This window comes from Amycolatopsis sp. NBC_01307 (assembly GCF_035975215.1).
GTDB lineage: Bacteria > Actinomycetota > Actinomycetes > Mycobacteriales > Pseudonocardiaceae > Amycolatopsis.
In genome coordinates this window covers 5,034,105-5,261,118 of record NZ_CP108403.1, presented here as the reverse complement: position 1 = coordinate 5,261,118, position 227,014 = coordinate 5,034,105, and the positions used below count along the sequence as shown (strand labels likewise).

At 71.7% G+C, this 227,014-nt stretch carries 216 protein-coding genes, 3 rRNA genes and 1 pseudogene (2 of these 220 only partly in view); 123 read left to right on the top strand and 97 right to left on the bottom strand.

Annotation, left to right across the window (positions count from 1 at the left end; translation table 11 throughout):
- Positions 1-2,617, bottom strand: the 5' portion of a protein-coding gene (locus OG439_RS22040) for an alpha/beta fold hydrolase (protein WP_326951226.1). 245 nt of this gene lie to the left of the window's left edge; 2,617 of the gene's 2,862 nt are visible here — the first part of the coding sequence; its start codon is at positions 2,615-2,617; the stop codon falls past the left edge of the window.
- A 315-nt stretch (positions 2,618-2,932) separates the two neighbouring features.
- On the opposite strand from OG439_RS22040, the gene OG439_RS22035 reads away from it, so the two are divergent.
- From OG439_RS22035 to OG439_RS22025, 3 genes are read left to right on the top strand one after another with little or no spacing between them, the layout of a single operon-like run.
- Positions 2,933-3,895 carry a TerC family protein gene (locus tag OG439_RS22035; protein WP_326951225.1) on the top strand — a complete coding sequence of 321 codons (963 nt, stop codon included), beginning with the start codon at positions 2,933-2,935 and terminating at the stop codon, positions 3,893-3,895.
- A gap of 52 nt (positions 3,896-3,947) precedes the next feature.
- Positions 3,948-5,903, top strand: a complete 1,956-nt coding sequence (locus tag OG439_RS22030) for a S9 family peptidase (RefSeq protein ID WP_326951224.1) — start codon at positions 3,948-3,950, stop codon at positions 5,901-5,903.
- Between the two features lie 48 nt (positions 5,904-5,951).
- Positions 5,952-6,284: a hypothetical protein gene (locus tag OG439_RS22025; protein ID WP_247054140.1), complete on the top strand. Its 333-nt coding sequence runs from the start codon at positions 5,952-5,954 to the stop codon at positions 6,282-6,284.
- Between the two features lie 13 nt (positions 6,285-6,297).
- On the opposite strand, the gene OG439_RS22020 is transcribed toward OG439_RS22025, so the two are convergent.
- The 4 genes from OG439_RS22020 to OG439_RS22005 form a co-directional block, all read right to left on the bottom strand.
- A complete protein-coding gene (locus OG439_RS22020; protein WP_326951223.1) occupies positions 6,298-6,954 on the bottom strand; it encodes an RES family NAD+ phosphorylase in 657 nt (218 codons plus the stop codon).
- 51 nt (positions 6,955-7,005) lie between these two features.
- A complete protein-coding gene (locus OG439_RS22015) occupies positions 7,006-7,587 on the bottom strand; it encodes a DNA-binding protein (protein WP_247054136.1) in 582 nt (193 codons plus the stop codon).
- A gap of 634 nt (positions 7,588-8,221) precedes the next feature.
- Positions 8,222-9,199, bottom strand: a complete 978-nt coding sequence (locus OG439_RS22010; protein ID WP_326951222.1) for a LacI family DNA-binding transcriptional regulator — start codon at positions 9,197-9,199, stop codon at positions 8,222-8,224.
- 104 nt (positions 9,200-9,303) lie between these two features.
- Positions 9,304-10,017: a helix-turn-helix domain-containing protein gene (locus OG439_RS22005; protein ID WP_326951221.1), complete on the bottom strand. Its 714-nt coding sequence runs from the start codon at positions 10,015-10,017 to the stop codon at positions 9,304-9,306.
- Between the two features lie 9 nt (positions 10,018-10,026).
- On the opposite strand from OG439_RS22005, the gene OG439_RS22000 reads away from it, so the two are divergent.
- A complete protein-coding gene (locus OG439_RS22000) occupies positions 10,027-10,449 on the top strand; it encodes an NUDIX hydrolase (protein ID WP_326951220.1) in 423 nt (140 codons plus the stop codon).
- Positions 10,450-10,623: 174 nt separating this feature from the next.
- Here the strand turns inward: OG439_RS22000 and OG439_RS21995 are convergent, their stop codons facing one another.
- Complete coding sequence (locus OG439_RS21995) at positions 10,624-11,055, bottom strand: YybH family protein (RefSeq protein WP_326951219.1); 432 nt, start codon at positions 11,053-11,055, stop codon at positions 10,624-10,626.
- Positions 11,056-11,245: 190 nt separating this feature from the next.
- On the opposite strand from OG439_RS21995, the gene OG439_RS21990 reads away from it, so the two are divergent.
- Positions 11,246-11,737: an MmpS family transport accessory protein gene (locus OG439_RS21990; protein ID WP_326951218.1), complete on the top strand. Its 492-nt coding sequence runs from the start codon at positions 11,246-11,248 to the stop codon at positions 11,735-11,737.
- A gap of 17 nt (positions 11,738-11,754) precedes the next feature.
- Positions 11,755-12,498 (top strand): ABC transporter permease, encoded by a 744-nt coding sequence (locus tag OG439_RS21985; RefSeq protein WP_326951589.1) that lies wholly within the window; start codon positions 11,755-11,757, stop codon positions 12,496-12,498.
- Here the strand turns inward: OG439_RS21985 and OG439_RS21980 are convergent.
- Both OG439_RS21980 and OG439_RS21975 read right to left on the bottom strand, forming a co-directional pair.
- Positions 12,482-13,168: a histidine phosphatase family protein gene (locus OG439_RS21980; protein WP_326951217.1), complete on the bottom strand. Its 687-nt coding sequence runs from the start codon at positions 13,166-13,168 to the stop codon at positions 12,482-12,484. The genes OG439_RS21985 and OG439_RS21980 overlap by 17 nt on opposite strands.
- Positions 13,169-13,178: 10 nt before the next feature.
- Positions 13,179-15,062, bottom strand: coding sequence for a Na+/H+ antiporter (locus OG439_RS21975; RefSeq protein WP_326951216.1), 1,884 nt, complete (start codon positions 15,060-15,062; stop codon positions 13,179-13,181).
- Positions 15,063-15,201: 139 nt separating this feature from the next.
- Here OG439_RS21975 and OG439_RS21970 point away from each other — a divergent pair, with 139 nt between their 5' ends.
- Complete coding sequence (locus OG439_RS21970) at positions 15,202-16,779, top strand: beta-N-acetylhexosaminidase (protein ID WP_326951215.1); 1,578 nt, start codon at positions 15,202-15,204, stop codon at positions 16,777-16,779.
- On the opposite strand, the gene OG439_RS21965 is transcribed toward OG439_RS21970, so the two are convergent.
- Positions 16,776-17,264: a hypothetical protein gene (locus OG439_RS21965; protein WP_326951214.1), complete on the bottom strand. Its 489-nt coding sequence runs from the start codon at positions 17,262-17,264 to the stop codon at positions 16,776-16,778. The two genes, OG439_RS21970 and OG439_RS21965, sit on opposite strands and share 4 nt — an antisense overlap.
- Before the next feature lie 34 nt (positions 17,265-17,298).
- On the opposite strand from OG439_RS21965, the gene OG439_RS21960 reads away from it, so the two are divergent.
- Complete coding sequence (locus OG439_RS21960) at positions 17,299-18,684, top strand: carboxylesterase/lipase family protein (RefSeq protein WP_442792343.1); 1,386 nt, start codon at positions 17,299-17,301, stop codon at positions 18,682-18,684.
- 60 nt (positions 18,685-18,744) lie between these two features.
- Here the strand turns inward: OG439_RS21960 and OG439_RS21955 are convergent, their stop codons facing one another.
- From OG439_RS21955 to rnhA, 5 genes are all read right to left on the bottom strand, one after another.
- Positions 18,745-21,828 carry a glycosyl hydrolase 2 galactose-binding domain-containing protein gene (locus OG439_RS21955; protein WP_326951212.1) on the bottom strand — a complete coding sequence of 1,028 codons (3,084 nt, stop codon included), beginning with the start codon at positions 21,826-21,828 and terminating at the stop codon, positions 18,745-18,747.
- 124 nt (positions 21,829-21,952) lie between these two features.
- Positions 21,953-23,185: a hypothetical protein gene (locus OG439_RS21950; RefSeq protein ID WP_326951211.1), complete on the bottom strand. Its 1,233-nt coding sequence runs from the start codon at positions 23,183-23,185 to the stop codon at positions 21,953-21,955.
- A 77-nt stretch (positions 23,186-23,262) separates the two neighbouring features.
- On the bottom strand, positions 23,263-23,685 hold the full coding sequence (locus OG439_RS21945; RefSeq protein ID WP_326951210.1) for a hypothetical protein: 423 nt from the start codon (positions 23,683-23,685) through the stop codon (positions 23,263-23,265).
- A 9-nt stretch (positions 23,686-23,694) separates the two neighbouring features.
- Positions 23,695-24,075: a YchJ family protein gene (locus tag OG439_RS21940; RefSeq protein WP_326951209.1), complete on the bottom strand. Its 381-nt coding sequence runs from the start codon at positions 24,073-24,075 to the stop codon at positions 23,695-23,697.
- 51 nt (positions 24,076-24,126) lie between these two features.
- Positions 24,127-24,606, bottom strand: coding sequence for a ribonuclease HI (gene rnhA / locus OG439_RS21935; RefSeq protein ID WP_326951208.1), 480 nt, complete (start codon positions 24,604-24,606; stop codon positions 24,127-24,129).
- Between the two features lie 89 nt (positions 24,607-24,695).
- Between rnhA and OG439_RS21930 the strand changes: the two genes are divergently transcribed.
- The 5 genes from OG439_RS21930 to OG439_RS21910 all read left to right on the top strand — a co-directional run bounded on the left by OG439_RS21930 (position 24,696) and on the right by OG439_RS21910 (position 28,320).
- The gene (locus OG439_RS21930) at positions 24,696-25,409 is read left to right on the top strand and encodes a Crp/Fnr family transcriptional regulator (protein ID WP_326951207.1); all 714 of its coding nucleotides are present in this window, start codon (positions 24,696-24,698) and stop codon (positions 25,407-25,409) included.
- A gap of 112 nt (positions 25,410-25,521) precedes the next feature.
- A complete protein-coding gene (locus OG439_RS21925; RefSeq protein ID WP_326951206.1) occupies positions 25,522-25,668 on the top strand; it encodes a hypothetical protein in 147 nt (48 codons plus the stop codon).
- A 223-nt stretch (positions 25,669-25,891) separates the two neighbouring features.
- Complete coding sequence (locus OG439_RS21920) at positions 25,892-26,857, top strand: hypothetical protein (RefSeq protein WP_326951205.1); 966 nt, start codon at positions 25,892-25,894, stop codon at positions 26,855-26,857.
- Between the two features lie 35 nt (positions 26,858-26,892).
- Positions 26,893-27,519: a hypothetical protein gene (locus OG439_RS21915; protein ID WP_326951204.1), complete on the top strand. Its 627-nt coding sequence runs from the start codon at positions 26,893-26,895 to the stop codon at positions 27,517-27,519.
- 21 nt (positions 27,520-27,540) lie between these two features.
- A complete protein-coding gene (locus OG439_RS21910) occupies positions 27,541-28,320 on the top strand; it encodes a DUF1684 domain-containing protein (RefSeq protein ID WP_326951203.1) in 780 nt (259 codons plus the stop codon).
- Positions 28,321-28,338: 18 nt separating this feature from the next.
- On the opposite strand, the gene OG439_RS21905 is transcribed toward OG439_RS21910, so the two are convergent.
- On the bottom strand, positions 28,339-28,827 hold the full coding sequence (locus OG439_RS21905) for an AMIN-like domain-containing (lipo)protein (protein ID WP_326951202.1): 489 nt from the start codon (positions 28,825-28,827) through the stop codon (positions 28,339-28,341).
- A gap of 193 nt (positions 28,828-29,020) precedes the next feature.
- Entirely contained in the window at positions 29,021-29,698 is a 678-nt protein-coding gene (locus OG439_RS21900; RefSeq protein ID WP_326951201.1) for an MBL fold metallo-hydrolase, read from the bottom strand.
- 128 nt (positions 29,699-29,826) lie between these two features.
- On the opposite strand from OG439_RS21900, the gene OG439_RS21895 reads away from it, so the two are divergent.
- Complete coding sequence (locus tag OG439_RS21895; protein WP_326951200.1) at positions 29,827-31,074, top strand: acyltransferase family protein; 1,248 nt, start codon at positions 29,827-29,829, stop codon at positions 31,072-31,074.
- Between the two features lie 74 nt (positions 31,075-31,148).
- Complete coding sequence (gene uvrA / locus OG439_RS21890) at positions 31,149-34,010, top strand: excinuclease ABC subunit UvrA (RefSeq protein ID WP_326951199.1); 2,862 nt, start codon at positions 31,149-31,151, stop codon at positions 34,008-34,010.
- A gap of 13 nt (positions 34,011-34,023) precedes the next feature.
- On the opposite strand, the gene OG439_RS21885 is transcribed toward uvrA, so the two are convergent.
- The gene (locus OG439_RS21885) at positions 34,024-34,617 is read right to left on the bottom strand and encodes a fibronectin type III domain-containing protein (protein WP_326951198.1); all 594 of its coding nucleotides are present in this window, start codon (positions 34,615-34,617) and stop codon (positions 34,024-34,026) included.
- A 221-nt stretch (positions 34,618-34,838) separates the two neighbouring features.
- Between OG439_RS21885 and OG439_RS21880 the strand changes: the two genes are divergently transcribed.
- The 4 genes from OG439_RS21880 (at position 34,839) to OG439_RS21865 (ending at position 37,208) form a co-directional block, all read left to right on the top strand.
- Positions 34,839-35,342 (top strand): COG4315 family predicted lipoprotein, encoded by a 504-nt coding sequence (locus OG439_RS21880; protein ID WP_326951197.1) that lies wholly within the window; start codon positions 34,839-34,841, stop codon positions 35,340-35,342.
- Positions 35,343-35,486: 144 nt separating this feature from the next.
- The gene (locus OG439_RS21875) at positions 35,487-36,041 is read left to right on the top strand and encodes a sigma-70 family RNA polymerase sigma factor (RefSeq protein ID WP_247064425.1); all 555 of its coding nucleotides are present in this window, start codon (positions 35,487-35,489) and stop codon (positions 36,039-36,041) included.
- Positions 36,038-36,760 (top strand): anti-sigma factor family protein, encoded by a 723-nt coding sequence (locus tag OG439_RS21870; RefSeq protein WP_247054088.1) that lies wholly within the window; start codon positions 36,038-36,040, stop codon positions 36,758-36,760. Before OG439_RS21875 ends, OG439_RS21870 begins: the two co-directional genes overlap by 4 nt.
- 4 nt (positions 36,761-36,764) lie before the next feature.
- Positions 36,765-37,208, top strand: coding sequence for an SRPBCC family protein (locus tag OG439_RS21865; protein ID WP_326951196.1), 444 nt, complete (start codon positions 36,765-36,767; stop codon positions 37,206-37,208).
- A gap of 44 nt (positions 37,209-37,252) precedes the next feature.
- Here the strand turns inward: OG439_RS21865 and OG439_RS21860 are convergent, their stop codons facing one another.
- Positions 37,253-38,671 carry a DHA2 family efflux MFS transporter permease subunit gene (locus tag OG439_RS21860; protein WP_326951195.1) on the bottom strand — a complete coding sequence of 473 codons (1,419 nt, stop codon included), beginning with the start codon at positions 38,669-38,671 and terminating at the stop codon, positions 37,253-37,255.
- A 105-nt stretch (positions 38,672-38,776) separates the two neighbouring features.
- Between OG439_RS21860 and OG439_RS21855 the strand changes: the two genes are divergently transcribed.
- A complete protein-coding gene (locus OG439_RS21855) occupies positions 38,777-39,178 on the top strand; it encodes a winged helix-turn-helix transcriptional regulator (RefSeq protein ID WP_326951194.1) in 402 nt (133 codons plus the stop codon).
- 209 nt (positions 39,179-39,387) lie between these two features.
- Here OG439_RS21855 and OG439_RS21850 read toward each other — a convergent pair whose 3' ends face one another.
- Positions 39,388-40,755 carry a cation:dicarboxylate symporter family transporter gene (locus tag OG439_RS21850; RefSeq protein ID WP_326951193.1) on the bottom strand — a complete coding sequence of 456 codons (1,368 nt, stop codon included), beginning with the start codon at positions 40,753-40,755 and terminating at the stop codon, positions 39,388-39,390.
- 91 nt (positions 40,756-40,846) lie between these two features.
- On the opposite strand from OG439_RS21850, the gene OG439_RS21845 reads away from it, so the two are divergent.
- Together OG439_RS21845 and OG439_RS21840 are read left to right on the top strand one after the other, a co-directional pair.
- Positions 40,847-42,484, top strand: coding sequence for a sensor histidine kinase (locus OG439_RS21845; RefSeq protein ID WP_326951192.1), 1,638 nt, complete (start codon positions 40,847-40,849; stop codon positions 42,482-42,484).
- On the top strand, positions 42,481-43,149 hold the full coding sequence (locus OG439_RS21840) for a response regulator (RefSeq protein WP_326951191.1): 669 nt from the start codon (positions 42,481-42,483) through the stop codon (positions 43,147-43,149). Before OG439_RS21845 ends, OG439_RS21840 begins: the two co-directional genes overlap by 4 nt.
- Before the next feature lie 21 nt (positions 43,150-43,170).
- Here the strand turns inward: OG439_RS21840 and OG439_RS21835 are convergent, their stop codons facing one another.
- On the bottom strand, positions 43,171-43,626 hold the full coding sequence (locus tag OG439_RS21835; protein ID WP_326951190.1) for a MarR family winged helix-turn-helix transcriptional regulator: 456 nt from the start codon (positions 43,624-43,626) through the stop codon (positions 43,171-43,173).
- Between the two features lie 78 nt (positions 43,627-43,704).
- Between OG439_RS21835 and OG439_RS21830 the strand changes: the two genes are divergently transcribed.
- From OG439_RS21830 to OG439_RS21820, 3 genes are all read left to right on the top strand, one after another.
- Complete coding sequence (locus OG439_RS21830) at positions 43,705-45,024, top strand: amidohydrolase family protein (protein WP_326951189.1); 1,320 nt, start codon at positions 43,705-43,707, stop codon at positions 45,022-45,024.
- Positions 45,025-45,112: 88 nt separating this feature from the next.
- A complete protein-coding gene (locus OG439_RS21825; protein ID WP_326951188.1) occupies positions 45,113-46,870 on the top strand; it encodes a M64 family metallopeptidase in 1,758 nt (585 codons plus the stop codon).
- A gap of 184 nt (positions 46,871-47,054) precedes the next feature.
- Positions 47,055-47,786, top strand: coding sequence for an alpha/beta hydrolase (locus OG439_RS21820; RefSeq protein WP_326951187.1), 732 nt, complete (start codon positions 47,055-47,057; stop codon positions 47,784-47,786).
- Between the two features lie 9 nt (positions 47,787-47,795).
- Here OG439_RS21820 and OG439_RS21815 read toward each other — a convergent pair whose 3' ends face one another.
- The 8 genes from OG439_RS21815 to OG439_RS21780 all read right to left on the bottom strand — a co-directional run bounded on the left by OG439_RS21815 (position 47,796) and on the right by OG439_RS21780 (position 57,832).
- On the bottom strand, positions 47,796-49,166 hold the full coding sequence (locus OG439_RS21815) for a beta-N-acetylhexosaminidase (protein ID WP_326951186.1): 1,371 nt from the start codon (positions 49,164-49,166) through the stop codon (positions 47,796-47,798).
- Between the two features lies 1 nt (position 49,167).
- Positions 49,168-50,043 carry a carbohydrate ABC transporter permease gene (locus tag OG439_RS21810; RefSeq protein ID WP_326951185.1) on the bottom strand — a complete coding sequence of 292 codons (876 nt, stop codon included), beginning with the start codon at positions 50,041-50,043 and terminating at the stop codon, positions 49,168-49,170.
- Positions 50,034-50,984, bottom strand: a complete 951-nt coding sequence (locus OG439_RS21805; protein WP_326951184.1) for a carbohydrate ABC transporter permease — start codon at positions 50,982-50,984, stop codon at positions 50,034-50,036. Before OG439_RS21805 ends, OG439_RS21810 begins: the two co-directional genes overlap by 10 nt.
- Positions 50,984-52,267, bottom strand: coding sequence for an extracellular solute-binding protein (locus OG439_RS21800; RefSeq protein ID WP_326951183.1), 1,284 nt, complete (start codon positions 52,265-52,267; stop codon positions 50,984-50,986). The genes OG439_RS21805 and OG439_RS21800 overlap by 1 nt, the downstream gene beginning before the upstream one ends.
- Positions 52,268-52,338: 71 nt before the next feature.
- Positions 52,339-53,466 (bottom strand): lactonase family protein, encoded by a 1,128-nt coding sequence (locus OG439_RS21795; RefSeq protein WP_326951182.1) that lies wholly within the window; start codon positions 53,464-53,466, stop codon positions 52,339-52,341.
- A gap of 78 nt (positions 53,467-53,544) precedes the next feature.
- Positions 53,545-54,933 carry a GntP family permease gene (locus OG439_RS21790; RefSeq protein ID WP_247054053.1) on the bottom strand — a complete coding sequence of 463 codons (1,389 nt, stop codon included), beginning with the start codon at positions 54,931-54,933 and terminating at the stop codon, positions 53,545-53,547.
- Positions 54,930-56,525 (bottom strand): N-acyl-D-amino-acid deacylase family protein, encoded by a 1,596-nt coding sequence (locus OG439_RS21785; RefSeq protein ID WP_326951181.1) that lies wholly within the window; start codon positions 56,523-56,525, stop codon positions 54,930-54,932. Before OG439_RS21785 ends, OG439_RS21790 begins: the two co-directional genes overlap by 4 nt.
- The gene (locus tag OG439_RS21780) at positions 56,525-57,832 is read right to left on the bottom strand and encodes an amino acid deaminase (RefSeq protein ID WP_326951180.1); all 1,308 of its coding nucleotides are present in this window, start codon (positions 57,830-57,832) and stop codon (positions 56,525-56,527) included. Before OG439_RS21780 ends, OG439_RS21785 begins: the two co-directional genes overlap by 1 nt.
- Before the next feature lie 113 nt (positions 57,833-57,945).
- Between OG439_RS21780 and OG439_RS21775 the strand changes: the two genes are divergently transcribed.
- From OG439_RS21775 to OG439_RS21765, 3 genes are read left to right on the top strand one after another with little or no spacing between them, the layout of a single operon-like run.
- The gene (locus OG439_RS21775) at positions 57,946-58,917 is read left to right on the top strand and encodes a sugar kinase (RefSeq protein WP_326951179.1); all 972 of its coding nucleotides are present in this window, start codon (positions 57,946-57,948) and stop codon (positions 58,915-58,917) included.
- Entirely contained in the window at positions 58,914-59,672 is a 759-nt protein-coding gene (locus tag OG439_RS21770) for an IclR family transcriptional regulator (protein WP_326951178.1), read from the top strand. The genes OG439_RS21775 and OG439_RS21770 overlap by 4 nt, the downstream gene beginning before the upstream one ends.
- Positions 59,672-60,055, top strand: coding sequence for a RidA family protein (locus OG439_RS21765; RefSeq protein WP_323337905.1), 384 nt, complete (start codon positions 59,672-59,674; stop codon positions 60,053-60,055). The genes OG439_RS21770 and OG439_RS21765 overlap by 1 nt, the downstream gene beginning before the upstream one ends.
- A gap of 37 nt (positions 60,056-60,092) precedes the next feature.
- On the opposite strand, the gene OG439_RS21760 is transcribed toward OG439_RS21765, so the two are convergent.
- The 3 genes from OG439_RS21760 to OG439_RS21750 all read right to left on the bottom strand — a co-directional run bounded on the left by OG439_RS21760 (position 60,093) and on the right by OG439_RS21750 (position 62,717).
- Entirely contained in the window at positions 60,093-61,088 is a 996-nt protein-coding gene (locus OG439_RS21760; protein WP_326951177.1) for a 1-aminocyclopropane-1-carboxylate deaminase, read from the bottom strand.
- Complete coding sequence (locus tag OG439_RS21755) at positions 61,085-61,729, bottom strand: GntR family transcriptional regulator (protein WP_326951176.1); 645 nt, start codon at positions 61,727-61,729, stop codon at positions 61,085-61,087. Before OG439_RS21755 ends, OG439_RS21760 begins: the two co-directional genes overlap by 4 nt.
- 628 nt (positions 61,730-62,357) lie before the next feature.
- Entirely contained in the window at positions 62,358-62,717 is a 360-nt protein-coding gene (locus tag OG439_RS21750) for a DUF1844 domain-containing protein (RefSeq protein ID WP_247054038.1), read from the bottom strand.
- A 204-nt stretch (positions 62,718-62,921) separates the two neighbouring features.
- Between OG439_RS21750 and infC the strand changes: the two genes are divergently transcribed.
- From infC to pheT, 6 genes are all read left to right on the top strand, one after another.
- Complete coding sequence (infC, locus tag OG439_RS21745; protein WP_247064421.1) at positions 62,922-63,542, top strand: translation initiation factor IF-3; 621 nt, start codon at positions 62,922-62,924, stop codon at positions 63,540-63,542.
- Positions 63,543-63,611: 69 nt separating this feature from the next.
- Positions 63,612-63,806 (top strand): 50S ribosomal protein L35, encoded by a 195-nt coding sequence (gene rpmI, locus OG439_RS21740; RefSeq protein ID WP_247054035.1) that lies wholly within the window; start codon positions 63,612-63,614, stop codon positions 63,804-63,806.
- Between the two features lie 63 nt (positions 63,807-63,869).
- Positions 63,870-64,244 (top strand): 50S ribosomal protein L20, encoded by a 375-nt coding sequence (gene rplT / locus OG439_RS21735; RefSeq protein ID WP_247054033.1) that lies wholly within the window; start codon positions 63,870-63,872, stop codon positions 64,242-64,244.
- A gap of 23 nt (positions 64,245-64,267) precedes the next feature.
- Positions 64,268-65,056 (top strand): TrmH family RNA methyltransferase, encoded by a 789-nt coding sequence (locus OG439_RS21730; protein WP_326951175.1) that lies wholly within the window; start codon positions 64,268-64,270, stop codon positions 65,054-65,056.
- A gap of 434 nt (positions 65,057-65,490) precedes the next feature.
- A complete protein-coding gene (gene pheS / locus OG439_RS21725) occupies positions 65,491-66,555 on the top strand; it encodes a phenylalanine--tRNA ligase subunit alpha (protein ID WP_247054031.1) in 1,065 nt (354 codons plus the stop codon).
- The gene (gene pheT, locus OG439_RS21720; RefSeq protein WP_326951174.1) at positions 66,555-69,116 is read left to right on the top strand and encodes a phenylalanine--tRNA ligase subunit beta; all 2,562 of its coding nucleotides are present in this window, start codon (positions 66,555-66,557) and stop codon (positions 69,114-69,116) included. The genes pheS and pheT overlap by 1 nt, the downstream gene beginning before the upstream one ends.
- Before the next feature lie 221 nt (positions 69,117-69,337).
- Here the strand turns inward: pheT and OG439_RS21715 are convergent, their stop codons facing one another.
- Complete coding sequence (locus tag OG439_RS21715) at positions 69,338-70,027, bottom strand: DNA alkylation repair protein (RefSeq protein ID WP_326951173.1); 690 nt, start codon at positions 70,025-70,027, stop codon at positions 69,338-69,340.
- 193 nt (positions 70,028-70,220) lie between these two features.
- Here OG439_RS21715 and OG439_RS21710 point away from each other — a divergent pair, with 193 nt between their 5' ends.
- From OG439_RS21710 to OG439_RS21700, 3 genes are all read left to right on the top strand, one after another.
- The gene (locus OG439_RS21710) at positions 70,221-71,804 is read left to right on the top strand and encodes an alpha/beta hydrolase (protein WP_326951172.1); all 1,584 of its coding nucleotides are present in this window, start codon (positions 70,221-70,223) and stop codon (positions 71,802-71,804) included.
- A gap of 203 nt (positions 71,805-72,007) precedes the next feature.
- Positions 72,008-72,508 carry a helix-turn-helix domain containing protein gene (locus tag OG439_RS21705; protein WP_247054022.1) on the top strand — a complete coding sequence of 167 codons (501 nt, stop codon included), beginning with the start codon at positions 72,008-72,010 and terminating at the stop codon, positions 72,506-72,508.
- An 80-nt stretch (positions 72,509-72,588) separates the two neighbouring features.
- Positions 72,589-72,948 (top strand): hypothetical protein, encoded by a 360-nt coding sequence (locus OG439_RS21700; RefSeq protein WP_247054020.1) that lies wholly within the window; start codon positions 72,589-72,591, stop codon positions 72,946-72,948.
- Positions 72,949-72,980: 32 nt separating this feature from the next.
- Here OG439_RS21700 and OG439_RS21695 read toward each other — a convergent pair whose 3' ends face one another.
- Positions 72,981-73,943, bottom strand: coding sequence for a helix-turn-helix transcriptional regulator (locus tag OG439_RS21695; protein ID WP_326951171.1), 963 nt, complete (start codon positions 73,941-73,943; stop codon positions 72,981-72,983).
- A gap of 106 nt (positions 73,944-74,049) precedes the next feature.
- Here OG439_RS21695 and argC point away from each other — a divergent pair, with 106 nt between their 5' ends.
- The 13 genes from argC (at position 74,050) to rrf (ending at position 89,687) form a co-directional block, all read left to right on the top strand.
- Positions 74,050-75,078, top strand: coding sequence for an N-acetyl-gamma-glutamyl-phosphate reductase (argC, locus tag OG439_RS21690; protein WP_326951170.1), 1,029 nt, complete (start codon positions 74,050-74,052; stop codon positions 75,076-75,078).
- Positions 75,075-76,235: a bifunctional glutamate N-acetyltransferase/amino-acid acetyltransferase ArgJ gene (gene argJ / locus OG439_RS21685; RefSeq protein ID WP_326951169.1), complete on the top strand. Its 1,161-nt coding sequence runs from the start codon at positions 75,075-75,077 to the stop codon at positions 76,233-76,235. Before argC ends, argJ begins: the two co-directional genes overlap by 4 nt.
- The gene (gene argB, locus OG439_RS21680) at positions 76,232-77,152 is read left to right on the top strand and encodes an acetylglutamate kinase (RefSeq protein WP_326951168.1); all 921 of its coding nucleotides are present in this window, start codon (positions 76,232-76,234) and stop codon (positions 77,150-77,152) included. The genes argJ and argB overlap by 4 nt, the downstream gene beginning before the upstream one ends.
- Complete coding sequence (locus tag OG439_RS21675) at positions 77,149-78,360, top strand: acetylornithine transaminase (protein ID WP_326951167.1); 1,212 nt, start codon at positions 77,149-77,151, stop codon at positions 78,358-78,360. The genes argB and OG439_RS21675 overlap by 4 nt, the downstream gene beginning before the upstream one ends.
- Positions 78,360-79,301, top strand: coding sequence for an ornithine carbamoyltransferase (gene argF / locus OG439_RS21670; RefSeq protein WP_326951166.1), 942 nt, complete (start codon positions 78,360-78,362; stop codon positions 79,299-79,301). The genes OG439_RS21675 and argF overlap by 1 nt, the downstream gene beginning before the upstream one ends.
- On the top strand, positions 79,298-79,810 hold the full coding sequence (locus OG439_RS21665; protein WP_247054004.1) for an arginine repressor: 513 nt from the start codon (positions 79,298-79,300) through the stop codon (positions 79,808-79,810). Before argF ends, OG439_RS21665 begins: the two co-directional genes overlap by 4 nt.
- Positions 79,807-80,703 (top strand): argininosuccinate synthase domain-containing protein, encoded by an 897-nt coding sequence (locus OG439_RS21660; RefSeq protein ID WP_326951165.1) that lies wholly within the window; start codon positions 79,807-79,809, stop codon positions 80,701-80,703. The genes OG439_RS21665 and OG439_RS21660 overlap by 4 nt, the downstream gene beginning before the upstream one ends.
- A gap of 37 nt (positions 80,704-80,740) precedes the next feature.
- A complete protein-coding gene (gene argH, locus OG439_RS21655; protein WP_326951164.1) occupies positions 80,741-82,156 on the top strand; it encodes an argininosuccinate lyase in 1,416 nt (471 codons plus the stop codon).
- A 79-nt stretch (positions 82,157-82,235) separates the two neighbouring features.
- Positions 82,236-82,874, top strand: a complete 639-nt coding sequence (locus OG439_RS21650; protein ID WP_326951163.1) for a DNA-3-methyladenine glycosylase — start codon at positions 82,236-82,238, stop codon at positions 82,872-82,874.
- 32 nt (positions 82,875-82,906) lie between these two features.
- Positions 82,907-84,181, top strand: a complete 1,275-nt coding sequence (gene tyrS, locus OG439_RS21645; RefSeq protein ID WP_326951162.1) for a tyrosine--tRNA ligase — start codon at positions 82,907-82,909, stop codon at positions 84,179-84,181.
- Positions 84,182-84,527: 346 nt separating this feature from the next.
- Positions 84,528-86,043, top strand: a 16S ribosomal RNA gene (locus OG439_RS21640).
- Positions 86,044-86,366: 323 nt separating this feature from the next.
- Positions 86,367-89,488: ribosomal RNA gene (locus OG439_RS21635) — 23S ribosomal RNA — on the top strand.
- 82 nt (positions 89,489-89,570) lie between these two features.
- A 5S ribosomal RNA gene (gene rrf, locus OG439_RS21630) occupies positions 89,571-89,687 on the top strand.
- Together the 16S, 23S and 5S rRNA genes form the textbook arrangement of a ribosomal RNA operon.
- Before the next feature lie 119 nt (positions 89,688-89,806).
- Here rrf and OG439_RS21625 read toward each other — a convergent pair.
- Positions 89,807-91,357 (bottom strand): hypothetical protein, encoded by a 1,551-nt coding sequence (locus tag OG439_RS21625; protein WP_326951161.1) that lies wholly within the window; start codon positions 91,355-91,357, stop codon positions 89,807-89,809.
- Here OG439_RS21625 and OG439_RS21620 point away from each other — a divergent pair.
- The 6 genes from OG439_RS21620 (at position 91,322) to recN (ending at position 97,391) form a co-directional block, all read left to right on the top strand.
- A complete protein-coding gene (locus tag OG439_RS21620) occupies positions 91,322-92,557 on the top strand; it encodes a hypothetical protein (protein ID WP_326951160.1) in 1,236 nt (411 codons plus the stop codon). The genes OG439_RS21625 and OG439_RS21620 overlap by 36 nt on opposite strands.
- Positions 92,550-93,536: an HAD-IIA family hydrolase gene (locus OG439_RS21615; RefSeq protein ID WP_326951159.1), complete on the top strand. Its 987-nt coding sequence runs from the start codon at positions 92,550-92,552 to the stop codon at positions 93,534-93,536. Before OG439_RS21620 ends, OG439_RS21615 begins: the two co-directional genes overlap by 8 nt.
- Positions 93,537-93,553: 17 nt before the next feature.
- Complete coding sequence (locus tag OG439_RS21610; protein WP_247053991.1) at positions 93,554-93,751, top strand: hypothetical protein; 198 nt, start codon at positions 93,554-93,556, stop codon at positions 93,749-93,751.
- 4 nt (positions 93,752-93,755) lie between these two features.
- On the top strand, positions 93,756-94,589 hold the full coding sequence (locus tag OG439_RS21605; protein WP_326951158.1) for a TlyA family RNA methyltransferase: 834 nt from the start codon (positions 93,756-93,758) through the stop codon (positions 94,587-94,589).
- The gene (locus OG439_RS21600) at positions 94,586-95,512 is read left to right on the top strand and encodes an NAD kinase (protein WP_326951157.1); all 927 of its coding nucleotides are present in this window, start codon (positions 94,586-94,588) and stop codon (positions 95,510-95,512) included. The genes OG439_RS21605 and OG439_RS21600 overlap by 4 nt, the downstream gene beginning before the upstream one ends.
- A gap of 100 nt (positions 95,513-95,612) precedes the next feature.
- Complete coding sequence (gene recN / locus OG439_RS21595) at positions 95,613-97,391, top strand: DNA repair protein RecN (protein WP_326951156.1); 1,779 nt, start codon at positions 95,613-95,615, stop codon at positions 97,389-97,391.
- 6 nt (positions 97,392-97,397) lie between these two features.
- Here the strand turns inward: recN and OG439_RS21590 are convergent, their stop codons facing one another.
- Positions 97,398-97,841 carry a MarR family winged helix-turn-helix transcriptional regulator gene (locus tag OG439_RS21590; protein ID WP_326951155.1) on the bottom strand — a complete coding sequence of 148 codons (444 nt, stop codon included), beginning with the start codon at positions 97,839-97,841 and terminating at the stop codon, positions 97,398-97,400.
- A 66-nt stretch (positions 97,842-97,907) separates the two neighbouring features.
- Between OG439_RS21590 and OG439_RS21585 the strand changes: the two genes are divergently transcribed.
- The 4 genes from OG439_RS21585 to OG439_RS21570 all read left to right on the top strand — a co-directional run bounded on the left by OG439_RS21585 (position 97,908) and on the right by OG439_RS21570 (position 102,301).
- A complete protein-coding gene (locus OG439_RS21585) occupies positions 97,908-98,879 on the top strand; it encodes a zinc-binding alcohol dehydrogenase family protein (RefSeq protein WP_326951154.1) in 972 nt (323 codons plus the stop codon).
- Positions 98,880-98,896: 17 nt separating this feature from the next.
- Entirely contained in the window at positions 98,897-100,072 is a 1,176-nt protein-coding gene (locus tag OG439_RS21580) for a DUF1266 domain-containing protein (protein ID WP_326951153.1), read from the top strand.
- Between the two features lie 97 nt (positions 100,073-100,169).
- A complete protein-coding gene (gene steA / locus OG439_RS21575; RefSeq protein ID WP_247053978.1) occupies positions 100,170-101,354 on the top strand; it encodes a putative cytokinetic ring protein SteA in 1,185 nt (394 codons plus the stop codon).
- Complete coding sequence (locus OG439_RS21570) at positions 101,351-102,301, top strand: copper transporter (protein ID WP_326951152.1); 951 nt, start codon at positions 101,351-101,353, stop codon at positions 102,299-102,301. The genes steA and OG439_RS21570 overlap by 4 nt, the downstream gene beginning before the upstream one ends.
- A gap of 64 nt (positions 102,302-102,365) precedes the next feature.
- Here OG439_RS21570 and OG439_RS21565 read toward each other — a convergent pair whose 3' ends face one another.
- The 4 genes from OG439_RS21565 to OG439_RS21550 all read right to left on the bottom strand — a co-directional run bounded on the left by OG439_RS21565 (position 102,366) and on the right by OG439_RS21550 (position 107,789).
- A complete protein-coding gene (locus OG439_RS21565) occupies positions 102,366-104,084 on the bottom strand; it encodes a glycosyl hydrolase family 18 protein (RefSeq protein WP_326951151.1) in 1,719 nt (572 codons plus the stop codon).
- Between the two features lie 206 nt (positions 104,085-104,290).
- Positions 104,291-105,562, bottom strand: coding sequence for an alginate lyase family protein (locus OG439_RS21560; protein WP_326951150.1), 1,272 nt, complete (start codon positions 105,560-105,562; stop codon positions 104,291-104,293).
- Positions 105,563-105,660: 98 nt separating this feature from the next.
- The gene (locus tag OG439_RS21555; protein WP_326951149.1) at positions 105,661-106,371 is read right to left on the bottom strand and encodes an aspartate/glutamate racemase family protein; all 711 of its coding nucleotides are present in this window, start codon (positions 106,369-106,371) and stop codon (positions 105,661-105,663) included.
- Positions 106,368-107,789, bottom strand: a complete 1,422-nt coding sequence (locus OG439_RS21550) for an NCS1 family nucleobase:cation symporter-1 (RefSeq protein WP_326951148.1) — start codon at positions 107,787-107,789, stop codon at positions 106,368-106,370. The genes OG439_RS21555 and OG439_RS21550 overlap by 4 nt, the downstream gene beginning before the upstream one ends.
- Positions 107,790-107,933: 144 nt before the next feature.
- Between OG439_RS21550 and OG439_RS21545 the strand changes: the two genes are divergently transcribed.
- The 4 genes from OG439_RS21545 to OG439_RS21530 all read left to right on the top strand — a co-directional run bounded on the left by OG439_RS21545 (position 107,934) and on the right by OG439_RS21530 (position 112,404).
- The gene (locus tag OG439_RS21545; RefSeq protein WP_326951147.1) at positions 107,934-108,632 is read left to right on the top strand and encodes a GntR family transcriptional regulator; all 699 of its coding nucleotides are present in this window, start codon (positions 107,934-107,936) and stop codon (positions 108,630-108,632) included.
- Positions 108,633-108,837: 205 nt separating this feature from the next.
- Positions 108,838-109,998: an acyltransferase gene (locus tag OG439_RS21540; RefSeq protein ID WP_326951146.1), complete on the top strand. Its 1,161-nt coding sequence runs from the start codon at positions 108,838-108,840 to the stop codon at positions 109,996-109,998.
- A 79-nt stretch (positions 109,999-110,077) separates the two neighbouring features.
- Positions 110,078-111,778, top strand: coding sequence for a CTP synthase (locus OG439_RS21535; protein WP_247053961.1), 1,701 nt, complete (start codon positions 110,078-110,080; stop codon positions 111,776-111,778).
- Positions 111,775-112,404, top strand: a complete 630-nt coding sequence (locus OG439_RS21530; RefSeq protein WP_326951145.1) for an NUDIX hydrolase — start codon at positions 111,775-111,777, stop codon at positions 112,402-112,404. The genes OG439_RS21535 and OG439_RS21530 overlap by 4 nt, the downstream gene beginning before the upstream one ends.
- 21 nt (positions 112,405-112,425) lie before the next feature.
- On the opposite strand, the gene OG439_RS21525 is transcribed toward OG439_RS21530, so the two are convergent.
- Positions 112,426-112,953: a DUF1707 SHOCT-like domain-containing protein gene (locus tag OG439_RS21525; protein WP_326951144.1), complete on the bottom strand. Its 528-nt coding sequence runs from the start codon at positions 112,951-112,953 to the stop codon at positions 112,426-112,428.
- Positions 112,954-113,062: 109 nt separating this feature from the next.
- Between OG439_RS21525 and xerD the strand changes: the two genes are divergently transcribed.
- From xerD to OG439_RS21495, 6 genes are all read left to right on the top strand, one after another.
- On the top strand, positions 113,063-113,965 hold the full coding sequence (gene xerD, locus OG439_RS21520) for a site-specific tyrosine recombinase XerD (RefSeq protein ID WP_326951588.1): 903 nt from the start codon (positions 113,063-113,065) through the stop codon (positions 113,963-113,965).
- A gap of 146 nt (positions 113,966-114,111) precedes the next feature.
- Entirely contained in the window at positions 114,112-115,083 is a 972-nt protein-coding gene (locus OG439_RS21515; RefSeq protein WP_247053955.1) for a ParA family protein, read from the top strand.
- Positions 115,080-115,499, top strand: a complete 420-nt coding sequence (locus tag OG439_RS21510) for a cobyrinic acid a,c-diamide synthase (protein WP_247053953.1) — start codon at positions 115,080-115,082, stop codon at positions 115,497-115,499. Before OG439_RS21515 ends, OG439_RS21510 begins: the two co-directional genes overlap by 4 nt.
- Complete coding sequence (locus OG439_RS21505) at positions 115,499-116,467, top strand: segregation/condensation protein A (protein ID WP_442792318.1); 969 nt, start codon at positions 115,499-115,501, stop codon at positions 116,465-116,467. Before OG439_RS21510 ends, OG439_RS21505 begins: the two co-directional genes overlap by 1 nt.
- Entirely contained in the window at positions 116,464-117,342 is an 879-nt protein-coding gene (gene scpB, locus OG439_RS21500; protein WP_326951143.1) for an SMC-Scp complex subunit ScpB, read from the top strand. Before OG439_RS21505 ends, scpB begins: the two co-directional genes overlap by 4 nt.
- Complete coding sequence (locus OG439_RS21495; protein ID WP_247053949.1) at positions 117,329-118,081, top strand: pseudouridine synthase; 753 nt, start codon at positions 117,329-117,331, stop codon at positions 118,079-118,081. The genes scpB and OG439_RS21495 overlap by 14 nt, the downstream gene beginning before the upstream one ends.
- A gap of 21 nt (positions 118,082-118,102) precedes the next feature.
- On the opposite strand, the gene OG439_RS21490 is transcribed toward OG439_RS21495, so the two are convergent.
- Positions 118,103-118,918 carry a class I SAM-dependent methyltransferase gene (locus tag OG439_RS21490; protein WP_326951142.1) on the bottom strand — a complete coding sequence of 272 codons (816 nt, stop codon included), beginning with the start codon at positions 118,916-118,918 and terminating at the stop codon, positions 118,103-118,105.
- 65 nt (positions 118,919-118,983) lie between these two features.
- Here OG439_RS21490 and OG439_RS21485 point away from each other — a divergent pair, with 65 nt between their 5' ends.
- Positions 118,984-120,846 carry a Xaa-Pro dipeptidyl-peptidase gene (locus OG439_RS21485; protein WP_326951141.1) on the top strand — a complete coding sequence of 621 codons (1,863 nt, stop codon included), beginning with the start codon at positions 118,984-118,986 and terminating at the stop codon, positions 120,844-120,846.
- A gap of 67 nt (positions 120,847-120,913) precedes the next feature.
- Here the strand turns inward: OG439_RS21485 and OG439_RS21480 are convergent, their stop codons facing one another.
- From OG439_RS21480 to OG439_RS21470, 3 genes are read right to left on the bottom strand one after another with little or no spacing between them, the layout of a single operon-like run.
- The gene (locus tag OG439_RS21480; RefSeq protein WP_326951140.1) at positions 120,914-122,107 is read right to left on the bottom strand and encodes a cation:proton antiporter; all 1,194 of its coding nucleotides are present in this window, start codon (positions 122,105-122,107) and stop codon (positions 120,914-120,916) included.
- A 7-nt stretch (positions 122,108-122,114) separates the two neighbouring features.
- Positions 122,115-122,597 carry a cation:proton antiporter regulatory subunit gene (locus OG439_RS21475; RefSeq protein ID WP_247053941.1) on the bottom strand — a complete coding sequence of 161 codons (483 nt, stop codon included), beginning with the start codon at positions 122,595-122,597 and terminating at the stop codon, positions 122,115-122,117.
- A gap of 35 nt (positions 122,598-122,632) precedes the next feature.
- Entirely contained in the window at positions 122,633-123,001 is a 369-nt protein-coding gene (locus OG439_RS21470; protein WP_326951139.1) for a DUF4267 domain-containing protein, read from the bottom strand.
- 92 nt (positions 123,002-123,093) lie between these two features.
- On the opposite strand from OG439_RS21470, the gene OG439_RS21465 reads away from it, so the two are divergent.
- The 7 genes from OG439_RS21465 (at position 123,094) to OG439_RS21435 (ending at position 133,812) form a co-directional block, all read left to right on the top strand.
- Positions 123,094-123,660 carry a TetR/AcrR family transcriptional regulator gene (locus OG439_RS21465; protein WP_326951138.1) on the top strand — a complete coding sequence of 189 codons (567 nt, stop codon included), beginning with the start codon at positions 123,094-123,096 and terminating at the stop codon, positions 123,658-123,660.
- A 387-nt stretch (positions 123,661-124,047) separates the two neighbouring features.
- Positions 124,048-124,752, top strand: a complete 705-nt coding sequence (gene cmk / locus OG439_RS21460; protein WP_326951586.1) for a (d)CMP kinase — start codon at positions 124,048-124,050, stop codon at positions 124,750-124,752.
- A 125-nt stretch (positions 124,753-124,877) separates the two neighbouring features.
- Positions 124,878-125,480 carry a lysophospholipid acyltransferase family protein gene (locus OG439_RS21455; protein ID WP_256476009.1) on the top strand — a complete coding sequence of 201 codons (603 nt, stop codon included), beginning with the start codon at positions 124,878-124,880 and terminating at the stop codon, positions 125,478-125,480.
- A 16-nt stretch (positions 125,481-125,496) separates the two neighbouring features.
- A complete protein-coding gene (der, locus tag OG439_RS21450; protein ID WP_247053933.1) occupies positions 125,497-127,005 on the top strand; it encodes a ribosome biogenesis GTPase Der in 1,509 nt (502 codons plus the stop codon).
- 360 nt (positions 127,006-127,365) lie between these two features.
- Positions 127,366-131,313 (top strand): Pls/PosA family non-ribosomal peptide synthetase, encoded by a 3,948-nt coding sequence (locus OG439_RS21445; protein WP_326951137.1) that lies wholly within the window; start codon positions 127,366-127,368, stop codon positions 131,311-131,313.
- An 86-nt stretch (positions 131,314-131,399) separates the two neighbouring features.
- Positions 131,400-132,815: a M1 family metallopeptidase gene (locus OG439_RS21440; protein WP_326951136.1), complete on the top strand. Its 1,416-nt coding sequence runs from the start codon at positions 131,400-131,402 to the stop codon at positions 132,813-132,815.
- A 106-nt stretch (positions 132,816-132,921) separates the two neighbouring features.
- Positions 132,922-133,812, top strand: a complete 891-nt coding sequence (locus tag OG439_RS21435) for a peptidylprolyl isomerase (RefSeq protein WP_326951135.1) — start codon at positions 132,922-132,924, stop codon at positions 133,810-133,812.
- 138 nt (positions 133,813-133,950) lie between these two features.
- Here the strand turns inward: OG439_RS21435 and OG439_RS21430 are convergent, their stop codons facing one another.
- The 6 genes from OG439_RS21430 to OG439_RS21405 all read right to left on the bottom strand — a co-directional run bounded on the left by OG439_RS21430 (position 133,951) and on the right by OG439_RS21405 (position 140,904).
- Positions 133,951-135,696: an FAD-dependent monooxygenase gene (locus OG439_RS21430; protein WP_326951134.1), complete on the bottom strand. Its 1,746-nt coding sequence runs from the start codon at positions 135,694-135,696 to the stop codon at positions 133,951-133,953.
- On the bottom strand, positions 135,693-137,489 hold the full coding sequence (locus OG439_RS21425) for a maleylacetate reductase and hydroxyquinol 1,2-dioxygenase domain-containing protein (RefSeq protein WP_326951133.1): 1,797 nt from the start codon (positions 137,487-137,489) through the stop codon (positions 135,693-135,695). The genes OG439_RS21430 and OG439_RS21425 overlap by 4 nt, the downstream gene beginning before the upstream one ends.
- An 89-nt stretch (positions 137,490-137,578) precedes the next feature.
- Positions 137,579-138,451, bottom strand: a complete 873-nt coding sequence (locus tag OG439_RS21420) for an AraC family transcriptional regulator (RefSeq protein ID WP_326951132.1) — start codon at positions 138,449-138,451, stop codon at positions 137,579-137,581.
- A gap of 138 nt (positions 138,452-138,589) precedes the next feature.
- Positions 138,590-139,384, bottom strand: coding sequence for a siderophore-interacting protein (locus tag OG439_RS21415; protein ID WP_326951131.1), 795 nt, complete (start codon positions 139,382-139,384; stop codon positions 138,590-138,592).
- Positions 139,384-140,274 carry a PDR/VanB family oxidoreductase gene (locus OG439_RS21410; RefSeq protein WP_326951130.1) on the bottom strand — a complete coding sequence of 297 codons (891 nt, stop codon included), beginning with the start codon at positions 140,272-140,274 and terminating at the stop codon, positions 139,384-139,386. The genes OG439_RS21415 and OG439_RS21410 overlap by 1 nt, the downstream gene beginning before the upstream one ends.
- A 3-nt stretch (positions 140,275-140,277) precedes the next feature.
- Entirely contained in the window at positions 140,278-140,904 is a 627-nt protein-coding gene (locus OG439_RS21405; RefSeq protein WP_326951129.1) for an MSMEG_1061 family FMN-dependent PPOX-type flavoprotein, read from the bottom strand.
- Between the two features lie 67 nt (positions 140,905-140,971).
- Between OG439_RS21405 and OG439_RS21400 the strand changes: the two genes are divergently transcribed.
- The gene (locus OG439_RS21400) at positions 140,972-141,589 is read left to right on the top strand and encodes a TetR/AcrR family transcriptional regulator (RefSeq protein ID WP_326951128.1); all 618 of its coding nucleotides are present in this window, start codon (positions 140,972-140,974) and stop codon (positions 141,587-141,589) included.
- A 271-nt stretch (positions 141,590-141,860) separates the two neighbouring features.
- On the opposite strand, the gene OG439_RS50420 is transcribed toward OG439_RS21400, so the two are convergent.
- The 3 genes from OG439_RS50420 to OG439_RS21385 all read right to left on the bottom strand — a co-directional run bounded on the left by OG439_RS50420 (position 141,861) and on the right by OG439_RS21385 (position 144,096).
- Positions 141,861-142,307: a LuxR C-terminal-related transcriptional regulator gene (locus OG439_RS50420; protein ID WP_442792317.1), complete on the bottom strand. Its 447-nt coding sequence runs from the start codon at positions 142,305-142,307 to the stop codon at positions 141,861-141,863.
- 146 nt (positions 142,308-142,453) lie between these two features.
- On the bottom strand, positions 142,454-143,260 hold the full coding sequence (locus OG439_RS21390) for an NAD-dependent epimerase/dehydratase family protein (protein ID WP_326951127.1): 807 nt from the start codon (positions 143,258-143,260) through the stop codon (positions 142,454-142,456).
- A gap of 26 nt (positions 143,261-143,286) precedes the next feature.
- Entirely contained in the window at positions 143,287-144,096 is an 810-nt protein-coding gene (locus OG439_RS21385) for an IclR family transcriptional regulator (protein ID WP_326951126.1), read from the bottom strand.
- Between the two features lie 266 nt (positions 144,097-144,362).
- Here OG439_RS21385 and OG439_RS21380 point away from each other — a divergent pair, with 266 nt between their 5' ends.
- The 6 genes from OG439_RS21380 (at position 144,363) to OG439_RS21355 (ending at position 153,266) form a co-directional block, all read left to right on the top strand.
- Positions 144,363-145,298, top strand: a complete 936-nt coding sequence (locus tag OG439_RS21380; protein ID WP_326951125.1) for a 5-dehydro-4-deoxyglucarate dehydratase — start codon at positions 144,363-144,365, stop codon at positions 145,296-145,298.
- A complete protein-coding gene (locus tag OG439_RS21375) occupies positions 145,298-146,554 on the top strand; it encodes a glucarate dehydratase family protein (RefSeq protein ID WP_326951124.1) in 1,257 nt (418 codons plus the stop codon). Before OG439_RS21380 ends, OG439_RS21375 begins: the two co-directional genes overlap by 1 nt.
- A 4-nt stretch (positions 146,555-146,558) precedes the next feature.
- On the top strand, positions 146,559-147,689 hold the full coding sequence (locus OG439_RS21370; protein ID WP_326951123.1) for a hypothetical protein: 1,131 nt from the start codon (positions 146,559-146,561) through the stop codon (positions 147,687-147,689).
- Between the two features lie 15 nt (positions 147,690-147,704).
- Positions 147,705-149,159 (top strand): aldehyde dehydrogenase (NADP(+)), encoded by a 1,455-nt coding sequence (locus OG439_RS21365; protein WP_326951122.1) that lies wholly within the window; start codon positions 147,705-147,707, stop codon positions 149,157-149,159.
- A gap of 128 nt (positions 149,160-149,287) precedes the next feature.
- Positions 149,288-151,663 (top strand): polysaccharide lyase 8 family protein, encoded by a 2,376-nt coding sequence (locus tag OG439_RS21360; protein ID WP_326951121.1) that lies wholly within the window; start codon positions 149,288-149,290, stop codon positions 151,661-151,663.
- Between the two features lie 127 nt (positions 151,664-151,790).
- Complete coding sequence (locus tag OG439_RS21355) at positions 151,791-153,266, top strand: flavin-containing monooxygenase (RefSeq protein ID WP_326951120.1); 1,476 nt, start codon at positions 151,791-151,793, stop codon at positions 153,264-153,266.
- 157 nt (positions 153,267-153,423) lie between these two features.
- Here OG439_RS21355 and OG439_RS21350 read toward each other — a convergent pair whose 3' ends face one another.
- The 6 genes from OG439_RS21350 to OG439_RS21325 form a co-directional block, all read right to left on the bottom strand.
- A complete protein-coding gene (locus tag OG439_RS21350) occupies positions 153,424-153,546 on the bottom strand; it encodes a ribosomal protein bL36 (RefSeq protein ID WP_247053887.1) in 123 nt (40 codons plus the stop codon).
- A 90-nt stretch (positions 153,547-153,636) separates the two neighbouring features.
- Positions 153,637-154,803, bottom strand: coding sequence for a VWA domain-containing protein (locus OG439_RS21345; RefSeq protein WP_326951119.1), 1,167 nt, complete (start codon positions 154,801-154,803; stop codon positions 153,637-153,639).
- Positions 154,800-156,986, bottom strand: a complete 2,187-nt coding sequence (locus OG439_RS21340) for a DUF5682 family protein (RefSeq protein WP_326951117.1) — start codon at positions 156,984-156,986, stop codon at positions 154,800-154,802. Before OG439_RS21340 ends, OG439_RS21345 begins: the two co-directional genes overlap by 4 nt.
- Positions 156,983-158,071 (bottom strand): ATP-binding protein, encoded by a 1,089-nt coding sequence (locus OG439_RS21335; RefSeq protein WP_326951116.1) that lies wholly within the window; start codon positions 158,069-158,071, stop codon positions 156,983-156,985. The genes OG439_RS21340 and OG439_RS21335 overlap by 4 nt, the downstream gene beginning before the upstream one ends.
- On the bottom strand, positions 158,068-159,459 hold the full coding sequence (locus OG439_RS21330) for a DUF5691 domain-containing protein (RefSeq protein WP_326951115.1): 1,392 nt from the start codon (positions 159,457-159,459) through the stop codon (positions 158,068-158,070). Before OG439_RS21330 ends, OG439_RS21335 begins: the two co-directional genes overlap by 4 nt.
- A 409-nt stretch (positions 159,460-159,868) precedes the next feature.
- Positions 159,869-161,188, bottom strand: coding sequence for an SWIM zinc finger family protein (locus OG439_RS21325; protein ID WP_326951114.1), 1,320 nt, complete (start codon positions 161,186-161,188; stop codon positions 159,869-159,871).
- A 156-nt stretch (positions 161,189-161,344) separates the two neighbouring features.
- Here OG439_RS21325 and OG439_RS21320 point away from each other — a divergent pair, with 156 nt between their 5' ends.
- Genes OG439_RS21320 through OG439_RS21310 form a run of 3 tightly spaced genes read left to right on the top strand, consistent with a single transcriptional unit; the run spans position 161,345 to position 164,208 of the window.
- Positions 161,345-162,235, top strand: coding sequence for a LysR family transcriptional regulator (locus OG439_RS21320; protein ID WP_326951113.1), 891 nt, complete (start codon positions 161,345-161,347; stop codon positions 162,233-162,235).
- Positions 162,236-162,280: 45 nt separating this feature from the next.
- On the top strand, positions 162,281-163,342 hold the full coding sequence (locus OG439_RS21315; RefSeq protein ID WP_326951112.1) for a tartrate dehydrogenase: 1,062 nt from the start codon (positions 162,281-162,283) through the stop codon (positions 163,340-163,342).
- Positions 163,339-164,208, top strand: coding sequence for an alpha/beta fold hydrolase (locus OG439_RS21310; protein ID WP_326951111.1), 870 nt, complete (start codon positions 163,339-163,341; stop codon positions 164,206-164,208). The genes OG439_RS21315 and OG439_RS21310 overlap by 4 nt, the downstream gene beginning before the upstream one ends.
- Before the next feature lie 197 nt (positions 164,209-164,405).
- Here the strand turns inward: OG439_RS21310 and OG439_RS21305 are convergent, their stop codons facing one another.
- Positions 164,406-166,472, bottom strand: coding sequence for an AMP-binding protein (locus OG439_RS21305; protein WP_326951110.1), 2,067 nt, complete (start codon positions 166,470-166,472; stop codon positions 164,406-164,408).
- Between the two features lie 223 nt (positions 166,473-166,695).
- On the bottom strand, positions 166,696-167,634 hold the full coding sequence (locus OG439_RS21300; protein ID WP_326951109.1) for a helix-turn-helix transcriptional regulator: 939 nt from the start codon (positions 167,632-167,634) through the stop codon (positions 166,696-166,698).
- An 86-nt stretch (positions 167,635-167,720) separates the two neighbouring features.
- Between OG439_RS21300 and OG439_RS21295 the strand changes: the two genes are divergently transcribed.
- The 4 genes from OG439_RS21295 (at position 167,721) to OG439_RS21280 (ending at position 172,206) form a co-directional block, all read left to right on the top strand.
- Positions 167,721-168,113 carry a VOC family protein gene (locus OG439_RS21295; protein ID WP_326951108.1) on the top strand — a complete coding sequence of 131 codons (393 nt, stop codon included), beginning with the start codon at positions 167,721-167,723 and terminating at the stop codon, positions 168,111-168,113.
- Positions 168,114-168,195: 82 nt separating this feature from the next.
- On the top strand, positions 168,196-168,945 hold the full coding sequence (locus OG439_RS21290) for a 3-hydroxybutyrate dehydrogenase (protein ID WP_326951107.1): 750 nt from the start codon (positions 168,196-168,198) through the stop codon (positions 168,943-168,945).
- Positions 168,946-169,001: 56 nt separating this feature from the next.
- Entirely contained in the window at positions 169,002-170,330 is a 1,329-nt protein-coding gene (locus OG439_RS21285) for an MFS transporter (protein ID WP_326951585.1), read from the top strand.
- 1 nt (position 170,331) lies between these two features.
- The gene (locus tag OG439_RS21280) at positions 170,332-172,206 is read left to right on the top strand and encodes a helix-turn-helix domain-containing protein (RefSeq protein WP_326951106.1); all 1,875 of its coding nucleotides are present in this window, start codon (positions 170,332-170,334) and stop codon (positions 172,204-172,206) included.
- A 180-nt stretch (positions 172,207-172,386) separates the two neighbouring features.
- Here the strand turns inward: OG439_RS21280 and OG439_RS21275 are convergent, their stop codons facing one another.
- Entirely contained in the window at positions 172,387-172,803 is a 417-nt protein-coding gene (locus OG439_RS21275) for a hypothetical protein (RefSeq protein WP_326951105.1), read from the bottom strand.
- Positions 172,804-172,949: 146 nt separating this feature from the next.
- The gene (locus tag OG439_RS21270) at positions 172,950-173,837 is read right to left on the bottom strand and encodes an NADP-dependent oxidoreductase (protein WP_326951104.1); all 888 of its coding nucleotides are present in this window, start codon (positions 173,835-173,837) and stop codon (positions 172,950-172,952) included.
- A 94-nt stretch (positions 173,838-173,931) separates the two neighbouring features.
- On the opposite strand from OG439_RS21270, the gene OG439_RS21265 reads away from it, so the two are divergent.
- Complete coding sequence (locus OG439_RS21265) at positions 173,932-174,450, top strand: TetR/AcrR family transcriptional regulator (RefSeq protein WP_442792342.1); 519 nt, start codon at positions 173,932-173,934, stop codon at positions 174,448-174,450.
- Positions 174,451-174,535: 85 nt separating this feature from the next.
- On the opposite strand, the gene OG439_RS21260 is transcribed toward OG439_RS21265, so the two are convergent.
- Positions 174,536-175,510 (bottom strand): helix-turn-helix domain-containing protein, encoded by a 975-nt coding sequence (locus OG439_RS21260; protein ID WP_326951102.1) that lies wholly within the window; start codon positions 175,508-175,510, stop codon positions 174,536-174,538.
- Positions 175,511-175,591: 81 nt separating this feature from the next.
- On the opposite strand from OG439_RS21260, the gene OG439_RS21255 reads away from it, so the two are divergent.
- From OG439_RS21255 to OG439_RS21245, 3 genes are read left to right on the top strand one after another with little or no spacing between them, the layout of a single operon-like run.
- Positions 175,592-175,882: a hypothetical protein gene (locus tag OG439_RS21255; protein WP_326951101.1), complete on the top strand. Its 291-nt coding sequence runs from the start codon at positions 175,592-175,594 to the stop codon at positions 175,880-175,882.
- A complete protein-coding gene (locus tag OG439_RS21250) occupies positions 175,879-176,067 on the top strand; it encodes a hypothetical protein (protein WP_326951100.1) in 189 nt (62 codons plus the stop codon). The genes OG439_RS21255 and OG439_RS21250 overlap by 4 nt, the downstream gene beginning before the upstream one ends.
- Positions 176,064-178,187 carry a TOMM precursor leader peptide-binding protein gene (locus OG439_RS21245; RefSeq protein ID WP_326951099.1) on the top strand — a complete coding sequence of 708 codons (2,124 nt, stop codon included), beginning with the start codon at positions 176,064-176,066 and terminating at the stop codon, positions 178,185-178,187. Before OG439_RS21250 ends, OG439_RS21245 begins: the two co-directional genes overlap by 4 nt.
- Here the strand turns inward: OG439_RS21245 and OG439_RS21240 are convergent.
- Positions 178,184-179,386 carry an extracellular catalytic domain type 1 short-chain-length polyhydroxyalkanoate depolymerase gene (locus tag OG439_RS21240; RefSeq protein WP_326951098.1) on the bottom strand — a complete coding sequence of 401 codons (1,203 nt, stop codon included), beginning with the start codon at positions 179,384-179,386 and terminating at the stop codon, positions 178,184-178,186. The genes OG439_RS21245 and OG439_RS21240 overlap by 4 nt on opposite strands.
- Before the next feature lie 188 nt (positions 179,387-179,574).
- Here OG439_RS21240 and OG439_RS21235 point away from each other — a divergent pair, with 188 nt between their 5' ends.
- From OG439_RS21235 to OG439_RS21225, 3 genes are all read left to right on the top strand, one after another.
- Positions 179,575-180,897: a tannase/feruloyl esterase family alpha/beta hydrolase gene (locus OG439_RS21235; protein ID WP_326951584.1), complete on the top strand. Its 1,323-nt coding sequence runs from the start codon at positions 179,575-179,577 to the stop codon at positions 180,895-180,897.
- 474 nt (positions 180,898-181,371) lie between these two features.
- Entirely contained in the window at positions 181,372-181,791 is a 420-nt protein-coding gene (locus OG439_RS21230) for a hypothetical protein (protein ID WP_326951096.1), read from the top strand.
- A gap of 147 nt (positions 181,792-181,938) precedes the next feature.
- Positions 181,939-182,289, top strand: coding sequence for a hypothetical protein (locus OG439_RS21225; protein WP_326951095.1), 351 nt, complete (start codon positions 181,939-181,941; stop codon positions 182,287-182,289).
- Here OG439_RS21225 and OG439_RS21220 read toward each other — a convergent pair.
- From OG439_RS21220 to OG439_RS21210, 3 genes are read right to left on the bottom strand one after another with little or no spacing between them, the layout of a single operon-like run.
- Positions 182,279-183,259, bottom strand: coding sequence for a TolB family protein (locus tag OG439_RS21220; RefSeq protein WP_326951094.1), 981 nt, complete (start codon positions 183,257-183,259; stop codon positions 182,279-182,281). The two genes, OG439_RS21225 and OG439_RS21220, sit on opposite strands and share 11 nt — an antisense overlap.
- Positions 183,256-184,503 carry an MFS transporter gene (locus OG439_RS21215; RefSeq protein WP_326951093.1) on the bottom strand — a complete coding sequence of 416 codons (1,248 nt, stop codon included), beginning with the start codon at positions 184,501-184,503 and terminating at the stop codon, positions 183,256-183,258. Before OG439_RS21215 ends, OG439_RS21220 begins: the two co-directional genes overlap by 4 nt.
- 4 nt (positions 184,504-184,507) lie before the next feature.
- On the bottom strand, positions 184,508-185,380 hold the full coding sequence (locus OG439_RS21210) for an alkaline phosphatase family protein (RefSeq protein WP_326951092.1): 873 nt from the start codon (positions 185,378-185,380) through the stop codon (positions 184,508-184,510).
- Positions 185,381-185,636: 256 nt separating this feature from the next.
- Here OG439_RS21210 and OG439_RS21205 point away from each other — a divergent pair, with 256 nt between their 5' ends.
- From OG439_RS21205 to OG439_RS21180, 6 genes are all read left to right on the top strand, one after another.
- Positions 185,637-185,903, top strand: a complete 267-nt coding sequence (locus OG439_RS21205) for a hypothetical protein (RefSeq protein ID WP_326951091.1) — start codon at positions 185,637-185,639, stop codon at positions 185,901-185,903.
- On the top strand, positions 185,900-186,826 hold the full coding sequence (locus OG439_RS21200; protein ID WP_326951090.1) for an FAD:protein FMN transferase: 927 nt from the start codon (positions 185,900-185,902) through the stop codon (positions 186,824-186,826). The genes OG439_RS21205 and OG439_RS21200 overlap by 4 nt, the downstream gene beginning before the upstream one ends.
- On the top strand, positions 186,823-187,392 hold the full coding sequence (locus OG439_RS21195) for a ferric reductase-like transmembrane domain-containing protein (RefSeq protein ID WP_326951089.1): 570 nt from the start codon (positions 186,823-186,825) through the stop codon (positions 187,390-187,392). The genes OG439_RS21200 and OG439_RS21195 overlap by 4 nt, the downstream gene beginning before the upstream one ends.
- Positions 187,389-188,519: an NADH-ubiquinone oxidoreductase-F iron-sulfur binding region domain-containing protein gene (locus OG439_RS21190; protein WP_326951088.1), complete on the top strand. Its 1,131-nt coding sequence runs from the start codon at positions 187,389-187,391 to the stop codon at positions 188,517-188,519. The genes OG439_RS21195 and OG439_RS21190 overlap by 4 nt, the downstream gene beginning before the upstream one ends.
- Positions 188,516-188,707, top strand: a complete 192-nt coding sequence (locus tag OG439_RS21185; protein WP_247053821.1) for a ferredoxin — start codon at positions 188,516-188,518, stop codon at positions 188,705-188,707. Before OG439_RS21190 ends, OG439_RS21185 begins: the two co-directional genes overlap by 4 nt.
- A gap of 88 nt (positions 188,708-188,795) precedes the next feature.
- Complete coding sequence (locus OG439_RS21180) at positions 188,796-189,503, top strand: GNAT family N-acetyltransferase (protein WP_326951087.1); 708 nt, start codon at positions 188,796-188,798, stop codon at positions 189,501-189,503.
- Here the strand turns inward: OG439_RS21180 and OG439_RS21175 are convergent.
- The 4 genes and pseudogenes from OG439_RS21175 to OG439_RS21150 all read right to left on the bottom strand — a co-directional run bounded on the left by OG439_RS21175 (position 189,481) and on the right by OG439_RS21150 (position 193,884).
- Entirely contained in the window at positions 189,481-190,635 is a 1,155-nt protein-coding gene (locus OG439_RS21175; protein WP_326951583.1) for a serine hydrolase domain-containing protein, read from the bottom strand. The genes OG439_RS21180 and OG439_RS21175 overlap by 23 nt on opposite strands.
- Before the next feature lie 84 nt (positions 190,636-190,719).
- Positions 190,720-191,013 carry a putative quinol monooxygenase gene (locus OG439_RS21170; RefSeq protein ID WP_326951582.1) on the bottom strand — a complete coding sequence of 98 codons (294 nt, stop codon included), beginning with the start codon at positions 191,011-191,013 and terminating at the stop codon, positions 190,720-190,722.
- Positions 191,014-191,075: 62 nt separating this feature from the next.
- Positions 191,076-192,258: pseudogene (locus OG439_RS50415) on the bottom strand (nucleotide disphospho-sugar-binding domain-containing protein).
- 147 nt (positions 192,259-192,405) lie between these two features.
- A complete protein-coding gene (locus tag OG439_RS21150; protein WP_326951086.1) occupies positions 192,406-193,884 on the bottom strand; it encodes an aldehyde dehydrogenase in 1,479 nt (492 codons plus the stop codon).
- A gap of 122 nt (positions 193,885-194,006) precedes the next feature.
- Here OG439_RS21150 and OG439_RS21145 point away from each other — a divergent pair, with 122 nt between their 5' ends.
- Positions 194,007-194,330, top strand: coding sequence for an STAS domain-containing protein (locus tag OG439_RS21145; protein ID WP_326951085.1), 324 nt, complete (start codon positions 194,007-194,009; stop codon positions 194,328-194,330).
- A 38-nt stretch (positions 194,331-194,368) separates the two neighbouring features.
- Here OG439_RS21145 and OG439_RS21140 read toward each other — a convergent pair whose 3' ends face one another.
- From OG439_RS21140 to OG439_RS21130, 3 genes are all read right to left on the bottom strand, one after another.
- Positions 194,369-194,557, bottom strand: coding sequence for a hypothetical protein (locus tag OG439_RS21140; protein WP_326951084.1), 189 nt, complete (start codon positions 194,555-194,557; stop codon positions 194,369-194,371).
- Positions 194,558-194,939: 382 nt separating this feature from the next.
- Positions 194,940-196,133, bottom strand: coding sequence for a serine/threonine-protein kinase (locus tag OG439_RS21135; protein WP_326951083.1), 1,194 nt, complete (start codon positions 196,131-196,133; stop codon positions 194,940-194,942).
- Positions 196,134-196,291: 158 nt separating this feature from the next.
- Positions 196,292-197,257: an SDR family NAD(P)-dependent oxidoreductase gene (locus tag OG439_RS21130; protein WP_326951082.1), complete on the bottom strand. Its 966-nt coding sequence runs from the start codon at positions 197,255-197,257 to the stop codon at positions 196,292-196,294.
- A gap of 107 nt (positions 197,258-197,364) precedes the next feature.
- Here OG439_RS21130 and OG439_RS21125 point away from each other — a divergent pair, with 107 nt between their 5' ends.
- On the top strand, positions 197,365-197,937 hold the full coding sequence (locus OG439_RS21125; protein ID WP_326951081.1) for a DUF6069 family protein: 573 nt from the start codon (positions 197,365-197,367) through the stop codon (positions 197,935-197,937).
- 2 nt (positions 197,938-197,939) lie between these two features.
- Positions 197,940-198,347 carry a nitroreductase/quinone reductase family protein gene (locus OG439_RS21120; protein WP_326951080.1) on the top strand — a complete coding sequence of 136 codons (408 nt, stop codon included), beginning with the start codon at positions 197,940-197,942 and terminating at the stop codon, positions 198,345-198,347.
- A gap of 4 nt (positions 198,348-198,351) precedes the next feature.
- Here the strand turns inward: OG439_RS21120 and OG439_RS21115 are convergent, their stop codons facing one another.
- Positions 198,352-198,903 carry a dihydrofolate reductase family protein gene (locus tag OG439_RS21115; protein WP_326951079.1) on the bottom strand — a complete coding sequence of 184 codons (552 nt, stop codon included), beginning with the start codon at positions 198,901-198,903 and terminating at the stop codon, positions 198,352-198,354.
- A gap of 86 nt (positions 198,904-198,989) precedes the next feature.
- Between OG439_RS21115 and OG439_RS21110 the strand changes: the two genes are divergently transcribed.
- Complete coding sequence (locus OG439_RS21110; protein ID WP_326951078.1) at positions 198,990-199,922, top strand: sigma-70 family RNA polymerase sigma factor; 933 nt, start codon at positions 198,990-198,992, stop codon at positions 199,920-199,922.
- Positions 199,923-199,925: 3 nt separating this feature from the next.
- Here the strand turns inward: OG439_RS21110 and OG439_RS21105 are convergent, their stop codons facing one another.
- From OG439_RS21105 to OG439_RS21080, 6 genes are all read right to left on the bottom strand, one after another.
- Entirely contained in the window at positions 199,926-200,729 is an 804-nt protein-coding gene (locus tag OG439_RS21105; RefSeq protein WP_326951077.1) for an ABC transporter permease, read from the bottom strand.
- Positions 200,726-201,706, bottom strand: coding sequence for an ATP-binding cassette domain-containing protein (locus tag OG439_RS21100; protein ID WP_326951075.1), 981 nt, complete (start codon positions 201,704-201,706; stop codon positions 200,726-200,728). Before OG439_RS21100 ends, OG439_RS21105 begins: the two co-directional genes overlap by 4 nt.
- Positions 201,707-201,786: 80 nt before the next feature.
- On the bottom strand, positions 201,787-202,296 hold the full coding sequence (locus OG439_RS21095; protein WP_326951074.1) for an OsmC family protein: 510 nt from the start codon (positions 202,294-202,296) through the stop codon (positions 201,787-201,789).
- Positions 202,297-202,390: 94 nt separating this feature from the next.
- Complete coding sequence (locus tag OG439_RS21090) at positions 202,391-204,673, bottom strand: M4 family metallopeptidase (RefSeq protein WP_326951073.1); 2,283 nt, start codon at positions 204,671-204,673, stop codon at positions 202,391-202,393.
- A gap of 318 nt (positions 204,674-204,991) precedes the next feature.
- Complete coding sequence (msrA, locus tag OG439_RS21085; RefSeq protein WP_247053786.1) at positions 204,992-205,507, bottom strand: peptide-methionine (S)-S-oxide reductase MsrA; 516 nt, start codon at positions 205,505-205,507, stop codon at positions 204,992-204,994.
- A 91-nt stretch (positions 205,508-205,598) separates the two neighbouring features.
- Entirely contained in the window at positions 205,599-205,805 is a 207-nt protein-coding gene (locus OG439_RS21080) for a 4-oxalocrotonate tautomerase family protein (RefSeq protein ID WP_326951072.1), read from the bottom strand.
- Between the two features lie 115 nt (positions 205,806-205,920).
- Here OG439_RS21080 and OG439_RS21075 point away from each other — a divergent pair, with 115 nt between their 5' ends.
- Positions 205,921-206,595, top strand: a complete 675-nt coding sequence (locus OG439_RS21075) for a TetR/AcrR family transcriptional regulator (RefSeq protein WP_326951071.1) — start codon at positions 205,921-205,923, stop codon at positions 206,593-206,595.
- A gap of 174 nt (positions 206,596-206,769) precedes the next feature.
- Positions 206,770-207,153 carry an STAS domain-containing protein gene (locus OG439_RS21070; protein ID WP_326951070.1) on the top strand — a complete coding sequence of 128 codons (384 nt, stop codon included), beginning with the start codon at positions 206,770-206,772 and terminating at the stop codon, positions 207,151-207,153.
- Between the two features lie 159 nt (positions 207,154-207,312).
- Here OG439_RS21070 and OG439_RS21065 read toward each other — a convergent pair whose 3' ends face one another.
- On the bottom strand, positions 207,313-208,191 hold the full coding sequence (locus OG439_RS21065) for a LysR family transcriptional regulator (RefSeq protein ID WP_326951069.1): 879 nt from the start codon (positions 208,189-208,191) through the stop codon (positions 207,313-207,315).
- 64 nt (positions 208,192-208,255) lie between these two features.
- Between OG439_RS21065 and OG439_RS21060 the strand changes: the two genes are divergently transcribed.
- Positions 208,256-208,717 carry a nuclear transport factor 2 family protein gene (locus tag OG439_RS21060; protein WP_326951068.1) on the top strand — a complete coding sequence of 154 codons (462 nt, stop codon included), beginning with the start codon at positions 208,256-208,258 and terminating at the stop codon, positions 208,715-208,717.
- A 6-nt stretch (positions 208,718-208,723) separates the two neighbouring features.
- Here the strand turns inward: OG439_RS21060 and OG439_RS21055 are convergent, their stop codons facing one another.
- Both OG439_RS21055 and OG439_RS21050 read right to left on the bottom strand, forming a co-directional pair.
- On the bottom strand, positions 208,724-209,038 hold the full coding sequence (locus tag OG439_RS21055; protein WP_326951067.1) for a hypothetical protein: 315 nt from the start codon (positions 209,036-209,038) through the stop codon (positions 208,724-208,726).
- Positions 209,039-209,088: 50 nt separating this feature from the next.
- Positions 209,089-209,319, bottom strand: coding sequence for a three-helix bundle dimerization domain-containing protein (locus OG439_RS21050; RefSeq protein ID WP_326951066.1), 231 nt, complete (start codon positions 209,317-209,319; stop codon positions 209,089-209,091).
- 170 nt (positions 209,320-209,489) lie between these two features.
- Between OG439_RS21050 and OG439_RS21045 the strand changes: the two genes are divergently transcribed.
- Positions 209,490-210,410: a hypothetical protein gene (locus tag OG439_RS21045; RefSeq protein ID WP_326951065.1), complete on the top strand. Its 921-nt coding sequence runs from the start codon at positions 209,490-209,492 to the stop codon at positions 210,408-210,410.
- Between the two features lie 87 nt (positions 210,411-210,497).
- Positions 210,498-210,935: a L,D-transpeptidase gene (locus OG439_RS21040; RefSeq protein ID WP_371827543.1), complete on the top strand. Its 438-nt coding sequence runs from the start codon at positions 210,498-210,500 to the stop codon at positions 210,933-210,935.
- Here OG439_RS21040 and OG439_RS21035 read toward each other — a convergent pair.
- From OG439_RS21035 to OG439_RS21025, 3 genes are all read right to left on the bottom strand, one after another.
- Positions 210,890-211,321 carry a hypothetical protein gene (locus OG439_RS21035; protein WP_326951064.1) on the bottom strand — a complete coding sequence of 144 codons (432 nt, stop codon included), beginning with the start codon at positions 211,319-211,321 and terminating at the stop codon, positions 210,890-210,892. The genes OG439_RS21040 and OG439_RS21035 overlap by 46 nt on opposite strands.
- A gap of 11 nt (positions 211,322-211,332) precedes the next feature.
- Entirely contained in the window at positions 211,333-211,773 is a 441-nt protein-coding gene (locus tag OG439_RS21030; RefSeq protein ID WP_326951063.1) for a hypothetical protein, read from the bottom strand.
- An 83-nt stretch (positions 211,774-211,856) separates the two neighbouring features.
- Complete coding sequence (locus tag OG439_RS21025) at positions 211,857-213,218, bottom strand: NAD-dependent succinate-semialdehyde dehydrogenase (RefSeq protein WP_326951062.1); 1,362 nt, start codon at positions 213,216-213,218, stop codon at positions 211,857-211,859.
- A 77-nt stretch (positions 213,219-213,295) separates the two neighbouring features.
- Between OG439_RS21025 and OG439_RS21020 the strand changes: the two genes are divergently transcribed.
- Entirely contained in the window at positions 213,296-213,688 is a 393-nt protein-coding gene (locus OG439_RS21020) for a VOC family protein (protein ID WP_326951061.1), read from the top strand.
- A 58-nt stretch (positions 213,689-213,746) separates the two neighbouring features.
- Here the strand turns inward: OG439_RS21020 and OG439_RS21015 are convergent, their stop codons facing one another.
- The gene (locus OG439_RS21015; RefSeq protein ID WP_247053758.1) at positions 213,747-215,033 is read right to left on the bottom strand and encodes an ABC transporter substrate-binding protein; all 1,287 of its coding nucleotides are present in this window, start codon (positions 215,031-215,033) and stop codon (positions 213,747-213,749) included.
- A gap of 129 nt (positions 215,034-215,162) precedes the next feature.
- On the opposite strand from OG439_RS21015, the gene OG439_RS21010 reads away from it, so the two are divergent.
- Together OG439_RS21010 and OG439_RS21005 are read left to right on the top strand one after the other, a co-directional pair.
- A complete protein-coding gene (locus OG439_RS21010) occupies positions 215,163-216,185 on the top strand; it encodes a LacI family DNA-binding transcriptional regulator (RefSeq protein WP_326951060.1) in 1,023 nt (340 codons plus the stop codon).
- A gap of 102 nt (positions 216,186-216,287) precedes the next feature.
- Positions 216,288-216,656, top strand: coding sequence for a DUF742 domain-containing protein (locus tag OG439_RS21005; protein ID WP_247053754.1), 369 nt, complete (start codon positions 216,288-216,290; stop codon positions 216,654-216,656).
- Here OG439_RS21005 and OG439_RS21000 read toward each other — a convergent pair.
- Both OG439_RS21000 and OG439_RS20995 read right to left on the bottom strand, forming a co-directional pair.
- A complete protein-coding gene (locus tag OG439_RS21000; RefSeq protein WP_326951059.1) occupies positions 216,643-217,476 on the bottom strand; it encodes an alpha/beta fold hydrolase in 834 nt (277 codons plus the stop codon). The genes OG439_RS21005 and OG439_RS21000 overlap by 14 nt on opposite strands.
- A gap of 66 nt (positions 217,477-217,542) precedes the next feature.
- Positions 217,543-218,169: a TetR/AcrR family transcriptional regulator gene (locus tag OG439_RS20995; RefSeq protein WP_326951058.1), complete on the bottom strand. Its 627-nt coding sequence runs from the start codon at positions 218,167-218,169 to the stop codon at positions 217,543-217,545.
- A 39-nt stretch (positions 218,170-218,208) separates the two neighbouring features.
- Between OG439_RS20995 and OG439_RS20990 the strand changes: the two genes are divergently transcribed.
- Both OG439_RS20990 and OG439_RS20985 read left to right on the top strand, forming a co-directional pair.
- Positions 218,209-219,078, top strand: coding sequence for an SDR family NAD(P)-dependent oxidoreductase (locus OG439_RS20990; RefSeq protein ID WP_326951057.1), 870 nt, complete (start codon positions 218,209-218,211; stop codon positions 219,076-219,078).
- A 181-nt stretch (positions 219,079-219,259) separates the two neighbouring features.
- A complete protein-coding gene (locus OG439_RS20985) occupies positions 219,260-219,433 on the top strand; it encodes a helix-turn-helix domain-containing protein (RefSeq protein ID WP_326951056.1) in 174 nt (57 codons plus the stop codon).
- 31 nt (positions 219,434-219,464) lie between these two features.
- On the opposite strand, the gene OG439_RS20980 is transcribed toward OG439_RS20985, so the two are convergent.
- Genes OG439_RS20980 through OG439_RS20970 form a run of 3 tightly spaced genes read right to left on the bottom strand, consistent with a single transcriptional unit; the run spans position 219,465 to position 222,042 of the window.
- Positions 219,465-221,201 carry a WXG100 family type VII secretion target gene (locus OG439_RS20980; protein WP_326951055.1) on the bottom strand — a complete coding sequence of 579 codons (1,737 nt, stop codon included), beginning with the start codon at positions 221,199-221,201 and terminating at the stop codon, positions 219,465-219,467.
- Positions 221,201-221,515 (bottom strand): hypothetical protein, encoded by a 315-nt coding sequence (locus OG439_RS20975; protein ID WP_247053731.1) that lies wholly within the window; start codon positions 221,513-221,515, stop codon positions 221,201-221,203. Before OG439_RS20975 ends, OG439_RS20980 begins: the two co-directional genes overlap by 1 nt.
- Positions 221,512-222,042 carry a YbaB/EbfC family nucleoid-associated protein gene (locus OG439_RS20970; protein WP_326951054.1) on the bottom strand — a complete coding sequence of 177 codons (531 nt, stop codon included), beginning with the start codon at positions 222,040-222,042 and terminating at the stop codon, positions 221,512-221,514. The genes OG439_RS20975 and OG439_RS20970 overlap by 4 nt, the downstream gene beginning before the upstream one ends.
- 189 nt (positions 222,043-222,231) lie before the next feature.
- On the opposite strand from OG439_RS20970, the gene OG439_RS20965 reads away from it, so the two are divergent.
- The gene (locus OG439_RS20965; protein ID WP_326951053.1) at positions 222,232-223,230 is read left to right on the top strand and encodes an aldo/keto reductase; all 999 of its coding nucleotides are present in this window, start codon (positions 222,232-222,234) and stop codon (positions 223,228-223,230) included.
- Here OG439_RS20965 and OG439_RS20960 read toward each other — a convergent pair.
- Both OG439_RS20960 and OG439_RS20955 read right to left on the bottom strand, forming a co-directional pair.
- Positions 223,227-223,406, bottom strand: coding sequence for a hypothetical protein (locus tag OG439_RS20960; RefSeq protein ID WP_326951052.1), 180 nt, complete (start codon positions 223,404-223,406; stop codon positions 223,227-223,229). The two genes, OG439_RS20965 and OG439_RS20960, sit on opposite strands and share 4 nt — an antisense overlap.
- 120 nt (positions 223,407-223,526) lie before the next feature.
- Complete coding sequence (locus OG439_RS20955) at positions 223,527-224,009, bottom strand: hypothetical protein (protein WP_326951051.1); 483 nt, start codon at positions 224,007-224,009, stop codon at positions 223,527-223,529.
- Positions 224,010-224,111: 102 nt separating this feature from the next.
- Here OG439_RS20955 and OG439_RS20950 point away from each other — a divergent pair, with 102 nt between their 5' ends.
- From OG439_RS20950 to OG439_RS20940, 3 genes are all read left to right on the top strand, one after another.
- Positions 224,112-224,801, top strand: a complete 690-nt coding sequence (locus OG439_RS20950) for a response regulator transcription factor (protein ID WP_326951050.1) — start codon at positions 224,112-224,114, stop codon at positions 224,799-224,801.
- Complete coding sequence (locus tag OG439_RS20945) at positions 224,798-226,057, top strand: sensor histidine kinase (RefSeq protein ID WP_326951049.1); 1,260 nt, start codon at positions 224,798-224,800, stop codon at positions 226,055-226,057. The genes OG439_RS20950 and OG439_RS20945 overlap by 4 nt, the downstream gene beginning before the upstream one ends.
- 86 nt (positions 226,058-226,143) lie before the next feature.
- Positions 226,144-226,596, top strand: a complete 453-nt coding sequence (locus tag OG439_RS20940) for a hypothetical protein (RefSeq protein ID WP_326951048.1) — start codon at positions 226,144-226,146, stop codon at positions 226,594-226,596.
- A gap of 120 nt (positions 226,597-226,716) precedes the next feature.
- Here OG439_RS20940 and OG439_RS20935 read toward each other — a convergent pair whose 3' ends face one another.
- On the bottom strand, positions 226,717-227,014 hold the 3' portion of the coding sequence (locus tag OG439_RS20935; RefSeq protein ID WP_326951047.1) for a DUF4232 domain-containing protein. Its footprint extends 248 nt past the window's final position; 298 of the gene's 546 nt are visible here — the last part of the coding sequence; its start codon lies beyond the right edge, outside the window; it ends in the stop codon at positions 226,717-226,719.

Below are 227,014 nucleotides of genomic sequence, written 5' to 3'. Positions count from 1 at the left end.
CCAGCTCGCCGACCTCACCCGAGGCGACCAGCGCGCCGCGGTGCATGACCACGACGTGCGTGCAGGTCTGCTCGACCTCGGCCAGCAGGTGGCTGGACACCACCACGGTGCGCCCGGTCGCGGCGTAGCGCTGCAGCACCTCGCGCATCTGGTGGATCTGGGGCGGGTCGAGCCCGTTGGTCGGCTCGTCGAGCACCATCAGCTCCGGCAGGCCGAGCATCGCCTGGGCGATCGCCAGCCGCTGCCGCATGCCCTGGCTGTAGGTCCGCACCCGGCGGTCGACGGCGGTGCCGAGCCCGGCGATCTCCAGTGCCTCGCCGAAGTGCGCCTTCTCCGCCGGCCGCCCGGTGCTCGCCCAGTACAGCCGGAGGTTCTCGCGGCCGGACAGGTGCGGCAGGAAGCCGGACCCCTCGACGAACGAGCCGATGCGCGAGAGCACCGGCGCGCCGGCGGTGATCTTGTGGCCGAACACGCGGATGCTGCCTTCGGTCGGCGTGATCAGGCCCATCAGCATCCGCAGCGTGGTGGTCTTGCCCGCGCCGTTCGGCCCGAGCAGGCCCAGCACCTGGCCCGGTTCGACGCGGAACGACAGGTCGTTCACGGCGACGAACCCGCCCGCGTACGTCTTGCGCAGGCCCTCGATGACCAGCGGCGTGGTGGCCAGTTCCGGGTCGACGTCGGTCGCCCGGCGCCGGCGCAGGGCCGCGAACAGCACCGCGGCGAGGGCGATCGCCAGGGTGACGGCGATGCCGACGATCTGCCCGACCGGGGCCGGGGTGCCGACCGACGTCCCGGGCACGACCGGCAGGGCCAGCGCGGTGCCGCCGCCGGCGAGCGCGACGCGGAACACCGCGGGCGCGGCCGGCGCGGCGAACGCCTGGTCGGTGGTGCCGACGACCAGCCGCAGCGAGTGCCCGCCCTCGATCGGCCGGACGATGCCCGGCAGCGTCACGGTGACCTCGACCGGGTTGCCGTTGGCGGGCAGCCCGCTCACCCGGAACGGGGCGATCGCGTTGGCCGGCAGCACCCGCGAGCCGTCCTGGCCGACGTCGTAGAGCTTCGCGAACAGCACGGCTTCCGGCTGCGGTTGCGCCGGGTCCGCGGCGACCTGCAGCCGGACGGTGGCGGCGCCGCTGACGACGACCTGCCCGTCGACCGGCGCGGTGGTGAACTGCGCGGCCTGGCCGGGCGGGTCGTTGCTGAACAGCGCGCCGAGCCGCGACGTGCTGCTCGCGAGGCCGTTGAGCCCGGGGATCCCGCTCACCGCCGCGGGGTTCGCCCCGGCCGGGCGCACGACCGGCTGGACCGGGCCGGACATCGGCAGCAGCCGCCGCTCGGTGGCCGGGCCGGTCAGGCCGGGGTAGGCGGCGGCGTTGACCGTGCGCACCGACGGCGTTCCGTTGGCGCGCAACGTGCCCTGGACGTCGTAGCTGAACCCGGTGCCGGGGTCGCCGCCGGTGACGGCGGTCCAGAGGAAGTCGCCGATCTTCCCGCGCAGCTGCGGCCCGGGCTTGCCGCCGTCGTGGCCGCCGGTGTACCAGACGGTCTTGACCTTGCCGCCCGCCGCGGTGATCTGCCGGGCGGTCGCGTCGGCCTGGTCGAGGCCGAACAGGGTGTCGCTTTCGCCCTGCACCAGCATCGTCGGCACGGTGATCTTGCTCGTCACGGACACCGGGGAGACGCGGCGCAGCAGGTCGAGGCTCGCCTGGCTCGACGCGCCGGTGGTGCCCAGCTCGGTGTAGGCCTTGCAGACGGCGGCGGTGAACCGGCCGCACGGGTCGGCCGACCCGGCGCGGGGCCCGCCCCCGCCCGAAGGCGCGGCCGGGACGGCGGCCGCGGCGCCGGCCGCGCCGGTAGACCCGGTGTCGGTCGCCTGCCCGGCTTCGGGCGCGTCGGCCGACGGCGCGCCGCTCGAGGCGGGGCCGGAGCCGGCGGAGAAGAAGATGCCGGCCCAGCTCTTCTTGAACACGCCGTCGGTCGCGAACGCCCCGGCGGCCGGGGTGCCCGCCGCCGGTGCCTTCGGGGCGGCCGCGTTCGGGACGAGGGCCTGCCCGAGGTCGTTGTAGGTGATCACCGGCGCGATCGCGTCGACGCGCTTGTCCGTGCCGGCCAGCAGCAGCGACAGCGCACCGCCGTAGGACGCGCCGGTGACGGCGATCTTCGGGTCGCCGCTGCTGTCCGTGGTCACCTGGTGCTGCGCGACGAGCCGGTCGATCAGCCGGCTCGCGTCGGCGACTTCGCCGTCCGGGTCGTTCAGCCCGATCTTGCCGGTGCTCTTGCCGAACCCGCGCGCGGACCACGTCATCACGACGAAGCCCTTCCGGGCGAGTTCGCGGGCGTCGTCGGCGACGCTGGTCTTGTCGCCGCCGAAGCCGTGCGCGAGCAGCACCGCGGGCGCGGGCACGGAGGCGGGCAGGTAGGTGGTCGTGTCGATCTTGACCTGGTCGGCCGAACCCGGCGCGGCGGGCATGTCGATCAGCGCGTCCTGGGTGGGCACCGCGGACGGGGCCGTGTCGCGCGTCGCCCAGAGGACGGTCGCGGCGGCCAGGACCACCACGACGGCGCCGAGCGCGGTGAGGCGGCCGCGGCGGGAGCGCGGGAGCGGGAGTCGGGGCACGGGGTGACCGTATGTGAAGTTTCCTGAGAGTGCCCTCCGCAACTCACGTCGATCACACGCTGATCACACGCTCGGGACCACCTGGTGGACCGAAGTGACCGGAATTACAGGACCAACCTGGTGACGTGCGCGATTCCGGCTGGCGCTCGGGCGGGGAGAACCGGCAAACTGGACGCGCTGTGAGGGGAGTATTCCTTCGCGGCGGTGTCGTCAGCACGGTGGCCTTGCGCCCCCGGCACCGTCGGCCGGTGTTCGCACCGGCGGAAGAGACCTCCGGTTAGTTGCTCATGCGCGCTATCCGGAGGTTCTGGTTCCATGACTGTCCCCCTGTGGCTGTGGATCGCCACGATCGGTGGCCTGCTCGCGCTCATCGCGCTCGACCTGGTCATCGTCGATCACAAGCCGCACGCGGTCACCACGGGTGAGGCCGCGCGCTGGGTGGTCTTCTACGTGTCCTGCGCGGTGCTCTTCGGCGCCGGCGTGTGGTTCTTCGCCGGGCACGACCCGGGTGTCGAGTTCTTCACCGGGTACATCACCGAGTACTCGCTGAGCGTCGACAACCTGTTCATCTTCATGATCATCATGGCGTCGTTCAAGGTGCCCGCCATCCACCAGCACCGCGTGCTGCTGGTCGGGATCCTGCTGGCGCTGGCGATGCGCAGTGTGTTCATCGCCGTCGGCGCGGCGTTGATCGAGCAGTTCGTCTGGGTGTTCTTCCTCTTCGGCGCCATCCTGGTCTGGACCGCGATCAGCATGCTGCGCGGCAAGGGCGAGGACGAGGAGTACCACGAGAACGCCGTGACCCGGCAGGTCCGCAAGATCGCCCCGGTCACCGACGACTACCACGACCACAAGTACACCGTGAAGATCAACGGCAAGCGGATGATCACGCCGATGCTGCTGGTGATCGTGGCCATCGGCTCCGCGGACCTGCTGTTCGCCGTCGACTCGATCCCGGCGATCTTCGGCATCACGCAGGAGGCGTTCCTCGTCTTCACCGCCAACGCGTTCGCGCTGATGGGCCTGCGGCAGCTGTACTTCCTGCTCGGCGGCCTGGTGACGAAGCTCGTTTACCTGACCTACGGCCTCGCCGTGATCCTCGCGTTCATCGGCGCGAAGCTGTTCCTGCACGCGCTGCACGAGTACCACGTGGTGCCGGACTGGCTGGACATCAACAACTGGATCTCCCTCGGCGTGATCATCGTCGTCCTCACCGTCACGACGGTGACGAGCCTCGCGAAGGCGCGGCGCGACGAGCGCAAACAGGTGACCGCGTGACGACCGACGAAAGTCGTTCGCACCGCTAAGGGATTCGGGTACCGTCGGACGGGTGCGCCCTGCCGACATCGAAAACCTCGTCGTTCCCGGCCGTCCCGCCCTGCGCGGAGACCTGCTGCTGACCGCCGTCCAGAACCCGGACCTGAAGACGAACGCCGCGCACAGTGCGCTGCGGCGCGTGTCGTTCGACGGCGGCGAGTCCGCGTGGACGCACGGTCCGCGTGACTCGGCGCCGTCGATCTCCCCGGACGGGCGCTGGGTGGCGTTCCTGCGCGCCGGCGAGGGCGAGGGGGCCGACGGGCGCCCGCAGCTGCACCTGATGCCGGCCGACGGCGGTGACGCGCGGCGCCTCACGTCGCTGCACCTCGGCGTCGGCGAGCCGGTGTGGGCCCCGGACTCGCGGCGCGTCGCCTTCGTCGCGCGGGTGCCCGAGGCCGGTCGCTACGGAACCGAAGACGCCGACGGCGAGACGCCGGAACCGGCGGCCGAGGCCCCGCGCCGGATCACGCGCATGGACTACCGGATCGACGACATCGGCTTCCTCCGCGACCGCGTGCAGCGCCTGTTCGCCGTCGACGCCGTGGCGGCCTTCGAAGCGGGCGACGAGCCGGCCCTGGAACCGCTGACCTCCGGCGAGTTCGAACCGGCCCAGCCGGTGTGGACGCCGGACGGCAGCCGGATCGTCTTCACCGCGGCGCCGGACTGGGACGCGGCCGAGAGCGACGTGCGCGACATCTGCGCGATCTCCGCCGAGGGCGGCGAACCCGAGGTCCTCGTGCGCGGCGAGGGGTACTCGGAGCGTCCGGTGTTCGGCCCCGGTGGCACGTTGTTCTACTTCGGACAGTCCTTCGAGGACCACCGCGAAGCCGCGGCGACGGGGCTTTACGCCGCGACGCCGGCGTTCGGCGCCGGACCGGTGGAGGCCCGCCGGCTCACCGACATCGAGACGGTCGACTGCGAGGCGTCCGCCGGGCCGCCGGCGCCGCGCGAGGGCGACGTGCTCGTGGCCGTCCGCAACCGCGGCGCGGTGGAGCTGCGCGCGGTCCCGCTCGACGCCGTCGACGCGCCGCTGGCGGACCTGACCGTGGTCTACGCGGACCGCTCCGCGGTCCGGTCGTTCACTGTGGACGGTCCGGTGATCGCGGCGGTCGTCGCCACCCTGGAGACCTCGGGTGACCTCGTGGTACTCGGCGCGGTCGCCCCGCGGGTGCTGACCGACTACTCGAAGCCGTTGCGGGACAAGGGACTCCGTCCGGTCCTCGAGCTGGAGACCACCGCGCCGGACGGCTACCCGGTGCACGGCTGGCTGGTGCTGCCCGAAGGCGAGGGCCCGCACCCGGTGCTGCGCGTGGTGCACGGCGGCCCGTTCGCCCAGCAGGACTGGGCGGTGTTCGACGAGGCGCAGGTGTTCGCGTCCGCCGGCTACGCAGTGGTGCTCGGCAACCCGCGTGGTTCGGCTGGCTACGGCCAGCAGCACGGCCACGCGATCACCCACGCCTTCGGCACGGTCGACGCCGACGACGTCCTGGCCCTGCTCGACAAGGCGCTGGAGCGCCCGGACCTGGACGCCTCGCGCGTCGGCATCATGGGCGGCTCGTACGGCGGGTTCATGACGAGCTGGCTGGCTTCCCACCACGGCGAGCGGTTCCGCGCGGCGTGGAGCGAGCGCGCGGTCAACGCGTGGGACTCGATGGCCGGCAGCTCCGACATCGGCTACACGTTCGTCGACTCCTACATCGGCGCCGACCCCGAGGTGCAGCGCGACCGCAGCCCGCTCAGCTACGCGGACAAGATCCGCATCCCGTTCGCGGTGGTGCACTCCGAGGAGGACTGGCGCTGCCCGCTGGAGCAGGCGCAGCGGATGTTCGTCGCGCTGCGGCGCGCCGGCGCGGACGCGGAGTTCCTGCTGTTCCCCGGCGAAGGCCACGAGCTGTCCCGCTCCGGCCGGCCGCGTCACCGCGTCCAGCGGTTCGACGCGATCCTCGAGTGGTGGGCGCGGCACCTGTAATCGCACCGGTCTTGTCCCGGCCCCGGCCGCCTGCGAATCTTCGTACCCATGACGCTGCCCGAGGTGGACTTCGAGCTGGAGACCTGGCGCATGGTGCTGTTCCGCAAGGGACCCCGCGCCGACGAGATCTCCGAGGAGATGGCTCGTGAGCTGCGGGCCCGCCACCTCGCGGCCGCCCGGCAGCAGCAGGCGGCCGGGTCGCTGCGGCTCGCGGGCGCGATCCCGGAGCCGTCGGCCGCGCTGCCGGTGACCGGGGTGGCGTTCTTCCGGACGTCGGAGGCGGAGACGCGCGCGATCCTCGACGCCGACCCGGCCGAGCAGGCCGGGCTGATCGCGTCGGAGATCGTCGGGTTCGTCTGCCCGCGGGGCACGCTCGGCTGAGCGGGCCCGGCGCTCAGTTCAGCAGCGTGTAGTTCAGCTCTTCGCAGACGCGGCCGAGCGGGACGTCCAGGCCCGGGTGGTCGAGCGGCAGCAGGACGTCCGGCGCGATCGGCAGGGCCGCGCCGGCCGGCGGGTCCCACAGGCAGATCGCCGGGTCGCCGGAGTCCATCGAGGAGCGGTACCAGAGGCCGTCGAGGTCGCTGAAGGCGGCGCGGATCGCCCGGGCCCAGGCCTGCGTCAGCTTCTTCGGCCCGCTCGAGATCTCCTGCGACGCGCCGACGCGGGTCGGCCACAGGCCGGTCAGGTCGAGCAGGCGCAGCGTGCGGGTCGGGCGGACCACGACCAGCCGGGGGCCGCGGGTGCGGCGATCGACCGTCGAGCTGGTCTGGTAGACCTCGGCGATCGACGTGCGCACGGTGAGGCCGAAGTAGAGCACCCCGTTGGCGGGGTCGGTGACCGGCGCGCCGCCGCGGCCGGGCGACTGCTGGTCGAACCGGCCGTGCGGGAGCGGGCCGGTGTAGCGGAACGAGTTCCACTGCTGAGGGTGGTTGCCGTGCGCCGTGAAGATCCGCACCAGCCTGGTCGCGGGCTGGACCGTCACCACGTCACTGGCGCGATTCAGCTGCCGGACCAGGACGGATCGGGCGGGCGGCAGCGGTAGCCGGGCCATGGGTCGGGGGTGGTCCGTCCTTGTCGGTGATCTTGCTCGGGGAGGTCCAGCCTAGAACGGCGAGCCGAGCGTGGCGATGAGGCGCGCGACGTGCTCCGGGTCACCACCCGAGAGGAGCCACTGGCGCGGGGTCGCCGGGTGGTCGTTGATCACCAGATCGGGTTGGGGAGTGCTCATGAACGCGGCGACGACGAGCGCGGGCTGGTCCTCGGGCAGGGCCTTGAGCACGACCTCGAGACCGGGCAGCACCCCCGAGCCGGCGAACTGCCACGCCGGGAGCCGCCAGCCGCTGTCCTTCCAGCCGGTCAGCCGGCCTTCCTTGAGGCGGTGCCGGATGCGGCTGTCGTCGACCCCGAGGGTCTTCGCCGCTTCGTTGACACTCAGGGCGCCTTCGGCGAGCACGGCGTGGGCGGCGACGGTGCGCGCCCGGAAGTCCGGTTCCTCTTCCCGCCGCGGCGAGAGATCCAGGCCGACATCGGTGAGCGCGGCGCGCTGATCGGCCGAGAAGTAGTGCGAGGGATCGGGATTCGGTGGGGAAAGCCTGCGCGCGGCGTCTTCGACGAGCGTGAGGAACTCGTTCGCGTCGACCTTCAGACCCGCCTTGGCGAGGATGTTCTCCAGCGCTACAGACATGCCGCTCAGGTTAACCCGAAACAGCGCGACTGTGCGGGTTCGTGCGGGTTCGTGCCCTATCTGTGGGCGAATTCACCAGAGATCGACACTTTACGCACATCATCCAACACGTTGAGTAGGCAACTTCCGCAAAGTTTGCCCGTATCGGGCGAGGTTGTCCAGTCGCCCATGCGCTTGACACTCCGCCTCCGCCGACTTAGGTTCCGTGTGAGTAAACGATTTCCGCTCCGTGCTCACAGGATCCGGCGAGTTGGCGCCGGTCATGGGGGACACAGGGGGTGGGGCGTGCCTGGGGGGCCTGGCACGAGCCGGCCCCCCAGGCACGTCTGTCCCCGGTCCAGCTTCGCTGCGAGTTCATGCCGAACGCCCGCGCCTCGAGCCTCCGGCTACGCGACTCGACGCTCCGGGCACGCGAGCCGACTGTCTGGGTACGCGAGCCGACAGTCTGGTACGCGACCCGACGCTCCAGGTGCGCAGGTCGACAGTCCAGGCACGCGACCCAACCGTCTGGATACGCAGCCGAGCTGACCGCCAGGTGCGCGGGCCGACTGGCTGTGTGCGTGAGCCGACCCGTTGGGTGCGCGCGCCGACGCTGCCGGGAGCTGGTCTCAGGTGTGCGAGGGGGTCGGGCGGGTCAGCGGCGGGAGCTCTTTCGCTCGATCAAACGTGCTTCCAGCGTGGTCGTCGTCGTGTCGCGGGTGCTGTCCGCGATCCGGGCCAGCAGCAGCTGTGCCGCTACCCGGCCTACCTCGTACGCCGGTTGGGCGACCACCGTCAGGGGTGGGTCGATCAGGGTTGTCCACGGGGCGTCGTCGAACGAGACGATGCCGATGTCGCGGCCCGAACGCAGGCCGCGGGCCGACAGGGCCTCAAGGACCCCGATCGCCATCGTGCTGTTCGCGATCAGGAGCGCGTCCGGCGGGGATGGCTCGTCCAGCAGCTCCAGCGCCGCCAAGCGGGCGCCTTCCGCGCGGTACTCCGCCCGCCGGAACACGGCGTTCTCCTCGCCGACGACGTCGGCGTAGCCCGCTAGGCGGTCGTCGGCCGTGCGGACGCCCGCGGGGCCGGTCAAGCAGCCGACGCGGTCGTAGCCGCCCGCCAGCAGGTGCCGGGTCGCCTCCGCCGCCGCGTGGCGCGTGTCGACCAAGACCTGGTCGCCCGCCGCTTCCGGCAGCGGCCGGTCGACCGCCACCAGCGGCGTGCCCTGGCGGTGCAGGCCCTCGACGTTCGTCGACCGGCCGGTGGGGGACAGCACCACCCCGGCGACCCGCTCCTGCAGCGCGACCTCGATGTAGCGCCGCTCCTTGTCCTCGTTCTCGTCGGAGTTGCAGAGCACCACCGAGTACCCGGACCGCTGCGCGAGGTCCTCGACACCGCGCGCGATCGCCGTGAAGAACGGGTTCTCGACGTCGGAGATGATCAGCGCGAGCACCGCTGTCTCCTGACGGCGCAGGTTCCGGGCCAGCCCGTTCGGGTGATAGCCCAGCTCGGTGGCGGCTTCCTGCACCCGCGCGGCCAGCGTCGGGTCCACTGTGGACTTGCCGTTGAGCGCGCGCGACACGGTCGCCGTGGAGACGCCGGCCCTCGCCGCGACGTCACTGATGGTGGCCACACGCCCTCCCGATCGAAGCCCTGGTCACACTTCGAGGGGGAGGATAGCGCTCCCGGTGGTCGTTCACCGTCCGCTCACCGATCCGGGCCGGGGCACCCTCGCCGTTAGGCCGAACGGACCTCGTCCACTGTGGACCGCCCGGCGAAGTAGGCGCGCGGGGTCAGGCCGGTCAGGGCCCGGACGTCCCGGCTGAGGTGGGCCTGGTCGGCGTACCCCGCGGCGGCGGCCAGCGCGGCCAGCCCCGGCGCCCGCATCGCCAGCGAGACCGCGCGCTGGAACCGGCTCACCCGCAGGTAGGTGGCCGGCCCGTAGCCGATCGCCTGGACGAAGCGCCGCCGCAGCCGGCGTTCGGCGACGCCGACCTGACCGGCGGCTTCCGTGACCCGGGTGGCTCCGGCGTCCAGCCGGGCGACCAGTGCCGCCACCGCGGGGTCGGGCGGTGGGGCGTCCGGCAATCGGGTGGCGATCGCGGCCGCCGGGGAGAGTTCGCCGGAAAGCAGCCGCTCGGTGAGCAGCTCACCCTCGTGACCCCACAGCTCGCGCAGGGGGACGCGGTGGTCGCGCAGCTCGTCGGCGGCCACGCCGAGCACCGCCGCCGCGCGGCCCGGGGTGAACCGCACGCCGTGCATGACCTCGCCGGGCGCGGTCACCGACGACCAGGCCCGGGTGTCCGGGCCCGCGACGAACACGCCGCTCGCGCCGACGACCAGGTCCAGGCAGCCGTCGGGCACGATCCGCTTCGGCGCCGAGGCGGCCGACCGCCACACGCAGCGGGCGACGCCCCGCAGCGGCGGGGGTGGCGCGACCTCTTCGTACATACTCCGATCATGCACCTGGGGTCCGACAATTTCGCGCCGCCCATCGACTCGCTGGCCTGGATCCACGTCCGCGACCGGCGGCTGTTGTCGGTCCGCACCACCGGGAAGACGAAGTTCTACCTGCCCGGCGGCAAGCGTGAGCCGGGCGAAGGCGACGTCGCGGGGTTGTGCCGCGAGATCCGCGAGGAGCTCGGGATCACGCTCGATCCGCTCAGCTTCCGGTTCTTCGCCGCGCTGGAGGAGCAGGCCGACGGGTTCGCCGACGGCCGCCTGGTGCGGATGACCTGTTACACGGCCGCGCACGAGGGCGAGCCGGCGCCGTCGCGGGAGATCGCGGAGGCGGCCTGGCTGAGCACGGCGGACGCGCCGGTGTGCCCGCCCGCCGGTCAGCGGGTGCTGCGGATGCTCGCTGACGCCGGGTTGGTGGATTGACCACACGGCTCACGGCTCCAGGTCGACGAATGCCGCGGTCGTTTCGTGTCCGCCCGCCGGTCAGCGGATGTTGTGGGTGCTTGCCGGAGCTGGGTTGGTGGATTGACGACATCGCTCACGGCTCGAGGCCGGCGATGCCTGCCCGGGGCCGGGCTCGTGGATTGACCACTCCGCTCACGGCTCCAGGTCCACGACGCCGCGGCCGCTTGGCATGTCTAATGGCACCGATGCCTGGTCGTGGACTATCAGCCAGTCTTCCTCGATCTTGCGGAAGCCGAACGTCGCCCGGACCCACATTCCGTTCGTCGCTGTCCCGTCGCCCAGGGTGCCGCTGAGCCGGCCGAAGCAGTGGCCGAACGCCACGTTGTCACCCACCGTGAGCGTCAGGTCGCGTACTTCGTACGCCACCTCCGAGAACAACGTGAACGCTCTCGCCCAGTTCTTCAGCTTCGCCTCGACGCCGACGTGCTGCAGCGGCGGTTCGACGTCGAACGACACGACGTCCGCCGCGTAGATCCGCCTCAGCGCGTCGAGATCCTTGGCTTGGATCCCCTCGACGATCTTGCCGACCTGCTGCCGGATCGCGTCGTGTGCCGTTGTCGTCATCGTCGTCCCCTTCGATTGTGGACCTTCACTGATAACGACGACGCAGCCCGTGGGAATGTGAGGTTCGCGGCGCACCCGATTGGGTGAAAGTTGGACTTCTTGCCGATCGGGCGTTAACGCGGAGTTAGGTCACGGCGAGATGTAGACGACGTACTCGACGGAAGTGCGCTCGACGAGAGAAGACCTCTCCATGAGTGTTCCCATCGTGACCCAGCCCGTGAAGCACGCGAAGCCCGCCGAGCGGGACCGCGGCCGCTGCCGGCCCGCGGGCAACGTCGTCGTCGTGCTCGGGGTGCTCGCCCTGGCCTTCGTGGTGACGTCGTATGTGGTGCCGCGGTCCGGCGGCGGCCCGGTGCGGGACGAACCCGTCGCCGCCCCCGTCGCGCCGGCCGCGGTCCGCACCGTGACCCACTCCGTCGTTTACGAGCTGCTCGGCGCGAACGGCGCCCGCAACGTCACCTACTCGGCCGCGGGGTCGACGCTGGCCCAGCAGACCGAGGTCGCCACGCCGTGGTCGACCACCTTCACCCGCGTCGGCCCGGCCGACCGCACCGAGTTCTACAGCATCGCCGCCCAGAACCCCGGCCCCGGCGAGCTGCGCTGCCGGATCGTCGTCGACGGCGTCGTGCTCGCCGACAAGGCCGTGAGCGCGCCGGGACGCCAGTTCAGCTGCGCCGTCTGAAAGCCGCGTAAGGCAGGATCGGCGGTGTGATCACCTTCGGGCCCGCCCTGGTGGCGGTGCTGGTCCTGCTCACCGCGGCCGGGGCCGCCATCGTCCGCTGGGGTGAGCTGGGCCAGGGGCGGGCGGTGCTGATCGCCGCCGTCCGCGCGGTCGCCCAGCTGGCCCTCGTGTCGCTGGTGATCACCGCGATCCTGCGCTCTAACCCGCTGACCGGCCTGTTCGTGCTGCTCATGTTCGGCATCGCCGCGGCGACGTCCGCGCGCCGCGCCGGCGGCTGGGCGAACCTGCCGTGGACGGCCCTCGCGATCGCGGCCGGCGTCGCGCCCGTGCTCGCCCTGGTCCTCGGCGCCGGGGTCGTCCCGCTGCGGCCGATCGCCGTCGTGCCGATCGCCGGCATCGTCATCGGCGGCGCGATGACGGCGACGTCGCAGGCCGCCCGCCGGGCCCTCGATGAACTCGAGGCCCGCCACGGCGAGTACGAAGCCGCCCTCGCCCTCGGCTTCATGCCCCGCCCGGCCGCCCTGGAGATCTGCCGCCCGTCGGCCGGGCACGCGTTGATCCCGGCCCTGGACCAGACGCGCACGGTCGGCCTGGTGACGCTGCCCGGCGCGTACGTCGGTGTCCTGCTCGGCGGCGCCGGCCCGCTGCAGGCGGGCACGACGCAGGTGCTCGTCCTGATCGGGCTGCTGGCCGCGGAGGCCGTGGCGATCCTGGTGACCGTGCAGTGCGTCGCGGCGGGGAAGCTCAGCCGAGCGGGTTAGCGAGGTGCGCGGTGTCGTTGAAGCGCCGCACGATCCAGTTGTCGCCGTGCAGCACCAGGTGCGAGATCGAGCCGTTGTCCGCGCCGAGGTAGGCGAACCGCTCGACCGAGCGGCCGGCCTGGGCGAACACCTCGCCGATCACGCCGCCGTGGGTGAAGACCGCGACGCGCTGATCGGGGTGGGCGGCGGCGATGCGGGTGAGCGCGTCGCGCAGCCGGGCCCCGAACGCCTCGTCGGACTCCGCGCCGGGGATGACGTCCCAGCGCTGCTCGGCCCACAGCCGGTCGACGATCGGGTGGCCGTCGGTCGTGTACTTCCGGAAGAGGCCGTTCTCCCAGTCGCCGAGGTGGATTTCGCGCAGCTCCGGCTCGACGACCGGGGTGATCCCCAGCTTCTCGGCCAGCGGCGCGGCGGTCTGCACCGTGCGGCGCAGTGTCGTCACGTAGATCGCGTCGATGCGCTCACCGGCCAGCCGGTCGCCGACGCGCCGGGCGTGGTCGCGGCCTTCCGGCGCGAGGTCCGGGTCGGCCTGGCCGTCGACCAGGTCGAACGGGGTGCTGGCCCGGGCCGGCGCGGATTCGCCGTGCCGGACCAGGAAGATCTCGGTGGCGCCGGACGGCGGGGTGAACCGGTGCTGCCGGTACTCGATCTCCTGCTCGGGCGTGCTCATGGCCCCGACCCTAGCCGAGCTGTTTGTCCACGAAACACCATCGCCACGTCTCGCCCGGCTCGAAGCTGCGCATCACCGGGTGCCGGCTCTCGTGGAAGTGGCGGGTCGCGTGGCGGCGCGGCGAGGAGTCGCAGCACGCGACGTTGCCGCACTTGAGGCACATCCGCAGGTGCACCCAGGTCGTCCCCTCCTCGACGCAGGCCGCGCAGGTGTCCGGCGAGCTGGGGTCCTTGTCGACCCACTCGTGGGCCAGGTGCTTGCACGAGCCGGCCGTCGCGGCCGGGGTGCGCAGCTCGCGGCCCTCGACCTCGGGTTCCTCCTCGGCGCGGTCGAGCATGGACTCCTCGATGTCGAGGCGCTCCAGGACCTTCCGCAGGACGTCGTCGTCGGCGCTGCCGGCGGCACGGGCCTTCAGGAACTGGTCGCGTTCGACCTCGAGGAGCTGGATCCGCAGCCGGCGGTAGGCGTCACTGGGCGTCTCGGCCAGCACGCTCTGGCGGCCCAGCTGCTCCCACGCCGAGTCGGACCGGTTCTGCAGCCGGTCGCGGATGCGCTGGATGATCTCGGGCGGGTCGTCGGGCTGCTGGATCTCCTCGAGCTTCAGCAGGGCCGCGGTGGTCATGTCGTGCAGCACGGACGCCTCCTGCAGCGCGTCCTCCGCCGGGTCCGGCCGGGGCAGGCGCAGCCGCCGGATCAGCGGCGGCAGCGTCATGCCCTGCACGGCGAGGGTGCCGGCCACGACGACGAACGCGGCGAGCACCAGCACGGCCCGCTGCGGGGTGTCGGCGGGCAGCACGAACGCGGCGGCGAGCGTGACGACCCCGCGCATGCCCGCCCAGGAGATCACCGCCGAGTAGCGCCACGGCCAGATCTTCGCCTGCTGCCGCTTCGGGATGAGCCGCCGTTCCAGCCGTTTCACGGTGCCGATCCCGAGCATCCACAGCATCCGCGTGGCGATCGTCGCGCCGAGCACCGCGACGCAGATCCAGGTCAGCAACCCCAGCGACAACCCGGTTTCGCTGACTTCGGACAGGATCCGCCGCAGCTGCAGGCCGATCAGCAGGAAGACCATGTTCTCCAGCAGGAACGCGATGGTCTGCCAGTTCAGCCTGCTGGCCAGGCGCGCCGAGCCGGAGAGGATCTTCGGGGCCTTGTGCCCGAGGATCAGCCCGGCGACGACCACCGCGAGCACCCCGGACCCGTGGATCGCCTCGGCCGGGATGTAGGCGATGAACGGCACCGCGAACGACAGCGCGGTGTCGAGCACCGCTTCGTTCATCCGCGCGCGGATGAACGCGGCCACGAACCCGATGACCAGACCGACCACGATCCCGCCGATGGCCGCGCGCAGGAAGTCGGCGCCGACCTGCCAGATGCTGACCGAGCCGGCCAGCGCGGCGATGGCCGTGCGCAGCGCGACCAGCGCGGCCGCGTCGTTGAACAGGCTCTCGCCCTCCAGCAGCCGGATCAGCTTGCGGGGCATGCCGACGCGGCGGGCGACGACGCTGGCGGCGACCGCGTCCGGCGGCGCGACGATCGCCCCGAGCGCGATCGCGCCGGCCAGCGGCAGGTCGGGGACCACGGCCCAGGCGACCAGCCCGACGCCGAAGGCGGTGAACACGACCAGCCCGACCGACATCAGCCCGATCGCGCCGCGGTTCTTCCGGAAGTCCACGAGGGACGTCTGGATGGCCGCCGAGTACAGCAGCGGCGGGAGCAGGCCGAGGAGCACGACCTCGGGGTCCAGGTGGTATTCAGGCACGCCCGGCACGTAGGACGCGCCGACGCCGACGACGATCAGGCACAGGGGTGCGGACCAGTCCAGCCGCCGCGCGAGCGCGCTGACGACGAGGACGGTCACGACCAGGGCCACTATCTCTGCCGCGATGTGCACGGGGTAATCATCACCCGGACCGCCGTGGCGGTGTGCCGCGCGGGTCGGTTCTGGTTGAATCCTCCCTGGCTCAGCGAGTGGACGCCGCCGGCTCCTGAAGCCCTGCTTGATCCGTTTCGTCCGATCATGGAGGGTTTTGATGGCGGTTTCGCAAGCACGACGTCTGCTGCGGCTCGGCCTGGTGGCCGCGCTGACGGCCGCGGCACTGGCCGGCGGGGTGGCCACCGCCTCGGCCGCGCCCGTCCCGTTCACCAGCGTCGTCCCGGCGCCCGCGAGCGCCGTCCCGGCGAGCGGGGTGAGCTACACACTCGGCTCCGGCGTCGCGATCTCCGCCGACGTCGCCGCGATCGGGGACCAGCTCGCGACGACCCTGCGCCGGTCGACCGGCTACGCGATCCCGGTGCACACGCCGCCGTCGGGCACCGACGGCGTCCGGCTGCTGCTCTCGGGCGCGCCGGATGCGGTCGGTGACCAGGGCTACCAGCTCGACGTCACGGCGTCGGGCGTGGTCGTGCGGGCCCGGCAGGCCGCGGGCCTGTTCGCCGGCGTCCAGACGCTCCTGCAGCTGCTCCCGCCCGCCGCCCAGGGCAGCACCGTGACGGCCGGGCCGTGGGTGCTGGCCGGCGGCCGGATCACCGACCAGCCGCGGTTCGGCTACCGCGGCGCGATGCTCGACGTCGCCCGGCACTTCTTCTCCGTCGCGCAGGTCGAGCGGTACGTCGACCAGCTCGCCCGGTACAAGGTGAACACGCTGCACCTGCACCTGGCCGACGACCAGGGCTGGCGGATCGTGATCAACGGCTGGGAACGGCTGGCGACCTACGGCGGCAGCACCCAGACCGGCGGCGGGCCGGGCGGCTACTACACGCAGGCCGACTACGCCGCGATCGTCGCCTACGCGCAGGCGCGGTACATCACGGTCGTCCCGGAGATCGACATGCCGGGCCACACGAACGCCGCGCTGGCCTCCTACGCCGAGCTGAACTGCGACGGCAAGGCACGCCCGCTCTACACCGGCACCGACGTCGGGTTCAGCTCGCTGTGCACGTCGAAGGAGATCACGTACACGTTCCTCGACGCCGTCATCGGCCAGCTCGCCGCGCTGACCCCGGGGAAGTACCTGCACATCGGCGGGGACGAGGCGCAGTCGACAAAACCGGCCGACTACAAGACGTTCATGAACCGCGTCCAGCAGATCACCGCGTCACACGGCAAGAGTGCGCTGGCCTGGCACGACGTCGTCAACGCGACCCCGGCGGCCGGCACGGTCGCGCAGTTCTGGGACACCACCACGAGCAACAGCGCGGTGGCGACGGCGGTCAGGAACGGGACGAAGCTCGTGCTGTCCCCGGCGAACCACGCCTACCTCGACATGAAGTACACGTCGAGCTCGCCGATCGGGCAGGACTGGGCCGGGCTGGTCGAGGTCAAGAAGGCCTACGACTGGAACCCCGGCGCGTACCTGTCCGGCGTCGCCGAGTCCGCCGTCTCGGGCGTCGAAGCTCCACTGTGGACGGAGACGGTCACGACGAGCGCGGACGTCGAATACCTGGCCTTCCCGCGGCTCGCGGCGATCGCCGAGCTCGGCTGGTCGCCGCAGAGCACGCACGACTGGACGGCGTTCTCGAAGCGGCTCGCCGCACAGGGACCGCTCTGGAAACTGCTGGGGCTCAAGTACTACAAGTCGCCGCAGGTGCCCTGGCCGGCCGGTTCCTAGCCGCGGCGGCGGCGCAGGCGGAAGTACAGGCCGAGCACTCCGAGCAGGGCCGCCGCGCCGCCCGCCCAGGCCAGCCCGGCGCCCCACACCGGGCCGAGTGAGACGCCCTCGTCGTAGTGCGGGCGGGCGGCGGCCGGCAAGGTCGCGGCGAACTCGTCGACGCGCTGCTGGATGCGGGCCCGGTCGACCGTCGAGAGCGAGTCGGCGCCCAGGTCCTTCGCGAGCGCTTCGACGGCGTGGTTCTGGGCTTCGCTGAACCCGGGGTAGCGCACCGAGGAGCCGCCGCGCGGCATACACGCCAGCACCAGGCCGTCGGACTCGTCGAAGTGCGCTTCGCCGGCACCGCACTCGGCGCCGGGCCGCGAGAAGTCGGCGAGGTACGCGGTGTCGGCGGCGTGCTGTTCCGCGATGCCCGTCACGACCGCGGCCGCGCCGAACGCGGTGAGGGCGAGGAGCAGGACGACCGACAGGACGCGGATCACCATGCGGGCATTGTCCGCCTAGGCTGGCTTCGTGACGATGGCAGAGATCGCGGGCGGCGCGGTGCGCGGCTCCGCGCGGGACGGGGTCAGGACGTTCCTCGGCGTGCCGTACGCCGAGCCGCCGGTGGGGGCGCTGCGGTTCCGCGCACCGCGGCCGGCGCCGCCCTGGTCCGACGTCCGCGACGCGACCCGGTGGGCCCCGCGGGCGCCGCAGCCCGAGCTGACCGGGCGGGGCTTCACCGGCGACGAGGACTGCCTCTACGTCAACGTCTACGCGCCGGCGGAGCCCGGCCCGTACCCGGTGCTGGTGTGGATCCACGGCGGTGGCGGCGTGATGGGCGCGCCGCACCAGTTCGACGGGTCGGCGCTGGCCCGTCGTGGGGTGGTCGTCGTGACCGTCGCCTACCGGCTCGGCGTCCTCGGCATGCTGCACCTGCCCGGCGTCGCCGACGCGAACCTTTCGCTGCGCGACCAGGTCGCCGCGCTGGAATGGGTGCGCGACAGCGTCTCCGCGTTCGGCGGCGACCCGGCGCGGGTGACGCTGGCCGGGCAGTCCAACGGCGGCCGCACGGTCGGGACGCTGCTGGCCGTGCCCGCCACGCGCGGCCTGGTCCACCAGGCCATCGTGCAGAGCGGCACCGGCGTCGGCGCGGTGGTGCACACCCCGGCCGAGGGCGCGGCGATCGCGTCGGCGGTTCTGAAGGAGCTGGACGTCTCGGCTGCGGAGCTGGCGACACTGCCGGTGACGCGGATTCTCCAGGCGCAGCAACGGGTCTCGGCCGCGTCGGGCACCAAGGTCACCTACCGCGTGGTCGTCGACGGCGACCTGCTGCCTTCGCGCCCGGTCGACGGCGTCCGCGAGGTCCCGTTGCTCATCGGGACGACGGCCGACGAGGAAGACCTGTTCAGCTGGCTGCAGTCGGGCGGTGCGAAGCTCCTCGGCGCCGGCTCGACGATGCTGGGGCCCGCCGCGATCGACAAGGCCGTCGCGGCGTACGCCGAGCTGCTCGACTGGCCGGACGAGCAGGTCCGCAACCGGGCGCTGACGGCGGGGGACTGGTGGATCCCGGCGATCCGGTTCGCCGAGAAGCAGCGCGACGCCTGGATGTACCGCCTCGACTGGCGGATCGCGCCCCGCGGCCGCGGCCTGGGCGCGCCGCACGGCCTGGACCTGCCGTTGATGTTCGACGACATCGGCAACAAGAACTGGCGCTTCCTCTTCGCCGGCCGCCCGCGCCCCACCGAGCGCCTGCAGGCACTGGCGACGGAGATGTCGAGCGCCTGGGTGCGCTTCATCGCCACAGGCGACCCGGGCTGGCCGCGCTACACGCCGTCCGAGCGCATCACGCGCCTCTTCGACGACGTCAGCACTACGGTCCCCGACCCGGACCGCGCCCAGCGCCTGCTCTGGGACACCTTGTAAAGCCGTGAAGGACTCCTTACCGGCGCTAAGAGCCGGTAAGGAGTCCTTCACGGACTTGGGCTAGACGGTGATCTTGTCGACGTTCGGGCCGCCGTTGGCGGTCGTCGCGGTCGTCTTGATCTTGTTCGGCCCGGCGGTCAGCGTCACGTGGACCGTGACCGTCTGCCAGGTGTCCCAGTTCCCGGTGCCGCCGAAGGCCAGCGCGGACGCCACCTTCGTGCCGTTCACCGAGACGTCCATCGGGCGGTTCACCGTGGTGCCGTTGGCGTACCGCAGGACGACGTCGGCGGGGCCGGCGGCCGCCGCGTCGACAGAGAACTCCACCGCGCTGCCGGTCGCGTTGTCGTAGTTGACGAACCCGCTGCCGGTGAACCCGGCGTGGTTCGACTCCGCGACACCGCTGGTGATCGTGGCGTCCTCGGCCTGGTAGTCAGCCGGGGTGCCGGGGGTGCCCGGATCGGTGGTGCCGTTCGCGGGGACCGTCTTCGTGCCGGTGTTCCAGCCCGCGACCCGCACGGACGGCGTCGCGCCCTTGAGGTCCGCGGTCCGGTACGTCGCGGTGAGCGTGGCCGACTCGCCGGGCCAGAGGCTGACCTGGTTGTCGGTCCACGTCACCGGCAGCACCGGTGCGCCCGCCGCGCCGAGGACGTGCGCGTCGACGAAGAACGCCGGCAGCTTGCCGGTGGAGCTGTTCTTCAGCGTCACCTTGGTGGTCGTGGTGCCGTCGGAGTTCGCCGCCGAGTTCGCGGTGGTGTCGACCGCGACCTGGCCCAGGCTGTTCAGCCCGGTCAGATCGGCGTACGACGTCGTCGGCGTGTAGTACCAGTCGCTGTTGTCCCAGTCGAGCGTGTCGGCCTTGGTGGACAGCCAGTAGACGTTGCGGCTGACCTCCTTGCCCGCCGGGTCGGTCAGGACGAGCTTCGCCAGGTACGTCGTCGACAGGCCGCTCACCGCGGGGATGGTGAGCGCGGTGGTCTTCGCGCCGTCACCGCCGACCGAGAGACCGGTCTTGGACTGGGTGAACTTCTCCGTCCCGTCGAGGTTGTACAGCTTGACCGACGCGGTCAGGTTCGCCGCCGCGTCGTGGTTGTGGTTGACCACCACGACGGACTTGTTGTCGTAGGAGTACTGGATGTGCAGCGGCTCGTTCGCCTTCTTGGCCCCGAAGTAGGAGCCGTTCTGGTCGAGGTAGGCGTCGAACAGCTGCCAGTGCAGCGACGTCCAGCCGCTGTTGAGCATCCAGTAGATGATCCCGGTCGACGGGTTCGAGCTGTCGCTGAAGTTGCGCGAGTGCGACTCGAACTCGGCGCGGACGTTCTCGTACTGCGCCAGCTGCGCCTTGCGGACGAAGTCGTCCAGGCTCGCCGGCTTGCCGTAGCGGCCGGTCAGCGCGTCGCCGTAGAGCTTCAGGTTGGCGAACGTCGAGGACGACGACCGGTGGTACTGCGCGGTCGACGGGCTCTTCCACAACGTGTCCAGCTCGCTCGACGACATCATCCGCTTGAGCGTGTCCATCGTCGGGATGTCCGGCCCGGCGCTGGTTTCGGAGTTGAAGCCGAACGCCCCGCCGAGGTCGGTGTGCGCCTTGTCGTACCAGTAGTTCGGCGGGACGTAGTCGTACGGCCCGTTCATCTTCATGCCGGACGCGCCGAGCTGCGGCGACGACTTCGCCGACGCGGCCGGGACGATCGGGGTGGCCCAGTCCGCGGCCTTCAGCGCGTCGAGGTAGTTCTTCTCGATCGTCGCGTCGGGGGCGAAGTCGCTGCCGATCAGGAACGAGATGACGCTCGGGTGATCGCGCAGCCGCTCGGCCTCCGCGGTCATCGACGCCTTGGCGATCGGGTAGTCGGCGGCGGTCCAGGGGTCACCCTTCTCGCTGCCGTTGACCTGGCCCTCCCACTTGTCGCAGCACTCCCAGCCGGGCAGCGTCAGCACGCCCATCCGGTCGGCGAGGTCGAAGAACTCGTCCGGCTCGATGTGCCCTTCCAGGCGCACGGTGTTGAGCCCGAGGTCCTTGACGTAGGCCAGCTTGTCCGCCGCGTACTGCGCGTTCCAGCGCAGGAACAGGTCCGGCGAGTAGCCGCCGCCCTTGATCAGCAGCGGGCGCCCGTTGATCGTGTACGCCCGGCCGCCGGCGGAGTTGACCGTCGACTTCACCTCGCGCACGCCGAAGCTCTCGTGCGAGGTGTCCGACGCCGCGCCGCCGACGTTCGCGCTGAGGTCGAGGTCGTAGAGCGGCTGCCCGCCCATCCCGGCCGGCCACCACACATGCGGGTTGTCGATCCCGGCGACCGGGAAGGAGACGGTCTTCTTTTCCTTGGCCGCCAGGGAAACCGTCTGGCTGATCGTCTTGCCGGCGACCGTGCCGGACACGGTCGCCGAGACCGCGGCCGCCGAGTCGTTGCGGACGTCGGCCTTGACCGTGAGGTCGGCGTGCGTCGTGCCGGTCAGCTTCGTCACGACGTGGCCGCCGCGCAGCGCGACCGGCCCGCTGCGGCGGACCAGGACGTCGCGCACGATGCCCATGTTCTGGTCCGGCGGGGTCTGCGCCCAGTCGATCCAGCCCATCGACAGGTCCTTGTCCGGGTCGTTCGGGTAGACCTTGAACGCGACGCTGTTCGTGCCGGCCTTCACCTGCGCGGTGATGTCCAGGTCCTGCCGCGTGTAGGCGCCGTTGACCTGTGCCTTGTCCGCGATCTTCGTCCCGTTGACCCAGACGTCGGCCTTCGACAGGACGCCGCTGAAGTCGAGGTAGGTGCGCTGGGTGGTGTCGGTGACGGTGAGGTCGGTGCGGTACCACCACGGGACCTTGAAGTCCGCGGCCGGCACGTTCTTCATGTTCGTCGAGTAGAACGGGTCGGCGTACTTGCCGTTGGCCAGCAGCCCGGCGTAGACCGTCGAGCGCGGGCCGACCGGGTACCAGCCGGCGGTGTTGAAGCCGGGCTTCGACACCGCCGAGTCGTCGCTGACCTGGGCCGAGGTCTGGATCAGGAAACCGGGGACCGCGGTGGCCGGGCCGGCCGCGGCGACGGTGGCTTTCGCCGCCACCTGCCCGCCGGCCGCCGGAACGGCCGCCCCACCCAGCGCGACGGCCAGCGTGACCGCCGCCAGCAGCCGTAAGGTTGTTCTTTGCCGATGACTCACTAGCTGCGCCTCCTAGGCACCACGGCGGCGAGGGACGGTGACCATCGTTAGGGAACTTTCCTAACAATTGCGGACGATAGTAGCGGTCCGGTCACTCCGGGAACAGGGGTGTTCGTCCGGTTGATCAGCCCCGCGCCGCGTGCCACGCGGCCGCCGCGCGCAGGGCCAGCAGGAGCGGCAGCGAGCCGTCTTCCCAGATCCGCCGCGGGAGTGCCTCGCTCAGCGGAACACCGCCGGCCAGTGCGGCGCCGACCGCCGCGAGATCGACGTCGAAGAGCGTCAACCCGGCGCTGTAGAGCCGTTCGCCGCTGACCGGCCGGCGTCCGGCGACGTCCGCGCTGTCGACGTCCAGCTCGGTCAGCCCGAAGAACTCCGGCTTCGCCCCGCGTTCCATCCAGCGCGCGAAGCCGACGAGCCGGGTCTCGCGGAGGTCTTCGGGCTTGAGGCCGCTTTCCTCGCACAGCTCGCGTTCCATGCCCGCGCGGACGGCGTCGTGCAGCAGCGGCCGGGGTTCGCCGGCCGGTGTCCGCAGGTCACGGGGTTCGAGCGAGCCGCTGCCCGAGGGCGCCAGCAGCAGCCCGCTCGCGGCGTTGAGCGACGACTGCCGGACGGTGACGAGCTTGCCGTCGGTGGTGAAGGCGACCGTGGAGACGCCGACCAGGTCGGTCAGCGCGCTGCTGCTCAACGTCCGCAGCGCGCCCGCGGAGTCGGTGAGTTCGGCCTTGCGCAGGTCGTACTCCTCGCCGGTCTCGCCGCGGGTGATGCGCAGCGTGCCGAGTTCGTTCGAGCAGACGGCGTCGAAGAACCGCGCGCGGTGCAGCCGGATCGGCGCGGGCCGCGCCCCGGCGGCGGGCAGCGGATCGCCGTGCATGCCGACGACCGGGCCGTTGAAGAGCAATCGCCCCCGGGCGCGCAGCGGAAGCACGTGCGGCGCGGTCGCCTTCAGCGCGGGCGGCAGCCGGTAGGGCTCCTCCGCGACGGTGATCGTGTGCTGCCCCGCCCAGAGGTCCCGGTCGATCGCGGCGCTGACCAGCGCGGTCCCGCGCGCGGGCACGGCGAGGTACTCCGACGGCGGATAGGCGGCGGGCGGCGGCAGGTCGTCGGCAGGGAAGGGCGCGGCGATCGCGGTGAACTCGAACCCGGCCCAGCGGCGGCGCAGCAGCCGGACGTCCCGGGTGAAGGTGGTGACGCCGAGCGCGAGCGCGACGACCGACAGCACGACACCGACGGCACTGGGCAGAATGGTGACCACGCCGAGCAGCACCCCGAGCCCGGACGCGGCGAGCGGCCATTCCCGGGCGCCGATGAAGCCGAAGTAGTCCGCCTTCGCCCGGGCGCGGCGCGTCAGTTTTCCCATCGCCGCACTGTTTTAGCACGACGGGGTGCTGCGCGGGACGGGTTTCGGCGACTGCCCTCGATCCGGTCCGCCCGGCTTCAGGTTTGCGCGATCCCGAGGTCGGCCTTGAAGAGCGCGACCACCTCGAGCCGGCGGCGATCGACCGCGGCCAAGGTCGCCTGCTCGACGCCGACGCCCTCGGCGAGCTTCGAGTGCACGTCGATGATGGTGCCGGTGAGGTCCCGGACCGGCCCGGACACCTCGCGATCGGCGAGGACTTCGATCTCGGCCGTGACGGCGTGCAGCCGGGCGTCCTCGGTGCGGGTCCGCTGGCCCGCCATCGCCTGGCCGTAGCTCGCGCTGATCGAGCGCAGGAATTCGGCGTACGCGGCCTGCTTCAGCTTGCCGAGCGCGTCGTCCCGCTGCCACCGGTGGGCGCGCGACGCCTGCAGGTGCTGGAGGGCACCACCGAAGAGGACGCCGAGCAGGGTCCCGGCCACGCCGACGATGACGGTGCCCATCCAGTCGCCTCAGGCTTCCGCGTCGAGGTAGACCCAGTGGCCGTCGTCGCGGCGGAAGCGGCTGTTCTCCTCCATAAAGCCGTCGCGGCCGCGGTGGCGGTAGTGCGCGCGGAACTCGACGGTGCCCTCGTTGTGCAGCAGGCCGCCGCCGGTGCGGGCGAGGATCTCCAGCCGCGTCCACTCCTGGCCGGCGTCGAGCGCCAGCTTCCGCGGCCGGGTGTCCGGGTGCCAGGTGCGCAGCAGGTAACCGGCGTCCCCGACGGCGAAGGCGCTGAACCGCGACCGCATCAGCAGCTCGGCGGTCGGCGCCGCCAGGCCACCGTCGTGGAACCGGCCACAGCAGGCGGCGTAGGACCCGGTGAGGCCACACGGGCAGAAAGCGGGAGACATCCCGGAATTGTGCCACGGCGCGCCGAGCGGGCGGCAGCCGTCCTTTGTGGACTAGCCCGCGTTGACCGGCTTGCCGCTCTCCCGCGCCTCCTGGGCGCCGCGCACCGCGAGGCGGTCCGCTCGCTCGTTGCCCGGCAGGCCCGCGTGGCCCTTCACCCAGAGCCATTCCACCTCGTGCTCGCGGACCGCTTCGTCCAGGCGCTGCCACAGGTCCGCGTTCTTGACCGGCTCGCGCGCCGCCGTCTTCCAGCCGTTGCTCTTCCACCTCGGGAGCCACTGCGTGATGCCGTTGCGCACGTACGTGCTGTCGGTGAACACGCGGACCTGCGACGGCCGCTTCAGGCTCTCCAGCGCGCGGATCGGCGCCGTCAGCTCCATGCGGTTGTTCGTCGTCGGGGTGGCTTCGCCGCCGTACAGCTCGCGCTCGTGCCGCCCGTACGTCAGCACCGCGCCCCAGCCGCCGGGTCCCGGGTTTCCGCTGCACGCGCCGTCGGTGTAGATCTCCACGGCCTGTCCGTCCTCGCCTGCCACGGCGGCGACCCTACCGGTCGTCTTGCCCTCGCCCCGGGCCACCACGCCGGGTTACGGTGGAGATCCGGAACGGAGTGGGAGGCGCTCCGATGAACGGGCACGACGCGAGTGACACGACCGACGGCGCGCTGCTGGGGTACCTCACCGACGCCGATCGCGAGTACCTGCTCGCCCAGGGCGTCCGCCGCCGCTTCCGGGCGGACGACGTCGTGCTCATGGAAGGCGACCCGTCCGACCACGTCCACGTGCTGGTCTCGGGCTGGGTACGGATCTCCACGATCGTCGAGGACGGCCGCGAGGTGCTCTTCGGGCTGCGCGGCCCCGGCGAGGTGCTGGGCGAGCTGGCGGCGATCAACGGCTGGCCGCGCACGGTGTCGTGCCGCGCCATCGAACCGTGCCACGTCGTCCAGCTGACCGGCGACCGGTTCCTCGCCGCGCTGCGGGCCCGGCCCGAGATCGCCATCGCGACGATCAAGACCGTCGCGGTCCGGTTGCGCGCCGCCGAGGCCGCCCGCGTCGATTCGGCGGCGTACGACGTGAGCCGCCGCGTGGCGGTCCACCTGGTGCGGCTGGCCGACGAGCACGGTCGTACCGTGGCCGACGGCATCCTCATCGAGGCGGGATTTTCGCAGGAGGACATGGCGGGGCAGGTCGGCGCCGCCCGCCGGACCGTCGCGCGGGCGCTGGCCGTCCTGCGGGAGCGGGGCGTCGTGGAGACCGGCCGCCGCCGCATCCTCATCCGCCGGATGCGCGTCCTGCGCGCGCTGGCCCGTTCTGAGCCGAACGGCACACAACGCCCGTGACAACGGGCCTCTGAGAACCGCCCGCCTCGCGCGATTCTGGGATCGGCCGGAAAAGAAAGAGATGCCACCGGCCGGATTCCGTTTTTGAGCGAGGCTCGGGGGAGTGCTTGTCGTGAACGTCTACTGCAAAATCCGGACCCTGGTGAAATCCGTTTCCGCCGCGTTCGCCGCCGGCGTCGTAGCGGGTTTGCTGGTGGCCGCCGGAACCGCGGCGGAACCGGCGGCACCGATCCCCACCTCGTCCTGGGTGCAGCGATGAGGAGGTGTGTGATGGAGAGCCACTCGATCTGGGCGCTGATCTTCGGCGCGAACTGACGCACCCGCGGTGCGGCCCGGTCGGCCGGCTCGTGGGGGGTCGACCGGCCGGGCTATTCGCACGTGCGCAACTGTCCGCTATTTGTCATGCCGCCGCGGAACTGCCGCTGGTAAGGTGACGAGCCGTTCTGCGACTCTCTTTCTGCCGCAGTGAGAAGGAGGGCCGGGTGACGGCGGAGAACTCCTTCCCGTTCGTGCGCGAGCTGAACGAACTGCGCCGCGGCCGCGGTCTGGACGCCACCGATCTGCACCAGCGGATCGGGCCGTGCCTGCGCGAAGCGTGCCGGATCGCCGAGGCCGACTCGCCCGCCGCCGCGCGGCACAAGCTCGTCCTGCGGCTCACCGAGCTCTGCGGCCGGCTGCCCGCGGACCTGCGGCTGGCCGCGCTGGCGGCGCTCGGCCTGCACGAGGAGGCGGCCGGGGAGTTCCTGGACCGGCGGATCTCGTGGCTGGCCGGCATGCTCGACCGGGACCCGCGCACCGCGCGCCGGCGCATCGACCTCGCCTTCCGCCGGCTCGACGAGCTGCTCGGCGAACCCAGCCAGGGCCGGGACCTGCATCCGCTGGCCGGCTGGTACGTCGAGTCGATGAAGGTGATGCTCCGCTTCGACCGCGAACTCCCGGACCTGCAGGAGGAACGCCGGATCGTCGCGGAGGTCGACGAGCTCGACGAGCTGGTCCTGTCCTTCAGCGTGCCGGCCGTGCCCGGCACCGACCCGGTGCCCGACATCACCGCCGACGTGCTCTTCGGCGGCGAGATCGTCGAGGCCAAGCAGGTTTCGGCGAGCCACGCGCAGTTCGTCATGCGGCTGCCCAGCCCGTTGCGGCTGGGCCAGCGCCACGAGTACGGCATCCGGTTCACGCCGCAGCGGACGTCGTTGCGGCCGTACTACGCCCTCACCCCGCTGCGCCGCTGCGAGGAGTTCTCGGTCCGCGTCCGCTTCGACCGCGCCGATCCGCCGGCCCGGGTGTGGCGGCTCAACGGCGTGCCGGGGCGGGTGGTCGACGACGGCGTCGACTCGGGGGACGCGCTGACCGTCAACCGGGTCGGCGAGGTGGGGCTGGAGTTCCACGAGCTGCACCAGGGGCTGAGCTACGGCCTGCAGTGGTCGTTCGACCCCCGGGGTGACTGAGCCGGACTGAATGAGCCGGGAGGAATGAGGAGGCCGTGCGCACCGTCCCGCTGGCCGCGACCGTCGTCCGGATCGGGATCGTCGCCCCGAGCCGCGGCCGCACCGCGCGTTCGGTGCACCTCGCCGTCACCCTCGACGCGGTGCTGGACGAGGTGTTCGAGCGCGTCCCGGTGCCGTACCGCACCCCGAGCTGGTACCGGCGCCCGGAGGGGGACAACACGACGCTGGTCATCCCGCCGGCGGTGCCGCCGCGGTGGGTCGCGACCGGGCTGGTCGAGCTGGTGGCCGAGGCGCTGGGACGCCGCAACCGGCACCTCAACGAGTTCGGCCGGCTGCGCCTGCGGCTGGCGGTCGCCCACGGCGACGTCGTGCTGCGCCCGCCCTACTTCGGCGGCGCCGCGGTCGCGTTGTCGTCCTGGCTGTGCGACTCGGACGAGCTGAAGGCGGCGATGACCGCGGCCCCGGAGGCGGACCAGGTGCTGATCGTGTCCGACCGGCTCTACGACGAGGTTGCCGGTGAGGGCGAGCACGACCTGGACCCGGCGGTGTTCCGGCGGGTCGTCGTCCGGGCCGGCGGCGGGCGGGAGATCGGCTGGCTGCACGCCCGTCCGGATGCTGGGACGCGGAATAGTGGGGCGGGGGACGGGTTGCCCCCTTTGTAGCCGACGGGAAGGGGCCCAGCGATGAGCACGTTCACGCAGGAGTGGCAGGACTGGAAGACCGGGCGCGAGTCGGACCTCGCCGCACCGCACGGCTGGCTGGCGCTGGTGTCGCTGGACTGGCTGACCGACGCCCCGCGCGAGTACCCGGGCATCCCCGGCCGCTGGTGGCAGGACGCCGACGCGGCGTACGTCGACCCGGCCGGCGCCTCGCTCGAGCACGACGGCACCCCGATCACGGACGTCCGGCGCTTCGAGCTGGTCAACAGCGGCGCGGGCACGCGCGTGCTGGCCGGCGACGTCGAGATCGAGGTGGCCCGCCGCTCGGGCTACCTGATCCGGGTGCACGACCCGAAGGCCGAGGTGCTGCGCGCCTTCCACGGCGTCCCGGCGTACGAGCCGTCGCCGTCGTGGGTGCTGTCCGGCCGCTTCGAGCCGTTCGACGCGCCGCGGCCGACCACGGTGGGTGCGGTGGTCGAGGGCCTGAGCCACGTCTACACCGCGCCGGGCCTGGTCCACTTCGAGCACGACGGCGCGTCGCACACGCTGACCGCGTTCAACGGCAAGGAAGGCGGCTTCAGCATCCTGTTCACGGACGGGACGAGCGGCGTCACGACGTACGCGGCCAACCGGTCGCTGCCGGTCGGCGCGCCGGCCGCGGACGGCACGGTGACCCTCGACTTCAACCGCGCGGTCAACCTGCCGTGCGCGTTCACGGACTTCGCGACGTGCCCCCTGCCCCCGGCGGGCAACCACCTGGCCTTCGCGGTGGAGGCGGGGGAGAAGACCCCGTACGAGCGCTGACGGGGTCTGCCCCAGGCTTCAGCTGGCGACGTCGATCACGACGCGGTTGGGCGCGGTGAGCGTGAAGACGTTCACCGTCGTCCGCGACCGCACGCCGAGCCCGACGGTCAGCTGGGCTTCGAAGTCCCCGGTGACGGCGACGGCCATGACGTTGCGCAGGTTCCACGTCCGGAACTTCTGCGGCCCGGTGTAGGTGGGCACGCCGTTGTCGTCGTGCGCGGCGGCGAACGGCACGGTGACGTTGATGAAGTACTGCCCGGTGAGCCACACGACGTCCCCGGTCGGGTCGGCGGTGAGCTCGTCGAACAGCTGGTAGCCGGCGCTGGGCGCGCCGCCGGCGGTGAGGTCGAGCACGATCCGGTCGAACCCGGGGTTGGCCCCGGTCCGGATGGCGGTCAGGGTGGGAACGCTGGACACGGCGGCGTTCGCGGGCGCCGCGGCCGCGGTCACCGCCGCGGCGAGCAACACGGTGACGGCGACGAGGGCGCGTCTGACGGGTCTGGACATGGGTGGGCCTCCTGGCGGGTGCGAACCGGTGGAAGCCCCAGCGCTGGGGTCATGCGGGGGACGCCCGGTTCGTCCGGGGAGTTGCCCGGTGTCCGGGATCGGCGGCCCAAGCGTTACAAGGCTGCTCCGAACGTGTCGTGAGCGGGAAACAGTGCTCTGACGCTGTTTCCCGCTCACGACCGCGTTCGGCACGTCACCAGCCGCGTTCGCGCCATTCGGCCAGCTTCGGGCGCTCGGCGCCCAGCGTCGAGTCGTCGCCGTGGCCCGGGTAGAACCACGTGTCGTCCGGCAGCTCGTCGAAGATCCGGGACGACACGTCGTCCACCAGTGTCGAGAAGTCCTCCGGGGACGTTGTCCGCCCGACGCCGCCCGGGAAGAGCGAGTCGCCCGTGAACAAGTGCGGGTGGCCCGCCGGGTCGCGGTACAGCAGGGCGATCGAGCCCGGCGTGTGGCCGCGCAGGTGGATCACCGAAAGGGTGACCTTGCCCACCGTGAGCGTGTCCCCGTGCTCCACCAGGAAGTCCGGCGGCACCGGCAACGGCTCGGCGTCCAGCGGGTGCGCCGCGGTGTTCGAGCCGTTCGCTCCCGCCACCGCGCCCAGGGCCTGCCAGTGGTCCTGGTGCTGGTGGGTCGTGACGACCGTGCGCAGGGCCGGGCGGTCCGGGCCGTGGCCGATCAGGTCGGAGATGCGCTCGGGGTCGCTCGCCGCGTCGATGAGCAGGGCTTCGTTGTCTGCCCGGCACACCAGCAGGTACGCGTTGTTGTCCATCGGGCCGACGGACAGCTTGGTGATGGTCAGCGCGTCCAGGGTCCGCCGGGAGGCGTCGCCGCCCGGGTCGACGTGCCCGGTGTAGGTCTCCACGATGTTCACCCCGCCCACGGTAGTCGGGGCACCGCAAGCGGTTCCACCCGCACAAGCGTGCGCTCACCTCGCCCCGTAGGCTCGCCGGAGCCCCGCAAGCCGACCCCGCGCCGACCCGTGCCGACCCAGGGAAGACCGTGCCGACGACTCCGACGCCGACCCCGGTGCGAGGCGTACGCCGGATCAGCTGGGACCTCCTGCGCGTCTTCGCCGTCCTCGCGGTGATCCTCGGGCATGTCACCCACCAGGGTGCACTTCTGCACCCGGAGCTCACGGGGTACCCCGTGCGGGTGACCGCGCAGTTCGGGGCGGCGATCCTCCTGGTGATCTCCGCGTTCTTCGTGTGCGCGAGCCTCCGCAAAGGCCATCCGGGCCGGTGGCTGTGGAACCGGGTCGCGCGGCTCGTGCCCGCCTACCTGGTCGCGGTGCTCGTCACCTACCTGGTGACGCGGTACGCCGCCATCCGCTTCAGCGGGCTGCCGTTCCCGCCGGGCCTGACCGGCTTCCTCTTCGGCGTGCCGCAGGGCCTGCCGACGGACCCCTCGCCCTGGTACATCCCGACCTGGGCCGACCTGCTCGCCAACCTGGGCATGGTCCCCGAATGGGGTTACCGCTTCGAGTGGTTTTACTACCTCGACGGCTCCTATTGGACACTCCCCGTGCAGCTCGCGGCCTTCGCCTGCGCGGCGCTGCTGTGGCCGCGGGCGTGGCGGACACACCGGGTGACCGTCGGCCTGCTGTGGGCGCTGATCCTGGTGCCGCTGGTGATCCGGTTCGCGATCGTCCCGCCCTCGCTGGAGCCGTCCACGCACCAGAAGGTCGTCGACTCCGTCTTCTACGGCCTGGGCCTGCACCGCGCGCACGTCTTCGCCATCGGCGCCGCCCTCTGGCTGTGGTCGAAGGAGCGGCTCGCGCACTGGCACGTCGCGCTGTTCGTGCTCGCCACCTGCGTGGCGCAGGACCTGCAGGTGTTCCCGTTCCACCGCGAACTGCCGCAGGACGCCCAGCGCTGGCCGTCCACGATCGGGTTCGCCGTGCTGCTCGCAGGCGTCTGCTTCGCCGCGCGCGGGCCGGACTGGCGCTTCCCCGGGCTGCGCCGGGTCGCCCCGGCCGTCACCTGGCTCGCGGGCATCTCGTATGGTCTTTATCTGGTGCACCAGGAACTGGGTTACATCCTGGCGCGCGCCCTGATCAACCTCGGCGTCCCCGGCTGGCTGCGGCTCCCCGCGGTCGTGGCCGCCGCCGTGCTGGCGGGCTGGGCGATCACCGCGGGCGTCGAACGGCCGGTCCACCGGTGGCTCACCGCTCGCCGGGATCGCCATCGCAAGCCGGAAGAACCGCAGGTCACGGACTCGGAGCCGGTTTTTGTCGGTGGTGGCTCGTAGCATGGAGGCCGCCGCTCGTGCAGTCTCCGACCGAGCCGGCAACCAGCTGAGAATGACACTGAAGGGACCCTGGCGTGGCTGATCGCCTCGTTGTTCGCGGCGCCCGCGAGCACAACCTCCGCGGCGTGGATCTCGACCTGCCCCGCGACAGCCTGATCGTGTTCACGGGTCTGTCCGGCTCCGGGAAGTCGAGCCTCGCCTTCGACACCATCTTCGCCGAGGGACAGCGCCGGTACGTCGAGTCGCTGTCCGCGTACGCCCGCCAGTTCCTGGGGCAGATGGACAAGCCGGACGTCGACTTCATCGAGGGCCTCTCGCCCGCGGTGTCGATCGACCAGAAGTCCACCTCGCGCAACCCGCGCTCGACCGTGGGCACGATCACCGAGGTCTACGACTACCTCCGGCTGCTCTACGCCCGCGCCGGCAAGGCCCACTGCCCCAAGTGCGGCGAGCCGATCAGCAAGCAGACCCCGCAGCAGATCGTCGACCAGGTGCTGGAGATGGACGAGGGCGTCCGCTTCCAGGTGCTCGCGCCGGTCGTGCGCGGCCGCAAGGGCGAGTACGTCGACCTGTTCGAGAACTTGCAGCAGCAGGGCTACGCGCGCGTGGTCGTCGACGGCACGGTGCACCCGCTCACCGACCCGCCCAAGCTGAAGAAGCAGGAGAAGCACCAGATCGGCGTGGTGATCGACCGGCTGAGCGTGAAGTCGAGCTCGCGCCAGCGGCTCACCGACTCGGTCGAGACGGCGCTGCGGCTGGCCGACGGGCTGATCGAGCTCGAGTTCGTCGACCTGCCGGAGAACGACCCGCACCGCATCCGCGGCTTCTCCGAGAACCTGGCCTGCCCGAACGGCCACCCGCTGGCCATCGAGGACCTCGAGCCCCGCTCGTTCTCCTTCAACTCGCCCTACGGCGCGTGCCCGGTGTGCACCGGCATCGGCATCCGCAAGGAGGTCGACCCGGAGCTGGTGGTGCCGGACGACGAGCTGTCGCTGGCCGAGGGCGCGATCGCGCCGTGGGCGGGCGGGCAGAGCGCGGACTACTTCGTCCGGCTGCTCGAGTCGCTGTCGGAGACCATCGGCTTCCGGATGGACACGGCGTGGCGCAAGCTGCCCGCGCGCGCCCAGAAGGCGGTGCTGCACGGCGTCGACGAGCAGGTGCACGTCCGCTACAAGAACCGCTACGGCCGCCAGCGGTCGTACTACGCCAGCTTCGAGGGCGTCATCCCGTTCCTCGAGCGGCGCCAGGAGCAGACCGAGTCCGAGTACATGCGCGAGCGGTACGAGGGCTACATGCGCGAGGTGCCGTGCCCGACCTGCCAGGGCACCCGGCTCAAGCCGGAGATCCTCGCCGTCACGCTGCAGCACAAGACCCGCGGTGACATGTCGATCGCCGAGGTCTGCGGGCTCTCCATCGCCGAGGCGTCGCAGTTCCTCGACGAGCTGGAGCTCGGGCAGCGCGAGTCGATGATCGCCGGGGCCGTGCTCAAGGAGATCCAGGCCCGCCTGCGGTTCCTGCTCGACGTCGGCCTGACGTACCTCTCGCTCGACCGCGCGTCGGGCACGCTGTCGGGCGGCGAGGCGCAGCGCATCCGGCTCGCCACGCAGATCGGCTCCGGCCTGGTCGGCGTGCTGTACGTGCTGGACGAGCCGTCGATCGGCCTGCACCAGCGCGACAACCACCGGCTGATCGAGACGCTGACCCGGCTGCGCAACCTGGGCAACACGCTGATCGTCGTCGAGCACGACGAGGACACCATCCGCTCCAGCGACTGGGTGGTCGACATCGGCCCGGGCGCCGGCGAGCACGGTGGCCACATCGTCCACAGTGGACCGTACAAGAAGCTGCTGAAGAGCAAGGAGTCGCTCACCGGGCAGTACCTGTCCGGGCGCCGCAGGATCGAGGTCCCGGCGATCCGGCGGCCGATCGACAAGAAGCGGCAGCTGACCGTCATCGGCGCGCGCGAGCACAACCTGCGCGGGCTGGACGTCTCGTTCCCGCTCGGCTGCCTCGTCTCGGTCACCGGCGTCTCCGGCTCGGGCAAGTCGACGCTGGTGAACGACATCCTGGCGACGGTGCTGGCGAACAAGCTCAACGGCGCCCGTCAGGTGCCGGGCCGTCACACCCGGATCAACGGCCTGGCCCAGGTCGACAAGCTGGTGCGCGTCGACCAGTCGCCGATCGGGCGGACCCCGCGGTCCAACCCGGCCACCTACACCGGCGTCTGGGACCACGTCCGCAAGCTGTTCTCGGCGACCACCGAGGCGAAGGTGCGCGGCTACCAGCAGGGTCGGTTCTCGTTCAACGTCAAGGGCGGCCGCTGCGAGGCGTGCGCCGGCGACGGCACGATCAAGATCGAGATGAACTTCCTGCCGGACGTCTACGTCCCGTGCGAGGTCTGCAAGGGCGCGCGGTACAACCGCGAGACCCTCGAGGTGCACTACAAGGGCAAGACCGTCTCGGACGTGCTCGACATGCCGATCGAAGAGGCGGCGGAGTTCTTCGAGCCGATCAAGGCGATCCACCGGCACCTGCAGACCCTGGTCGACGTCGGCCTCGGCTACGTCCGGCTCGGCCAGCCGGCGCCGACGCTCTCCGGTGGCGAGGCGCAGCGCGTGAAGCTGGCGAGCGAGCTGCAGAAGCGCTCGACCGGCAAGACGGTCTACATCCTCGACGAGCCGACCACCGGCCTGCACTTCGAGGACATCAACAAGCTCATCGGCGTGATCAACGGGCTGGTCGACAAGGGCAACTCGGTGATCGTGATCGAGCACAACCTCGACGTGATCAAGACGTCCGACTGGATCATCGACATGGGCCCGGAGGGCGGCAACGGCGGTGGCACGGTGATCGCCGAGGGCACGCCCGAGCACGTGGCCGGGGTCGAGACCAGCTACACCGGCGAGTTCCTGCGCCACGTCCTCACGGCCGAGTAGGCCGGGTAGCGCGTCACCGCTCCTTGCCGGTGGTCTCGTGGACCACCGGCGAGAGCGGCCCGTAGTGCAGCGCCCGGAGCCGGTAGGCCGAGCCCTGTTCACCCGGGAGGGTGGACAGGGCGCACGCCGTCGTGTCCGGGTCCGTCACCTCGATCGGTGAGAAGCCCGGCTCGCCCGGGCGGCGGATCTCGAGCAGGAACCCGGCCTCGTCGGTCGACGCGTCGGCCCAGGTGAACGTCACCGTGTCGCCGTCCGCCACCGCGCGCAGCGCCGCCGCGTCCGGGGCCGCCGGCGCGCCCGCGGTCGTCTCGGCCGACACCGGGCCCGTGAACGGCCGCTCCCGGTAGTAGAACGGCGTCTCCGGTATCAGGTCCGGGTGGTGGTAGCTCGTCGCGTGCGGCGGCAGGAACTGCAGCGTCGTCCACGGCCCGGCCGGGTCGTTCGCGTACTCCACGCGGTGCCCGGCGGCGTCGTCGTCGGGCCACGACAGCACCACGTCGGTGGGGGACGTCAGCGTCGCGGTGAACGACGGTGGCGGGGCCGGGGACGGCGTCGCGGCGCAGCCCGCGGCCAGCAGCGCCACCAGGACGAGGGGTTTCGCGGACACGGCGGCTCCCGGGACGACGGGGGCGGCGGCGGAACGGTGATCAGCTTAGGAACCCGCCCGCACGGCGACAAGACCGTGCCGGTCACCGGTACCCACCAATCCACCCGCGAACCGGCACCGAACCGCGCGAATTCCCGCTGAACCGTTTCCCGCGGGCGTCCGTGTCTGAGGTGTCGAGGTCCGCCGCACGGCGGTGCCGCCCTCACCGAGGAGAGAACGTGATGAACCGCATCCGGACGGCCGTCGTCTGCGCTGCCGCTTTCGCCGTCGTCGCACCGTTGTCGGCCTGTGGCGACATGGCGTCGGGGGCCCAGGGTCCGGAACACGGCCAGCCCGGCCACGTGATGCTGGCCGCCGCGACGGTACCGGGAATCGGGGCGGTCGTCACGGACGCCTCCGACAAGACGCTGTACCGGTTCGACAAGGACATGTCGCAGCCGCCGACGTCCACCTGCGACGGTGAGTGCGCGGCCACCTGGCCGCCGGTGCTCGCCGGGGAGGCCGCACCGATGCTCAAGGGCATCCAGGACACCCAGGTGGGCACGCTGGCCCGCAAGGACGGCAGCAAGCAGCTCACGCTGAACGGCTGGCCGCTGTACGAGTTCTCGGGCGACAAGGCACCGGAGCAGGCGAACGGCCAGGGCGTCAACGGCACCTGGTTCGCCGTCGCCCCGGACGGCAGCAAGATCACCGCCCCGGCCGCGGCCGGCGGCTCCGGCTACTGATACCGACGGTTTCCGGGCAGAACGAGGAAGGACGGGCAGCCGATGAACACCATGGTCGCGCTGCGCTCGACCCACGCACCGCCGGTGGCGCTGCGGGTTGCAGTACTGTCCTCGCCGACTCAGAACACCGTCGGGAGGACGAGGGTGGCGATCGGAGGCAGGCGGCCGAAGAAGGCCAAAGGCGAAGACCTGATTCGGCAGCTTTACGCCGAACACGGGCGGAGCCTGCTGGCCTACGCGACGAGGCTGACCGGTGATCGTGCGGCAGCCGAGGACGTGGTCCAGGAGACGCTGGTACGGGCGTGGAAACACGCAGACGACCTGCAGAACGACGGGAAGGGCTCGGTGCGCGGCTGGTTGCTGACCGTCGCGCGCAACCTGGTCACCGACCGGGCGCGAGCCCGGGCGGCACGGCCACAGGAAGTGGCCGAACCGGCCGAAGGCGTGCCCACGCCGTCCGTCGAGCGCGATCACGCCCAGGGCGTGGTCGACTCGATGACGGTGCTCGGTGCGATGGACGGGTTGTCCAACGAACATCGAGAGGTCCTGGTGGAGATCTACTACCGGGGACGGACGGTGGCCGAAGCGGCGAGAACACTGGGCGTCGCACCGGGTACCGTGAAATCAAGGTCGTACTACGCACTCAGGGCTCTCAGAGCCTCGATGATCTCGGGAAGCGGAACGGAGGTGGCGCGGTGAACGCGGTGGACGAAAGTCATACACAGCTCGGCGCGTACGCCCTCGGGGCGCTCGACCCGGCGGAGGCGGCCGACTTCGAACGACGGCACCTGCAAACCTGCGCCCAGTGCAGGTTCGACCTGAACGAGCTCGTGGCGTTGCGCGAGTCGCTCGACGAGGTGCCGCCCGAGGCGTTCCTCGACGGGCCGCCCGAAGGCGGGGAGCTGCTGCTGCAGAAGACCCTCCGGCGGGTGCGCGAAGAGGAGACGGCGGCGCCGGCGCGGACCGCGTCGCGGCCGGCGTCCCGGCGGGGCCTGGCCCTGGTCGCGGCGGCGGTGCTGGTCGTGGCCGCACTCGGCGGCGGGATCCTGGTCGGGCGGCAGACGTCCGACTCGAGCATCGCGGCGCCGGCGTTCCCTCCGGACACCCCGGCGGGGACGAAGAGCGTCGAAGGGCGGGATCCGACGACCGGCGTGCAGCTGGCCGCGTCGGTGGCGCCCTTCGCGGGCTGGGTCAAGGTCAACGTCGCCGTCAAGGGCGTCAAGGCCGGGGAACAGTGCCTGCTGCAGGTCGTGACCAAGGAAGGCCAAGCGGTCACCGCCGGCAGCTGGAAAGTGTCCGAGAAGTGGGAGAGCCAGGGCTTTTCGCTCGACGGGTCCGCGCTGGTCGCGCCCGACGACGTGAAGTCGGTCGACATCGTCACGGTGGACGGCCGGAAGCTGGTCTCGGCCCAGGTGTGAGGTCGTGACGGGCGCGCGCTACCGGTTCAGCAGCTCCTGGCTGCTGCCCGGTACCGCGCCCGAGCGGGTGTTCGGCGCGGTCACCGACCTCGCCGGCTACCCGCGGTGGTGGTCGGACGTCCGCACGGTGCGCCGGGTGGACGACGACACCGCCGAACTGGTCTGCCGTTCGCGGCTCCCGTTCCGGCTGGTCGTCCGGATGCACCGCGACCACCAGGACGAGCGGGCGGGCCTGATGCGGGTCAGGCTCAGCGGAGACCTCGAAGGGGTGCTGGCCGGCACCGTCCGCGCGACGGGCGCGGGGACGCTGCTGGAGATCACCCAGGACGTCCACGCGCGCAAGGCGTTGCTGCGGCGGTTAGACACGGTGGCCCGGCCACTCTTCCGCGTGAACCACGCGCTGATGATGCGCCGGGGGCACCGGGGTTTGAGCACCTACCTCGCGTGAGCGGGGCGGCGACCCGGCCGGGAGAACCCGGGTCGCCGCCCCGATCACGCGGAACCGGCGACGCACACCTCCGGCTCGGTGGCGCTCCGGTGTGGACGGCGGGCCAGCACCGCCGCCCCGAGCGCGATCGCCGCGATCAGGAACCCCGCGCTCGTGCCGTAGGCCAGCCGGAAGCCCGACGCCAGCGCCTCGCGGTGGTCCACCGCACCCAGGCTCGCTGTGCGGGACGCGGCCACCGTGGCCAGCACCGCGGTGCCGATCGCCGCCCCCACTTGCTGCGTGGTGTTGATCAGCCCGGACGCCACTCCCGAATCCGCCGGCGCGGTACCCGACATCGCCAGGCCCATCAACGCGGGGATCGCCATGCCGGCGCCGAGGCCCATCACCAGCAACGGCGGCAGGACGTCGGTGAAGTAGTCACCCCGCACCGAAACCCGGGTGAGCAGCAGCAGGCCGGCGATCACCAGGCCCAGACCGGACAGCAGCACCGTGCGCGGCCCGAACCGCTCCGCGAGCTTGCCCGCGAAGCCCAGCGACGCGATGGCGATCACGACCGGCACCGGCAGGAACGCGACGCCGGTGCGCAGCGCGTCGAGGCCGAGCACCTGCTGCAGGTACAGCGCGGTGACGAACTGGAAGCCGAGCATCCCGGCGACCATCAGGACCATCACCAGGTTGGCGCCGGTGACCGCGCGGCTGCGGAACAGCCGCAACGGCAGCAGCGGCGTGCGCGCCTTCGCCTGGCGCACCACGAATCCGGCGAGCAGGACGACGGCGGCACCCAGGGCGATCCGGTTGTAGCCCGTGATCCCGTAGACGCCGAGCATCACGGCGGCGGTGACCAGGACCGCGCCGAGCGCGTCCAGGCCCGCCCGCAGGCCGGCGCCGCGGTCCGCCTCGACCACCCGGACGGCCAGCACCAGCGCGACGGCGCCGATCGGCAGGTTGACGTAGAACGTCCAGTGCCAGCTCAGCGCCTGGGTCAGCGCGCCGCCCGCGATGAGCCCGATGGACGCGCCCGCGGCCTGCGTGAAGCTGTAGACGCCGATCGCCTTCGCCCGGGCCCGCGGCTCCGGGTACATCGTGACGATCATCCCGAGCACCACGGCCGACGCCAGCGCGCCGCCGACGCCCTGCACGAACCGCGACACGACCAGGACGGCAGCGTTCCCGGCGAGGCCGGCGGCCAGCGACGCCGCCGTGAACAGGCCCAGGCCGCCGAGGAAGACCCGGCGGCGGCCGAGCAGGTCGCCGAGCCGGCCGGAGAGCAGGAGCAGGCCGCCGAAGGCGACCAGGTAGGCGGTGACGACCCAGGCGAGCCCGGCGGCCGTGAAGCCGAGGTCGGCCTGGATCGCGGGCAGCGCCACCGCGACGATGCTGCTGTCGAGCACGACCATCAGCGACGCGGCGCACAGCACCGCCAAGGCGAGCCCGCGGGATCGGGTGGGACGGTTCTCGGCCATGGCAGGCCCCTCCAGTCGAGCGTTTCCCCTGGTCGTCTCCAGGGCACTTCTTGTAACAGTGCCCATCATGTGTGACCATGGGGACGCCGTGAAGGAGGCACTTCCATGTCCCAGGGGAACATCGGTGTACCTGTCCAGGCAGCGGAGGTGGACTCGGCGAAACTCGAGGCCTGCACGCTGCTCGAGGTCATCAACCGGGTCAGCGGGAAGTGGCCGATCGGCATCCTGCTGGAGGCCATGCGCGGCCCGGTGCGGTTCACCGAGCTGGAGCGCGCGGTCGAGGGCATCAGCCGCCGGATGCTGACGCTGACCCTGCGCAACCTGGAGCGCGACGGCCTGCTGGTGCGCACGGTCTACCCGACGGTCCCGCCACGCGTGGAGTACGAGGCCACGCCGATGGCGAAGGAGCTGTACCAGTCCCTGAGCGGCCTGCTCGGCTGGGCGGAGCGGCACCGCGAGTCGATCGCCGCCGCCCGCGTCGTCTACGACGGTCACGCCGCCTGCTGACAGGCCTTCCCGCCCGTGTGAACTTCGCGTGAAGCGATGCATCTTTCCTAGCGAAAGCTGCGCCTCGGGGGCCTTCGGACGCAGCTTTCTCGCCGAAAGTGCCGCCTAGCTGAAGACGTGGAAACGGGCCGCGGTGCGAAGTCGGGGAACTCGCACCGCGGCCCGCGTGGCTCGTGCTCAGCGGGGGCGTGAGCACGAACGTGGTGGGGTTACTTCGCGGGTTGCTTGGCCGCGTCGTCCAGGTCGTCGGTGCCGGCCGCGTGGCTGTGGTCGTCGAGCATGGTCGCCTCTTCGAAGGGTTCCTGCCCGGCGAAGACCCGCTCGGCCTTCTCCCGGTCGAACTCCTTCGTCCAGTTTCCGATGAGGACGGTCGCGACGGCGTTGCCGGCGAAGTTCGTCAGCGCGCGGGCCTCCGACATGAACCGGTCGATGCCGAGGATGAAGCCGACGCCGTTGACCAGTTCCGGCCGGTGCGATTGCAGGCCGGACGCCAGCGTCGCAATGCCCGAGCCGCTGACGCCCGCCGCGCCCTTCGACGCGATGATCATGAACGCCAGCAGGCCGATCTGCGAACCGATCGAGAGCGGCTCGTCCTGCGCGGCGGCGATGAACAGCGTCGCCATGGTCAAGTAGATCGCCGTGCCGTCCAGGTTGAATGAGTAGCCCGTCGGGACCGTGATGCCGACGACCGACTTGCTGACGCCGACGTGCTCCATCTTCGCGATCAGCCGCGGCAGCGCCGACTCCGAGGACGACGTCGAGAGGATCAGCAGGAACTCGCGGCCGAGGTAGCGCAGCAGGTTCCAGATGAACACCCGGGCACCGAGCCACAGCACGATCCCGAGGATCACGAACACGAAGATCAGGCAGGTGGCGTAGAAACCGATCATGATCACGGCGAGGCTCTTCAAGGCGGCCCAGCCGGTCGCGCCGACCACCGCGGCGATGGCGCCGAACGCGCCGATCGGGGCGGCCCACATGATCATCGACAGGACGCGGAAGACCAGCCGCTGGATGTGCTCGATGCCGCGCAGGATCGGGGCGCCCTTGGGGCCCAGCTTCTGCAGCGCGAACCCGACGAACAGCGCGACCAGCAGGGCCTGCAGGACTTCGCCGTCGGTGAAGGCGGAGACGAAGGTCTTCGGGATGATGCCGAGCAGGAAGTCGACCGGGCCTTCGGCGCCGGTGGCGGACTTCTGGACGCTCTTCACGTCGGCCGGGTTGAGGTGCAGGCCGGTGCCCGGGTGCAGGATGTTGCCGACGACCAGGCCGATCGCCAGGGCGAAGGTCGACATGATGATGAAGTAGAACAGCGCCATCAGACCGACTTTGCCGACCTTGGCCGCTTTCGCGACCGAGCCGACGCCGATGACGATGGTGCAGAAGATGATCGGCGTGATCATCATCTTGATCAGGTTGACGAAGCCGTCACCGAGGGGCTTGAGGCCCTTGGCGAAGCCGGGGAAGAGGAAACCCACCAGGATCCCGAGGGCCACCGCGACGATCACGGCCAGGTACAGGTAGTGGGTCTTGTCCCGCTTGCGCGGGGTCTCCTCGGTTGTCGGTGGGGTCGGCACCGTTGCCTCCAGCTCAGGGGTGTTCCAGGTTGCGGCACACTGTAGGCGCACGGAGGTGACCCGGCTCACTTGTGTTCATTGAGTTCGCGCGATGATCGCACCGTCCCGTTCGGACACCCGGGCCCCGGTGTGCTGGTATGAGGAGGTGTCCCCGACGTCGTCCCGCTGGAGCCTGGCGCGCCAGCTGCTCGTGCTGCAGCTGGTGGTGCTCTGCGTGCTCGCCGGCGCCGGGATCACGTTCGCCTACCTCGACGCGTCGCGGGCGACCGACCAGAACGCCAAGGACCAGGTGCGCGCCGTCGCCGCGACGGTGGCCGACGCGCCGTCCGTCATCGCCGCGGTGGACGCGCCGGACCCGAGCGCCACGCTGCAGCCGTTCGCGGTGCGCGTGCAGGCCGACACCGGCGTCGACTTCATCACGATCATGAGCCCGGCCGGGATCCGCTTCACCCACCCGAATCCGGCCCTGATCGGGCAGCACTACATCGGGAACATCGCGGTGGCGCAGCGCGGGCAGCCGCTCACCGAGACCTACACCGGCTCCCTCGGCCCGTCGATCCGCACGGTCGTCCCGGTGTTCGGCGCGGGCCAGCGGGTGATCGCGCTGGTCGCCGTCGGGATCACCGTCGCGGCGATCTCGGCCGAGCTGCGCGAACGGCTCTGGCCGCTGTTCGGCGTCGCGGGTTCGGTGCTGCTGGTGGGCGCGTTCGGCGGCTGGCTGATCAGCGCCCGGCTCCGCCGTCAGACGCGCGGGATCGCGCCGGACGAGCTGAGCAACCTGTTCGAGTACCACGAAGCCGTGCTGCACTCGGTCCGCGAAGGGGTGCTGCTGGTCGGCCGCGACGGGAAGGTCGGGCTGTGCAACGACGGCGCGCGTGTCCTGCTCGGACTCGACGCGGACCCGGTCGGCCGGGAGCTGGGCGCGCTGGGCCTGCCCGTCGAGCTGGTGACGGCGTTCGGCTCGGCCGAGACCCGCGCCGAGGAGCTGCACCTGACCGACGCGCGCGTGCTGCTGGTCAGCACGACCGCTGTCCGCGCGGGCGGCCGGGCGCAGGGCACCGTCGTGGTCCTGCGCGACCACACCGAACTGCAGTCGCTGACCGGGGAGCTGACCACCGCCCGCGGTCTCGCGGAGGCGTTGCGGTCGCAGGCGCACGAGGCCGCGAACCGGCTGCACACCGTGGTTTCCCTGGTGGAGATCGGCAAACCCGAGCAGGCCGTCGAGTTCGCGACGGCCGAGCTCGCGCTCGCCCAGGAACTGACCGACCGCGTCGTCGGCGCCGTCGCCGAACCGGTGCTCGCCGCGCTGCTGCTGGGGAAGGCGGCCGAGGCGAGCGAACGCGGAGTGGAGCTGACGATCACGCCGGACACGATGATCGACGACGCGACCCACGGCGTCGCCGCGCGCGACCTCGTCACCATTCTCGGCAACCTGATCGACAACGGCATCGACGCCGCGGTGCACGGCGGCGGCCGGCCGGCGGTCGTCGTCACCGCCCGGTCCGACGCGGACGAGCTGCTGCTGCGCGTCGCCGACACCGGTCCGGGCGTCCCCGACGACGCCGACGTCTTCCGCCGCGGCTGGTCGACGAAGGCCGGGGAAGGACACGGCCTCGGGCTCGCGCTCGTCGGGCAGGCGGTGCGCCGCTACGGCGGTACGGTCGACGTCGGGCGGGACGGCGGCGCGGTGTTCACCGTGCGCCTGCCGCGGCAGGAGGCCGGCCGGTGATCCGGGTGCTGGTGGTGGAGGACGAACCGGTGGCCGCCGAGGCGCACCGCGTGTACGTCGAAAGGCTCGCGGGGTTCTCCGTGGCGGGCGTGGTCCACTCCGGTGGCGACGCTCTGCGGTTCTGCGAACGCGAGCCGGTCGACCTGGTGCTGCTGGACTTCTACCTGCCGGACACCCACGGCCTGGCGGTCTGCCGCTCGCTTCGCGCGGCCGGGGTGCCGATCGACGTCATCGCCGTGACGTCGGCGCGCGACCTCGCGCTGGTGAAGGCCGCGGTGTCGGTCGGGGTGGTGCAGTACCTCCTCAAGCCGTTCACCTTCGCCACCCTGCGCGAAAAACTGGAGCGCTACGCCGAATTCCGCGACGCGTCCGGCGAGGTGTCCGGCCAGGCCGAGATCGACCGCGCCCTGGGCACGCTGCGCACGACCGAGCAACCGCCGCTGCCGAAGGGCATGAGCGTCCAGACGCTGGAAGCGATCACCGACGCGCTGGGCGGGGCGGCGGACGGCCTGTCGGCGGGCGCGGCGGCGGCCGCGATCGGCGCGTCCCGCGTCACGGCCCGCCGGTACCTGGAGTACTTGGCGGACAACGGAATGGCCCACCGCGAGCCGCACTACGGCCAGGTCGGCCGGCCCGAGGTCTGGTACCGCCTGACCCGCGCGTGACGGCGTCACGGCACCGGCGCGTCACGGCTCCAGGCGGCCGGTCAGCTGCTCGCTCCAGGCCCGGATGGCCGCGGCCTGGCCGGGGGTGAGCGTGTCGAGGAAGTAGCGGCGGATGTTGCCGGCGTGCCCGGCGACGGCGTCCCGCGCGGCGCGGTCGCCTTCGGCGGTCAGCCCGACCCGTGTGCGGCGGCCGCCGGTCCCGGACTCCGTGCGTGCCACGAAACCGCGGTTCTCCATCCGGGTCAGCTGGTGCGAGACGCGGCTCTTCTCCCAGTCGAGGGACGCGCAGAGCTCGCTGACGCGCAGTTCGTGGCCGGGTGCGCGCTGCAGGGTCAGCAGCACGCTGAACTCGGCCTTCGAAATGCCGGAGTCGCGTTGCAGGCCGCGGTCCAGCTCCCGGGTGAGCAGGCGCTGAGCCTGCGTCCAGGAGTGCCAGAACTCCCACTCGTCGGGGGTCAGCTCCGGGGTCTCCGTCATGCAGGGAGCGTACCCGAGAGTTGACGTGTCAACTGGAGGCGACCTACAGTTGACGTGTCAACTGAGCAAAGGGGAATCATGGGAACTCTGGTGCGCGGCGGCACGGTCATCAGCGTCGACCCGGCGATCGGCGACCTGCCGCGCGGGGACGTGCTCGTCGAGGACGGCCGGATCAGCGCCGTCGCCGAGCGGGTCGACGCGCCGGTCGCGGACGTGCTCGACGCGACCGGCATGCTGGTGCTGCCCGGTTTTGTCGACACCCACCGGCACACCTGGCAGGCGGTGTTCCGCGGGCTCGCCGCCGACTGGACGTTCGCCCGGTACGGCCCGGCGATGCACGGCCTGCTGCGGCCGCTCTACCGGCCCGAGGACGTGCTCGTCGGCACGCTGCTCGGCCGGCTCGAAGCGCTGCACTCGGGCGTCACCACGGTGCTGGACTGGTGCCACTGCACCGACACCCCCGCCCATGGCGACGCGGCGCTCGACGCCCTGCGCCAAGCGCCCGGGCGGAGCGTTTTCTGTTACGGCGCGGGCATTGCCACCGACGGTCCGGTCGCCGCCGAGCTCGCCCGGATGCGCGACCGGTGCCCCGGCGACGACGGGCTCGTGACGATGGCGGCCGGCCTGCGCGGCCCGCAGCGGACCACCATCGAGACCACGGCCGCCGACGTCGCCGCGGCCCGCGACCTCGGGCTGCGGGTCAGCGTCCACGCGCACGTCCGCGCCGGGGCGACGACGGGCCGCCGGCCGATCGCGGCGATGGGGGAGCACGGGCTGCTCGACGACCGGACGACGATCGTGCACGGCAACGGCCTGGACGACGACGAGCTGGCGATGCTGGCCGACGCGGGCTGCTCGGTGTCGATCAGCCCCGACGTCGAGCTGAAGATGGGCCTCGGCTGGCCGGAAACCGGCCGCGTGCTCGCCGCGGGCATCCGCCCGACGCTGTCCGTAGACAACTGCCCCACGGCCGGCGGCGACATGTTCTCGGCCATGCGCACCGCGCTCGGCGTGCAACGCGGCCTCGACACCGCGCACGGCCGGCCGCCGTCGGTGACCAGCCGTGACGTGCTGGAGTTCGCCACCGTCGACGGCGCCCGCGCCCTCGGGCTCGGCGACCGGACCGGCAGCATCACCCCGGGCAAGCAGGCCGACCTCGTGCTGCTGCGCGCCGACGACCTGACGCTCTTCCCGGTCAACCACCCGGCGGGCGCGATCCTGTCCGCCGGACATCCCGGGCTCGTCGACACCGTGCTCGTCGCCGGCGAAGTCGTCAAACGCGGCGGCGCGCTGGTCGGCGTCGACCTCGACGAGCTGCGAGAACGCGCGTTGCGCTCCCGCGCCCGGATCGCCGCGGCCGCCGGCGTCCCCCTCGACGGGTCGTGGCTTCCCGTATAACGCCCTATACCGCGGCGCGACTTCCGGGGGTTCCGGTGGGGAAAGCATTGCGGTACAACGGGAACCTGCCGATGAAGGGGAAAGCCGCATGCGGAACTGGGCCGGTCTCGTCGCTGCGGTGCTGCTGCTGGCAGCGGGGGTCGCCACCCCGGCGTACGCCGGCGAACCCGCGGGCACCGTCACCGACGTCCAGGTGACCGGGCCGGTCGCGCAGCGGTTCAACCTCGTCGTCCTCGGCGACGGCTACACCGCGGCCGAGCAGCCGAAGTTCCAGGCCGACGTCGCGCGGCACATGAACACGCTCTGGTCGCTCGAGCCGTTCAAGTCCTACCGCAGCTACTTCAACGTCTACGCCGTGTCGATCGCCTCGCCCGAGTCCGGTGTGGACTGTGACCCCGGGCTGGACGCGCCGCAGCGGAACACGCCGCTGAACATGGGGTTCTGGGGCGGTTGTGACGCCGGGAGCGTGCAGCGGCTGCTGACCGTCGACGACGCGGCCGCCCAGCGCTACGCCGACCTCGTGCCCGGCACGACCAAGGCCAACCGGCAGATCCTCGCGCTGGGCAACAGCACCACCTACGGCGGCGCGGGCGGCACCTACGCGACGGCGTCGGGCGGCAACGCGCTGTCGGCGCTCATCTCGCCGCACGAACTGGGCCACTCGCTCGGCGGCCTCGACGACGAGTACGACTACTACGCGCGCGGCGTTCCGGGCGGGGCGTACGAAGGCGGCGAGCCCGCGTCGATCCACCACACCACGCTGACCGAGCAGCAGCTGCGTGAGCAGCACGCGAAGTGGTACCGCTGGCTCGGCGAGCCCAGCGAGTCCGGCGGCACGATCGGGCGTTACGAAGGCGGGCTCTACACCCAGACCGGCGTGTGGCGGCCCAGCGCGCACTCGATGATGAAGACCCTCGGCTACGCCTACGACCAGGTCGGCCGCGAGCGGATGACCCAGCGGATCTCCGCGAAGGTGCCGCTGCTGGGCGACGGCACCCCGGCCGGGACGATCGGCGCCGACCGCGTCGTGTGGATCCGGACCATGCACCCGGTCGGTCACCGCCTCGACGTCACCTGGACCCTCGACGGCCGTCCCGTGCGTGGCTCCGACGCGCTCGACCTGCGGCAGGTCCGCGTTTCGCCGGGCAAGCACACGCTGACGGCGAAGGTGACCGACCCGACGCCGTTCGTCCGCGACCCGGCGGCCCGGCCGACGGCGACACGCACGTGGACCGTCGACCCGGCGGTGACCACCGCGCCTTCCGGCGGCCCCGCGGTCGTGGGGTCGACGCCGACGTCGCAGCCGGTCGGCGGCCACGACGTCGTCTACGTCGAAACCGGTGAGCCGACCGGCTCGATCCCGTCCGTGCACTGGAAGCTCGACGGTCGTCCGGTCGCGAGCGGCCCCGACTTCGCCCTCGGCGAGTCCCGCGGCGCGCACACCCTCACCGCGACCACCGGCGGCACGACCCTGACCTGGGCGGTGGACGCGTCCGGCCCGACGACGACGGCCGAGCTGCCGGCGGGCGAGGACCACGTCTTCCACGGCTCGTTCACGATGCGCCTGACGGCGTCCGACGGTATGCCGGAGTTCCGCGTGGACGGCGACGGCTGGCACAAGTACTACGGCTGGCCGACGGACCCGGACGCGCCGTTCCTGTTCACCCCGCGGGGGACGGAGATCGACGGCCTGGCGTACGGCAACCTCGGCCCGGGCGGGCTGACGGTCTCGCCGTTCGCGCCCCGCACCCCGGGCTACGGCCGTCACCGCATCGAATACCGCTCGATCGACGCGGCGGGCAACGTCGGCCCGACGAAGTCGGTCACGGTGACGCTGCTGCCGTGACGCGCACGCGTAAACCCGTTGGCGATCCACGGCGGCCACTGCTACCGTCCCGGCAGCCGTGCCAGAGAACGAGGAGGTGGTACCCGTGACCGCAGTAACGACATGGGTGCTCCCCTCCGGGGTCACGGCCGGGCGATAGGTCGCCTGAGGAGCGCCGTTCAGCGCACTCCCGAAAGGCACGACCATGCACTTCACCTCAGAACAGCGCCTCGACGACGGCGTCCTCGAGCGCGAGTTCACCCTCGGCGAGATCCCTGGCATCCTGTGGACGCCCGAAACCACGGCCGCACCGACTCCGCTGATCCTGCTCGGCCACCCCGGCGGCTTGCGCAGGATGTACCCCCGGCTGGCGGCCCGGGCCCGGGCCGCCGTGGCGGCGGGCTACGCCGCGGCCACGATCGAGCTGCCCGGCAGCGGTGACCGGCCCCGGTTCGCCGCCGTCGACGAGGCCCGCGCCGACCTGCAGCGGGCGCTGGGGGCCGGTGAGCCGGTCACCGGCGACATCGTCGACCGGCTGATCCTCCCGCTGGTCGAGCGGGCGGTCCCGGAATGGCGGACCACCCTGGACGCCCTCCTCGCGCAGCCCGGGATCGGCGGCCCGGTCGGGTTCTCGGGCGGGGTGCTCGCGATCGCCATCCGGCTGGCGGTGGTCGAGCCGCGCATCGTGGCCGCGGGGCTGTTCGCCGGGAGTTACGTGCCGCGCAGCATGGTCGACGAGGCCCGCCAGGTCACCATCCCGCTGCTGGTCCTGCTGCAGTGGGACGACGAAGGCAACGACCGGCAGCTCGCCCTGGACGTCTTCGACGCCTTCGGCTCGAAGGAGAAGACGTTGCACGCCAACATGGGCGGACACACCGGCATCCCGGCGTTCGAGGGTGACGACGGGAACCGGTTCTTCGGCCGGCACCTGAGGTAAGGCGGCGGTTCAGCGTGGCCGGCCCGGCACTCCCGGCCGGGTCTGCCACGGCCGCGGCCCGTCGAGCGGCCGGTACTCGACGCCGAGCGCGTCCAGCCGCGGCAGGTGGTGGTCCTGCAGCCGCGGCAGGAACTCGGCGTAGTCGCGCGGCCCGCTGCTCCACGCCACCTCGGCGAACGCCGACAGCCGTGGGAAAGCCATGTAGTCGACCCGCCGGACGCTGTCGAGGTGCTCGCTCCACACCTGGGCCTGCACCCCGCGCAGCCGGGGGCCGCTCAACGCCGGCTCGTAGGCGTAGACGTCCGCCAGCGTGTGCACCATGCCGACCGGGATCGGCTCGTCCGGGTGCGCGGACTGGCGGTGGTCCAGGTACACGTGCTGCTCGGGGCACATGACGACGTCGTGCCCGGCCGCGGCGGCCTGCTGTCCCGCGGTCTCGTTCTGCCAGGAGCCGATCACCATCGGGGGCAGGCCGCCGATGTCGAGGACCTCGTCCCAGCCCATCGGTGTCCGGCCGCGGGCCACCAGGTGCTCGGCCAGCAGCCGGACGAACTTGCGGTGCTCGTCGGTCGCGCCCGGCGTCTCGTCGCCGCCCAGGGCGATCACCGGGGACGGGAAGATCTCCAGCAGGTGGTCGAACACCGTGCGGAAGAAGTCCAAAGTGGACTCGGACGGATCGAGCAGTGAAGTGCTGATGCCCCAAGCGGTCCAGATCTCGTAGGACGCCTCGGTGCCCAGCTCCGGGTACGCCGCCAGCGCCGCGCGCGCGTGGCCGGGGATGTCGATCTCCGGAACCACCGTGATCGCCCGCTCGGCGGCGTAGGCCACGATCTCCCGCAGGTCGTCGCCGGTGTAGAAACCGCCGTGCGGCCGGCCGTCCTGCGTGCCCCCGCTGCCCGCCATCGACGACGGCCGCCAGCCGCCCACCGACGTCAGCTTGGGGAAGCCGGGGACCTCGAAGCGCCAGCCCTGGTCGTCGGTCAGGTGCAGGTTCAGCACGTTCAGCTTGTGAGCGGCCAGCAGGTCGACGAACCGCAGCACCTCGGCCTTGGTCCGGAAGTGCCGGGCGACGTCGAGCAGGCAGCCGCGCCAGCCGAAGCGCGGGTGGTCTTCGACGACGCCGCACGGGATCGAGAGTTCCCGGCCGAGCGAAGCCGCGCGGAACGCGTCCGGCCCCACGAGCTGGCGCAACGTCTGCCGCCCGTAGACCTCCCCGGCCGCGTCGGCACAGGACAACATGACGCCGTCCGGCGAGATCTCCAGCCGGTAGCCCTCGGCGGGCAGGTCCGCGGGCCGCACCTCGACCGGCGCGGGCCACGGGCACGAACCCGCGGCGGGCGTCACCGAAACCGGGCGGGGGAGCAAGGTGGCAAAAGACATGTCAGCCCTTCACGGCGCCGGCCATGCCGGACACCAGCCGTCGTTGGACGAGGACGAAGAACACCAGCACCGGCACGGTCATCAGCGTCGAGGACGCCATCACCGCGCCCCAGTCGGTGTCCTCCGGTTTGAAGAACACCAGGATCGCCTGCGGCAGCGTCTGGTTCTCGGTCTTGGAGATGATGAACGTCTTGGCGAAGAGGAAGTCGTTCCACGCGTGGATGAACGCCAGCACGCTCACCGCGACCAGCCCGGGCGCGACCAGCGGGAACAGGATCTGCCAGGTGAAGCGCATCCGGGACGCGCCGTCGAGCTTGGCCGCCTCCTCCAGCTCCACCGGCACCGCCGCGACGAACCCGCGCAGCATCCAGATCGCGAACGGCAGGCTGAAGGCCAGGTGCACCAGCACCAGCGAACCCAGCTCGTTGAGCCCGAACGCCGGCGCCACGCCGCCGATCTGGCGCATCAGGAAGAACAGCGGGATGGTCAGCGCCTCCACCGGCACCATCTGCGCGACCAGGATCATCACCAGCAGCACGGTCCGGCCCTTGAACGAGAACCGCGTCAGCGCGACGGCCGAGAGGAACGACAGCAGCAGCGACAGCACCACGACGACCAGGGCCACCACCAGGCTGTTCAGGAAGAACCGCCCGAAGCCGGACACCGTGAGCACGCGCTGGAAGCTGTCGAACGACGGGCTGAACGTCCACGGTTTCGGGTTCGCCGACTGGATCTCGCCCGGTGGCTTGAACGCCGAGAGCAGCATCCAGTACAGCGGGAACGCGACGATCCCGGCGATCACGACCGTGACGATCTCGGCGATCAGCCGGCCCGGACGGCGGACGCGGCGGACGCGCCGGCTCGTGATCACAGCCATGCCGCGCTCCGGCGCTGCGAGCGGACGTAGAGCCCGGTGACGGACAGCAGCAACAGCGTCATGACGACTCCGATCGCCGAGCCGAGGCCGTATTCCTGCCCGGCGAAGGCCTGTTGGTAGGCGTAGACGTTGAGGACCAGGTTGCGCCCGGCCACGCCACCGCCGTTGGTCATCACGTAGATCTGGGTGAACACCTTGAAGTCCCAGATGATCGACTGGACGGTCGCGATCACCAGCAGCGGCCGCACCATCGGCAGGACGATCGCCCACGTCGAGCGCCAGGCCGACGCGCCGTCGAGCGACGCGGCCTCCAGGACCTCGTCGGGGATGCCCTTGATCCCGGCGTACATCGTCACCATGACGAACGGGAACGAGCACCAGACGACCTCGGCGGCGACCAGGCCGAACGCGCCGATCGTGCCGAACGTCCAGGAGTGGTGCTCGAAAGGCAGCCCGATCCCCGAGAGCACCTCGTTGACCAGCCCGAAGTCGGTGTCGAAGAGGAACAGCCAGACGTAGGAGCCGGCCATCGCCGGGGTCGACCACGCGCCGAGCGCGGCGAGGAACAGCAGCATCCGGGGGAGCGCGCGCACCCGGCTCGCCAGGACGGCGAGCCCGGTGCCGACCAGCAAGCTGCCGAGCACGCAGGCCGCGGCGAACCCGACCGTGTTGCCGAGCACCGTCCAGAACTGCACCTGCGACAGCAGGTCGGCGTAGCTCGCGAAGCCGAGGAACACCAGCGGCGCGTTGCCCGCGGCCTGCGGCTGGCCGTAGTCGTAGAACGAGATCAGGACCAGTTCGTAGATCGGGTACGCGAGCAGCGCGGCGAGCAGGATGCCCGCGGGCAGCAGGTACAGGATCGCGGCCCGGCCGTCCCGCCGCCGCCGTCGCGGCGCCTTGGCGGGCGCCGCGACAACGGGACGGGTTTGCTGGGCGACCACTACCCGAAGGCCTTGTCCATCGCGGCGGCGGCGTCGGTCAGCGCGGCGGCCGGGTCCTTGCCGCCGGTGGCGATCTGCTGCACGGCGGTCGGCAGCACGTTCTGGCTGTCGATCTTGGACCACGCCGGCGTCGCCGGGACGAACTTCGTGCCCGCCTTGAGGGTGTCGACGAACGGCTTGAGGAACGGGTCGTTCGCGGCGAGCTTCTGCTGCACCGAGCTCAGCGTCGGCAGGTTGCCCATCGCCGTGTACATCTTCTCCTGGTACTTCGCGCCGCCGAGCAGCTCGATGAACTCCAGGGCCAGGCCGCGGTGCTTGCTCGCGTTGAACACGCCCAGCAGGTTGCCGCCGGCGAACGCCGGGGCGACGCTGCCCGCCGTGGTGCCCGGGATCGGCACGACGGCGTACTTGCCCTTCACCGCGCCCTGGTCGACGGCCTTGCGGTTGAAGTCGCCGCCGACGGTCATCCCGGCCTTGCCGCCCGCGAACGCCGTGACGCTCTGCGTGCCGGTCAGGTTCGCGCACTGCGCGGGCGGGCAGATGTCGTCCTTGAGCAGGTCCGCGTACTGGGTGACGCCGGACCTGGCCTGCTCACCGGTGACCGTCGACTTCCACTTGCCGTCGCTCTCCTGCGCCAGCTCACCGCCGTTGGCCCAGAGGAACGGCAGCATCGCGTAGGTGTACTTGCCGCCGACGGAGATGCCGTACAGGTCCGGCTTCGCGGCGCGGATCCTGCGGGCGTCGTCGGTGAGCTCGGCGAGCGTCGTCGGCGGCTTGAGGCCCAGCTCGGTGAAGACGTCGGTGCGGTAGTACAACGCGCGGACGCCGGTGTACCAGGGCAGGCCGTAGGTCTTGCCGCCGGACTTCGCCGTGTCGACGACGGTCGGGATGAGGTCCTTGCCCTTGCTCCACGACGCGAGGTCGCCGGTCAGGTCGGCGAGCGCGCCGGTGGCGGCGTAGTTGGAGACGTCGGTGTTGCCGAACTCGGCGACGTCCGGCGCGTTGGCCGGGTCGTTGAAGGCGCCGGAGAACTTGTCGGCCCGGCCCTCGACCGGCACCCACTGGACGTCCACCTCGACGCCCTGGTGCGCCGCCTTGAACTCGGCGATCGCGTCCTTGACCGCCGCCTCCTTCGGCGCGCGGCTGGCCTCGTCGAACAGCCAGACGCGGACGGTGCCGGTCTTGTCGTCCGCGCCGGCGCCCGCGGGCGCGGACTGGGTGGGGGCGCAGCCGGCCAGCAACGCGAGGCCGGCGACGACGGGCAGGGTGCGGCGCAGTCTCATGGGGTCCCTCCAGTGGGAGGTCGTGAGTGCGTAACAGTGTTAGAACACTGTTACGCACTCACGACCGGTGCTCAGACGAAGTAAGTGGAGTTGACGCTGCCGACGGCCAGGCTGCCGGCGACCGCGCCGGGCAGGCCGGTGGCCGGGTCGCGCGGCAGCCAGGTGACGGTGCCGGAGCGCTGGTTCGCGACGTAGAACCAGGCCTCGGCGGGATCGAGGGACACGTGCCGCGGCCAGTTGCCGCCACTGGACACAGTGGACACCAGCCTGAGCGTCGCGCCGCCGCCGGAGACGGCGAACGTGGCCAGGGTGTTGGGCCCGCGCACCGTGGCGTAGACGAACTTCCCGTCGCGTGACACGACGATCTCGCCCGGGTACAGGTCGCCGGTGCTGCCCGCCGGCACGGCCGGGACGACCGACAGCGCCTTGAGCGTGCCGGTCGCCGCGTCCCAGCTCGCCACCGTGATCTCGGGCCGCAGCTCCTGCACGATGTAGGCGAACTTCCCGGTGGGGTCGAACGCCAGGTGCCGCGGCCCGGCGCCGGTGGGCAGCTTCAGCTGCTGGTGCTGCGAAAGCTTCCCGGTGGCGACGTCGAGCGAGTAGACGTACACCGAGTCCGCGCCGAGGTCGACCGAGAGCACCCAGCGCCCGCTCGGGTCGTTGACGACCTGGTGCGCGTTCGGCGCGCGGTCGGATCCCTGGTGCTGGGCCAGATCCGTGGCCGCGCCGAGCTTCCCGCCCGTCAGGATCGGCAGCACGACGACGCTGCCGGTGCCGTAGTTGGCCGCCAGCACGTACTTCCCGCTCGAGTGCACGCTCAGGTGCGTCGGCGCGCTGCCCTTCGTCGAAACCTTGTTGAGCAGCTTCGGGTTCGTGACGTCGGTGATGTTCAGCGCCGAGACGAACCCGTTCGGGTCGCCCTCGTTGGTGACGTACAGCGTCTTGCCGTCGGCGCTGCGGCCGAACCAGGACGTGTCGCTGATCCCCGGCACCGTGCGGACCTGGGTCAGCGCGGCGCCGGAACGGCTCGTGACGTCCAGGCCGTGGCCGTCGGCTCCGCTGGTGTAACTGCCGACGTACACGGTGGCTCCAGCGGTGCAGACCTGCGCGGCGGCGGACGCGAACTGCGCGCCCAGGACGGTGGCGGCGCCGGCGGCACCGGCCGCGCCGAGGAACGTGCGACGGGAAAGCTCGGCCATCGTGGTGTCTCCCAAGGGTATCGGTGACGGCGAACGTGGCGGCGTATCGGTCCAGTGTAGTGGAAATTCCGCTGTGGTCTAGACCACAAGCATGGCCAGTGCGGCGACCGCGAAGCCCGACACCGAAAGCACGGTCTCCAGCGCGGTCCACGTCTTCAGCGTCTCCGGCACGGTCATCCCGAAGTAGCGCGAGACGATCCAGAACCCGCCGTCGTTGACGTGCGAGGCGATGATCGACCCGGCCGAGATGGCCACGACGATGAGCGCCAGCTGCGCCTGGGAGTAGTGCAGCTCGGCGACGGTCGGCGCGACGATGCCACTCGTGGTCACGATGGCCACCGTCGCGGATCCCTGGGCGATCCGCATGCCGCAGCTGATCACGTACGAGGCGAGGATCACCGGCAGGCCGGCGTCCCCCAGCGACTTGGCGACGGCGGTGCCGATGCCGGTGGCCGAGAGCACCGCGCCGAAGAACGCGCCCGCGCCGACGACCAGCAGGATCATCGCGACCGGCCGCAGCGCCGCGGCGGACAGCTCACCGAGCTGCTTGCCGTTGATCCCGCGCCGGTGCCCGAGCAGCCACGACGCCAGCAGCACCGCGATGGTCAGCGCGACGGCGGGCGTCCCGATGAACGCGGCCACCCCGGCTAGCGTCGAGCCCTTGGGCAGCCAGATGCTGCCGAACGTGCCCGCCAGGATCAGCACCAGCGGCACCGCGATGATGCCGCCGACCAGGCCGAGCGACGGCGGGTTCTCGTGCTCGTCGTCGGCGCCGCCCAGGTCCGCGAACTCCTCGGGGATCTTGATGTCGATCTTCTTGCCGATCCACGTCGAGTACAGGATGCCGCCGACGAACCACGCCGGGATGCCGCAGATGGCCCCCATCAGGATGATCCAGCCGAGGTCGACGTGCAGCAGCCCGGCGGCCGCGACCGGCCCGGGGTGCGGCGGCAGGAACGCGTGCGTGATCGACAGGCCGGCCAGCAGCGGCAGGGCGTAGAGCACCAGCGAGCGGCCACCCTGCTTGGCGGCGGCGTAGACCAGCGGCGCGAGCACGAAGATGCCGATGTCGAAGAACACCGGGATGCCGAAGATCAGGCCCGAGACGCCCATCGCCAGCGGCGCGCGCTTCTCGCCGAACGCCCGCAGCAGCGACGACGTCAGCACGCGGGCGCCGCCGGACTTCTCCAGGATCGACCCGAGCAGGGTGCCGAGCCCGATGATCGCGGTGATGTGCCCGAGGATGCTGCCGAATCCCTTCTCCAGCAAGGAGTCCGACGTCTTCTGCGCGGTGCCGACCAGGGTGCCGACGGGCAGGCCGGCGGCCAGCGCGGTGAGCAGGCTGACCACGATCAGGGCGATGAACGGCTCGACCTTGACCTTGATGATCAGCAGCAACAGCAGGGCGATCGAGACGGCGGCGAGGGTGAGGAGCCCGCCCGTGGTGTGTTGCAGCCAGTGGATCATCGGGTTCTCCCGGGATTGCGCAGGGATCGGCCGGCGAGGGCGCCGGTGGGACGGCCGTCGTCGAGGGCGGCGACGCCGTTGACGAACACGTGCGTGATGCCCGCGGCGGCCTGCCGCGGGTCGTCGAAGGTCGCGGTGTCGGTGACCGCGTCCGGGTCGAACAGCACCAGGTCCGCGGCGTAACCGGCGCGGACGAGCCCGCGGTCGGTCAGCCGCAGCCGCCGCGCGGCCCGCCCGGTGAGGTGGGCGACGCACTCGGCGAGGTCCAGCACGCCCAGTTCACGGACGTACCGGGCCAGGTAACGGGGGAACGTGCCCCAGGCCCGCGGGTGCGGGCGGGCGCCGACGAGCAGGCCGTCGCTGCCGCCGGTGTGCGTCCGGTGGCGCATGATCGCCTGGACGTTCTCCTCGTGCCCGACGTGCATCAGGCACGACGTGCCGAGGCGCTCGTCGAGCAGCGTGTCGAAGTACAGTGCCGCCGGTTCGCTGCCCGCGGCGCGCGCCGAACCGGCGACACTGTGCCCCACCAGGTGGGCGTTGTGGTCGTTGCGGACGCCGTTGATCTCGATGGCGTCCCAGTCGATCGGGACGCCGTGCGCGCCGTCCGAACCGGACCCCTCGATCTCGGCCCGGATCCGCTCGCGAGTGTCCACATCGGACAGCCGGGCCAGGGTCGCGTCGAGCCCGCCTTCGGTGGCCCAGCTCGGCAGCAGCGCGGACAGGTAGGTCGCGCCCGGCAGGTACGGGTAGGTGTCGAGGGTGACGTCGCAGCCGTCGTCGAGCGCCTCGTCCAGCAGCTTCAGCAGGTCGGGCGCCTTGCCCTTGTTCACCGAGAAGTTCATCGTCGCGTGGGCCAGGTGCAGCGGGCAGCCCGACCGCCGGGAGACGTCGATCATCTCGGCGAACGCCTCGAGGGCGCCCTTGCCGTAGCTGCGGTGGTGCGGGCTGTAGAAGCCGCCACCCTCGCCGACCACGCGGCACAGCTCGACCAGCTCACCGGTGTCCGCGTACATCCCCGGCGTGTAGGTGAGGCCCGACGACATCCCCATCGCGCCCTCGGCCAGGCCGGTCGCGACGAGCTCCTTCATCCGCGTCAGCTCGGCGTCGGTGGCCGGCCGGTCGTCCCAGCCGACGGCGAGCATCCGCACGGTGCCCTGCGGCACGAGGTACGCGGCGTTGACGGCGATGCCCTGGTCCAGGCGGTTGAGGTACTCGCCGACCGAGCGCCAGTTCCAGTCGAAGCCGGCCGGGTCGTCGTTCCAGCCCGCGAGCTGCTGGCGCAGCGCCGCGAGGACGACGTCGTCGACCGGCGCGTAGGACAGCCCGTCCTGGCCCAGCACCTCGGTGGTGACGCCCTGGGTGATCTTGGCCGGGTGGTCCGGGTTGGCCAGCAGCTGCAGGTCGGAGTGCGAATGCATGTCGATGAACCCGGGCGCGAGTACCAGGCCGTCGGCGTCGATGTTCCGGTTCCCGGCCAGCGAACCGGCTTCCGCGACGCTCGCGATCCGGCCGCCGGTGATGCCGACGTCGTGGCGCGTGAGCGCGTCCCCGGTGCCGTCGGCGACCAGCGCGCCGCGGAAGACGACGTCCATCAGAACCACGTCCGGACGAGGTCGACGACGGTTTCGCCGTCGGCCGCCGTCACCGGCAGGAGCGGCCACTTGTCGAACACCGTGCACGGGTGCGAGAGGCCGAGCCCGATCCAGTCGCCGACCTCGACCGGCGACCCCGCCGGCAGCGTGAGGAAGGCGTGCTGGTCGTTCATCTTCGCGATGACGTGGCCGTCGAGCGGTTCCGCGGGGCCACGCGGGGTGCGGCGCAGCTGCGGTTCCGGCATGCCTTCGTCGAAGGACGCGTCCCGCTTGCCGATGGTCAGCAGCGCCAGGGTGTCCGACGGCTTCGACGTCACCTGGGCCCAGGCGTGCAGTGCGGGCCGGAACGACGCGACGCCGTCGATGCGCGGGTGCTCGCCGAGCGGGGAGATCTCGCGGTAGAAGCCGTCGTCGTGGGTGATGTAGGCGCCGCTGCGCAGCACCGGGAGCACGTCGAGACCGTCCGGCCACGGCTTGGTGAGCTCGTTCGCGACCTGGTCGAAGTAGGCGCTGCCGCCGGCGGTGACGATGATCTGGCCGTCGAGGAGACCCTTGTCCGCGAAGGTGATCGCGAGCTCGCGCAGACCGTCAACGTAGGAGCTGATCTTGGCGAGCGCGGCGTCGTCGGTGTCGTGCGAGAGCGCGCCCTCGTAACCGCCGGTGCCGCGCAGCCGCAGCGCCGGGCTGGCGTGCACGGCTTCCGCGACGGCCAGCGCGGTCGCCGTGTCGCGGACGCCGGTGCGGCCGCCGTCGGCGCCCAGCTCGAGCAGGACGTCCACCGGCCGGCTCGTGCCTTCGAGAGCCTCGGTCATCAGCTCGACGCCGCGGACCGAGTCGACCCAGCAGATGAACTCGAACGAGGGATCGGCGGCCAGCTCGGCGGCCAGCCAGCGCAGGCCGCTCGGGTCGAGCAGCTGGTTGGCCAGCAGGATCCGCGAGACGCCGAACGCGCGGTAGATGCGCAGGTGCCCGGCGTTGGCGCAGGTGATGCCCCAGGCGCCGTGCTCGATCTGGCGGGCGAACAGCTGCGGGGCCATCGTCGTCTTGCCGTGCGGGGCGAGGACGACGCCGCGGGCGGCGCACCAGGCGGCCATCGTCCGAAGGTTGTGCTCGAGCGCTTCGTCGTCGAGCACCACGAAGGGCGCGAAGAACCCGTCGGTGAACAGGTTGAGCCGCCGGTCCGCGGCTTCGCCCAGCGTGAGCCCGGTCAGGGCGGGCGCGGCCGAGCGGAACCGCCAGTCGACGCGCTCCTGGCGGAGGGCGTCGAGCGCGGCGGTGTCGATCGAGCAAGGGGCGGGTGTGTTCATCGGCGGCGACCTCGGTTGCGTATGTTGCAACGACTGTTGCGCATTTTGAGTGCCATAGGTGTAGCATCCGGGTCGCCACAGGTCAACGGGGTGAAGGACAGGGGAGACGGAAAGTGACAAGCGGGCCCGAAGTGCTCTGTGTCGGCGAGACGATGGCGCTGTTCGTGCCCGCCGAACCCGGCCCGCCGGACGAGGTGCGCCAGTGGACGCGCACCATCGGCGGCGCCGAGTCGAACGTGGCCTGTCACCTGCCCGCCCTCGGCGTCCCGAGCGGCTGGGTGAGCGCGGTCGGCGACGACCCGTTCGGTCGCGCGATGCTGCGCGAGATCGCGGCGGCCGGCGTCGACGTCAGCGCGTGTTCGGTGGACCCCGTGCGCCCGACCGGGCTCTACGTCAAGGAAAGCGGCGCCGGCGGCAGCCCCGTCCGCTACTACCGCACCGGCTCCGCGGCGTCCGGCATGGGCCCGTCGCTGCTGGATCGGCTCGATCTCGACGGCGTCCGCGTGCTGCACCTGTCCGGCATCACCCCGGCGCTGTCCGACAGCTGCCTCGCGCTGGTGCGCGCGCTGCTGGACGCGCCCCGCGGCGATCGGCTCGTCTCCTTCGACGTCAACCTGCGCCCCGCCCTGTGGGCCGGCCGCGACCCCCGCCTGCTCGCCGAACTGGCCGGGCAGGCGGACATCGTCCTGACCGGCGACGACGAAGCCCAGCACGTGTGGGGGACCGGCGACCCGGTTTCGCTGCGGGCCCTCCTGCCGGGCCCGCGCACGCTGGTCGTCAAGCATGGCGAACGCGGCGCGACCCTCGTCGAAGGCGAGCCGCTGTTCGCGCCGGCGTTGCGCGTCGACGTCGTCGAGCCGGTGGGCGCCGGGGACGCGTTCGCCGCGGGTTTCCTGGCCGCGACCCTGCGCGGCGCCGCGCCCCTGGAACGGCTCCGGCGCGGGCACCTGCAGGCCGCCGCCACCCTGCTCACCCACGACGACGTCGGCGTACCGCTGCCGCGCACGGTCGTGGATACCCTGCTGAACGCGGGCCCGGACGAGTGGCGTTCGGCCAGGCTGACGGGAGAGGGGGTTCTCGCTTGAGTCAAAGCCTGGACCGCGCGCTGACGCTGCTGAGCTCGATCGCGCAGGACGCGCGCACCCTCGACGACCTCGCCGAGGAGATCGGCGTCCACAAGTCGACGGTGCTGCGCCTGCTGCGCACCCTGGAGCAGCACCACTTCGTCCGCCGCGAGGGCACCCGCTACTACCGGCTCGGCAGCGCGATGTTCGACCTCGCGAACCAGGCCCTCGACTCGATCGACGTCCGGCGCAGCGCCCAGCCCGCGCTGGCCGCGCTCAACGCCCGCACCGGGCACACCGTGCACCTGGCCAGCTACGACGACGGCGAAGTCGTCTACATCGACAAGTACGAGGGCCGCCACTCGGTGCGGATGTACTCCCGCGTCGGCAAGCGCGCGCCGCTGCACTGCACCGCCGTCGGGAAGGTGCTGGTCGCCGCGATGCCTCAGGCGCGTCGGGAAGAGATCGCGCGGTCCATGGAGTACCCAGTGCTGACGCCGAACACGATCACCACGCCCGAGGACTACCTCGCGGAGCTGGACCGGGTCGCCCAGCTCGGGTACGCCGTCGACAACGCCGAGCACGAGGACTTCATCCACTGCGTCGCGGCGCCGGTGCGCGGCGCGGACGGCGAGGTCCTGGCCGCCGCGTCGATGTCGGTGCCGAAGGTGCTGCTCGACTACGAAGGCCTGCTCGCGCTGGTGCCGGACCTGCGCGCCGCGACGAACGAAGCTTCCGTCCACAGTGGATGGACGGGGAACGGAAAGGGGCACTGATGAGCAAGACGGCAGTTTCCACCGAGAACGCGCCGAAGCCGCCGGCGAAGTTCTCGCAGGCCGTCCGCAAGGGAAACCTGTTGCAGGTCGCGGGCCAGGTGGCCTTCGACCCGGCCACGAACGAGATCGTCGGCGACGACGTCGCGGGCCAGACCCGCCAGACGTTCAAGAACATCGAAGCCGTGCTCAAGGAGGCGGGCTCGAGCCTCGCCGACGCGATCATGGTGCGCGTCTACCTCACCGACACCGCGCACTTCGCGCCGTTCAACGAGGTCTACAACGAGCTCATCGGCGAGGGCCCGCACGCCGCCCGCACGACGGTGTACGTCGGCCTCCCGGGCGAGCTGCTCGTCGAGATCGACGTGCTCTGCGTGCTGGACTGAGCCTCTCCCGGGGCCGGTTCGCCCGGCCCCGGGACGCTCAGCCCAGGACGCTCGTATAGCCGTTGATCGCGGGCTGCCCGCCGAGGTGGGCGTAGAGCACGTTCGAGCCGCGTTCTATCTCACCCCGGCCGACCAGGTCGATGAGTCCAGCCATGGACTTTCCTTCGTAGACCGGGTCGGTGATCATCCCCTCCAGCCGGGCGCACGTCTCGATGGCGTCCACAGTGGACGCGTCGGGGATGCCGTAGATCCCGGCGTGGTACCGGTCGTCCAGCTCGACGTCCGCGATCTCGCCCGCGCCGATCAGCTCCGCGGTGGCGCGCGCGATCCGCGTGACCTGCTCGCGGGTCTCGTCCGGCTTGGCGGAGGCGTCGATGCCCAGGATGCGGCGGGGTTTGCCTAGTGCGGTCCCGGCGACCATCCCGCCCTGGGTGCTCCCGGTGACCGAGCAGACGATCACGGTATCGAAGAAGACACCCAGTTCTTTCTCCTGCGCTTCCAGCTCGACGATCCAGTTCGCGAAGCCGAGCCCGCCGAGCCGGTGATCCGACGCACCGGCCGGGATCGCGTACGGCTTCCCGCCGCCGGACTCGATCTCGGCGACGGCGTCCTCCCATGCCTGCTTGAACCCGATGCCGAAACCGGCGTCGACCAGCCGGACGTCCGCGCCGAGAATCCGCGAGAGCTGGATGTTGCCGACCTTGTCGTAGAGCGGATCGTGCCAGTCGACCCAGCTTTCCTGCACCAGCACGGCCTTCAGCCCGGCACGCGCCGCGGCGGCCGCGACCTGCCGGGTGTGGTTGGACTGGACGCCGCCGATCGAGACGAGCGTGTCGGCGCCTTCTTTCAGGGCGTCGGCGACGAGGTACTCCAGCTTGCGGGTCTTGTTGCCGCCGTACGCGAGCCCGGAGTTGACGTCTTCGCGCTTGGCCCAGACCTGCGCGCCGCCGAGGTGGGTCGTGAGCCGCTCCAGGGGATGCACCGGCGACGGCCCGAAGAGCAACGGGAAGCGCGGGAAGTCGGCGAGGGTCATCGGTCCTCCAGCAGGTCGGTCCAGATGGTCGAGATCACGGAGACGGCGGTGTCGGTGTCGCGCTTCTCGAGGGCGTCGATGAGCCGCGTGTGGCGTTCCACCGAGTTCCAGGCGAGCGCCGAGCTGAACCGCGCGTGTTCGAGCCGGCGCAGCAGCGGCGTGTAGCGGTCGAGAGTGGCGGCCACGGCGGCGTTCCCGGCCAGCCGCACGGGAACATCGTGCAGCTCGTCGTCGGCCTTGACGGCGGCGGCGACGTCACCGGCTTCGATCGCCGCGGCAAAGCGATCGTTGGCCGCCCGCATCGCGGCGACGTCGTCCCGGCCGACCTTCGCCACGGCCTGCCGGACGGCGAACTCGTGCAGCAGTCGGACGATCTCGCGGGCGTCGATGACATCGGGGGACATCACCTCGGAGACGCGGGTGTAGCTCTGCGGCTTGGAATCGACGAGTCCGTCGTCGGCCAGCCGCAGCAGCGCCTGGCGGATGGGGGCTCTCGACAGGCCGAGCTGATCGGCCAGATCGGCGTCGCGCAGTGGGGCGCCGGGCGGCAGCGAACCGTCGACGATCGCGTGGCGGATGCGGTCGTACGCCTCGTCCCGCAGCAACGGGCGACTGATCTTCGAGAGACTCACATCTAACATGTTAGATGTCGCAAGGCTCGTCCGGCAACTATTTCGAGCCCGAAGCCGTCCTGGCGACGGGCGCTTAGCGTCGGATGCCGGATGCCGGATGCCGGATGCCGGATGCCGGATGCCGGATGCCGGGACCGGGTGCCGGCGCGGTGCCGGGTGCCGGTGCTGGGTGCGGGTGCGTGCGGTGCGTGGTGCTGGCGTGGTGCCGGTGCCGGTGCCGGTGCCGGTGCCGGTGCTGGTGCTGGATGCGGGTGCGTGTTCTGGTGCGGTGCGGTGCGGTGCGGTGCGGGGTGCTGGTGTGGTGCTGGTGTTGGTGCACCGCTGGTGCGGGTCGCGGTCGGCGAGCCAGACTCAGCGGGACACCGGAGCATCGCGGTGCACTTCCGCTGCGATGTCTCCATCCGCCCGTGACGTCTCCAGTCACCCGCGGTGTCCCCGGCCGCCCGCCATGCCTCCAGCCGTCCGTGATGCCCACGGGTGCCGGATGCTTGTCCACAGGAACCCCGTGATGTGGACAACCGAGCCCAGACCGCCGCCTTTTCCGGGTCCTGTCGGGCACCCCCGATAAACTGGACTTGGGGACGCCCCCCCGGAGAGGGCGGGGGCTGTTCTTGGGCGGGGCCGCCGGGAAGTGCGGTCAGTAAACGGGGCCGGTGTACTTCTCGCCCGGGCCCTGACCGGGAGCATCCGGGACGGCCGAGGCCTCGCGGAAGGCCTTCTGGAGCGACTGAAGACCGTCGCGCAACGGGCCGGCGTGCAGGCCGAGGTATTCGGCGGACGCGGTGATGAGCCCGGCGAGCGCGGTGATCAGGCGGCGCGCCTCGTCGAGGTCGCGGTGCGGCGAGTTGTCCGGGTCGGCGTCGGCGAGGCCGAGGCGTTCGGCCCCGGCCGACAGCAGCATGACGGCCGCGCGGCTGATCACCTCCACGCTGGGGATGTCCTCCAGGTGGCGGGCTTCGGGGGAATACGGGGGCGGTGCGGAGGGTTGATCTGACACGTCTGGTACTCTTCCACCTGCGACCAGCTCCCGAGCGATCGGGGGCGGCAAGTGGAGCCCCGCTCCCACCCGCGTCACCGTTCAGGTGTCCGGGTCCGGTCTCGCCCGGACTGCAAGTCCAGGGTGAAGTACCCGGCTTAGCGGCCGGATGCGATCGGAAACAGAGTGGGCCCCGCACACCGAAATGGTGTCGGGGCCTTCGCTATGTGGGCACCAGGTCGAAACGAGAACAGGAAACATTCCTCGGACCAAGGAGGCCCCATCAGCTCCGAGACACGCATCAACGACCGAATCCGGGTGCCGGAGGTCCGACTCGTCGGACCCGCCGGTGAACAGGTCGGCATCGTCCGGATCGAAGATGCGCTGCGCCTGGCGCAAGAGAACGATCTCGACCTCGTCGAGGTCGCGCCGCAGGCCCGCCCGCCGGTGTGCAAGCTCATGGACTTCGGCAAGTTCAAGTACGAGAGCGCGCAGAAGGCCCGCGAGTCGCGTCGCAACCAGCAGCTGACCGTCATCAAGGAACAGAAGCTGCGCCCCAAGATCGATCAGCACGACTACGAGACCAAGAAGGGTCACGTGTCGCGCTTCCTGGCGGCAGGCAACAAGGTCAAGGTCACGATCATGTTCCGCGGTCGCGAGCAGTCCCGGCCGGAGCTCGGCTACCGGCTGCTGCAGAAGCTCGCCGAAGACGTCACGGAGCTCGGCTTCGTCGAGTCGTCGGCCAAGCAGGACGGTCGCAACATGATCATGGTGCTGGCCCCGCACAAGAACGTGAAGCCGAAGGCCAAGGTCGAGCCGGTTCCCGAATCGGTCCCCGAGGCGTAAGGCGCCGACCAGCACATGTCAGCGGCTCACCGGAGTCTCCGGTGAGCCGCCGCACGAAAGAGGACTGAAATGCCGAAGATGAAGACCCACAGCGGCACGTCCAAGCGCGTCCGCGTCACGGGCACGGGCAAGCTGCGCCGTCAGAAGGCCGGCCGCCGGCACCTGATGGAGAAGAAGTCCAACCGCCTCACGCGCCGGCTCGAGGGCACCACCGAGATCGCCAAGCCCGACACCGGTCGCGTCAAGCGCCTCCTCGGCCGCTGACCATCGACTTGCTCTAACCACCCGGGGCGCCCCTTCGCCCCCTGAGATCGACAGGATGGACCCGTGGCACGCGTCAAGCGGGCGGTCAACGCCCAGAAGAAGCGTCGCGCAACTCTCGAACTGGCCAGCGGCTACCGCGGCCAGCGTTCGCGGCTGTACCGCAAGGCCAAGGAGCAGACGCTTCACTCGCTCAACTACGCCTACCGGGACCGTCGTGCCCGCAAGGGTGACTTCCGTCGCCTGTGGGTCACCCGCATCAACGCGGCCGCCCGCGAGAACGGCGTGACCTACAACCGGTTCATCCAGGGCATCAAGGCCGCGGGTGTCGAGGTCGACCGCAAGATCCTCGCGGACCTCGCCGTCAACGACGCCGTCGCCTTCACCGCGCTGGCCGAGCTCGCCAAGGCCAACGTGAACACCGAAGCGAAGTCGGCCTGACCGGCAGCTTTCCCCGACCCGGGGTGGATCCGTTCACCGAAAGGACCCCCCGGGTCGTTGCTGCGCGCAAGCTGACCCGGCGCGCGGACCGGGACAAGACCGGCCGGTTCCTGGCCGAAGGCGCCAACGCCGTCGAAGCCGCCTTGGCGGACGGAACGGTGCACGAGCTGTTCGTGACGTCGCGCGCGGCCGCCCAGCACGCGAACCTGGTCGACGCCGCCCGCGCGGCCGGCGTCCCGGTCTCGCCGATCACCGACCGCGCCGCGGACGGCCTGTCGGAAACCGTGACGCCCCAAGGCATCGTGGCGGTCTGCGCTCTGCTCGACCGTCCACTCGAGACGGCCGTGACCCCGGGCGCCCGGCTGGTGGTCGTGCTGGTGGACATCGCCGACCCGGGCAACGCGGGCACGGTGATCCGCGTGGCGGACGCGGCCGGCGCCGACGCCGTCGTCCTGGCGGGCGACACGGTCGACCCCCACAACGGCAAGTGCGTCCGAGCGGCCGCGGGCAGCCTGTTCCACCTCCCGATCACCCGCGTCCGGGACGTCTCGGCCGCGCTGAAGGCCTGTTCGGCGGCGGGCCTGCGCACGTACGCGGCCCACGGTTACGCCGACGCCGAACTCGATCGGGTGGACCTGACCGAGCCGACGGCCTGGGTATTCGGCAACGAGGCCCACGGCCTTTCGGAAGCGGTTCTGGCCGAGACGGATCTGGCGGTCCGCATCCCGCTGTACGGCAAGGCGGAGAGCCTCAACCTGGCCACGGCGGCGGCGGTCTGCGTCTACACGAGCGCGATGGCGGCCCGCCGCTGAGGCGTGGCCCATCGCCCGCTCAGCGAGACCACCGCCCGTCCCACCACGGCCTCGTTTTGTGGCGCCGCGGCGGCCGACCCCACTGCCCGTCCCACCACGGCCTCCTTTCGTGGTGCCGCGGCGGCCGAACCCGCCGCCCGTCCCACCGTGGCCCCCTTCGCGGCGTCCCGGCGGTCGATCGTGCCGGTGTCCGCCTACCGGACACACGCCGCGCGCAGACCAGTGGTTTCACCCCGCGCGACCGGATTCCCGGCGGCCCGGCCTGGTCATCGTTCAGTCCTGTCAGGCCCTTACCCGGGTGTGCGCCGGCACGGGGCGAGGGCGACCAAGGGCGCCCTGACCCGATCCCATAGACTTTTCTTGCCTTTGACCTCTCGTGCGCCGCGTTGTCCGGCGGAGCACGAACGACCAGTCCCAGCGGACGCCGAGGAGTTATGTCCGGAGCCAAGGAGAAGGAAGCCCAGGGCGGCGCGGTTCTCGCCCCCGAGACGCTGCAGGAGGCGGTCAAGGCCGCCGAAGCGGCGTTCGCCGCCGCGACCGGGCTCGATGCGCTGGCCGAGGTCAAGCCCGCGCATCTCGGTGACCACTCGCCGCTGCTGCTGGCGCGCCGCGAGATCGGCGCCCTGCCCAAGCAGGAGAAGGCCGAGGCCGGCAAGCGCGTCAACGAGGCCCGCCAGGCCGTCCAGTCGGCCTTCGACACCCGCCGCGCCGAGCTCCAGGTGGAGCGCGACGAGCGCGTGCTGCGCGAAGAAGCCGTCGATGTCACCCTTCCGTGGGACCGCGTGCCGCGCGGTGCCCGGCACCCGATCAGCACCGTCTCCGAGCGCGTCGCCGACGCGTTCATCGCGATGGGCTACGAGGTCGCCGAAGGCCCGGAGCTCGAAGCCGAGTGGTTCAACTTCGACGCGCTGAACTTCGGCAAGGACCACCCCGCGCGGCAGCTGCAGGACACGTTCTACGTCGGCGAGGAGGACTCCGGCCTGGTGCTGCGCACGCACACCTCGCCCGTCCAGGCCCGCACCCTGCTGCACCGCGACCTGCCCGTGTACGTCGTGTGCCCCGGCCGGACGTACCGCACCGACGAGCTCGACTCGACCCACACCCCGGTGTTCACCCAGGTCGAGGGCCTCGCGGTGGACAAGGGCATCACCATGGCGCACCTCAAGGGCACGCTGGACGCCTTCGCCCGCGCGATGTTCGGCGAGAACTCCAAGACCCGGCTGCGCCCGCACTTCTTCCCGTTCACCGAGCCGTCCGCCGAGGTGGACGTCTGGTTCGAGGAGAAGAAGGGCGGCCCCGGCTGGGTCGAGTGGGGCGGCTGCGGCATGGTCAACCCGAACGTCCTGCGCGCCTGCGGCGTCGACCCCGAGGTGTACTCGGGCTTCGCCTTCGGCATGGGCATCGAGCGCACCCTGCAGTTCCGCAACGGGATCCCGGACATGCGCGACATGGTGGAAGGCGACGTCCGCTTCACCCTTCCCTTCGGAACGGAGGCGTAGTGCGAGTCCCAGTCAGCTGGCTGACCGAACACCTCGACGTGGGCGAGGAGATCACGCCACAGGACCTGGCCGACGCTTTCGTCCGGATCGGGATCGAGGTCGACGACCTCCGCGAGCTCGGGCCGGTGACCGGTCCGCTGGTCGTCGGCCGCGTGGCCGAGATCGAGGAACTGACCGAGTTCAAGAAGCCGGTGCGCTTCTGCCGCGTCGACGTCGGCGAGGTCGCCGAGGACGACGACGAGCCCGAAGACGACGACGAGGACGAGGACGAGGACGAGTCGGGCGAGTTCGACGAGGGCCCGCACGGCATCAGGACCCGCGGCATCATCTGCGGCGCGCGCAACTTCACCGAGGGCGACCTGGTCGTCGTCGCGCTGCCCGGCGCGGTGCTGCCGGGCGACTTCGCCATCGCCTCCCGCAAGACCTACGGCCGCATCAGCGACGGCATGATCTGCTCGGCGCGCGAGCTCGGCCTCGGCGAGGACCACACCGGCATCCTGGTGCTGCCGCCGGGCACCGCGAGCCCGGGCGACGACGCCCAGGAGCTGCTCGCCCTGAACGACACGGTGATCGAGCTCGCGCCGACCCCGGACCGCGGCTACGCGCTGTCGGTCCGCGGCCTGGCGCGCGAGCTGTCGAACGCCCTCGACGTGCCCTTCGGCGACCCGGCACTGCTGGAGGTCCCGGCGGCCGAAGGTGACGCCTGGCCGGTCCGCGTCGAGGACCCCGAGGGCTGCCCGCGGTTCGTGCTGCGCCGGGTCACCGGCCTGGACTCGACCGCGCCGACCCCGTGGTGGATGCGGCGGCGGCTGATGCTGGCCGGCATCCGCTCCATCTCCCTGGCCGTCGACGTCACCAACTACGTGATGCTCGAGCTCGGGCACCCGCTGCACGCGTTCGCCACCAAGGCCATCCAGGGCGACCTGGTGGTGCGCAAGGCGAAGCCGGGCGAGAAGCTGACCACCCTGGACGACGTCGAGCGCACGCTCGACCCGGACGACGTGGTGATCGCCGACGACAGCGGCGTCATCTCGCTGGCCGGCACCATGGGTGGCGCGAGCACCGAGATCACGCCGGAGAGCACGGACGTGCTGCTCGAGGCGGCGCACTGGAACCCGGCGTCGATCAGCCGCACGGCACGGCGCCACAAGCTGTTCTCCGAGGCGGCCAAGCGGTTCGAGCGGTTCACCGACCCGCAGCTGTGCGGGCCGGCGGTCGAGCTGGCCGCCCGGCTGCTGCGGCAGTACGGCGACGCCGCCATCCGGCCCGGCCGCACCGACGAGGGCACGGTCGAGCCCAACCCGCCGGTCCGGATGCCGATCAACCTGCCCGACAAGGTCGCGGGCGTGAGCTACCAGCGCGGCGTGACCGTGCGGCGGCTCAGCCAGATCGGCTGCAAGGTCACGGTCAGCACGGGCGACGACGGCACCGGCCTCGTCACCGCGATCCCGCCGAGCTGGCGCGGCGACCTGCGCCAGCCTGCCGACCTCGTCGAAGAGGTGCTGCGGCTCGAGGGCTACGACAGCATCCCGTCGACGCTGCCCGCCGCCCCGGCCGGCCGCGGCCTGACCGACGGCCAGCGGCGCGTCCGCGGTGTCGCGCGGGCGCTGGCCGAGGCCGGGTACGTCGAGGTGCGCCCGTTCCCGTTCGTCGGCGACGCGGTGTGGGACGCCTTCGGGCTCCCGGCGGACGACGTCCGCCGCAACGCCGTCGTGGTGCGCAACCCGCTGGAGGCCGAGCGCAACAAGCTGGCCACCACGCTGCTGCCGGGGCTGCTGGACACGCTGCAGCGCAACGTGTCGCGCGGGATGAAGGACGTGGCGCTGTTCCACGTCGGCCAGGTCGTGCTGCCCGCGCCGAACCCGCTGAAGGTCCCGGTGCTCGGCGTCGACCGCCGCCCGACCGACGAAGAACTGGCCGTTCTCGAAGAGGCCGTGCCGAAGCAGCCGCTGCACGTCGCCGTCGTGCTCGCCGGTCAGCGTCACCGCGCCGGCTGGTGGGGCGGGGGCGAGCAGGCGAGCTGGGCCGACGCGGTGCAGGCCGCCCGGACGATCGCCGAGGCCGCCGGGGTCGAGCTGACCACGCAGGCCACCGACCTGCCGCCGTGGCACCCGGGCCGCTGCGCCCAGCTGCGGGTCGGCGACTGGCCGGTCGGCCACGCGGGCGAGCTGCACCCCAAGGTCGTCGAGGCGCTCGGCCTGCCGCCGCGCACCGTGGCGATGGAGCTCGACCTCGACGCGATCCCGCTGCCGGACTCCCGGCCGGCGCCGAGCGTGTCCGGCTACCCGCCGGTGCTGCTCGACGTCGCGCTGGTCGCGGCCGCGGACGTCCCGTCGGGTGACCTGGCCGCGGTGCTGCGCACCGGGGCGGGCGAGCTGCTCGAGGACATCACGCTGTTCGACGTCTACGCCGGCGAGCAGGTCGGCGAGGGCAAGCGATCGCTGGCCTACAAGCTGCGCTTCCGCGCCCCGGACCGGACGCTGACCGTCGACGAGGCGACCAAGGCCCGCGACGCCGCGGTCGCCGCGGCGGGCGAACGGTTCGAAGCGACCCTGCGCTGACGCACGACGCTCTCGAGGAGGGGCCGGGAAACCGGCCCCTCTTTCGCGTTCGGCCCCGCACATCCGGCCGACCATCCGCACCAGAACGTAAGCGACCCTCCAGGTACGCGACCCGACCCTCCAGGTACGTGAGCCGACTCTCCGGGTACGCGACCCGACCGTCCGGGCACACCGGTTGGCCGTAGGTGTCGCGGTGCCGGGCACCTCTTCGAAGCCGAACGTCACCCGATGTGCTTGAGCGCCTCCCGGCGCGACAGCCCCGACAGGCCGGGGTGATCGTCCACGAAGGACCGCACCCAGTCCGGTGACGTCTTCGCGTAGTCGCGCAGCGCCCAGCCGATTCCCTTGCGCAGGAAGAACTCCGGCTCGGCGATCGCGGGTTCGATCGCCCGGGTCAGCAGGTCGGTGTCGGTGTCCTCCTTCGCGCCGACCTGGCAGATGATCGCCGTGCGCCGCCGCCAGAGGTCCTCGTCGGCCGCCCAGCGCAGCATGATCGGCGTGATCTCGCCGCGGGCGGAACGCAGGATCGGGCCCACCCGCCGGATCGCCAGTTCGTCGACGTGGTCCCACCACGCCCCCGTGACGATCATTTCCTCGTACATCGGGATCAGTCCGGGATCCTGCCACGACCGGTAGGCGCGATAGCCGGAAAGATTGACCGCCGCGTACCGCTCCTCCCGGAATTCCGCGTCCCGCCACAACGCCAGGATCGTCGCCGAATATGTCACTCGATCGGGCAATATGTGGTCGGCGAGCACCCGCTTGAGAAGCACGCTCCGCTCCGGTTTGGCCACTCCGCGATACGGCATGGCCGACTTCATGTACGCCCGCATCTGGGGTGCCTTCACCGGATCGCCCAGCTCGGCCAGCCCGGCGCGGACGGCCTTGACCAGCCGTTCGTCCGTGGTCATCCGTCCTCCCGTCGTCCCCGGTCGCCCGGAGCGTACCGGCGGCCACCGACGGTTCCGGGTGCTCGCCGATCGGGGGAGGTCCCGACGAAAGGCGGATGGCGGAAGTCGTGGCGGTCAGCGAGATTGTGCAGGGTTGCCGGTAGTTTCGGCGAAATCCGGCGAACTCTGTCGAATGCGGACGAAAAGGACGACTGTGAAAAGAATCGTTGCCGCTGTCGCCGCCGTGGGGCTCGCGGCCGGGCTGCTGGCCGCCGCACCCGCCGCGTCGGCGGACCCCGGGGTGCAGTTCAGCCCCGCGCCGATCGCCTGGGGGCCCTGCGACTCGGCGAGCCTCAAGGCGGCGGGCGCCGAGTGCGGCTTCCTCGAAGTGCCGATGGACTATGCGAAGCCGGGCGGGGCGAAGGTCTCCGTCGCGGTGTCGCGGATCAAGCACAAGACCGCGCAGTCCCAAGGGATCATGCTGGTGAACCCGGGCGGCCCCGGCGGGTCCGGCCTCGGGCTCTCGGTGCTCGGCAAGTACGTGCCGAACCACGCGGGGGACAACTACGACTGGATCGGCTTCGACCCGCGGGGCGTCGGCTCCAGCAAGCCCGCGATCAGCTGTGACGGCAACTACTTCAGCTACGACCGGCCGGCGTACGTGCCGACCTCGCCGAAGCTGGAGAAGACCTGGCTCGACCGCTCGAAGGGCTACGCGCAGGCGTGCCGCAAGAACGGCGCGATCCTCGACCACCTGAAGACGACCGACGTCGCGCAGGACATGGACAGCCTGCGCAAGGCGCTGGGCGAGAAGCAGATCAACTACTACGGCTTCTCCTACGGCACCTACCTCGGCCAGGTGTACAGCACGATGTACCCGAAGAACGTCCGCCGGATGGTGCTCGACGGCAACGTCGACCCGCGGAAGGTCTGGTACCAGGCCAACCTCGACCAGGACGTCGCGTTCGACAAGAACATCAAGATCTACTTCGACTGGCTGGCGTCCTACGACAGCGTCTACCACCTGGGCAAGACCGGTTCCGCGGTGGAGAAGCTCTGGTACGACACCCAGCGCAAGCTCGCCAAGAACCCGGCGGGCGGGGTGATCGGCGGTGACGAGTGGACCGACGTCTTCCTGCAGGCCGGCTACTACGTCTTCGGCTGGGTCGACATGGCCAAGGCGTTCGACGGTTTCGTCCACAAGGGTGACTGGCAGACGCTGAAGGCGCTCTACGACGACTCGAACCCGCCCGGCGACGACAACGGTTTCGCCGTCTACCTGGGTGTGCAGTGCACCGACACCCAGTGGCCGACCAGCTGGAACAAGTGGCGGGTCGACAACTGGCTGACCTACGCCAAGGCCCCGTTCGAGACCTGGGGCAACGCCTGGTTCAACGCGCCCTGCGTGTTCTGGCCGGCAAAGGCGGGCAAGCCCGTCGACATCAACGGCAGCAAGGTCGCCGGGGCGCTCCTCATCAGCGAAGAGCTCGACGCCGCGACGCCGTACGCCGGCAGCCTCGAGGTCCGCAAGCGGTTCCCGAACTCGAGCCTGATCAGCGCGCCGGGCGGCACCACGCACGCCGGTTCGCTGTCCGGGGTGTCCTGTGTGGACGACAAGATCGCCGACTACCTGGCGAACGGAACGCTGCCGGCGCGCCGGCCCGGCAACCACTCCGACGTCCAGTGCAGCCCGGTTCCGCCGCCGGTGCCCGACGGCGCCGCCGCGCAGAAGTCGGACAACACCGCGAAGGCGGCCCAGGAGAAGCAGCGCACATTGGCTCAGCTGCTGCACTTCTGAGCGGAATCGACGTGGGTCAGTGCCCCGGTCCGGCTCGTCCGGACCGGGGCACCGTCTTGTCCGCAGGTGTCGCATCGTGGCCTCCCGGTGACGTGGTGTGGTCGACGAGGACGCTAGGGGAGGGGGCCGACAATTTCGGAGCGGAGTCGGCCGTGAGCAGCGCGTGGCCGAAAATTGTCGGGGGTGCGCGCTAGCTTCACGGCATGTCGATCATCGAAGAGCGCCGGACCGAGATCCGGGCACAGGAGATCATCTACCAGATCGCGGTCGCCACCAGGACGGACGAAGACCGCGCCGAACCGAACACCAGGGTGATGATCACCCTGGAAGCCGGCGGTCCCGAGGGCGAACCGGTCGCCGAGGGCAGCCTCGACCTGGACGTCGCCGTGGCGGCCACGGTGGCCGACCTGGTCGCCGACGGCCTGCTGTCCGCGACGACCGGCGCCGGCCGGTCGTCGCGGCGAAGATCCGCGGCCCGGGCCGCCCAGCAAGGCCGCCCGTGGAACGACGAGATGGACGCGGAGCTGGAGAGCCGGTGGCTGGCAGGCGAGAGCGTCACGGAGATCGCCGCCTACTTCGAGCGCACCCCCGGTGGCATCCGCTCCCGGCTGCCGCGCGTGGGCTGCGACCCGGAGAACCCGGGCTGCTACCTCCCCGTGCCGCCGAGCCGTCGTGTGGACCTGGACGGGGGTGAACCGGGCTGAGCACGGTGGCGGGCCGGTCCACTCCGGACCGGCCCGCCATCGCGGCCGTCCCGTTTCCTTCACCCACCGGAGTTGTCCTGATGAGTTTCGATCTCGCCGTGTGGCACCAGCCCACGGCCGCCGAAGAAGCGGCCCGCAAGTACGCCGCGTTGACGTCCCCCGAACCGGTGGTGATCCCGCTGCACCCCCGGGCCGTCGCCTACCACCGGGAGCTGACGGCCCGCTACCCGGAATTGACCGATGTGCCGGTCGAGGACCTCGGCAGCTGCCCGTGGTCGTGCGCCTTGACCGTCGCCGGTGACGGCGTGGTCATGTCGCTGAGCTGGTCCGCTCCCGACGCCGTCGTGTCGTACGTCCAGGAGCTGGCCGGGCGGCACGGGATGGTCCTCTACGACCCGCAGGACGCCACCGTGTACCCGCCCTCGGGCGGTGCGGAGTGAGTTCCGTGCCGGGGAACCCGGACCGCCGCGGATCAGCCACCCGCGCCCGCGCCCGCCAGCGCGCGGGCGGCGAGGACCTCCAGGCGGGCCACCAGTTCCGGCGGCTCCTCGACCGTGAACGCGCACCCCAGCCCGAGCAGGCGGAACGCGAGCCAGTCCAGGGTGTCCCCGTGGCTGTGCCAGCGGCAGCCACCGTCCGGCAGCGGCGTCAGCTCGCCGACCGCCGTGCCCAGGCGCGGGGTGATCTCGTCGGCCGTCGCGGCCAGCGTGGCCACCGCCCGGTAGGTGGGCACGAGGTCGTAGAGCCGTTCGAGGACGTAGGCCGCCAGGTCCGTCGCGGGTGGCCGGCGCGGGGCGATGCGCCCGCCGGTCGCCTCGGCGTCGTGGACCCGGTCGACGCGGAAGACCCGCCAGTCGTCCCGGTCGAGGTCGAAGGCGACCAGGTACCAGCGCCGTCCGGTGGCGACCAGCCGGAGCGGCTCGGCCCGGCGACGGGACTCGGTCCCGTCGCCCGAGTGGTAGCGGAACCGGACCGTCTCGTTGTTGGTGATCGCGCCGGCGAACACGGTCAGCTGCGCGGGGTCGACGACGGGGCCGGTGGCCGGCACCGCGACGGTCGCCGTGCCGATCGTGCCCACCCGGCGGCGCAACCGCGCGGGCAGGATCTGCTCGAGTTTGGCCAGCGCCCGCACGGACGCTTCCTCGATCCCGTCGACGGCCTGGCCCGCGGCGGTCCGCAGGCCCACGGCGATCGCGACGGCTTCGTCGTCGTCGAGCACGAGGGGCGGCATCGCGGTGCCGGCGATCAGCCGATAGCCACCGGTGACCCCGCGGCTGGCTTCGACCGGGTAGCCGAGTTCGCGCAGCCGCTCGACGTCACGGCGGATCGTGCGCGGGCTGACCCCGAGCCGGTCGGCGAGTTCGCTGCCCGGCCACTCCCGTGGGGTCTGGAGCAGCGAGAGCAGTCCGAGCAGCCGCGCCGGGGTGTCCGTCATCGGCACAGCATCCCAAGTGCCGCGGCACGGCGTCCGCGCGGTGGCGGGCACCACTTCCCGGTATTCCCGTTTGTTTAGCCTTGCAAGGGCGTGCATAATCATGCGTATGACGGTGAACATCGCGGTGGCCGGAGCCAGCGGGTACGCGGGCGGCGAACTCCTGCGCCTGCTGCTGATCCATCCCGAGGTCGAGATCGGCACGCTCACGGCGGCCAGCAGCGCCGGCACGAAGCTCGGCGTCCACCAGCCACACCTGGTTCCGCTGGCCGACCGCGTCCTGGCGGAGACCACGCCGGAGACCCTGGCCGGCCACGACGTCGTCTTCCTGGCCCTGCCTCACGGGCACTCCGCGGCGATCGCGGCGCAGCTCGGCCCGGACGTCCTGGTCGTCGACCTCGGCGCCGACCACCGGCTGGCCGACGCGGCCGACTGGCAGCGCTGGTACGGCGGCGACCACGCCGGCCAATGGCCGTACGGCCTCCCCGAACTGCCGGGTGCGCGGGAGAAGCTCGCCGGCACGAAGCGCATCGCCGTGCCGGGTTGCTTCCCGACCGGTGGCTCCCTCGCCCTCGCGCCCGCCCTGGGTGCCGGCCTGATCGAGCCCGCCGTGACGGTCGTCGCGGTCACCGGCACCTCCGGCGCGGGCAAGAGCCTGAAGCCGAACCTGCTCGGCTCCGAGGTGATGGGCTCGGCCAGCGCGTACGGCGTCGGCGGCGCCCACCGCCACACCCCGGAGTTCGCGCAGAACCTCTCAGCCGTCGCGGGTGAGAGGGTCACCGTGTCCTTCACCCCGGTGCTCGCGCCGATGCCGCGCGGCATCCTCACCACGGCGAGCGCCCCGCTGAAGGCGGGCAGCGACGCGGCCGCCGTCCGCGAAGCCTACGAAAAGGCCTACGACGCCGAGCCGTTCGTCCAGCTCCTGCCCGAAGGCGCCTGGCCGACCACCTCCGCGACGCTCGGCTCGAACAACGTCCAGCTGCAGGTCACGGTCGATACCGACGCGCGGCGCCTGGTCGTCGTCGCCGCGATCGACAACCTGACCAAGGGCACCGCGGGTGGTGCCGTCCAGTCGATGAACCTGGCCCTCGGCCTCCCCGAAACCACCGGCCTTTCCACCGTAGGAGTGGCACCGTGACCGTCACCGGCCCCCAGGGCTTCCGCGCAGCAGGCGTCGCCGCCGGGATCAAGGCGTCCGGCGCCCTCGACTTCACGTTGGTCGTCAACGACGGCCCGCTCGACGTCGCCGCGGGCGTGTTCACCCGCAACGTGATCAAGGCCGCGCCCGTGCTGTGGTCGCAGGAGGTGCTCAAGCAGCAGCGGCTCAAGGCCGTCGTCCTCAACTCCGGCGGTGCCAACGCGGCCACCGGGCCCGGCGGTTTCCAGGACACCCACGCCACGGCCGAGAAGGTCGCGGCGGTGCTCGGCGCCGGCGCGATCGAGGTGGCCGTGTGCTCCACCGGCCTGATCGGTGAACGCCTGCCGATGGACGCCGTGCTGGCCGGGGTCGACACCGCCGCGAAGGCCCTCGACACGAGCGACCAGGCGAGCCTGAACGCCGCCACCGGCGTGATGACCACGGACACGAAACCGAAGCAGGCCTTCGCGAAGCACGACTCCGGGTGGAGCGTCGGCGGGTTCGCCAAGGGCGCGGGCATGCTCGCCCCGAACCTCGCCACCATGCTCTCGGTCCTCACCACCGACGCCGTGGCGGACAAGGAAACCCTCGACCGCGCCCTGCGCGCGGCCACCCACGTCACGTTCGACCGCCTCGACGTCGACGGCGGCACGTCGACCAACGACACGGTGCTGGTCCTGGCCTCCGGCGCGAGCGGCGTCGAACCGACCGAGGCGGAGCTGACCGAGCTGCTCACCGCGGTCAGCCACGACCTGGTGCTCCAGCTGCGCTCCGACTCCGAAGGTGCGACGAAGGACGTCGACATCACCGTGAAGGGCGCGGAGTCGGAGGCCGACGCGATCGCTGTCGCCCGCACGATCGCCGAGGACAACCTGGTCAAGACGGCGCTCTTCGGCTCCGACCCGAACTGGGGCCGGATCGCCATGGCGATCGGCCGCGTCCCGGCCCGCATCGACCCGGAGACCGTGTCGATCGCGGTCAACGGCGTCACCCTGTTCGCGAAGGGGATGCCGGCCGCCGACCGGTCCGAGGCCGACCTCACCGGCCGGGCCATCGAGATCGTCGTCGACCTGGGCGTCGGGTCGGCCGAGTCGACGGTCTACACCACCGATCTTTCGCACGGTTACGTCGAAGAGAACAGCGCGTACTCCTCATGACCGGCTCGGAGGCTCTGATTTCCGCGGACGAGAGACTGGCGACGGCGGCCGAGAAGGCCGGGGTGCTCATCGAGGCGCTGCCCTGGCTGCAGCGGTTCCACGGCGCCACCGTGGTGGTGAAGTACGGCGGCAACGCCATGATCGACGACACCCTGAAGGCGGCCTTCGCCGAGGACATGGTGTTCCTCCGGCTGGCCGGCCTGCGCCCGGTCGTCGTGCACGGTGGCGGCCCGCAGATCACCGCGATGCTCAACCGGCTCGGCGTGCCCGGCGAGTTCAAGGGCGGGCTGCGCGTCACCACGCCGGAGACGATGGACATCGTCCGGATGGTGCTCACCGGCCAGGTCAGCCGCGAGCTCGTCGGGCTGATCAACGCACACGGGCCGTACGCGGTCGGCATCTCCGGCGAGGACGCCCGGCTGTTCACCGCCGAGCGCAAACAGGCCACTGTGGACGGTGAACAAGTCGACATCGGCCTGGTCGGCGAGGTCGCCGAGGTCAACCCGGACGCCGTGCTCGACATCGTCAACGCCGGGCGCATCCCGGTGGTGTCCACCGTCGCCCCGGACGTCGACGGCGTGGTGCACAACGTCAACGCCGACACCGCCGCCGGAGCGCTGGCGGCCGCGCTGGGCGCCGAAAAGCTCGTGGTGCTCACTGACGTCGAAGGCCTGTACGCGGACTGGCCGGACCGCTCGTCGCTGATCGACCGCATCCGCGTCGACCACCTCGAGCCGATGCTGCCCGGCCTGGCCAGCGGCATGATCCCGAAGATGGAGGCATGCGTGCGCGCCATCCGCGGCGGGGTGCGCCGGGCCCACGTGATCGACGGCCGCCTCGCCCATTCGGTGCTGCTGGAGGTCTTCACCTCCCGCGGCGTCGGCACCATGGTCTTCCCCGAAACGGAGCTCCCGTGACCGACCTCAAGTCCAATGTGGATGGCCAGCAGCACTGGAAGTCCGCGCTGATGGACAACTACGGCACCCCCGCGCTGACCCTCGTCCGCGGCGAGGGCGCGAAGGTGTGGGACGCCGACGGCACCGAGTACGTCGACCTGGTCGGCGGCATCGCCGTCAACGCGCTCGGCCACGCGCACCCGGCGATCGTCACCGCGGTCACCGAGCAGATCTCGCGGCTCGGCCACACGTCGAACCTGTACGTCAACCCGGTCGCCGTCGAGCTCGCCGAAGCGCTGCTCGACGTCGCCGGCCTCGCCGGCAACGGCAAGGTGCTGTTCGTCAACTCCGGGGCCGAGGCGAACGAAGCGGCGCTGAAGATCAGCCGGCTGACCGGGCGCACCAAGGTGATCGCGGCCGAGGGCGCGTTCCACGGCCGGACCATGGGCGCGCTGACCCTCACCGGGCAGCCCGGCAAGCGCGACCCGTTCAAGCCGCTGGTGCCCGGCGTGGAGCACGTGCCGTTCGGTGACGTCGCGGCGCTCAAGGCGGCCGTCGACACCGACACCGCGGCCGTGTTCCTGGAGCCGGTGCTCGGCGAAGCCGGCGTGATCCCGGCGCCGGACGGCTACCTGCAGGCCGCGCGCGAGATCACCAAGGCCACCGGCACGTTGCTGGTGCTCGACGAGGTGCAGACCGGCCTCGGCCGGCTCGGCACCTGGTTCGGCTACCAGCAGGCCGGCATCGTGCCGGACGTGATCACCCTGGCCAAGGGCCTCGGCGGCGGCCTGCCGCTCGGCGCGGTGATCGGCGTCGGCGCGGCGGCCGACCTGCTCAAGCCCGGCCAGCACGGCACCACGTTCGGCGGCAACCCCGTCTGCTGCGCGGCGGGCCTGGCCGTGCTCCGAACCATCGCCGACGACAACCTCCTCGACCACGTCTCCGCACTGGGCAAGGACATCGCGGCGGGCGTCGAAGCGCTTGACCACCCGCTCGTCGCCGGGGTGCGCGGTGCCGGCCTGCTGCTGGGGATCTCGCTGCGCCGGCCCGTCTCGGGAGCCGTGGCCAAGGCCGTCCAGGACGCCGGCTACCTGGTCAACCCGATCGCGCCCGAGACCGTGCGGCTCGCGCCGCCGCTCGTGCTGGACAGCGACCAGGCCGACGGCTTCCTCGCCGCGCTCCCGAGCGCGCTCGACGCCGCGGCCACCGAATCGAAGGACTCCGACTGATGCCCCGCCACTTCCTCCGCGACGACGACGTCAGTCCCGCCGAGCAGAAAGCCATCCTCGACCTCGCCGACGCGCTGAAGGCCGACCCGCTCGGCAACCGCACGCTGGCCGGGAAGTCCGTCACGGCGATCTTCGAGAAGAACTCGACCCGCACCCGGTTCTCGTTCGAGGTGGGCATCAGCCAGCTCGGCGGGCACCCGGTGATCGTCGACGGCCGGTCGATGCAGCTGGGCCGGGAAGAGACGATCGAGGACACTTCGCGAGTGCTGTCGCGGTACGTCGACGCGATCGTCTGGCGGACCTTCGCGCAGAAGCGCATCGAAGCGATGGCCTCGGCCGCGTCGATCCCGGTCGTCAACGCGCTGACCGACGAGTTCCACCCGTGCCAGGTGCTCACCGACCTGATGACGATCCGGGAGCGCAAGGGGGAGCTCGCCGGGCTCACCCTCGTCTACCTCGGTGACGGCGCGAACAACATGGCGCACTCGCTGCTGCTCGGCGGCGTCACCGCCGGGATGCACGTCCGGGTGGTCTCGCCGCTCGGGTTCCAGCCCGACCAGCAGGTCATCCTGGACGCCAAGACACGCGGTGAGGACACCGGCGGCACGGCGACGGCGTTCACCGACCCGTACGAAGCGGTGGCCGGCGCCGACGTGCTCGTCACCGACACGTGGACGTCGATGGGGCAGGAGAACGACGGCCTCGACCGGATCGGCCCGTTCCGCGCCCTCCAGGTCAACACCGAGCTGCTGAAGAAGGCAGCCGACGACGCGATCGTGCTCCACTGCCTGCCGGCGCACCGCGGCTGGGAGATCACCGACGAGGTGATCGACGGCCCGGCCAGCGCGGTATGGGACGAGGCCGAGAACCGGCTGCACGTCCAGAAGGCGCTGCTGGTCTGGCTCTTCGAAGAGAGCCGACCGGAAAAGAGCCGACGATGACCAGCAGCCGGGTGGGGCGACAGGCCAGGATCACCGAGCTGGTGTCGTCCACGACCATCCGCAGCCAGACCGAGCTCGCGAAGCTGCTGGCCGCGGAGGGCATCGACGTCACCCAGGCGACGCTGTCGCGCGACCTCGACGAGCTGGGCGCGGTCAAGCTGCGTGGCCCGGACTCCGGCGCGCCGGTCTACGTGATCCCCGAGGACGGCAGCCCGGTCCGCGGGGTCCAGGGCGGCACGTCACGCCTGTCCCGGCTGCTGGCCGAGCTGATGGTCTCGGCCGACTCGTCGGGCAACCTGATGGTCCTGCGGACCCCGCCGGGCGCGGCGCAGTTCCTGGCCAGCGCCATCGACCGCGCGGCGCTGGAGGAGGTCGTCGGCTCGATCGCGGGCGACGACACCGTCGCCGTCATCGCCCGGGAACCCTTGTCGGGCAAGGAACTCGCCGAACGCTTCGCCGCGCTGGCCCAGCGCTCGGTCACGGAACACGGAGACGAGACAACGCCATGATCGTGCTCGCCGGTGCCGGTGGGGAGGTCGCCCCGGCCGCCGCGAAGCTCGCCGAGGAGACCGGAGCCGAGGTCGTGACGCTCGTCGTCGACCTCGGCGGCCACCCGTCGGCCGGCGGCTCGAACCACGACACGGCCGCCTTCGCGGACGACCACTGCCTCTCGGCGATCCAGGCCAACGCGCTCGTCACCGGGCTGGCCTGGCCCGCGGCCGTCCGCCGGCTGGCCGACGCGGCCCGGCGGTGCGGCGCCACGACCGTCGCGCACGGGTACACCGGGCGCGGCGCGCACCGGTTCGCGGCCGGGCTGGCCGCGGTCGCTCCGGATCTCCGGGTGCTCGCGGTGCCCGGCGCGCCCCCGGCCGAGCGGACCCTCTGGGGGTACGTGGTCGAACCCGGCGACCGGTGGCGGTTCCCCGCCGAGGGGGAGTTCCTCGCCCCGGAGGAGGTCACCGTGACCTTCGACGCCGGGGTCCCGGTGGCGGTCGACGGTGAGACGGTCTCGGTTGCCGAAGCCCTCCGGAGGCTGAACCGCCGGGCGGCGGCGCAGGGCGCCGGGAAACACCGGACCGAAGACGGCCGGACGTTCGCGGCTCCGGGCGCACTCGTGCTGGTCACGGCGCACCGTGCGCTCGAAAGCGCCACCCTCGAGCCGGACCTGGCCCGGTTCAAGCGGCAGGTCGACCGTGAATGGGCCACCCTGGTCCGCGACGGCCAGTGGTTCTCACCGCTGAAGCACGCGCTGGACAGCTTCGTCGTCGAAGCGCAGGAAGCGGTCTCGGGCGACGTACGGCTGTTGCTGCACGACGGCCGCGTCACCGCGCTCGAACCGCGTGACGCCCGGCCCGCGGCGGAGTACGTCGCGCGGCCCGGCAGGATCACCGCACAAGCTTGACCCACCGATCGAACCAGATACAGGAGAAGCGAGAACAGTGAGCGGGAACGAGCAGCCGGTGCAGCTGTGGGGCGGCCGGTTCGCCAGCGGTCCGGCGGAGGCCATGGCGGCGCTGAGCGCGTCGACGCACTTCGACTGGCGCCTGGCGCCCTACGACATCGCCGGCTCCCGCGCGCACGCCCGGGTGCTGAGCAAGGCGGGCCTGCTCACCGGCGACGAGCTGACCGGCATGCTGACCGCGCTCGACACCCTTGCCCAGGACGTCGCTTCGGGGGCGTTCACCCCGACGATCGCCGACGAGGACGTGCACACCGCACTCGAGCGCGGGCTGCTGGAGCGGGCGGGCACCGAGCTCGGCGGCAAGCTGCGCGCCGGCCGGTCGCGCAACGACCAGGTGGCGACCCTCTTCCGGATGTGGCTGCGGGACGCCGCCCGCCGCGTCGTCGCCGGCACGCTCGACATCGTCGACGCGCTGGTGTCGCAGGCCAAGCGGCACCCGGACGCGATCCTGCCCGGCCGCACGCACCTGCAGCACGCCCAGCCCGTGCTGCTCGCGCACCACCTGCTGGCCCACGGCCAGGCGCTGCTGCGCGACGTCTCGCGGCTGCAGGACTGGGACGCCCGCACGGCCGAGTCGCCGTACGGCTCGGGCGCGCTGGCCGGCTCGTCGCTGGGGCTCGACCCGGAGGCGGTCGCCGAGGAGCTCGGCTTCGCGACCAGCGTGGAGAACTCCATCGACGGCACCGCCTCGCGCGACTTCGTCGCCGAATTCGCCTTCGCCGTTTCGATGCTGGCGATCAACCTGTCCCGGATCGCCGAAGAGGTGATCATCTGGAACACCGCCGAGTTCGGCTACGTGACGCTGGACGACGCCTGGGCCACCGGCAGCTCGATCATGCCGCAGAAGAAGAACCCGGACGTCGCCGAGCTGACCCGCGGCAAGGCGGGCCGGCTCATCGGCAACCTCACCGGCCTGCTGGCGACGCTGAAGGCCCAGCCACTGGCCTACAACCGGGACCTGCAGGAGGACAAGGAGCCGGTGTTCGACTCGGTCGAGCAGCTCGAGCTCCTGTTCCCGGCCATCGCCGGCATGCTCGCCACGCTGACCTTCCACACCGACCGCCTCGCCGAGCTGGCCCCGGCCGGGTTCACGCTGGCCACCGACATCGCGGAATGGCTGGTGCGCCAGGGCGTCCCGTTCCGCGTCGCGCACGAAGCGGCGGGTGAAAGCGTCCGGGTCGCCGAGTCGCGCGGCGTCGGCCTGGACGAGCTCACCGACGAGGAGTTCGAGAAGATCAACCCGGCCCTGACGCCCGCGGTGCGCGAGGTCCTGACCGTCGAAGGCTCGGTGAAGTCCCGCGACGCGCGGGGCGGCACGGCGCCGGTGCGGGTGGCCGAGCAGCGCGCGCGGCTCGAAGAGCGGGTCACCGCCGCCCGCCACTGGCTGAACTGAGCCGGCGAGCCGGGCCGACACCACTGTCGGTCCGGCTCGATAGGCTGGTCGTCGCACGACTTCCCGAAGGAGGGGACGCTTGAGCGGCGAAGCAGGCCGGTTGTTCACTCGCGCCGAACTGGCGCTGGACCCGGTCGACCTGGCACAGCTGCTGCTCGGCTCCGTGCTGGAGGCGACCGGGCCCGACGGCACCGTCGGCGTCCGGCTGGTCGAGGTCGAGGCCTACCGCGGCGAAGACGATCCGGCGTCGCACTGCTACCGCGGCCGGACCCCGCGCAACGCGGTCATGTGGGGGCCGGCCGGTCACCTGTACGTGTACTTCGTCTACGGGATGCACTTCTGCGCGAACGTCGTCGGCACCCACGAGGACATGCCGGGAGCCGTGCTGGTGCGGGCCGGCGAGGTCGTCTCGGGTCTCGACGTCGTGCGCAAGCGGCGCCCGAACGCCCGGGGGACCGGGGAACTGGCCAAAGGCCCGGCCATCCTCACCTCGGTGCTGCGCATCGACCGCGAGCAGAACGGCGTCGACCTCACCGACCCGGCGTCGCCGGTGCGGCTGCACGTCGGCGAGCGGGTGCCGGCCGAACGGATCCGGGTCGGGCCGCGCGTCGGCGTCGCGACGGCGATCGACACGCCGTGGCGGTTCTGGGACGGCGCCTCCCCGGCCGTGTCCACCTACCGCCGCGGCGGGAAGCGCCGGGTCCGACCCGCCAGTTAGTCGGTTGACCTGGTGCGGGAGGATCTACAGGCGTGAGCGAACACATCCTCGACGAGCTGTCCTGGCGCGGCCTCATCGCGCAGTCCACCGACATCGACGCCCTCCGGCGCGAGCTCGACCAGGGTCCTGTGACGCTCTATTGCGGTTTCGACCCGACCGCGCCCAGCCTGCACGCCGGCAACCTCGTCCCGCTGCTCATGCTCAAGCGGTTCCAGCGCGCCGGGCACCGGCCGATCGTGCTGGCCGGCGGCGCGACCGGGATGGTCGGCGACCCGCGCGACACCGGTGAGCGCACGCTGAACACCCTCGACGTCGTCGCGGAGTGGGCCGGGCGCATCCGCGGTCAGCTGGAGCGGTTCGTCGACTTCGACGACAGCCCGATCGGCGCGGTCGTCGAGAACAACCTCAACTGGACCGGCCAGCAGAACGTCCTGGAGTTCCTGCGCGACGCCGGGAAGCACTTCTCGGTCAACGTCATGCTCAACCGGGAGACGGTCAAGCGCCGGCTCGAGAGCGACGGCATGTCGTACACCGAGTTCAGCTACCTGCTGCTGCAGTCGCAGGACTACCAGCAGCTGTACCGCCAGTACGACTGCAAGCTGCAGGTCGGCGGCTCCGACCAGTGGGGCAACCTCGTCGGCGGGGTCGACCTGATCCGCCGCACCGAGGGGGCGAGCGTGCACGCGCTCACCGCGCCGCTGGTCACCGACGCCGAGGGCCGCAAGTTCGGCAAGTCCACCGGCGGCGGCAAGCTGTGGCTCGATCCGGAGATGACCTCGCCGTACGCCTGGTACCAGTACTTCGTCAACGTGGGTGACGCCGACGTGGTCCGCTACCTGCGGATGTTCACCTTCCTCGACCAGGAGGAGATCGCCGCGCTGGCCGAGGACACCGAACAACGTCCCCACCTGCGCTCGGCGCAGAAGCGGCTGGCCGAGGAGTTCACCACTCTCGTGCACGGGGAGAACCAGACCCGGCAGGTGATCAACGCCAGCCAGGCGCTGTTCGGCCGCGGCGAGCTGGCCGACCTCGACGAACGGACCCTCGACGCCGCCATGGCCGAGGTCCCGAACGGCAAGGTCGACCCGTCCGGCGAGGCGACGATCGTCGACCTGCTGCTCGCCGGGGGACTGGTGGACAGCAAGGGCGCCGCGCGCCGCACGGTGAAAGAGGGCGGCGCGTACGTGAACAACGTGAAGATCGGTGACGAGGAGTGGAAGCCCGCTTCGGACGACGCGCTCCACGGCAAGTGGCTCGTCGTCCGCCGGGGCCGGCGCAACGTCGCCGGCGTCGCGCTCGGCGGCTGATCGGCTCCGGGGCCTGGAACAGGGCCTTGACCTGCGGGAACGCGGTTAAGGTACCCCCCTGTTTCGGGCCCCGGAAGGCCATGTAAAGTTCTCCAAGTCGCCAGGGAAACCGGGTGGCCACCGGGACACGAACCAAGCTCTCGCAGAAGCGATTGAGTGGGTGTCCCACCAAAATAGCTTGAAACAATCGCCGAGGTTGAGCCCGCCGATAAAGTGGGTGATGCCAGAGTGTGTTGCTTGAGAACTCAACAGTGTGCTAGTGAACTAAGCCAGTAGAGCTTATATATAACCTCGTATGAGGTTCCTTTGAGAATGATTGAGTACATAGTCTCGATCAAACTATTCATTGTTGGAGAGTTTGATCCTGGCTCAGGACGAACGCTGGCGGCGTGCTTAACACATGCAAGTCGAACGATGAAGCCTTCGGGTGGATTAGTGGCGAACGGGTGAGTAACACGTGGGTAATCTGCCCTGCACTCTGGGATAAGCCTTGGAAACGAGGTCTAATACCGGATATCACATTCTTTCGCATGGGAGAATGTTGAAAGTTCTGGCGGTGCAGGATGAACCCGCGGCCTATCAGCTTGTTGGTGGGGTAGTGGCCTACCAAGGCGACGACGGGTAGCCGGCCTGAGAGGGTGACCGGCCACACTGGGACTGAGACACGGCCCAGACTCCTACGGGAGGCAGCAGTGGGGAATATTGCACAATGGGCGAAAGCCTGATGCAGCGACGCCGCGTGAGGGATGACGGCCTTCGGGTTGTAAACCTCTTTCGCCAGGGACGAAGCGCAAGTGACGGTACCTGGATAAGAAGCACCGGCTAACTACGTGCCAGCAGCCGCGGTAATACGTAGGGTGCAAGCGTTGTCCGGATTTATTGGGCGTAAAGAGCTCGTAGGCGGTTTGTCGCGTCGGCTGTGAAATCTGGAGGCTTAACCTTCAGCGTGCAGTCGATACGGGCAGACTTGAGTTCGGTAGGGGAGACTGGAATTCCTGGTGTAGCGGTGAAATGCGCAGATATCAGGAGGAACACCGGTGGCGAAGGCGGGTCTCTGGGCCGATACTGACGCTGAGGAGCGAAAGCGTGGGGAGCGAACAGGATTAGATACCCTGGTAGTCCACGCTGTAAACGGTGGGTGCTAGGTGTGGGCGACATTCCACGTTGTCCGTGCCGTAGCTAACGCATTAAGCACCCCGCCTGGGGAGTACGGCCGCAAGGCTAAAACTCAAAGGAATTGACGGGGGCCCGCACAAGCGGCGGAGCATGTGGATTAATTCGATGCAACGCGAAGAACCTTACCTGGGCTTGACATGCGCCAGACATCCCCAGAGATGGGGCTTCCCTTGTGGTTGGTGTACAGGTGGTGCATGGCTGTCGTCAGCTCGTGTCGTGAGATGTTGGGTTAAGTCCCGCAACGAGCGCAACCCTTATCCTACGTTGCCAGCGCGTTATGGCGGGGACTCGTGGGAGACTGCCGGGGTCAACTCGGAGGAAGGTGGGGATGACGTCAAGTCATCATGCCCCTTATGTCCAGGGCTTCACACATGCTACAATGGCTGGTACAGAGGGCTGCGATACCGCGAGGTGGAGCGAATCCCTTAAAGCCGGTCTCAGTTCGGATCGCAGTCTGCAACTCGACTGCGTGAAGTCGGAGTCGCTAGTAATCGCAGATCAGCAACGCTGCGGTGAATACGTTCCCGGGCCTTGTACACACCGCCCGTCACGTCATGAAAGTCGGTAACACCCGAAGCCCATGGCCCAACCCTTCGGGGAGGGAGTGGTCGAAGGTGGGACTGGCGATTGGGACGAAGTCGTAACAAGGTAGCCGTACCGGAAGGTGCGGCTGGATCACCTCCTTTCTAAGGAGCACAACACATCCACGTTCCCGGGATACCCGGAACCAGGGCGTGGGGTGGCTGGGGTTTAACACTCGAATGCAGTGTTGCTCTGGTTGCTCAAGGAATTGTGGAACTACTGGTTATGGCTTATCGCGGTGACAGACGCCGGCGTTAGTACTGATCCTTCGGGGTCGTGGAGGACGCTCGCCGAGTCGAGTGGTGGGTTGTTCACGAAGCACACTGTTGGGTCCTGAGGCAACACGCCTCGGGGCTTACGCCTCGGGAGCGATGTTTGTTTCTGGTGTGGTGTTTGAGAACTGTAGAGTGGATGCGAGCATCTTTGTGGTCAAGTTGTTAAGGGCACATGGTGGATGTCTTGGCTTCAGGAGCCGATGAAGGACGTAGGAGGCTGCGATAAGCCTCGGGGAGCTGTCAACCGAGCTGTGATCCGAGGATTTCCGAATGGGGAAACCCAGCACCAGTGATGTGGTGTTACCCGCACCTGAATATATAGGGTGTGTGGAGGGAACGCGGGGAAGTGAAACATCTCAGTACCCGTAGGAAGAGAAAACAACCGTGATTCCGTGAGTAGTGGCGAGCGAAAGCGGAAGAGGCTAAACCGATTGCATGTGATACCTGTCAGGGGTTGTGTAGTCGGTGTTGTGGGACCCGCCTTGAAGGAACTGACATTTCTTCGGAATTGACGCATGGGTTAGTGGAACGCCTTGGGATGGGCGGCCGGAGTGGGTGAGAGCCCCGTACGCGAAAACTTGTGTTGTTGTTCTTGGTGGTGTTCCCGAGTAGCAGCGAGCTCGTGGAATTTGCTGTGAATCTGCCGGGACCACCCGGTAAGCCTAAATACTTCCTGAAGACCGATAGCGGACTAGTACCGTGAGGGAAAGATGAAAAGTACCCCGGGAGGGGAGTGAAAGAGTACCTGAAACCGTGTGCCTACAAGCCGTCAGAGCTGTAATGGTGATGGCGTGCCTTTTGAAGAATGAGCCTGCGAGTTAGTGCTGCGTGGCGAGGTTAACCCGTGTGGGGTAGCCGTAGCGAAAGCGAGTCTGAATAGGGCGAATGAGTCGCGTGGTCTAGACCCGAAGCGGAGTGATCTACCCATGGCCAGGGTGAAGCGACGGTAAGACGTCGTGGAGGCCCGAACCCACTTAGGTTGAAAACTGAGGGGATGAGCTGTGGGTAGGGGTGAAAGGCCAATCAAACTCCGTGATAGCTGGTTCTCCCCGAAATGCATTTAGGTGCAGCGTCGCATGTTTCACCACGGGGGTAGAGCTACTGGATGGTCTAGGGGCCTTACCGGGTTACCGAAATCAACCAAACTCCGAATACCGTGGTGTGAGAGTGCGGCAGTGAGACGGCGGGGGATAAGCTTCGTCGTCGAGAGGGAAACAGCCCAGAACACCAGCTAAGGCCCCTAAGTGTGTGCTCAGTGGGAAAGGATGTGGGATTGCCCAGACAACCAGGAGGTTGGCTTAGAAGCAGCCACCCTTGAAAGAGTGCGTAATAGCTCACTGGTCAAGTGGTCCTGCGCCGACAATGTAGCGGGGCTTAAGCACACCGCCGAAGCTGTGTCATTGACACAATAGATCCACTTGGGCTCTTGAAGTCCTTGTGTAGTCGTGTTGATGGGTAGGGGAGCGTCCTGCACCCAGGGAAGCCGTGGCGGAAGCTAGCGGTGGAGGGTGTGGGAGTGAGAATGCAGGCATGAGTAGCGAATGCAGAGTGAGAAACTCTGCCGCCGGATGACCAAGGGTTCCTGGGCCAGGCTAATCCGCCCAGGGTAAGTCGGGACCTAAGGCGAGGCCGACAGGCGTAGTCGATGGACAACGGGTTGATATTCCCGTACCCGAGCATGTGCGCCCATGACGAGGCGTTTGATACTAACCACCCAAAGCGTGCCGGTGATGCCTTCGGGCGGAGTTGGCATTGTGGAGCGTGGGACCTGATTTCGTAGTAGTCAAGCGATGGGGTGACGCAGGAAGGTAGCTCCGCCAGGCGATGGTTGTCCTGGTGTAAGCGTGTAGGAGAAAGCATAGGCAAATCCGTGCTTTATATACTCTGAGACGTGATGCGTAGCCGTTTGAGGTGAAGTAGAGTGATCCTATGCTGCCGAGAAAAGCCTCTAGTGAGTGCATGCACGGCCCGTACCCCAAACCAACACAGGTGGTCAGGTAGAGAATACTAAGGCGATCGGGTGAACTGTGGTTAAGGAACTCGGCAAAATGCCCCCGTAACTTCGGGAGAAGGGGGGCCAAACATCCTGAAGTCCTTTACGGACTAGGGGTGGGTGGCCGCAGAGACCAGCGGAAAGCGACTGTTTACTAAAAACACAGGTCCATGCGAAGTCGCAAGACGATGTATATGGACTGACGCCTGCCCGGTGCTGGAACGTTAAGAGGACCGGTTAATCCCTTCGGGGGTGAAGCTGAGAATTTAAGCGCCAGTAAACGGCGGTGGTAACTATAACCATCCTAAGGTAGCGAAATTCCTTGTCGGGTAAGTTCCGACCTGCACGAATGGCGTAACGACTTTCCGGCTGTCTCAACCACAGGCCCGGCGAAATTGCACTACGAGTAAAGATGCTCGTTACGCGCGGCAGGACGGAAAGACCCCGGGACCTTTACTATAGTTTGGTATTGGTTTTCGGTTCGGCTTGTGTAGGATAGGTGGGAGACTGTGAAGCGGTGACGCTAGTTACTGTGGAGTCATTGTTGAAATACCACTCTGGTCGAATTGGGAATCTGAACCTCGGGCCATGATCTGGTTCAGGGACAGTGCCTGATGGGTAGTTTAACTGGGGCGGTTGCCTCCTAAAGAGTAACGGAGGCGCCCAAAGGTTCCCTCAGCCTGGTTGGCAATCAGGTGTTGAGTGCAAGTGCACAAGGGAGCTTGACTGTGAGACAGACATGTCGAGCAGGGACGAAAGTCGGGACTAGTGATCCGGCACCACCTGGTGGAAGGGGTGTCGCTCAACGGATAAAAGGTACCCCGGGGATAACAGGCTGATCTTGCCCAAGAGTCCATATCGACGGCATGGTTTGGCACCTCGATGTCGGCTCGTCGCATCCTGGGGCCGGAGTAGGTCCCAAGGGTTGGGCTGTTCGCCCATTAAAGCGGCACGCGAGCTGGGTTTAGAACGTCGTGAGACAGTTCGGTCCCTATCCGCCGCGCGCGTAGGATACTTGAGGAAGGCTGTCCCTAGTACGAGAGGACCGGGACGGACGAACCTCTGGTGTGCCAGTTGTCCCGCCAGGGGCATGGCTGGTTGGCCACGTTCGGAAGGGATAACCGCTGAAGGCATCTAAGCGGGAAGCCTGTTCCAAGATGAGGTATCCCACCCTTTGTGGGTTAAGGCCCCCAATAGACCATTGGGTTGATAGGCCAGATATGGAAGCACAGTAATGTGTTGTCGAGTTGACTGGTACTAATAGGCCGAGGACTTGTCTACGAAGGTGTTACGCATCCACTCTACGGTTCTGAAACACCACACGGCCCTCCGTTTTTTGGGGGGTGTGGGTGTTTGATAGTGTTTCGGTGGTTTTAGCGTCAGGGAAACGCCCGGTCCCATTCCGAACCCGGAAGCTAAGCTTGACAGCGCCGATGGTACTGCAACCGAAGGGTTGTGGGAGAGTAGGACACCGCCGAACTTACCTTCCGTACGGCCCGTTAGGATAGCCAGTTGGCTGCCCTAGCGGGCCGTACGTGTATGTCCAGACCAAGATTTTCCACGGCAGGAGGCCAGGTGTCCGAGTTCGGTCGACGAGACTCAAGCGATGATGGGTCCGGCCGGTCGGCTCGCCGGGACGAAGGCTCCCGGAGCCGGTCGGACGCACCCCGGGGGAACCCCCAGCGCGGTGCCCGGCAGGACCGAGGCGGCCGCGACGGTGGTTACCAGGGCCGGCCTCGCCGTGACGACCAGGGCGTCCGGGGTGGCGGCAAGCCGTCCCGCGGCGCCGACGGTCCCCGCGACCGCGATCAGCGTGGCGGATATGCAGGTCAGAGCCGTGACAGCGGCCGCGCGTCCAGTTCCAGCTCCAGTGACCGCGGTGGTTACCGCGACTCCGGCGACTCGCGTGACCGGGGAAGCCGGCCCAGCGGTGGCGGCACCCGGTTCTCCGGCGGGCCCGCTCGCTCGGGTGGCGGCGGCGGCCGTTACGAGGACCGTGGCGGCAACCGCTCCGGCGGGCGCTACGAAGGCTCGGGCAACCGGTCGGGCGGCGGCTCCGACGACCGCGGCGGCCGGCCGAGTGGCGGCCGGCCGCAGGGCAAGTCGTCCTTCGGCGACCGCAAGCCGCGCTGGGAAGACCGCAGCAGCGGCTCCGACCGCGGTCCCCGCACCGGCGGCTTCAAGTCGGACGACCGCGGCAGCTCGAGCCGCCGCGACGACGACCGTGGCTCCCGTACTGGTGGGTACCGTTCGGATGACCGCGGTAATTCGAGTCGTCGTGATGACGATCGCGGGCCGCGTACCGGTGGTTTCCGTTCGGATGACCGCGGTAGCTCGGGTCGTCGTGACGATGACCGTGGTTCCCGTTCCGGTGGTTTCCGTTCGGACGACCGCGGCAGCTCGAACCGTCGTGATGACGACCGTGGTTCGCGTACCGGTGGATTCCGGTCTGACGATCGCGGCAAGAGCAGTTACCCCCGCCGTGATGACGACCGTGGGCCCCGTACCGGTGCTCCGCGGTCGGATGACCGCGGTAAGGGCAGCTACGAGCGTCGCGACGACTCCCGTGGTGACCGTTCCGGCAGCTTCGACCGGAGCAAGAGCAGCTCCCCGCGTCGTGACGACGATCGTGGCCGTGGTGGCTACGACAAGGGTGCTCGCTCCAGCGGTCCCCGTTCCGATGACCGCGGCTCGGCGCGTACCGGCGGGTTCCGCTCGGACGACCGCAAGAGCAGCTACCCGCGTCGCGATGACGACCGTGGGGCCCCTCGCTCGGACGACAGCGGCAAGAGCAGCTACGAGCGTCGCGACGACTCGCGCGGTGATCGTGGCAGTTACCAGCGTCGTGATGACGACCGCAAGCCCGGGACCTCCCGGGAGTCCGGCAGCTACCAGCGTCGTGATGACGACCGCAAGCCCGGCGGCTACCAGGGGCGCGACGAGAACCGTCGGACCGGTGGCTACCAGGGCCGCGACGACAGCCGCGGTCCGCGTGACTCCGGCGGCCGGGACGACCGCTCCGGCGGGGGTTCCCGCGACACCGGGAAGCCGTTCGACAACACCCGCGACGACAAGCGTCCGGCTCGCGACCATGGCGACCGCAAGGAACGTCCCGTGCGGCGGGAGTTCGAGCGCAAGGACAGCGTCCACCGCAACCCGCGGCCCGGCGTTCACACCCCGCTCGACGACGAGGCCTTGGCGAAGGAGTTCCTGGAAGCACCGGAGCTGCCCGAAGGCGTCGAGTTCTCCGACCTCGACGAGGAAGCCCGCCGCGAGCTGCGGACGCTGCCGAAGGCGCTGGCCGAGACCGTCGGGAAGCACCTCGTCGCGGCCGGCGGCCTGATGGACAGCGACCCCGAGGCCGCTCTCGAGCACGCCAAGTACGCCAAGGCCAAGGCCTCGCGCGTGCCGATCGTGCGGGAGGCACTCGGCCTGGTCGCCTACAACTCCGGCAACTGGGCGGAGGCGCTGTCGGAACTGCGCGCCGTCCGGCGGATGACCCGCAGCGACGATCACATCGCGATCATCGCCGACGCCGAACGCGCGCTGGGCCGGCCCGAGCGGGCCTTGGACCTCGCAAAGGAAGCCGACACGACGAAGCTGGCGAAGGCCACGCAGATCGAGCTGGCGATCGTCGCGGCCGGGGCGCGCCGGGACCTCGGGCAGATCAACGCCGCGGTCGTTTCCCTGCAGGGTGCGGACCTCAAGGCCGAGAAGCGCGACCCGTGGAGCGCGCGGCTCTTCTACGCCTACGCCGACAACCTGGTCGCGGCGGAGCGCAAGGACGAGGCCATTCGCTGGTTCCTCAACGCGGCGGAAGCCGACGCGGACGACGAGACCGACGCGGCCGAGCGCGCCGCGGACCTCTCGAACGAAGGGCTCGAGCCGGCCAAGGCACCCGAGCCGGCCAAGGCAGCCAAGACCACCGAGGCGCCCAAGGTGACCGAGTCGGCGAAGACCGCTGAAGCGGCCGGGACCGACGAGCCCACCAAGGCAACGCAGGCGAACGAGCCGGCGAAGGTGACCGACGCTGTCGAGACGACCGACGCGGCCAAGGCGGCCGAGCCGGCGAAGGTGACCGAGGTGGCCAAGGCAACCCAGGCGGACGAGTCGACGAAGGCGACCGAGGTGGCCAAGGGCACTGAGGCCACCGACGCGGCCAAGGCGGACGAGTCAGCCGAGGCGACCGGTTCGGCCAAGACCGCCGATGCAACCGACCCGGCCAAGGTTGAAGCCGCTGGCCCGGCCAAGGCCGAGGCCTTGGCCGACAAGCCGGCCAGGGCTGAGGCCGACAAGCCCGTCCCGGCTGAAGGCGACGAGCCTGGTGCCACCGTCGAGTCGGATGACTGACTCCCTGCTGGCGGCCTATGACGCCGTCCTGTTCGATCTCGATGGCACCGTCTATCACGGCACCCAGGTGATCCCGGGGGCCCCGGAGACGGTCAAGGCCGCCCGGGATCACGGGACGCCGGTGCGGTTCGTCACGAACAACGCGTCCAAGGCTCCGGCCGAGGTCGTCGCGCACCTCGTCGGCCTCGGCATGCCCGCCGAGGTCGGTGAGGTGCACACCAGCGCCCAAGCCGGCGCCGTGTTGCTTCGTGAACGGCTCGCGCCGGGCGCTGAGGTGCTCGTCGTGGGCACCGAAGCGCTCGCGGCCGAGGTCGCCCAGGCCGGGTTGGAGCCCGTCCGGGAGAACGCCGAGAGCGTCCAGGCCGTCGTGCAGGGGCACTCGCCCGACAACACCTGGGCCGCGCTCGCCGAGGCGTGCCTGGCCATCCGGGCGGGTGCGCTGTGGGTGGCCTGCAACGTCGACGCGACGCTGCCCAGCGAGCGGGGCCTGCTGCCGGGCAACGGCTCGATGGTCGCCGCGCTGCGCACGGCCACCGACGTCGAACCGGTGGTCGCCGGGAAGCCGGAGCCGCTGCTGTTCGAGACCGCGGCGAAGTCGGCCGGGGCGGAGCATCCGCTCGTCGTCGGTGACCGGCTCGACACCGACATCGCCGGTGCGGTCGCCGCGGGCGTCGACTCGCTCGTCGTGCTCTCCGGGGTCGCGACGCCGAAGCAGCTGGTCGAGGCCGTCCCGGCCGAGCGCGGCACCTACCTCGCGGCGGATCTCACCGCGCTCACGTCCACTCTCGAAGAACTGAAGATCGGGCCCCGGCCCGGCTGGTCGGTCGACGCCGGGGACGTCCTCACGATCGACGGCGAGGGTGACGACCTGGACCTGCTCCGGGCCCTCTGCCACGCGGCGTGGGAGTCCGGCAAGACGACGGTCCAGGCCGACGGCGACGCCGCGAAAGCCGCGCTGGCGCGGCTCGGACTGGCCTGACTGATACCGTTCTTGACGTGCAGGATCACCCGTACCCCGTCCCGGGACCGCCGCCCGGTGCGTTCTCCGAGCAGACCGACCCGCGGGCCGGCATCGCCGAGGCCGTCGCCGGTCTGGACGACCTGGACGCGCTTCCGCTCACCGAGCACGTCGAGCGCTTCGACGCCGTGCACACCGAGCTGACCGTGGCCCTGTCCAGCATCGACAAGGTCTGACCAGGTGCCCAAGCGGGCCCGCCTCGACGCGGAACTGGTTCGGCGCGGCCTCGCCCGCTCACGCGAGCAGGCCTCGGCCCTGATCACCGGCGGCAAGGTCACCGTGCGCGGGATGGTCGCGTCGAAGCCCGCCACCGGCGTGGAGACCGACGCGCCCATCGTCGTGAAGGACGAAGACGACCCCGGCTGGGCTTCGCGCGGTGCGCACAAGCTGCTTGGCGCGCTCGAGGCGTTCGGCCCGCTCGGCCTGGACGTCGAAGGCAAGCGCTGCCTCGACGCCGGCGCGTCCACCGGCGGGTTCACCGACGTGCTGCTGCGCGGCGGCGCCGCGACCGTGATAGCCGCCGACGTCGGCCGCGGCCTGCTCGACTGGCGGATCCGCACCGACGAACGGGTCGTGGTGCTGGACCGCACCAACGTCCGCAACCTCACGCCGGACGCCCTCGGCGGCCCGGTCGATCTCGTGGTCGGCGATCTCTCGTTCATCTCGCTCAAGCTCGTGCTGCCCGCGCTCGTCGAGTGCGTGCGCGAGGGCGCCGATCTGGTGCCGATGGTGAAGCCCCAGTTCGAAGTGGGCAAGGACCGGCTGGGTAGCGGTGGTGTCGTGCGCGACCCCGAGCTGCGTGCCGAATCGGTGCTGAACGTGCTCGACGAAGCCGCGAAACTGGGCCTCTCGCTGCGCGGGGTGACCGCCAGCCCGCTGCCGGGGCCGTCCGGGAACGTCGAGTATTTCGTGTGGCTCAGGAAAGAACACGTGGCCGAGTCCACTGTGGACGCGGTAGACAGGTCTGAGGCCGAGCGGCTCGTCCGAACCGCCGTCGAGGAAGGGCCCGCATGACCACCGAACGTGAAGTTCTCCTCATGGTGCACCCCGACCGGGAAGCCACCGGCGAGGCCGCGCGCGAGGTTTCCGCGCGCTTCGCCAAGGCTGGGATCCGGATCCGGGTGATCGAGGACGACGTCTGCGCGCTGATCAACCCGGACCAGCACGGCGTCGGCGCGTCTTGCACCGTCGTCGACCCGGACGACAACCCCGCCGCGGGGGTCGAGCTGGTGTTCGTGCTCGGCGGTGACGGCACGCTGCTGCGCGCGGCCGAGATCGCCCGCCCGGCCGGGGTGCCGGTGCTGGGCGTGAACCTGGGCCGTGTCGGGTTCCTCGCCGAGGCCGACTCGGACGCGCTGGCCGACACCGTGCAGCGCGTCGTCGACGGCGACTACCAGGTCGAAGAGCGGATGACGATCGACGTCACGGTCACCCACGGCGGCACCGAGCTGAGCCGGACCTGGGCGTTGAACGAGGCCAGCGTCGAGAAGAGCACACGCGAGCGGGTGCTCGACGCGCTGATCGAGGTCGACGGGCGGCCGGTTTCGGCGTTCGGCTGCGACGGTGTGCTGTGCGCCACACCGACCGGTTCGACGGCGTACGCGTTTTCGGCCGGCGGGCCGATCATCTGGCCGGACGTGCAGGCGCTGCTGGTGGTGCCGAGCAACGCGCACGCGATGTTCTCGCGGCCGCTGGTCGTCTCGCGCGACTCGGTGATCACCGTCGGGATCGACCCTGACGGCTCGTCCGCGGTCCTGACCTGCGACGGCACCCGCAGCCACGACCTGCCGCCGGGCGCCAGGGTGCGGGTCACGTGCGGCGGCACGCCGGTGCGGCTGGTCCGGCTGTGGGACGGCCCGTTCACCGATCGCCTGGTGCAGAAGTTCGCCTTGCCGGTGAAGAGCTGGCGCGAACGGCACGCCCGCCCGAACGAGTAAGGACGCGAACGGCCCGTTCGGCGCTTTATTCGAACATATCGGCGACTCGCCGGGCCGCCGGGTGCGCGGAGTGTCGGTGGGGGCCGCTACGGTAGGCGGCGTGCTGGCCGAGATGCGCATCCAGGGCCTCGGAGTCATCGAGGACGCCCTGCTGGAACTGCACGCGGGCTTCACCGTCGTCACCGGTGAGACGGGTGCCGGGAAGACCATGGTCGTCACCGGGCTCCACCTGCTCTCCGGGGGCCGGGCCGAGGTCTCGAAGGTACGAACGGGGATGCTCAAGGCGTTCGTGGAAGGACGGTTCACCTATTCGGGCGTCGAAGGCGCCGAACGGATCGTCACCGACTCCGGTGCCGACGTGGACGAGGACGGCAGCGTCATCGCGCTGCGCGCCATCGCCGTCGACGGCCGGTCCCGGGCCCACCTGGGCGGCCGGTCGGTGCCGGTCGGCGTGCTCGCGGAGCTGTCCGAACAGCTGATCGCGGTGCACGGGCAGAACGACCAGCTGCGGCTGCTGCGCCCGGCCGAGCAGCGCGCGGTGATCGACCGGTTCGCCGGCGACGCCGTCACCAAGCCGCTGCGCGCCTACCAGGAGATCCGCTCCGAGTGGCTGGCGGTGATCGCCGAGCTGACCGAGCGCTCCACCCGCTCCCGCGAGATGGCCCAGCAGGCGGACCTGCTCAAGCACGGGCTCACCGAGATCGACGCGGTCGAGCCGACCCCGGGCGAGGACGTCGACCTCACCGCGCAGATCAAGCGGCTCGCGGCGGTCGACGAGCTGCGGGCGACCGCGACCGAGGCGCACATCGCCGTCTCCGGCTCGGCCGAAGGTGACCCGGACGCCCCCGGCGCCATGGGCTTGGTCTCCGAGGCGCTGCGACGGCTGTCGACGTCGGAAGACGGCGTGCTGCGCGAGCTGGCGCCGCGGCTGGAAGAGGCGTCGGTGCTGCTGGCCGACGTCGGGGCCGAGCTCGGCGGGTACGTCGAGACGCTCGACGCCGACCCGGCGCTGCTGGAGAAGGTGCTGGCCCGCCAAGGCGACCTCAAGCGGCTGACCCGCAAGTACGCTGCGGACGTCGACGGCGTGCTCGCCTGGGCCGAGGACGCCCGGCGCCGCCTGGAGACCATGGACACCTCGGAAGAGGCGCTGGCCGAGCTGGCGATGCGGCGCGACCAGCTCGCGGTGCAGCTGGCCACCCACGCCGTCGAGGTGTCGGCGGCCCGGGAGAAGTCCGCCGCCGAGCTGGCGGCGGAGATCACCCGGGAGCTGTCCGGCCTCGCGATGGGCCAGGCCGCGATCGAGGTGACGGTCGAGCAGCGCCCGGCCGAGCACGGCGACACCCACGCGCTGGCCATCGACGGCCACGCGGTGCACGCGGGCGCCGACGGCATCGACGACGTCGAGCTGCTGCTGCGGGCGCACGACGGCGCGCCGCCGCTGCCGGTGCACAAGGCCGCCTCGGGCGGTGAGCTGTCCCGGGTGATGCTGGCGATCGAGGTCGTCCTCGCGCACGCCGACACGGTGCAGACGCTGGTGTTCGACGAGGTCGACGCCGGTGTCGGCGGCCGCGCGGCGATCGAGATCGGCCGCCGGCTGGCGCGGCTCGCGCGGACCCACCAGGTCCTGGTGGTCACGCACCTGCCGCAGGTGGCCGCGTTCGCCGACCAGCACTTGGTGGTGGACAAGGGGCACACCGGCGGGGTGACCCGCAGCGGGATCAAGAACCTGAGCCAGGGCGACCGCGTCAGCGAGCTGGCCCGGATGCTCGCCGGCATGGACAACGAGACGGGCCGCGCGCACGCCGAGGAACTCCTGGCGACGGCCGAGAAGGACAAGACCGAGTTCGAGCCGAAACGCAAGCGGGCCAAGAAGAAGTAGTACGCGTCAGCCGTCCAGGTCCGCGTTGATGCCGCGGAACACGTCCGCGAGCACGCGAGCCTGCTCGCGGCTCACGTGCTCGGCGAAGTGGCGTTCGACGCCCCGGACGTGCGTGGGCCACGCCTCCTCCAGTGCCGCCAGGCCCGCCGGTGTCAGGACCACCAGGGTGGCCCGGCGGTTGCCCGCGTCCACCTCGCGCCGCGCGTAACCGTCGCGCTCGAGGCCGTCGACCAAGCGGGTCAGCCCGCTCGCGCTGTGCACCAGGGCGTCGGCCAGGTCCTTCATGTGGAGCCGCTGTTCCGGCGCCTCCGAGAGCTGGACCAGCGCGTCGTAGGTGCGGTGCGACATCCCGTGCGCGGCGCGCAGGTCCGCGTCCAGCACCCGCAGCAGCAGGGCCGACGAGCGCAGGAAGCCGCGCCACGCCGCGTCGTGTTCTCGGGACAGGCTCACCCCGGGAATAGTACTCGTGCGAACAGTTGTTGTGCGGACTGTTCGCTTGCGAAGAAAGGACGCCCGATGCGCGCAGTGGTACTCCGGGAACCCGGCCCGGTCGAGAACCTCGAACTGAAGGACATCCCGCTGCCCGAGGCGAAACCGGGCTGGGTCCGGATCGCCGTCAAGGCGTTCGGGCTCAACCGTTCCGAGCTGCACACCCGCCTCGGCCTGGCCGACGGCGTCACGTTCCCGCGGGTGCCCGGCATCGAGGCCGTCGGCGTCGTCGACGCCGCGCCCGACGGCGGTTTCGAGGTCGGGCAGCAGGTCGCCACGATGATGGGCGGGATGGGCCGCACCTTCGACGGCGGTTATGCCGAGTACACGCTCGTCCCGCGCGAGCAGGTCGTGCCGTTCCGCTCGGACCTGCCGTGGGAGGTGCTCGGCCAGGTCCCGGAGACGCTGCAGACCGCGTACGGCTCCCTCACCACCGGCCTCGACCTGCGGGAAGGCCAGACGCTGCTGATCCGCGGCGGGACGTCTGCGCTCGGCTTCGCCACCGCGACGCTCGCCCGCGACCTCGGCGCCACCGTCTTCGCCACGACCCGGCAGCGGGACCGCCTGGACACCCTGGCCGCGCACGGCGTCGAGCACCCGCTCCTGGACGACGGCGACGTCGCCGCGCAGGTCCGGGCGATCGTCCCGGACGGCGTCGACGCCGCTCTCGAGCTCGTCGGGACGCCGACCCTGCCGGACACCCTCGCGGCCGTCCGCGTGCACGGCACGGTGTGCTTCACGGGCATGCTCTCGAACCAGTGGACAATCAAGAATTTCTATCCGATCGGATACCTTCCCGCCGGTGTGCGCTTGACCGCTTATGGTGGTGAGGCGGACGATCTGCCCGCATCGGTTCTCCAGCGGTACCTCGACCGGATCGCCGCCGGCGGCGTCAGCCTCGGCCCGGCCCGGGTCTACCCGATGGAGTCGATCCGGCAGGCGCACGACGACCTGGAGCACAACCGGACGGCGGGCAAGCTCGTCGTGCTGACCGGCTAAGTGGAGGGAGCCGCCCCTTGATCCTGCCGCCACCCGCCGACGTCGAAGCGCAGCTGGCCGCCGCCCGCCGGGAGGGCGACCTCGACACCTACCTCGGCCTGCTCGCCGGGGAGGAACTGTTCGTCCCCATCCGGCGGGCCGACGCCGAGAGCATCCTCGAGGACCGCGCCGAGACCTTCCCGAACGTCTACCACGAGACCGGCGGTGACGAGTTCCTGCAGGTCTTCACCCGCGGCGCGCTGCCCGACCTCGGGCCGGACGTCGTCGTGATGAGCGGGGCGCTCGACTGGGCGGTCGACGGCGTCGGGCGCCACGAGCGGGTCGTGTTCAACCGCGGCACCCGGGGCGAGTGGCGGCTGCCGGGCGCGACGCTGCAGCCGTGGCTGGACGCCCACCTCGACGACGTCACGCCGCTGGAAGAGCAGGTCGAACGGCTGATCACCGCGCCGTACGGGCACCTCGAAGGGCCGATCGCGCACGCGCTCGCCTGCGGGGCGCACCTGGCCGTGCTGAACGCGGCGCCGTGGAACCTGCTCGACGCGCGCTACCACGACTACGTGGCCGAGGTCCGCGGCCTGCGCGACTGGTGGGGCGTGGCCGACCCGCCGGCCTGGCGCGCCACGATCGGCGACCTCATCGGCGACGGCTACGCGCTCACGCCCGGCAACCTGGTGCTGATGCTGCGCCTGCGGTTCGCCGCCGAGTCCGGGCTGCGCGACGGCGAGTTCGACCCGCTGACCTGGGCGCAGCTGGTGGGCCGGTGGTGCGCGGAGAACGACGCCGAGGACCAGGCCGACGAGCTGCGCGACACCGTGCGCCGGGTGTCGCGCTACGAGCAGCGCTTCCGCGCCGACGGCCTGCTCGACGCCGGGGGTTTCGTCACGACGGCGTTGTCCTGGGACGTCGGGCGCGCGGTCAACATCGCGCGCTGGGGGCTGGCCGCCGGGTACTGCGACGCGCTCACCGCCGAGCTGATGGTCCTGGAGGCCGGCTCGCTCGCGCGTCACTACCACCAGTCATGGGCCGACCTGTCGGCGGGCTATCTCATGGGCCGGGTGCTGCACAGCCGGGACGACGAGTTCGGCGAGTGGTACCCCGCCGCCGTGCGGGTCCACCACCAGCTCCTTCAGGACCCGGGCAGCCCCTGGGTGAACCTCGATTTCGGGTCTCTTTCGGAGGAGTCCGACGCCTGATCGAGAACTTGGGCGCGGCGTGGCTCACCACAACGAGTCACCTCTGCTACGGCGTGGCGTGCGCAGTCCCACGAGCAAATTTGTCACCATCGGCCACATGAAGCTCACCGGGCTGCTCACGCGGAACTCCGAACCCCTGCCGGGCATCACCGGGGTCGCCAGGGTCGACCGCCGCACCCGGGAGCTGCTGCGCCGGATCAGTCCGGGTGACATCGTCGTGCTCGACCAGCTGGACCTCGACCGCGCGACGGCCGACGCGCTCGTCGACGCCGAGGTCGCCGGCGTGGTCAACGCGTCGCCCTCGATCTCCGGCCGGTTCCCCAACCTGGGCCCCGAGATCCTCATCGCCGCCGGCGTCCCGCTGGTCGACTCGGTCGGCGGCGAGCTGCTGCGCTCGATCAAGGACGGCACGAAGCTGCGGCTGCTCGACGGCGTCGTGTACGTCGGCGAGCGCCAGGTCGCCTCCGGCATCGAGCAGACCGCCGACAGCGTCGCGGACCAGATGATCGAGGCCAAGGCCGGGATGTCGACGCAGCTGGAGGCGTTCTCGGCCAACACCATCGAGTTCCTGCGCCGCGAGCGCACCCTGATCCTCGACGGCGTCGGCGTGCCGGAGCTGAAGGTGCAGCTGCGGGACCGGCACGTGCTGGTCGTCGCGGGCGGCAACGGGCACGCCGAGGACCTCAAGAAGCTCAAGAAGTACATCGCCGAGCACCGGCCGGTGCTGATCGGCGTCGACGCCGGCGCCGACACCCTGCGGGCGCAGGGCCACCTGCCGGACGTCATGGTCGGCGACCCGACCGGGATCGGCACCGCGACGCTGCGCAGCGGCGGCGAGGTCGTGGTGCCCGCGCAGCCGGACGGGCACGCCCCCGGCGTCGAGCGGATCCAGGACCTCGGCATCGGCGCGGTGACGTTCCCCGCGTCCGGCAACGCCGAGGACCTCGCGCTGCTGCTGGCCGACGCGCACGGCGCGACCCTCGTGGTCACGGTCGGTTTCCAGGCCACCCTGCGCGAGTTCCTCGACCACGGCCGGTCCGGCTCCAACCCGTCGACGTTCCTCACGCGCCTGAAGCTCGGCACGAAGCTCGTCGACGGGAAAGCGGTGGCGACGCTGCACCGCAGCCGGGTCTCGATCGGCGCGGTCGTCCTGCTCGTGCTCGCCGCGGTCGTGGTCGTCGCCGCGGCCCTGCTGGTGTCCGACGTGGGCTCGGTCTACCTGGACTGGCTCCGGCACACCTGGAATTCGCTCGCTGCCTGGGTCAAGGGATTGTTCACGTGATTTCGCTTCGCTACCACGTAGTTTCCATCGCCGCCTGCTTCCTGGCCCTCGCCGTCGGCGTCGTGCTCGGCTCGACGGCGCTGAACGGCTCGCTGCTTTCGGGGCTGGCGGGAGAGAAGAAGGACCTGGGCAGCCAGGTCTCCGACCTCGAAGCCCAGCGCAACGCACTCACCGCCCGGCTCGCCGACGCGGACGCGTTCGCCGGCGCCATGGGGCCGAAGGTCGTCGCCGGGGTGCTGGACAAGCGCACGGTGGTCCTCGTGACCACCGAGGACGCGCGCCCGGCCGACCGGGACGCGCTCAAGCAGCTGATCGGCCAGTCCGGCGCGACCGTGACCGGCGAGGTGCAGCTGACGGCCGCGTTCGCCGATCCCGAGAAGGCCGACCAGCTCCGCGACGTCGTCACGCGGCTGCAGCCGGCCGGGTCGAAGTTCCCGACCGCGGGTGACTCCGGCACGCTCGCCGGCGCGCTGCTCGGCTCGGTGTTGTTGCTGGACAAGGCGTCCGCCAAGCCGCAGTCCTCGGGTGAGGAGCTGGCCGCCGCCCTGGGCGGGCTCACCGACGGCGGGTTCGTCAAGGCCGGCCAGGACGTCAAGCCGGCGCAGCTGGCCGTGGTGCTCACCGGCGCGCAGGCGACCGGCGACGGGGCAGGCGACCGGGCGGCCACGATCGCGCGGTTCACCACCCAGCTCGACCGCACCGGCGCGGGCACCGTGCTCGCGGGGGACGCCGGTTCGGCCGAAGGCACCGGCGCGCTCGGCGTCGTCCGCGCGGACACCTCGGCGACGTCGATCCTGTCCACTGTGGACAACGTGGACACCTCCGCCGGCCGGGTGAGCACCGTGCTGGCGTTGAAGGAACAGCTCGACGGCGCGGCCGGCCGCTACGGCATCGCGGGCAACGCCCAGGCTCCCGCACCGGGCGTCACCAGCCAGGCCGGCAACTGACGTCGTGAGTGGTAATGAGGGTTAGAACCCTCATTACCACTCACGACAAGCCGCGGCAGACTGCTCAGCTGGCCAGCCAGAGTGCCGGGACGTTCGGCGGTTCCCAGCCCACCAGCGAGGTGTGGGCCTGGCGGCACGTGTACGTGACGCCGTTGTAGGTCACCTTCGCGCCCGTGGCGTATGCCGTGTTCGGCGCCCACGCGGGGACCGACGGCGGCGTGGTGGGCGTGGTCGTCGGCGGAGTGGTGGGTGTCGTGGGCGTGGTCGGGGTGGTGGGGGTCGTCGGGGTGGTGGGTGTGGTCGGGGTCGTCGGCGTGGTGGTCGGCGGCGGCGTCGAGCAGTTCGGCGTCGACGCGGCCAGGCCGTTGACCACGGCGTGGAAGAGCGTCGAACCCGGGTCCAGGTCGTAGAGCGAGAACATCATCGCGCCGCCGAGGCCGGTGCAGTGGATGTAGTCGGTGCGGGCCTTGATCGACTGCGCGGACGAGCCGCCGAAGAAGTTCGTGCCGTCGTAGAACCAGGCCGACTGCGTGACCGGGTCCCAGAAGGTGTCGGCCGGGTTGTCGACGATGCCCGTGAGTTCCTTGTACATCGCCACACCCGGCACGTTGCCGCTCAGCGTGTGTCCCGCCGACGGCCCCGACGCCGACTGGTACAAACCGTGGTTCGAGCCGGCCGGCACGCCGGTCCAGCCGCGGTAGTAGAACGGGATGCCCAGCGTCAGCTTGCTCGCGGGGAACCCGCCCGCGATGCCGTACGCGCTGTTGCCGTGCAGGTAGTCCTTGATCACCGAGTCGGTCGTGTACTTCTCCGTGCCCGGCGGGATGGTGCCCGACGGGTCGCCCGGCGAGGAGTACAGCGGGTCCTGGAAGTTCGTCGGCCCGGTGGCGTCCCACGCGCCGTGCATGTCGTAGGTCATCGCGTTGCCGAAGTCCAGGTACTGCCCGATCTTGTCGGTCTGGATCTTCGCGATCTTGTCCTGTCCGCCCGGCAGCGCGGCCGAGAGCGCGTAGTGCTTGCCGCCCAAGGCGTCCAGCTCGGTGCGGAACTCCGCCATCAGCGCGGTGTAGTTCGCGGTGTCGGCGGCGCTGTAGTGGTTGCCGACGTGCCCGGTCGGGGAACCCGGGTACTCCCAGTCGATGTCCACGCCGTCGAAGATGCCCGCCGCGGTGCCCGGGCCGCCGTAACCGCCGGAGGCCGGGATGTTGCCCTTGATGAACATGTCCAGGCACGAGCTGACGAACTTCTTGCGCGACGCGTCGGTCGCGGCGGCGTCGGAGAAGTACTTCGAGTACGTCCAGCCGCCGATCGACAGCAGCACCTTGAGGTTCGGGTGCCGGGCCTTGAGCTCCTGCAGCTGGTGGAAGTTGCCGACGATCGGCTGGTTGAAGGTGTCGGCGGTGCCGTCGACGCTGATGTCGGAGCCGAAGGACTTCTGGTAGTCGGCGAACTGGTCCTCGCCGCCGTCACCGGCGTTCGGGTCGGTCTCGCCGCCCGGGTCGGGCGTGGTCGCCTTCGACGCCTCGAAGCAGGTGTGGTTCGTGGGGTCGATGTTCTCGAAGTCGTAGAGCAGGTAGTCGAGGTTGCCGGCGATCGCGTCGACGTTCTTCAGGTAGTAGGCGTTCTGGTAGATGCTCCACTGGTCGAAGTAGGCGATCCGGACCCCGCCGGAAGTGGCGGCGGCCGCGGGGGGCGCGGCCGGGCCGGCGACCGTGAGCGCGCCCACGACCAGGGCGGCCGCGGCGGCGGCGAACATCGCCAATCTTCGGGAAACCCTCTGCATGCTGTCTCCTCGCGCAGGCGGACGGCCCCCTCCCGGGCCGCGTCGGCGCGAGAGGGGGCGGTACGCGATGGTTCTTCACGAACAGGTGCCGGCCCGTTCATGAATGTGCGCGTGCGCACACCGAGTGTCAATACTTTGGACTAGACCAATCTCGGCAGCCGTGCGCTATGGGGTCTGGTGTCCGGATTTCCCAGCGTTGGTAGGGGTTACTTGAGTGGCGGGTCGAGCGGGAAGCACGACACGCGCACGGACCACGTGTCACCGCCGGCGGGCAGCGGCATCTTCTTCAGCGCCGCGGCCGCCTGGCCGTCGTGCGCTTCCTCGGCCGCGGCGTGGAAGATGTCCGCCGCGATCGACTGGTCGAACACGCCGATCTGCTGGTGCGGCCAGCCCGCCGCGCCCTGCAGCGCGCCGGGGATCAGCTGGTCGACGACCTTGCGCAGGGTCGCGCCGTTGGGCGCGGTGTACTTCCAGACGTCGACGCCGAGGTTCTTGCCGAGCTCGGCCATCCGGCCCCACGCCGTGAGGTTGAAGTTGACGTAGTGCCACGACATCGTCCGCGACAGCTCGAGCGGCTGGCTGCCGTCGGCCGCGAACTGGACCGGGAACCGGTTCTTCTCCGCGTCCAGCACGATCTTCTTCGCCGTGTCCCGCCGGCCCAGGTACGCGGCGATCGTCGCGTTCTGCATGTCGAGGAACGTGCCGTGGTTGTTCGTGGCGGCCAGTTCCAGCTTCGCTTGCGGACTGGTCTGCATCCAGTTCAGGTACTGCGCGAGCCACGCCTTGACGCCGGAGCGGTCCTGGCCGGTCCAGCCCGGCGCGCCGGTATCGAGCAGCGCGAACACGTCGAGGACCTGGCTGAACGACTGCGTCGAGTCGATGATCCCGGTCCCGCTGATCGTGTTCTTGCACGGGATGATCTGCGAGTACGTCATGTTCGGGTTCATCTTGGTGGCCGGGTCGAGGAACCACGTCCGGATGTCCAGCGCCGCCCGCTTCGCGTACTTCGCGTCGCCGGTGTAGTACCAGGCGAGCGAGAGGTAGTACATCGCGTCCCACGCCACCATCCGGTAGGTGTGGTCGGTGATCGCGTCGGCCTCCGGGTTGCGCTGGCCGTCCTTGTTGACGTAGGGGCAACCCTGCGGGTTCTCCGGCGTCTTCTCACTCGCCCACCAGTAGGGCGCCTGGCTCAGGTAGTCGTGCTTGTCGCCGCTCGGCGGCGCGGCCGGCTTGTCCACGACCGACCACGGGCCGGCGCTCAACGCCGTGTTCGCCTTGCCCAGCACCACCTTCAGCGCGTCGCGCTGCGCCCGCGTGGCGTGGCCGTGCTTCAGCGCCGACTGGATGTCCGCGAGCTTCTTGCCGTCGGTGACGACGGTGCGCGGCGCCTGCCCGGCCGTCGCCGTCCCGCTGAGCGGGACCAGGGCCAGGCACGCGGCCAGCACCGTCGCCCCGAGAACGTGTAGCTGCCTTCGCACCTTGGACCGCCCTTTCGGGGACGCCAGGATCCCCACTCGTCACCGGGCGGCGGTACGGCAGTGGCGACGGCGATTCTGGCTCCCCGGTGCGGCGGCTGTCAAACGGCCGGCCAGGTGCGCTTCTTGTCCAGCGGCCGGGCGTAGGACCCGGCCCGGCTCGTCTTGAGGCCCAGCGCGACGAGCGACTCGGCGAGCCGGACGGCGGCGGCGACGCCGTCGATGACCGGGATGTCCAGCATCGTCGCGATCCGCCGGTCCAGCCCGGTCATCCCGGCGCAGCCGAGCACCAGGACCTCCGCCCCGGCGTCGCGCGCCCGGCGCCCGGCGGTCAGCAATGCCGACTCCGTGCGGCGTTCGTCCGTCAGCTCCAGCACGCCGAGGCCGGCGCCGGTGACCGTCACGCAGTTCTGGGCGACGCCGGCGGAGTGCAGGCTGTCCTCGATCAGCCCGCACGTCCGGTCCAAAGTGGTCACGACGCCGTAGCGGCGGCCCAGCAGGCAGGCCAGGTGCGCGGCGGCTTCGGTGATGTCGACGACCGGGACGTCCAGCAGCTCGCGGGCGCCCTCGCGGCCGTGCTCGCCGAACCCGGCGAGCACGACCGCGTCGAACGGTTCTTCCAGGCCCCGCAGCAGATCGAGCACGGCCGCCGCCGAGAGGAAGCTGTCCAGCCACCCCTCGGCCGACTCCGGGCCCCACTTCGGTGTCCTGGCGAGGATCTCGGTGCCCGGGCTCGCCGCGGCGCGGGCACCGGCACCGATCTCCTTCGTCATCGCCTCGGTGGTGTTGCAGTTGGTGACGACGATCCTCATCGCTGATTCCGCGAAACCGCGAAGTACAGCAGCGCGGACGACGCCGTGCCGATGAACCACGAGTACGGTGCGGCCGGGGCGAAGTACGGCACCAGCGCGATCACCGCGGCCAGCGCGGCGGTCGGGAAGAACGCCACCAGGGCACGCGGGTTCACCCGCGGGTAGATGCCGCCGTCGACGAACAGCTGCGCGACGTCGACCTTGCCGCGGCGGATCAGGTAGTAGTCGACGATCATGATCCCGAACAGCGGCCCGAGGAACGCGCCGAGCCCGCCGAGGAAGTAGTTGACCACCGCGGGCGAGGAGTACAGCTTCCACGGCAGCACGCACAGCGCGGCGACCGCGCTGATCATCCCGCCGATGGTGAACGTGATCCGCTTCGGCCAGATGTTGGCCAGGTCGTAGGCGGGGGAGACGAAGTTCGCGACGATGTTGACGCCCATGGTGGCGATCGCGAAGGTCAGCGCGCCGATGATCAGCACCGGCGTGTTGTGCACCTTGGACAGCAGCTCGGCCGGGTCGGTGATGGCCTCGCCGAACACCTGCATGCTGCCCGCGGTGACGACGACCGACAGCAGCGCGAACGCCGTCGAGTTGATCGGCAGGCCCCAGAAGTTGCCGCGCCGTACGGTCTTCTGGTCCGGCGCGTTGCGGGAGAAGTCGCAGAAGTTGAGCATCAGCGTGCCGTAGGTGGCCAGGATCAGCCCGGCCGCGCCGAACCACTGCCGGATCTGCTCGCCGGTGGACAGCTGCTTCGGGCTGCTGGTGAACGAGATGTTCCAGTGGGCGGCGGCGAGGATCCACACGGCCAGCGCGATCATCACGACCCAGATCGCCGGGCCGCACCAGTCCTGGAACTTGCGGATCGACTCCATGCCGCGGGTCAGGATCAGCGCCTGGGCCGCCCAGAGCGCGACGAAACAGATCCAGCCGAGCGCGTGCAGGCCGAGGAAACCGTGTTCGGTCAACGGTTTCAGGCCCGGGTCGATGGCGAGCACGAGCAGCGTGATGGCCACGCTGGCGAGGTAGGTCTGGATGCCGTACCAGAAGATCGCGATGATCGCGCGGATCAGCGCGGGCAGGTTGGCCCCGAACGTGCCGAAGCTCAGCCGCGCGACGACCGGGAACGGCACGCCGGTGCGCTGGCCGATCCGGCCCATCAGGTTCATCCCGACGTAGATGATCACGAACCCGAACAGCAGGGCGGTGAACACCTGCCAGGCCGACAGGCCGAGCACGAACAGCCCGGCCGCGAAGGTGTAGTTGCCCAGGTTGTGCACGTCGGACATCCACAGCGCGAAGATGTCGTAGACCTTCCACCGGCGCTCTTGGGCGGGGGCGAGGTCTTCGTTCCAGAGCCGGGGGTCCGGCGGGGCGGGCGTCTCTTGTCCGGATTCGGTGAGCGGGGCGGCCGTCATGCTTGCCTCCGGTCGACGTGCGGGGACGGAGATTTGGGATACCAAAAATTGGTATCCCAAATATCACCCTGGGGTCTTCGGCAGTCAACCCTCCCGTCGATAAACTCGTGTTACGTCCGGTTACGGCGGTGTTGAACGAGACGGTTGAGCGAGGGGAGCCCGGTGACGTCGGCGAGTGAACGGCAGCCCCTCGCGGCCACCCGGCAGCGGGTGCGCGAGGAGCTGCGGGAGCGGATCCTCACCGGGCGGCTGCGCCCGGGCGACCGGCTGGTCGAGCGCGAGCTGGCCGAGGACCTGGGCGTGTCCCGGGTGCCGGTCCGGGAGGCCATCCGCAGCCTGGAGGCCGAGGGGTTCCTCGTCGTCCAGTCACCGCGCCGGGTCGTCGTCCGGCAGCTGGCCCGGGTCGACGTCGAGGAGCTGTTCGACGTCCGGGAGGCCCTGGAGGGCCTCGCCGCCGGGCTCGCCGCGTCCCGGGCGGGCGCGGCCGAGCTGAAGCGGCTCGAGCGCGTCCTGGCCGACGCCGCCCGCGCGACGGCCCGCGGTGACGCGGCCCGGATCACCGTCCTCAACTCGCGCTTCCACGACGAGATCGTCGCCATCGCGGGCAACGCGCTGCTGACCACGATGCTGCAGCCCCTGGAGGGCCGGCTGCGCTGGCTCACGAGCCAGAACGAGCACTGGGCCGACCTGCTCGACGAGCACCGGCGCCTCCACGACGCCATCGCCTCGGGCGACGCGGACCGCGCGCACGCCGAAGCGGCCGAGCACGTGCGCGTCAACCGGAAAGTGACGCTGAGGTCCCTTTTCGGGGACGACGAGCCGGGTGAGCGGCCGGCCGGGTGACTCCGGAGGTCACTCAAAGTGCCGGATAGCTCACCCATTAACATGATCGTCGGCTCCCCGCTCCCTGAGCCGCAGTGGCATATCCGACAGCGCGCGGTAGCTGGTCCAACAGGCGGCTCCCAGTGGGTACATGGGAAATTCACAGAATGGGCGGCAAACCTGACACCGTGATCAACGCCGAATCTGGTGCCGTGAAGGTGGCACGATGACGACCGCCCAGGCCACGCTCGAGGCCCCCGCCCGCGGCACGAGACCGGGCGGCAAAGCGCCCTACCTCCATCAGATCGACCTGTTCCGGTTGATCACCTTCGCCTGCGTGATCCTGATCCACGTGGTCGGCGCGACGAACTTCGCGCAGGACGTCGGGGCGAACGCCGTCGAGACCCCGCTGCACTTCACGCGTGAGGCGTTCTTCGCGCTGACCGGGTTCGTGCTGGTGTTCCAGAACCGCGGCCGCGAGCTGACGGCGGGTGACTTCTGGCGCCGCCGGCTGCCGCTGGTCGCGACGCCCTACCTCGCGTGGACCATGTTCTTCTGGGCGTATTCGCTGGTCACCGGCGGGCAGCAGCCCGGCTCGCTCGAGGCGTCGATGCGGCTGCTGCTGACCGACCTCGTCACCGGCGGCGCCTGGTACCACCTGTACTTCCTGCTCGTGACGATGCAGGTCTACCTGCTGTTCCCGTTCCTGATGAAGCTCCTGCGGGCCACCGCGGGCAAGCACCGGTGGCTGCTGCTGGGCAGCGGGCTGGTGCAGGTCGGCGTGGTCGCGTTCATGACCTACCAGCCGCTGGGCGTGAGCTACGAGACGATCACGCACCTGTACGCCACGATCCTGCCGTACCAGTTCTACACACTCTTCGGCGCCGTGATCGCGATGCACTTCGAGACGGTGCACGCCTGGGTCGGCCGGCACCGGCTGCTGCTCGGCGGCGCGCTGGTGGCGGTGCTGGCCGGCACCGAGTGGTACTACCTCCGGACCGTCCACAGTGGAACGTTCCCGCAGGTGGCCAGCGACCCGTTCCAGCCGTACCTGATCCCGTGGTTCCTCACGGTCATCGCGGCGATCTACGCGTTCACCACGTGGTGGGCCGCGCGCCGCCGGGAGGGCGGCAGGGGCGCCCGGCTGGTCTCCTGGGCGGCGAACCGGTCGTTCAGCATCTTCCTGGTCCACCCGCTCGCGCTGGCCCTGCTCGGCCCGGTCATCCCGCACGTGGCGGAGCGCTTCGGCGCGCCGTGGCTCAGCGCGGTCATCTACGTCGCCACGATCGCGCTGACGATCGTCATCGTCGAGGTGCTGCGCCGGCTGCCGGGCAGCCGCGCGCTCACCGGCCGCCCCCGGCTGCGCTTGGCGAAGGTCGCCGCCTGACGCGTGGTCAGGGGCACAAAACGCCGTTCGGGCATGTCGCAGCATGCGGATCCGCGGCCTTCGGATATGCTGGCGGCCCGTGGGACTTCAGTCGCGGGCTACCAAGTACGTATTTGTCACCGGAGGCGTCGCCTCCTCTCTGGGTAAGGGACTCACGGCCTCGAGCCTGGGGCAACTCCTTACCGCGCGCGGGCTTCGCGTCACGATGCAGAAGCTCGATCCGTACCTCAACGTCGACCCCGGGACGATGAACCCGTTCCAGCACGGTGAGGTGTTCGTCACCGACGACGGCGCCGAGACCGACCTCGACATCGGGCACTACGAGCGCTTCCTCGACCGCTCCCTCGACGGCAAGGCCAACGTCACGACCGGCCAGGTCTACTCCGAGGTGATCGCCAAGGAACGCCGCGGCGAGTACCTCGGCGACACGGTGCAGGTCATTCCGCACATCACCGACGAGATCAAGTCCCGGATCACCGCGGCCGCCGAGCCCGACGAGGCCGGGAACGCCCCGGACGTCGTCATCACCGAGGTCGGCGGCACGGTCGGCGACATCGAGTCGCTGCCGTTCCTGGAGGCGTGCCGCCAGGTCCGCCACGACGTCGGCCGCGACCAGTGCTTCTTCCTGCACGTCTCGCTGGTGCCGTACCTGGCGCCGTCGGGCGAGCTCAAGACGAAGCCGACCCAGCACTCGGTCGCCGCGCTGCGCAACATCGGCATCCAGCCCGACGCGCTGGTCTGCCGGGCCGACCGGGAGATCCCCGAGGACCTCAAGCGCAAGATCGGCCTGATGTGCGACGTCGACAACGAGGCCGTCGTCGCCTGCCCGGACGCGCGGTCGATCTACGACATCCCGAAGGTGCTGCACCGCGAGGCGCTCGACGCCTACGTGGTGCGCCGCCTTGGGCTGCCGTTCCGCGACGTCGACTGGACGGTGTGGGGCGACCTGCTCGACCGGGTGCACAACCCGAGCGAGACGGTGAAGATCGCGGTCGTCGGCAAGTACATCGACCTGCCCGACGCCTACCTCTCGGTCACCGAGGCGCTGCGCGCGGGCGGGTTCGCGCACCGGGCCAAGGTCGAGATCGTCTGGGTCGCCTCCGACGACGCGCAGACCGCGTCCGGTGCGGCGTCCGTGCTGTCCGATGTGGACGGTGTGCTGATCCCGGGCGGGTTCGGCATCCGCGGCATCGAGGGCAAGGTCGGCGCGATCGAGTACGCCCGCACCCGCGGCGTGCCGCTGCTCGGCCTGTGCCTCGGCCTGCAGTGCATGGTCATCGAGGGCGCCCGGCACCTGGCCGGCATCACCGACGCCGGGTCGTCGGAGTTCGACGAGAACACCGAGCACCCGGTGATCTCGACGATGGCCGACCAGCGCGACGTCGTCGCGGGCGAACGCGACATGGGCGGCACCATGCGGCTCGGCGCGTACCCGGCGAAGCTCAAGCCGGGCTCGCAGGTCGCGAAGGCGTACGGCACCACCGAGGTGTCCGAGCGCCACCGGCACCGCTACGAGGTGAACAACGCCTACCGCAAGCAGCTCACCGACGCCGGCCTGGTGTTCTCCGGCACGTCGCCGGACGACCGCCTGGTCGAGTTCGTCGAGCTGCCCGCCGACAAGCACCCGTTCTTCGTCGGCACCCAGGCGCACCCCGAGCTGAAGAGCCGCCCGACCCGGCCGCACCCGCTGTTCAGCGCGTTCGTCAAGGCCGTGGTGGACCGCAAGGTCGCCGAGCGGCTGCCGGTCGAGCTGCCCGAAGCCCCCGTGGCCGCCCGGTGACCGCGCCGGGAGAGCACGAGTTCACCGTCGCCGCCAGCCGCGACGTCCACATCGGACGCGTCGTCGGCCTGCGGATCGACCAGGTGGTGATGCCGGGTGGCAACACCGCGGCCCGCGAGGTCATCGAGCACCTGGGCGCGGTCGCGATCGTCGCGCTGGACGAAGACCAGCAGGTCACGTTCGTGCACCAGTACCGGCACCCGATGGGGCACCGGCTGTGGGAGCTGCCCGCCGGCCTGATCGACCACCTCGGCGAGGACCCGGTCGGCACGGCCAAGCGGGAGCTCGTCGAGGAGGTCGGGCTGGCCGCCGCCGACTGGGCGACCCTGGTCGACGTCGCGGCGTCACCCGGCTTCACCGACGAGGTGGTGCGGATCTTCCTGGCCCGCGGACTGTCCGATGTGGAGCGTGACGTGCTCGGGGACGAGGAGGCCGACCTGGTCGTCCGCAAGTTCCCGCTGGCCGAGGCGGTCCGGATGGCCCTGGCGGGCGAGCTGGTGAACGGCGCCACGGTGTCGGGGGTGCTGGCCGCGCAGGCGGTGGTCACCGGCGGTGCGCAACCGCGCCCGGCCGACGCGCCGTGGCGCGACCGCCCGACGGCGTTCGCCAAGCGCCGCGAAGCCTGAGCTGTCCGCTGCGCCCCGGCCTCAGGGGCGCAGCGGCCGGCCTTCGGCGTCCAGGCCGCCGTTGGCCAGCAGCATGACGCCGTCGACGATCGGCCAGAGCACGCCGATCCCGGTCAGCAGCACCACGAGGAGCTGGAGCAGGCCCAGCCCGGTCTGCCCGGTGTAGAACCGGCCGACGCCGAACGGCAGCACGATCTGGAGCACCCCGGCCACGGTCTTGGACCGGTAGGACGTCGGCATCGGCATCGGCGGCGCATACGGCATCGGGACGGGCATGGAGGATGGCATCGGGGGCGGCCCGTACATCGGCAGCTGCATCGTCGGCTGCGTGTACATCGGCACCTGCGGCGGCGCGAGGAACCCCGGGTGCGGCTGCGGCAGGTCGCGGAACAGCGGCCGCAACGCGCCCAGGGTCACGGCGGCGTAGGCGTCGGTCACCCGCGCCTCGTACTCGTCGGGGGTGATGCGGCCCATGCCGAAGTGGTCGGCGAGCAGTCTCGCCGCCTCTTCCCGCTCGGCCGTGCCGATGCGGAGCTCGTCGGACTCCATGAAATCCAAGGTAACCGCGCGAAGCTGAGAACGGGGTTTCTCCCGGGTCACGGTGCCCGCACGGCCTAAGGTGACCGGCGTGGCCTCCAGCCCGCACCGCACGGCCGACGTGATCGCCGCCTACCTCGACCACCTGGTCGTCGAACGCGGGACCGCGCGCAACACCCTCGACAGCTACGCCCGTGACCTGCGCCGCTACGCCGCGCACCTCGACGGCTCCGGCGTCGCGGAGATCGCCGACATCACGGCCGCCCACGTCACCTCGTTCGGCGCCGCGTTGCGCGAGGGCGACGCCGAGCACCAGCCGCTGGCCGCGTCGTCGGCCGCCCGGGCGCTGGTCGCCGTGCGGGGCCTGCACAAGTTCGCGCACGCCGAGGGCGTCACCGAGCACAACCCGGCCCGCGAGGTCCGGCCGCCGACCCCGGCGAAACGGCTGCCCAAGGCCCTGCCGGTCGACGACGTGCTGCGGCTGCTGGAGACCCCGGCGCCGGACGGCGAACGCGCGCTGCGCGACCGGGCGCTGCTGGAGCTGCTCTACTCGACCGGCGCCCGGATCTCCGAGGCCGTCGGGCTCGACCTGGACGACGTCGACGACGACGAACGCACCGTCCTGCTCGACGGCAAGGGCGGCAAGCAGCGGCTGGTGCCGGTCGGCCGGCCCGCGATCGCCGCGCTGCACGCCTACACCGTCCGCGCGCGGCCCGTGCTCGCCGCGCACGGCCGCGGCACCGCGGCGATGTTCCTCAACGTCCGCGGCAGCAGGCTTTCGCGGCAGAGCGCGTGGCAGGTCCTCAAGGACACCGCCGAGCGCGCCGGGATCGCCGCCGCCGTCTCGCCGCACACGCTGCGCCACTCCTTCGCCACGCATCTGCTCGAAGGCGGCGCGGACGTCCGCGTCGTGCAGGAACTGCTCGGCCACGCGTCGGTGACCACGACGCAGGTGTACACGCTGGTCACGGTCAACACGCTGCGCGAGGTCTACGCGACGGCGCACCCCCGGGCGTTGGGCTAGCCGGCCCAACGGCGGCGCCACAGCCCTCCTAACCTGGACCGACGGCCGACTGACATTGCCCCCTCGGGTCCGGCGCGTTGCTTTGCCGGGGCTCCGAGTCCGCGCATAGGCTGCCCCGGACGCCACGGACAAGGAGCCTTCTCGCCATGTCGACACCGAACCAGCCGGCCGTACCGGCCGCGTCCGCCGGGTCGGCCGCGGCGAACCTCCAGCACGTCACCATCGCCACCCCCGCCCACCACGACGGTGACGAGTCGAGAGAGCGCAACGGGCGGAAGGTGAAGCTCGAGGGCATCGGGCCGACCGGCCGCCCGATCCGCGAGATCCCCGAGCCGCCGCCGCTGGAGCGCCACGGCCCGGCGAAGATCATGGCGATGTGCAACCAGAAGGGCGGCGTCGGCAAGACGACGTCGACCATCAACCTGGGTGCCGCGCTCGCCGAGTACGGCCGCAAGGTGCTGCTCGTCGACTTCGACCCGCAGGGCGCGCTCGCCGTCGGTCTCGGCATCCAGCCGCACGAACTGGACCACACGGTCTACAACGCCATCATGGAGCGGGCCGTCAGCGCCACCGACGTGCTGCTGAAAACCCGCGTCGACGGCGTTGACCTGCTGCCGAGCAACATCGACCTCTCCGCGGCGGAGGTCCAGCTCGTCGCTGAGGTAGGGCGCGAACACACGTTGTTACGGGTCCTTCGTCCGGTCATGAACGACTACGACTATGTTCTTGTCGACTGCCAGCCCTCGCTCGGCCTGCTCACGGTGAACGCGCTGACCGCCGCGGACGGCGTGATCATCCCGTTGGAGTGCGAGTTCTTCAGTCTGCGAGGTGTAGCGCTCCTGATCGACACGATCGAGAAGGTGCAGGAACGCCTCAACCCCAAACTGGACATAGTCGGGATTCTCGCCACCATGTACGACCCGAGAACCCTGCACTCGAAGGAGGTCATGGCTCGCGTGGTGGAGGCATTCGGCGAGATCGTGTTCGACACGGTCATCAACCGCACGGTGCGGTTCCCCGAGACGACGGTCGCGGGTGAGCCGATCACGACCTGGGCCCCCAAGTCGGCCGGCGCGGCGGCGTACCGCCAGCTGGCTCGCGAGGTGATCGGTCGGTGAGCAGGCGCGCTTCCCTGCCCGGAGCGTCGGAACTCTTCCGCATCACCTCCAGCCCCGCTCTCGACCTGCCGCCCCAGACGTCGCCCGCGCCCGCCGAACCCGTCGAGAACGGCAACGGCAAGGCGGGCCACGGCCGCACGGAGCAGCTCGCCCGCAGCGGCGACGCCCCGCACGGCTCCGGCCGGACCAAGCACGACGCGAAGATCACCGTCTACGTCTCCGGTGACGAGCTGGTCGCGATGGAGCAGGCCCGGCTGACGCTGCGGGCCAAGCACGAGCTGGTCGTCGACCGCGGCCGGCTGGTCCGCGAGGCCGTCGCGGTGCTGCTGGCCGACTTCGACGCGAACGGCGAGGACTCGGTGCTGGTGCAGCGGTTGCGGGTGGTCGGCTCAGACGGCGGCGAAACCGAGGGCTGATGGACACCCCGGCATCGGCCGAAACGCCGCCGGAGCCGGTCGGAGAGGCCCCTGAGGAACCGACCCCCGACGACCCGGCCCCGGACGAGCAACCGCACGAGCACCAGACGGTGCACGGCGGCATGGTCCCCGAAGGCCAGGCCAACGAGGAACTGAGCACGTCGAAGTTCAAGGTGCGGCTGGCCAACTTCGAGGGGCCGTTCGACCTGCTGCTGCAGCTGATCTCGCAGCACCAGCTCGACGTCACCGAGGTGGCGCTGCACCGGGTCACCGACGACTTCATCGCCTACACCCGGGCGCTGGGCACCGACTGGAACCTCGACGAGACGACCGAGTTCCTGGTCATCGCGGCGACCCTGCTCGACCTCAAGGCCGCGCGGCTGCTGCCGTCGGCCGAGGTGGAGAACGAGGACGACCTCGCCCTGCTCGAGGCCCGGGACCTGCTGTTCGCCCGGATCCTGCAGTACCGCGCGTACAAGCAGGTGGCGGCGCTGTTCGGCGAGCTGGAACAGGGTGCGCTGCGGCGGTACCCGCGGTCGGTGGCGCTGGAGGAGCGGTTCGTCGGGCTGCTGCCCGAGGTGATGCTGGGCGTGACGCCGGCGAAGTTCGCCGACATCGCCGTCACGGTGTTCAAGCCGAAACCGCCGCCGACGGTGTCGATCGCCCACATCCACATGGGCCGCGTGTCGGTGCGCGAGCACGCGGCGCTGCTGCGGGTGATGCTGGCCGAACGCGGCCAGGCGACGTTCAGTGAGCTGGTCGACGACTGCGAGCACACGGTCGAGATCGTGGCGCGGTTCCTGGCCCTGCTGGAGCTCTACCGCGAGGCGACGGTGCAGTTCGAGCAGTCGGAGGCGCTGGCCGAGCTGCACGTGCGCTGGACCGGCGGATCGCAGGAAGAAGCCTCCGTGGCGGCCGAGCAGGATCTCGCTGCCGACGCCGCCGGAGACGAGGAGGAGTACGGGTGAGCCCCGAAGACAACGACCGGGTCCGCGACGACGACGTGGCGGCCGAGGTCGCGGCGCCGGAACCGCCGGCGAGTGAAGAACCGGCCGAGGCCGCGGCGGAGCTGGCCCTGGACGAGGCCCTGTCCGGCGAGCCGGTGACCGAGGACGGCGATCCGGTGGAGCCGCTCGTGGAGCCGGCCGCCGCTGAAGAGACCGCTGCCGACGAGCCCGCGGTCGCGGAGGCCACGTCCGAAGCCGTCGCGCCGGGGGAAGCCGCCGCTGAACCCGCGGCCGTCGACGATCCCGCGTCGGATCTCGTCGCCGCCGGGGATGCCGACTCGCTGCCCGACATCACCTCCGACGAGGCTCTCGAGGCCGCGCTCGAGGCGTTGTTGCTGGTCGTCGACTCGCCCGCGAGCGAGGAATCCCTGGCCGACACCCTGCAGGAACCCAAGGCCCGGATCATCGTCGCGCTGCGCACCATGGCCCAGAAGTTCACCGACCGGACCAGCGGGATCGACCTGCGGCGCGTCGGCGAAGGGTGGCGGTTCTACACTAGAGACGTCTATGCCCCGTTCGTGGAGAAGCTCCTGCTGGACGGCCAGCGGTCGAAGCTGACCCGGGCCGCGCTGGAGAGCCTCGCCGTGATCGCGTACCGGCAACCGGTGACCCGTTCCAGGGTCGCCGCGGTGCGCGGCGTGAACGTGGACGGTGTCATCCGGACGTTGCTCGCGCGCGGCCTCATCGGCGAGATGGGGACCGACCCCGAGACGACCGGGACGCTGTACGTGACGACCGAGCTGTTCCTGGAGCGACTGGGGCTGTCGTCACTGAACGACCTGCCGGCCATCGCTCCGTTGCTACCCGAAGTGGACACCATCGATGACTTCCAGTGAACACCCCGACGGCATCCGGCTGCAGAAGGTGCTGTCGCAAGCCGGGGTCGCCTCCCGGCGCGCGGCGGAGGACCTGATCGCCGCCGGCCGGGTCGAGGTGAACGGCGAGGTCGTCACCGAGCAGGGCCGTCGCGTCGACCCGGACGTAGCGGTCATCCACGTCGACGGCACCCGCGTGAACCTCCGCGACGACCTGATCTACCTGGCGCTGAACAAGCCCAAGGGCGTCCACTCGACGATGTCGGACGACCGCGGCCGCCCCTGCGTCGGCGAGTACCTGATGGGCCGGTACGAGGAGACGCCCGGCGTCGTGCACGTCGGCCGGCTCGACGAGAACACCGAGGGCCTGCTGCTGCTGACCAACGACGGTGACCTCGGCCACCGGCTGATGCACCCGTCCTACCAGGTGCTCAAGACCTACCTGGCCGAGGTCGACGGCCTGGTGCCGCGCGGGCTCGGCAAGGAGCTGCGCAACGGCTGGGAGCTGCCGGACGGCCTGGTGAAGGTCGACCAGTTCCGCGTCAAGGACATGCACTCCGGCAAGTCCCTGGTCGAGCTGGTGATCCACGAGGGCCGCAAGCACATCGTGCGGCGGCTGCTCAAGGACGCCGGGCACCCGGTGCTCAAGCTGGTCCGCACCGCGATCGGCGACGTCCAGCTCGGCAACCAGCGCGTCGGCTCGATCCGGCGGCTGACGAAGGGCGAGGTCGGCGCGCTCTACCGCAACGTCGAGCTCTGACCCGGCTTTCGGATCCGGCTGTCAGCGCACGGCACTGACGAACCCGCCGGCGGTCTGGTCTTCCCGGGCCGGGCGGCCGTAGCCCTCGGCCAGCTCGGCGCGGGTGTGCGTGGTCGGCTGCCAGCCGTGGTCGCGCAGCCACTCCGGCGCGCGGCCGCCCAGCCCGCCGAGCCACAGGCGCGTGACGCGCTCGCCGGTCGGGGTCGCCCGCGCCCGGGCCAGCAGCCCGTCCGCGGTGTCGGCGGGCCGGTGCTCGAACGACACCCGGCTGCCCGGCGCCGACAGCTCGCTCACCGTGGTGAGCAGCTTGCCGGCGTCTTCGGCGGACAGGTAGACGAGCAGGCCCTCGGCCAGCCACGCGGTCGGGACGCCGGGGTCGAACCCGGCGTCCCGCAGCGCGCTCGCCCAGTCTTCGCGCAGGTCCGCCGGGACGACGATCCGGTCGCACGACGGTTGCGCGCCCTGCCCGGTCAGCACCTGGTCCTTGAAGGCCAGCACTTCCGGCAGGTCCAGCTCGAAGAGCCGGACCCCCGGCGGCCACGCCAGCCGGAACGCGCGTGCGTCCAGCCCGGCCGCGAGCAGCACCACCTGGGCACACCCGGCGTCGAGCAGGTAGTCGTCGTAGAACCGCGTGCGGATCGCCACCTGGGCGGCGAAGAGCGGGCCGAGGCCGTCCCGCGTCCCGTCGCCGGGCTCGGGCAGCACCGAGCGGCCCGCCTCGTAGAACGCGGTGGCGTACGGGTCGTCGAACAGCCGGTCCGGGCGGCGGCTTTCCAGGGCGCGTAACGCGGCGACGCCGACGGCCGTGCGGCCGACCGCGGGCAGGGACTCCGTCATGACGCCAAGCTACGCCCGACTTTCCGCCGTGGCGGGAACGATCTCCGGCTCGTAGCGTGACGCGCATGCGATCCGGTCTGGTGTGCGGAATCCTCGCGGTGGTCCTGTTCGGCGCGCTCGCCCCGGCCGTGGCCGCGGCGCCCCGGGCGAGCGAACCCACCTACGACTACACGAAGGCGATCCGGGAGACCGTCTGGGTCGACATCGGCCGCGACGGCGACGGCGACGGCAAGCCCGACCGGGTCGCCGCCGACATCGTGCGCCCGGCCGAGCCCGCGGCGCAGGGCACCAAGGTGCCGGTGATCATGGACGCCAGCCCGTACTACTCGTGCTGCGGGCGCGGCAACGAGAGCGAGCTGAAGAGCTACGACAGCGCCGGGAAGCCGGTGAAGTTCCCGCTGTTCTACGACAACTACTTCGTGCCGCGCGGGTACGCGGCGGTGCTCGTCGACCTGGCCGGGACGAACCGGTCGGCCGGCTGCGCGGACGTCGGCGGCCCGTCCGACGTCGACTCGGCGCGCAAGGTGGTCGACTGGCTGAACGGCCGCGTCACCGGGTACAGCGCGAAGACCGGCGGCAGCGCCGTGACGGCGGGCTGGAGCACCGGGAACGTCGGCATGATCGGCAAGTCCTACGACGGCACGATCGCCAACGGCGTCGCCGCGACCGGCGTCGCCGGGCTGAAGACGATCGTGCCGATCTCGGCGATCAGCTCCTGGTACGACTACTACCGCTCCGACGGCGCGTCGTTCGGCTCGAACCCGGCCGGGCTGGCGCAGACCGTCGAGTCGGCCAACAGCGGGCAGAACTGCTCGGCGCAGAACCAGGCCCTGAGCACGGGCGCGACCGCGAACGGCGACTACGGGCCGCTCTGGGCCGCACGGGACTACGTCACCCAGGCGCGCAACGTCCACGCCAGCGTGCTGCTTTCGCACGGCGTCAACGACCTCAACGTCAAGACGATCAACTTCGGGCAGTGGTGGGACGCGCTGGCCGCCAACCACGTCGAGCGCAAGATCTGGCTCGCGCAGACGGGGCACGTCGACCCGTTCGACTACCGCCGTGCCGACTGGGTCGACCTGCTGCACCGCTGGTTCGACCACTACCTGCTCGGGATCGACAACGGCGTCCAGAACGGCCCGATGGCCAGCGTCGAGCGGCAGCCGGACCAGTGGGTGGACCAGACGGCGTACCCCGCCGCGAACGCCGTGGCGACGGCGTTGCGCCCGCAGGCGGGCGGCAAGCTCGGCACCGCGGCGGCGCCGGGTACGGCGTCGTTCACCGACAACCCGAACGTGGGCGAGGACACCTGGGTGACGAACCCGGGCAGCGCGGCGCTGACCTACTCGACCGGGACGCTGACGTCGGCCCTGCAGGTGTCCGGGACGTCTTCGCTGACGGTCACGGCGACGCCGAGCACGTCGTCGGCGCGGGTTTCGGCGGTGCTCGTGGACCTCGGCGCGGCGACCATCCGCAACTTCGCGGGCAGCGGCGAGGGCATCAAGACGGCGACGACGGAGAACTGCTGGGGCTCGTCGACGGCGGGTGACGACGGTTGTTACCGCGTGACCTCCGCGGACGTGAAGAAGGTGAACTACACGATCCTCAGCCGCGGCTGGGCGGACCTCGCGAACTACGCTTCCCTGACGCAGGAACGGGTCCTGACCCCGGGGACGGCGTACACGATGACGTTCCGCCTGGCCTCGACGGACCACATCGTGCCGAAGGGCCACGCGCTGGCCCTGATCATCGGCGGCACGGACGGCAGCTTCATCCGCGGCCCGGCCCAGCCCGGACGGCTCACCCTGGACCTGGCGAAGACGTCGGTCTCGGTCCCGCTGGCCGGAGTCCTCCCGGCAGCATCAACCCACCCGACCCCCGATGGCGGCGCGTTCGTACCGTCAGCGGGCCGGTCGGAGCTGGGCTGAAAGCCGTGAAGGCCTCCTTCCCGGCCATAAGAGCCGGTAAGGAGGCCTTCACGGCTTTGCGCCGACGCTAGCTCGCTTCGGCGGGAGCGGTGCGCGTGGCCGACTTTCGTTGCAGCGCCCGGGCTATCGGTTCGACGACGCGGGCGGCCGTCGGGCCGAGGATGGCCATCAGCAGGACGTACGCCGTCGCCAGTGCGGCCAGTTCGCCGTCCACCGCGCCCGCTGTCACCGCCAGGCCAGCGATGACGATCGAGAACTCGCCCCGGGCCACCAGCGACGCCCCGGCTCTGGCGCGGCCCATCTTCCCGATGCCCTGGCGGCGCGCGGCCCACCAGCCGGTGGCGACCTTCGTCAGCGTCGTGACCACTGCGAGCACCACGGCCCAGCCGAGCACCGGCGGGATCGACGCCGGGTTCGTGTTGAGGCCGAACACCACGAAGAACACCGCGGCGAACAGGTCCCGCAGCGGCTCGAGCATGTGCGTCGCGTTCTCGGCCGTCGAGCCGGAGATCGCGATGCCGAGCAGGAACGCGCCGACCGCGGCCGACACCTGCATGGCCGACGCGATGCCCGCGACCAGCAGCGCGGCGCCGAGCACCTTGAGCAGGAACACCTCGCGGTCCGGGCTGTCGACCGCCGCCGAGACGTACCGGCCGAACTTGAGCGCGATCACCAGGACCACGGTGATCACCAGCAGCGAGATCCCGACGGCCTCCATGCCGCCGAGCAGCGAGACGCCGCCCAGCACCGCGGTGAGGATCGGCAGGTAGAGCGCCATCACCAGGTCCTCGAACACGAGGATCGACAGCACCACCGGCGTCTCGCGGTTGCCGAGCCGGCCGAGGTCGCCGAGGACCTTGGCGACGATCCCGGACGACGAGATGTACGTGACGCCCGCCATCACCATCGCGCCGACCGGGCCCCAGCCCAGCAGCAGCGCCACGGCCGCGCCGGGGGCGGCGTTGAGGACGATGTCGACCAGCCCGGCCGTCCACGAGCGGCGCAGCCCGGTGAACAGCTCGGCCGCGGAGTACTCCAGGCCGAGCAGCAGGAGCAGCAGCACGACGCCGATTTCGCTGGCCAGGTGCGTGAAGCCGCCGATGTCGGTCAGCGGGATCAGCCCGCCGGAGCCGAAGCAGAGGCCGCCGAGCAGGTAGAGCGGGATGGGGGAGAGGCCGATCTTCCCGGCCAGGCGCCCGAGCACGCCCAGCACGAAGAAGACCGCCCCCAGTTCGATCAGGGACAGCGCGGTGTGGTCCATCGTGCGCTCAGCCGTACTTCAGGATCTTGACGGCGGCCTCGAGGCCCTCGCTCGTGCCCACCGTCACCAGCAGGTCGCCGCCGGTGAGGGTGAAGTCCGGCGTCGGCGACGGGTGCACCTGGCCGGCGCGCGCCACCGCGACCACCGAAACCCCGGTGCGGGTGCGCATCGCCGTGTCGCCGAGCGTGCGGCCGTCGAACGGGCCGGACGGCTTGATCGGCAGCTGCCGGGTGCTGATCCCGGGCAGGTCCCGGTGCTCCTCGGTCAGCTGCGCGACGAGCTGGGGCGCGCCGAGCAGGTTGGCCAGCGCGCCCGCTTCGTCGGCGCTCAGCGGGATCGAGGCGACGCAGGTGTCAGGGTCGTCGGTCTTGGAGACGATCAGCTCGAGGTGTCCGTCCCGCTGGGTGACGACGCCGATGCGGCGGCCGGTACGGGTGGCGAAGTCCTTGCGGACCCCGATGCCGGGCAGGGGGGTTACTTCGACGTTCACCCAACCACCGTAACCCACGTGTCCGATTCGCGACTTCAGCCGAGAAGGAGCAGGCCCGCCGCGATGACCATCACGAGGGCGGTCAGGCCGTGGACGCTGTACGCGATGGCCTTCTTCCCGCCGTGGCGCAGCACGATCAGCATGTCGAAGACGGGCCAGACGGCCGCGACGAGGATGACCCAGCCCAGTGCGTGCGGGTCGCCGTAGATCACCAGGGCCAGCGGGATCAGCCCGGCGCCGATGTCACGGCCGCCCTTGACGTTGAGGAAGCTTTCGGCGTTTTCGGGGACCTCGGTGAACCCGAAGCCCGCGGCGATCTTGGCCGGCGCGAAGAGGTAGTTCAGGCCGACGTAGATGATGCCGAGCGAGACGATCGCGACGAGGACGTAACCGGTGACGAGCATGGTGTTTCCCTCCAGTGAACTAGCGGCGCTAGCAATACTAGCAACGCTAACTTAGCGACGCTAGATTGTCTAGCAGTGCTAGTATCGCCGTCATGACCCAGCGACAACGGCGAGTGCGCGACCGGTCCGAGCGTGGGCAGCGGATCGTCTCCGCGGCCCGGGAGCTGGCCGAGGCGGAGGGCTGGGACGCCGTCACCACCCGGCGGCTCGCGGCGCTGATCGAGTACAGCCAGCCGGTGCTCTACAGCCACTTCCCGGGCGGCAAGGACGCGATCATGGCGGCGGCCGCGCTGGAGGGCTTCGCCGAGCTGGCCGCGGTGCTGGCTGCCGCCCGCGAAGGCGGTGTCGCCGGGGTCGCGGGCGCGTACGTCGCCTTCGCCGACGCCAAGCCCGCGCTCTACGACGCGATGTTCACGCTGGCCTCGGACCTGCCCTTCGCGCGGGACGACACGCCACCCGTGCTCCAGGAGGCCTTCGCGGGCCTGTACGCGGTGGTCGAGCCGGTGGCCGGCAGCCAGCAGCCGGGCACGCTGACCGAGGTGTTCTGGGGCGCGCTCCACGGGCTCATCACGCTGGACCGCGGCCACCGGCTCTCCCCGGAGAACCACGCGGAGCGGCTGGCCGTGGTGGTCGCCCGCTTCGGCGCGCCTGGCACCTGACGCCGTAATGCCGTGAAGGGCACCTTCAGGGACTTATAAGCCATGAGGGTGCCCTTCACGGCATTCACGGCTTCGCGCTCGGCGGGTGGCGTGCGGGCGACCGGGCGGGGCGCCCGCGTACCTGGACGGTCGGCTCGCGTGCCTAGACGGTCGGCTCGCGTGCTTGGAGGGTCGGCTCGTGTGTCTGGAGGGTCGACACGGTCGAGGCGTCCGCTTCGGGGCGGGTCCGTCTTGCCGCTGATGCCGTGAAGGTGCCCCTCACGGCGTTGCGGTCGGGGGCCTAGGCGTCCCGACTGATCCCGTTCGCACCGCGCCCGGCAGAATGGGGTACGGCCCGAACGAGACGAGAACGCGAGGAGAGTGCCGGTGACGGGAGCCCTACGTGGTGTGGTCGCGCTGGACGGCCCGTCGGGGACCGGGAAGACCACCGTCGCGCGCAAGCTCGCCCAGCGCCTCGGCGCGGGCTACCTCGACACCGGCGCGATGTACCGGATGGTCACCCTCGCCGTGCTGCGCGCCGGGGTCGACCCGGCTGACGCCGACGCCGTCGCCGACCTGGCCGGCCGCGCCGACTTCGCCATCGGCACCAGCCCCGACCGGCCCGAGATCCGGCTGGCCGGCAGCGACGTCGCCGCCGACATCCGCGGCCCCGAGGTCACCAAGGCCGTCTCGCCCGTCTCGGCCGTGCCGCACGTGCGCGAGCTGCTCGTGGCGCGGCAGCGGCGGATCATCGGCGAGGTGCTGGACACCGTCGGCGGGATCGTCGTCGAGGGCCGCGACATCGGCACCGTCGTCGCGCCGGACTCGCCGCTCAAGGTCTACCTGACCGCCTCGGCCGACGTCCGCGCGTCGCGGCGCAGCACCCAGGACTCCGCGGCCGGGCGCAAGTCGTCGGTCGCCGACGCCCTGGCGAGCGTCGAGCGCCGCGACCACCTCGACTCGACCCGCGTGACGTCGCCGCTGCGCGCGGCCGAGGACGCCGTCCCGGTCGACACGTCCGAACTGTCCATCGACCAGGTGATCGTCGCGCTCAGCGAGCTCGCCAGCCACCGCGGCCTGCTGGTGGGGTGCAACGCCGAGGTCGCGCGATGAAAGCTGGGTCCTCTGGGGCCGAGCCCCAGGCCCCGGCCGGGGGGCAAGCCCCCCTGGACCCCCCGAAAAGATCGGCGGCCGGACTGCCGGAAGGCTCCGTCGGCTGGCTCCACGAGGCCGGCCGGATCTTCGGCCGGTACCATCTGCGATCGGCCTTCCGCATCCGTGTGCACGGCCGTGACCGCATGCCCGCCCGCGGGCCGGTGCTGGTGATCGCCAACCACAGTTCGATGATCGAGCCGCAGCTGATCTTCGGAATGCTGCCGCGGCGTTCGGCGTTCCTGGTCAAGGCCGAGCTGTTCAAGGGCGTGGCCGGGCGGTTCCTCGTGGCCATCGGGCAGATCCCGGTCAAGCGCGGCGCGATCGACCGGAAACCGCTGCTGACCGCGGTGGGTGTGCTCAAGGACGGCGGGGTCGTCGGGATCTTCCCGGAGGGCACCCGCGGTGCCGGGGACGTCGGTGCGGCCGAACGCGGCGCGGCGTGGCTGGTCCGGGCGTCGGACGCGGTCGTGCTGCCGGTGGCGACGCGCGGGACGCTCAAGCCGGCGGACGGCAAGCGGCGCTGGCGCCCGCGCGTGGACATCCTCGTGGGGGAGCCGTTCACGCCGAAGGTCGGACCCGGGAAGACCGGGCTCGACCAGGGCACCGAGGAGCTGCGCGGCGAGCTCGCGGCGCTCGTGAAGACTTTGGACGATTGGCGTACCGAAAACGGTTTCGTTACGCCATAAGGGAAATTGGGTAGTGATGGCTGAGTTTGATTCCGCCTCCGCGGGAGAGAGTACGTCGGCGGCGATCGACGGCGTCGGCGAGATCGACGGCACCTGGTCCGACGAGACCGAGTTCGCCAGGCTCGACGCGCAGATCGAGGCGGCGGAAGCGGCCGAGGAGGCCGCGCTCGCGCAACCGGTGCTCGCCGTGGTCGGGCGGCCGAACGTGGGCAAGTCCACGCTGGTCAACCGCATCATCGGCCGCCGCGAAGCCGTGGTGCAGGACGTGCCGGGCGTCACCCGCGACCGCGTCGCCTACGACGCCTACTGGGGTGGGCGCAAGTTCACCCTGGTCGACACGGGCGGCTGGGAGCCGGACGCGACCGGGCTGCAGGCCTCCGTCGCCGCGCAGGCCGAGCTGGCCATGCAGACCGCCGACGCGATCCTGCTGGTGATCGACGCCTCGGTCGGGGCCACGGCCACCGACGAAGCCGCCTCCAAGGTGCTGCGCCGCTCGAAGAAGCCGGTGCTGCTGGTGGCGAACAAGGTCGACGACGACCGGCTGCTCGCGGACACCGCGTCGCTGTGGTCGCTCGGTCTCGGCGAGCCGCACCCGGTCAGCGCGCTGCACGGCCGCAGCTCCGGCGACCTGCTCGACGCCATCCTCAAGACCCTGCCCGAGGCGCCGCGCGAAGGCGTCGCGGCGACGTCGGGCCCGCGGCGCGTCGCGCTGGTCGGGAAGCCGAACGTCGGCAAGTCGAGCCTGCTGAACAAGATCTCCGGCGAGGAGCGCTCGGTCGTCGACTCGGTGGCCGGCACCACGGTCGACCCGGTCGACTCGCTGGTCGAGCTGGACGGCGAGACCTGGCGGTTCATCGACACCGCGGGCCTGCGCAAGCGCGTCAACTTCGCCGCGGGCGCCGAGTACTACGCCTCGCTGCGCACGAAGACCGCGATCGACGCGGCCGAGGTCGCGGTCGTGCTGCTGGACGCGGCCGAGCCGATCTCGGAGCAGGACCTGCGGGTGCTGACCATGGTCGTCGAGGCCGGGCGCGCGTGCGTGCTGGTGTTCAACAAGTGGGACCTGGTCGACGAGGACCGCCGCCACGCCATGATCCGCGAGCTGGAGCGCGGCCTGGTCCGCGTCCCGTGGGCCGAGAAGGTCAACGTCTCGGCGCTGACCGGGCGGTCGGTGCGCAAGATCGCGCCGGCGCTGCGGACCGCGCTGAAGTCGTGGGACCAGCGGGTGCCGACCGGCCAGCTCAACGCGTGGCTGTCCGACCTGATCGCGGCGACCCCGCCGCCGGTCCGGTCCGGCAAGCAGCCGAAGGTGCTGTTCGCGACGCAGGCCGGCATCCGGCCGCCGACGCTGGTGCTGTTCACCACCGGCTTCCTCGAGGCGGGCTATCGCCGGTTCATCGAGCGGCGGTTCCGCGAGCAGTTCGGCTTCGAAGGCAGCCCCGTCCGGGTGAATGTGCGCATCCGCGAAAAGAAGGCTCGGCCGAAGGCCGGCGGAAAAGCGGCCAGGCCCGCCAAATCCCGGTGATTTCCTGACCCGTTCCGTCGAACCCGCGGGCCCGGACGGACGACTCGCGTGCCTCGGCGTACGAGACGCGTGCCTGATGGACGACACGGCGCCCGGACGAATCTTCGGCCGGGCGCCGGGTCGACCGGCCGATCACGCGTGTGACCTGCTTCGCACCGGGGTTCGTCCGGGGCGTGAGGTCCGACACTCCGCCGTGACCCAGGAGATATCTTTCCTTGATCCGCGGGTATGGTTGAAGGTCGTTGCGGGCGCCTCATTCCGGAGTGCAAGCCCGATAGAGGCTCGCGGAAGGTGAGTGATGGGCTTGCGCGCCCATAGTTCGTTGCTGCACGTCTTCGTCACGCTCGGGGTGTCCGGGCGATGACCGTCACCGTAGAACCTGGTGCACCGGCCGAATCTTCGTCGGAAATCACCGCGCCGCTGCCGTGCGTCGCCGAGGTGACGCACGCGCCGTCGACCGCTCCGGTCGCCGACCGCGCCCTCTTCTGGTCCGGGCTCGGCGCGAGCGAGCGCACGCTGCTCGACGTCCTCGCCGCCACGGCCGAGCGCCACCCCAACGCCGCCGCGATCGACGACGGCACCACCACCCTGACCTACCGCCGGCTCCTCGAAGAGATCGACGCCTACGGCCGCCGCCTGCGCGGGTACGGCGTCGGCGTCGGGGACCGCGTCGGCGTCCGGATCTCCTCCGGCACCGCCGAGCTGTACGTCGCGATCCTCGCCACCCTGTCCGTCGGCGCCGCCTACGTGCCGGTCGACGCGGACGACCCGGACGAGCGCGCCGAGCTGGTCTTCGAGGAGGCCCAGGTCGCGGCGGTCGCCACCGACGGCAAGATCAACGTCCACAGCACCCCCGGCGGCCGCGAGGGTGTCCCCGGCCCGGCCGACGACGCCTGGATCATCTTCACCTCCGGCTCCACCGGCAAGCCCAAGGGCGTCGCGGTCTCGCACGCCTCCGCCGCCGCGTTCGTCGACGCCGAGGCCGAGCTGTTCCTCACCGAGGAGCCGATCGGCCCGGGCGACCGCGTGCTGGCCGGGCTGAGCGTCGCCTTCGACGCCTCCTGCGAAGAGATGTGGCTGGCCTGGCGCCACGGCGCCTGCCTGGTGCCGGCGCCGCGCGCGCTGGTCCGCACCGGCGTCGACCTCGGCCCGTGGCTGGTCGCGCAGAGCATCACCGTCGTCTCCACCGTGCCGACGCTGGCCGCGCTGTGGCCCGCCGACGCCCTCGAAGACGTCCGCCTGCTCATCTTCGGCGGCGAAGCGTGCCCGCCGGAGCTGGCCGAACGCGTCGCCGTCGAAGGCCGCGAAGTCTGGAACACCTACGGCCCCACCGAAGCCACCGTCGTCGCCTGCGCCGCGCAGCTGACCGGCGAGGCCCCGGTCCGGATCGGCCTGCCGCTGTCGGGCTGGCAGCTGGCCGTGGTCAACGACGACGGGCAGCCGGTCGCCATGGGCGAGACCGGTGAGCTCGTCATCGGGGGTGTCGGCCTGGCCCGCTACCTCGACGCCGAGAAGGACGCCGAGAAGTTCGCGGCCCTGCCGTCGCTGGGCTGGCAGCGCGCCTACCGCTCGGGCGACATGGTCCGCGCCGAAGCCGAAGGCCTGCTGTTCCTCGGCCGGCTCGACGAGCAGGTCAAGCTCGGCGGCCGCCGCATCGAGCTGGGCGAGGTCGACGCCGCGCTGCAGGCCCTGCCCGGTGTGCAGGGCGCGGCCGCCGCGATCCGCCGCACCAAGGCCGGCAACCAGGTCCTCGTCGGCTACGTCGTGCCCGCCGCGGGGGTGTCCTTCAACCAGGACGAAGCCGCGACCCGGCTGCGCGAGCACCTGCCCGCCGCGCTGGTGCCGCTGCTCGCCGTCGTCGAAGACCTGCCCACCCGCACCTCCGGCAAGGTCGACCGCAACGCCCTCCCGTGGCCGCTGTCCACAGTGGACGCCGCCGGGCTGTCCCCGACGCAGGCGTGGCTCGCCGAAGGCTGGGCCGAGATCCTCGGCGTGTCGGTCGACGACCCGAAGGCCGACTTCTTCACCCACGGCGGCGGCAGCCTGACCGCCGCCCAGGTCGTCGCGCGGATCCGCACCCGGCACCCGCAGGTGTCGGTCGCCGACATCTACTCCTACCCGAAGCTGGGCGCGCTGGCCGCGATGCTGGACGCGCTGAGCGGCCAGGCCACCGAACGCCGGGACATCGCGCCGACGAAGCGCCGTGCCGGGGTGATCCAGACGCTGCTGATGGTTCCGCTGATGGGGCTCGCCGGCCTGCGCTGGGCGACCCTCGCCGCCGCGCTGTCGAACGTCCTGTCGCTGCTCGGGTTCGCCTGGGCGCCGACGCTGAACTGGGCGTGGCTCGTGCTGGCCTGGGCCGTGCTGTTCAGCCCGGCCGGCCGGATCGCGATCGCCGCGGGCGGCGCGCGCGTGCTGCTCTCCGGGGTGCGGCCCGGCACCTACCCGCGCGGGGGCAGCGTCCACCTGCGCCTGTGGACGGCCGAGAAGCTCGCCGAGTTCAGCGGCGCGGACAGCGTCGCCGGCGCGTCCTGGATGACGACCTACGCCAAGGCCCTCGGCGCGCGCATCGCCAAGGACGTCGACCTGCACTCGCCGCCGCCGGTCACCGGGTTCCTCAAGCTGGGCCGCGGTGCCGCCGTCGAGCCCGAGGTCGACCTGTCCGGCCACTGGGTCGACGGCGACCGCGTGCACATCGGCAAGGTGCGCATCGGCGCGGAGGCCCGGATCGGCGCGCGCAGCACGTTGTTCCCTGGCGTCCGCATCGGCAAGGGCGCGGAGATCGCGGCCGGGTCGACCGTCCGCGGCGCGGTGAAGGCCGGCCAGCACTGGGCCGGCTCGCCCGCCGCCTCCGTCGGCAAGGACGGCAAGGACGCGAAGGACGCGCTGAAGTGGCCGTCGAGCCGCCCCCCGCGATCGCACTTCTGGGCCGCGGTCTACGGCGTGACCTCGGTGCTCCTCGGTTTCCTGCCGGGCCTGGCCGCGCTCGCGGGCGTGGCGGTGCTGGGTTACGCGATCGCCGGGGCACCGACGCTCCTGGCCGCGTTCACCCAGGCGCTGATCTTCGTGCCGGTCGCGACCGCCGCGTACTTCCTGACGTACATGCTGTTCGTGCTCGCCGGCGTCCGGGCGCTGAGCATCGGCATGGTCGAGGGATACCACCCGGTCCACGGCCGCGTCGCGTGGCAGGTCTGGGCCACCGAGCGGCTGATGAGCATGGCCCGCGAAGGCCTGTTCCCGTTGTACGCCAGCCTGTTCACGCCGGTGTGGCTGCGGCTGCTCGGCGCGAAGGTCGGCCGCAACGTCGAGGCGTCGACGGTGCTCGCGCTGCCGAAGATGACCCAGGTCGACAGCGGCGCGTTCCTGGCCGACGACACCATGGTCGCCACCTACGAGCTCGGCCACGGCTGGCTGCACGTCGCCCCGGCCCGGATCGGCAAGCAGGCCTTCCTCGGCAACTCGGGGATGACCGCGCCCGGCCGTTCGGTGCCGAAGCGCGGGCTCGTGGGTGTGCTGTCCTCGACGCCGTTGCGGGCGAAGAAGGGCTCGTCGTACCTCGGCATGCCGCCGCTGCCGGTGCGCCGCGCGATCGGCGACGCCGACACGAGCCGCACCTACACCCCGGCGCTGCACCTCAAGGCGGCCCGGGCGCTGGTCGAGCTGTGCCGGATCATCCCGGTCATGTGCGGGGTCGCGCTGAGCGTCACCGTCGCGTTCGGCCTGCTGCAGGCCGCGTCGGTGTTCGGGTTCGGCGTCGCCGTGCTGCTCGCCGGGCCCGCCCTGCTGGCCGCCGGGATCGTCGCGGCGCTGACCGCGACCGTCATGAAGTGGCTGCTGGTCGGGAAGTTCCGCGAAGTCGACCACCCGCTGTGGAGCTCCTTCGTCTGGCGCAACGAGCTCGCCGACACCTTCGTCGAGACGCTGGCCGTGCCGTGGCTGATCGGGTCCCTCGGCGGCACCCCGCTGCTGGCGGCCTGGCTGCGCACGATGGGCGTCAAGATCGGCCGCGGCGTGTGGCTGGAGACGTACTGGCTGCCCGAGGCCGACCTCGTCGAGCTCGGCGACGGCGCGACCATCAACCGCGGCTGCGTCGTGCAGACGCACCTGTTCCACGACCGGATCATGAGCATGTCGCGGGTGACCCTCGACGAGGGCGCGACGCTCGGCCCGCACGGCATCGTGCTGCCGGGCGCGAGCATCGGCGCGCGCACCACGGTCGGCCCCGGGTCCCTGGTGACCCGCGGCGACGAGGTGCCGCCCGACTCCCGCTGGCTCGGCAACCCGATCTCCGCCTGGACGGGCAAGTAGGTCACGAAGTCACCACCCGGCTCGCACGGAATCACCCCTCCGTGCGAGCCTGGTTCGAAGTACGCGCGAGGAAAGGTCCGGCACGGGTGATCTCGAAGGCTTCCGCTCCCGCACCCGGCGCGGACACCTCCGGCGACTCCTACCTCCCCGCGCACGGCAACGGCGGTTACCGGGTCCGGCACTACGACCTGACCCTCGACTACAAGGTCGCGCCGAACCGGCTGTCGGCGTCGGCGGTGATCACCGCCGAGGCGACGCAGGCGCTTTCCCGCGTCAGCCTCGACTTCGGCGAGTTCCGGATCACCCGCGTGCTGGTCGACGGCAAGCCCGCGAAGTACCTCAAGCGCGTGCGGAAGCTGCACGTCAAGCCGCAGAAGGCGATCGCCGCCGGCAGCGAGTTCACCGTGGAGGTCTTCTACGTCGGCAACCCGCGCCCGGTGGGGAGCCGCTGGGGTGACGTCGGCTGGGACGAGCTGACCGACGGCGCGCTCGTGGCGAGCCAGCCGGTCGGCGCGCCGTCGTGGTTCCCCTGCAACGACCACCCGTCCGACAAGGCGACCTACCGGGTGAGCGTGACGACTTCGTCGCCGTACCTGGTCGCGGTCACCGGCGAGCTGGTCGACCGCTACACCTCGGCCAGCACGACGAAGTGGGTCTTCGAACGCCACGAGCCGACCGCGACCTACCTGATGAGCGTGCAGATCGGCCGCTACGACGACGTCGACCTGAGCGGCGGCGGCTGGTTCGCGCGCGTGGGGGCGGCCGCGCGCCGGCTGAGCGTCGACATCGGACGCGCGAGCGGGCAGGTGGAGGCGGTCCACGAGACCGTGCCGCAGCGCGCCGCCGTGCCGCCGCGGCTGCGCCGGCCGTTCGAGCACGACTTCGGCCGGCAGGGCCGGATGATGGAGGTCCTGCAGCGGCTGTTCGGCCCGTACCCGTTCGGCGAGTACCAGATCGTCGTCACCGACGACGATCTCGACGACCCGATCGAGGCGCAGGGCATGTCGATCTTCGGCGCCAACCACGTCGACGGCCGTCGCACGTACGAGCGGCTCGTCGTGCACGAGCTGGCGCACCAGTGGTTCGGCAACAGCCTGACCGTGGCCGATTGGCGCCACATCTGGCTGAACGAGGGCTTCGCGACCTACGCCGAGTGGCTGTGGTCGGAGGAGTCCGGTGGCGAGTCGGCCCAGTCGCTGGCCCGCACGTGGCACACCCGGATGAAGGCCAAGCCGGCCGACGTCCGGGTCGCCGACCCCGGCGTGGCGCGGATGTTCGACGAGCGCGTCTACAAGCGCGGCGCGTTGACGCTGCACGCGCTGCGGGCGGAGATCGGCGACCCGGCGTTCTTCGCGGTGCTGAAGGCGTGGACGACCGAACACCGCCACGGGCTCGTCACGACCGCCGCGTTCATCGCGACGGCGGAGGAGTACGCGGGCCGCTTGCTGGGGACGTTCTTCACGCGCTGGCTGGACACCCCGGCGCTGCCGCCGCTGCCCTAGCCGTCGATGCGGTCGAACGCTTCCGGCCGGGGGGAGTTCCCTTGGCCGTTCTCACCCGGACGGGTGGTCTTCCCGGCAGAATGGGCCTTCGACGAGGGGAGCGCTGATGAGCGAGCCGGGGCCGCCCTACGGGTATCCGCAGTGGCAACCGCCGGCGCCGCCGAAGAAGACGTCGCCGGCGGCCGTCGTGCTGATCACCGGCTCGGTCGTCGTGGTCGTCGTGATGGTGCTCGCGTTCCTGGCCTGGGGGTATCCCGGGTTCCTGCGGAAGCCGGAGAGCAACGCCGACGGCGTGTGGTTCCCGACGTCGCCGTCGTCGTCGCAGCCGCCGGCCACGCTCGCTTCGCCGAGTGCCTCGGCGCCGCTGCCCGGCGGCCGTGCTCCGCTGCCGAAACGGCCGCGGCCGCTCGCCGACCCGATCACCTGCGCGTTCACCCCCGCTCCCGGCGCGCCCACGCCGAAACCGGCCACGCCGCCGCCGGACGGCCCGGCGCCGTCGTCGGGCACCGTCGCGGTGCGGCTCGCGACCAGCGCGGGCGCCATCGGGCTGACGCTCGACCGCGCGCTGGCGCCGTGCACCGTGGTGAACTTCCTGAGCCTGGCGAAGCAGGGGTTCTACGACGGCACGTCGTGCCACCGGCTCTCGGTGGTGGACGGGCTGCAGATGCTCCAGTGCGGCGACCCGGCCGGCGACGGCACCGGCGGCCCGGGTTACACGATCAAGGACGAGACGTTCCCCGAGCTGACCTACGGCCGCGGCATCCTCGCGATGGCCAAGACGTCCGAACCCGACTCGGGCGGCTCCCAGATCTTCCTGGTCTTCGGCGACACGCAGATCCCGCCGGAGTACACGGTGTTCGGCAGCATCGACGACGCCGGCCTGGCGGTCCTCGACAAGGTGGCCGCCGCCGGCGTCGACACGTCCAAGCCCGGCATCGGCGACGGCAGCGGCCCCCCGAAGACCCCGGTCACCTTCACCGCCATCACCACCCCGTGAGGGAAGCGCCGACACGCGTGATTGAGGAGCCGACACGCGTGATTGAAGGGTCGACACGGCGTGTGAAGCCGGATGCTGCGCGTGTCGACTCTTCAATCACGTGAGTTGACCCGGCAATCACGCGAGTTGACCTTCTGATCACGGGCGGTCGAGCAGGTCTCGGAGGGCGGCCAGGAGGGTGGGGACGGCCGTGGGGGTCGACCTGTGGCTGCGCCAGGCTATGTAGCCGTCCGGGCGGACCAGCAGGCAGCCGTCCTCGGCGATGCCGCTGAGGCGGGACCAGTCGCCGTAGGCGTCGCGGACCTCCGGGTCGCCGACGCGCACCGTCCGCAGGTCGAGGCCCAGCTCCGCGCCCACCTTGGCCGCGGCGTCGCCCCACGCGGTGCCGGTCAGGCCGGTCAGCACCGTCCAGCGGCCGCCGCCGACGACGTCCAAAGTGGACACCCGGCGGCCGTGCGGGCCGACCAGCCACGCGTGCGGCAGCTTCGCGCCCGGCTCGGTGCTCGGCCGGTGGAACAGCTCGGGATCACGCTCGGACGCCACCGGCGCGACGCCGTCGGGCAGCACCGCGCCGGAGACGTAACGCTGGTCCATCTCGACGCCGTGGGCGTTGAACTCGTAGTGCTTCAGCTCGATCGCCTTCTCCAGCTCACGCCGTTTCGACGCGCCCTCGGGCGTCGGCGCGAGGCAGGTTTCGAGGCCTGCGGTGATGCCGTCGGAGTCGGTGTCACCGGCGATGCCGAGCGCGGCGAAGATCGGCCCGAACTGGTCGCGGCTGAGGTTCGCCCGGTCGACGATCTGCTTGCCGACCGGCGCGCGCTCGGCGGTGTAGCTGTCCAGCAGGCCTTCGCCCGCTTCGCCGCGCACGACCATCGCGAGCTTCCACGCCAGGTTGTACGCGTCCTGGATGGACGTGTTCGACCCGAGCCCGTTGGACGGCGGGTGCCGGTGCACCGCGTCCCCGGCGCAGAACACCCGGCCGTCGCGGTACTCCGTCGCGTAGTTGTGGTTGACCGTCCACAGTGACGTCGAGGTGATCTCGACGTCGAGGTCCGGGTCGCCGACGAGGTCGCGCACCAGCCGCGTCGCCTCTTCGACGTCGACCTCCGGCGGCGCCTGCTCGATGTCGTAACCCCAGGTCAGCAGCCACTCGTTCCACGGCCGCACCATCCGGACCAGGCCCATCCCGATCCCGCCGAGGTGCGCGCCCGGCCGCATCACCCAGTACAGCACGCTCGGCCGGTGGGCCACGTACGGTGCGAGGTCCGCGGTGAACGTGATGTTCATGCTGCCCGCTTTGCCGGTCTGCCCGGCGATCGGCAGGCCGGCCAGCTCGGCGACGCGGCTGCGCGCGCCGTCGGCCCCGATCAAGTACTTGGCGCGCAACGAGAACTCGTCGCCGCGCACGCGGTCGCGGAAGCGGACCGTGACGCCGTCCGCGTCCTGCGTGAAGTCGAGGAACTCGGTGTCCAGCCGTAGTTTCGCGCCGCGCGCGGCGGCTTCGCTCGCCAGGATCGGCTCGAGGTAGGTCTGCGGCAGGTCGATCATGTGGCACGGGCTCGCGGCGCCGTACTCGGCGGCCGACCCGGCGCCGGTGCCCCAGCTGGCGATCCGGCCGATCTCCGGCCCGGTCAGCGACGTGCAGAGCACGGTGTCGCCCATCAGGTCCGGCGGCGTCCCGACGGCGAGGGCCTTGTCCTCGACGCCGAGGTCGCGGAAGACCTCCATGGTCCGCTGGTTGGTGATGTGCGCGCGGGGCGTGTTGGCCATCCAGCCGTACTTGGTGGCGAGCACCGTGGGGACGCCGTAGGTGGCGAGCAGCAGGGCCGCCGAACCCCCGGCGGGGCCGCTGCCGATCACTATGACGTCGGTGTCGTAGCTCATCTCGTGCTCCCGGGCTGGATGCGGAAAGTGAAGTCGAGCCGGCGCCAGAGCCCGGGCTCGCGGCCGTCCGGGGCGGGCCCGGACTGCTCGGTGAAGTCGACGATCAGTCCGTCCTTGACGCCGAACACGGTGTCGGAGTCCAGGTAGTCGCCGCCGCGGACGAACAGCTGCGTGATCAGCGTCCGGAACCCGGGCTTGGCGATCATGAAGTGCACGTGCGGGGCCCGGTAGGGGTGGCGGCCGACGACGTCGAGCATCTGCCCGACCGGTCCGTCGGCGGGGATGGGGTACGCGCTCGGCACGATGGTCCAGAACCGCAGCCGGCCGTCGGCGTCGGTGCGGAAGCGGGCGCGCAGCACGGGTCCGTCGAGATCGGGCAGCTGGACGTCGTAGAAACCGTCCTCATTGGACTGCCAGACGTCGACGACCGCTTCGGCGACCGGGTCGCCGTGGGTGTCGGTGATCCGGACGTCCGTCCACAGTGGAGTTCCGGGCAGTCCCGCCGCGAGGTCGGCGCCCTGCGGTGTCTCCGGCGGCCCCTCGACGTAGAACGGGCCCAGCACGGCCGACGGCGTGGTGTCCGGCGTGCGCGAGTTGGTCAGGACGTCGACGACGCTGGACACGCCGAGCGTGTCCGACAGCAGGATGAACTCCTGGCGCGTGTCGCCGGAGATCTGCCCGGTGCGGGTCAGGAACCCGATCGCGTACTCCCACTCCTCCTGCGTGAGGTCGGTGCGGATCGCGTAGCCGTGCAGCGTTTCGACGAGGTCGGTGAGCAGCTCGCGGACGCGGTCCGGCGCACCCGCGAAGCTCTCGACGACCTGCTTCGTCAGCGCCGCGAGCACCGGGGGAGCCGTCGTGCGGGTGCCCTTCAGGGCCTGGCGCAGCAGCTCTGCCTCGGGCTCGTCGGCGATGTCGGCTTCGGTGAGCCCCAGTTCGGCCAGTGAGTGCGGGATCGGCAGGGACGCGGTCAGCTCGAAGACGTCGTGCGCGTCGTCGAGGCCCAGGTGCGCCATGACGTGCGGGAGCAGGACGGCGTGGGTTTCGGCGTGCGGCAGCCCGAACTTGCCGCCGAGGTGGTGGCACAGCTTGTGGTGCAAGCCCATCGAAACGCTGTCGAGGCACGAACCCGCCAGCCACGCGCCGCGCAGCGCGGCGGTGCGCGCGTCCACATCGGACGGATCGGCCACGATCCGCGGCAGGGCGTCCGTGAGCAGCCGGATGGCCTCGCCGGCCAGCAGGTCCGTCATCGGGTTGGCGTCCGGGGCGTAGCGCGCCTCGACGGCGTGGGCGAGCGCGTTGATCCCGCTGGCGGCCGAGGTGGCCACCAGCAGGGAGAGCGTCAGGCCGACGTCGTAGAGCACGACCTCGGGCCGCACTTTCGGGGACCGTTGGGTGGTCTTGTGGCCGTCGGCGGTTTCGCCGAGGACGCTCGTCAGCTCCGAGCCCGCGTACGTCGTGGGCACGATCAGCTGCGGCAGGTCGGTGCGCAGGGCGATCGCCTTGGCCAGCCCGGTGGCCGAGCCGCCGCCGACCGCCACGACGCCGTCGACGCCGTGGTCGGCGACGACCTTCAGCGCGCGCTCGGTGACGTCGACCGGGGTGTGCATCGCCGCGTCCTCGAACCGCGCGGCCAGCCGGGGGCCGAGCGCGGCCGCGGCGCGGTCGCCGTAGCGCGGGCCGGCGACGAGCAGGACGCGCCCGAGTCCCAGGCGGCCGGCTTCCGCGCCGACGTCGTCGAGGGAGCCGAAGACCACCCGCACGGGGTTCGCGGCGTAGCTGAACGAGGTCATGCGAGGGAGTATCCGGCCTGGTCGGGGCCCGGTCCTGCACGTTCGTGCTGCGTCGAGGCACGAAACGCGCGTCTCGGCGTCTCAGCGTCTCAGCTTGCCCGGCGCAGGGCGGCCGGTGTGGTGCCGAGCTGGGCGCGCAGCACGCGCGTGAGGTGCTCCTGGTGCGAGAAGCCGCAGCGGACGGCGATCTCGGCGATCGGTTCGGTGCCGGTGCGCAGCAGCAGCCCGGCCTGCTCGACGCGCAGCCGCAGCAGGAATCGGTGCGGCGGCAGGCCGGTGCGGGCCTTGAACTGCCGCGAGAACTGGCTGACGCTCAGCCCGGCGAGCGCGGCCAGGTCGGCCAGCGGCGCCGGCTCGGCCAGCTGGTCCGCCATCCGGTCGCGCACCCGCGCGAACTGCCGGTCGGACAGGCCGCGGGCCGGCTCGGGGAGCAGGACGCGCCCGGCGTGGTGGTGGCGGACGAGCTGCGCGGCGACGAGCGCGCCGAGCTGGTCGGCGTAGGTCCGGGCGCTCGGCTCCCAGTCGCGGACGACGCCGTCGAGGCTCAGCACGAGCTGTTCGAGCAGCGGATCGCTGCCGAACTCCTCGGCGAGCCGCACGGGCGCGTCCCCGCCGGCCGCTTCCTGGACGGCGTCGTCGGCGACGTAGACGTGCACGGTGTCGAGCTCCCCGCCCAGCTCGACGGACAGGTCGACGTGCGACGGCTGCAGGAACAGCCCGCCGGCGGGCATCCGCCGGCTCTGCTCGTGGGGCGTCCCGACGCCGCGCCGGACCGTCACGGGCCCGCCGAGGTGCAGGATCAGCTGGTGGCTGCGCGCGGGCCCGAACGCGGCGCGATAAGGGCGTTCCCGCTGCTTGGAGAGGTAGACGCGGTCCCAGCCGAGACCGGCGCTGGTGCGTTCGGGGCGGACCCAGGGCAGCGCGAGGATGCCGTTGGTGTCGGTCAGCCCGAGTTCGCCCACGCCTGCCTCCTCGACGTCGAGGCCGACCCCGATCGTACCCGCGCGAAGGGTCGGCCCACGTCCTCAAACAGTCGGCTCACGTGCCCAGGCGGTCGGCTCACGAACCGACCCTCCAAGTACGTGAGCCGACGGTCCGGGTCAGCCTAGGCTGGCGCGGCCGTGGCGCCAGTAGCCGAGGAATGCGATGCCGGACTTCGGCCAGCCGCGGTCGCGCACCAGGTGGCGGCGTACCCCGGTGGCGAGCGCGGTCTCCCCGGCGACCCAGGCGTAGGCGCGGCCGGGCGGCAGGTCGGCGTCGCGGACCGCCTGCAGCGCGAGCGTGCCCGGACGGGCGGGCCGGAGCCGGGGCAGCCAGTGCAGCCGGACCCCGGACGGGGCCTCGACCTCCCGGATGTCCGATTTCGCGGGCACCTCCAGGAAGACCTCCGCGACCAGGTCGGCGGGCGCGCCTTCGAGGATCGCCAGGACCGCGGGCAGCGCGCTCTCGTCCGCGGCGAGCAGCTGCCAGGCCACCCCGGCCGGCGGCAGGTAGCCGACGCCGAGGTCGAAGACCCCGGCCGGGTCGCCCGGACGGGCGCGACGGGCCCACTCGGCGGCCGGGGCGTCGCCGTCGTGCAGGGCGAACTCGATGTCGATCTCGCCGGGGCGGGACCGCCGGATCGTGTAGTTGCGGACCCACGGGCGTCGGCTCTTCGGCATCAGCAGGACCTCGGCCATCCAGCCTTCGTGGTCCCGGGTCGGCATCCGCAGCCCGTCCTGCCCGGCGCGCGGGAAGAACAGCCGGACGGCCTGGTCGTCGCCCGCCGGCTCGAACTCCGCCAGCTCCGGGCCGCCGAGGGTGAGGGTCCGGAACGCCGGGCTCGGCGCCGTGTTCGCCAGGACTTCGAGGGTGATCATCTTCCGCGTCTTCGCGCGGCGGACCTTGGGGATCATCAGACGTCCAGCACGAGCCGGGGCGAGAGCGCGCGGGAGACGCACGCGTACATCCGGCCGGGCGGTGCGCCGATGTCGTCGCGGTGCTCGGGTTCGCCGTCGACGACCTTCAGTTCGCAGCTGCCGCAGACGCCTTCGCGGCAGCCGGAGGGCACCGGGCGCCCGGCGTGGGTCAGCGCGTCGAGCAGGGACTCGTCCGGCGGGACCTGGATCGTCCCGCCGGAGCGGGCGCAGACGACCTCGAACGCCGTGTCGGGCCCGAACACACGGCGGGTGGGCTGGAAGCGTTCGGCGTGCACGCGCGGGAACACGGCCTCGGCCGCGGCGAGCATCGACGCGGGGCCGCAGCAGTAGACCTCGGCGCGCGGGCTGAACGCCGCGAAGTCCGGCCGGCCGCGTTCGGTGGTGGGGAACAGCCGCACGCGGTCGCCGTACTCAGCGAGGAGTTCCGAAGCGAAGGGCATGGTCGCGAGCGATCGGCCCGCGTACACCAGCGTCGCCGAGGCACCGGATGCGACGGCCGCCTGCAGCATCGGCACCATCGGCGTGATCCCGATCCCGCCGGCCAGGAACAGGTATTCGGGTGCCGGTTCCAGCGGGAAGTGGTTGCGCGGCACCGAGACTTCGAGCGTCCGGCCGGGGCGCAGGTACCGGTGGACGTACTCCGAGCCGCCGCGGCTGAGCGGGTCGTGGCGGACCGCGATCCGGTAGCTCGTGAGGTCGCCCGGGTCGCCGCACAGCGAGTACTGCCGGGTCAGCCAGTTGGGCAGCGCGAGGTCGACGTGCGCGCCCGGCTCCCACGGCTCGAGCGGTCCTTCGTCTCCCTGCAGGACAAGGGAAACGACGTCGTCGGCGAGCCGCTCGACGCGGTCGAGGATGGTCTTCTGCATGGGTCAGTACAGCTTCCGGTAGCCGGCTTCGAGCATGGCCTCGAACTGCGCCGGGTCGACGTCCACGCCGAGCTGGTCGGACACGATCTCGCCGGCCGACGGCAGTTCGCCGGCCAGGGCCTGGCTCGCGGGGTCCCAGAGGTGGGAGCGGATCAGCGCGCGGCCGCAGTGGAAGAACACCTGCTCGACCTCGACGACGATCGCCAGGTCCGGCTCCTTCGCCTCGGTCCGCATCCGAGCGAGCACATCGGCGTCGTCGGTGACGTACGCGCGGCCGTTGACCCGCACGGTTTCCCGCACGCCGGGGACGAAGAACAGCAGGCCGACGCCATCGTTCTCGGCGATGTTGCGGAAGGAGTCGGCGATCTTGTTGCCGGCGCGGTCGGGCATGGCGAGCGTGCGCTCGTCGAGGACCTTCACGAAGCCGGGGTAGTCGCCGCGGGGCGAGCAGTCGGCCCGGCCCGCGGCGTCGGCGGTGGCGAGGGTGAGGAAGGGGGAGTGGGCGATGAAGCGGCGGACGTGCCGGTCGACGTGGCCGAGGATCTTGGCCTCGATCATCGCCTCGGGTTCGCCAAGCCGCGCCCGCACCTCGGCCATGGAGACTCGGCGCAGCATGTTTGTGCTGGTCATGACACAATTATGAGCAATCATTCGGATCTGGCGCTACTCGCTTTTGGGGAGCGCGACAGGAGGAGCCGTGCCGTCGGACCCGCGCCGCATCCAGCCACGTAAACAGCCCCGCCAGGTCCGCGCCGAGCTCACCCGGGAGCGGATCCTCACCGCGGCTGCTCACGTTTTCGCCGAGCACGGTTACGCCGCGGGCACCACCAACCGCATCGCCGAGCGGGCCCGGATCTCCATCGGCTCGCTCTACCAGTACTTCCCGAACAAGGACGCGATCCTGGCCGAACTGCTGATCCGGCATCTGGATTCCGGGGAGGAGTCGACCGGCTGGCAGCAGCGCCACGAGCTGACCGGCTCGCTCGACGAGATCGTCCGCGCCCTGGTGCACCTGGTGATCGAGCACCACCTCGACGACCCGCAGCTGCTGCGCCTGCTGCTGGAGCAGGCGCCCCGCTCGCAGGAGCTGCTGGAGAAGGTGGGCCGGTACGAGCAGGCCCGGATCGCCTTCGCCCGTGACCTGTTCGACCGGCACCCGGAAGTCGGGGTCGCCGACACCGCGACGGCCGCGAAACTGGTCGTGACGACGTTGGAGCTGGTCGTGCACCAGCTCGTCGCGTCGCGGGAGCCGGTGGACCTCGACCGGCTGGAGAACGAGCTGGTCGGCATGCTCACCCGCTATCTCAGGGGCTAGCTCCTGAACGGCGTCCAAGACTTTCGTCCTCCTCCGCGCGGGGGAGGGCACGCGGCCTGACGTAATGCTCGCCGGTGGCCGGAAGTTTCACAGGTGCACGCGGGGAGTGCGTGCACGTCCTCAGCAAGGCCGGGGGGCCTGAGGGCAGACGGGGAGTGGTGCCGGGCCCGCGCAGGGGCGGGCCCGGCACCGCCCGGGCGCTGCCGGAGTGAGTCTGCTCGATGGGCCGCCTGGGCGCGAAGACCGCGAGCTTGACTTGCTCCGGCAGCGCCTAGCTGTCGCGGGCGGCGAGGGCGGCCTGGGTCCGGCTGGTGACGCCGAGCTTGGCCAGGACGTTGCCGACGTGCGCCTTCACCGTGCGCTCGGCCAGCCGCAGCCGGGCCGCGATGTCGCGATTGGACAGTCCTTCGCCCAGCAGCTCCAGCACGTCGCGCTCGCGCGGGGTCAGCGTGCCGCCCGCGGTCAGCGCCGCCGCGGCCGCCGGGCTCAGCGCCGTCACGCCGTCGTGCGCGGCCCGGACGGCGGACGGCGGCGAGCTGAGCCACGGGCCGCACGAGGGTGAATGGGTCGTCAGCGTCGTGCTGCCGGCAGCTGCGACACGGTCACGAAACCGGAAGCCGCGCTGCTTGAGCCCGTCGAGGATCGGCCCGAGCGCCTGGCGCGTCGGCTCGCGGGACGCGTACATCGCGTGCAGCAGCACGATCGAGCCGGGCCGCACCTGGGCGAGCGTGGTGTCGCGGATGGTCGCGGCGTCCGGGGTGCCCGCGGAGCGCGGCTTCCGGGGCCCGCGCGTGCGACGCCAAAGCCGTGAAGGCCTCCTTACCGGCCATAAGAGCCGGTAAGGAGGCCTTCACGGACAACGGCTCAGAGCGGGTTGAACTCGCCCAGCGGGGCGGTGCAGAAGGGGCCGCCGACGAACTCGGCCGCCGCGCCCGTGGGGGCGGGGCGGGGCGCCAGCTGCTCCGCGTAGACCTCGGCGTCGTCCAGGGACTTGTAGCCCAGCGCCTCGGCTTCGGCCAGCGAGTAGATCCGGCGCGTGTTGTCCGAGACGCCCCAGATCAGCCGGTAGCCCGGCGACGGCGCGGCGAGGCAGGCCTCGAACAGCCGCGCGCCGTCGTCGGGGGAGAGCCACGTCGTGAGGCCGCGCGGGCCCAGCGGCAACGGCGTCTCGAAGCACGAGCCGATGCGGATCACGATGACGTCCATCCCGAACCGCGAGTGGTACAGGCTGCCGAGCGCCTCGATCACGGCCTTGCTGACGCCGTAGTAGGTGTCCGGGCGCGGCGAGGAGTCCGCGGGCAGGTCGTCGTCGTTGCGCCGGAAGCCGACGGCGTGGTTGCTCGACGCCAGGAGCACGCGCTTGACGCCGGCTTCGCGAGCGGCCTCCAGCACCGTGTGGGTGCCGTCGATGTTGACGTCGAGAGTGGCGGCCCACGAGTTCTCGCGGCTGTGGCCACCGAGGTGGATCAACGCGTCGACGCCCTCGCACGCCGCGGCCATCGCGGCGGCGTCGGTGACCGATGCCGTCACGACCTCCTCGGCGGCGTCCGACGCCGCCTGCGGGGCCACGTCGAGCAGGCGCAGCACCCGGCCGGGGCGCCGCAGGCGGGGGCGCATCAGGGTGCCGACGACACCCGCCGACCCGGTGATGAGCACACGCTGGTCCGTCAATGGACTTCCTTCCGTAAGGGCGGCGGTCAGCGGATTCCGGCCCGGCGCAGCTGCTGCCCGAGCTCGGCGGTGGTCTCCGCCAGCAACTCGCCGACGCGCTGGGCGTCGGCGTCGGTCACCTGGGAGATGGGCATCGAGCAGCTGATCGCGTCCGTGCCCGGGATCCGGTAGGGGATCACCGCGGCGACGCACCGGACGCCCAGCGTGCCCTCCTCGATCTCGGCGGCGTACCCGCGTTCGCGGGTCGCGGCGCACTCGGCGTGCAGCGCTTCGAGCGAGGTGATGGTGTTCGGGGTCAGCGGGATCAGCGTCGACGGCAGCAGCGCCTCGATCTCTTCGTGCGTCAGCTCGGCCAGCAGGGCCTTGCCCAGCGCGGTCGCGTGCGTGGGCAGCGTGCGCCCGACGCGCGAGACGAGGTGCGTGGAGCGCTGCGACTCCCGCGTCTCCAGGTAGACGACCTCGGTGGCGTTGCGGCGCGCGAAGTGCGCGGTGAAGCCGGTCTTCTCCCGGATCCGCTCCAGGGCCTCGGTGGCGAACGGGACGACGGCGTCGCGGTCGAGGTAGGCCGTGCCGCAGATCAGCGCGCGAACGCCGAGCCGGTAGCGGGCGGTGTTGGCGTCCGCCTCCAGCCAGCCGGCTTCCAGGAGCGTGCGCAGCAGGCCGTGCAGCGACGAGCGCGGGAACCCCGTGCGCGCGTGCAGGTCGGAGAGCGAGAGCCAGACGTCGTTCGCCGCGAAGGTTTCGATCAGATCGACCGCCCGGCGCGCGGATTTCACCCCTGACGACTCGGCGGGCGCACCGTCGGTCGCCGCCGGGTTGGCCACCTTTTGCGGCATTTTCGCGCCTCCGTCCGGCCGTTGACTTGTGACTCCGGCCATATTAGCGTCCCGAACAGCGTTCTTATGGATGAACATAATCACTATAACAGATCCCGTTCATGGATGTGAATATGCTCGTTCACGTGCCGGCGGAGACGCTCGAGTACAACGGAGGCAGGGGAAGCCCGGTGCGGCACCGCAAAGCAGCGCCGGGTACGACCGTGCCCACCTGACCCGGCCACCATCCGGCCGAAACCGACAAAAGGACGAGAGAGCAGAAACTGATGGCACAGACCGAGATCGCGCTGGACGGCCTGCTGGCGTTCCCCCTCACCCCGTTCACCGAGGACCTCGAGGTCAACCTCGACGCGCTCGCGGAGAACGTGGAGAGCCACATCGCGGCCGGCGCCGGTGCGCTGTTCGTCGCGTGCGGCACCGGCGAGTTCAGCTCGCTCTCGCCCGCCGAGCACGCCGCGGTGCTCGCCAAGTCCCGTGAGGTGGCCGCCGGCCGCGTGCCGGTCTGGGTGGGGGCCGGCGGTGGCGCCGCGGCGGCGCGGGCCGGCGTCGCGGCGGCCGAGGCCGGCGGCGCGGACGGCGTCCTGCTGCTGCCGCCGTACCTGGTTTCCGGGCCGCAGGCGGGCTTGGTCGACTTCGTCCGCTACGCCGTCGGCGACACGTCCGTGCCGGTGATCGTCTACCACCGCGGCACCGGCGTGTTCACCGCGCCGGCCGCGGCGTCGCTGCTCGACATCCCCTCGGTCGTGGGCCTCAAGGACGGCTACGGCGACGTCGAGGTGATGACCCGGATCGTCACCACGATCCGCTCGCTCGACACCGATCGCGCGCGGGACTTCCTGTTCTTCAACGGGTTGCCGACCGCGGAGATGTCCGCCAAGGCGTACGCCGCGATCGGCGTCGCCCGCTACTCCTCGGCCGTGCACTGCTTCGCGCCGGAGATCGCCCACCGCTTCCACCGCGCGCTCGCCGAGGGCGACAACACGACGATGGACACCCTGCTGGCCGGGTTCTACCTGCCGCTGGTGGCGCTGCGCGACGAGTCGCCCGGCTTCGCCGTGTCGCTGGTCAAGGCCGCCGCCCGGCTGCGCGGTGACAAGGTCGGCTCGGTCCGGCCGCCGCTGGTCGAGCCGACGCCGGAGCAGATCGACCGGCTGCAGAAGGTCGTGGAGGACGGCTTCACGACGTTGAAGGCGCTGAGCTGATGAAGATCCTCGATGTGGTGCTGACCCCGGTCGCGTTCGCCGACCCGCCGCTGCTCAACGTCATGGGCGTGCACGAGCCGTTCGCGCTGCGCGGCATCGTCCAGGTCAAGTGCGAAGACGGGATCGTCGGGCTCGGGGAGTCCTACGGTGACGAAGCGTTCCTCGGCGAGGTGCGCAAGGTGCTGCCGCGGCTGCGCGGCCACGACGTCTTCGACCTGCCCGGTCTGCAGCGCCTGGTCGCGCAGGCGCTGTCGGGCACCGTGCTGACCGACGCGCACGGGCTGATCGGCGGGTTCTCCATCCGCAAGACCGTCGCCAGCGTGTACTCGCTGTTCGAGGTCGCCTGCCTGGACGCGCAGGGGCAGCTGCTCGGCCGCCCGGTGAGCGACCTGCTCGGCGGCAAGGCGCGCGACGCCGTCGAGTTCTCCGCGTACCTGTTCTACAAGTACGGCAAGCACGTCGACGGCCGCGAGGACACCTGGGGCGAGATCACCACGCCCGAGACCCTGGTCGGCTCGGCGAAGCGGATGATCGACGAGTACGGCTTCCGCTCGATCAAGCTCAAGGGCGGCGTCTACGAGCCCGCCCAGGAGGTCGACGGGATCCGCGCGCTGGCCGAGGCGTTCCCCGGGCACCCGCTGCGGATCGACCCGAACGCCGCGTGGACGCCGGAGACCGGCATCCGCGTCGCCGCCGAGCTGGACGGCGTCCTGGAGTACCTCGAAGACCCGACGCCGGGCATCGAGGGCATGGCCCGCGTCGCCGAGCAGGCGTCGATGCCGCTGGCCACCAACATGTGCGTGGTGAACTTCGGCGACGTCGAGCCCGGCTTCCGGGCGCGCGCCATCGGCGTGCTGCTGTCGGACCACCACTTCTGGGGCGGCCTGCGCGCCACCCAGTCGTTGTCGGTGACCTGCGAGAGCTTCGGCGTCGGCCTGTCGATGCACTCCAACAGCCACCTCGGGATCAGCCTGGCCGCGATGGTGCACGTCGCCGCGGCGACCCCGCACTTGACCTACGCCTGCGACACGCACTGGCCGTGGAAGGTCGAGGACGTCATCGAGCCGGGCGTGCTGGAGTTCCGCGAGGGCGCCGTCGCGGTGCCGGCGACGCCGGGGCTGGGCGTCACGCTCGACGAGGACGCGCTGGCGAAGCTGCACGAGAACTACGTCCGATGTGGACAGACCAAACGGGACGATGTGACCTACATGCGCAAGTACGTCGAGGGTTTCGAGCCGAACACGGCGAGGTGGTGACCCGGTGAAGGTGACCGGATACGCCTACCCGTGGGACGTCCTGGAGGACGGCTTCCTCGACCGTGCGCGCGGCCTCGGCGTCGACGAGGTGGCCGTGGCGCTGTCGTACCACAGCACCCGCGCGGCGACGCCCTGGTCGGCGTCGCGCACGGCCGTCGTGGCGCGGCACGCGGCGTTCCACCGGCCGGTGCGCCCGGACGCGTGGGGCTCGCTGCGTCCGTCCACTCCGGACTGGATCACCGCGCAGGACTCCGGCGGCGACGCCGTCCGGCTGCTCAACGAGGCCGGGATCCCGGCCGCCGCGTGGATCGTGCTGACGCACAGCTCGCAGCTCGGGTACGCGCACCCGGACGTCGCCGTGCGCAACTGCTTCGGCGAGGCCTACCCGTGGGCGCTGTGCCCGTCGCAGCCCGCGGTGCGCGAGTACGCCGCGGCGATGACCGCGGAAGCCGTCGCCGGGCTCGAGCTGTCGTCGGTGGTCCTGGAGGCGTGCGGCCCGCTCGGCGCGGTGCACCAGCACCAGCACGAGAAAACCGACGGCGTCTGGGCGCCCGCGGTGGCCCGGCTGCTGTCGATCTGCTGCTGCGACGCGTGCGCTTCTTCGTGGGACCTCGATGCGGACACCGTCCGCGCCCAGCTCGTCGAGGAGGTGCGGCGGCTCGTCGCCACCGGGGACCTCGGTGTCACGGCCGACGCTTTGCCTGATTCGCTTCGTCAGGATCTTCTGTTTACAAGACAGAAGGCCACCGACCTGCTGCGGGCCGCTGTGCTGGCCACGCTCCCGGCGGGCACCCGGATCGTGCTGCACGGCGCGCTCGACCCCTGGGTCACCGGCGCGCTGCCCGGCCTCACGCCGGGCGCCATCGAGGACGCCGATTCCGTCGTACTCTTCGGCTGGGCGCCCGCGACGGGGGCCGACGCCGTCGCCGCGGCCAGGGAGGCCCTGCCGGAGCGGGTGGCGATCGGCAGCTACATCACCGCCGTGGCGGCCGCCCCCGTGCCCGACATCGCCGCCTACGTCGGCGAGCTCGCCAAGGCGGGCGCGGCCGAGCTACACCTGTACCACCTCGGACTGGCCGGTCCGGGCCGCTGGCGCGACCTGGACACCGCCACCGCCGCCGCCCACGAGAACTGAGGAGCTGTTCCCGAAATGAGCCAGGCCACCGACGCCGCCACGCTCGAGAAGATCCTGGCGGCCGCCGCCGAAGCCGCCCGTCCGGCCGCCGAGGCCACCCCGGCCGAGCGCGGCCGCTGGCTGACCGCGGCCGCCGACGCGCTCGACGCCGCGGCCGGCGAGCTGGTCCCGCTGGCCCACGCCGAGACGCACCTGCCCGCCACCCCGCGGCTGGCCGGCGAGCTGAAGCGCACGACGTTCCAGCTGCGGCTGTTCGCCGAGTCCCTCACCGACGGCGCGTACCTCGGTGCCACCGTCGACCACGCCGACGCCGGCTGGCCGATGGGCCCGCGCCCGGACATCCGGCGCGTCAAGACCGCGATCGGCCCGGTGCTGGTGTTCGCGGCCAGCAACTTCCCGTTCGCGTTCAGCGTCGCCGGCGGTGACACCGCGTCCGCGCTGGCCGCGGGCTGCCCGGTGATCCTCAAGGCGCACCCGGGCCACCCTGAGCTGTCCGCGCAGACCGGCCTGATCGTGCGCGAAGCGCTGCTCGAGGCGGGCGCTCCTGCGGGCCTGTTCAACGTGATCTTCGGCCAGGACGAGGGCGTCACCGCGCTGAAGGACCCGCGGATCGCGGCGGCGTCGTTCACCGGGTCGATCCCGGGCGGGCGGGCGCTGTTCGACATCGCGAACGCGCGGCCGCGGCCGATCCCGTTCTACGGCGAGCTGGGCAGCGTGAACCCGGTCGTCGTCACCGAGGGTGCGATCGCCGCCCGCGGCGAGGCCGTCGCGAAGGGCTACGCGGGGTCGTTCACCCTCGGCGCCGGCCAGTTCTGCACCAAGCCGGGCCTGCTGTTCCTGCCGGAGGAGCACGGCCTGACCGAGACGCTGCGCTCGGCGTTGGAAGGCGCGGCGCCCCAGCCGATGCTCAACGACCGCATCGCGAGCGGGTACGCCTCGACGCTCGCGAAGCTTCGCGAGGTCCCGGGGGTCGACGTCGTGTCGGCGTCGCCGTCCGAGGCGCCCGCGTTCACCCCTACGCTGCTCGCCACCACCGGCAAGCAGTTCCTCGAGGGCGGCGAGGCCGTGCACCAGGAGTGCTTCGGGCCGGCGTCGCTGATCGTCACCTACGCCGACCAGGCCGAGCTGCTGCGCCTGCTCGACGTCATCGAACCGGGGCTCACCGCCACGATCCACGGCGAGGAGTCCGACGCGGACTGGATCCGGCCGGTGCTGCCGGCCCTGGCCCGCATCGCCGGGCGGCTGCTGTGGAACGACTGGCCCACCGGCGTCACGGTGAGCTGGGCCCAGCAGCACGGCGGCCCGTACCCGGCCACGACCGCCCCGACCACGACGTCCGTCGGCACCGCCGCGATCGAGCGTTTCCTGCGCCCGATCGCGTGGCAGGGCTTCCCGGACGCGCTACTGCCCGAACCCCTGCAGGAGGCCAACCCCTGGCAGCTGCCCCGACGCACCGACGGAACCCGCTGACCCCGTCGTGAGTGGTAATGAGGGTTCTAACCCTCATTACCACTCACGACCCCGAACGCCGCCGCACGACCGCATTCCGTTCCCCATCCCCGCAAGCCAAGGATGTCTTGATCCTGGGAGGCATTGTCATGCCCGTGAACCGGAGAAACGCCCTGCGCGGCGGCGCCCTGGCGGCCGCTTCCACCGTGTTCCTCACCCGTCCGGCGTTCGCCTCGGCCGCTACCCCGGTGGCCGCGGCGAGTGGCGTTCCCGCCGCGACCGCGCCGATCGTCGCGGCCTACCGGCAGCTGCAGAGCGGCATCAACCGGCCCTCGCCCGAGCGCACCGCGGCGCTGGCCAACCTGAGCCGCGTCGCGAAGGCGTACCACGACAGCCTGTCCGTGGCGGGCGGTGGCGCTCCACTGTGGACGGACCTGCCGCTCGGCCCCGGCAGCGACTACACGACGTCGATGTACGCGCGGCTGCGCGCCATCGCCGTCGACTGGGGCACCCCGGGCGGCGCGCTGTCCGGCGACCCGGCTGTGCTCGCCCGGATCAAGGCGGCGCTGGAGCTGATCTACGCGAGCCAGTACAACCCGAATGTCGGCGAGATCGGCAACTGGTACACCTACGAGATCGGCGTCCCGTACTACGTCCTGCACACGCTGTCGGTGGTCGCCGACCAGCTGACCGCCGACGAGCTGGCCCGCTACGTCAGCCCGATCAAGCGGTTCGTGGGCAACCCGAACGTCCGCGCGAACAACACGGCGCTCGTCGAGACCGGCGCCAACCGCGCGGACAAGGGCCTGATCTCGATCGTCGCCGGCGCGCTGATCGGTGACACGGCGTGGATCAAGACCGGCATCGACGCGCTCACCGACGTCACGGGCGGGGGCGCGGCGAGCGTCGTCGCGCGGCTGGACCGCGCGGCGGGCGACGGCTTCCACGTCGACGGCTCGTTCATCCAGCACGACACCATCCCGTACCCCGGGCACTACGGCATCGTGCTGCTCACCGCGCTGGCCGGCGCCATCCACGTCACGCAGGGCACCGAGTTCGCGCTCCCGCAGCCGTTGAAGGACAAGATCTACGGGCTGGTCGCGGACGCGTTCGCGCCGTTCGTCTACGCCGGCGCGCTGGTGGAGCCGGTGCGCGGGCGGATGCTGTCGCGCCAGGGCGAGACCGGGCACGACATCGGCCACCAGCTGACCGTGGCGACGCTGGTGCTGGCCCGCACCGCTTCGGGCAAGACCAAGACCGACCTCAACGCCCTCGCGGCGAAGTGGATCACCGAGGGGACGTACGCGCCGTTCCTCAAGATCCCGGACCCGGAGCGGTTCGCGCCCGGCCCGGACCTCGTGGCGACGCCGGGCATCGAGTTCGCCCAGGACATGCCGGCGGCCCACGCCCGCCCGGCGCGGACGACGGCCACGCACCGGCTCTTCGGCCAGCAGGACCGGATGGTGCACGTCACCGAGGACTGGACGGCGTCGCTGGGCGTCAGCTCGACGCGGATCTCCCGCTACGAGTCCATCAACGGCCAGAACCTCAAGGGCTACCACGTCGGCGATGGCGTGCTCTACACGTTCGTGCCGAACGCGAAGGGGCACTACACCGACGCGTACTGGCCGACGGTCGACCCGCTGCTGCTGCCGGGCACGACCGAGAACGCCGGCCCGGTCGACCCGGCGTTCGGCAACGTGCCGGTCGGCCCGAACACCCACACCGGCGGCGTCCGCTGGGACGACAAGCACGGCGCCTACGCGTTCGACTTCAAGTCCTGGGACGGTTCCCTGACCGGCAGGAAGTCCTGGTTCTTCACGCCGTCCGGGATCGTCTGCCTGGGTGCCGGGATCACCAGCACCTCGGCGGCCGCGGTGCGCACGACGATCGAGAACCGCAACCTCGGCGAGGGCGGGCGCGGGACGTTGACGGCGGACTTCCGGCGCGTCGCGACCGATCTCGGGAAGGCCTCCGCGCTGCGGCGGCCGAAGTGGGTGCACCTGGAGGACGTCAGCGGGTACGTGCTGCTCGACGACGCTTCGGTGACGGCGTTGCGGGAGGACCGCACGGGCGCGTGGCGCGACATCGACACCGGCGCCAACACCAAGGGCACGACGACGCCGAACACTCGCCGGTACCAGAAGCTGGTGCTGGAGCACGGGATCAAGCCGGTGAACGCGACGTACGCGTACGCGGTGCTGCCCGGCGCGTCGGTCCTCGGCACGGTCGCCGCGGCCGGGGTGTTTTCGGCGTGGCAGGTGCGGGCCAACACCGCGACGGTCCAAGCGGTCCAGGTCGGCGAGACCCTGCTGGCGAACTTCTTCGCGGCGGATTCGGTCGGTGACGTCCGCGTCTCCGGACCGGCGTCCGTGGCGATCGGGCGGTGCGGCTGGGGCAGGCAGCTCGCGGTGTCGGACCCGACGCAGACGCAGGACAGCGTCACGGTGACGGTGCGCGGGAAGTCCGTGGTGGTGCCGCTGAAGGGCAGCTTCGGCGCGACGAAGGTCGTGCCGCTGCCGTGACATGCGGGGCTTCGCCCCGGCCGGGGGCTCCGCCACCCGGACCCCCGAAAGCTGATGTAGGCCTCCCCGCCGGGCCGGTGTCCCGACCTGGCCCGGCGGGGCCCGCACCTCGGTTACGCTGGAATTCATGACCAGCGCGGAGCACGTGGACGTCCTGATCGTGGGCGCCGGCCTGTCCGGCGTCGGCGCGGCTTGCCGGCTCCAGGAACGGCTGCCGGGCAAGAGTTACGCCGTGCTCGAAGCGCGTGACACGATCGGCGGAACCTGGGACCTGTTCCGGTACCCGGGCATCCGCTCCGATTCGGACATGTTCACCCTCGGTTACCCGTTCCGGCCGTGGAAGGACGCGAAGGCGATCGCCGACGGGCCGTCGATCCTGAGCTACGTCCGCGAGACGGCCGCGGCCTACGGCATCGAACAGCACATCCGGTTCGGCCACCGGGTGGTGCGCGCTTCGTGGTCGTCGGCCGAAGCCCGGTGGACCGTGTCGACCGCGCACGGCGCCACGTTCACCTGCCGGTTCCTGTACCTGTGCAGTGGTTACTACGACTACGCGGGCGGGCACGTCGTCGACTTCCCCGGTCGTGCCGAGTTCGCGGGCGAGATCGTGCACCCGCAGCACTGGCCGGCCGAGCTGGACTACGACGGCAAGCAGGTCGTGGTGATCGGCAGCGGCGCGACGGCGGTGACGCTCGTCCCGGCGATGGCCCCGCGCGCGGCGCGCGTCACCATGCTGCAGCGGTCGCCGTCGTACATCGTGGCGCGCCCGGGGCGGGACGCGCTCGCCGACCGGATCCGCGCGCTGCTGCCGGAGAACCTCGCGCACCGGGTGGTGCGCGGCAAGAACGTCGTGATGGGCACGTTCTTCTTCCAGCTGATGCGGCGGCTGCCGGACTGGGCGTCGCGGACGCTGCGTGACAGGGTGGCGGCGCAGCTGCCGGCGTCGATCCCGGTGGACCCGCACTTCGTGCCCGGCTACGCGCCGTGGGACCAGCGGCTGTGCCTGGTGCCGGACGCGGACTTGTTCCAGGCGCTGCGTTCGGGCAAGGCGGACATCGTGACCGACCGGATCGCGCGGTTCACTCCCGGCGGCGTGCTCTTGGACTCCGGCCGCGAGTTGCCCGCGGACGTCATCGTGACGGCGACCGGGCTCCGGCTGGTGGCGTTCGGCGGGATCACGCTGACCGTCGACGGCCGCGAGATCGAGCCGGGCGAGCAGCGGGCGTACAAGGGCATGATGTTCGGCGGCATCCCGAACCTGGCGTGGTGCGTGGGTTACACGAACAACTCGTGGACGCTGCGTGCGGACCTGACGTCCCAGTACGTCTGCCGCCTGCTGGAACACCTGGACCGCCGGGGGTTCGTGTCATGTACTCCGGACGCGGCGGCGGCCTCGGGCGCGGGCCGCCCGCGCCCGATCGTCGACCTGGCGTCCGGGTACGTCAAAAGGGCCGCCGCCGACCTGCCGAAGCAGGGCGGCCGACGGCCCTGGATGATGCGCCAGAACTACCTGCTGGACTTCGCGGACATGCGCTTCAACCGCCTGGACGACGGCGTGATGCGCTTCGGCCGCGCGGACTCCCCGGCGCGAGCTTCCCGCTGAGGCCTTGCGGTTCGGGCAGCGGAGGCACTCCGGCAGACGGTTTTCGTGCTCACCTCGGCGACCCAGCCCAGGGCGCTACAGCCGAAGTGACGGCAGCAGACCGGGCCCCGGAACGTGTGGTTCCGAGGCCCGGTCGATGCGTTGCGTAACCCGCGGGTCAGCCCTGGCGGCCCTTGGCACGCGGGTTGTCCTTGTTGATCACGAACACGCGCGTGCCGCGGCGGATCACCTGGGCGCCCGGCTGGCGGGCGAGCGAACGAAGCGAACTGCGGACCTTCATGGTGAGCCGTCCCTTCCTGGTCGGCGGTGCGGGCCCGAATGCGTCCCACGGTGGCTTCAACAGCGGCCGGGGTGGGTTTAATCCCGCAACTCAGCTGTTCTCGCGGGCCGCCCAGGCCTGCAGGTCGTCGCCTCGGACAGCCGCGGCCATCAGCTCTGGGAACTGGTCCGGGGTGCACGCGAACGCCGGGACGCCCAGCTCGGCCAGGGCCGCCGCGTTCTCGTGGTCGTACGACGGCGCGCCCGAGTCCGACAGGGCCAGCAGCGTCACCACCTGGACCCCCGAGCCGACCAGCTCGGCGACGCGCTGCAGCAGCTCGTCCTCGTCGCCGCCCTCGTAGAGGTCGCTGATCAGCACCAGCAGCGTCTGCTCGGGGCGCCCGACCAGGCCCTGGCAGTAGGCGATCGCGCGGTTGATGTCGGTGCCGCCGCCCAGCTGGGTGCCGAACAGCACGTCGACCGGGTCGGCGAGGTGCTCGGTGAGGTCCGCGACCTCGGTGTCGAACGCGACGAACGACGTCTTCAGCGCGCGCATCGACGCCAGCACCGCGCCGAACAGCCCGGAGTACACCACCGACTCCGCCATCGAGCCCGACTGGTCGACGGCCAGGATCACGTCGCGCTGCACCGCCTGCTGCCGCCGGCCGAAGCCGATCAGCTTCTCCGGCACGATCGTGCGCAGCTCGGGGGAGTAGTGCTTGAGGTTCGCGTGGATCGTGCGCGCCCAGTTGATGTCGCCCGGACGCGGCCGGTGTGTGCGCGACGCCTTGTCGAGCGCGCCCTTGATCGCCGCGCGGGTGCGGTCGGCGAGCCGCCGCTCCAGCTCCTCGACGACCTTGCGGACGACCTCGCGCGCGGTCTCCTTGGTCTCCTCGGGCAGCACGCTGTTGAGCGAGAGCAGGGTGCCGACCAGGTGGACGTCCGGCTCGACCGCCGAGAGCAGCTCCTTCTCCAGCAGCATCCGGGTCAGCCCGAGCCGGTCGACGGCGTCGCGCTGCATCACCTGCACGACGGTGCTGGGGAAGTAGCGCCGGACGTCGCCGAGCCAGCGCGCGACGCGCGGCGCCGACGCCCCGAGGTTCGCGCTCCGCGGCCCGCCGGCGGCGTCCTCGTCCGGCTTGTCGTAGAGGGCCGCCAGGGCCTTGTCCACCCCACTGTCCTCTTCGGACAGCTGGGCGTCGGCCAGGCCCGAGCCTTCGGCGCCTTCGCCGCCCAGCACCAGCCGCCAGCGACGCAACCGGTCCGTGTCCACGCTCATGCCCCCACCCCCAGCAAAGTCGCCATGACGGGCAGCACCCGCTCGGCCCGTTCCTCGTCCAGTTCGTCAGCTGTCGGCACGACGACCCGTGCGGCGCCGGTGAGCCCGGCCGCCCGCTGTCCGATCGCGCGCTTCTCGGGACTGCTGAACGCCCCGAAAGTCCGCCGCAGCAACGGAAGCACCTCGGTGAAGACGTCGGCCGGGATCGCCGCGAGCCAGGCGTCGATCACCCGCAGCAGGCCCTCGTCGTGCACCAGCAGCAGCGCCCCGCCGTCGAAGAAGCCTTCGACGTATGCCGCGCCCGCCGACGGCGTGACGCCCGGCGTGAGCGCCCGGCCGAGCCGCAGTTCGATGTCGAGGGCGCCGAGCAGCCCGGCGTCGTGCAGGATCCGGGACAGCCGCCCGGACAGCAGCGGCGGCAGCGCCGGGCGTTCGGCCAGCCGGGCCAGCGCGGCCAGCCAGCGGTCCTTCGCCTCGTCGCCCAGCAACGCGGTCGCGTCGTGGACGCCGTCGATCAGCTTGCAGAACCGGGCCGCGGCGTCGTCGTCAATGCCGTGGGTCGCCGGCGGGAGGCCGGCGCAGACCCGCTCCAGCATCCGCAGGGCGACCGCGCGCAGCGCGCCGGTGTCGGTGCCGCGGACGTCGCCGTAGCGGGTCGCCCGGGCCAGCGCCGGCAGCGCGGACATCAGCCGCGCGACGTCCGAGTCGGCCGCGGCCCTTGCGTCGAGCGCCGCGAGCGCGTCGGGCAGCGCGTCGGCCAGGTCGGCGAGCAGGCAGTTCTCGACGGCGGTGGTGACCTCGTCGAGCGGCGGGGTGCCTTCGACGGTGTCGCGGACGGCAGACGCCGCCGCCGACGGCACGGTGGTGCCGTGCACGGCCGCCGCGACGAGGTCGACCTCGAACGACGGTTCCCAGCACAGCGCCCAGGTCTCCCGGAACGTGCCGCGGTTCCGCCGCGCCGACGCCTCCCGGCTGCCCCACTCGATGCCGAGCACGCGCAGCCGGTGCAGCAGCCGCGAGCGGTCCAGCCCGCCCGGGGTCCGCAGGTCGAGGTCGAGCTCCTTGACGATCGGATCCTTCTTCAGCCGCAGGCGTTTCGCGGTCGCGGTCAGGTCCGCGGCCAGCGGCGGCTGCGGCACGTGGTCCGGCACCTCGCCGAGGCGTTCGCCGACGACGAGGCGCCGGGTGACCAGCCCGACCTGCACGTCGTCCCCGCCGCACAGCACCGACCGGGTGGCTTCGGTGACCTCCGCCAGCCCCGCCGACGACCGGCCGCGCAGCGCGGCCAGCGCCTCGGCCAGCCGGACCGCCTCGATGACGTGCGCGGTCGAGACCGGCAGGTCCTCTTCGCGCAGCACGGCCGCGACGCCCGTCAGCCAGCGCGTCGTCACGTCCTCGGCCGTGGTGAAGAGGTGGTGGTACCAGCCCGGTGACAGGACGCCCGCGCCGTAGCCGCTGGCCGTGGCGAGGCGCCCGTGCGTCCACGGCACCCAGGTGCACGCGACCTTCCGCTTGGGGAGTCCTTTGAGGACGGCCGCGTCGTGCGACGCCGGCGGTAGCGGGTCGGCCAGCGCGGGCACGTGCCACGCCCCGCACACGACGGCGATGTTCTCGAAGCCGTCCTTGCGCGTGCGGCGCAGCACCGAGCGCATGTGGGCCTCGCGCCGCGCTTCGTTGCCCTGCGGCGGCTCTTCGTCTTCGCGCAGCGCGGTCATCGCCTCGGCGATCACCTCGAACGGCGACGCGTCGTCCCGCCGCGACTCGACGACGTCGTCCCACCAGCGTTCGGGGTCGTCGTAACCACCCGCGGCCGCCAGCCCGGCGAGCGGATCGCCGTGGGGCGCGCCGAGGTCGTCCGGCCCGGCGGCGAACGTGTTCGCGGCCGGCAGGTCGCAGAACCGCACCGGGACGCCGGCCTCGCGGGCGTACGCAAGCGCTTGCCACTCGGGACTGAAGACCGCGAACGGCCAGAACGCGGCGCGCGAGACGTCGTCGGTCGCGTACGCCAGCAGCGCCACCGGGGGCGCCATCGCCGGGTCCTCGGTCAGTTCGACGAGCGCGTCGGCCTCCGGCGGCCCCTCGATCAGGACGACGTCCGGTGCGAGCTCCGCCAGCCGCGCCGCCACGGCCCGGGCCGAACCCGGACCGTGGTGGCGGATGCCGAGCAGGTGCGTAGTGGTCACGAAATCTCCTGGCCGGCCCGGTAGAAGTCGGCCCAGCCGTCGCGCTCGCGGACGACCGTCTCCAGGTACTCCAGCCAGATCGCGCGGTCGGCGACCGGGTCCTTGACCACCGCGCCGTGGATGCCGGCCGCGACGTCGTGCGGGCGCAGGACGCCGTCGCCGAAGTGGGCCGCCAGGGCCAGGCCGCCGGTGAGCACGCTGATCGCCTCGGCGGTGGACAGCGTGCCGGACGGCGACTTCACCGCCGTGCGGCCGTCTTCGGTGCGGCCCGAGCGCAGCTCGCGGAACACGGTGACGACCCGGCGGATCTCGGCCAGCTCGGCGGCCTCCGCGGGCAGCTGCAGCGACGTGCCCAGCTCCCGGACCCGGCGGCTGACGATCTCGACCTCCGCCTCCGCGCTGTCCGGCAGCGGCAGGACCACGGTGTTGAACCGCCGCCGCAGCGCGCTCGACAGCTCGTTGACGCCCTTGTCGCGGTTGTTCGCCGTCGCGATCATGTTGAACCCGGGCCGCGCCTGCACCTCGTCACCCAGCTCCGGGATCGGGAGCGTCTTCTCGGACAGGATGGTGATCAGCGTGTCCTGGACGTCGGCCGGGATGCGCGTCAGCTCCTCGAGCCGGGCCAGCTTGCCGTCGCGCATCGCACGCACCACCGGGCTTTCGACGAGGGCGGCCGCGCTCGGGCCCTCGGCGATCAGCCGGGCGTAGTTCCAGCCATAGCGGATCGACTCTTCGGACGTGCCCGCCGTGCCCTGCACCAGCAGCGTCGAGTCGCCGCTGATCGCGGCGCACAGGTGCTCGGACACCCACGTCTTCGCCGTGCCGGGCACGCCGAGCAGCAGCAGCGCGCGGTCGGTGGCCAGGGTGGCGACGGCGACCTCGATCAGCCGCCGCGGGCCGACGTACTTGGGCGTGATCACGGTGCCGTTCGGCAGGGTGCCGCCGAGCAGGTACTCGACGACGGCCCACGGGGACAGCAGCCAGTTCGGCGGCTTGGCCCGCTCGTCGGCGGCGGTCAGGGCGGCGAGTTCGGCGGCGTGGTCCTGTTCGGCGTGCGGCCGGAGGACGGTGGCGGGGGCGGTCATGCGAGCTCCTCGTACATTTCGCGGCGGAAGTTCAACGTTTCGGTGAGCGCCCGGCGCCACGGCCCGGCGTCCATGGTCAGCCGGGTGGTGGCCAGCGGGTGGCGCAGGCAGCCGGGCGGGACCGCGCGGGCGATCACGACGGCGGCGTGCGAGACCAGGCGGTGGTCGTCCTGGCGGGCGATCCAGTCGAGCAGCGCGGTGCCGAGCTCGGCCGTCCACGGCCGGGGCAGCTCGTGCACCAGCCGGGCGAACGACTCGGTGGGCAGCCGCCCGACCAGGTGCGCGATGGTGGTGGCCTGGCTCGCCGGGCTCAGCACGCCGAGCAGCGGCGGGGTGGTGCGCCCGCCGGGGTCGGCGCCGATCAGGGCGTGCGCCCAGGTTTCGTCGCCCTGGCGCAAGGTTGCGGACGCCCAGGCGTCACGCAGGACGCCGGGCGGGCAGCCCTCCACGGTCATCCGCACCACCTCGGCGGGCGGCCCGAACTCCGTCCAGAACGACAGCGGCGCGGCGGCGATCAGCGTGCGCAGCCGGACGGTGCCCTCTTCCCGGCCGCGTTCGGTCCGGGGCAGGGAGATCTCGAGGATCCGGCCCCGGCGGCGGACGAGCGGGCGCAGCCGTTCGGCCATCCGGTGCCCGTGGCGCGTGTCCGGCAACCGGCCGAGCAGATCCGCGGCCTTCTCGCGGACGGCGGCCGCGCGGTCGGTGAGGGCGGCTTCGAGGAAGTCCTCGTCGGCGTCCCGGACGTGCCCGGCGAGCACCCCGAGGAAGTCGGCGCGGACGTCGCCGGGCTCGCTCTTCCACGACGTCGTCAGCGCCTCGCGGGCCGTGTCCGGATCGTCGGTCAGCCGCGCGGCCAGCCAGCGGCGGCGCTGGGCGAGGCTGCCGTACTGCCAGACGTCACCGGACTCCTCGGCGGGCGCGGCTAGGAAGGCCCAGTCGGGGTTGCGCTGCCCGAGCCACGCGCCGAGGGACCCGGCGATGGCGACGAGCGGCCCCCGCAGCCCGGTCTTGGTCCGCGCGGCTTCGGCCAGCAGGGGCAGGAACTCCGGCGGGACGCGGTAGGGCGTCCCGGCCAGGATGCCGAGCCACTCCTGGAGCAGGTCGGGGTGGCTCGCGGCCAGCAGCCGGGCGAGCCGTTCCCGCGCGAGAGCGGGCACGAACGGCCGCTCGTCGGGCGCGGCGGCGGGCAGCGGCTTGACGTCCCCGAGCGCCCGCCGCCCGGCCCGCCGGTAGGTGGTCAGCACCGCGGCGGCGGCCAGCAGCTGTTCCGCGGGCTCGTCGCGTTCGGTGGCGAGCTCCCGGACCGCGGCGGGCTGGGTGCTCAGGTCGAGCGGGCGCCGGCGGGTGCCGAGGAGCGCGGTGCCGACGAGGTCGTCCCAGGCTTTCACGAGCGCACCTCCTTGGTCTGCGGGTGGGGGTTCGGTGGACCGGCGAGCGATCCCGGCACGGGTGCGTATCGGGTCGGCTCGCGTGTCTGGGGAGACGACACGTGTGCTTGAAGGGTCGACACGCGTGATTGGAGGGTCGACTCGCGTGATGGGGGAGTCGACACGCGTGATCGAAGGGTCGACACGCGTGTTTGTAGGGTCAGCTCGCGTGTCTGGAGGGTCGATACGTGTGTCTGGAGGGTCGGTTCGCGTACCCAAGGGGTCGACTCGCGTGCCTGGAGAGTCGGCTCGCGTACCCAGAGGGTCGGTTCGTGTGCTTGGGCGGTCGACTCGCGTGATTGGTGGGACGACACGCGTGTCTGGGGGGTCGACACGGGTGGTTGGAGGGGCGGCGCGGGGCTGGTTTGGGTCATAGCCGCACCGCTCGGTTCTCGTGCCAGCACGTCAGCGGGCGCAGGCCCGCTTGGCTCCATTCCGCCGCCACCGTCAGCGGGCCGCCCGCCGACAGCGCCAGCAGTGACCACGGGAACGCGTACGGCACCAGGGGGAGCGCTGCTCCGTCCTTTTCGGACAGACACCAGCCGCCGGCGTGTTCGGCCGGGGTCACCTCCGACAGCAGGACCGGCCAGCGTTCCAGCCACGGGTCCGCCGCCATCGCCCGGGCGTACGCCGCCAGCGCGCCGTCGATCGAGCCGCCCTCGGCCGACGGGGCCGGCAGCGGAATTCCCTTTTCCGCCACCAAGGCGCGCAGCGGCGCGGCACCCGGGTAGAACGCCAGCTCCGCCGCCAGCAGGTGCCCGGGCGGCAGCGACGCGTCGAGCGGACGGCCCGGCGGCGCGAACGAGAGCACCAGCGCGTCGCGCCCCGTGAGCCGGCCGCGCAGCCAGGTGCGCCGGGTCAGCAGGCGGTCGTTCTCCTCGTCGGCCGCGCCGGTGATCAGCCACTCGTCCGAGACGCGCTCGCCGCTCTCCAGGACCCGCGCCGTCTCGACCGAGAACCCGAGCCGCGTCCGCACGGTTTCCGCCAGCTCCGGCGGCAGTCCGCTCAGCCGGCCTGCGGCGTCCGCGAGCAGGAACAACAGCGACAGCTCGGCCAGCAGCGCGTCCGGCCAGTCGCGGCGGCCGACGATCCCGGCCGCCCGCCGCAGGCCGCCGGCCAGGCCCGACGCCTGCGCGTCGACCATCCGGGCCGCGACCGTGCGCAGCTCCTCGGCGCCGTCGCGGTCGAAGCCCGCGAACCCCGCGCCGACCCGGTCGGTCAGCCACACCTTCAGCTCCGCGATACCGCCTTCGACGCGCGCCGCGCGGCCTTCGGCCCGCTTCGCCGCGGCCTCTTCGTCCTTGGGGCCCGCGGCTTCCGCGCGTTGCTCCGCCTTCCGCGCCCGGTCCGCCCGCTCGGCGAGCCACGTGCTCACCCACTCCGGCGGCGCCTCCGCGGCGACCTGCCCGGCGGCCCACATCAGCAGCAGCCCGACCGCGTGCTTGCACGGGAACTTGCGGCTGGGGCAGGAACACCGGAACGCGGGCTCGGCCAGCTCGACGCACGTCTGGTACGGCTTCTTGCCGCTGCCTTGGCAGAAGCCCCAGACCGCGTCCTCGTTCACGCCCGCGCCGGACCACTTCGCCGGTGTCGCGAGCGCCCGCCCGGCCTTCTCCGAAGCGGGATCCGGTGCGAGCCCGGCCACGCGTTCCGCGGTCCACGGCACCGCCGTCACCACCTGTCCCCCCACTGGTTTCCTTTGCTGTCCGGTCGGTTTCCCCGGGCGGAAGGCCCGGGGTGGCTTACCCGACGAAGCATGCCAGTACCCACCGACAATTTCCGTGAGCGCAGGTCAGTCCGGGTTCGGCGGGGTCGCGATCTATGCTGGGCCGCCCCGGAGGTGAGTGTGGACGCGCGGCAGCTCGAGTACTTCCTCGCCGTGGTCGACCACGGCGGGATGAGCCGGGCCGCACACGCCCTCTACATCGCGCAACCCTCGCTCTCCCAAGCCGTCCGGGTCCTCGAACGCGATCTCGGCACCCGCCTGTTCGACCGCGTCGGCCGGCGGCTCGTGCTGACCCAGGCCGGGCACGCCCTGGTCGAACCCGCCCGGCAGATCGTCCGCGGGCTCGACGCCGCGCGGGCCGCCGTCGACTCGGTCGGCGGGCTCGAGGCGGGGCGGGTCGAGATCGCCGCCATGCCGTCGCAGGCGGTCGAGCCGCTCAGCGGGATGATCCGGCGGTTCACCGCGCGCCACCCCGGCCTGACGGTGGCCGTGCGCTCGGCGTTCACCCCGGACGACGTCCTCGGCATGGTCCGCGGCGGCGTCACCGAACTCGGCCTCGCTGCCGGTCCCGAGCGGCTCGAAGCCGCCGGGCTCGAAGTCATCCCGTGCGGCCGGCAGCGGTTCGTGCTGGTCACCGGGCCGGACGCGCCGTTCCCGGACGGCGAGCCGGTGCGGCGCGAGCAGCTCGACGGTCGACGGCTCATCGTGGGCCAGCCGGGCACCGGCATGCGGCGGCTCGTCGACGACATCCGGGCGGGCGGCGTCGACGTCGTGCCGGTCGTGGAGACCGAGCACCGCGAAGCCATCCTGCCGCTGGTGCTGGGCGGGGTCGGGATGGCCGTGCTGGCCGACTCGTGGACGTCGCTCGCGGAGCGGGCCGGGGCGCGGGTGTTCGCGCTGGATCCGCCCGCCCACCTGCACGTCGCGCTGGTCGGCCGGGCGGCGCTGACGCCGACGGCGGCCGCGTTCGTGGCCACGATCGATAGGCCGAGCCTATCGGACGGACCGTGATCCGGTCTTGGACGCGGGCCACCGCCGCCTGCTGACATCGAGGGCATGACCTCCCACCGCATCGCCCTCGTCCCCGGCGACGGCATCGGCCGCGAAGTGACCCCGGCGGCCTGCGCCGTGCTCGACGCCGCCGGCGCACGGCATGGCGTCGCCTTCCGCTACGACGAGTTCGACTGGTCCTGCGAGCGCTACCTCGCCGAGGGCGCGATGATGCCCGCCGACGGCCTCGACCGCGTCCGCCAGCACGACGCGCTCTTCCTCGGCGCCGTCGGCGCGCCCGGCGTGCCCGACCACATTTCCCTGTGGGGCCTGCTCATCCCGCTGCGCCGCGGCTTCCGGCAGTACGTCAACCTCCGCCCGATCCGGGTGTTCGACGGCCTCGACAGCCCGGTCCGCTGCGCTCGCGACGTCGACTTCGTCGTGGTCCGGGAGAACGTCGAGGGCGAGTACAGCGAGATCGGCGGCCGCCTCAACCGCGGCCGGCCCGACGAACTCGCCGTGCAGGAGGCCGTCTTCACCCGCCCCGGCGTCACGCGGGTCGTCGACTACGCTCTCGACCTCGCCCGGCGTCGTCGCGGGAAGCTGACGTCGGCGACGAAGTCCAACGGCATCGTGCACACCATGCCGTTCTGGGACGAGATCGTCGCCGAGCGCGCCGCCACGCGGCCCGAGGTCGACGTCGAGTCCGAGCACATCGACGCCCTCGCCGCGAAGTTCGTGCTCGACCCGGGCCGCTTCGACGTCGTCGTCGCGTCCAACCTCTTCGGCGACATCCTCAGCGACCTCGCGGCGGCCGTCGCGGGCGGGATCGGCCTCGCGCCGGCCGCCAACCTCAACCCCGAGCGCGACTTCCCGTCGATGTTCGAGCCGGTGCACGGCTCCGCGCCGGACATCGCCGGGCGCGGGATCGCCAATCCGATCGGCGCGATCTGGGCGGCCGCGCTGCTGCTGGACCATCTCGGCCACGCCGAAGCCGCCGCCGACGTCGAACGTGCGCTCGCCGCGGTGCTGGCGAAGACTCGGCTGCGCACGCCCGACCTGGGCGGCACCGCGACGACGGTGAGCTTCACCCGCGCGGTGCTCGACGAGCTGGGAGGAGCCCGATGAGCGTCCCGCTGCCGTTCCGGTACCGCACAGTCGACGCCGGTGTGCCGATCCGCTGCGCGATCGGGGGCGAGGGCCCGCCGATCCTGCTGCTGCACGGCTACCCGCAGACGCACGTGATCTGGCACGCCGTCGCGCCGCTGCTCGCGGAGCGTTTCACGGTCGTGGCGACCGACCTGCGCGGTTACGGCGACAGCGGCAAACCCGCTCCCACCAACGGAGACGCGGAGTACTCGAAGCGGGCCATGGCAAGAGACCAGGTGGCTGTGATGGCCGAACTCGGCTTCGACCGCTTCGCCGTCGCCGGGCACGACCGCGGCGGCCGCGTCGCGCACCGGCTGGCCCTCGACCGGCCGGACGCCGTGCGCGCGCTGGCCGTGCTCGACATCGTGCCGACGCGGCACGCGTTCGCCTGCGCCGACCGGGACTTCGCGACCGGTTACTGGCACTGGTTCTTCCTCACCGCGGGCCACGGCATGCCGGAGCGGATGATCGGCGCCGACCCGGAGTTCTGGATCCGCGCCCGGATGACGTCGCGGCACGCGGGCGGCACGCCGTTCGACCCGGCCGCGATGGCCGAGTACGTGCGGTGTTTCGACGAGGAGTCGATCGCCGCGTCCTGCGCGGACTACCGGGCCGCCGCAACCGTCGACCTGGAGCACGACGAGGCCGACGCCGGCCGTCTCCTCCAGGTCCCCGTCCGGGCGCTGTGGGGCGAGCGCAGCTTCGTCGGCTGTAGCTATGACGTCCTCGACGTCTGGCGCGGGTACGCCGGAGACGTCACCGGCCGGGCCCTGCCGTCGGATCACTACCTGCCCGAGGAGGCCCCGGCCGAGGTCGCGGCCGAACTGGCGGAGTTCTTCGGTTGACTCCGCGCGGTGTTCCAGCACTAGAACTGAGGCGGCGATCGCCGAACTGCGCCCGGTGCACCCGCCGGTGCTGGCCGGCCTCGCGAACAGCCCCGTCGTCCCGCCCGAACGGCTCGCCGTCGCGCTGGCCAGGCGCGCGGAAGCCGTCGACGCGCGGCACCCGGGAAGCTCAAGTCCGTGCTGCGGCAGCCGGTGTCTCAGTAGTCCGTGGTGGCCGGCCAGGTGTCGTCGTGCAGCAGGCGCTTGAGGATCTTGCCCGTCGCGTTGCGCGGCAGGTCCGGCACGAAGTAGACGTCACGAGGCACGGCAAAACGGGCCAGGCGGTGGTGGATGTACTGCCGGATGTCCTCCGCGTGCAGGGAAGCGCCGCGCCGCGGGACGACGTAGGCGGCCAGTCGCTGGCCCCACTCCGCGTCGGCCACGCCGACCACCGCCGCGTCGTGCACGCCGGGCAGTGCGACCAGGGCTTCTTCGACCGGGCGCGGGAAGACGTTCTCGCCGCCGGAGACGATCATCTCGTCGGCTCGGCCGGTGACGAACAGCCGGCCCGCCGCGTCGAGGTAGCCGACGTCACCGGTGGCCATCAGGTCCGCCGCCCGCGCCGGGTCCGTGCCGGAGGTGTAGCCGTCGAACAGCATGTCGTTGCCGACGAAGATCTGGCCCTCGCCGCCCGGGGGCACCGGCTTGCGGTCCTCGTCGAGGATCGCGACGCTCGTGCCGAGCGGGCAGCGGCCCGCGGTGGTCGGGGCGGCGCGCAGGTCGGCGGGGTCGGCGATGCTCGCCCAGGAGACCTCGGTCGAGCCGTAGAAGTTGTAGAGGACGTCGCCGAAGGTGTCCATGAAGGACGTCACGAACGCCCCGGACATCGCCGACCCGCTGCTCGCGACGATCCGCAACGACGACAGGTCATAGCGCGCGCGGACGCGTTCGGGCAGGTCCATGATGCGCTGCAGCATGATCGGCACGACGAACAGCGCGTCGCACCGCTGCTCGGCGATCGTCCGCAGGGTCTCTTCGGCGTCGAACTTGCGGACCAGCGCGAGCGGTGACCGCAGGGCCATCCCGATCTGCATCGCGGCCAGGCCCCAGCTGTGGAACAGCGGCGCCGCCACGAGGATCCGGTCGCCCGAGCGCAGCGGGATCCGGTCGAGGATCGACGCGGCCGCGCCCATGCCCTTCGGGGTCGGGCGGCGCGCGCCCTTCGGCGTCCCGGTGGTGCCGGAGGTGAGCACGATCAGCCGGCCCGGCCGCTCCACGGGCTTGGGGCGGTCGGCGGGGGCGGCCTGGATCAGCTCGTCGACGGTCGGGTAGCCGGTCTCGGAGTCCGGCCAGGTGCTGATGCGCGCGAAGTCGCCGGGGACGTTCGCGATGGTCTGGGCGAACTCGTCGTCGGCCAGCACGGCGGCCGGGCGGTGTTCGGCCAGCACGTCCTTGACCGACGACGCGGAGAGGCCGGTGTTCAGCAGGATGACGTCGGCGCCGAGCTTGCTGGCCGCGACGAACGACTCGACCATCGCGGAGTGGTTGCGGCACATGAGCGCGATCCGGTCGCGCTCGTTGACGCCGAGCTCGGAGAGCGCGTTGGTGAGCCGGTCGCTGCGTTCCTGGACCTGGCCGAAGGTGCGGACGTTGCGCTCGTCGTGCAGCGCGGGCTGGTCGACGGCGCGGGCCGCGGCGGCCTGGTAGCCGCCCGCGACGGTCGCGCCCCACTGCGCCACGGAGTTGAGCTGGCGCGCCAGCTTGTCCGGCCGGCCGGGGCTGAGCACCCCGGCGCGCACCAGGATGCCGGTGGTGCGGATCTTGGTGGCCTTGACGCCTTCGCGGTCGGCGTCCGGGTCGGCCCGACCGGACAGGTGCAGGTCGAGGCGCCGCGCGACGACGCGGATGTCCTTCTTGATGGACGACACCAGCTCCATGTGCGCCGGCTGCAGCATCATCCGGACGAACAGCTCGGTCTTCCCGCCGGCCAGCGGTCTCAGCTCCAGGGACACCCACGTGCCGTCGTCGGGGACTCCGCACCACACGACGTGCTCGCCCGGCCGGTACACGACGGCCTGGATCTGCGTCTCCAGCATCGGGCGGCGCTCGGGGACGATCCGGATCAGGCCCTTGGGACCCCGGCCGCGCGAGGCCGGTTCCTGGACCTCGCACCAGCTGATCTCCGGAACGAACCGGGAATACCACTCCGGCGATCCGACGATCTGCCACACCACCTCCGGCGGATGCCCGACCACGGCACTCGCCTCGATCACATCGTCACGCATCGTCTGCCCTCACCGAAGTCACCGAACACACGTTCAGGTCACGGAGGCGTTACGGTAGCAGCAAACGGGTGAGCACGGATACTCCGAACGGCATGATACCGGAGAGTAACGGACACTCTTGGTGGGTGTTTGCACTGTCCACAGTGTACCGATGAACGGTGTTTACCGAGTCTGGCAGGACAAAGCGCACGCTCAGTAGAAGCCCTAAAAGATCTTCACCCGGTCAGTGGCGGTACCGAGCGACCAGTTCGGATCCGAGGCGAGCCAGCTCCGCACGTACGGATTCCGGACCTTCGACCTCGATCAGCGCACCCCAGCCGGCCAGCTCCTGGGCGATCATGATCGGCGCCGGCGCGGCGACCCGGACGCGCACGCGGTCGCCCGGCAGCTCACCGATCAGCTCGCAGTGCCGGCCGAACCGGTCGCGCAGCACCCGGAGGTACCGCCGGTCGAGCACAACGTCCGCGGTCAGCGGGGAGCGGCGTTTTTCGACTTCTTCGACGACTTCTTCCCACACCCGCGCCAGTTCGAGGTCCGACGGCCGGTCCGCGACGGCGTCGATGGGCTTGGCCGCGGTGATCCGGTCGACGCGGAACGTGCGGCGGCCCTTCTCGGTACCGGCGACGAGGTACCAGACGTCGTCCTTGTCGACCAGGCCCCACGGGTCGACGAGCCGCTCCGACGTCTCGCGCCCCGCGTACGTCAGGCGGACCTTGCGGCGCGCGATGACGGCGTCCCGCAGCGCCTCGACCATCGGCGGCCGGGCCTTCGGCCGCTCGCCCCAGCCCGCCTGGTCGACGACCACCGCGTCCGCCGCGGCCTCGGCGTCCGCGCGGAACGTGCCGGGCAGCGCGCCCATCAGCTTGCGCAGCGCCGACTTCACCTCCGGCGCGATCGCGGCCGCGGGGCCGGCCAGGAGGAACAGCGCCTGCGCCTCACGGGAGGTGAGGCCGGACAGGTCGGTCCGCGCGCCGCCGACGAGCTGCCAGCCCCCGCCCCGGCCGGGCTGCGGGTAGACGGGCACGCCGGCGGCCGAGAGCGCTTCGAGGTCACGGCGGGCGGTCGCGACGGAGACCTCCAGCTCCGCGGCCAGCTCGCCCGCGGTGACGCGGCCGCGGGTCTGCATCAGCAGGAGGGTGGCCACGAGGCGGTCGGCGCGCATGGGAGCAGTCTCGCAAACAAAGTGCTCACTCGGTGCGCACTTTCAGCCCGCATGCTGTCCCCACACCGAAGGAAGAAGGAGCAGACATGCTGCGAGGAATGGCCACCGTCTCGTACTTCGCCGACGACCACGCGGCCGCGCAGGCCTGGTACACGGAGTTCCTGGGCATCGAGCCCTACTTCCACCGCCCCGGCTACGCCGAGTTCCGCCTCGGCGACTACCAGCACGAACTCGGCCTCATCGACCGCAAGTACGCACCGGCGGGCGCGGACACACCGGGCGGCGAGATCGTCTACTGGCACGTCGACGACCTCGAGGCGACGGTCGCCCGGCTCCACGAGCTGGGCGCGAAGGAGTACGAGCCGATCACCGAGCGCGGCCCGGGCTTCGTGACGGCCTCGGTCGTCGACCCGTTCGGCAACGTCCTCGGCGTCATGACCAACGTGCACTACCTGTCCGTGCTGACGGAACGTTCATAGCTGCGGCGACCACTGGATCTTCCCGGGTTGTGGGTTCCGCGCACATGGCTCGTCGCCGGTGGCGCGCTTACCGTTCCCGTCCATGACCAGCGATCTGGACGGGCGCACCGCCCTCGTCACCGGCGGGGCCGGCGGTATCGGCCTGGCCTGCGTCCGCGCTCTCGCCGCGGCCGGGGCCAAGGTGCACGTCGTCGACGTCGACGCGGAGAACGCCGAGGCCGCGGCCACCGAGGTCGGGGGGTGGGCGCACGCCGTCGACCTCACCGACGCCGACGCCATCGACGCGCTCCCGGCCGAGGTCGACATCCTGGTCAACAACGCCGGGATCCAGCACGTCGCGCCGCTCGAAGACTTCCCGCCCGCGCAGTTCGCGCGGATCCAGGCGCTGATGGTCACCGCGCCCTTCCTGCTCATCCGGCGGAGCCTCCCGTCGATGTACGCGCGGGGCTGGGGGCGGATCGTCAACATGTCGAGCGTCCACGGGCTTCGCGCGTCCGCCTACAAAGCCGCGTACGTCACCGCGAAGCACGGGCTCGAAGGGCTTTCCAAGGTCGCCGCGCTGGAGGGCGCGGAACACGGCGTCACCAGCAACTGCGTCAACCCCGGCTACGTCCGCACCCCGCTCGTCGACGGGCAGATCGACGCGCAGGCCGCCGAGCACGACATCCCGCGTGAGGACGTCGTCGCCGAGGTCCTCCTCAAGCGCGCCGCGATCAAGAAGCTCATCGAACCCGGGGACGTCGCTTCCCTGGTGACGTGGCTGTGCTCGCCGCACGCCGGCCACGTCACCGGGGCCTCCATCCCGCTCGACGGCGGCTGGACCGCCGCCTAGAACCCGTCCGCCACAAGGAAGTGGAGCCCGTTTTGGACGCCGAATCGCACGCCGCAGTGAGCCAGCCCCCGCGGTCGGCGATCGCCAAGATCGTCGGCGCGAGCCTGATCGGCACCACCATCGAGTGGTACGACTTCTTCCTCTACACCTCCGCCGCCGCGCTGGTGTTCAACAAGGTGTTCTTCCCGACGGCGAACCCGCTCACCGGCACGCTGCTGGCGTTCCTCACCTACGCCGTCGGGTTCCTCGCGCGGCCGATCGGCGGGCTCGTCTTCGGCCACTACGGCGACCGGCTCGGCCGGAAGAAGCTCCTGATCTTCAGCCTGGTCCTGATGGGCGGCTCGACCTGCCTGATGGGCGTGCTGCCGACGTACGCCACCGCGGGCGTCGCCGCGCCGGTCCTGCTCACGCTGCTGCGCCTGGTCCAGGGCTTCGCGCTCGGCGGTGAATGGGGTGGCGCGGTGCTGATCGTCTCCGAGCACGGGGACGCGAAGCGGCGCGGGTTCTGGGCGTCGTGGCCGCAGTGCGGCGCGCCCGGCGGCAACCTGCTCGCCACCGGCGTGCTGGCGATCCTGTCCGCCACGCAGTCCGACGCGACGTTCCTGGCCTGGGGCTGGCGGGTCCCGTTCCTGCTTTCCGGGGTGCTGCTGGTGATCGGCCTGTGGATCCGGCTGGCCGTCTCGGAGTCGCCGGTGTTCCTGGCCGCCCAGCGCCGCGCCGAGGAACGGCCCGGGAAGCACGTCCCCGTCGTCGAGGTCTTCCGCGACAGCTGGCGCCAGGTGCTCGTCACGATCGGCGCGCGGATGGCCGAGAACGTCTCCTACTACGTGCTGACGGCGTTCATCCTCGTGTACGTCACGACCGGGCTGCACCTGGCGAAGGGCCTCGGCCTGAGCGCGGTGCTGATCGGCTCGGCCGTGCACTTCGTGACGATCCCGTTGTGGGGCGCGCTGTCGGACCGCGTCGGCCGGCGTCCGGTGTACTTGTTCGGCGCGATCGGCATGGCCTTGTGGGGCTTCGCGTTCTTCGCGCTGCTGGACACGAAGTCGGCCGCCGTGATCGTGCTGGCGACGACCGTCGGGCTGGTGCTGCACGGCGCGATGTACGGGCCGCAGGCCGCCTTCTTCGCCGAGCAGTTCCCGACCCGCGTCCGCTACACCGGCCTTTCCGTCGGCGGGCAGCTGTCGTCGATCGCGGCCGGGGCCGTCGCGCCGCTGATCGCCGTGGCGCTGTTCCAGAGCTGGGGCAGCACGATTCCGGTGTCGCTGTACGTCGCCGCGATGTGCCTGATCACGGTCGTCGCGCTGCTCGCCTCCCGCGAAACGCGTGGCGAATCCCTGCACGACGACGACGTCCAAGCGGAGACGGCGACCGTTTCGCCCTAGCATGACCGCCGTGACCGCACCCTCGGACGCGCTGCGCCGGCTGCTCGACCTGCTCGCTTCCGGGGCGAGCACCGAGCAGCTGGCGCACGTCGTCGTGGCCGCGCGCGCCGAGGGCGCCCTCGCCGCCGCCGACCTGACCGCGCTGGCGAACGCGGGCGAGCTGGCCCTGCGCATCCGCGAGACGCTGGCCGAGCACCGGCGGCGCGAGGCGCAGCTGGTCGCGTTGTTCGACACCGCGAGCGAGCTGGCCGGACTGTCCGAACCGGACACCGTGCTGCGCTCGATCGTCCGCCGCGCGCGGGCGCTGCTCGGCGTCGACGTCTCGTATCTCAGCCTCAACAACGAGGCCGAGGGCAAGACCTACATCCGGGTCAGCGACGGCTCGGTGTCGGCGGAGTTCCAGCAGATCGTGCTCGGCATGGGCGAGGGCCTCGGCGGGCTCGTCGCGCAGACCGCGCGGCCGTACTCGACGGCGGACTACTTCACCGACGAACGCTTCCGGCACACCCGCCACATCGACTCCGGCGTCAAGGACGAAGGCCTGACCGCGATCCTCGGCGTCCCGCTGGCGATCGGCTCGAAGGTGCTCGGCGTGCTCTTCGCGTCCGACCGCAGTGCGCGCGAGTTCTCCGCGGACGAAGTGGCGCTGCTGTCGTCGCTGGCCGACCACGCGGCGATCGCCCTGGACAGCGCGAACCTCCTCGACCAGACGCGCCGCGCCGTCGCGGAACTCAACGAGGCCAACGCGACGATCCGCGCGCACAACGAGGCGATGGAACGTGCCGAAGACGCGCACGACCGCCTCACCGACCTGGTGCTGCGCGGCGGCGACCTGCCGGACGTCGCCGCGGCGGTCGCCGGCGTGCTGCGCGGCGCCCTCACGGTGTTCGACACCGAAGGTGCCGTCCTGGCGCACTCGGCGGACCCGGCGCGCCACGACCCGGCCGCGCTCGCCGCGTCGCGGGCGGCGGGCCGGGCCGTGCCCACGGTGTCCGATGCGGACTCCTGGGTCTGCTCGGTGCAGGCCGGTCCGGAGCTGCTCGGCAGCCTGGTGCTGACCGGCCGGGCGGACCTCGCGGACCCGGACCGGCGGCTGTTCGAACGCGCCGGCGTCGTGACGGCGTTGCTGCTCATGCTGCGGCGGTCGGTGGTCCGGGCCGAGGACGAGGTCCGCGGCGAGCTGCTGACCGACCTGCTCACCGCGCCCGGCCGCAACCCGCGCGCACTGCTCGCCCGCGGCCGACGGCTCGGCATCGACCTCGCCGTGCCGCACGCGGTGCTGGTCGTGCACGCCGACGACGTCTCCCGGCGACGGCTCGCGAGCGCCGCCGTCCGGCACGCGACGCTGGTCGGCGTGCACGCGGAGGAGGTCGTCCTGCTGGGCACCGGCGATCCGGGCGAGCTGGCCCGCCGCGTCGCCGCCGATCTCGGCGCAGTGACCGGGCGCCCGGTCACCGTCGGCGCGGCCGGTCCCGGCGCGGGGCCCGAAGCCCTGGCCGCGGCCCACGCCGAAGCGGCGCGGTGCGTGCGGGCGCTGCTCGCGCTCGGCCGCGCCGGCGAGGGCGCGGACATGGCCGGCCTCGGTTTCCTCGGCCAGCTGCTCGGCGACCAGGCCGACCTCGGCGCGTTCGTCCGCGCGACGCTCGGCCCGGTCCTCGGCTACGACGAACGCCGGGGCACCGAGCTGGTCGCGACGCTGCGCGCGTACTTCGCGAGCGGTTCGCAGCTGGCGCGGACGAAGGACGTGCTGCACGTCCACGTCAACACCGTCGTGCAGCGGCTGGAACGGATCGCGTCGCTGCTGGGGGAGGACTGGCAGGCGCCGGACCGGGCCCTGGAGATCCAGCTGGCGCTGCGCCTGCACCGCCTCGGTTGAACGACCCACACCGGGCCGCGTTCCCGGCGGATACCCTGCTCCTCCCATGAAAATCCGCGCCCTGCCCGAACTCGCCGTCGCCGCCGCGGCGACGGTCGCGGGCCTGTGGGGCTACTTCGCGTTCTTCCTCGACGGCGACGTCGACAGCCAGGGCACCGGTGTGGCGATCCTGCTGGGTGCCTACGCCGTCAACGGCCTGCTCCAGGTGTCGCTGGCCGTGTACGTCCGCGCGGACCTTTCACCGCGCGGGAAACTGGTGTGCGACATCGACTCCTGGTCGTCCCGGGACGGCGAGCCCACCGGCCGGCGGGCGGCACTCGCGTGGTTCGGCCCGGTGGCGGCCGGGCTCGTGGTGATGCTCGTGGCCACTCCGGCGTCGACGCCCTCGCTCGACGAGGACTTCGGCATCCACACGTCGATCGTGCTGCTGACCCTGCTCGGCTCGGCGGCCGTGCTGCTGGGTGCCTTGGTGTGGCCGTTCGCGGTCCTGCCCCTGACGGCCCTGGCCGGCGTGCTCCTGCCGGGACCGGCGTGGCCGTCGCGGGTGGAGATCCTCACCCGCTCGTGGCTGCTGCCCGTGACGGTCGGCTTCGGCACGGTCATGACCTTCGGGGGTGACATCAACGGCTCGGACCTCGGGTACTGGCTCGTCGTCGACTTCGGCCTGCCGGTCACCCCCGCCGCGTTCCTGGCGGTGCTCTCGGTCGCCGCGATCGTCGCGCTGATCGTCGGCCACCAGCGGGCTAGGGCACGGCGAGCACGATCTTGCCCCGCCGCGGCCCGGCCACCGCGTGCGCCGCGGCCGCTTCGGCCAGCGGGAACACCGCCTGCACCGGCACGTGGAAGCGTCCCTCCTCGAACAGCGCGGCAGCCTGTGCGAGACCGTGCCGCCCGTCCGGCTGACCGCCGAGCGCGCCGACCGAGACGCGGACGCCGTGCTCGGGGCCGCTGAAGTCGGCGAGCGTGACCACCTTCGACGGCGTTCCGGTCAGCTCGATCAGCTCCGGCAGTGACCCCTTTCCAGCGACGTCAAGAGCCGCGTCAACCGGCCCGGTGACGCGTTCGCGCAGGCCGGGGCCGTAGTCGACGGGCTCGGCACCCAGCTCGGCGAGGAAGTCGCGGTTCTCCGGGGCGCCGGTGCCGAGCACCCGCGCGCCGCGGGCCAGGGCCAGGCCGACGGCGAGGCTGCCGACCCCGCCGGTCGCGCCGTCGATCAGCAGCGTCGAACCCGGGCCGACGGCCAGGAGGTCGAGCGCGCGGGTCGCCGTCTCGACGCCGGACGCGGCGCCACCGGCCTGCTCCCACGGCATGGACGGCGGTTTCGGCGCCCAGAACGCGAGGACCGCGAACTCGGCGCTCGCCCCGCCGAGGCGGGCGACGTCGACCGTGCCGAACACCTCGTCGCCGATCCCGGGACCTTCGTCGACGACGCCCGCCGCGTCCACGCCGGGGATGTGCGGCAAGGCGATGGGCGAGCGCGACTTCCCGGCGCGGATCGCCAGGTCGACGGGCGAGACTCCGGCCGCCCGCACGCGGATCCGGACCTCGCCCGGGCCGGCGTGCGGCTCCGGCAGCGCACCGACGGACAGAACCTCGGGCGGGCCGAACCGCGCGAAGAAGGCTGCGAACACGATCACTCCTCGTCTCGGGACGTCTGCGCCTACGGTAGGAGTGAGCAGGGGTGACGAGCGGGAAGTGAGAGCCGTGCGGGACGAACCGACTCGGATGCGCCGGGTGGACGCCGAACACAACCGGCGTCACCTGGTGACGGTCGCGCACGCGGCGTTCGCGCGGGACGGCGCGGACCTGCCGGTGCGCGAGATCGCCCGGCGCGCGGGGCTGGCCCCGGCGACGGTCCACCGGCACTTCCCGTCCCGCGACGACCTCCTCGCCGCCGTGCTCGCCGGCCAGGTCGAGCGGTGCGCCCAGCAGCTGCGGGCCGCGCTCGCCGACCCGGACAGCCGCCGCGCGCTGACCCGGACGTTCCACCGCTTCGGCGAATGGCAGGTCCAGGAGCGCGGGCTGGTCGAGGCCCTGGGCGGCCCGGCGTTCGCCGACCGCCGCCGCGAGCACGCCGAGGCGTTCGGCCGGCTGGTCGAGCGGGCCCGCGACGAAGGCGTGCTGCGGCCCCGCGTCTCGGTCGACGACGCGCGGGTCGCGCTGATGGCGATCACGTCGGCGCGGACGACGTCGGTGGCCCGGCAGCTGACCGGGGTGCTGCTGACGGGCCTGCTCGCCGGCTAGCTCCCGGGGAACTGTCGGTGCCCTTCGGTAGCGTGGAAAACGGGGGCTGCTCAGCCCGGTGGTTCCGGAAAGCCGGTGCGTCGGCCTAGCTCTCGGTGAGGACGCCCGCTTCGGAAGTCCGTTGGTACAGAACGAAACGGCCGTCGCGGACCTTGCTGACGAGACCCGCGCGGTGCAGGGCGCTGAGGTGGTAGGACACCGTGCCCGGGGTGTAGCCGATCTGGGTGGCCAGCTCCGCGGTCGACCGGGCGGTCTCGAGGTCCGCCAGCAGCGCCGCGCGGGCGACGCCCACCACCCGCGCGATCGTGGCCGGTTTGCGGTCGCGGCCGGCGCCGACCCGGTGGGCCGGGTAGTAGAGCACGACCTGCCCGGGCACGTCGACCTGGATGACGGCGCCGGGCCAGCCGAGCACGCTGGGAGCGAGGACCAGATCCCGGCCCGCGACGTCGATTTCGCCCTCCCACCGCGCGTCGAAGGTGATCGCGTCGCCCGTCCAGCCGATGTCGGGGTGCAGCGTGCCGAGCACCCGGCCGACGCCGTGGCCGACGAGGGTCTGCGCGCGGTGGGCGATGTCCTGGTCGATGATCGAGCGCAGCTCGGGCCAGCCCTCGGACAGGGCGTCGCGCCAGAACCGGGCCAGCCCCGCGGCGAGGCGGTGCTGCATCCGCCCCGACTCCGCGATCCGGCGGATCGCGGTGGGGAGCGGCCGGCTCCAGTGGGCCCGGGTGCCGTCGAGGATCTGGAACTCGAGGTCGTCCTGCGCCGTCGCCTCGATCCGGGTGAGCTGCTCGTCGAGCAGCTCACGCGGCCCGGTGCCCGCGCCCGGCTGCGGCGTGAGCAGGTCGGGGGTGTAGCCGTCACCGCCCCGCGGCAGCAGCTCCGCGAGCAGGGCGACGTCCGGGTGGGCGAGCGACGCGCGAGCGAGCGGCCCGGGATCCCCGAAGACCGCGTGCCGTCCCGAGCCGGCGACGAGCTTCAGCCACGCCACGGACTCCGACGCCGGTGACGGCGACAGGCGGGTCCGGGACACCGTCTCGGCGTCGACCCGCAGCGTGAACACCGGATCGACGGTAGCAGCGGGCGCGGCGGATTTGAACCGGCTCGAATGCTTTCCGGTTCCGCGCTCCCGCCGGGTTGGGTGATGGGGGTGTGGCGAATCCTCTGGCCGGTGCTCGCGCTGCTTCCCGTGACGCCGGTTCCCCCGACGCCCCCGTGCGGGCCGTCGCTGACCTGGCAGCCGGTCGCGGTCCGCCGGATCGGCGCGCCCTGCCGTCCCACGCCGCAGGGGTGTATCCGGCGGATCGAGGTGACGACGGTGGTCGTCGTGATGTCCGGTTTCGGCCACCCCGTTCCCCCGGCCGGCCCTGGCGCGTCCCCGGTGACCCGGGCGACGATGGCCGTCCGCGATCAGCGATCCGAGGGGGATTCGTGAACGAGTTCAGACACGCGCTCACATCGGCGTTCGGCACCGAACCGGCCGCTGTTCCCGGCCTGACGGTCGACCGGCTCGACGGCCGGCGCACGGCCGCGCCGGGGGCGGTGAGGATGTGCGTCGCGTGCTTCGGAGACACCTCGGTCAGTCCCTGTAAGGATGAGCTGCCGCCGATTTCACGGTGACCGATCCGCCCGGTCCGCTGGTCGGGTTCAAGCGCCACCTGAGCGTCACCGTGGTGCCCGGCGACGCGGTGTACGTGGTGTCCGAGGACGACGCCACGGCGTTGCGCGGGCCGCACCTGGAGTCGCTGGTCCCGTTGCTCGACGGCACCCGGGACTTCGCGGCGCTGCGCCGCGCGTTGCCCGGCGACGTCCCCGCCGACGAGGCGGCCGGGGTCCTGGATGACCTCGCCGAAGCGGGGCTGATCGCCCTGCGGCAGCCCGGCACGGACCCGGCCTACTGGGACGCGGCGGGCGCAGCTGGTGCCCGGGGCGGCCGGATCGCGTTGCGGGGAGCGGATCCCGACTCCGCGGCCGCGGCCGCCTTGCGGGCGGCCGGGCTCGAGATCGACGGGGCCGCGGACCTGTCCGTGGTGCTGTGCGACGACTACCTCGCCGCTCATCTGTCCGATGTGGACGCCGAGCACCGCGCGCTGGGCCGGCCGTGGCTGCCGGCCAAGACCGTCGGCGCGCGGCTGTGGATCGGCCCGTTCTTCACGCCGGGGGACGGTCCGTGCTGGCACTGCCTCGCCACGCGGTTGTGGGGCAACCGTCCCGCCGAGGCGCACGTGCGCGACACGCTGGGGCTGGCCGGTCCGCTGCCGCGGCCGGCGGTGGCGTTCGCCCCGCTCACCGCGGTCGCGCTCAACCTGGTGGCGCTGGAGGCGGCCAAGTGGCTCGCCGGGCTGCGGTACCCGGGCCAGCGGACGCTGTGGACGTTCGACAGCCGCGATCTGACCGGCGAACGGCACGCCGTGCGCGCCCGGCCGCAGTGCCGCTCCTGCGGCCGGCCCGACCTGGTGCGGGAGCGGACGCGCCGGCCCGTGCGGCTGGAGTCCCGGCCCAAGGCCCACCTCGCCGGGGGCGGGCACCGGTCCCGGCCGCCGGAAGAGGTCCTCGCCACCTACCGGCACCTGGTCAGCCCGGTGACCGGCGTCGTCAAGGAGCTTCGCCGTGACACGCGGGGCCCGGCCCTGTTCGCCTCGTACCTCGCCGGCCCCAACGTCGCGCTGGGCCGCCGCGGCGCCGAGCGGCTGCGCACGGCGCTGCGAAGTGAGAACGGCGGTAAGGGCGTCACCCCGATCGAGGCCGAGGTGGGCGCGCTGTGCGAGGCCCTCGAACGCCACAGCGGCCACCACGACGGTGACGAGGAGCGGGTGCGGGGCAGCTTCCGCGCGCTCGGCGCCGCGGCCGTGCACCCCGGCACCTGCCTGCTGTTCCACGAACGCCAGATCGACGGCGACACGTTCGACGAAGACGCCGTCCTCGACTGGACGCCGGTGTGGTCGCCGACCCGCGGCGAGCACCGGTTGTTCCCGGCCGCGCTGCTGTACTTCGGCGGGCCCGCCGGCCCGGTGTTCGCCGACTCCAACGGCAACGCCGCCGGCAGCAGCCTGGAGGACGCGACGCTGCAGGGGATGCTGGAGGTCGTGGAACGCGACGCCGTCGCGCTGTGGTGGTACAACCGCACGCGGCAGCCCGGGGTCGACCTGGCCGCGTTCGGCGATCCCTGGCTCGCCGAGCTGCGGGCGGCCTACGCCGGCCTGGGGCGCGAGCTGTGGGTGCTGGACGTGACGTCCGACCTGGGTGTGCCGGTGATGGCCGCGGTCTCCCGGCGCACCGGCGGGCCACTCGAGGAGATCGCGTTCGGCTTCGGCGCGCACCTCGATGCGGCCGTCGCGCTGCGGCGCGCGCTCACCGAGCTGAACCAGCTGCTGCCCGCGTTCCCCGACGGCTCGCGCTGGTCGCGGGAGGCCACGGTGGCGAACCAGCCGTACCTGGTGCCCGATCCGGCGAGCGCCGCGCTCGGCCCCGGCGACTACGGCTACACCTACACGTCCGACCTGCTGGCGGACGTGCGATTGCTGCAGGACCGGCTGGAACGCGCCGGGCTGGAGGTGTTCCTGCTCGACCAGACGCGTCCGGACATCGGCCTGCCCGTGGTCAAGGTGATCGTGCCCGGCATGCGTGGCTTCCGGCCGCGGTTCGCGCCCGGCCGGCTCTACGACGTCCCCGTGCGGCTCGGCCGGGTGACCGAGCCCACGGCGTACGACGATCTCAACCCGATGCCGATCTTCCTCTAGCACTGCCCGTCGGCGAGGACCCAGTAGCCCGACGACGTCTCGCGCAGCGCGTGGACCGTGAAGGTGTTCCACAGGCCCATCGCCTGGTTGGAGCCGTTCGCGTAGGTCTGGCCGCTGCTCTGGTGCGCGCGGCCCGCCTGGGTGTGGGCGTAGTTGCTGGCCGACACGCAGGCACCCGACGGCGGCGGGGTGGTGGTCGTCGTCGGCGTTGTTGTCGTCGGCGGGGGAGTGGTCCCGGATCCCTTGTCCAGCCCGAAGAACACGCCCGTGTAGTAGCTGGAGCAGATCCCGGCGAGGAAGTACGCGCCGGTGCTGCCGCACTGCGTCGTGCCGGTGCCGGGGTCGACCGCGGTGCCGTGGCCCATGCCCGCGATCGAGTACAGCTGGACCTTGTCGCCGTAGTTCGTCAACGTCGTGCCGCCGGGCAGGGACTGCGTGCTCGACGGCGTCTGGGAGAGGCCGTGCACCGCGGTCCACTGGTCGCGCAGCTCGGTGCCGTTGACCGGGTAGACGGTGTAGTCGCCGGTGCCCTGCCAGATCGCGACGCGCGGCCACGGCCCGCCGTAACCCGGGTACTGCGCCGTGACGCGCGAGGCCCACTGCGCCGGCGTCAGGTTCTGGTTGTTCTGCTGGCAGTTCGTGGCCTGCGTGACGCTGGTGGCGCACTGCGCGGGCAGCCCGGCGTCGATGCCGCCGCCGGCGAAGACGTCCGGGTAGGCGGCCAGGAGGTCGGCCGTCATGCCGCCACCGGCCGACAAGCCGGTGACGAACACGCGGGAGCGGTCCGAGCCGTGGTCGCCGATCGCCTTGTCCACCATGGACTTGACGGACGCGGCCTCGCCGTTGCCCCGGGTGTCGTCCGCGGTGCCGAACCAGTTGAAGCACTTCAGCGAGTTGTTCGCGGTGGACTGCTGCGGGAACACCACCTCGAAGCGCCACCGGTCGGCCAGCGCGGGCCAGCCGGAGTGGGCGTAGTAGTCCGCCGCGCTCTGCGTGCAGCCGTGCAGCGCCACGACGACCGGGCGCCCGGTTTCGAGGCCGCTGGGGGTGTAGGTGTACATCGCCAGCGCGCCTGGGTTGGCGCCGAACGACGAGATCTGGACGAGGGAGGCCGCGGGCGGGTCGGCGGACGCCACCCCGACGGTGGTGAGCACGGCGGCGGTGATCGCGGCGAGCCCGGCGAAAGCGAGTTTGCGCATGGGGATTCCTTCTCGGCGTTGAGAGGGTTTCCGACGACGTTAGGTCGGCCGCGACGGCCTGACCATGTGGCCGCGCACCACATCGGCGTGGGGATTCATGGTGGCGGCCCGGGTGGTTCCCGGCGTCCGGGCACGCTTGGGTTCGGTTCACCCGAGACCGGAGGTGGACCGTGCGCGGTTGGCTTGCTGTGGTGCTGGTTTCCGTTCTGGCGACGGCGGTGCCCGCACCGGCGTCCGCCACGAGTGCGCGGGTCTTCGTGCCCGGCGCCGAAAAGCAGGTCGCCGTCCGCTTGGACGACCTGACGACGACCGGCACGCTCGCGTCCGGTCACACCGTCGAGGCGGACTGGGCCGGGCTGACGTCGGCGGGCCTGCCGGTGCCCGGCCGCGTGCCCGGCGTCCAGGTCGACGGCTACTTCCCGGACACGTCGGCGACGAACACCAACCACGGCTGGAACCACGACGCGCAGTTCGTGCTGCGCCTGCCGGACCACTGGAACGGCGGCCTGGTCGTGTCCGGCTCGCCCGGGACGCGGCGGCAGTACGCGAACGACCGCGCGATCGGCGACCAGGTGCTGGCCGAGGGCTACGCGTTCGCCGCGACCGACAAGGGCAACACCGGCGCCGCGTTCTACGACGACGGCGTCCGGCCCGGAGATGCGCTGGCCGAGTGGAACACGCGCGTCACCCAGCTGACCCTGGCCGCGAAGGCGGCCGCGCTGCTGCACTACGGCCGGCCGCCGGCGCGGACGCTGGCCGCCGGGTTGTCGAACGGCGGCTACCTGGTGCGGTGGCAGCTGGAGAACCGGGCGTGGCTCTACGACGGCGGCGTCGACTGGGAGGGGACGCTCTGGCGCGCCGACGGCCCGAACCTGTTCACGTTCCTGCCGCCCGCGATGCGGGCTTATCCCGCCTACGCGGCGGGTTCCGCGGCCGCCCACCAGTCCATTCTGGACGCCGGGTTCGCGCCGGGGTCGGAGTTCCTGTGGGACTACCACTACCGCGTCTACTGGGACCTGACCCAGCGGATCTACCGGGAAGAGATCGACCCGTCGTTCGACGGCGCGCTCGCGGCGGGCGTCCCGTTCTGCGCGAGCGGGACGCCGTCGTGCGACGCGGACTACGCGTACGCGTCCCGGCCCGCGCCGGTGGCCCGCGCGGTGGAGCGGATCTCGCTGACCGGCCGGATCGGCAAGCCGCTGCTCACCCTGCACGGCACCCTGGACACGCTACTGCCGATCACCCGCGACTCGGACGCCTACGACCGGCTGATCACCGACGCCGGGCGCGGCGCGCTCCACCGCTACTACCGGATCGACGGCGGCAACCACGTCGACGGCCTGGTCGACCAGTTCCCCGCCTTGCTGCGGCCGCTGGGCCCGTGCTTCCGGACGGCGTTCGACGCGCTGGCCGGCTGGCTGCGCGGGGTGCACCCGCCGGCGTCGGCGACGATCGCCCGGCCCGCCGGAGCGACCCCGGCGGACCTGGCCCGCACCTGCTCGCTCGGCTGACCCTCGCCGGCAGCTCAACAGTCCGTGAATGCCACATCGAGGGACATAGTGTCCCTCGATGTGGCATTCACGGACGTGAACGAGAGCCCGGCCGGTCCCTCCGCCGGGTGATCTCGGACTCCGGCGGCTGCGGTGCCGCCGGCCGGCGGCGGTGCGGAATTCGCATTCCGGGTAGCCCGCCGCGACGCCGTGCGCCTGCCATGGGAAAGAAAAGTGAACCGGATCGGACTCGTGCGCGTACTACCTGGTGAGGGGCTTGGTCCAGCCATCGCAAAATCGCTCTGACCAGCCGTTTCACCGCCCGGACGGGCGACCCCGTTCGGCCGCTTGCGGGACCGTTGTACGTCGTTCATGATAGGCATCGGGGTCCGCGAACAATCGATTACGTCGAATATCCAGGTGCCGCGCATGCTTCGGAAGAACCGTCCGTCCGGAAGTGAACCTCATGCTGCTACCCGTCGCCGGGGCCGCCTGATGGCCGCGGATCTGCCCGGCCTCGCGATCGTCGCCGGGCTGCTGCTGCCGGTGCTCGCCGCCGCGGCCTGGGCGATCGTGCTCGAACGCCGTCCGCGCCCCGGCCCGGCCGAGCCGGAACCCGAACCCGACTGGACCGTGGCCGGCATCCAGGCCCGCCTCCGGTTCGAGCAGGCCGCCCGCCGGTTCGCCGAGGCGGGCACGATCGCGCTCCCGACCCTGCCGATCCCCGAGCAGCTCGGCCGCGACTCCTCACCCGACCGCCTCCCGTGGCGGCTGCCCCGCACGATCCCGCCACCCCGCCCGTCGTCGGGAGCCTTCTCGGCCTCGGCCGCCATCCCGGTCTCGCGGTTCGCGTTCGCACCCCCGGACAACGACCTGATGCGCCGCATCCTGGACGGCCTCCGCAAGATGGACTGACCCTGGCTCGATGTCCTGAAGGGCACCCTCAGGGACTGCACGTCCCTGAGGGTGCCCTTCAGGACATTCGAACCCCCAGCCGAGCGCCGCGGCGGGCCCGGAAGGCGGCGCCGCGCTGCGTCACCACGGCCGCCGTAGGGTGACCGGGTGGTCACCGGCGGCAGCTTCCTGAACGGACCCGAGCCGCCGTCGCGCGGGGTGGGGTTCGTGGCGGCCTGCTGGGTGCTGGTCCTCGCCGGGTTGCTGTTCGCGCTCCTGTTCGGCGCCGCCGGGGCCATGAGCAGTGACTCGTGCCGCCCGGACGCGGTGACCTTCGTCTGCAGTCCTTCCGGGCAGGGTGTCCTCTTCTGGCTTCCCCTCGCCGGGTGGCTCGTCTCGATCGTGGTCGCCTGGGGGACGGTCGTGAAACTCGACCGGACGCCTTGGCTCGGTCTCGCCGCCGGTGTGGTGCTCTACGCGGTCGTCATCGGGGTCGAATGGCTGGTCGTCACGGGCTGAGGGCGGCGGGGGAGTCCGCGTCCGGGATCAGCAGCCGGGCCGCGCCCGTGCCGTCCGCCGGGGCCGACCACACGTCCGAGTGGCCCGGGCCGCGGGGGATGCCGTACCCGATCGTGTGGTTGTCCAGCCAGGCCGGCTGGTCGTCCACGCTGCGGGTCTCCGCCAGCGGCGTCACCGCCGAACGGGTCAGGTCCAGGACCGACAGGCGCCAGCCCTTCGCGGGGTCGGCGTCGATCGCGGACTTGAACGCCACCCGCGTGCCGTCCGGGGAGAGTGACGGGCACTCGACGTTCTCGCGCAGCGTGCGGATCGTGTGCGCCGTGAAGTCGCCCGTGACCAGGTAGCGGTGGCCGGCCGTGGACATCGTCGCGTAGAAGTGGCGGTCGTCGCGGGTGAACGTCACGCCCCAGAAGTTGAGGTCGGCCGCCTGGTACGGCCGGCCGTCGAGCGTCACCGCGTAGTCCTCCAGCGTGCCCGCCAGGTCGCCGGTCGCCGTGTCGAGGATGCCGGCGCGCGTCGAGAACATCCCGCCGTTGTACGAGTCGCCCGTGACGAACACCGTCCACGCCAGCATCCGGCCGCTCGCCGACACCCGCGCCCGGTTCGGCAGCCCGACCAGCGGGATCTCCCGCTGGGACGCGAGCCGCGCGTCGAGGACCACCAGCTGGTAGGTGGTCAGGTCGCCGTCCGGGCGCAGGCAGAGCCCGGTGCCGCCGGCCGCGTACACCCGGGCGCACGACAGCGGCGACACCGTCCGCGCGCCGCCGGGGTCGGCGGCCGCCACGGTGGCGACGTGCCCGCGGTCGGCGTCCGCGGTGCTGCGGAACAGCAGCCGCGGCCCGGGCGCGAGGCTGACCGCACCGGTCGCCGTGACGTCGTGGTTGCGCGCGCTCGCGAACCCGACGTACGCGACGGCCACCCCGGCCAGCACGAGCACCCCGGCGAGGGCGATCAGGATCCGCGCCTTCACGAGGCCCGCCGCGGGGAGAGGACGACGAACGTGACGCCGATCGCGACCACCGCCGCGCCGGCCGCGACGCCGATCGCGAGCTCGGCGCCCCAGAACTGCCAGGCCAGTCCGAAAAGGACGGACGAGGCGAAGTACGCAAGCGCTTGCGCCGTCTGCACCAGCGAAATCCCGGTCGTGCGCAACGCTTCCGGCAGCAGCGGCCCGGCCAGCGCCATGAGCACGCCGTCGGTCGCCGCGTAGAACGCGCCGTACAACGCCAGGGCCAGCGCGAACAGCGGCCAGCCGGACACCGGCCCGGCCAGCAGCAGGTAGACGACGGCCAGCGCGCCGTACCCGCCGAGCACCACCGGCAGCCGCCCGATCCGGTCGGCCAGCGCGCCCAGCGGCGCCGCGAGCAGCAGGTAGCTGAGGTTCGTGCCGACCGCGAGCAGCGGGAACCAGCCGGTCGCGACGTCCTCCTTGTGCTGCAGCAGCAGGTAGACGAAGCCGTCGCCGACGGTCGCCAGCCCGAGCACGCACGCCGCGACCAGCAGCCGCCGGACGCCGCGACCGCGCAGGAGCGCCAGCGCCGCGCGAGGTGACACCGCGGCGGCCGTCCGTGGTGTCCGGCGGTCGCGCACGAACAGCACCAGCAGCAGCACGCCGATCGCGGCGATGCAGAAGCTCATGACGAACACCGCGTCGAACGCCTCGGGGTTCGTGGCCCCGACCGCCGCGAGGACGCCGAGCGCGACCAGCGGCCCGGCGAACGCGCCCACGCTGTCCATCGCGCGGTGCACGCCGAACGCCCGGCCGAGCAGCGGTTCGGGCGCCGACAACGTGATCAGCGCGTCGCGGGGCGCCGTCCGCAGGCCCTTGCCGGTGCGGTCGAGGGTGATCACGGCGCCGATCGCCGTCGCCGACGCCCCGGCCGCGAGCAGGCCGAGCTTCATCACCGCGGACAGCGCGTAACCCACGCCGGCCACGGCCTTGCGCCGTCGCACCCGGTCCGCGACGTAGCCGCCGACGAGCCGCAGCAACGCCGTCGCGCCGGTGTAGAGGCCGTCGAACAGGCCGTAAGCCGCCGGGCTCAGGTGCAGGCCGAGCACCAGGTAGACCGGCAGGATCGCGGTGACCATCTCCGAGGAGACGTCGGTGACGAGGCTGACGGCGCCGAGCGCGAAGACGTTCGCACCGACCGCCGAGAGCGTGCGCCGCGACCCCGTCGCGGCGTGCTCGCGACGGCCGATGGTGGAGAGGTACACGCGGTTACTGCCAGACGTCGAGGATCGGCGACTTGCTCGCGGCGCCGCCGATGCCGGGCAGGCCGTAGGACGCCTCGATCGTGCGCAGCACCGTGTAGTGGTTGATCGATTCGCTGTAGCTGCCGACCTTGACGTGCGCGCCGGTGAACGAGGTGAAGATCTGGTTGACCGACGTGCCGCTGTCCTCGTCGAAGGTGGTGATCAGCAGGCTGTTGTGCGTCTTGGCCCACTGCGCGTACGCGTCGAGGTTGTTCTTCAGCCAGGTGTCGCCGGTGCCGACGGCGCAGTCGTGCATGTCGCTGCACATGTTCGGCGTCACGAAGGAGACCGTCGGCAGCTGGGTGAAGTCCGTGGGGAAGCTCGTGTAGCGCACGTTGCTCGCCGCCGGGACGTTGCTGAAGTCCACCCAGCTGTTGTGCTTGCGCATGTAGGTGCCGCTGGAGCAGCCGGTGTAGCCGTCCGAGGGCATCGACTCGGAGTAGCCTTTGAACGTCTTACCGGCGCCGATCAGCTGCTGGCCCAGGTTGTCCTTGGCCCCCAGGTTGGCCGGGCAGCTGTCGCTGGTGACGCCCTGCGTCGCGCCGGAGAACAGTGCGACGTAGTTGGGCTGGCTCGGGTGCGTGATCGCGAAGGAGTTCGTGAACTTCGCGCTCTGCGACGCGAGGGTGTTGAAGTAGGGCGCGCTGGAACTGCCGTTGATCGACGAGTACTTCTTGTTCTCGAACATCACCAGCACGACGTGGTCGAACGCGGGCACGCTCGCGGCCGTCGGCTCGACGGCGGGGTCGGCCGCCCGGGTGACGACGGCCGCCGTGACGGCGCCGGTCGTGACGAGGGCGGCGGCGGCGAACACGGCGAAGATCCGCCTGCGGATCATGGGTCCTCCAGCGCTGGAGCGGCCGGCCCGGCCGCGGGCTTCGTGGTGGGAGCGCCTCATGGTGCCGAGAGCAGGGAGCCGGTGCGTGCCGTGCTGCGGTCCAGCGCGTGAACACCGGGAAACCACCGTCGGACAAGAGAAAGAGTGGGTGAATGCCTGTCCGGCGTCAACCTCCTTTGGTAGTGCGGATCAGGGAGTAGGGATCTGACAGGTTGTACCCAGGAGGCTCACAGGAGCGGCGCCGAAACTCGTTCCCATGGACCCCGAAACGTCAGCCAGGACCGCCCGCCGTGAGCACGGCCGCCGCAAGGCCGCGCTGGCCACCGCGGCCGCCGCCGTGCTCGGCGCGGCCGCCGTCGGCGCGATCGGCTTCGGCCTGTCGTCGGCGAACGCCGCCGACGACACCACCACGCAGACCACGACCAGTGACAACACGACTTCGCAGGACCAGCTGCAGTCCTCCGACAGCGGCGTCGACTCCGGTTCGGGCAGCAGCGCGCACACCGGCTCGGGTGCGTCGTGACCCCGGCCGCCACGGCGTTCCGCGCGCTCGGCACCACTGCGGAGGTGCTCGTCACCGACCCGGCGCAGCTCGAAACCGCCGTCGACCTGCTGCACGAGGAACTCGACGCCGTCGACGAGGCCTGCAGCCGGTTCCGCGCCGACTCCGAGATCTCCCGGCTGCACGACGTCGCCGGCCGGCAGGTCCGGGTCGGCCCGCTGCTCACCGAAGCCCTCGCCGCCGCCCTGCGCGCGGCCCGGCTCACCGGCGGGCTGGTCGACCCGACCGTCGGCACGGCCGTCCAGGCGCTGGGTTACGACCGCGACTTCGCCGCCGTCACCGACGGCCCGCTCGGGGCGGTGGCGCCCGCGCCCGGCTGGCACCGGGTGCTGTTCGACCCGGTGCGCGCGCTGGTCGTGCTGCCCCGGGGCGTCCGCCTCGACCTCGGCGCGACGGCGAAGGCCCTGGCCGCCGACCGCGCGGCCCGCCGGATCCACACCGCGACCGGCTGCGGGACGCTGGTGAACCTCGGCGGCGACCTCCGCGTCGCGGGCCCGGCGCCCGCGGGCGGCTGGCAGGTCGCGATCGGCGACGACCACGCCGGCGCCGTCACCCGGCCCGAAACGACCGTCGCGCTGTCCGACGGCGGGCTCGCGACGTCCGGGACCACCCGGCGGCGCTGGCGGCGCGGCGGCCGCACGGTCCACCACATCGTCGACCCGCGCACCGGCGACGTGCCGAAACCGCGCTGGCGCACGGTTTCCGTCGTGGCGAAGTCCACTGTGGACGCCAACACCGCGAGCACCGCGGCGGTCGTCCTCGGCGACGCGGCCCCGTCGTGGCTCGCCGAACGCGGCCTGCCCGCGCGGCTCGTCGGCGTCGGCGGCGACGTCGTCACGACCCCGGGCTGGCCGCGCGAGACCGAGCTGCGGGAGGCGTCGTGAGCTCCGCCGTCTGGTACTTCAGCCGCGCGACCGGGCTCGTGTCGCTGGTGCTCTTCACCGCCGTCGTCGTCCTCGGCGCGCTCGGCGCCGGCCGGTTCGCGACGCGGGAGTGGCCGCGGTTCACCGTCGCCGCCGTGCACCGGAACCTCGCCCTGACCAGCCTCGTGTTCCTCGCCGCGCACATCGCGTCGGCCATTCTCGACGGGTACGTCTCGCTGAGCTGGCTCGACGTCGTGCTCCCGTTCGGCTCGGCCTACCAGCCGTTCTGGGTCGGCCTCGGCGCCGTCGCGATCGACCTGCTGCTCGCGATCGTCGTCACCAGCCTGGTACGCACCCGCATCCCGGCGAAGGCGTGGAAGGCCGTGCACTGGCTGGCCTACCTCTGCTGGCCGGTCGCGCTGACGCACGGCATCGGCATGGCCGAGAGCGACGCCGCGCACGGCTGGCTGCTCGCGCTCGACGTCCTGTGCGTGCTCGCCGTGCTCGGCGGGATCGCCTTCCGCGTCGGCACCCGGCACGCCGACACCGAAACCCGCAAGCTCTCCCCGCTCGGAGGCACCCGATGAACACCCTGACTCCGCACCGGCTGGACCTGGCCGGCCACCGGCGTCACCACGGCGTCGTGCCGTGGGTCGCCTACCACGGCGACGACGGCCGCGACCGGCTGATCGACGCCGTCGCGGCGGCGGACCTGCGCGGCCGCGGTGGTGGCGGCTTCCCGACGGCGGTCAAGCTGCGCGCGGCCCGGGCCCGGCGCTCGATCGTCGTCGCGAACGGCTGCGAAGGCGACCCGTTGAGCCGGAAGGACGCCGCGCTGCTCGCGCTGTCCCCGCACCTCGTGCTGGACGGCCTGCAGCTCGCCGCGCACGCGATCGGCGCGACCGAAGCCGTTTTGTGCGTGCACGCCGGCAGCCCCGTGCTCGGGAGCATCGCCACGGCGCTCGCCGAGCGCGACGACCGCGTGCCGGTGCGCGTCGCGGAGATCCCGCGCCGGTACGTCGCCAGCGAGGAGTCGGCGCTGGTCCACTACCTGACCTCCGGCGACGCGCGGCCGCTCGGGAAACACCCGCGGCCCGCCGAGCGCGGGGTGCGCGGCCGGCCGACGCTGGTGGACAACGTCGACACCCTGGCGCAGCTGGCGCTCGTCGTCCTGCTCGGCCCGCACCACTACCGCGCGACGCGGACGGACCTGGTCACGGTGACCGGCGCGGTCCGCGGCCCCGGTGTCATCTCGGTCCGGGCGGGTGCTGCCTTGTCGGAGGTGCTCGCGGCGGCCGGCGGCGAGACCGAGCCGGTCCAGGCGGTGCTCGTCGGCGGGTACGGCGGGACGTGGACGGCCGATCTGCGCGGCGCCTTGTCCGGGATCGCGGCGGTGCACGTCCTGCCGGCGACGGCGTGCGGTCTCGGCTACACGGCGAAGGTCCTGGCGTTCCTCGCGGCGGAGTCGGCGCGGCAGTGCGGGCCGTGCATGTTCGGCCTCCCGGCGATCGCGGCGGACTTCGCCGAGCTGCTCCGCGGTGGCGACGCGACCGGACGCCTGGCGCGGCGCATCCCGTTGCTGACCGGCCGCGGCGCGTGCGCCCACCCGGACGGCGCGGCCCGCCTCGCGGCATCGGCGTTGCGGACGTTCGAGGCCGACGTCGCGGCGCACCTGGCCGGCGGCCGCTGCCGGGTCCCGGCGGGTGTGGCGTGAAGCTCTCGGTGGATCCGATCGGCTGCCGCGCCCACGGGCTGTGCGCGGACCTGCTCCCGGAACGGATCCGGCTCGACGAATGGGGTTACCCGGTGCTGGCCGCGGGCCCGGTCCCGCCGGCGCTGGTGGCGGACGCCCGCCGGGCCGCCGCGGCGTGTCCGGTGCTGGCCATGCGGCTGCGGAAGTGACGCGGTAAATCGCTCGTGAGGCGGCCTGCCGCTCGTTAACCTCGGGAACCATGAACGAGGAACTCGTCGATCGCGGCCTGGACGGCGTGTGGGTCCCGCCCGACACCGCGCTGTGCCGGGCGTCCTGGCGTGCGTCGCGGGCGCCGGCGACCCGGCGGTTCCGCAGCACGGCGCGGTGTTCGTCCTTTTCGGACAGACACGCGACGCGCGGGACGTCGTCGCGGCGCGGGGGATCCTCCTGGCCACCGGCGGTGCGCCACCGGTGGGGCAGTCCCCGTGCGCGGTGGTGCTACGGCCCGGGGCGGCGCGGGTGATCCGCGAGGCGCGCGCGGAAGACTGGCCGGCGATCTGGCCGATCGTCCACGACATCTGCACCGAGCAGGAGACGTTCCCCTACGACCCGGCCATGAGCGAGGCCGACGCCAGGCGGATGTGGCTGGTGGCCGCGCCCGGCCGGGTGGTCGTCGCGACCGAGGGGGAGCGGGTGACCGGGACCGCGAACATGTACGCCAACCGGCCCGGGCCCGGCAGCCACATCGCCTCCGGCAGCCTGATGGTCGCCGCGGGGGCGCGGGGCACCGGGGTGGGCCGGGCCCTCGCCGCGGACCTGATCGGCTGGGCCCGGCGCACCGGGTTCGCGGCGATCCAGTTCAACGCCGTCGTCGACGTGAACACCGCCGCGATCCGGCTCTACGAGAGCCTCGGGTTCGTCACCCTCGGCACGGCACCCGGCGCGTTCCGCCACCCGGAGCGGGGCGACGTCGGCCTGCGCGTCATGTGGCTGGACCTGCGCTGACCGGCTTGCCGAACATCGCGCAGGTCACGGCGTTCTGCAGCGCCCGCTGGGCTTCGGCCAGCGCCGGATCGGCGTCGAACTCGTAGCGGAACTCCGTCGGGACGAGGATCGTCGCGGTGCGGCGGCCGGTGCTGTCGGTGATGGTGCTGCCGGAGTAACCCGTGATCCCGCCGTCGTGGCCCCAGAAGGTGCCGCACGGGGTGGTGGCGGTCAGGATCCCCAGCCCGTAGCCGGGGCCGGCGACCGTGCGCATTTCGGCCAATTGTGCCGCGGGCAGCAGCTTTCCGGACATCAACGCGGTGTAGAAGCGCGCCCAGTCCGGCGCGCTGCTCACGATCGCCCCGGCCGAGGCGCCCCAGCCCGGGTCGTTGCCGGAGACGTCCACGTGCCCGGCCCGGTGCGTCCCGGCGACGTCGGTGAACTCCGCGGGCACCGACGGCGGCATGTGGGCGGCGTCCGGTTCGTAGCCGTGCGCGTGCCGGCCGCGCCAGGAGCCGTCGGCGGGCAGGTAGGTGTGCGCCAGGTGCAGCGGCCGGGCGATCCGGTCGCGCACGAGGTCGGCGAGGCTCGCCCCGGTGACGCGTTCCAGGATCACGCCGATGGCCGCGTAGTTCGTGTTGCTGTAGGACCAGTCCGTGCCCGGCGCGAACAGCGGCGGGTGCCCGGCCCCGACGGCGAACAGCTCGGCGGCGGTCCACCGATGGGGGTCCTTGCCGAGGATCGCGTTCCGCAGGGCGGGGTCTTCGGCGTAGTCGGACAGGCCGCTGGTGTGGTTGAGCAGCATGCGCAGCGTGACGCCGGATGCCGTGCCCGGCAACCACTTCCCGGCGCAATCGCTCAGCGCGAGCCGGTGTTCGGCCACGAGCTGCAGGGTGATGGTGGCCATGACGGTCTTGGTGTTCGACCCCATCCGGAACTCGTCCCCGGCCTCGAGCCGGTGCGCCCAGGGCGCGTGCTCGGCGATCTCGACGGGCCGCCCGCGCCCGTCGTCCACCCGCACGATCACCCCCGGCGCACCGGCGGCCACCAGGTTCCGGGCGAGCCGTTCGAGCGGAGTGCTCGCGGCGGCTTGGGTCGCTGTCGTCAGTCCCGCCGTCGCGATCACGGCCGCGACCAGGGCTGTTCGTCTCATCCTCACGAAAGCGACGCTAACGAGGGCCGGAGCCGCGATCCATGAGGCCAGCAGGCGTCCGGACCCCCGGGTTTTCCGGAACCGCTAGTCGAAAGCCGGGCCGGACCGGGTGACGACGTGCTTGCGGACCCGGTCCTCCTTGATCTCCGCCGGGAACGTCGGCGGCGGGGCGATCGCGCGCCAGGCGTCCAGGATCTCCGGCGTCTCCCAGTGCTCGAAGATGTTCACCCGGGCCGGGTCGAGCGGGTCGGGGGAGATCGAGACGTCGAGGCAGCCCGGGTGCCGCCGCGCCGCCTCGACGACGACCCGGAGTCCGGCGACGACCCGGTCCCGGTCGGCGGGCTCGACGAACACCGGGCCGGCGACGATCACAGTCATGGTGAAGTCCTCTCCTGCGGTGGATACTGCCCCGACGAACGGCCGCCCGCAGGACAGACACCTCAGGCCGACGCGACGGGAGCCGTCGTCAGCAGGCGCTGGGCCGCGACGCTCGCGCCGTCCACCCGGACCCGGCCCGCGAACTCCCGCGCCCGGGCCGCCACCTCCGGCGCCAGCGCCGTGCCGAGGGCCGCGGCCAGCGATTCCGCCGTCAGCGCGCCCGGTGCGTGCGCCGCGCCGATACCCAGGTCGCGGACCCGGTCGGCGAAGGAGAACTGGTCGTACATCCGCGGCGCGACGACCTGCGCCGCCCCCGCGCGGGCCGCCGTCGTCGTGGTGCCCGCGCCGCCGTGGTGGACGGCCGCCGCGACGCGCGGGAACAACGCCTGCTGGGTTGATCTCGCCGATGCCCAGGCAGTCCGGCGCCGCGTCCGCCACCGCCAGGTCCGCCCAGCCGCGGGCGATGATCGCCCGGCGGCCGTGCGCGCGGGCCGCGGCCAGCATCGCTTCCGCGAGGCCCGCTTCCGCGCTCATGCTGCCGAACCCGAAGTACACCGGCGGCTCGCCCGCGTCCAGGAACTCCCGTACTTCCTCCGGCAACGGCCGCGAGTCGGGCCGGATCCAAGCCCCCGTCTGGACGACGCCCGCCGGGCCGGGCCAGGGAGCCAGTGCGGCGTCGGCCGCGAGCCACGGCCGGTCGGTGAAGACGTGGCTCTGCAGCTCGTCGACCGGCGCGAGCCCGGACGCCACGCGGTGCGCGTTCAGCGTCGGCCCGAACGTCGCGTTCAGGTGCCGGGCGTCCTCGGCCCACCGGGCGCGCGGCGTGTCCGCCGACCGCCACGGCATCGGCGGCGGCGAATGCCGCTCCGACGGCAGCGTGATGGGGCAGAAGCTCGCGTAGACGTAGGCGACACCCAGCCGCTCGGCGATCGAGCGGGCGGCGAGCTGTAAGGCGCCGGCGGCCACGATCACGTCACAGCCCTCGGCCGCCTCCGCGACCGTGACGAACTGGGCGGCGACCGTCTCTTCGGCCAGTTTCCGCAGGTCACCGGCCGCGGGACGGCCCCTCCCGCGCAGCTCGGGCCCGATCGGGGTGACGGCGAACCCGAGCCCGGAGAGCCAGTCGCGGAAGTCGGGCGGCACGCACAGGCGGACGTCCTGGCCGAGCGCCCGCAGCTCCGAAGCCAGCGCCAGGACCGGCTGGACCTCGCCCCGCGAACCGATCGTGGACAGCAGCACACGCATGTGGGAATCCCCTCGGGTGGAAGTGAGCCCGAAGTGTGGACCCGCACCGGGGCCTTGCCGCAAGTCCCCCTCTCGGCTATACCTTGGAAGGGGAAGCGGGGAGCCCCGCCGCGGCCGCGTGCTCGTCCACAGTGGACAGAACGATCGTCACCCCAGCGTGAAGGGGTCGCGGGTACCGCCGGACAGCTCGACCCACACCGCCTTGTCGGTCAGGTACTCGTCGATCGCGTGGACGCCGTTCTCCCGGCCCAGCCCCGAATCCTTGACCCCGCCGAACGGCACGGACGGCGCCACGACGCGGTAGGCGTTCACCCACACGGTGCCGGCCTTGAGCTTCGCGGCGACGCGGTGGGCGCGGTGCACGTCCTTCGTCCACACCGCGCCGGCGAGGCCGTAGGGCGTGTCGTTGGCCAGGCGGATCGCTTCCGCCTCGTCGGTGAACGCACACGCGGCCAGCACCGGCCCGAACACCTCCTCGCGGAAGATCGTCGACTCCGGGGTGACGCCGGTGAGCACGGTCGGCTGGACGAACAGCCCGCCCAGCCCGGGGTCGGGCACACCGCCGCAGGCGACGGTCGCGCCCTCGGCCGTCGCGGTTTCCAGGTAGTGCAGCACCTTCGCGTACTGCGGCGCGTTCGCGACCGGGCCCATCTCGGTGGCGGGCTCGGCCGGGTCGCCCAGCTTGATGGCCGAAGCGCGCTCGGCGATCAGCCGGATCAGCTCGTCGTGGACGTCGGCGTGCACGATCAGCCGCGAGCCCGCCATGCACGTCTGGCCGGTGGCGGCGAACACGCCGGCGATGACGCCGTTCGCGGCCGCGGCCAGGTCGGCGTCGGGGAACACCACCTGCGGCGACTTGCCGCCCAGCTCCAGCGTCACCTGGTTCAGGTTCGCCGCGGCCGCCACCGCGACGGCCCGGCCGGTGGCGGTCGAGCCGGTGAACGCGACCTTGTCGACGCCCGGGTGCCCGGCGAGCGCCGCGCCCGTCTCGCGAGACAGGCCGGTGACGACGTTGACGACGCCGGGCGGGAACCCGGCCTCGGTGATCAGCTCGGCCAGCCCGAGCGTCGAGACGGGGGCGTGCTCGGACGGCTTCACGACCACCGTGCACCCCGCGGCCAGCGCGGGTGCGAGCTTCCAGGTGAGCAGCAGCAACGGCGAGTTCCACGGCGTGATGGCCGCGACCACGCCGACCGGCTCGCGGCGGGTGTAGACGAGGTAGTCCGGGTTCGGCGCCGGGATCTGACGGCCTTCGATCTTGTCGGCCAGGCCCGCGTAGTAGTGGTACCAGCCGCCAAGGCCGGTCAGCTGGCCGAGCATCTCGCGGTGGAGCTTGCCGGAGTCGTTCACCTCGAGCCGGGCGAGCCGCTCGGCGTGCTCGCCGATGAGGTCACCGAGCCGGTGCAGCAGCGCGGCCCGAGCGAACCCCGTCATCGCGCCCCACTCGCCCTCGAGCGCCGCGCGGGCCGCCGCGACGGCGTCGTCGACGTCCTCGGGCCCGCCGTCCGGCACGACCGCCCACGGCTGCCCGGTGTACGGGTTCTGCGACTCGAAGGTGCGCCCGGAGCGGGCGCCGACGGCCTTGCCGTCGATCACCAGGGAGAAGGTCGGTAACTGTGCGCTCATGGGCCCCGTCCTCGTCGACGTCGTGGCGTGCGCTTCCAGCCTGCACCCGGCGGGGTGCCTGACGTAACCTTGGAGGAGGAAACCCGTACCAGGTGGGCAGACCCGGTCGGCAGGAGGCCAGGATGGCACTTCACAGCGTGTTACTGGACGACGAAGTCATCCTCTCGATCGACGGCGCGTTCGACGTCGTCCTCGCTCCCGAGTACCTCCGCGCGGTCGAAGCGGCCTTCGCCGCCGAAGCCCGCCGCATGGTCGTCGACCTCGCGCTGACGACGGCGGTCGACGCCGTCGCCGCGGCGGCCCTGACGGAGACGGTGGCCGCCTGCGCGTCCCGCGGCACCCACCTCGTGCTCGCGATGCCCGCCGGTGTCGAAGCCGAGGTCACCGACCCGGCGCAGATCAAACCGCTCCTGAACGGTTTCGAACCCTGGCAGGACGCGGGCTAGCGAATCCGAAGATCGTTTCCCGAAGCGACGGGAAACGATCATGCGGCCGCGGTTTCGACGTTTTCGATCCCGGTTTCAGGAGTCGCCGGTGTGGTCAATTCCTCGGCGAAGATCGCATCGATCTTCCGGCTCGCGGTGCGCAGTTTCGTGACGCTCGCGACGAGCAGCAGCAGGACCGCGATCGGCACCACGAGCAGGACCGGCGGCCAGCCGGCGCCGACGACCATGCCGGCGGAGATCAAGGCCAGGGCCAGGAAAGCCGACCGGGCGGCAACCCGCGGCCACGTGGCGCGGGGCTTGGCGTGCCGTCCGCGCGGTGCTCCGAGTACGGGGCGCGCAAGGGCAGCGTGGACACTCATCCCAACCTCCGGAAAGTCGTGGAACCGGCCGGGACGGGGGATTCCCGGCGGATGGTGCCGACTCGAAACGCGGGGACTTGGCGCGGCCGACACGCTCGATCAGTCGTGCCGCGAGGCGCCCGGGTTACAAGCCGTTATTGCTTCGAGTCCGAATTCGGAAAAGAGAATTCCGACCTTGTCCATGACTATTCCACGGCCATTCCCGGCGGTAGGGCCGTTGGGCCCTGCTTCACTCGCCGGAGGCCCCGGTTCACGAATCGGTGCCCGGACCCGGGCCCTTGCCCTTCCCCTTGTTGCCGCCGGGCGGCTTCGCGCTCTTCCCGGACTTGCCCTGCTGCTTCCCGGCCTTCTGCGGCTGGACCGGGCTCTGGTGCGTCACGGCGGCCGGCTCCAGGTCCGCCGACTCGGTCACGGCCGGCGCGGCCACCTGCTGCGGTGACGTCGACGGCGCGGCCGGCGGGTGCACCGCCTCGGTGACACCCGGTGCCGGTGACTGGGTGGACGAGCCGGCGCCTTCGGGCGCGGCCAGCAGCACCGCGGCGACCGTGGCGGCGGCCGCGGTGGTCAGGGCGGCGGCGAAGACGGCCCGGAAGTGCCGCGCCGGACGTCCGGCCGGCGCGGCGGTGGGCAGCGTCGTCGACGGGGTGCTCAGCGATCCCAGCACCTCGGCGGCGGTGGGCCGGTCCGCGGGCTCGCGCTGGGTCATCCGCCGGAGGGTGTGCGCCAGCGACGGCGGCAGGTCCGCCGGGATCCGGGGCGCCCGCGTCAGCCGCGCCATGGCCGCTTCGACCATCGTGCCCTGGTACTCGCGTTCCCCGGTGACGCACTCGAGCAGGATCAGGCCGAGCGCGTAGACGTCGGCGGGCGGTCCGGCGGGCTGGCCGGCGACCTGCTCGGGCGCGAGGTAGGCGGCGGTCCCCGGGATGACACCGGTGCCGGTGATGTGGGTGGTGTCGAGCGCGTGCGCGATGCCGAAGTCGCCGATCAGCGGGCCGTTCGCGCTCAGGAACACGTTGGCCGGCTTGAGATCGCGGTGGACGACCCGCAGCCCGTGCACGTGGGCCAGGCCTTCGGCGAGCCCGGCGGCCAGCGCCGTCACCTCGGCCACGGTCATCGCGCCGCCGAGCAGCCGTTCGGCGAGGTTCTCGCCCTCGACGAGCTGCATCACCAGGAAGGTCCGGCCGTGCTCGGTGCCGCTGTCGTGCAGCGCCACCACGCCGGGGTGGGCGATGCTGCCCTGGATGCTCATCTCGCGCAGCCGGCGGCGCTGGTCCTGCGCCACCGCGCCGCGGTCGTAGATCTTGACGGCGACCGGGCGGTCGAGGTGCAGGTCGTAGCCGCGGTAGACGCGGGCCGTGCCACCGCTGCCGATCAGCCGGCCGATCTCGTAGCGCCCGCCGAGCGTGGTGGGCGGCAGTTCGTCCCCCAGCGCCGGTCGCGGCATGACGGAAAACTCACCGAGTGCGTAGTGCGCACACGTGGGTTCGTCCGCCTCGCTCATCGCCCGGGCACCCCGTCCTGCCGCTTGGTCGGCCACCCCCGCGATGTACCCCGATCCCGTGATCCGGAAACCTGCGAAGATCGCGGGCGGGGTACGCGCGTTCAGCGGCCGTCGAAGGCGTCCACGCCGGTGAGCTGCGCCGACAGCGTCCACAGCCGCTCGGCCTGCGCCGGGTCGACGGCGTAGCGGCGCACACCCGAGGCGGCGAGTCCTTCGGCGTCCTCAGGGGACAGTTCGGCGACGTCACAGTCCTCGAGGTACAGCCCGCCGAGCCCGGCCAGCTGCGGTGACGTCGCGGCCCAGACGGTCGTCGCCGCGCCCTGCTCCGGCGTCTTGAACTCGACGAGCATGGTGCCCGCCTCGTCCATCCAGCCGCGCTCGACCATCTCGGCGCGCGACAGGTGCCGCTGCAGCGGCGTCATGATGCCGCCCGGGTGCAGCGCGAACGCGTGCACGTCCTTCGCCGCGGCGAGCTTGTCGAGCTGGACGGCGAAGAGCACGTTGGCCGTCTTCGCCTGGCCGTAGGCGGCCCACTTCTCGTAGCCCTCGGTGAACATGACGTCGTCCCAGCGCATCGGCGAGTTGTGGTGGCCGCGGGAGGACAGCGCGACCACGCGGGCGCCTTCGGCGACGGCCGGCCACAGCCGGTTGACCAGCGCGAAGTGGCCGAGGTGGTTGGTGGCGAACTGGGCCTCCCAGCCCGGCCCGACGCGGGTCTCGGGGCAGGCCATGATGCCGGCGTTGGTGATGAGCAGGTCGATCCGCCGCCCGGAGGCGAGGAAGCGGTCGGCGAACGCACGGACGCTGTCGAGGTCACCCAGGTCCAGCTCGTCGACCTCGACGTCGTCCAGGCCTTCGAGGGCCTGCTCGGCGGTCTCGCGGCGGCGGGCCGGGACGACGACGTGGGCGCCGGCGCCGGTGAGCGCGCGGGTCGCCGCCAGGCCGATGCCGGAGTAACCGCCGGTGACGACGGCGAGCTTCCCGGTGAGGTCGATGCCCGCGACGGCTTCCGCGGCGGTGGTGCCGGCGCCGAAGCCCGAGCCGAGCTTGTGCTGTGCGGTGGTCATGGCCTCGACGCTAAGACCTGGAGCGCACTCCAGCGCAAGTCGCGCGTCCCGGGCCGAAAGAGGGGACAATCGACCGCGAGAGGCCCAGCGACGCGAGGAAGGCCGTGATGTCCGACTACTACGGGAACACACCCCAGGACGTCCGCCCGGGGATCGACGCACGCCGGCTGTGGGCCGGTGGCGTGGCGACAGCGGTGGTCGCGGCCCTGGTCGCGGTGGTCGGGCTGCTGATCGCCCGCGGCATCTTCGAGGTCGAAGTGCTGGCCCCAAAAGGGGAAGGCGTCTGGGGCAACGCCAGCACCACGACGTACGCAGTGGTGGCCGCCGCGGTGGCGTTGCTGGCGACGGGGCTGATGCACCTGCTGAGCGTGGCGACGCCGGCGCCGTCCCAGTTCTTCGGCTGGATCATGGTGCTGGTCACGCTGATCGCGGTGGTGCTGCCGCTGACGCTGAGCGTCGCCCCGAGCGCGAAGATCGCGACGGCGGCGATCAACCTGGTGATCGGCCTGGTGATCGCGGCGATCGTGAGCAGCATGGCGGCGAGCGCGCGCACCCTGCACCGGCGCCGCTCGACGGCCCCGCCGGCCCAGGCCGCGCCGCCGGCGGCGCAGCAGCCGCCGCCGACCCGGCAGTGGAACCAGCAGCAGGAGCCGCCGACGACCCGCTACTACGACCGCTGAGCATGGGGCAGCGCAAGACGAACCGCCGCGTGATCGAGCAGTTCCGCGCGGGCGAGGAGGTGGACGGCATGCACCGCGAACGACTCGTGCTCCTGACGACGACGGGCCGCAACTCGGGCAAGCCGCGCACCGTCCCGATGATGTTCCACCGGGACGGTGACCGGCTGCTCGTGGTGGCGTCGAACGTGGGCGCCGCGAAGGACCCCGACTGGTACCAGAACCTGACGGCCGACTCCCGGGTGAAGGTGGAGGTCGACGGCCGCGCGTTCGAGGCCGAAGCCCTGCCCCTGCTGGGCGCGGACTACGTGCGCACGTGGACGGAACTGGAGAAGCACTACCCCTTCCTGGCCGACCACCGGGAGAAGGCGAAGCGGTCGATCCCGATCGTGGAACTGTCCGAAGAGGACTGACGCGCTAGGCCGTCCGGTAGCGCAGCAGCGCGGCGGCCCCGTTCTGCTCGGCCGAGGCCAGCCGGAGGTCACCCGGTGCGGTGAACCACGTGCGGCCGGAGCCGAGCACGAGCGGGAACACGAGCAGGCGGTACTCGTCGACGAGCCCGTGCCCGGCCAGGGTGTGCACGACACTCGTGCTGCCGATGACGATGACGTCGCGCTCTTCGCGCAGCCGCCGGACCTCGTCGAGGAGGTCCCCGGTGAGCAACGCGGAGTTGGCCCAGGCGCCGACGTCGGTGAGCGTGCGCGAGACGACCCGCTTGGGGATCTCGTTCATCCGCGTCGAGAAGTCGTCGGTCCGGGCGGGCCACAGCTTCGAGAACAGCTCCCACGTGCCGCGGCCCAGCAGCAGCGTGCCGGTGTCGAGCAGCGGGCCGAGCTTGAACTTGTCCCCGGCGACGGCTTCCGGGCCGTGCCGGAACGCCCAGCCGCCGCCGGCGGTGCCGCCGGAGCCGTCCGGGTCCTCGACGACCCCGTCGAGGGTGGTGAACTGGATGACGATGACGTCGTTCATGGTGGTCCCTTCGCGAGCGGTGCGGTCGTGGGTACATACCGGCGCCGGCGGCGGAACTCATCGCGATCCGGGGCACAATCTCCGGCGTGGACGCGAGCGAGGACTTCGAGCCGTTCCGGCGTGAGCTGGTGGTGCACTGCTACCGGCTGCTCGGCTCGCTGCACGACGCCGAGGACCTGGCCCAGGAGACGCTCCTGCGCGCGTGGAAGGCCCGGGAGCGCTACGACGAACGCCGCGCGTCCGTGCGCACCTGGCTCTACCGCATCGCGACGAACGTCTGCCTGACCGCGCTCGAGGGCCGGGCCCGCCGGCCGCTGCCGTCCGGGCTCGGCGCCGCGAGCACCGATCCGGGCGCCCCGCTGACGCCGGACTTCGAGGTGCCCTGGCTGCAGCCGCTACCAGGCCGCTACACGGAGGACCCGCAGGCCCGCGCCGGGGTGCGGCTCGCGTTCGTCGCCGCCACGCAGCTGCTCCCGCCCCGCCAGCGGGCGGTCCTCGTGCTGCGGGACGTCCTGCAGTTCAGCGCCGCCGAGGTCGCCACGCAGCTGGACACGTCGGCGGCCGCGGTCAACAGCTCCCTGCAGCGGGCGCGGGCCGCCCTCGCCGCGGCCACGCCCCGGGACCACGAGGTGCGCGAGCCCGGAGACCGGGAGGTCCGGGAGACGGTCGAGCGCTACGTCCGCGCGTTCGAGGCCGCCGACGTCCCGGCCCTGGTCACGCTGCTGGCCGAGGACGCCGTGCTCGAGATGCCGCCGGTCCCGCTCTGGTACGCCGGGCGCGCGGACTACGGCCGGTTCATGGCGCGGGTGTTCGCGATGCGCCCCGGCGGCTGGCGGGCGGTCCCGCTCACGGCGAACGGGCAGCCCGCGCTCGCCGCGTACTGCCCGGACGACGCCGGCGGCCACCGCCTGCACACCCTGCAGGTGCTGACGGTGACGCCGGCCGGGATCGCGCACAACGTCGTGTTCCAGGACCCGCGGGCGTTCGCGGCCTTCGGCCTCGCCGCGTCCGTCCCTTGAGGACTACTTGCTCGCCACCTTGCGGTACCGCGCCGTCGCCAGGGGCGCGAACACCGCGATGATCGCCACGCAGCACAGGATCGAGTACAGCGCCGCGTGCTCCGCCGGCCAGCCCGTCGGCGGGACGCCGAAGCGGTTGCCGAACAGGGCGCGCGTCGCGTTGATCACCGCGGTGAACGGGTTCCAGTCGGCGATCGCCCGCAGGAACGGCGGCATCTTGTCCGTCGGCACGAACGCCGACGACACGAAGCTCAGCGGGAACATCCAGATCAGCCCCGCGCTCTGCGCCACCTCGACGCTGCGCGCGGTGAGGCCGATCAGCGCGCCGACCCACGACAGCGCCCACGCGAACATCAGCATCACCAGGTAGCCGAGCACGGCGTCGAGGAAGCTGCCGCGGATCCGCCAGCCGACGATCAGCCCGCACAACGACATCACGACCAGCGCCACCACGCTGACGACGAGGTCCGACGTCGTGCGGCCGAGGACCACCGCGATCCGGGACATCGGCAGCGAGCGGAACCGGTCGATGATGCCCTTCTGCAGGTCGTTGGCGAAGCCGATGACGGTGAACGCCGAGTTGAACGCCACCGTCTGGGCGAAGATCCCGGCGATGAGGAACTCGCGGTAGGCCCCGCCGCCCGCGTCGCCGCCGATCGCGTTGCCGAAGACGTAGGCGAACAGCAGCACGAACATGATCGGCTGCAGCGTCGCGGCCATCAGCCAGTCCGGGTTGCGCCGGACGTTCATCAGGTTGCGCCAGGTGATGACGCCGCCGTCGGAGATGCCTTTCGTGAGCGCGTTCACTTCGCGGCCTCCTCTTCGGCGCCGTGCCCGGTCAGGGACAGGAAGACGTCGTCAAGCGTCGGCCGGTGCAGGCCGACGTCCTGGACCGTGACGCCGAGGCCGTCGAGCTGCCGCAGCGCCTCGATCAGCGCCTTGGGCCCGGTGTCGACGAGGATCTCGGCGCGGCGCGTGTGCTCGTCGCCCGACGGCTCGCCAGTACCGACCGCGCGCAGGACGTCGAGGGTGGCCGGCAGGTCCGCGGCCGCGGCGACGACCAGCTCCAGGCGTTCGCCGCCGATCTGCGCCTTGAGCTCGTCGGCGGTGCCGCGGGCGATCACCCTGCCGTGGTCGATGACGACGATCGCGTCGGCCAGCTGGTCGGCCTCTTCGAGGTACTGGGTGGTCAGCAGCACGGTGGTGCCGTCGGCGACGAGCTCCTTGATCACCGCCCAGGTGTCGAGGCGCCCGCCGGGGTCGAGGCCGGTGGTGGGCTCGTCGAGGACGACGACCGCCGGCTCGGCGACCAGCGCGCCGGCCAGGTCGAGCCGCCGGCGCATGCCGCCGGAGTACCCCTTCGCCGGCCGGTCGGCGGCCTCGGCGAGCTGGAACCGCGCCAGCAGCTCCCGGGCGCGGGACCGGGCCGCGGGTTTGCGACGGCCGTAGAGCCGCCCGACCATGTAGAGGTTCTCGAAGCCGGTGAGGTTCTCGTCGACGGCCGCGTACTGCCCGGACAGCCCGATCCGCTGCCGCACGGCGTCCGGTTCGGCCAGGACGTCGTGCCCGGCCACCCACGCCTCGCCCGAGTCGGGACGCAGCAGCGTGGTCAGGATCCGGACGGTGGTGGTCTTGCCGGCGCCGTTCGGCCCGAGCAGGCCGAGCACCCGCCCGGCCGGGATCTCGAGGTCGACGCCGTCGAGCGCGCGGGTCGAACCGTAGGTCTTCACGAGCCCGCGTACCCGGACGGCGATGTCCGGCTCCGGCGGTGACAGGGCCGGCATGGCGGCTCTCCTTCCGACGACACACCGCCAAGCTAGGGCACGTTGTCCCGGTTTTCCTCCGGGATTCTCCCGGAGACGCGTCAGTTCGCCGAGAGCGTCACGGCGAACTCCGGCGGCGTCCGCAGCGACTGGAACACCACGCAGTACCGTTCGGTGAGCTTCTTGAGCGTCGCGAGCTGGCCGGCGTCGGCGTCGGTGTCCAGGGCGAACGACAGCCGGATCGCGCGGAAGCCGACCGGCGCGTCCTTCGCGACGGCGAGGGTGCCGCGGAAGTCGAGGTCGCCTTCGGCGCGGACGCGCCCGCCCCGGACGTCGAGGCCCAGCGACGTCGCGACCGCCCGCAGCGTCACCCCGGCGCACGCGACGAGCGCCTCGAGGAGCATGTCGCCGGAACAGGCGAGGGTGCCGTCGCCGCCGGTGGCCGGGTGCAGGCCAGCTTCGACGACCGCGCGGCCGGTTTCGACCTTGCAGGAGATGCCGAGGCCGTCGAGTTCGGCGTCGGCGTGCAGGGTGACGAGCGCGCTTTCCGGCGCGTCGCGGTACTTGTCCTTCAGCGGGGCCTGGGTCGCGCGCAGCTCTTCGGTGTCCATGGGCCCGATTGTGCCCGCTCGCCAAGGAAAAGCGAAAAGGCGGGGAGCCCGGATTTCCCGGTCTCCCCGCCTTTTCAGTGCGGATTCAGCTGGTTCAGCTCAGCGTCACCGCGGCGTCGTCGATCACGAACGACGTCTGCAGCGAGCTGTCCTCGGTACCCGTGAACTTCAGCGCGAGGGTCCCGCCGGCGGCCGACGAGACGTCGACCGTCTTGAGGACGTACCCGGAGGCCTTGTTCAGGTTGGAGTAGCTGCCCAGGGTGGTGCTGCCGTTGGTGACGGTCAGCTTGTCGTAGGCGGTGGTGGTGGTCGTCTCCGCCGTGTCGATGTGCAGGTAGAACGTCAGGCTGGCGTGGCACCCGGCCGGGATGCTCACCGACTGCGCGAGCGTGTCGGTGTGCGTGGTGCCGTACCCGTTCAGCCAGGCGTTGTACGTGCCACCGTGGGTGGGCTGCTGCGAGCCGTTCTGCCCGATGACACCACTGGTCTGCGTCCAGCTGGTGGCGCCGGACTCGAAGCCGCCGTTGGCCAGCTTCTGGCCGGAGCAGCCCGTGGTGGTGCCGACGGTCCAGGAGAACGACGCCGTGCCGGTCTTGTTGGCCGCGTCCTTCGCCGTCACCGTGACGTTCGAGGTGCCCGCGGTGGTCGCGGTGCCCGAGATCGTGCCGGTGGAGGCGTTGATCGACAGGCCGGCCGGGAGGCCGGTGGCGGTCCAGGTGTACGGCGAGGTGCCACCGCTGGCGGACAGCGGCAGGTTGACCGAACCACCGGTGGTGGTGGACTGGTTGCCCGGGTTCGAGACGGTCACGGTGCCGGTCGCGGAGCACGTCGGGTCACCCGACTGCGCCGGCACGGAGATCGCGTCCCACGCCGCCTTGACGGTGTTGAACTCGGTGCAGCTGCCCGGGAAGAGGTTCTTCGCCGCGGTCAGCGTCCAGGTGCGGTACTTCAGGTACGAGCTGCCCGTGGTCTTCAGCAGCATCGCGTTGTAGAAGATCTTCACCGCGTTCTGCACACCGATGCCGGTGATGCTGGTGCTGTTGCACGTGGTGCTGGTCGGCTGCCCGTTGGTCGGGTTGGTGCCTTCGGCCAGCAGGTAGAACCAGTGGTTGCCGGGGCCGGCCGACGCGTGGACCTCACCGTTGGGGACGGAGCTGTCGTAGCAGTTCTTGTCGCCCAGCGCCGACGGGTTGTACATGTTGCGGATCGGGCCGGAGCCGACCAGGTTGACCGACTCGCCGACGAGGAAGTCCGGGACGTCGCCGCCCGCGGGCTCGTTGGCGAACCACTCGGTCGAAGCGCCGAAGACGTCCGCGACGAACTCCTGGGTGCCCGAACCGGAAATGCCGCCCGGGGTGTGGTCGTCGACGCCGTGGCCGTGCTCGTGCGCGACGACGTCGATCGAACCGATCCACTGGTTGTTCGTGTTGTGGCCGATCTGGACCTGGGTGCCGTCGTAGTAGGCGTTCTCGTCGTTCAGGCCGACGCGGATCGGCCAGCCGCCGCCGCTGCCGTCGAAGCCGTTGCGGCCCAGCCACTGCGAGAGCATCTTGTTCTCGGTCTGGGCGGCGAAGAGCGCGTCGACGCAGCCGGTCTCGCGGCTGGTGGCGTTGCCGTTGCCCCAGGCGTCGTCCGGACCGCTGAAGGTGGTGTTGTTGGCCGCGTCCTGGCAGGACGTGTTGGTGATGGCCGGGTCCTTCAGGGAGTACGTGCTGCCCGAGTGGGTGGTGTCGAGGTGCACCGGGTTCGGCTTGTTGTACGCGCTGGTGCCGTCACCGTTCATGACGTGTTCCTGCGTGTGCAGCACCTTGCCGGTGGCGGCGTCGACGACGACGTCGAGCCGGCTCGGCCCTTCGGCGTTGCGGCCGACGACCGTGCTCTGCCACGCCAGCGCCGGCGAGCCGAGCGCGAAGACGACCTGCTGCGCGGGGCTCACGCTGTCCACGGAGGCCAGCTGCTGCCGGGCGGTGGCCTCGGCCGCGGCCTTGGTCACCTTGCCCGAGGTCGTGGCGAGGTTGATGGTCTGGTCCTGCGCGACGGAGGTGCCGAGCACCTGGCCCGTCGAGTTGGTCGTGACGACGAAGTCGCCGCCGACGACCGGCAGACCCTTGTAGCTGCGCTCGTAGGGGATGTACTGCAGCCCGTTGGTGGAGGAGATCGCTTTCTGGGCCAGGAAAACGTCGTCCGAGCTGGCGTGCAGCGCGGTGGGCCTGCTCGCCACGAGGCCGGCGGCCGCGGTGGCAGCTTGGGCCTGGGCGCTCGGGGCGGCGTTCGGGGTCGCGTTCGGGGCGGGTTGCGCCTGTGCGGTACCGGTGATGCAGAGGGCGCCGATGAGCACGCCGGTTGCTGCCAAGACGACAGGACGTCTCAGTTCCATCGAGGAATCTCCTCCGGGCAGGGTGAACCAGGCCCGGGTTCGAGGCGGGCCCAGATCAGGGGAACGAGAGGTGGTGCTGTGGAACGGAAATCAGAATCCGGTGCTGAGGCCTCGTGAACAAGCGACTAACGTACGGTCTTATTGACATATGGCAATACTTCCCAAAACCGACATTTAACACCTTTGGGATTCTGTCGAGTGATCGTCCACTGAGGACTTCCGGTTGCTCACCGCCGTTCGGGTGATCTTTGCCGCGGCGGGAAAAAGAAGGGCCCCCTCGCCGCGGACGGCGAAGGGGCCCTTCTTGGTACGAGTGTGTCAGGCGGTCGTGGCGCGCTTCGGGAGCTTCCAGCCCGGGCGCACGAAGTGGCACGTGTACCCGTTGGGGATGCGCTGGAGGTAGTCCTGGTGCTCCGGCTCGGCCTCCCAGAAATCGCCCACCGGGGCGAGTTCGGTGACGACCTTGCCGGGCCACAGCCCGGACGCGTCGACGTCGGCGATCGTGTCCTCGGCGACCCGCTTCTGCTCGTCGTTCTCGAAGTAGATCGCCGAGCGGTAGCTCACGCCGATGTCGTTGCCCTGGCGGTTCTTCGTGGTCGGGTCGTGCACCTGGAAAAAGAACTCGAGCAGGTCGCGGAACGTGGTCTGCGCGGGGTCGTAGACCACCTCGATGGCCTCGGCGTGCGTGCCGTGATTGCGGTAGGTGGCGTGCTGGACCTCACCGCCGCTGTAGCCGACCCGGGTCGACAGCACCCCGGGCAGCCGGCGGAACAGCTCCTGCATTCCCCAGAAGCAGCCACCGGCCAGGATGGCCTTCTCGGTTGACGTGGTCACGGCGTCACTCCTTCTCCTCGTGCGGTGCTACCACCGGTACAACTTCTGTGGTCAGCCGATGATTCCACGCGGGGATTACGGAAGCCTGACGTCACCCGGCCTGGAGCTTCGCGAGGGTGAGCACGTCGCCGCCGATGCCCCAGCCGCCGTCGGCGACCTCCTCGACCAGCACCATCGTGGTCGCCCGGGCGCGCTCGCCGTAGATCTCGGCGTAGAGCTCGGTGGTGCGGGTGACGATCTGCTCCTTTTGTGCGGGAGTGAGTGTGCCGGCGGGGACCTTGAAGTTGGCGAACGGCATGTCGTGTCCTTCGTTATCGTCGCTTACGTGATGACGTAACCGACGTTAACACCTTGAGTGGATCGGCGCTACCGTCTGCTTGATAACGACGATACCAGCTGGTAGCGTCGCTGCCGTGGACTTGCGAACGCGGATTCTGGAGGCGGCCGCCGACCTGCTGTCGCGGTCGGCCGAGGCCGACTTCTCGACGCGCGCGGTCTGCGAGGCCGCCGGGGTCGGCGCGCCGGCGCTCTACCGGCAGTTCGGCGACAAAGAGGGCCTGATGGCCGCCGTCGTCGACCACGGGTTCGAGAAGTACCTCGCCGGCAAGCGGGCCGCGCGGCCGTCCGACGACCCGGTGCGCGACCTGCGCGACGGCTGGGAGAACCACGTCGCGTTCGCCGTCGGGAACCCGAACTACTACCGGCTGATGTACTCGGGCCTCTCGACGCCGCCCAACGCGGCGGCCGAGGCACACGGCCTCCTGCTCGAGGTGCTCGAACGCTGCGCGGCCGCCGGGCGGCTCGCGGTGGCGCCGGCGGTCGCCGCGCAGATGGTGATGGCGGCCAACGCCGGCGTCGCGCTCTCGATGATCACCCGGCCGGCCCTGTACCCGGACACCGGGTTTTCGGTGCGGGTCCGGGAGAGCGTGCTCGCGGGCATCCTGGCCGGCGAACCGGCGGAACCGGCCGGGGGAGTGGCCGCCACGGCGACCTTGCTCGGCGCCCAGCTGCGCAAGGACGCCCCGGCGGCCCTGTCCGCGGCCGAAGTGACGCTGCTGCAGGAGTGGCTGGACCGCCTGGCCGAGTGATCCACAATGGACACTCGGCTGGACATTCGAGCGGACACCCGGCCGCCTGGCGGCAGGTGATGCGCCATCCGGGTTGTCTTCGCCGCGTTCCGGGTTTGACGCGGCAACGCCGCGCACGGCGATGCGACCATGGCCCCGGGGCCGGTCTCCGGACCTGCCTGGGGAGGAGGCGCGATGCCGGACATCGCCCCGGAACGCACCAGCGGCGTCCTGGTCGTCGAAGTGCGCGGGGAGCTCGACATCGCGACGGTCGTCCGCTGGACGACGGTGATCGAGGCCGCGATCTGCGAGCTGCCGGGCCCCCACCTGCTGGTCGTCGACCTCGCGGAGCTGGGCTTCCTGTCCGCCCGCGGCGCGGCCGGCCTGCTGGAGGCGTTCGACCTCTGCCGCGACCGGGGCATCGACGGCTGCCTGATCGTCCCCCCGGGCACGGCGGTCAGCCGGGTGGTGCGGTTGTCCGGGCTCGATCGCCGGGTCCCGGTGTACCCCGACCGCCTGGCCGCGATCGCGGCGTCCCAGCCGGTGGAGATGCGCTGGCTGCACGCCCACGCACGCTGACGTCCCGTCCGCGCCCCGCGCTCCCGCTCGGCTGCAGTTCACGCTGCCGCTCGGCCGCCGCTCACGCTGCCGCTCGCGCTGTCGCGAAGTCCGTGAATGTCGCATCGAGGGACATCACGTCCGTGAATGTGGCATTCACGGACCTGGGCCCGCGCCACGTCAGGCCGGCTCGCGCACCAGCTCCGCCGCCGCGTCGGTGAACGCCCGCACCCGGGCCGTCGTCGCGTCGGCTCGCCAGACCAGGCCCCACTCCAGCCGCGGCGCGTCGCCGAACGGGACGTACGCGAGGTCGGGCCGCGGGTAGTACCGCCGGATGTGGGCGCCCACCGGCAGGACGCCCTCGCCCGCGCCCGCCGACGTCAGCAGCTCCTGCAGGCCCGCGGCCGGCCGGGTCACGGCGTCCGGCGCGTGCTCGTCGAGCCACGGGTCCGGCAGCGCGCAGCGCAGCACCGTCAACCGCGCCAGGTCCGCGGCCGGCACCGACTCCCGCCGGGCGAACGGGTGGCTCGCGGCCACCGCGAGGAAGCGCAGCTCCCGCACCGGCACCGGGCCGGTGACCAGGCCCGGGCCGTCGAGCGGGAGGCCGGCCAGCACGACGTCGACCTCGCCGTCCCGCAGCCACGGCAGCACCTCGGCGGGCCGGACCTCCCGGAACTCGACCCGGCAGCCCGGCTGCCGCCGCCGGAACAGCTCGGCCACCCCGGCCAGCAGCTGCCCGCCCGCCGCGTCGCCGAACGCGACGCGCAGCGTGCCCGTCACCCCGCGTCCGGCCTCGATCGCCTTCCCGAACGCCGCCTCGACCGCCGACCACGCGGGCCCGAGGTCGGCCAGCAGCCGCCGCCCGGCCGGCGTCAGCTCGACCCGGCGGCTGGTCCGCGCGAACAACGGCACGCCGACGTGTCGTTCGAGCTTCCGGATCGTCTGGCTGACCTGCGCGGTCGACACGTGCAGCCGCTCGGCCGTGCGGCCGAAGTGCAGCTCCTCGGCGAGCGTCAGGAACGACTCCACCTCACGCCGCTCCGGCGCATCGTTAACCACCACTTCACGATCGTGGCACAGAAGCGCGTTGATCACCCTCGCGAGCAGGACGAGCCTGGAGCGCGTGACCACTTCGCTCCAGGAACTCCACGACCGCGTCGAGATCATCGACGCGCTGTACCGCTTCGGCCTCGGCCAGGACCTGAAGGACCGGACGCTCTTCGCGTCGTCGTTCGCCGCCGACGCCGAGGTCGACTTCCGGCCGGCGGCCGCGCGGTGGGGCGCGGCGCCGCCGGTGATGACCGGCCGGGACGCCATCGTCGACACGATCCTCGCGCTGTTCGCCGGGCGCGTCGACACGACCCACCAGGTCACGAACCCGCGCGTCACGATCGACGGCGACACCGCGCACCTGAGCGCGCTGGTCGAGGCGCAGCACCTGCTGAGCCCCGACCACGACGTCCACGCGCTGCTGAAGAACCGCTACGACGCCGACCTCGTCCGGGACGGCGACCGCTGGGTGCTGCGCCGCGTCGTCATCGAAAACGCTTGGTACACCGGCGATCCCGCCGCGATCTTCGGCTGAGCCGGGCTACTCGCCGCGCATCGAGCGGCGGATGGCGGCCAGCCTGTCCTTGGCCGCCTGGTCGCGGTCGGCGATCTGCTTGTCCAGGGCCTCGGTCGTGTTCTCGGTCCCCAGCCCGGCCACCTCCTCCGCGCCGAGCGAAGTCGTGTACCGGCCCTCGATCTTGTCCCGCACGAAGTCGAAGCTCGGGACGCCGCCCTCGCTGTAGTCCGGGTCCGGCAGTGGTGGTGCCGGCGACGGCACCGCGAGGGCGGCGGTCGGGGTTTCGTCGACGATCTCGGCGTCCACCACGTTCGGGTCGTCCACGGGCTTGTCGTTCATCGTCGCTCCTCGCCACTGCCGGTCTGCCACCGACCTTAGCGCCGGAGCGGTCAGTCCCGCCGGTGCTTCGCCGGTGGCGCCGCCAGCGTCGCGCGGACCGCCCGCTCGACGAGGATCGGCACGAAGACGTGGATGCGGGCGTCGCCGAACCGCGCGCGTTCGCGCTCGACCAGGCCGTGGACGGACTCCCGGCCGTAGTCGCGGGCCAGCCGGTCCTCGACCACCGACAGCTGCAGGTCCAGCTGCTCGGAAGCGATGGTGTCCAGCGTGGGTGTGCTCATGAAGGGCCTCCCTGCGTCGCGTGAGGGGGAAGTACCCGGCGAGACGACCACGGGGTGAACTGAAGATGAACGACAGGGGCGCGTCCGGCAGTGGGTAATTCGGCCGTGTGCGGTCGCGGCCGGGTGGTGAATTCTCGACGCGGTAAGTCGCTTGCCGGAGGGAGCAGACCATGAGTGCCGGGGCGTACCACGCCGAGACGACGGAGATGGGGACGGTCGTCAAGGCGGTCGAAGACGTCGGGTCGTCGTTCCTGTCGACCACGCGGGACCTCGAAGGGCTCGTGCTGAACGCCCTGTCGTTCGCCGGGATCGGCAGCGGCGTCGCCGCCGCGAACTCGGCGCTGCACTCGCAGCTCGGCAGCGCGTTGCAGAAGTTCCTCAGCCTGATCGGGAACGTCAACCAGAACGTGCAGACGGCCGCGAACGGCTACAACGCCGTGGACGCCGACGTCGCCCAGGGCTACGGCGGCGGTACGCAGCAGGCCGCGGCCGGCGGTGGCGCCGCGGCGGCGGCCGCGCCGATACCGCAGCTCGACCCGCGTGTCGTCGACTCGATCATGGCGTCCGAGGGCGCCACGGGGGAGCAGGGCGGCGTGCCCGAGGCCTACGGCTTCCGGCAGAACATGCACAACGGCTACGACCAGATCATCGCGGCGCGCGAGCAGTACGGCCAGGGCAGCGCCGAGGAACGCGCCGTCGTCAGCGACCTGATGAGCGCGAACGCCCGAGCGGCCGGTGCGCTCAACTTCACCGACGCCGGCACGCAGGCCGCGATCATGTCCGGCGCTCACATGCGCGGCGCCGGCGGCGTCCGCGCGATCATCAACCACATGGGCGGCGACGACATCGTGCGCAGCTCGAACACGATCAGCGACGCGGCGGTCCAGCACGTCCAGGGCCTCTCGGCGCAGGACTTCCAGCAGCAGTTCCACGACGCGCGCATCGAGTACGACCGCCAGATCTACGGCGGCACGACCACCCACCAGGGCGGGCACACGGCGAACTGGTGGGACCGCTACGGAAACGGGCTGACCCAGCGCTACGACCGCGAGCAGAACGAGTTCCTCGGGTTGTCCCAGCCGCAGAACTGAACCGTTCCAATGATCTTCGGGGTGATTCGAAGATCGGGAAACGGGGCACTTCACCTCCTGTAGCCGAACGACAGCGGGAGGCACACGATGATCCGGAGGATGACCGCGGTACTGGGCGGGATCGCCGCCATGGCGGGCGTGGTGACGCTCGCCGGGACGGCGGAGGCGGCTTCAACGCCGTGCAGTGCCGAAGCGAAAGCCTGCGTTCAACGCAGTACGAACACGGCGTGGTTGACGGACGGCGCCGGGAACGTCACGCACGGCGGGGTCCCGATCACGGTCGGGCTCGCGAAGTACCCGACTCCGCTCGGGACGTTCCACGTGCAGTACAAGGACATCGACCACTACAGCAAGCAGTTCAACGGGCCGATGCCGTATTCGGTGTTCTTCACGAACACCGGGGTCGCGTTCCACCAGGGCAGCCTGAAGGTGAAGTCCCACGGCTGCGTGCACCTTTCGCACGCGGACGCGGTGACCTTCTACAACTCGCTGCACCCGGGTGACGTGGTCCAGGTCGTGGCCTGAGTTATCCGTCCCCGGAATCGTCCACTGTGGAGCAGTCCACCGAGGACGGCGCCGAAGACCAAGTGGTCCAGCACCTGCGGAACGCGGGGAAGCGTGCGCACCGCCGGGTAGGCCCTCGCGACGATCCCGAGATCGAGCGCCGCGATGACCAGCCCGGCCACGGCACCGCGGGTGACGCCGAGTTCGTGGCGGCGGAAGGCGAAGCTCAGCACGACGGTCCAGAGGGAAGAGATCCCGATGTGCGCGACCAGCCCGGCGGCGACGCCGGGCCGGTCGCGCCGTCCGGGCAGAAGCGTTCCGGCCGCCCGCGTCGCGGCGAGGACGTCACCACGCGTCAGCAAGGCATGAGCGGTGGACGGAACCCCGCTCACCACAGCGGCGATCACCCCAGCGCGAATCATGTGGCCAGGTAACCGGCCAGCCGAATCCGCAGCCCGCGAACGTAGGGAAGCGCGATCGTGAACGCGGCCGCGGGGTGGTACCCGGACAGCCGGTCGCCGTGCGTACACGGGCCGGCGAAGTAGACGAAGGCGTCTTCGTCGTCGTAGCGCCCAGGAGACCAGCGCGTCGCATCGCCGGCCCGTCGATCCGGGCACTCGGCCCGCGCGACCCAGTAAGCGCCGAGCTTCATCACCTTGGCCAGCTGAATGGCGAACCCGCCGAGATCGGTCTCCGGCAGCCCGAGCCCCCGCCCGCTCCACACCCGGGGCGTGCGGTAGTCGTCACCCACAAGGTGGCCGAAGGTGACCGAGCCGCCCACGCACAGCCGCGTCCAGCGAGCGGATTCCGCTGCCCCAGCGGAAACCCCACGCCGCCCGCCGACGATCTCCAGCGTCATGAGGGAACGATAGTCGATCAGCCGGTGATCGACACCGCCGTGAGGATCGAGCCGGCTGCGCCGCCCGGTCTAGTGACACCCGTTCAGAGCCGGATGGGCTTCTTGTTCATGAACTCCTCGATGCCCAGCGGTCCCAGCTCCCGGCCGATGCCCGAGCGCTTGATGCCGCCGAACGGGAGGTCCGCCTCCGAGCCGCCCGACTTGTTCAGGTAGACCATGCCCGCCTCGATGCCGCGGGCCACCCTCGTGGCCCGGGTGCGGTCGGTGCCGAAGACGCTCGCGCCCAGGCCGAACGGGGTGTCGTTCGCCAGGGCGATCGCTTCTTCTTCCGTCTCCGCGCGGAACACCAGGACCACCGGGCCGAAGATCTCCTCGTGGTAGGCGGCCATCTCCGGCGTCACGTCGGTGAGGACCGTGGCCTCCAGATAGGCGCCCGGGCCGGGGACTCGGTGGCCGCCCGCGCGCAGGGTCGCGCCTTCGCGGATCGCCGTCTGGACCTGGGCGGCGACCTCGTCCGCCGCCGCTGTCGAGGCCAGCGGGGGCAGTGTCGTCGCCGGGTTCGCCGGGTCGCCCGGGACGTAGTACTCCGCGACGCGCTTGGCCAGCCGGTCGACGAACTCGTCGTAGAGCTCGCCCAGCACGATCATCCGCTTGGGCGCGTTGCACGACTGGCCGCAGTTGCGCATCCGGGCGGTCGCGGTGACCTTCACCGTCTCGTCCAGGTCGTCGGTGTCCAGCACGATCAGCGGGTCGGACCCGCCGAGCTCGAGGACGCACTTCTTGAGGTTCCGCCCGGCCTCGGCCGCGACGGAGATCCCGGCCTGCTCGCTGCCCGTCAGCGAGACGCCCTGGATGCGCGGGTCCGCGAGCATCCACGGGACCTGACGGCTGGACGCGAAGACGTTCACGTACGCGTCTTCGGGCACGCCGGCGTCCTGCAGCACCCGCTCGATCGCGGCGGCCGAGCGCGGGCAGATCGACGCGTGCTTGAGCAGGATCGTGTTGCCCAGCACCAGGTTCGGCGCGACGAACCGGGCGACCTGGTAACACGGGAAGTTCCACGGCATGACGCCGAGCAGCGCGCCGATCGGCTCCTTGGTGAGCACGGCCTCGCCGCCGCGGATCGGGAGCGGCTCGTCGGCGAGCAGGTCCGGGCCGCGCTCGCCGTAGTACCGGAAGATGTCGACGACGATGCCGATCTCCCCGCGGCCTTCGTTGATCCGCTTCCCCATTTCGAGGGTCATGATCGCGGCCAGCTCGTCGGCGCGTTCGGCGAACAGGTCCGCGGCCCGCAGCACGATCGCGGCCCGCTCGGCGACCGGCCGGCGCCGCCAGGCCCGGTACCCGCCGTGCACCCGGCCGATCGCGGCGCGGACCTCGTCGTCGGTCGCGTTCGGGATCTCTTCGACCAGCTCACCCGTCGCGGGATCAGTGACTGAGTACATGAGAGCGACGGCCTCCAGCTTCGACGGCAACGCGGTCGAGCCCGAGTATAGCCTACTGAATACTGTATACACTAGCTGTGCCGGTTTTGTCGGACCTCGCGGGCATGATGGCCCGCGTGATCGGAACCTGGCACGGCCTCGTCCTCGACTGTCCCGACCCGGCCGCCCTCGCGGCCTTCTACCAGGAGCTGCTCGGCATGGTTCGCGTGCAGGACGGCGCGGACTTCGTCGTCATCGGTGACGCGCTGGACCGGCCGGGGGTCGCCTTCGCGCGGGTGCCCGGGTCGCGCGCTCCCGCTTGGCCCGACGGGGATCCGCCGCAGCAGATGCACTTCGACGTGCGCGTCGAGGACCTCGACGTCGCCCAGGAGCAGGTGCTGGCGCTCGGGGCGACGCCGCTGAAGGGCGGTGAGCGGTTCCGGGTCTTCGCCGACCCGGCCGGGCACCCGTTCTGCCTCGTCGCCTGGTGATCGCGGTAGAGGGCGGGGAACGGGGCCAAGTCTCACCGTTCCCCGCCCCATCCGGGTTTTACGGGATGATGCCTCGCGACGCCAGCGCGTCCGCCAGGCGCTCGCGCAGTTCCTGCGCCGTGGCCTGGACGTCGATCTCCGCCGGGGGTGAGAGCACCTTCGAGATCACCGTCGAGAGGTTCTGGTACGCCGGGGTCAGGGGGCGGACCGCCGCGTCCGTCAGCGCCGCCTGGATGTCGCCCTTCATCGGGTACTGGTCGGCCATCGTCGGGTTTTCCTTCGGGTCACCCGGTTTCGCTGGGTCGAGCGGGGCCGTGTCGCGGTAGATCGACGCCAGGCTCGGCGGGATGCCGTCGACCAGGGCCTGGTACTTCTGGCTCGACGCGTTGCGCAGGCACAGCGCCGCTTCGAACGCCTCCGGCTTGTGCTGCGAGTACGTGCTCACCGCCAGGTTGAAGCCGCCGATGGTGACCCGGCTGGGCTGCCCGGCGACGACCGACGGGTAGCGCGTCCACTTGAAGTGGCTCAGCTCCTGCGGCTTCTCCTTGGCGTAGGAGGCGTACACGAACGGCCAGTTCAGCTCGGTCGCCGCCTGGCCGCGCTGGAACGCCTGGCGGATCTCGTCTTCCTTCTGGTTCGTCAGCGACGGGTCGGTGATCCCCGCGGTGGTCAGCTTTTTGAGCAGCTCGAGAGCCTTCACCGCGCCGTCGTCCATCACCACGGACTTGCCGTCGTCGGACAGGATGTGCCCGCCCGCCGACGCCACCAGCGTGTTGTAGAAGACGACCAGGCCTTCGTACTGCGCGCCGGTGAACACGACCTGGTACGGCTTCCCGGCCGCCTTCAGCTGCTGGGCCTGGTCCATCAGCTGGTCGAACGTCCTGGGCGGCGACGGCGTGATCCGGTCGTCGTACCAGAGCAGCTGCACGTTGGTGTTCTTCGTGGCGCCGTAGAGCTTTCCGTTCCACTTGGCCGTCGCCAGCGGGCCGGGCAGCACGTCCCGGGTGGCGGCCGCGGCGTCGGCGCCGGTCCACTCCTGCGCCCAGCCCGCCTCGGCGAACTCCGGCACCCAGGTGACGTCGAGGCCGAGCACGTCCAGCGACGTGTCGCCCGCGGCGAGCCGGCGCACCATCTGCTCGCGCTGGCCGTCCGCGCCGCGCGGCAGCTTGTTGTAGACGATCTTGTAGCGGCCGCCGGCTTCCTGCGTGCACTTGTCGACCACCGTCTGGAGGTGGTCCTCCGGCGAGATGTAGAGGTTGATCGTGAGTCCCGCGGCCCCGGAGCACGCGGCGAGCGCGCTGCTCGCCAGGAGCGCGGCGCCCACGACGGGAAGGATCTGGCGCATGTCGGCCTCCTTGCCGGACAGCCCACGCTGATTGCAAGCGCTTGCAGCGATGATTATCCTCGATCGAGGTGGGTGTCAATCCGCCAACCGTGAAGGACTGCAAGCGCTTGCAAGACCCGGGGTGGGGGAATGCCGGACAAGCTCGACGACGTCGCCCGGCTCGCCGGGGTCTCGGCGGCGACCGTCTCGCGGGCCTTGCGCGGCGTGCCGGGGGTCGCCGAGCGCACGCGGACGCGGGTGCTGGCCGCCGCCGCGGAGCTCGGCTACGCGGTCTCGCCCGCCGCGTCGAGCCTGGCCACCGGCCGCACCGGCACGGTCGGCGTGATCGTGCCCTACGTCGACCGCTGGTACTTCGCGCGCCTCATCGCCGGCGTCGAACGCGTGCTGCGCGAGGCCGGGATCAGCTTGCTGCTCTACAACCTGGGTGACGACACGGGCCGCGCCCGGTTCTTCGCCGGCCTCCCGCTGCGCCGGCGCGTCGACGCGGTGCTCGTGCTGTCGCTCCCGCTCTCGGCGATCGAACGCGAGCTGCTGCTGGGCCTCGACGTCCCGCTCGTCACGATCGGTACCGAAGAGCCCGGCGCGGACTCCGTCGGGATCGACGACCACGGCGCCGCGGTGACCGCGATGCGCCACCTCGTCCAGCTGGGCCACCGCGAAATCGCGTTCATCGGCGAGGACGCGCCGGTGCCGCTCGGGTTCACGACGCCGCTGCGCCGGCTGGCGGCGTACCGCGAGATCTCCCACGCGGTGTGCCGCGAAGACGGCCGTGCGCCGGACGCCGCGTTCGAGACCGGCGGCGGGTTCACCGTCGCCGGCGGGGAACGGGCGATGGGCGCCCTGCTGGGCCTGCCCCGCCGGCCGACCGCGGTGTTCGCCGCGTCGGACGAGATGGCCTTCGGCGCGCTGCGGGCGCTGCGCCGGACCGGGCTGCGGGTGCCGGACGACGTCTCGGTGCTCGGGTTCGACGACCACGACCTGGCCGAGCTGCTCGACCTGAGCACCGTCGCTCAGCCGGTGGCCGAGCTCGGTGCGCGTGCCGGCGAGCGGATCCTGGCGCGCTTGTCCGATGGAAAAATTCTGACATCTCCGGCGATCTTGCGGACAAGACTAGTCCTTCGGGGCAGTACCGCCCCGCCGACGACTCGTTGACCTGCGCTTTTTCCGGCGTTGCTCTGTTCGGTCGATTGCGGCCGAGGCGATCAGCGGGTCAAATAATCGCCGACAAGGATTAATCGCAGTGAGGAGCTGGCTGTGCAGTGGGGGTCCGTGCTCGAAGATGGCGGGGCGGGCATGGTCCGTCCGTACTTCCGCACCCATGGCCGGACGCGGCCGACACGGGATCTTCCCGTCGAGACACTGGTCTCGACCACCCCGCGGGGGCGGGCCGTGGTGCGGGGGAGCTCGCGGGAGGAGTCGGAGATCTGCGCGCTGCTCCGGACGTCCCAGTCGGTCGCCGAAGTCGCGGCGCTGCGCCGGATTCCGCTGGGGGTGGCGCGGGTCCTGCTGTCGGATCTCGCCGATCGCGGCCTGGTGGCCGTGCACACCGTCCGGATGACCGCGGGCAACCGGCCGAGCCTGGACCTGATGCACCGCATCCTCCAGGGCCTCAGCGCGTTGTGAACTCCCGGATCAGCCGGGCGAACTCGGCCGGCTGGTCCAAGGGCAGCAGCGTGTAGCTGTCGGCCACTTCGACGAGCTTTCCCTTGGGCAGCAACGCCGCCAGCCGTTTCCCGTGCTCCGGCGGCATCACGCGGTCCTCGCTCGCCCAGACGACGAGCACCGGCCGGTCGAACGCCGGCAGCCGCTCGGTGGGCTCCCGCAGGAAGCCCGGGTCGGCGCCCGCGGCGCGCAGCATGCGGACGGCGTCACGGCGGATTCCCGCGTCCGTCAGGATCGGCCGGACCCAGCCCGCCGTGGTCGCGTCGCCGCGTTTGGTCAGCCACCCGAACGCGATCGGCAGCCGCCGCACCGCGCCCAGGCGCATCTGCTGCATGAACAGCCCGAACAACCGCGGCGAGAGCTTGCCGGACGTCACGACCGTCTTGCCGGTGAGGCCCGGCGGGAAGTTGTCGAACGCCTCGCACGAACCGAGCACCACGCGGCTCACGCGCGCCACGCCGTCCGCCATCAGCAGCTGGACCAGCGCGCCGCCGGTGTCGACGCCGACCAGCGTGACGTCCCGCAGGTCCAGCTGCGCGAGGAATTCGCCCAGCAGGCGGGCGATCCCGGGCAGCGACAGGTCCGCGTCCGCGCGCACCGGGTGCCGGTGCGCGCCGAGCGGCAACGTCGGGACGACGCACCGGTGGTCGGCGGCGAGGTCCGCGACCGGGCCGTCCCACAGCGAGCCGTCCATCAGCAGGCCGTGGACCAGGACGACGACCGGGCCCGGCCCGCCGCTGTCGGTGTACTCGACGGTTCCCGCGGACAGTTCGACCTGCATGACGGCCTCCCGGTGACGTCCCCCTGCGCAGAAGTGAACCACGTGGTTCGCAAACTGTCGAGGAACTCAGGAAGCCGCTTCCTCCCGCTCCACCGCACGCAGCAACGCCTGGAACCCGGCTTCGGCGCCCGAGCCGTCGTCGCTGGTCAGCAGGTCCACCAGGAACCCGCGCAGGGTCGCCAGGATCATCTCCGCGACCTCGAGTTTCCGCTGGTCGGGCCAGTGCGACGGGCAGAACGACACCAGCGCCGGCAGGTACTGCTGCGACGCGCCCCGGCCGAGGGCGGCGTAGCGGCCCGGGTCGTACATCGCCAGGCCCATCGCCTGGTCGAGCACCCGCCGCAGCCGCGACTCCTCGTCGCGGAGGCTGTGCCACGCGGCCCGGACACGGGCGCTGAGCGTGGCCGGCTCGACGGTGATCGCCGCCAGCGCGTTGCCGATCCGGCGGTCCCGCAGGGTGACGACCGCCTGGCGGAGCAGGTCTTCGGCGCCGTCGAAGTGGTAGAGCAGCACCTTGTGCGTCGTCCCGGCCGCCCGCGCGGCACGCCGGAGCGAGAAGTCCACGAGGCCGTTCTCGGCGACGTCGTCGGTCACCTTGTCGAGCAGTTCCCGGCGCCGGGCCTCCCCGCGCGGCGAGCCGGCCGACCGGCGGTAGCCCGCCCGGGCCGGTTCGTCCCCGGTAGCGTTGTCCACGGGAGACAGCTTGGCATGCTGCCCCGGAGGGGATTCGCGATGCACGTGCTGGTGACCGGGGGCAATGCCGGCATCGGGTACTTCGCCGCCGAGCAGCTCGCCTCGGCGGGCGCGGAGGTGACCATCGGCAGCCGCGACGCGGCGAAGGCCGACGCGGCGGCCGCCTCGATCCGCTCGCACGTCTCGGGCGCGAAGATCCGCCACGTCCGGCTCGACCTGGCCGACCTCGCGTCGCTCGAACCGGTCGTGAACGCCGTCGGCGCGCTCGACGCCCTCGTCTGCAACGCCGGGGTGATGCTCGACGAGCCGCCGCGGCGCGAGACGGCCGACGGCCACGAAATGATGTTCGGCACCAACCACCTCGGCCACTTCGCCCTCGTGGCGCGGCTGCTGCCGAACCTCGCGCCGGACGGCCGGATCGTCACCACCGGCAGCTTCGCGGCCAAGTCGTCGAGCCTCGACTTCGCCGACCTCCAAAGCGAACGCGACTACCACCCGAAACGCGCGTACGAGCGGTCCAAGCTGGCCCAGATGCTGTTCGCGCTGGAGCTCGACCGGCGGCTGCGGGCCGCGGGTTCGAAGCGGCTCAGCGTCGTCGCGCACCCGGGTGGCGCGCTCGACTCGCTGACGCCGTCGCGGCCGCCGGTGCACGTCCGCACCGCCGGGCAGTGGCTGCGCGGGCTGCCGGCCCGCGCGCTGCTGCAGGGCAAGGACGCCGGCGCGCGCCCCGCCGTCCGCGCGGTGCTCGGCCCGGACGTCGCGGGCGGGCAGCTGTGGGGCCCGCGGACGTTCGGCCTCCGCGGCCGGCCCCGGCTCGAACCCCGCTGGGCGAACCTGACCGAAGATCCTTCAGCGGCGCGGTTGTGGGCGGAAAGCGTCACGCTGACCGGGCTGGACCCGCTGGGCTGACCGTGCGACCTGCACAGCGCTGACGGCCCGTCCGGCCGCGACCCGGCTCGCTTCCTGCACGTCGACCAGCTCGGCATGGCCCAGCTGCTGCTCGAATGGACCCGCACGGACACGTTCGAACCCGCGGCCCGCGCACTGGTCGCGCCCCTGCGCGAGGTGCCGGGGGACGCTGGCGTCCTACTTGGACGCGGAGTCGTCGATCGCGGAGACGGCGACCGTGCTCGGCGTGCACCGCAACACGGTGGCGGCGCGGATCGCGCGGATCGAGCAGCTGCTGGGCGTCGACCTGTCCCGGCTCGACGAACGGCTGGCGCTGCACCTGGCGTCGCGAGCGGTGATCCTGTCCGACCCGTGACCGGCGGGGTGCGCCGGTCACGGGTGGGGGACTAGTCGTCGTCTCCGCCGCCGGTGACGTTCCCGATGCTGGCGGGCACGCCCTTGATCATGTCGACGACGGTCTTGCCGGCCAGGCCCGACTTGCCGAACCACGGGTCGGTCATGACCTTGATCGCCGACTCGAACTTCTCGGCGGCGGCCGGGCTGTTGAAGAGCTTGCCCAGCTCGTGCACGGAGAGGTTGCTGATCTTGTCGAACTTCTGCATGATCTCCGGCGTCACACCGTCCACCTTGGACAGCTTGTCCTTGATGACGTCGGTCATCTGGTCGGTGAACGGCTTGTGCGGCTTGGGCTCCGGCGCCGGAGTGGCCGGCGGGTTGCCGGCGTCGTCCGGCTTCGGCGGCGCGGGCTCCGGCTTGGGCGGCGCCGGTTCGGGCTTCGGTTCCGGAGTGGCCGAAGTCGGCTTGGGGTCGGGCTCGGGCTTGGGTTCCGGCTTGGGCGGCGCCGGTTCCGGGGTCGCCGAGGACGACGGCGCGGGCTCCGGCTTCGGCTCGGGCGTGGGTTCGGGCTTCGGCTCGGGTTTCGGTTCCGGCTTGGGTTGGGGCGTGGCCGAGGACGGCTTGGGTTCCGGTTCCGGCTTGGGTTCCGGCTTCGGCTCCGGGGTCGCCGAGGACGACGGCGCGGGTTCGGGCTTCGGCTCGGGTACGGGTTCGGGCTTGGGTTCCGGTGTGGCCGAGGACGGTTTGGGTTCCGGCTCAGGAGTCGCGGACGACGGCTTGGGCTCCGGCTCGGGCGTGGCCGACGACGGCTTGGGCTCGGGAGTCGCCGAGGACGACGGTGCGGGCTCCGGCTTGGGCTCGGGCTTCGGTTCCGGCTTGGGCTCGGGTTTCGGCTCGGGCTTGGGGTCCGGTGTGGCCGAGGACGGCTTCGGTTCCGGGGTCGCGTCCGGCTTCGGCAACGGCGTCGCGGGCGGCTTCGGGGTGGGTGTCGGCGTCAGGCTGCTCGTCGGGGGCTTCGCCCCGGCCAGCTCGTCGCCCGCCTTGCCCATCTTCGCCAGCGATGCCACCAGGTCGCCCAGCTTCTTGGCCAGCTCGATGAGCTTCGTGCCGATCTTGCCCAGTGCCGTGGCCACCGTGCCGATCGTCGTGCCGACGAACAGCGCGATCGACGCGCCGAACGTCACCGGGGCCAGCGCCGCCGCGATCAGGGCGCCCTTGATGATCGTCGCCAGGAGCATCGCGATCAGGTCGCGGAAGATGCCGCGGAACGCGCCGACGATGCCGCCGGCGATCTTCATGTTCTTGCCGGCCTGGTCCAGGTACCAGCCCAGGGAGCCGAGCTGCTCGGTGACCGCGTCCATGTCCTTCTTGAACGCGTCGGCCGCCTTGCCGGACCAGTCCTTCATCAGCGTTTCGATCGCCGTCTGGTGGTCCTGCGACCACTGTTCCAGCTTCTTCTTCTCGGCCGTGAGCGCCTCGCTGGCCGCCGCGATGCCGATCGGGTCGCCCATCAGGATGTCCAGCGGCCACCGCAGGATCGTGATGTGCTCGATGAGCCAGCCGATCCCGGCGGTCAGCAGGCTGCCGATCGGGTCCAGCACGAGACCGATGGTCTCCAGCGCCATGCCCGCCGAGCCGATGCCGATCGCGACCTTGTCGTTGTCCTTGACGGCCTTGTCCAGGCCCACCGCCGCCTCGAAGAACCCGGCCCCGGCCGACGCGTTGTCACTGTTGAAGAGCTCGCCGCCGTGGAGGCTGACGTCCTTGCTCTTGTAGTCGTCGGCCACTATTCGAACCTCACGATCGAGTCGACGGCGTCCTGTTCACCGGACTTGTACCGCTTCGCGGCCTCGGTGACCTTGTCCGCGAACTCGCCGATGGTCTTCGCGTAGTCCCCGAACTGGTGGTGTGCCTTGTCGGTCCACGTGCTCGCGCCCGCGGCCATCAGCTGGCACGCCGGGTTGATGCCGAACATGCCGGGGTCGCAGGTCATGCCGCCGACCAGGTCCCCGGTGCTCTTGAGGTTGCTCTCCAGTTCGTCGAGGTGCTGGGCGAACTTCGCCAGCGGCTCGGAGTCGACCCGGAAACCGCCGCCGCTCACCAGGGGTTCGATTCGTCGTCGAAGGTGTCGTCGCCCGAGGGACGGCGCCGCGGAGCAGGCCCGGCGGCCGGCGGTGGGCCGGTCGGCCGCGGTGGTGGTGGCGGGGTCGTGGCCGGCGGCGGGGTCCGCTCGGGCTCGGCGTTGTCCGGCGCCGCGAAGTCGCCGTCCGGCGGTGGGTCCGGCGGCAGGAAGGACCGGACCATGTCGGTGGACTCGCTGTCGCCGTTGATGGTCGCGAAGGAGTCGGCGACGCTGCGGGCGGTCTGGCGCTGCGCGTCGCGGACCGCGCCCATGATCGCCGCGGTCAGCCGGGCCGGGCCCATCTCGCAGGCCCGGAAGCCGAGCTCGAGGTTCGTCAGGGCGCCGTTGGGGGCGAGGGTCACGGTGACGGCCCCGTCGCGGGTGCGCACGGTGGCCCCGGCGGACGAAAGCGCTTCACTCAGCGCCGCCGCCTTCGCCTGCATGTCCCGGACCTGCCGGTCCAGCAGGAGTTGGAAGTCTTCACCTGGCCCCAGGTTCGGTTGCACGAATTCGACTCCTCGCCATCCGGGGAGGCCGTCTACCAGCGACGACCTGAATTCGGGCAGATTAGCGCACACCGGACGTTCACTCACTGGTAGTCGGGGGTGTGCCTGCTTTTCTCCTCGTTCTTGCCCGGTTGTGCCTCACCCGGTCGGGTTGACCCGGAGGGCGGTCCGGGTTGCACGATCGAGGGCATGACCGAACTCGACCACTACCGGCCCCTGGGCCGCTCCGGGCTGCGGGTCTCGCCGCTCGCCCTGGGCGCGATGACCTTCGGCACCGGCGACTTCTGCGCCGACGACGACACCGCCCGCAAGATCTTCCGCACCTACGTCGACGGCGGCGGGAACTTCGTCGACACGGCGGACAACTACGGCGACGGCCGCAGCGAGGTGCTCGTCGGCGAGTTCCTGCGCGACACCGCACGCGACGACATCGTGCTCGCCACCAAGTACTCCGGGCCCAAGTTCGCCGGCGGCGGCCCGGTGTCGGATCCCCGGCACCGCAGCAACGGGCGCAAGAACATGGTCGCTTCGCTCGAGGCGTCGCTGCGCCGGCTCGGCGTCGACCACGTCGATCTGTACTGGCTGCACGTCTGGGACGGCTCCACCCCGGCGGAAGAGGTGATGGCCGCGTTCGACGATCTGGTGCGTGCCGGGAAGATCCGCGCCGCCGGGCTCAGCGACGTCCCGGCCTGGTACGCGACGAAGGCGGCCATGCTCGGCGGTCCGCCGGTGACGGCGCTGCAGCTGGCCTACTCCCTCATCGAGCGCGCGATCGAGGCCGAATACGTGCCGCTGGCCCAGGAGTTCGGCATCGCGATCCAGCCGTGGGGCGCGATCGGCGGCGGCTTCCTCAGCGGCAAGTACACCCGCGACGGCGAGGGTACCGGCCGCCTCGAAGGCGCCGACGTCCCCGAGCCGCGGTGGGCGATCCTCGACGCCGTCCGCGAGATCGCCACCGAGGTGGACGCGACCCCGGCGCAGGTCGCCCTGCACTGGGTGACGCGCCGGCCCGCGATGCCGGCACCCCTGATCGGCGCCCGGTCGCCGGAGCAGCTGACCGAGAGCCTGGGTGCGCTGACCCTCGACCTGACCGACGCCCAGGTGGACCGGCTGACGGAGGTGAGTGCGGTGCCATTGCCGTTCCCGCACGGCATCCTGGCGCAGCTCAACGCGGGCCTGTCGCGCTAGCCGTCGTCCGGCCGGTCGCGCTTCTCGTCGCTGTGGTGGCCGGGTTGCTTGCCACGCACGAAGGCCGCACAGCGACGGGAATGGCCGACACGGCGCGCGGTATGGGCCAACACGATGCCCGGGCTGGGCAACGCGGCGCCGGGACCGGCCAACATGGCGCCCAGGTCGGCCAACATGGCGTGCGGAACGGTCAACGCGGCGCCGGGCCCGGACAACACGGCGACGGGACCCGGCCACCATGGCGACCGGAATGGCCAACGCTCGACGCGAGGGCAGCTGAACACGGGCCTGCCGCGCTAACCGTCGCCGCCGTGACCTCCGTGGTGGTCGTCGGCGACCGACTCCGCGTGGGGTTCGGCGCCGACGCAGGTCACGATCGTCACGTTCTCCGTGCCGCCGTTCTTGAACTTGATCGACGCCGAGGCGGCCGGGCCGCGGGAGACGTCGTCGGTGCGGAAGCCCGGGTCCGGGCTCCACGACCGCAGTGTCACCTGACCGCTTGCGCACTCGGCGACGAGGCTGCCACCCGGGACAGTCAGGCCACGCGGTGCCGGGGCGCTCGAAGACGAAGGAGCGGCGGCGGTGGTCGTGGGCACCACCGCCGAAGAGGTGGCCGGCGCGGCCGCGAGCGCGCGGGTGACGTCGTCCTGGGACAGGGGCTGGTTCTGCGGGCCGAGGATGCCCGCGCCGACGACGTCCAGGGCGAACGTGGCGACCGCGGCCGTGGCCCCGGCGGCCAGCAGCCACCCCACCGCGATCAGCACCCCACGTCGTCCCATGTGGTCCACTGTGCCACCCCGAAGGGTTAAGGCACTCCTAACGCGGTCCTACGGTTCGCCACGATCCGGTCGACACGGCCTCGCCGGTATACCGTCCTGCGCATGGCCACGGTGTTGATCGTCGAGGACGACCCGACCATCCGCACAGCGGTGCTCCGCGCGTTGACCGACCGCGGGCACACGGTGACGTCCGCCGCGAACGCGATGACCGGGCTGCAGGCGGCGGTGACCGACCGCCCCGACGTCGTCCTGCTCGACCTCGGGCTGCCCGATCTCGACGGCCGCGAGGTGCTGCGCATGGTGCGGGCGGTCAGCGCGGTGCCGATCATCGTCGTCACCGCGCGCGGCGCGGAGGACGAGATCGTCCGGCTGCTCGACGCCGGCGCCGACGATTACGTCGTGAAACCCTTCGGTGGCGCGCAACTCGACGCCCGGATCCGCGCGGTGCTGCGGCGCAGCGAGCCGGAGGAGACGACGGCCCCGGTCGTCGTCGGCGGGATCTCGGTCGACGCGCGGACGCGGGAGGCGTCGCTCGACGGCGTCCCGCTCGACCTCACGCCGCGCGAGTTCGACCTGCTGCACTACCTCGCCGCCCGGGCCGGAACGGTGGTGAGCAAGCGCGAACTGCTCGCCGACGTCTGGAAACTGCCCTACGCGGGCGCGGACAAGACCGTCGACGTCCACCTTTCGTGGCTGCGGCGCAAGCTCGGCGAAACCGCGCAGGAGCCGCGGTACCTGCACACCGTGCGCCGGGTCGGCGTCCGGCTCGCCGAACCGGGGGCCGGGGCGTGAGGAAACGGCTCGCGCTGCTGGTGGCCGTCACGATGAGCCTTGTGCTCGTCGCTTTCCTGGTGCCGCTGGCGATCCTGCTGCAGTCGGTCACCGCCGACCGCGCGGTCACCGCCGCCACGGCGAAGGCGCAGTCGCTCACCTCGCTGGTGGCGACGGCCGACGCGCGCACGCTGCAACCGGCGATCGACCAGCTCAACACGACCGCGGGCCACCCGGTGACGGTGTTCCTGCCCGACGGCACGGTGCTCGGCGCGCCCGCCGCGCGCACGCCCGGCGTCCAGTTGGCGGCGGTGCAGGGCAGCCTGACGGTCGAGGACGCGGACGGGCGGGAGATCCTGGTCGCCGTCCAGGGGCTGCCGCGGGGGACGGCGGTGGTGCGGGCCTACGTCGACCGGGCGGAGCTGACCCGCGGGCTGGGGTCGGCGTGGCTGGTGCTGGCGGGGCTGGGGGTGTTGCTGCTGGCGCTCGGGGTGTTCGTCGCCGACCGGCTGGCCCGCGCGGTCGTGCGGCCGGTCCACGAGCTCGCCGAGGTGTCCCGCCGGCTCGCCGGCGGCGACCTCGACGCGCGGGCGCGCTCCGGCGGGCCCGCGGAGGTGCGGTCGGTGACCTTGGCCTTGAACTCCCTCGCCGCCCGGATCCGGGAGCTGGTCCGGCAGGAACGGGAGGCCGTGGCCGATATTTCGCACCGCCTGCGGACTCCGCTGACCGTGCTGCGGCTGGACGCCGAGTCGCTGCGCGACCCCGAAGAGGCCGAGCGGATCACCGGCCACGCGGAGAGCCTGGAGCGCCAGGTCACCGCCCTCATCGAGCAGGCACGCCACCGCGATTCGGCGCCGGTTTCGTGCGATGCGGCGGAGGTCGTCGTCGAGCGGGCGGCGTTCTGGTCGGTGCTGGCCCAGGACCAGGACCGCGAGGTGCACTTGTACCTCGACCCGGGACCGCTGCCGGTCGCGGTCGGCGCGACGGAGCTCGCCGCGTGCCTGGACGCGTTGCTGGGCAACGTCTTCGCGCACACGCCCGAAGGAACGACGTACACGATCAGCCTCTATCCGAAGCCGGACGGCGCGCGGCTGGAGGTCGAGGACCAGGGTCCGGGGTTCGACGAGGTTCCCCTGCGCGGCCGGAGCGGCGCCGGGTCGACCGGGCTGGGGCTGGACATCGCCCGCCAGACGGCCCGCTCGTCCGGCGGGGATTTCTACGTGCACCGGGTCCCGCCGCACGGCGCGCGGATCGTCCTCGATCTCCGAAGTCCTTAGGAGTTCTTTAAGCTGCCGGAAGCGCGCTGCTATCACTGATCGCGGGATGCTCGGTTTCGTTGTCGGAGAAAGAAAAAGGAGCAGCGATGCGCAAGGTACTGGTGTTCGCGGTAGCGGGAGCGGCCCTCACGATCGGCGGGACGACGGCGGCACTGGCGTCGTCGTCGCACCCGGGCACGGACGACGGTGTCCGGCCGTCCACGGTCTCGACGACGTCGGGAACGCCCACGCACAGCGGGGTTTCGGCGACGGCCACGGTGCCGGAGTCATCGGCGACCTCGGTGCCGGGCGCGACGTCCGTTCCGAGCACGTACCCGTCGGCGGACCGGCACGGCGGCCGCACGACCGAGCCCGGTGACGACCGCGGCCGGTCCACTGTGGAGCCGGGTGATGACCACGGCCGGGGTGTGGAGCCGGGTGATGACCACGGTGGGCACGGTGTGGAACCGGGTGACGACCACGGTGGCCGGGGTGGCGAGCCGGGTGACGACCACGGTGGTCACCACGAGGCGGGCGACGACCACGGGGGCCGCCGGTGACCCTGGGAAAGCCGTGAGGGGCCCCTTCATGGCGCCAAGAGCCGTGAAGGTGCCCCTCGTGACACTGCGCCGCGCGGTCCGCGGCGCGTCGTCGTCGGCGGTCAAGCCGTGCGCGTGGTGTCAGGCCGTGGGCGCGCCCGCGGTCACCGGGCCGACGGTCAGGTTGTGCGCTTCGGCGGAGTCGTCCAGCGCGCCCTGGTTCCAGGGCAGGGTGATGGCCGGGTCGAAGGTGTCGCCGCGCGGGGTGGTCGTCGCCGGCGCGGTCACCGTGACGCTCGTGGGCGACACCTGGTTCTCCGGGGCCTCGATGCCGGTCCAGTGCAGCAGCATCGACGCGGGCGCGCCGTCGGCGACGGTGACCGCCGGAGCGTCCGCGGCGGCCGGGTCGGGGGTCACGGTGACGCCGTCGGCGCCGGTC

Excerpts from the sequence above, each read along its gene's own strand:
- OG439_RS22035 (WP_326951225.1), top strand. The coding sequence starts at position 2,933 with ATGACTGTCCCCCTGTGGCTGTGGATCGCCACGATCGGTGGCCTGCTC.
- OG439_RS22025 (WP_247054140.1), top strand. The coding sequence starts at position 5,952 with ATGACGCTGCCCGAGGTGGACTTCGAGCTGGAGACCTGGCGCATGGTG.
- OG439_RS22020 (WP_326951223.1), bottom strand. The coding sequence starts at position 6,954 with ATGGCCCGGCTACCGCTGCCGCCCGCCCGATCCGTCCTGGTCCGGCAG.
- OG439_RS22015 (WP_247054136.1), bottom strand. The coding sequence starts at position 7,587 with ATGTCTGTAGCGCTGGAGAACATCCTCGCCAAGGCGGGTCTGAAGGTC.
- OG439_RS22005 (WP_326951221.1), bottom strand. The coding sequence starts at position 10,017 with ATGTACGAAGAGGTCGCGCCACCCCCGCCGCTGCGGGGCGTCGCCCGC.
- OG439_RS22000 (WP_326951220.1), top strand. The coding sequence starts at position 10,027 with ATGCACCTGGGGTCCGACAATTTCGCGCCGCCCATCGACTCGCTGGCC.
- OG439_RS21995 (WP_326951219.1), bottom strand. The coding sequence starts at position 11,055 with ATGACGACAACGGCACACGACGCGATCCGGCAGCAGGTCGGCAAGATC.
- OG439_RS21990 (WP_326951218.1), top strand. The coding sequence starts at position 11,246 with ATGAGTGTTCCCATCGTGACCCAGCCCGTGAAGCACGCGAAGCCCGCC.
- OG439_RS21980 (WP_326951217.1), bottom strand. The coding sequence starts at position 13,168 with ATGAGCACGCCCGAGCAGGAGATCGAGTACCGGCAGCACCGGTTCACC.
- OG439_RS21970 (WP_326951215.1), top strand. The coding sequence starts at position 15,202 with ATGGCGGTTTCGCAAGCACGACGTCTGCTGCGGCTCGGCCTGGTGGCC.
- OG439_RS21965 (WP_326951214.1), bottom strand. The coding sequence starts at position 17,264 with ATGGTGATCCGCGTCCTGTCGGTCGTCCTGCTCCTCGCCCTCACCGCG.
- OG439_RS21960 (WP_442792343.1), top strand. The coding sequence starts at position 17,299 with ATGGCAGAGATCGCGGGCGGCGCGGTGCGCGGCTCCGCGCGGGACGGG.
- OG439_RS21950 (WP_326951211.1), bottom strand. The coding sequence starts at position 23,185 with ATGGGAAAACTGACGCGCCGCGCCCGGGCGAAGGCGGACTACTTCGGC.
- OG439_RS21945 (WP_326951210.1), bottom strand. The coding sequence starts at position 23,685 with ATGGGCACCGTCATCGTCGGCGTGGCCGGGACCCTGCTCGGCGTCCTC.
- OG439_RS21940 (WP_326951209.1), bottom strand. The coding sequence starts at position 24,075 with ATGTCTCCCGCTTTCTGCCCGTGTGGCCTCACCGGGTCCTACGCCGCC.
- OG439_RS21930 (WP_326951207.1), top strand. The coding sequence starts at position 24,696 with ATGAACGGGCACGACGCGAGTGACACGACCGACGGCGCGCTGCTGGGG.
- OG439_RS21910 (WP_326951203.1), top strand. The coding sequence starts at position 27,541 with ATGAGCACGTTCACGCAGGAGTGGCAGGACTGGAAGACCGGGCGCGAG.
- OG439_RS21905 (WP_326951202.1), bottom strand. The coding sequence starts at position 28,827 with ATGTCCAGACCCGTCAGACGCGCCCTCGTCGCCGTCACCGTGTTGCTC.
- OG439_RS21880 (WP_326951197.1), top strand. The coding sequence starts at position 34,839 with ATGAACCGCATCCGGACGGCCGTCGTCTGCGCTGCCGCTTTCGCCGTC.
- OG439_RS21860 (WP_326951195.1), bottom strand. The coding sequence starts at position 38,671 with ATGGCCGAGAACCGTCCCACCCGATCCCGCGGGCTCGCCTTGGCGGTG.
- OG439_RS21855 (WP_326951194.1), top strand. The coding sequence starts at position 38,777 with ATGTCCCAGGGGAACATCGGTGTACCTGTCCAGGCAGCGGAGGTGGAC.
- OG439_RS21845 (WP_326951192.1), top strand. The coding sequence starts at position 40,847 with ATGATCGCACCGTCCCGTTCGGACACCCGGGCCCCGGTGTGCTGGTAT.
- OG439_RS21835 (WP_326951190.1), bottom strand. The coding sequence starts at position 43,626 with ATGACGGAGACCCCGGAGCTGACCCCCGACGAGTGGGAGTTCTGGCAC.
- OG439_RS21830 (WP_326951189.1), top strand. The coding sequence starts at position 43,705 with ATGGGAACTCTGGTGCGCGGCGGCACGGTCATCAGCGTCGACCCGGCG.
- OG439_RS21825 (WP_326951188.1), top strand. The coding sequence starts at position 45,113 with ATGCGGAACTGGGCCGGTCTCGTCGCTGCGGTGCTGCTGCTGGCAGCG.
- OG439_RS21820 (WP_326951187.1), top strand. The coding sequence starts at position 47,055 with ATGCACTTCACCTCAGAACAGCGCCTCGACGACGGCGTCCTCGAGCGC.
- OG439_RS21815 (WP_326951186.1), bottom strand. The coding sequence starts at position 49,166 with ATGTCTTTTGCCACCTTGCTCCCCCGCCCGGTTTCGGTGACGCCCGCC.
- OG439_RS21810 (WP_326951185.1), bottom strand. The coding sequence starts at position 50,043 with ATGGCTGTGATCACGAGCCGGCGCGTCCGCCGCGTCCGCCGTCCGGGC.
- OG439_RS21800 (WP_326951183.1), bottom strand. The coding sequence starts at position 52,267 with ATGAGACTGCGCCGCACCCTGCCCGTCGTCGCCGGCCTCGCGTTGCTG.
- OG439_RS21795 (WP_326951182.1), bottom strand. The coding sequence starts at position 53,466 with ATGGCCGAGCTTTCCCGTCGCACGTTCCTCGGCGCGGCCGGTGCCGCC.
- OG439_RS21790 (WP_247054053.1), bottom strand. The coding sequence starts at position 54,933 with ATGATCCACTGGCTGCAACACACCACGGGCGGGCTCCTCACCCTCGCC.
- OG439_RS21785 (WP_326951181.1), bottom strand. The coding sequence starts at position 56,525 with ATGGACGTCGTCTTCCGCGGCGCGCTGGTCGCCGACGGCACCGGGGAC.
- OG439_RS21780 (WP_326951180.1), bottom strand. The coding sequence starts at position 57,832 with ATGAACACACCCGCCCCTTGCTCGATCGACACCGCCGCGCTCGACGCC.
- OG439_RS21765 (WP_323337905.1), top strand. The coding sequence starts at position 59,672 with ATGAGCAAGACGGCAGTTTCCACCGAGAACGCGCCGAAGCCGCCGGCG.
- OG439_RS21760 (WP_326951177.1), bottom strand. The coding sequence starts at position 61,088 with ATGACCCTCGCCGACTTCCCGCGCTTCCCGTTGCTCTTCGGGCCGTCG.
- OG439_RS21755 (WP_326951176.1), bottom strand. The coding sequence starts at position 61,729 with ATGTTAGATGTGAGTCTCTCGAAGATCAGTCGCCCGTTGCTGCGGGAC.
- infC (WP_247064421.1), top strand. The coding sequence starts at position 62,922 with ATGTGGGCACCAGGTCGAAACGAGAACAGGAAACATTCCTCGGACCAA.
- rpmI (WP_247054035.1), top strand. The coding sequence starts at position 63,612 with ATGCCGAAGATGAAGACCCACAGCGGCACGTCCAAGCGCGTCCGCGTC.
- pheS (WP_247054031.1), top strand. The coding sequence starts at position 65,491 with ATGTCCGGAGCCAAGGAGAAGGAAGCCCAGGGCGGCGCGGTTCTCGCC.
- OG439_RS21715 (WP_326951173.1), bottom strand. The coding sequence starts at position 70,027 with ATGACCACGGACGAACGGCTGGTCAAGGCCGTCCGCGCCGGGCTGGCC.
- OG439_RS21705 (WP_247054022.1), top strand. The coding sequence starts at position 72,008 with ATGTCGATCATCGAAGAGCGCCGGACCGAGATCCGGGCACAGGAGATC.
- OG439_RS21700 (WP_247054020.1), top strand. The coding sequence starts at position 72,589 with ATGAGTTTCGATCTCGCCGTGTGGCACCAGCCCACGGCCGCCGAAGAA.
- OG439_RS21695 (WP_326951171.1), bottom strand. The coding sequence starts at position 73,943 with ATGACGGACACCCCGGCGCGGCTGCTCGGACTGCTCTCGCTGCTCCAG.
- argC (WP_326951170.1), top strand. The coding sequence starts at position 74,050 with ATGACGGTGAACATCGCGGTGGCCGGAGCCAGCGGGTACGCGGGCGGC.
- argB (WP_326951168.1), top strand. The coding sequence starts at position 76,232 with ATGACCGGCTCGGAGGCTCTGATTTCCGCGGACGAGAGACTGGCGACG.
- argF (WP_326951166.1), top strand. The coding sequence starts at position 78,360 with ATGCCCCGCCACTTCCTCCGCGACGACGACGTCAGTCCCGCCGAGCAG.
- OG439_RS21665 (WP_247054004.1), top strand. The coding sequence starts at position 79,298 with ATGACCAGCAGCCGGGTGGGGCGACAGGCCAGGATCACCGAGCTGGTG.
- OG439_RS21660 (WP_326951165.1), top strand. The coding sequence starts at position 79,807 with ATGATCGTGCTCGCCGGTGCCGGTGGGGAGGTCGCCCCGGCCGCCGCG.
- OG439_RS21615 (WP_326951159.1), top strand. The coding sequence starts at position 92,550 with ATGACTGACTCCCTGCTGGCGGCCTATGACGCCGTCCTGTTCGATCTC.
- OG439_RS21600 (WP_326951157.1), top strand. The coding sequence starts at position 94,586 with ATGACCACCGAACGTGAAGTTCTCCTCATGGTGCACCCCGACCGGGAA.
- OG439_RS21585 (WP_326951154.1), top strand. The coding sequence starts at position 97,908 with ATGCGCGCAGTGGTACTCCGGGAACCCGGCCCGGTCGAGAACCTCGAA.
- steA (WP_247053978.1), top strand. The coding sequence starts at position 100,170 with ATGAAGCTCACCGGGCTGCTCACGCGGAACTCCGAACCCCTGCCGGGC.
- OG439_RS21565 (WP_326951151.1), bottom strand. The coding sequence starts at position 104,084 with ATGCAGAGGGTTTCCCGAAGATTGGCGATGTTCGCCGCCGCCGCGGCC.
- OG439_RS21555 (WP_326951149.1), bottom strand. The coding sequence starts at position 106,371 with ATGAGGATCGTCGTCACCAACTGCAACACCACCGAGGCGATGACGAAG.
- OG439_RS21550 (WP_326951148.1), bottom strand. The coding sequence starts at position 107,789 with ATGACGGCCGCCCCGCTCACCGAATCCGGACAAGAGACGCCCGCCCCG.
- OG439_RS21540 (WP_326951146.1), top strand. The coding sequence starts at position 108,838 with ATGACGACCGCCCAGGCCACGCTCGAGGCCCCCGCCCGCGGCACGAGA.
- OG439_RS21525 (WP_326951144.1), bottom strand. The coding sequence starts at position 112,953 with ATGGAGTCCGACGAGCTCCGCATCGGCACGGCCGAGCGGGAAGAGGCG.
- OG439_RS21515 (WP_247053955.1), top strand. The coding sequence starts at position 114,112 with ATGTCGACACCGAACCAGCCGGCCGTACCGGCCGCGTCCGCCGGGTCG.
- OG439_RS21505 (WP_442792318.1), top strand. The coding sequence starts at position 115,499 with ATGGACACCCCGGCATCGGCCGAAACGCCGCCGGAGCCGGTCGGAGAG.
- OG439_RS21495 (WP_247053949.1), top strand. The coding sequence starts at position 117,329 with ATGACTTCCAGTGAACACCCCGACGGCATCCGGCTGCAGAAGGTGCTG.
- OG439_RS21490 (WP_326951142.1), bottom strand. The coding sequence starts at position 118,918 with ATGACGGAGTCCCTGCCCGCGGTCGGCCGCACGGCCGTCGGCGTCGCC.
- OG439_RS21485 (WP_326951141.1), top strand. The coding sequence starts at position 118,984 with ATGCGATCCGGTCTGGTGTGCGGAATCCTCGCGGTGGTCCTGTTCGGC.
- OG439_RS21480 (WP_326951140.1), bottom strand. The coding sequence starts at position 122,107 with ATGGACCACACCGCGCTGTCCCTGATCGAACTGGGGGCGGTCTTCTTC.
- OG439_RS21470 (WP_326951139.1), bottom strand. The coding sequence starts at position 123,001 with ATGCTCGTCACCGGTTACGTCCTCGTCGCGATCGTCTCGCTCGGCATC.
- OG439_RS21465 (WP_326951138.1), top strand. The coding sequence starts at position 123,094 with ATGACCCAGCGACAACGGCGAGTGCGCGACCGGTCCGAGCGTGGGCAG.
- der (WP_247053933.1), top strand. The coding sequence starts at position 125,497 with ATGGCTGAGTTTGATTCCGCCTCCGCGGGAGAGAGTACGTCGGCGGCG.
- OG439_RS21445 (WP_326951137.1), top strand. The coding sequence starts at position 127,366 with ATGACCGTCACCGTAGAACCTGGTGCACCGGCCGAATCTTCGTCGGAA.
- OG439_RS21435 (WP_326951135.1), top strand. The coding sequence starts at position 132,922 with ATGAGCGAGCCGGGGCCGCCCTACGGGTATCCGCAGTGGCAACCGCCG.
- OG439_RS21430 (WP_326951134.1), bottom strand. The coding sequence starts at position 135,696 with ATGAGCTACGACACCGACGTCATAGTGATCGGCAGCGGCCCCGCCGGG.
- OG439_RS21425 (WP_326951133.1), bottom strand. The coding sequence starts at position 137,489 with ATGACCTCGTTCAGCTACGCCGCGAACCCCGTGCGGGTGGTCTTCGGC.
- OG439_RS21415 (WP_326951131.1), bottom strand. The coding sequence starts at position 139,384 with ATGATCCCCAAGGTCCGCCGCGCGAAGACGCGGAAGATGATCACCCTC.
- OG439_RS21410 (WP_326951130.1), bottom strand. The coding sequence starts at position 140,274 with ATGCAGAAGACCATCCTCGACCGCGTCGAGCGGCTCGCCGACGACGTC.
- OG439_RS21405 (WP_326951129.1), bottom strand. The coding sequence starts at position 140,904 with ATGACCAGCACAAACATGCTGCGCCGAGTCTCCATGGCCGAGGTGCGG.
- OG439_RS21385 (WP_326951126.1), bottom strand. The coding sequence starts at position 144,096 with ATGCCGCAAAAGGTGGCCAACCCGGCGGCGACCGACGGTGCGCCCGCC.
- OG439_RS21380 (WP_326951125.1), top strand. The coding sequence starts at position 144,363 with ATGGCACAGACCGAGATCGCGCTGGACGGCCTGCTGGCGTTCCCCCTC.
- OG439_RS21375 (WP_326951124.1), top strand. The coding sequence starts at position 145,298 with ATGAAGATCCTCGATGTGGTGCTGACCCCGGTCGCGTTCGCCGACCCG.
- OG439_RS21365 (WP_326951122.1), top strand. The coding sequence starts at position 147,705 with ATGAGCCAGGCCACCGACGCCGCCACGCTCGAGAAGATCCTGGCGGCC.
- OG439_RS21360 (WP_326951121.1), top strand. The coding sequence starts at position 149,288 with ATGCCCGTGAACCGGAGAAACGCCCTGCGCGGCGGCGCCCTGGCGGCC.
- OG439_RS21355 (WP_326951120.1), top strand. The coding sequence starts at position 151,791 with ATGACCAGCGCGGAGCACGTGGACGTCCTGATCGTGGGCGCCGGCCTG.
- OG439_RS21350 (WP_247053887.1), bottom strand. The coding sequence starts at position 153,546 with ATGAAGGTCCGCAGTTCGCTTCGTTCGCTCGCCCGCCAGCCGGGCGCC.
- OG439_RS21345 (WP_326951119.1), bottom strand. The coding sequence starts at position 154,803 with ATGAGCGTGGACACGGACCGGTTGCGTCGCTGGCGGCTGGTGCTGGGC.
- OG439_RS21335 (WP_326951116.1), bottom strand. The coding sequence starts at position 158,071 with ATGACCGCCCCCGCCACCGTCCTCCGGCCGCACGCCGAACAGGACCAC.
- OG439_RS21315 (WP_326951112.1), top strand. The coding sequence starts at position 162,281 with ATGACCTCCCACCGCATCGCCCTCGTCCCCGGCGACGGCATCGGCCGC.
- OG439_RS21310 (WP_326951111.1), top strand. The coding sequence starts at position 163,339 with ATGAGCGTCCCGCTGCCGTTCCGGTACCGCACAGTCGACGCCGGTGTG.
- OG439_RS21305 (WP_326951110.1), bottom strand. The coding sequence starts at position 166,472 with ATGCGTGACGATGTGATCGAGGCGAGTGCCGTGGTCGGGCATCCGCCG.
- OG439_RS21300 (WP_326951109.1), bottom strand. The coding sequence starts at position 167,634 with ATGCGCGCCGACCGCCTCGTGGCCACCCTCCTGCTGATGCAGACCCGC.
- OG439_RS21295 (WP_326951108.1), top strand. The coding sequence starts at position 167,721 with ATGCTGCGAGGAATGGCCACCGTCTCGTACTTCGCCGACGACCACGCG.
- OG439_RS21290 (WP_326951107.1), top strand. The coding sequence starts at position 168,196 with ATGACCAGCGATCTGGACGGGCGCACCGCCCTCGTCACCGGCGGGGCC.
- OG439_RS21280 (WP_326951106.1), top strand. The coding sequence starts at position 170,332 with ATGACCGCCGTGACCGCACCCTCGGACGCGCTGCGCCGGCTGCTCGAC.
- OG439_RS21265 (WP_442792342.1), top strand. The coding sequence starts at position 173,932 with ATGCGCCGGGTGGACGCCGAACACAACCGGCGTCACCTGGTGACGGTC.
- OG439_RS21255 (WP_326951101.1), top strand. The coding sequence starts at position 175,592 with ATGGGGGTGTGGCGAATCCTCTGGCCGGTGCTCGCGCTGCTTCCCGTG.
- OG439_RS21240 (WP_326951098.1), bottom strand. The coding sequence starts at position 179,386 with ATGCGCAAACTCGCTTTCGCCGGGCTCGCCGCGATCACCGCCGCCGTG.
- OG439_RS21230 (WP_326951096.1), top strand. The coding sequence starts at position 181,372 with ATGGCCGCGGATCTGCCCGGCCTCGCGATCGTCGCCGGGCTGCTGCTG.
- OG439_RS21210 (WP_326951092.1), bottom strand. The coding sequence starts at position 185,380 with ATGATCCGCAGGCGGATCTTCGCCGTGTTCGCCGCCGCCGCCCTCGTC.
- OG439_RS21205 (WP_326951091.1), top strand. The coding sequence starts at position 185,637 with ATGGACCCCGAAACGTCAGCCAGGACCGCCCGCCGTGAGCACGGCCGC.
- OG439_RS21190 (WP_326951088.1), top strand. The coding sequence starts at position 187,389 with ATGAACACCCTGACTCCGCACCGGCTGGACCTGGCCGGCCACCGGCGT.
- OG439_RS21175 (WP_326951583.1), bottom strand. The coding sequence starts at position 190,635 with ATGAGACGAACAGCCCTGGTCGCGGCCGTGATCGCGACGGCGGGACTG.
- OG439_RS21170 (WP_326951582.1), bottom strand. The coding sequence starts at position 191,013 with ATGACTGTGATCGTCGCCGGCCCGGTGTTCGTCGAGCCCGCCGACCGG.
- OG439_RS21150 (WP_326951086.1), bottom strand. The coding sequence starts at position 193,884 with ATGAGCGCACAGTTACCGACCTTCTCCCTGGTGATCGACGGCAAGGCC.
- OG439_RS21145 (WP_326951085.1), top strand. The coding sequence starts at position 194,007 with ATGGCACTTCACAGCGTGTTACTGGACGACGAAGTCATCCTCTCGATC.
- OG439_RS21140 (WP_326951084.1), bottom strand. The coding sequence starts at position 194,557 with ATGGTCGTCGGCGCCGGCTGGCCGCCGGTCCTGCTCGTGGTGCCGATC.
- OG439_RS21135 (WP_326951083.1), bottom strand. The coding sequence starts at position 196,133 with ATGCCGCGACCGGCGCTGGGGGACGAACTGCCGCCCACCACGCTCGGC.
- OG439_RS21130 (WP_326951082.1), bottom strand. The coding sequence starts at position 197,257 with ATGACCACCGCACAGCACAAGCTCGGCTCGGGCTTCGGCGCCGGCACC.
- OG439_RS21125 (WP_326951081.1), top strand. The coding sequence starts at position 197,365 with ATGTCCGACTACTACGGGAACACACCCCAGGACGTCCGCCCGGGGATC.
- OG439_RS21120 (WP_326951080.1), top strand. The coding sequence starts at position 197,940 with ATGGGGCAGCGCAAGACGAACCGCCGCGTGATCGAGCAGTTCCGCGCG.
- OG439_RS21115 (WP_326951079.1), bottom strand. The coding sequence starts at position 198,903 with ATGAACGACGTCATCGTCATCCAGTTCACCACCCTCGACGGGGTCGTC.
- OG439_RS21100 (WP_326951075.1), bottom strand. The coding sequence starts at position 201,706 with ATGCCGGCCCTGTCACCGCCGGAGCCGGACATCGCCGTCCGGGTACGC.
- OG439_RS21095 (WP_326951074.1), bottom strand. The coding sequence starts at position 202,296 with ATGGACACCGAAGAGCTGCGCGCGACCCAGGCCCCGCTGAAGGACAAG.
- OG439_RS21090 (WP_326951073.1), bottom strand. The coding sequence starts at position 204,673 with ATGGAACTGAGACGTCCTGTCGTCTTGGCAGCAACCGGCGTGCTCATC.
- OG439_RS21080 (WP_326951072.1), bottom strand. The coding sequence starts at position 205,805 with ATGCCGTTCGCCAACTTCAAGGTCCCCGCCGGCACACTCACTCCCGCA.
- OG439_RS21070 (WP_326951070.1), top strand. The coding sequence starts at position 206,770 with ATGCCGGACATCGCCCCGGAACGCACCAGCGGCGTCCTGGTCGTCGAA.
- OG439_RS21055 (WP_326951067.1), bottom strand. The coding sequence starts at position 209,038 with ATGAACGACAAGCCCGTGGACGACCCGAACGTGGTGGACGCCGAGATC.
- OG439_RS21050 (WP_326951066.1), bottom strand. The coding sequence starts at position 209,319 with ATGAGCACACCCACGCTGGACACCATCGCTTCCGAGCAGCTGGACCTG.
- OG439_RS21045 (WP_326951065.1), top strand. The coding sequence starts at position 209,490 with ATGAGTGCCGGGGCGTACCACGCCGAGACGACGGAGATGGGGACGGTC.
- OG439_RS21040 (WP_371827543.1), top strand. The coding sequence starts at position 210,498 with ATGATCCGGAGGATGACCGCGGTACTGGGCGGGATCGCCGCCATGGCG.
- OG439_RS21030 (WP_326951063.1), bottom strand. The coding sequence starts at position 211,773 with ATGACGCTGGAGATCGTCGGCGGGCGGCGTGGGGTTTCCGCTGGGGCA.
- OG439_RS21025 (WP_326951062.1), bottom strand. The coding sequence starts at position 213,218 with ATGTACTCAGTCACTGATCCCGCGACGGGTGAGCTGGTCGAAGAGATC.
- OG439_RS21015 (WP_247053758.1), bottom strand. The coding sequence starts at position 215,033 with ATGCGCCAGATCCTTCCCGTCGTGGGCGCCGCGCTCCTGGCGAGCAGC.
- OG439_RS21010 (WP_326951060.1), top strand. The coding sequence starts at position 215,163 with ATGCCGGACAAGCTCGACGACGTCGCCCGGCTCGCCGGGGTCTCGGCG.
- OG439_RS21000 (WP_326951059.1), bottom strand. The coding sequence starts at position 217,476 with ATGCAGGTCGAACTGTCCGCGGGAACCGTCGAGTACACCGACAGCGGC.
- OG439_RS20990 (WP_326951057.1), top strand. The coding sequence starts at position 218,209 with ATGCACGTGCTGGTGACCGGGGGCAATGCCGGCATCGGGTACTTCGCC.
- OG439_RS20965 (WP_326951053.1), top strand. The coding sequence starts at position 222,232 with ATGACCGAACTCGACCACTACCGGCCCCTGGGCCGCTCCGGGCTGCGG.
- OG439_RS20960 (WP_326951052.1), bottom strand. The coding sequence starts at position 223,406 with ATGTTGGCCGACCTGGGCGCCATGTTGGCCGGTCCCGGCGCCGCGTTG.
- OG439_RS20955 (WP_326951051.1), bottom strand. The coding sequence starts at position 224,009 with ATGGGACGACGTGGGGTGCTGATCGCGGTGGGGTGGCTGCTGGCCGCC.
- OG439_RS20950 (WP_326951050.1), top strand. The coding sequence starts at position 224,112 with ATGGCCACGGTGTTGATCGTCGAGGACGACCCGACCATCCGCACAGCG.
- OG439_RS20940 (WP_326951048.1), top strand. The coding sequence starts at position 226,144 with ATGCGCAAGGTACTGGTGTTCGCGGTAGCGGGAGCGGCCCTCACGATC.